Annotated in this window: 217 protein-coding genes, 4 tRNA genes and 1 pseudogene (1 of these 222 running past the window's edge); 89 read left to right on the top strand and 133 right to left on the bottom strand. The window is 58.7% G+C overall.

All coding sequences use genetic code 11. The features are described from left to right. Window positions 1-213: 213 nt before the first annotated feature. Window positions 214-1,035 carry a phytanoyl-CoA dioxygenase family protein gene (locus GOW09_RS01680; protein ID WP_253284155.1) on the bottom strand — a complete coding sequence of 274 codons (822 nt, stop codon included), beginning with the start codon at window positions 1,033-1,035 and terminating at the stop codon, window positions 214-216. Further along, window positions 1,028-2,086: an L-idonate 5-dehydrogenase gene (locus GOW09_RS01675; RefSeq protein WP_171115157.1), complete on the bottom strand. Its 1,059-nt coding sequence runs from the start codon at window positions 2,084-2,086 to the stop codon at window positions 1,028-1,030. Before GOW09_RS01675 ends, GOW09_RS01680 begins: the two co-directional genes overlap by 8 nt. Before the next feature lie 69 nt (window positions 2,087-2,155). On the opposite strand from GOW09_RS01675, the gene GOW09_RS01670 reads away from it, so the two are divergent. Then, the gene (locus tag GOW09_RS01670; protein ID WP_171115155.1) at window positions 2,156-2,923 is read left to right on the top strand and encodes an SDR family oxidoreductase; all 768 of its coding nucleotides are present in this window, start codon (window positions 2,156-2,158) and stop codon (window positions 2,921-2,923) included. A gap of 48 nt (window positions 2,924-2,971) precedes the next feature. On the opposite strand, the gene GOW09_RS01665 is transcribed toward GOW09_RS01670, so the two are convergent. Genes GOW09_RS01665 through GOW09_RS01645 form a run of 5 tightly spaced genes read right to left on the bottom strand, consistent with a single transcriptional unit; the run spans window position 2,972 to window position 7,906 of the window. Beyond that, complete coding sequence (locus GOW09_RS01665) at window positions 2,972-3,562, bottom strand: LysE family translocator (protein ID WP_171115153.1); 591 nt, start codon at window positions 3,560-3,562, stop codon at window positions 2,972-2,974. A 16-nt stretch (window positions 3,563-3,578) separates the two neighbouring features. Next, window positions 3,579-4,538, bottom strand: a complete 960-nt coding sequence (locus GOW09_RS01660; protein WP_254442685.1) for a 2-hydroxyacid dehydrogenase — start codon at window positions 4,536-4,538, stop codon at window positions 3,579-3,581. Then, window positions 4,495-5,343 carry a fumarylacetoacetate hydrolase family protein gene (locus GOW09_RS01655; protein ID WP_171115151.1) on the bottom strand — a complete coding sequence of 283 codons (849 nt, stop codon included), beginning with the start codon at window positions 5,341-5,343 and terminating at the stop codon, window positions 4,495-4,497. The genes GOW09_RS01660 and GOW09_RS01655 overlap by 44 nt, the downstream gene beginning before the upstream one ends. An 11-nt stretch (window positions 5,344-5,354) precedes the next feature. Beyond that, the gene (locus tag GOW09_RS01650; RefSeq protein WP_171115150.1) at window positions 5,355-7,151 is read right to left on the bottom strand and encodes an IlvD/Edd family dehydratase; all 1,797 of its coding nucleotides are present in this window, start codon (window positions 7,149-7,151) and stop codon (window positions 5,355-5,357) included. After that, a complete protein-coding gene (locus tag GOW09_RS01645) occupies window positions 7,148-7,906 on the bottom strand; it encodes an SDR family oxidoreductase (protein ID WP_171115147.1) in 759 nt (252 codons plus the stop codon). The genes GOW09_RS01650 and GOW09_RS01645 overlap by 4 nt, the downstream gene beginning before the upstream one ends. A gap of 157 nt (window positions 7,907-8,063) precedes the next feature. Here GOW09_RS01645 and GOW09_RS01640 point away from each other — a divergent pair, with 157 nt between their 5' ends. After that, window positions 8,064-8,981: an NAD(P)-dependent oxidoreductase gene (locus tag GOW09_RS01640; RefSeq protein ID WP_371808008.1), complete on the top strand. Its 918-nt coding sequence runs from the start codon at window positions 8,064-8,066 to the stop codon at window positions 8,979-8,981. Next, window positions 8,978-9,946 (top strand): D-erythronate dehydrogenase, encoded by a 969-nt coding sequence (gene denD / locus GOW09_RS01635; protein WP_171115141.1) that lies wholly within the window; start codon window positions 8,978-8,980, stop codon window positions 9,944-9,946. Before GOW09_RS01640 ends, denD begins: the two co-directional genes overlap by 4 nt. On the opposite strand, the gene GOW09_RS01630 is transcribed toward denD, so the two are convergent. Further along, entirely contained in the window at window positions 9,943-10,593 is a 651-nt protein-coding gene (locus tag GOW09_RS01630) for a GntR family transcriptional regulator (protein WP_171115139.1), read from the bottom strand. The two genes, denD and GOW09_RS01630, sit on opposite strands and share 4 nt — an antisense overlap. Before the next feature lie 198 nt (window positions 10,594-10,791). Between GOW09_RS01630 and GOW09_RS01625 the strand changes: the two genes are divergently transcribed. The 10 genes and pseudogenes from GOW09_RS01625 (at window position 10,792) to GOW09_RS01580 (ending at window position 21,794) form a co-directional block, all read left to right on the top strand. Next, entirely contained in the window at window positions 10,792-11,805 is a 1,014-nt protein-coding gene (locus tag GOW09_RS01625; protein ID WP_152458529.1) for a TRAP transporter substrate-binding protein, read from the top strand. Between the two features lie 79 nt (window positions 11,806-11,884). Beyond that, the gene (locus GOW09_RS01620) at window positions 11,885-13,054 is read left to right on the top strand and encodes a mandelate racemase/muconate lactonizing enzyme family protein (protein ID WP_171115137.1); all 1,170 of its coding nucleotides are present in this window, start codon (window positions 11,885-11,887) and stop codon (window positions 13,052-13,054) included. Then, window positions 13,005-13,913, top strand: a complete 909-nt coding sequence (locus GOW09_RS01615; protein ID WP_371808007.1) for a TRAP transporter small permease subunit — start codon at window positions 13,005-13,007, stop codon at window positions 13,911-13,913. The genes GOW09_RS01620 and GOW09_RS01615 overlap by 50 nt, the downstream gene beginning before the upstream one ends. Continuing rightward, window positions 13,913-15,535, top strand: a complete 1,623-nt coding sequence (locus GOW09_RS01610; RefSeq protein WP_171115135.1) for a TRAP transporter large permease subunit — start codon at window positions 13,913-13,915, stop codon at window positions 15,533-15,535. Before GOW09_RS01615 ends, GOW09_RS01610 begins: the two co-directional genes overlap by 1 nt. Before the next feature lie 10 nt (window positions 15,536-15,545). After that, on the top strand, window positions 15,546-16,496 hold the full coding sequence (locus GOW09_RS01605; RefSeq protein ID WP_171115133.1) for a phytanoyl-CoA dioxygenase family protein: 951 nt from the start codon (window positions 15,546-15,548) through the stop codon (window positions 16,494-16,496). A gap of 24 nt (window positions 16,497-16,520) precedes the next feature. Continuing rightward, window positions 16,521-18,023, top strand: a complete 1,503-nt coding sequence (locus tag GOW09_RS01600) for a UxaA family hydrolase (protein ID WP_171115131.1) — start codon at window positions 16,521-16,523, stop codon at window positions 18,021-18,023. Further along, complete coding sequence (locus tag GOW09_RS01595; RefSeq protein ID WP_171115129.1) at window positions 18,020-19,024, top strand: Gfo/Idh/MocA family protein; 1,005 nt, start codon at window positions 18,020-18,022, stop codon at window positions 19,022-19,024. Before GOW09_RS01600 ends, GOW09_RS01595 begins: the two co-directional genes overlap by 4 nt. A 101-nt stretch (window positions 19,025-19,125) precedes the next feature. Then, window positions 19,126-20,049: pseudogene (locus GOW09_RS01590) on the top strand (NAD(P)-dependent oxidoreductase); the annotation flags it as partial. Between the two features lie 3 nt (window positions 20,050-20,052). Next, window positions 20,053-20,934 carry a DMT family transporter gene (locus GOW09_RS01585; RefSeq protein WP_171115125.1) on the top strand — a complete coding sequence of 294 codons (882 nt, stop codon included), beginning with the start codon at window positions 20,053-20,055 and terminating at the stop codon, window positions 20,932-20,934. Next, complete coding sequence (locus GOW09_RS01580) at window positions 20,931-21,794, top strand: sugar kinase (protein ID WP_171115123.1); 864 nt, start codon at window positions 20,931-20,933, stop codon at window positions 21,792-21,794. The genes GOW09_RS01585 and GOW09_RS01580 overlap by 4 nt, the downstream gene beginning before the upstream one ends. Here the strand turns inward: GOW09_RS01580 and GOW09_RS01575 are convergent. Beyond that, entirely contained in the window at window positions 21,781-22,977 is a 1,197-nt protein-coding gene (locus GOW09_RS01575; RefSeq protein ID WP_171115121.1) for a mannitol dehydrogenase family protein, read from the bottom strand. The two genes, GOW09_RS01580 and GOW09_RS01575, sit on opposite strands and share 14 nt — an antisense overlap. Further along, complete coding sequence (gene uxaC / locus GOW09_RS01570; RefSeq protein WP_171116489.1) at window positions 22,978-24,321, bottom strand: glucuronate isomerase; 1,344 nt, start codon at window positions 24,319-24,321, stop codon at window positions 22,978-22,980. Window positions 24,322-24,444: 123 nt separating this feature from the next. Between uxaC and GOW09_RS01565 the strand changes: the two genes are divergently transcribed. The 7 genes from GOW09_RS01565 to GOW09_RS01535 all read left to right on the top strand — a co-directional run bounded on the left by GOW09_RS01565 (window position 24,445) and on the right by GOW09_RS01535 (window position 31,206). After that, the gene (locus GOW09_RS01565) at window positions 24,445-25,461 is read left to right on the top strand and encodes a Gfo/Idh/MocA family protein (RefSeq protein WP_171115119.1); all 1,017 of its coding nucleotides are present in this window, start codon (window positions 24,445-24,447) and stop codon (window positions 25,459-25,461) included. Then, entirely contained in the window at window positions 25,458-26,459 is a 1,002-nt protein-coding gene (locus GOW09_RS01560) for a Gfo/Idh/MocA family protein (RefSeq protein WP_171115117.1), read from the top strand. The genes GOW09_RS01565 and GOW09_RS01560 overlap by 4 nt, the downstream gene beginning before the upstream one ends. Further along, window positions 26,456-27,508 (top strand): Gfo/Idh/MocA family protein, encoded by a 1,053-nt coding sequence (locus GOW09_RS01555; protein WP_171115115.1) that lies wholly within the window; start codon window positions 26,456-26,458, stop codon window positions 27,506-27,508. Before GOW09_RS01560 ends, GOW09_RS01555 begins: the two co-directional genes overlap by 4 nt. Beyond that, the gene (gene uxuA / locus GOW09_RS01550; RefSeq protein ID WP_171115113.1) at window positions 27,505-28,686 is read left to right on the top strand and encodes a mannonate dehydratase; all 1,182 of its coding nucleotides are present in this window, start codon (window positions 27,505-27,507) and stop codon (window positions 28,684-28,686) included. The genes GOW09_RS01555 and uxuA overlap by 4 nt, the downstream gene beginning before the upstream one ends. Window positions 28,687-28,909: 223 nt before the next feature. Next, on the top strand, window positions 28,910-29,800 hold the full coding sequence (locus tag GOW09_RS01545; RefSeq protein WP_171115111.1) for an NAD(P)-dependent oxidoreductase: 891 nt from the start codon (window positions 28,910-28,912) through the stop codon (window positions 29,798-29,800). Window positions 29,801-29,811: 11 nt separating this feature from the next. After that, window positions 29,812-30,675, top strand: coding sequence for a sugar phosphate isomerase/epimerase (locus GOW09_RS01540; protein ID WP_171115109.1), 864 nt, complete (start codon window positions 29,812-29,814; stop codon window positions 30,673-30,675). Window positions 30,676-30,786: 111 nt separating this feature from the next. Then, complete coding sequence (locus GOW09_RS01535) at window positions 30,787-31,206, top strand: secondary thiamine-phosphate synthase enzyme YjbQ (RefSeq protein WP_171115107.1); 420 nt, start codon at window positions 30,787-30,789, stop codon at window positions 31,204-31,206. Window positions 31,207-31,236: 30 nt separating this feature from the next. Here the strand turns inward: GOW09_RS01535 and GOW09_RS01530 are convergent, their stop codons facing one another. The 8 genes from GOW09_RS01530 to GOW09_RS01495 form a co-directional block, all read right to left on the bottom strand. After that, a complete protein-coding gene (locus GOW09_RS01530; RefSeq protein WP_171115105.1) occupies window positions 31,237-32,007 on the bottom strand; it encodes an SDR family oxidoreductase in 771 nt (256 codons plus the stop codon). After that, window positions 32,004-33,044, bottom strand: a complete 1,041-nt coding sequence (locus tag GOW09_RS01525) for a zinc-binding dehydrogenase (RefSeq protein WP_171115103.1) — start codon at window positions 33,042-33,044, stop codon at window positions 32,004-32,006. Before GOW09_RS01525 ends, GOW09_RS01530 begins: the two co-directional genes overlap by 4 nt. Continuing rightward, window positions 33,041-34,141, bottom strand: a complete 1,101-nt coding sequence (locus GOW09_RS01520; RefSeq protein ID WP_171115101.1) for a mandelate racemase/muconate lactonizing enzyme family protein — start codon at window positions 34,139-34,141, stop codon at window positions 33,041-33,043. Before GOW09_RS01520 ends, GOW09_RS01525 begins: the two co-directional genes overlap by 4 nt. Then, complete coding sequence (locus tag GOW09_RS01515; RefSeq protein ID WP_152458549.1) at window positions 34,138-35,136, bottom strand: ABC transporter permease; 999 nt, start codon at window positions 35,134-35,136, stop codon at window positions 34,138-34,140. The genes GOW09_RS01520 and GOW09_RS01515 overlap by 4 nt, the downstream gene beginning before the upstream one ends. A 3-nt stretch (window positions 35,137-35,139) precedes the next feature. Then, window positions 35,140-36,117, bottom strand: a complete 978-nt coding sequence (locus tag GOW09_RS01510) for an ABC transporter permease (RefSeq protein WP_171115099.1) — start codon at window positions 36,115-36,117, stop codon at window positions 35,140-35,142. Next, window positions 36,102-37,637: a sugar ABC transporter ATP-binding protein gene (locus GOW09_RS01505; RefSeq protein WP_253284152.1), complete on the bottom strand. Its 1,536-nt coding sequence runs from the start codon at window positions 37,635-37,637 to the stop codon at window positions 36,102-36,104. Before GOW09_RS01505 ends, GOW09_RS01510 begins: the two co-directional genes overlap by 16 nt. Before the next feature lie 67 nt (window positions 37,638-37,704). Then, window positions 37,705-38,679 carry an ABC transporter substrate-binding protein gene (locus GOW09_RS01500; protein WP_093961695.1) on the bottom strand — a complete coding sequence of 325 codons (975 nt, stop codon included), beginning with the start codon at window positions 38,677-38,679 and terminating at the stop codon, window positions 37,705-37,707. Window positions 38,680-38,734: 55 nt separating this feature from the next. After that, on the bottom strand, window positions 38,735-40,201 hold the full coding sequence (locus GOW09_RS01495; RefSeq protein ID WP_216603814.1) for an aldehyde dehydrogenase family protein: 1,467 nt from the start codon (window positions 40,199-40,201) through the stop codon (window positions 38,735-38,737). A 238-nt stretch (window positions 40,202-40,439) separates the two neighbouring features. On the opposite strand from GOW09_RS01495, the gene GOW09_RS01490 reads away from it, so the two are divergent. Beyond that, window positions 40,440-41,468 carry a LacI family DNA-binding transcriptional regulator gene (locus GOW09_RS01490; protein WP_171116484.1) on the top strand — a complete coding sequence of 343 codons (1,029 nt, stop codon included), beginning with the start codon at window positions 40,440-40,442 and terminating at the stop codon, window positions 41,466-41,468. Window positions 41,469-41,478: 10 nt separating this feature from the next. Then, window positions 41,479-43,116: a GMC family oxidoreductase gene (locus GOW09_RS01485; protein WP_171115096.1), complete on the top strand. Its 1,638-nt coding sequence runs from the start codon at window positions 41,479-41,481 to the stop codon at window positions 43,114-43,116. 672 nt (window positions 43,117-43,788) lie between these two features. On the opposite strand, the gene GOW09_RS01480 is transcribed toward GOW09_RS01485, so the two are convergent. Further along, window positions 43,789-44,496, bottom strand: a complete 708-nt coding sequence (locus GOW09_RS01480; protein ID WP_010442732.1) for an IS6 family transposase — start codon at window positions 44,494-44,496, stop codon at window positions 43,789-43,791. A gap of 218 nt (window positions 44,497-44,714) precedes the next feature. Beyond that, entirely contained in the window at window positions 44,715-45,722 is a 1,008-nt protein-coding gene (locus tag GOW09_RS01475) for an AraC family transcriptional regulator (protein WP_170357373.1), read from the bottom strand. 111 nt (window positions 45,723-45,833) lie between these two features. On the opposite strand from GOW09_RS01475, the gene GOW09_RS01470 reads away from it, so the two are divergent. The 4 genes from GOW09_RS01470 to GOW09_RS01455 all read left to right on the top strand — a co-directional run bounded on the left by GOW09_RS01470 (window position 45,834) and on the right by GOW09_RS01455 (window position 49,713). Continuing rightward, window positions 45,834-47,252: an amidohydrolase family protein gene (locus GOW09_RS01470; RefSeq protein WP_253284273.1), complete on the top strand. Its 1,419-nt coding sequence runs from the start codon at window positions 45,834-45,836 to the stop codon at window positions 47,250-47,252. 26 nt (window positions 47,253-47,278) lie between these two features. Further along, window positions 47,279-48,043, top strand: a complete 765-nt coding sequence (locus GOW09_RS01465) for a DUF3299 domain-containing protein (protein ID WP_171115094.1) — start codon at window positions 47,279-47,281, stop codon at window positions 48,041-48,043. Continuing rightward, entirely contained in the window at window positions 48,040-49,218 is a 1,179-nt protein-coding gene (locus GOW09_RS01460; protein ID WP_171115091.1) for a carbohydrate porin, read from the top strand. Before GOW09_RS01465 ends, GOW09_RS01460 begins: the two co-directional genes overlap by 4 nt. A 114-nt stretch (window positions 49,219-49,332) precedes the next feature. Then, on the top strand, window positions 49,333-49,713 hold the full coding sequence (locus GOW09_RS01455; protein WP_170337130.1) for a hypothetical protein: 381 nt from the start codon (window positions 49,333-49,335) through the stop codon (window positions 49,711-49,713). Between the two features lie 730 nt (window positions 49,714-50,443). Here GOW09_RS01455 and GOW09_RS01450 read toward each other — a convergent pair. The 8 genes from GOW09_RS01450 to GOW09_RS01415 all read right to left on the bottom strand — a co-directional run bounded on the left by GOW09_RS01450 (window position 50,444) and on the right by GOW09_RS01415 (window position 59,987). Then, on the bottom strand, window positions 50,444-50,914 hold the full coding sequence (locus GOW09_RS01450) for a hypothetical protein (protein WP_216603856.1): 471 nt from the start codon (window positions 50,912-50,914) through the stop codon (window positions 50,444-50,446). A 44-nt stretch (window positions 50,915-50,958) separates the two neighbouring features. Continuing rightward, a complete protein-coding gene (locus GOW09_RS01445; protein WP_171115089.1) occupies window positions 50,959-51,669 on the bottom strand; it encodes a hypothetical protein in 711 nt (236 codons plus the stop codon). A gap of 10 nt (window positions 51,670-51,679) precedes the next feature. Next, complete coding sequence (locus GOW09_RS01440) at window positions 51,680-52,474, bottom strand: SDR family oxidoreductase (RefSeq protein ID WP_170437659.1); 795 nt, start codon at window positions 52,472-52,474, stop codon at window positions 51,680-51,682. Between the two features lie 30 nt (window positions 52,475-52,504). Further along, complete coding sequence (gene hdhA / locus GOW09_RS01435; RefSeq protein ID WP_170437657.1) at window positions 52,505-53,272, bottom strand: 7-alpha-hydroxysteroid dehydrogenase; 768 nt, start codon at window positions 53,270-53,272, stop codon at window positions 52,505-52,507. Between the two features lie 525 nt (window positions 53,273-53,797). Beyond that, window positions 53,798-56,170 (bottom strand): autotransporter domain-containing protein, encoded by a 2,373-nt coding sequence (locus GOW09_RS01430; RefSeq protein WP_254442683.1) that lies wholly within the window; start codon window positions 56,168-56,170, stop codon window positions 53,798-53,800. Window positions 56,171-56,409: 239 nt separating this feature from the next. Further along, window positions 56,410-57,888, bottom strand: coding sequence for a phage terminase large subunit (gene terL / locus GOW09_RS01425; protein WP_170357367.1), 1,479 nt, complete (start codon window positions 57,886-57,888; stop codon window positions 56,410-56,412). Further along, window positions 57,875-58,306, bottom strand: a complete 432-nt coding sequence (locus GOW09_RS01420) for a DUF5681 domain-containing protein (protein WP_093964947.1) — start codon at window positions 58,304-58,306, stop codon at window positions 57,875-57,877. Before GOW09_RS01420 ends, terL begins: the two co-directional genes overlap by 14 nt. Further along, window positions 58,299-59,987, bottom strand: coding sequence for a DNA methyltransferase (locus GOW09_RS01415; RefSeq protein WP_254442682.1), 1,689 nt, complete (start codon window positions 59,985-59,987; stop codon window positions 58,299-58,301). Before GOW09_RS01415 ends, GOW09_RS01420 begins: the two co-directional genes overlap by 8 nt. 154 nt (window positions 59,988-60,141) lie before the next feature. Between GOW09_RS01415 and GOW09_RS22830 the strand changes: the two genes are divergently transcribed. The 3 genes from GOW09_RS22830 to GOW09_RS01400 are packed head-to-tail and all read left to right on the top strand — an operon-like array spanning window position 60,142 to window position 62,461. After that, the gene (locus GOW09_RS22830; protein ID WP_093964945.1) at window positions 60,142-60,372 is read left to right on the top strand and encodes a DUF3489 domain-containing protein; all 231 of its coding nucleotides are present in this window, start codon (window positions 60,142-60,144) and stop codon (window positions 60,370-60,372) included. Then, complete coding sequence (locus tag GOW09_RS01405) at window positions 60,369-60,785, top strand: DUF2924 domain-containing protein (RefSeq protein WP_093964944.1); 417 nt, start codon at window positions 60,369-60,371, stop codon at window positions 60,783-60,785. Before GOW09_RS22830 ends, GOW09_RS01405 begins: the two co-directional genes overlap by 4 nt. Next, complete coding sequence (locus GOW09_RS01400) at window positions 60,782-62,461, top strand: recombinase family protein (protein ID WP_170371476.1); 1,680 nt, start codon at window positions 60,782-60,784, stop codon at window positions 62,459-62,461. The genes GOW09_RS01405 and GOW09_RS01400 overlap by 4 nt, the downstream gene beginning before the upstream one ends. Before the next feature lie 375 nt (window positions 62,462-62,836). On the opposite strand, the gene GOW09_RS01395 is transcribed toward GOW09_RS01400, so the two are convergent. After that, window positions 62,837-62,926 (bottom strand) — tRNA-Ser (locus GOW09_RS01395). Between the two features lie 202 nt (window positions 62,927-63,128). Between GOW09_RS01395 and GOW09_RS22825 the strand changes: the two genes are divergently transcribed. The 8 genes from GOW09_RS22825 (at window position 63,129) to GOW09_RS01355 (ending at window position 70,702) form a co-directional block, all read left to right on the top strand. Beyond that, window positions 63,129-64,427 carry an SPOR domain-containing protein gene (locus GOW09_RS22825; RefSeq protein ID WP_171115087.1) on the top strand — a complete coding sequence of 433 codons (1,299 nt, stop codon included), beginning with the start codon at window positions 63,129-63,131 and terminating at the stop codon, window positions 64,425-64,427. A 16-nt stretch (window positions 64,428-64,443) separates the two neighbouring features. Beyond that, on the top strand, window positions 64,444-65,610 hold the full coding sequence (locus GOW09_RS01385) for a D-alanyl-D-alanine carboxypeptidase family protein (RefSeq protein WP_171115085.1): 1,167 nt from the start codon (window positions 64,444-64,446) through the stop codon (window positions 65,608-65,610). Next, a complete protein-coding gene (gene tmk / locus GOW09_RS01380) occupies window positions 65,607-66,233 on the top strand; it encodes a dTMP kinase (RefSeq protein WP_152458555.1) in 627 nt (208 codons plus the stop codon). Before GOW09_RS01385 ends, tmk begins: the two co-directional genes overlap by 4 nt. Window positions 66,234-66,236: 3 nt before the next feature. After that, window positions 66,237-67,358, top strand: coding sequence for a DNA polymerase III subunit delta' (locus GOW09_RS01375; protein ID WP_171115083.1), 1,122 nt, complete (start codon window positions 66,237-66,239; stop codon window positions 67,356-67,358). Next, window positions 67,355-68,161, top strand: a complete 807-nt coding sequence (locus GOW09_RS01370; RefSeq protein WP_171115081.1) for a TatD family hydrolase — start codon at window positions 67,355-67,357, stop codon at window positions 68,159-68,161. Before GOW09_RS01375 ends, GOW09_RS01370 begins: the two co-directional genes overlap by 4 nt. After that, the gene (locus tag GOW09_RS01365) at window positions 68,158-68,955 is read left to right on the top strand and encodes an MBL fold metallo-hydrolase (RefSeq protein WP_171115079.1); all 798 of its coding nucleotides are present in this window, start codon (window positions 68,158-68,160) and stop codon (window positions 68,953-68,955) included. The genes GOW09_RS01370 and GOW09_RS01365 overlap by 4 nt, the downstream gene beginning before the upstream one ends. 54 nt (window positions 68,956-69,009) lie before the next feature. After that, on the top strand, window positions 69,010-69,942 hold the full coding sequence (locus tag GOW09_RS01360) for an AEC family transporter (RefSeq protein WP_152458559.1): 933 nt from the start codon (window positions 69,010-69,012) through the stop codon (window positions 69,940-69,942). A gap of 61 nt (window positions 69,943-70,003) precedes the next feature. Beyond that, window positions 70,004-70,702 carry a CbiX/SirB N-terminal domain-containing protein gene (locus tag GOW09_RS01355; protein WP_171115078.1) on the top strand — a complete coding sequence of 233 codons (699 nt, stop codon included), beginning with the start codon at window positions 70,004-70,006 and terminating at the stop codon, window positions 70,700-70,702. Window positions 70,703-70,739: 37 nt separating this feature from the next. On the opposite strand, the gene GOW09_RS01350 is transcribed toward GOW09_RS01355, so the two are convergent. The 5 genes from GOW09_RS01350 to GOW09_RS01330 all read right to left on the bottom strand — a co-directional run bounded on the left by GOW09_RS01350 (window position 70,740) and on the right by GOW09_RS01330 (window position 75,114). Then, window positions 70,740-71,732, bottom strand: coding sequence for a GGDEF domain-containing protein (locus GOW09_RS01350; RefSeq protein WP_171115076.1), 993 nt, complete (start codon window positions 71,730-71,732; stop codon window positions 70,740-70,742). Continuing rightward, window positions 71,729-72,316, bottom strand: coding sequence for a heme NO-binding domain-containing protein (locus tag GOW09_RS01345; RefSeq protein ID WP_171115074.1), 588 nt, complete (start codon window positions 72,314-72,316; stop codon window positions 71,729-71,731). The genes GOW09_RS01350 and GOW09_RS01345 overlap by 4 nt, the downstream gene beginning before the upstream one ends. A 118-nt stretch (window positions 72,317-72,434) precedes the next feature. Then, entirely contained in the window at window positions 72,435-73,994 is a 1,560-nt protein-coding gene (locus GOW09_RS01340) for a trimethylamine methyltransferase family protein (protein WP_171115072.1), read from the bottom strand. A 118-nt stretch (window positions 73,995-74,112) separates the two neighbouring features. Next, window positions 74,113-74,805, bottom strand: a complete 693-nt coding sequence (locus tag GOW09_RS01335) for an HAD family hydrolase (RefSeq protein ID WP_171115069.1) — start codon at window positions 74,803-74,805, stop codon at window positions 74,113-74,115. Window positions 74,806-74,829: 24 nt separating this feature from the next. Then, on the bottom strand, window positions 74,830-75,114 hold the full coding sequence (locus GOW09_RS01330; protein WP_171115067.1) for a DUF3572 domain-containing protein: 285 nt from the start codon (window positions 75,112-75,114) through the stop codon (window positions 74,830-74,832). Window positions 75,115-75,202: 88 nt separating this feature from the next. Between GOW09_RS01330 and GOW09_RS01325 the strand changes: the two genes are divergently transcribed. Then, the gene (locus tag GOW09_RS01325) at window positions 75,203-76,603 is read left to right on the top strand and encodes a diguanylate cyclase (protein WP_171115066.1); all 1,401 of its coding nucleotides are present in this window, start codon (window positions 75,203-75,205) and stop codon (window positions 76,601-76,603) included. 5 nt (window positions 76,604-76,608) lie between these two features. Here the strand turns inward: GOW09_RS01325 and GOW09_RS01320 are convergent, their stop codons facing one another. The 4 genes from GOW09_RS01320 to GOW09_RS01305 are packed head-to-tail and all read right to left on the bottom strand — an operon-like array spanning window position 76,609 to window position 78,516. Then, window positions 76,609-77,082, bottom strand: coding sequence for a periplasmic heavy metal sensor (locus GOW09_RS01320; protein ID WP_152458567.1), 474 nt, complete (start codon window positions 77,080-77,082; stop codon window positions 76,609-76,611). Continuing rightward, on the bottom strand, window positions 77,079-77,432 hold the full coding sequence (locus GOW09_RS01315) for a hypothetical protein (protein WP_171115064.1): 354 nt from the start codon (window positions 77,430-77,432) through the stop codon (window positions 77,079-77,081). The genes GOW09_RS01320 and GOW09_RS01315 overlap by 4 nt, the downstream gene beginning before the upstream one ends. Then, a complete protein-coding gene (locus GOW09_RS01310; protein ID WP_171115062.1) occupies window positions 77,422-78,039 on the bottom strand; it encodes an RNA polymerase sigma factor in 618 nt (205 codons plus the stop codon). The genes GOW09_RS01315 and GOW09_RS01310 overlap by 11 nt, the downstream gene beginning before the upstream one ends. Before the next feature lie 6 nt (window positions 78,040-78,045). Then, window positions 78,046-78,516 (bottom strand): EF-hand domain-containing protein, encoded by a 471-nt coding sequence (locus tag GOW09_RS01305; RefSeq protein WP_171115060.1) that lies wholly within the window; start codon window positions 78,514-78,516, stop codon window positions 78,046-78,048. Window positions 78,517-78,735: 219 nt separating this feature from the next. Between GOW09_RS01305 and GOW09_RS01300 the strand changes: the two genes are divergently transcribed. Then, window positions 78,736-79,134, top strand: coding sequence for a DUF983 domain-containing protein (locus tag GOW09_RS01300; protein WP_171115058.1), 399 nt, complete (start codon window positions 78,736-78,738; stop codon window positions 79,132-79,134). Window positions 79,135-79,159: 25 nt separating this feature from the next. Then, a complete protein-coding gene (locus GOW09_RS01295) occupies window positions 79,160-79,861 on the top strand; it encodes an NUDIX hydrolase (RefSeq protein WP_171116479.1) in 702 nt (233 codons plus the stop codon). 10 nt (window positions 79,862-79,871) lie between these two features. Here GOW09_RS01295 and GOW09_RS01290 read toward each other — a convergent pair whose 3' ends face one another. The 31 genes from GOW09_RS01290 to GOW09_RS01140 all read right to left on the bottom strand — a co-directional run bounded on the left by GOW09_RS01290 (window position 79,872) and on the right by GOW09_RS01140 (window position 108,679). Beyond that, on the bottom strand, window positions 79,872-81,539 hold the full coding sequence (locus GOW09_RS01290; RefSeq protein ID WP_171115056.1) for a ribonuclease J: 1,668 nt from the start codon (window positions 81,537-81,539) through the stop codon (window positions 79,872-79,874). Next, window positions 81,536-82,315: a type III pantothenate kinase gene (locus GOW09_RS01285; RefSeq protein WP_152458573.1), complete on the bottom strand. Its 780-nt coding sequence runs from the start codon at window positions 82,313-82,315 to the stop codon at window positions 81,536-81,538. The genes GOW09_RS01290 and GOW09_RS01285 overlap by 4 nt, the downstream gene beginning before the upstream one ends. Window positions 82,316-82,326: 11 nt before the next feature. Beyond that, complete coding sequence (locus GOW09_RS01280; RefSeq protein WP_152458574.1) at window positions 82,327-83,076, bottom strand: biotin--[acetyl-CoA-carboxylase] ligase; 750 nt, start codon at window positions 83,074-83,076, stop codon at window positions 82,327-82,329. Window positions 83,077-83,130: 54 nt separating this feature from the next. Beyond that, a complete protein-coding gene (nuoN, locus tag GOW09_RS01275) occupies window positions 83,131-84,573 on the bottom strand; it encodes an NADH-quinone oxidoreductase subunit NuoN (protein WP_171115054.1) in 1,443 nt (480 codons plus the stop codon). A 15-nt stretch (window positions 84,574-84,588) separates the two neighbouring features. After that, complete coding sequence (locus GOW09_RS01270) at window positions 84,589-86,133, bottom strand: NADH-quinone oxidoreductase subunit M (RefSeq protein WP_171115052.1); 1,545 nt, start codon at window positions 86,131-86,133, stop codon at window positions 84,589-84,591. Further along, complete coding sequence (gene nuoL, locus GOW09_RS01265) at window positions 86,133-88,283, bottom strand: NADH-quinone oxidoreductase subunit L (RefSeq protein ID WP_171115051.1); 2,151 nt, start codon at window positions 88,281-88,283, stop codon at window positions 86,133-86,135. Before nuoL ends, GOW09_RS01270 begins: the two co-directional genes overlap by 1 nt. A gap of 6 nt (window positions 88,284-88,289) precedes the next feature. Further along, on the bottom strand, window positions 88,290-88,595 hold the full coding sequence (nuoK, locus tag GOW09_RS01260; protein ID WP_005984024.1) for an NADH-quinone oxidoreductase subunit NuoK: 306 nt from the start codon (window positions 88,593-88,595) through the stop codon (window positions 88,290-88,292). Window positions 88,596-88,599: 4 nt separating this feature from the next. Next, window positions 88,600-89,202, bottom strand: a complete 603-nt coding sequence (locus tag GOW09_RS01255) for an NADH-quinone oxidoreductase subunit J (protein WP_171115048.1) — start codon at window positions 89,200-89,202, stop codon at window positions 88,600-88,602. Then, the gene (locus GOW09_RS01250; protein WP_170476531.1) at window positions 89,199-89,609 is read right to left on the bottom strand and encodes a carboxymuconolactone decarboxylase family protein; all 411 of its coding nucleotides are present in this window, start codon (window positions 89,607-89,609) and stop codon (window positions 89,199-89,201) included. The genes GOW09_RS01255 and GOW09_RS01250 overlap by 4 nt, the downstream gene beginning before the upstream one ends. Further along, complete coding sequence (gene nuoI / locus GOW09_RS01245) at window positions 89,606-90,100, bottom strand: NADH-quinone oxidoreductase subunit NuoI (RefSeq protein ID WP_152458580.1); 495 nt, start codon at window positions 90,098-90,100, stop codon at window positions 89,606-89,608. The genes GOW09_RS01250 and nuoI overlap by 4 nt, the downstream gene beginning before the upstream one ends. A gap of 1 nt (window position 90,101) precedes the next feature. Further along, a complete protein-coding gene (nuoH, locus tag GOW09_RS01240; RefSeq protein ID WP_152458581.1) occupies window positions 90,102-91,139 on the bottom strand; it encodes an NADH-quinone oxidoreductase subunit NuoH in 1,038 nt (345 codons plus the stop codon). Window positions 91,140-91,343: 204 nt separating this feature from the next. Continuing rightward, window positions 91,344-93,365 (bottom strand): NADH-quinone oxidoreductase subunit NuoG, encoded by a 2,022-nt coding sequence (nuoG, locus tag GOW09_RS01235; protein ID WP_171115046.1) that lies wholly within the window; start codon window positions 93,363-93,365, stop codon window positions 91,344-91,346. Window positions 93,366-93,370: 5 nt separating this feature from the next. Beyond that, window positions 93,371-93,775 carry a DUF5333 domain-containing protein gene (locus GOW09_RS01230; RefSeq protein WP_171115044.1) on the bottom strand — a complete coding sequence of 135 codons (405 nt, stop codon included), beginning with the start codon at window positions 93,773-93,775 and terminating at the stop codon, window positions 93,371-93,373. Window positions 93,776-93,873: 98 nt separating this feature from the next. Further along, a complete protein-coding gene (locus GOW09_RS01225; RefSeq protein ID WP_171115042.1) occupies window positions 93,874-94,224 on the bottom strand; it encodes a hypothetical protein in 351 nt (116 codons plus the stop codon). Window positions 94,225-94,261: 37 nt separating this feature from the next. After that, window positions 94,262-94,678 (bottom strand): MAPEG family protein, encoded by a 417-nt coding sequence (locus GOW09_RS01220; protein ID WP_171115040.1) that lies wholly within the window; start codon window positions 94,676-94,678, stop codon window positions 94,262-94,264. 5 nt (window positions 94,679-94,683) lie between these two features. Then, window positions 94,684-95,982 (bottom strand): NADH-quinone oxidoreductase subunit NuoF, encoded by a 1,299-nt coding sequence (gene nuoF, locus GOW09_RS01215; RefSeq protein ID WP_152458587.1) that lies wholly within the window; start codon window positions 95,980-95,982, stop codon window positions 94,684-94,686. Between the two features lie 12 nt (window positions 95,983-95,994). After that, complete coding sequence (locus tag GOW09_RS01210) at window positions 95,995-96,216, bottom strand: DUF5337 domain-containing protein (protein ID WP_171115038.1); 222 nt, start codon at window positions 96,214-96,216, stop codon at window positions 95,995-95,997. Between the two features lie 30 nt (window positions 96,217-96,246). Beyond that, on the bottom strand, window positions 96,247-97,404 hold the full coding sequence (locus GOW09_RS01205) for an NADH-quinone oxidoreductase subunit E (RefSeq protein ID WP_171115036.1): 1,158 nt from the start codon (window positions 97,402-97,404) through the stop codon (window positions 96,247-96,249). Further along, entirely contained in the window at window positions 97,404-98,627 is a 1,224-nt protein-coding gene (locus GOW09_RS01200) for an NADH-quinone oxidoreductase subunit D (RefSeq protein ID WP_171115034.1), read from the bottom strand. Before GOW09_RS01200 ends, GOW09_RS01205 begins: the two co-directional genes overlap by 1 nt. Before the next feature lie 123 nt (window positions 98,628-98,750). After that, window positions 98,751-98,924: a hypothetical protein gene (locus GOW09_RS01195; RefSeq protein ID WP_010442775.1), complete on the bottom strand. Its 174-nt coding sequence runs from the start codon at window positions 98,922-98,924 to the stop codon at window positions 98,751-98,753. Continuing rightward, entirely contained in the window at window positions 98,924-99,529 is a 606-nt protein-coding gene (locus tag GOW09_RS01190; RefSeq protein WP_171115033.1) for an NADH-quinone oxidoreductase subunit C, read from the bottom strand. The genes GOW09_RS01195 and GOW09_RS01190 overlap by 1 nt, the downstream gene beginning before the upstream one ends. Beyond that, entirely contained in the window at window positions 99,522-99,848 is a 327-nt protein-coding gene (locus GOW09_RS01185; protein WP_171115030.1) for an antibiotic biosynthesis monooxygenase, read from the bottom strand. Before GOW09_RS01185 ends, GOW09_RS01190 begins: the two co-directional genes overlap by 8 nt. Then, window positions 99,845-100,378 carry an NADH-quinone oxidoreductase subunit B family protein gene (locus GOW09_RS01180; protein ID WP_010442777.1) on the bottom strand — a complete coding sequence of 178 codons (534 nt, stop codon included), beginning with the start codon at window positions 100,376-100,378 and terminating at the stop codon, window positions 99,845-99,847. The genes GOW09_RS01185 and GOW09_RS01180 overlap by 4 nt, the downstream gene beginning before the upstream one ends. Beyond that, entirely contained in the window at window positions 100,369-100,734 is a 366-nt protein-coding gene (locus GOW09_RS01175; RefSeq protein ID WP_171115028.1) for an NADH-quinone oxidoreductase subunit A, read from the bottom strand. The genes GOW09_RS01180 and GOW09_RS01175 overlap by 10 nt, the downstream gene beginning before the upstream one ends. A gap of 194 nt (window positions 100,735-100,928) precedes the next feature. Further along, window positions 100,929-101,711 (bottom strand): crotonase/enoyl-CoA hydratase family protein, encoded by a 783-nt coding sequence (locus GOW09_RS01170; protein ID WP_171115027.1) that lies wholly within the window; start codon window positions 101,709-101,711, stop codon window positions 100,929-100,931. Between the two features lies 1 nt (window position 101,712). Then, window positions 101,713-102,564: a hydroxymethylglutaryl-CoA lyase gene (locus GOW09_RS01165; RefSeq protein WP_171115025.1), complete on the bottom strand. Its 852-nt coding sequence runs from the start codon at window positions 102,562-102,564 to the stop codon at window positions 101,713-101,715. Between the two features lie 78 nt (window positions 102,565-102,642). Beyond that, window positions 102,643-104,577 (bottom strand): acetyl/propionyl/methylcrotonyl-CoA carboxylase subunit alpha, encoded by a 1,935-nt coding sequence (locus GOW09_RS01160; RefSeq protein ID WP_171115023.1) that lies wholly within the window; start codon window positions 104,575-104,577, stop codon window positions 102,643-102,645. Window positions 104,578-104,582: 5 nt separating this feature from the next. Then, window positions 104,583-105,008 (bottom strand): ASCH domain-containing protein, encoded by a 426-nt coding sequence (locus GOW09_RS01155; RefSeq protein WP_170343774.1) that lies wholly within the window; start codon window positions 105,006-105,008, stop codon window positions 104,583-104,585. A gap of 1 nt (window position 105,009) precedes the next feature. Further along, the gene (locus tag GOW09_RS01150; RefSeq protein WP_171115021.1) at window positions 105,010-106,614 is read right to left on the bottom strand and encodes a carboxyl transferase domain-containing protein; all 1,605 of its coding nucleotides are present in this window, start codon (window positions 106,612-106,614) and stop codon (window positions 105,010-105,012) included. Further along, window positions 106,611-107,156: a hypothetical protein gene (locus tag GOW09_RS01145; protein ID WP_171115019.1), complete on the bottom strand. Its 546-nt coding sequence runs from the start codon at window positions 107,154-107,156 to the stop codon at window positions 106,611-106,613. The genes GOW09_RS01150 and GOW09_RS01145 overlap by 4 nt, the downstream gene beginning before the upstream one ends. Further along, a complete protein-coding gene (locus GOW09_RS01140; RefSeq protein WP_171115017.1) occupies window positions 107,153-108,679 on the bottom strand; it encodes an AMP-binding protein in 1,527 nt (508 codons plus the stop codon). Before GOW09_RS01140 ends, GOW09_RS01145 begins: the two co-directional genes overlap by 4 nt. A 136-nt stretch (window positions 108,680-108,815) precedes the next feature. Between GOW09_RS01140 and GOW09_RS01135 the strand changes: the two genes are divergently transcribed. Next, window positions 108,816-109,418 carry an OmpW family protein gene (locus GOW09_RS01135; RefSeq protein WP_171115015.1) on the top strand — a complete coding sequence of 201 codons (603 nt, stop codon included), beginning with the start codon at window positions 108,816-108,818 and terminating at the stop codon, window positions 109,416-109,418. Between the two features lie 52 nt (window positions 109,419-109,470). Here the strand turns inward: GOW09_RS01135 and GOW09_RS01130 are convergent, their stop codons facing one another. The 3 genes from GOW09_RS01130 to GOW09_RS01120 all read right to left on the bottom strand — a co-directional run bounded on the left by GOW09_RS01130 (window position 109,471) and on the right by GOW09_RS01120 (window position 112,700). Further along, a complete protein-coding gene (locus GOW09_RS01130; RefSeq protein ID WP_171115013.1) occupies window positions 109,471-110,634 on the bottom strand; it encodes an isovaleryl-CoA dehydrogenase in 1,164 nt (387 codons plus the stop codon). A 164-nt stretch (window positions 110,635-110,798) separates the two neighbouring features. Further along, complete coding sequence (locus GOW09_RS01125) at window positions 110,799-111,989, bottom strand: DegT/DnrJ/EryC1/StrS aminotransferase family protein (RefSeq protein ID WP_171115011.1); 1,191 nt, start codon at window positions 111,987-111,989, stop codon at window positions 110,799-110,801. A gap of 39 nt (window positions 111,990-112,028) precedes the next feature. Next, entirely contained in the window at window positions 112,029-112,700 is a 672-nt protein-coding gene (locus GOW09_RS01120) for an HAD-IA family hydrolase (RefSeq protein WP_171115009.1), read from the bottom strand. Between the two features lie 134 nt (window positions 112,701-112,834). On the opposite strand from GOW09_RS01120, the gene glmU reads away from it, so the two are divergent. From glmU to GOW09_RS01100, 4 genes are read left to right on the top strand one after another with little or no spacing between them, the layout of a single operon-like run. Then, window positions 112,835-114,187: a bifunctional UDP-N-acetylglucosamine diphosphorylase/glucosamine-1-phosphate N-acetyltransferase GlmU gene (glmU, locus tag GOW09_RS01115; RefSeq protein WP_171115008.1), complete on the top strand. Its 1,353-nt coding sequence runs from the start codon at window positions 112,835-112,837 to the stop codon at window positions 114,185-114,187. A 3-nt stretch (window positions 114,188-114,190) separates the two neighbouring features. Beyond that, window positions 114,191-116,014, top strand: a complete 1,824-nt coding sequence (glmS, locus tag GOW09_RS01110; protein ID WP_171115005.1) for a glutamine--fructose-6-phosphate transaminase (isomerizing) — start codon at window positions 114,191-114,193, stop codon at window positions 116,012-116,014. A 3-nt stretch (window positions 116,015-116,017) separates the two neighbouring features. Further along, window positions 116,018-116,560, top strand: a complete 543-nt coding sequence (locus tag GOW09_RS01105) for a pyridoxamine 5'-phosphate oxidase family protein (protein WP_152458605.1) — start codon at window positions 116,018-116,020, stop codon at window positions 116,558-116,560. 5 nt (window positions 116,561-116,565) lie between these two features. Continuing rightward, window positions 116,566-117,252, top strand: coding sequence for a DNA alkylation repair protein (locus GOW09_RS01100; RefSeq protein ID WP_152458606.1), 687 nt, complete (start codon window positions 116,566-116,568; stop codon window positions 117,250-117,252). Here GOW09_RS01100 and GOW09_RS01095 read toward each other — a convergent pair. After that, window positions 117,240-117,671, bottom strand: a complete 432-nt coding sequence (locus GOW09_RS01095) for a hypothetical protein (protein WP_171115003.1) — start codon at window positions 117,669-117,671, stop codon at window positions 117,240-117,242. The two genes, GOW09_RS01100 and GOW09_RS01095, sit on opposite strands and share 13 nt — an antisense overlap. A 90-nt stretch (window positions 117,672-117,761) precedes the next feature. On the opposite strand from GOW09_RS01095, the gene moaA reads away from it, so the two are divergent. Next, window positions 117,762-118,769, top strand: a complete 1,008-nt coding sequence (gene moaA / locus GOW09_RS01090) for a GTP 3',8-cyclase MoaA (RefSeq protein ID WP_171116477.1) — start codon at window positions 117,762-117,764, stop codon at window positions 118,767-118,769. A 1-nt stretch (window position 118,770) separates the two neighbouring features. Continuing rightward, entirely contained in the window at window positions 118,771-120,069 is a 1,299-nt protein-coding gene (locus GOW09_RS01085) for a 3-deoxy-D-manno-octulosonic acid transferase (protein WP_171115001.1), read from the top strand. A gap of 71 nt (window positions 120,070-120,140) precedes the next feature. Here GOW09_RS01085 and GOW09_RS01080 read toward each other — a convergent pair whose 3' ends face one another. The 5 genes from GOW09_RS01080 to GOW09_RS01060 are packed head-to-tail and all read right to left on the bottom strand — an operon-like array spanning window position 120,141 to window position 126,709. Then, window positions 120,141-121,304 (bottom strand): M20 aminoacylase family protein, encoded by a 1,164-nt coding sequence (locus GOW09_RS01080; protein ID WP_171114998.1) that lies wholly within the window; start codon window positions 121,302-121,304, stop codon window positions 120,141-120,143. A 22-nt stretch (window positions 121,305-121,326) separates the two neighbouring features. Next, window positions 121,327-122,490, bottom strand: a complete 1,164-nt coding sequence (locus GOW09_RS01075; protein ID WP_171114996.1) for a M20 aminoacylase family protein — start codon at window positions 122,488-122,490, stop codon at window positions 121,327-121,329. Window positions 122,491-122,506: 16 nt separating this feature from the next. Continuing rightward, window positions 122,507-123,673, bottom strand: a complete 1,167-nt coding sequence (locus GOW09_RS01070; RefSeq protein ID WP_171114994.1) for a M20 aminoacylase family protein — start codon at window positions 123,671-123,673, stop codon at window positions 122,507-122,509. Between the two features lie 40 nt (window positions 123,674-123,713). Beyond that, window positions 123,714-124,883 (bottom strand): acetylornithine deacetylase, encoded by a 1,170-nt coding sequence (gene argE / locus GOW09_RS01065; RefSeq protein ID WP_171114992.1) that lies wholly within the window; start codon window positions 124,881-124,883, stop codon window positions 123,714-123,716. Between the two features lie 5 nt (window positions 124,884-124,888). Then, the gene (locus tag GOW09_RS01060; protein WP_171114990.1) at window positions 124,889-126,709 is read right to left on the bottom strand and encodes an ABC transporter ATP-binding protein; all 1,821 of its coding nucleotides are present in this window, start codon (window positions 126,707-126,709) and stop codon (window positions 124,889-124,891) included. Window positions 126,710-126,994: 285 nt separating this feature from the next. Here GOW09_RS01060 and GOW09_RS01055 point away from each other — a divergent pair, with 285 nt between their 5' ends. The 3 genes from GOW09_RS01055 (at window position 126,995) to GOW09_RS01045 (ending at window position 130,776) form a co-directional block, all read left to right on the top strand. After that, on the top strand, window positions 126,995-128,701 hold the full coding sequence (locus GOW09_RS01055) for a peptide ABC transporter substrate-binding protein (RefSeq protein ID WP_171114988.1): 1,707 nt from the start codon (window positions 126,995-126,997) through the stop codon (window positions 128,699-128,701). A 94-nt stretch (window positions 128,702-128,795) separates the two neighbouring features. Next, on the top strand, window positions 128,796-129,803 hold the full coding sequence (locus GOW09_RS01050) for an ABC transporter permease (RefSeq protein WP_171114986.1): 1,008 nt from the start codon (window positions 128,796-128,798) through the stop codon (window positions 129,801-129,803). Beyond that, window positions 129,796-130,776, top strand: coding sequence for an ABC transporter permease (locus GOW09_RS01045; RefSeq protein ID WP_152458617.1), 981 nt, complete (start codon window positions 129,796-129,798; stop codon window positions 130,774-130,776). The genes GOW09_RS01050 and GOW09_RS01045 overlap by 8 nt, the downstream gene beginning before the upstream one ends. A 7-nt stretch (window positions 130,777-130,783) precedes the next feature. Here the strand turns inward: GOW09_RS01045 and GOW09_RS01040 are convergent, their stop codons facing one another. The 6 genes from GOW09_RS01040 to GOW09_RS01015 form a co-directional block, all read right to left on the bottom strand. Beyond that, window positions 130,784-131,920: an MFS transporter gene (locus tag GOW09_RS01040; protein ID WP_171114984.1), complete on the bottom strand. Its 1,137-nt coding sequence runs from the start codon at window positions 131,918-131,920 to the stop codon at window positions 130,784-130,786. 68 nt (window positions 131,921-131,988) lie between these two features. Next, window positions 131,989-133,266, bottom strand: a complete 1,278-nt coding sequence (locus tag GOW09_RS01035; RefSeq protein ID WP_152458619.1) for a DUF3422 family protein — start codon at window positions 133,264-133,266, stop codon at window positions 131,989-131,991. A gap of 107 nt (window positions 133,267-133,373) precedes the next feature. Beyond that, window positions 133,374-133,730: a VOC family protein gene (locus GOW09_RS01030; RefSeq protein WP_171114982.1), complete on the bottom strand. Its 357-nt coding sequence runs from the start codon at window positions 133,728-133,730 to the stop codon at window positions 133,374-133,376. 161 nt (window positions 133,731-133,891) lie between these two features. After that, entirely contained in the window at window positions 133,892-135,346 is a 1,455-nt protein-coding gene (locus GOW09_RS01025; protein ID WP_152458621.1) for an NAD(P)(+) transhydrogenase (Re/Si-specific) subunit beta, read from the bottom strand. 13 nt (window positions 135,347-135,359) lie between these two features. Further along, complete coding sequence (locus GOW09_RS01020) at window positions 135,360-136,931, bottom strand: Re/Si-specific NAD(P)(+) transhydrogenase subunit alpha (protein ID WP_171114981.1); 1,572 nt, start codon at window positions 136,929-136,931, stop codon at window positions 135,360-135,362. A gap of 129 nt (window positions 136,932-137,060) precedes the next feature. Further along, window positions 137,061-137,510 carry an isoprenylcysteine carboxylmethyltransferase family protein gene (locus GOW09_RS01015; protein WP_171114979.1) on the bottom strand — a complete coding sequence of 150 codons (450 nt, stop codon included), beginning with the start codon at window positions 137,508-137,510 and terminating at the stop codon, window positions 137,061-137,063. Window positions 137,511-137,684: 174 nt separating this feature from the next. Here GOW09_RS01015 and kynU point away from each other — a divergent pair, with 174 nt between their 5' ends. Next, on the top strand, window positions 137,685-138,878 hold the full coding sequence (gene kynU / locus GOW09_RS01010; protein WP_171114977.1) for a kynureninase: 1,194 nt from the start codon (window positions 137,685-137,687) through the stop codon (window positions 138,876-138,878). Here kynU and GOW09_RS01005 read toward each other — a convergent pair. Next, window positions 138,871-139,449, bottom strand: coding sequence for a TetR/AcrR family transcriptional regulator (locus tag GOW09_RS01005; protein WP_171114975.1), 579 nt, complete (start codon window positions 139,447-139,449; stop codon window positions 138,871-138,873). The genes kynU and GOW09_RS01005 overlap by 8 nt on opposite strands. A gap of 99 nt (window positions 139,450-139,548) precedes the next feature. Here GOW09_RS01005 and GOW09_RS01000 point away from each other — a divergent pair, with 99 nt between their 5' ends. Both GOW09_RS01000 and GOW09_RS00995 read left to right on the top strand, forming a co-directional pair. Next, window positions 139,549-140,013: a (2Fe-2S)-binding protein gene (locus tag GOW09_RS01000; protein WP_171114974.1), complete on the top strand. Its 465-nt coding sequence runs from the start codon at window positions 139,549-139,551 to the stop codon at window positions 140,011-140,013. Between the two features lie 3 nt (window positions 140,014-140,016). Then, window positions 140,017-142,257, top strand: coding sequence for a xanthine dehydrogenase family protein molybdopterin-binding subunit (locus GOW09_RS00995; protein ID WP_171114972.1), 2,241 nt, complete (start codon window positions 140,017-140,019; stop codon window positions 142,255-142,257). A 58-nt stretch (window positions 142,258-142,315) separates the two neighbouring features. Here GOW09_RS00995 and GOW09_RS00990 read toward each other — a convergent pair whose 3' ends face one another. The 5 genes from GOW09_RS00990 to GOW09_RS00970 all read right to left on the bottom strand — a co-directional run bounded on the left by GOW09_RS00990 (window position 142,316) and on the right by GOW09_RS00970 (window position 147,604). Then, on the bottom strand, window positions 142,316-143,125 hold the full coding sequence (locus tag GOW09_RS00990; RefSeq protein WP_171114970.1) for an autotransporter outer membrane beta-barrel domain-containing protein: 810 nt from the start codon (window positions 143,123-143,125) through the stop codon (window positions 142,316-142,318). A gap of 65 nt (window positions 143,126-143,190) precedes the next feature. After that, complete coding sequence (locus GOW09_RS00985; protein ID WP_171114670.1) at window positions 143,191-143,442, bottom strand: hypothetical protein; 252 nt, start codon at window positions 143,440-143,442, stop codon at window positions 143,191-143,193. Between the two features lie 531 nt (window positions 143,443-143,973). Further along, window positions 143,974-144,753 (bottom strand): gamma-glutamyl-gamma-aminobutyrate hydrolase family protein, encoded by a 780-nt coding sequence (locus tag GOW09_RS00980; RefSeq protein WP_171114968.1) that lies wholly within the window; start codon window positions 144,751-144,753, stop codon window positions 143,974-143,976. A 218-nt stretch (window positions 144,754-144,971) separates the two neighbouring features. Beyond that, window positions 144,972-145,397 (bottom strand): heme-binding protein, encoded by a 426-nt coding sequence (locus GOW09_RS00975; protein ID WP_152458631.1) that lies wholly within the window; start codon window positions 145,395-145,397, stop codon window positions 144,972-144,974. A 71-nt stretch (window positions 145,398-145,468) separates the two neighbouring features. Then, window positions 145,469-147,604: a malate synthase G gene (locus tag GOW09_RS00970; RefSeq protein WP_171114965.1), complete on the bottom strand. Its 2,136-nt coding sequence runs from the start codon at window positions 147,602-147,604 to the stop codon at window positions 145,469-145,471. Between the two features lie 207 nt (window positions 147,605-147,811). On the opposite strand from GOW09_RS00970, the gene pepN reads away from it, so the two are divergent. From pepN to GOW09_RS00935, 7 genes are all read left to right on the top strand, one after another. Further along, window positions 147,812-150,364: an aminopeptidase N gene (gene pepN / locus GOW09_RS00965; protein ID WP_171114963.1), complete on the top strand. Its 2,553-nt coding sequence runs from the start codon at window positions 147,812-147,814 to the stop codon at window positions 150,362-150,364. Next, on the top strand, window positions 150,361-150,789 hold the full coding sequence (locus GOW09_RS00960; RefSeq protein WP_171114961.1) for a hypothetical protein: 429 nt from the start codon (window positions 150,361-150,363) through the stop codon (window positions 150,787-150,789). Before pepN ends, GOW09_RS00960 begins: the two co-directional genes overlap by 4 nt. A 129-nt stretch (window positions 150,790-150,918) precedes the next feature. Continuing rightward, window positions 150,919-152,178 (top strand): hypothetical protein, encoded by a 1,260-nt coding sequence (locus GOW09_RS00955; RefSeq protein ID WP_253282402.1) that lies wholly within the window; start codon window positions 150,919-150,921, stop codon window positions 152,176-152,178. 81 nt (window positions 152,179-152,259) lie between these two features. Beyond that, window positions 152,260-153,771, top strand: coding sequence for an Asp-tRNA(Asn)/Glu-tRNA(Gln) amidotransferase subunit GatB (gatB, locus tag GOW09_RS00950; protein ID WP_171114960.1), 1,512 nt, complete (start codon window positions 152,260-152,262; stop codon window positions 153,769-153,771). Window positions 153,772-153,918: 147 nt separating this feature from the next. Beyond that, entirely contained in the window at window positions 153,919-155,175 is a 1,257-nt protein-coding gene (pepT, locus tag GOW09_RS00945) for a peptidase T (RefSeq protein ID WP_171114957.1), read from the top strand. Between the two features lie 80 nt (window positions 155,176-155,255). After that, window positions 155,256-155,675 carry a DUF4177 domain-containing protein gene (locus tag GOW09_RS00940; RefSeq protein WP_171114955.1) on the top strand — a complete coding sequence of 140 codons (420 nt, stop codon included), beginning with the start codon at window positions 155,256-155,258 and terminating at the stop codon, window positions 155,673-155,675. Between the two features lie 185 nt (window positions 155,676-155,860). Further along, complete coding sequence (locus GOW09_RS00935; protein ID WP_171114953.1) at window positions 155,861-156,937, top strand: PLP-dependent cysteine synthase family protein; 1,077 nt, start codon at window positions 155,861-155,863, stop codon at window positions 156,935-156,937. A gap of 13 nt (window positions 156,938-156,950) precedes the next feature. On the opposite strand, the gene GOW09_RS00930 is transcribed toward GOW09_RS00935, so the two are convergent. After that, complete coding sequence (locus GOW09_RS00930) at window positions 156,951-157,205, bottom strand: BolA family transcriptional regulator (protein WP_171114951.1); 255 nt, start codon at window positions 157,203-157,205, stop codon at window positions 156,951-156,953. Window positions 157,206-157,312: 107 nt separating this feature from the next. Here GOW09_RS00930 and GOW09_RS00925 point away from each other — a divergent pair, with 107 nt between their 5' ends. Both GOW09_RS00925 and GOW09_RS00920 read left to right on the top strand, forming a co-directional pair. Then, complete coding sequence (locus GOW09_RS00925) at window positions 157,313-157,939, top strand: J domain-containing protein (protein ID WP_152458640.1); 627 nt, start codon at window positions 157,313-157,315, stop codon at window positions 157,937-157,939. Between the two features lie 127 nt (window positions 157,940-158,066). Then, window positions 158,067-158,660: a hypothetical protein gene (locus tag GOW09_RS00920; RefSeq protein ID WP_171114949.1), complete on the top strand. Its 594-nt coding sequence runs from the start codon at window positions 158,067-158,069 to the stop codon at window positions 158,658-158,660. Between the two features lie 160 nt (window positions 158,661-158,820). On the opposite strand, the gene GOW09_RS00915 is transcribed toward GOW09_RS00920, so the two are convergent. After that, on the bottom strand, window positions 158,821-159,708 hold the full coding sequence (locus GOW09_RS00915) for a Hint domain-containing protein (protein ID WP_171114947.1): 888 nt from the start codon (window positions 159,706-159,708) through the stop codon (window positions 158,821-158,823). Between the two features lie 454 nt (window positions 159,709-160,162). Between GOW09_RS00915 and cobS the strand changes: the two genes are divergently transcribed. The 5 genes from cobS to GOW09_RS00890 all read left to right on the top strand — a co-directional run bounded on the left by cobS (window position 160,163) and on the right by GOW09_RS00890 (window position 166,953). Further along, window positions 160,163-161,149 carry a cobaltochelatase subunit CobS gene (gene cobS / locus GOW09_RS00910; protein WP_152458642.1) on the top strand — a complete coding sequence of 329 codons (987 nt, stop codon included), beginning with the start codon at window positions 160,163-160,165 and terminating at the stop codon, window positions 161,147-161,149. A 121-nt stretch (window positions 161,150-161,270) separates the two neighbouring features. After that, on the top strand, window positions 161,271-163,148 hold the full coding sequence (gene cobT, locus GOW09_RS00905; RefSeq protein WP_171114945.1) for a cobaltochelatase subunit CobT: 1,878 nt from the start codon (window positions 161,271-161,273) through the stop codon (window positions 163,146-163,148). A 150-nt stretch (window positions 163,149-163,298) separates the two neighbouring features. Further along, window positions 163,299-165,089, top strand: a complete 1,791-nt coding sequence (locus GOW09_RS00900; protein WP_171114944.1) for an aminopeptidase P family protein — start codon at window positions 163,299-163,301, stop codon at window positions 165,087-165,089. A gap of 63 nt (window positions 165,090-165,152) precedes the next feature. Beyond that, window positions 165,153-165,494 carry a DUF427 domain-containing protein gene (locus tag GOW09_RS00895; protein ID WP_152458645.1) on the top strand — a complete coding sequence of 114 codons (342 nt, stop codon included), beginning with the start codon at window positions 165,153-165,155 and terminating at the stop codon, window positions 165,492-165,494. 91 nt (window positions 165,495-165,585) lie between these two features. Continuing rightward, window positions 165,586-166,953 (top strand): DUF3179 domain-containing protein, encoded by a 1,368-nt coding sequence (locus tag GOW09_RS00890; protein WP_171114941.1) that lies wholly within the window; start codon window positions 165,586-165,588, stop codon window positions 166,951-166,953. A gap of 3 nt (window positions 166,954-166,956) precedes the next feature. Here GOW09_RS00890 and GOW09_RS00885 read toward each other — a convergent pair whose 3' ends face one another. The 17 genes from GOW09_RS00885 to GOW09_RS00805 all read right to left on the bottom strand — a co-directional run bounded on the left by GOW09_RS00885 (window position 166,957) and on the right by GOW09_RS00805 (window position 184,233). After that, the gene (locus GOW09_RS00885; RefSeq protein ID WP_171114940.1) at window positions 166,957-168,642 is read right to left on the bottom strand and encodes a chloride channel protein; all 1,686 of its coding nucleotides are present in this window, start codon (window positions 168,640-168,642) and stop codon (window positions 166,957-166,959) included. A gap of 100 nt (window positions 168,643-168,742) precedes the next feature. Continuing rightward, complete coding sequence (gene recN / locus GOW09_RS00880; RefSeq protein WP_171114938.1) at window positions 168,743-170,392, bottom strand: DNA repair protein RecN; 1,650 nt, start codon at window positions 170,390-170,392, stop codon at window positions 168,743-168,745. Window positions 170,393-170,428: 36 nt separating this feature from the next. Further along, the gene (locus GOW09_RS00875; protein ID WP_171114936.1) at window positions 170,429-171,292 is read right to left on the bottom strand and encodes an outer membrane protein assembly factor BamD; all 864 of its coding nucleotides are present in this window, start codon (window positions 171,290-171,292) and stop codon (window positions 170,429-170,431) included. A 126-nt stretch (window positions 171,293-171,418) separates the two neighbouring features. Continuing rightward, window positions 171,419-172,339 carry a UDP-3-O-acyl-N-acetylglucosamine deacetylase gene (lpxC, locus tag GOW09_RS00870; RefSeq protein WP_171114933.1) on the bottom strand — a complete coding sequence of 307 codons (921 nt, stop codon included), beginning with the start codon at window positions 172,337-172,339 and terminating at the stop codon, window positions 171,419-171,421. Window positions 172,340-172,552: 213 nt separating this feature from the next. After that, window positions 172,553-174,157, bottom strand: a complete 1,605-nt coding sequence (gene ftsZ / locus GOW09_RS00865) for a cell division protein FtsZ (protein ID WP_171114931.1) — start codon at window positions 174,155-174,157, stop codon at window positions 172,553-172,555. 348 nt (window positions 174,158-174,505) lie between these two features. Beyond that, window positions 174,506-174,925, bottom strand: coding sequence for a hypothetical protein (locus GOW09_RS00860; protein ID WP_171114929.1), 420 nt, complete (start codon window positions 174,923-174,925; stop codon window positions 174,506-174,508). Further along, on the bottom strand, window positions 174,912-176,246 hold the full coding sequence (gene ftsA, locus GOW09_RS00855; protein ID WP_170344711.1) for a cell division protein FtsA: 1,335 nt from the start codon (window positions 176,244-176,246) through the stop codon (window positions 174,912-174,914). The genes GOW09_RS00860 and ftsA overlap by 14 nt, the downstream gene beginning before the upstream one ends. 8 nt (window positions 176,247-176,254) lie before the next feature. Continuing rightward, a complete protein-coding gene (locus tag GOW09_RS00850; protein ID WP_171114928.1) occupies window positions 176,255-177,262 on the bottom strand; it encodes a cell division protein FtsQ/DivIB in 1,008 nt (335 codons plus the stop codon). After that, on the bottom strand, window positions 177,250-178,167 hold the full coding sequence (locus GOW09_RS00845) for a D-alanine--D-alanine ligase (protein WP_171114925.1): 918 nt from the start codon (window positions 178,165-178,167) through the stop codon (window positions 177,250-177,252). The genes GOW09_RS00850 and GOW09_RS00845 overlap by 13 nt, the downstream gene beginning before the upstream one ends. 108 nt (window positions 178,168-178,275) lie before the next feature. Further along, window positions 178,276-179,202: a UDP-N-acetylmuramate dehydrogenase gene (murB, locus tag GOW09_RS00840; RefSeq protein ID WP_171114924.1), complete on the bottom strand. Its 927-nt coding sequence runs from the start codon at window positions 179,200-179,202 to the stop codon at window positions 178,276-178,278. Then, window positions 179,199-179,492 (bottom strand): hypothetical protein, encoded by a 294-nt coding sequence (locus tag GOW09_RS00835; RefSeq protein WP_171114921.1) that lies wholly within the window; start codon window positions 179,490-179,492, stop codon window positions 179,199-179,201. The genes murB and GOW09_RS00835 overlap by 4 nt, the downstream gene beginning before the upstream one ends. Before the next feature lie 24 nt (window positions 179,493-179,516). Continuing rightward, on the bottom strand, window positions 179,517-179,783 hold the full coding sequence (locus GOW09_RS00830; protein WP_171114920.1) for a DUF2484 family protein: 267 nt from the start codon (window positions 179,781-179,783) through the stop codon (window positions 179,517-179,519). Next, window positions 179,780-180,028 carry a DUF2484 family protein gene (locus GOW09_RS00825; protein WP_152458658.1) on the bottom strand — a complete coding sequence of 83 codons (249 nt, stop codon included), beginning with the start codon at window positions 180,026-180,028 and terminating at the stop codon, window positions 179,780-179,782. The genes GOW09_RS00830 and GOW09_RS00825 overlap by 4 nt, the downstream gene beginning before the upstream one ends. Before the next feature lie 76 nt (window positions 180,029-180,104). Further along, a complete protein-coding gene (gene murC, locus GOW09_RS00820; RefSeq protein ID WP_171114918.1) occupies window positions 180,105-181,514 on the bottom strand; it encodes a UDP-N-acetylmuramate--L-alanine ligase in 1,410 nt (469 codons plus the stop codon). Beyond that, on the bottom strand, window positions 181,511-182,608 hold the full coding sequence (locus GOW09_RS00815; protein ID WP_152458660.1) for a UDP-N-acetylglucosamine--N-acetylmuramyl-(pentapeptide) pyrophosphoryl-undecaprenol N-acetylglucosamine transferase: 1,098 nt from the start codon (window positions 182,606-182,608) through the stop codon (window positions 181,511-181,513). Before GOW09_RS00815 ends, murC begins: the two co-directional genes overlap by 4 nt. Continuing rightward, window positions 182,608-183,771 (bottom strand): putative lipid II flippase FtsW, encoded by a 1,164-nt coding sequence (gene ftsW / locus GOW09_RS00810; protein WP_152458661.1) that lies wholly within the window; start codon window positions 183,769-183,771, stop codon window positions 182,608-182,610. Before ftsW ends, GOW09_RS00815 begins: the two co-directional genes overlap by 1 nt. 168 nt (window positions 183,772-183,939) lie before the next feature. Continuing rightward, window positions 183,940-184,233, bottom strand: coding sequence for a putative quinol monooxygenase (locus tag GOW09_RS00805; RefSeq protein ID WP_171114916.1), 294 nt, complete (start codon window positions 184,231-184,233; stop codon window positions 183,940-183,942). 146 nt (window positions 184,234-184,379) lie between these two features. Here GOW09_RS00805 and GOW09_RS00800 point away from each other — a divergent pair, with 146 nt between their 5' ends. Next, window positions 184,380-185,561 carry an NAD(P)/FAD-dependent oxidoreductase gene (locus tag GOW09_RS00800; protein ID WP_171116475.1) on the top strand — a complete coding sequence of 394 codons (1,182 nt, stop codon included), beginning with the start codon at window positions 184,380-184,382 and terminating at the stop codon, window positions 185,559-185,561. Here GOW09_RS00800 and GOW09_RS00795 read toward each other — a convergent pair. The 10 genes from GOW09_RS00795 to mraZ form a co-directional block, all read right to left on the bottom strand. Further along, entirely contained in the window at window positions 185,558-185,932 is a 375-nt protein-coding gene (locus GOW09_RS00795) for a glycine zipper family protein (RefSeq protein WP_253284272.1), read from the bottom strand. The genes GOW09_RS00800 and GOW09_RS00795 overlap by 4 nt on opposite strands. A 105-nt stretch (window positions 185,933-186,037) precedes the next feature. Then, the gene (murD, locus tag GOW09_RS00790; RefSeq protein ID WP_171114912.1) at window positions 186,038-187,438 is read right to left on the bottom strand and encodes a UDP-N-acetylmuramoyl-L-alanine--D-glutamate ligase; all 1,401 of its coding nucleotides are present in this window, start codon (window positions 187,436-187,438) and stop codon (window positions 186,038-186,040) included. Further along, the gene (locus GOW09_RS00785; RefSeq protein WP_171114910.1) at window positions 187,435-188,067 is read right to left on the bottom strand and encodes a hypothetical protein; all 633 of its coding nucleotides are present in this window, start codon (window positions 188,065-188,067) and stop codon (window positions 187,435-187,437) included. The genes murD and GOW09_RS00785 overlap by 4 nt, the downstream gene beginning before the upstream one ends. Window positions 188,068-188,078: 11 nt before the next feature. After that, window positions 188,079-189,161 (bottom strand): phospho-N-acetylmuramoyl-pentapeptide-transferase, encoded by a 1,083-nt coding sequence (gene mraY, locus GOW09_RS00780; RefSeq protein WP_152458667.1) that lies wholly within the window; start codon window positions 189,159-189,161, stop codon window positions 188,079-188,081. A 36-nt stretch (window positions 189,162-189,197) separates the two neighbouring features. Then, window positions 189,198-190,592, bottom strand: coding sequence for a UDP-N-acetylmuramoyl-tripeptide--D-alanyl-D-alanine ligase (murF, locus tag GOW09_RS00775; protein WP_171114908.1), 1,395 nt, complete (start codon window positions 190,590-190,592; stop codon window positions 189,198-189,200). Then, the gene (locus GOW09_RS00770; RefSeq protein WP_171114906.1) at window positions 190,589-192,088 is read right to left on the bottom strand and encodes a UDP-N-acetylmuramoyl-L-alanyl-D-glutamate--2,6-diaminopimelate ligase; all 1,500 of its coding nucleotides are present in this window, start codon (window positions 192,086-192,088) and stop codon (window positions 190,589-190,591) included. Before GOW09_RS00770 ends, murF begins: the two co-directional genes overlap by 4 nt. 22 nt (window positions 192,089-192,110) lie before the next feature. Beyond that, window positions 192,111-193,898, bottom strand: coding sequence for a penicillin-binding protein 2 (locus tag GOW09_RS00765; RefSeq protein ID WP_171114904.1), 1,788 nt, complete (start codon window positions 193,896-193,898; stop codon window positions 192,111-192,113). After that, on the bottom strand, window positions 193,895-194,263 hold the full coding sequence (locus GOW09_RS00760; RefSeq protein ID WP_152458671.1) for a cell division protein FtsL: 369 nt from the start codon (window positions 194,261-194,263) through the stop codon (window positions 193,895-193,897). Before GOW09_RS00760 ends, GOW09_RS00765 begins: the two co-directional genes overlap by 4 nt. Next, window positions 194,260-195,255 (bottom strand): 16S rRNA (cytosine(1402)-N(4))-methyltransferase RsmH, encoded by a 996-nt coding sequence (gene rsmH / locus GOW09_RS00755; protein ID WP_171116473.1) that lies wholly within the window; start codon window positions 195,253-195,255, stop codon window positions 194,260-194,262. Before rsmH ends, GOW09_RS00760 begins: the two co-directional genes overlap by 4 nt. Before the next feature lie 4 nt (window positions 195,256-195,259). Further along, entirely contained in the window at window positions 195,260-195,763 is a 504-nt protein-coding gene (gene mraZ / locus GOW09_RS00750; RefSeq protein WP_152458672.1) for a division/cell wall cluster transcriptional repressor MraZ, read from the bottom strand. Window positions 195,764-196,731: 968 nt separating this feature from the next. Between mraZ and GOW09_RS00745 the strand changes: the two genes are divergently transcribed. Together GOW09_RS00745 and GOW09_RS00740 are read left to right on the top strand one after the other, a co-directional pair. After that, a complete protein-coding gene (locus GOW09_RS00745) occupies window positions 196,732-196,956 on the top strand; it encodes a DUF1127 domain-containing protein (protein WP_171114903.1) in 225 nt (74 codons plus the stop codon). A 373-nt stretch (window positions 196,957-197,329) separates the two neighbouring features. Beyond that, window positions 197,330-197,620, top strand: coding sequence for a DUF1330 domain-containing protein (locus GOW09_RS00740; RefSeq protein ID WP_171114901.1), 291 nt, complete (start codon window positions 197,330-197,332; stop codon window positions 197,618-197,620). A 4-nt stretch (window positions 197,621-197,624) separates the two neighbouring features. Here GOW09_RS00740 and GOW09_RS00735 read toward each other — a convergent pair whose 3' ends face one another. After that, window positions 197,625-200,018, bottom strand: coding sequence for an ATP-dependent helicase (locus GOW09_RS00735; protein ID WP_171114899.1), 2,394 nt, complete (start codon window positions 200,016-200,018; stop codon window positions 197,625-197,627). Between the two features lie 179 nt (window positions 200,019-200,197). Here GOW09_RS00735 and GOW09_RS00730 point away from each other — a divergent pair, with 179 nt between their 5' ends. From GOW09_RS00730 to GOW09_RS00715, 4 genes are all read left to right on the top strand, one after another. Beyond that, window positions 200,198-201,973 carry a diguanylate cyclase gene (locus GOW09_RS00730; RefSeq protein ID WP_171114897.1) on the top strand — a complete coding sequence of 592 codons (1,776 nt, stop codon included), beginning with the start codon at window positions 200,198-200,200 and terminating at the stop codon, window positions 201,971-201,973. A 39-nt stretch (window positions 201,974-202,012) separates the two neighbouring features. Further along, complete coding sequence (locus GOW09_RS00725; RefSeq protein ID WP_171114896.1) at window positions 202,013-203,140, top strand: alpha-hydroxy acid oxidase; 1,128 nt, start codon at window positions 202,013-202,015, stop codon at window positions 203,138-203,140. Between the two features lie 154 nt (window positions 203,141-203,294). Beyond that, the gene (locus GOW09_RS00720; protein ID WP_171114894.1) at window positions 203,295-206,732 is read left to right on the top strand and encodes a pyruvate carboxylase; all 3,438 of its coding nucleotides are present in this window, start codon (window positions 203,295-203,297) and stop codon (window positions 206,730-206,732) included. 79 nt (window positions 206,733-206,811) lie between these two features. Further along, entirely contained in the window at window positions 206,812-207,195 is a 384-nt protein-coding gene (locus tag GOW09_RS00715; RefSeq protein WP_152458679.1) for an MAPEG family protein, read from the top strand. Window positions 207,196-207,210: 15 nt separating this feature from the next. On the opposite strand, the gene GOW09_RS00710 is transcribed toward GOW09_RS00715, so the two are convergent. Further along, window positions 207,211-207,363 (bottom strand): hypothetical protein, encoded by a 153-nt coding sequence (locus GOW09_RS00710; RefSeq protein WP_171114892.1) that lies wholly within the window; start codon window positions 207,361-207,363, stop codon window positions 207,211-207,213. A 150-nt stretch (window positions 207,364-207,513) separates the two neighbouring features. Here GOW09_RS00710 and GOW09_RS00705 point away from each other — a divergent pair. The 3 genes from GOW09_RS00705 to GOW09_RS00695 all read left to right on the top strand — a co-directional run bounded on the left by GOW09_RS00705 (window position 207,514) and on the right by GOW09_RS00695 (window position 208,638). After that, window positions 207,514-207,588 (top strand) — tRNA-Gly (locus GOW09_RS00705). A gap of 33 nt (window positions 207,589-207,621) precedes the next feature. Continuing rightward, window positions 207,622-207,696 (top strand) — tRNA-Gly (locus tag GOW09_RS00700). Between the two features lie 81 nt (window positions 207,697-207,777). Beyond that, window positions 207,778-208,638 (top strand): GNAT family N-acetyltransferase, encoded by an 861-nt coding sequence (locus GOW09_RS00695; RefSeq protein WP_152458680.1) that lies wholly within the window; start codon window positions 207,778-207,780, stop codon window positions 208,636-208,638. On the opposite strand, the gene GOW09_RS00690 is transcribed toward GOW09_RS00695, so the two are convergent. Further along, on the bottom strand, window positions 208,635-208,874 hold the full coding sequence (locus GOW09_RS00690) for an Lrp/AsnC family transcriptional regulator (RefSeq protein ID WP_050602861.1): 240 nt from the start codon (window positions 208,872-208,874) through the stop codon (window positions 208,635-208,637). The two genes, GOW09_RS00695 and GOW09_RS00690, sit on opposite strands and share 4 nt — an antisense overlap. Before the next feature lie 154 nt (window positions 208,875-209,028). Here GOW09_RS00690 and hisB point away from each other — a divergent pair, with 154 nt between their 5' ends. Both hisB and hisH read left to right on the top strand, forming a co-directional pair. Then, on the top strand, window positions 209,029-209,616 hold the full coding sequence (gene hisB, locus GOW09_RS00685) for an imidazoleglycerol-phosphate dehydratase HisB (RefSeq protein WP_171114888.1): 588 nt from the start codon (window positions 209,029-209,031) through the stop codon (window positions 209,614-209,616). Next, window positions 209,617-210,255 carry an imidazole glycerol phosphate synthase subunit HisH gene (gene hisH / locus GOW09_RS00680; RefSeq protein WP_170343693.1) on the top strand — a complete coding sequence of 213 codons (639 nt, stop codon included), beginning with the start codon at window positions 209,617-209,619 and terminating at the stop codon, window positions 210,253-210,255. It abuts the gene before it with no gap. A gap of 3 nt (window positions 210,256-210,258) precedes the next feature. Here hisH and GOW09_RS00675 read toward each other — a convergent pair whose 3' ends face one another. Then, window positions 210,259-210,660, bottom strand: coding sequence for a DUF2147 domain-containing protein (locus GOW09_RS00675; protein ID WP_170343692.1), 402 nt, complete (start codon window positions 210,658-210,660; stop codon window positions 210,259-210,261). A 134-nt stretch (window positions 210,661-210,794) separates the two neighbouring features. Between GOW09_RS00675 and hisA the strand changes: the two genes are divergently transcribed. Next, a complete protein-coding gene (gene hisA, locus GOW09_RS00670; RefSeq protein ID WP_171114885.1) occupies window positions 210,795-211,517 on the top strand; it encodes a 1-(5-phosphoribosyl)-5-[(5-phosphoribosylamino)methylideneamino]imidazole-4-carboxamide isomerase in 723 nt (240 codons plus the stop codon). 4 nt (window positions 211,518-211,521) lie between these two features. Continuing rightward, window positions 211,522-211,986, top strand: a complete 465-nt coding sequence (locus GOW09_RS00665) for a DUF2867 domain-containing protein (protein WP_152458685.1) — start codon at window positions 211,522-211,524, stop codon at window positions 211,984-211,986. Window positions 211,987-211,997: 11 nt separating this feature from the next. Here the strand turns inward: GOW09_RS00665 and GOW09_RS00660 are convergent, their stop codons facing one another. Further along, window positions 211,998-212,390, bottom strand: a complete 393-nt coding sequence (locus GOW09_RS00660; protein WP_171116471.1) for a DUF302 domain-containing protein — start codon at window positions 212,388-212,390, stop codon at window positions 211,998-212,000. Between the two features lie 280 nt (window positions 212,391-212,670). On the opposite strand from GOW09_RS00660, the gene GOW09_RS00655 reads away from it, so the two are divergent. The 4 genes from GOW09_RS00655 (at window position 212,671) to GOW09_RS00640 (ending at window position 216,718) form a co-directional block, all read left to right on the top strand. Further along, window positions 212,671-214,893 carry a fused MFS/spermidine synthase gene (locus GOW09_RS00655; RefSeq protein WP_371808006.1) on the top strand — a complete coding sequence of 741 codons (2,223 nt, stop codon included), beginning with the start codon at window positions 212,671-212,673 and terminating at the stop codon, window positions 214,891-214,893. Between the two features lie 107 nt (window positions 214,894-215,000). After that, window positions 215,001-215,762 (top strand): imidazole glycerol phosphate synthase subunit HisF, encoded by a 762-nt coding sequence (gene hisF / locus GOW09_RS00650; protein ID WP_171114883.1) that lies wholly within the window; start codon window positions 215,001-215,003, stop codon window positions 215,760-215,762. Beyond that, window positions 215,759-216,076: a phosphoribosyl-ATP diphosphatase gene (locus tag GOW09_RS00645; protein WP_152458688.1), complete on the top strand. Its 318-nt coding sequence runs from the start codon at window positions 215,759-215,761 to the stop codon at window positions 216,074-216,076. The genes hisF and GOW09_RS00645 overlap by 4 nt, the downstream gene beginning before the upstream one ends. Before the next feature lie 69 nt (window positions 216,077-216,145). Next, a complete protein-coding gene (locus GOW09_RS00640; protein WP_171114881.1) occupies window positions 216,146-216,718 on the top strand; it encodes a hypothetical protein in 573 nt (190 codons plus the stop codon). On the opposite strand, the gene GOW09_RS00635 is transcribed toward GOW09_RS00640, so the two are convergent. The 4 genes from GOW09_RS00635 to rlmB all read right to left on the bottom strand — a co-directional run bounded on the left by GOW09_RS00635 (window position 216,715) and on the right by rlmB (window position 219,006). Continuing rightward, on the bottom strand, window positions 216,715-217,185 hold the full coding sequence (locus tag GOW09_RS00635; protein WP_171114879.1) for a CoA-binding protein: 471 nt from the start codon (window positions 217,183-217,185) through the stop codon (window positions 216,715-216,717). The genes GOW09_RS00640 and GOW09_RS00635 overlap by 4 nt on opposite strands. Window positions 217,186-217,381: 196 nt before the next feature. Further along, window positions 217,382-217,840: a YHS domain-containing (seleno)protein gene (locus GOW09_RS00630; RefSeq protein ID WP_171114877.1), complete on the bottom strand. Its 459-nt coding sequence runs from the start codon at window positions 217,838-217,840 to the stop codon at window positions 217,382-217,384. 97 nt (window positions 217,841-217,937) lie between these two features. Beyond that, a complete protein-coding gene (locus tag GOW09_RS22470) occupies window positions 217,938-218,252 on the bottom strand; it encodes a hypothetical protein (RefSeq protein ID WP_253283489.1) in 315 nt (104 codons plus the stop codon). Next, the gene (gene rlmB, locus GOW09_RS00625) at window positions 218,236-219,006 is read right to left on the bottom strand and encodes a 23S rRNA (guanosine(2251)-2'-O)-methyltransferase RlmB (RefSeq protein WP_171114874.1); all 771 of its coding nucleotides are present in this window, start codon (window positions 219,004-219,006) and stop codon (window positions 218,236-218,238) included. Before rlmB ends, GOW09_RS22470 begins: the two co-directional genes overlap by 17 nt. A 116-nt stretch (window positions 219,007-219,122) precedes the next feature. On the opposite strand from rlmB, the gene GOW09_RS00620 reads away from it, so the two are divergent. Beyond that, a tRNA-Tyr gene (locus GOW09_RS00620) sits at window positions 219,123-219,206 on the top strand. Between the two features lie 151 nt (window positions 219,207-219,357). Then, window positions 219,358-220,032: a VPLPA-CTERM sorting domain-containing protein gene (locus GOW09_RS00615; RefSeq protein ID WP_171114873.1), complete on the top strand. Its 675-nt coding sequence runs from the start codon at window positions 219,358-219,360 to the stop codon at window positions 220,030-220,032. An 81-nt stretch (window positions 220,033-220,113) separates the two neighbouring features. Here GOW09_RS00615 and GOW09_RS00610 read toward each other — a convergent pair whose 3' ends face one another. From GOW09_RS00610 to GOW09_RS00590, 5 genes are all read right to left on the bottom strand, one after another. Continuing rightward, window positions 220,114-220,635 (bottom strand): DUF2478 domain-containing protein, encoded by a 522-nt coding sequence (locus GOW09_RS00610; protein ID WP_171114871.1) that lies wholly within the window; start codon window positions 220,633-220,635, stop codon window positions 220,114-220,116. A gap of 70 nt (window positions 220,636-220,705) precedes the next feature. Further along, the gene (locus GOW09_RS00605; protein ID WP_171114869.1) at window positions 220,706-221,371 is read right to left on the bottom strand and encodes an NnrU family protein; all 666 of its coding nucleotides are present in this window, start codon (window positions 221,369-221,371) and stop codon (window positions 220,706-220,708) included. A gap of 102 nt (window positions 221,372-221,473) precedes the next feature. Beyond that, on the bottom strand, window positions 221,474-223,540 hold the full coding sequence (locus tag GOW09_RS00600; RefSeq protein WP_171114867.1) for a proline/glycine betaine ABC transporter permease: 2,067 nt from the start codon (window positions 223,538-223,540) through the stop codon (window positions 221,474-221,476). Then, on the bottom strand, window positions 223,537-224,586 hold the full coding sequence (locus GOW09_RS00595; RefSeq protein WP_171114865.1) for a glycine betaine/L-proline ABC transporter ATP-binding protein: 1,050 nt from the start codon (window positions 224,584-224,586) through the stop codon (window positions 223,537-223,539). The genes GOW09_RS00600 and GOW09_RS00595 overlap by 4 nt, the downstream gene beginning before the upstream one ends. A 9-nt stretch (window positions 224,587-224,595) precedes the next feature. Next, window positions 224,596-225,546, bottom strand: a complete 951-nt coding sequence (locus GOW09_RS00590) for an ABC transporter substrate-binding protein (protein WP_171114863.1) — start codon at window positions 225,544-225,546, stop codon at window positions 224,596-224,598. Between the two features lie 419 nt (window positions 225,547-225,965). Between GOW09_RS00590 and GOW09_RS00585 the strand changes: the two genes are divergently transcribed. Continuing rightward, window positions 225,966-226,628, top strand: a complete 663-nt coding sequence (locus GOW09_RS00585; protein ID WP_171114861.1) for a DNA-3-methyladenine glycosylase I — start codon at window positions 225,966-225,968, stop codon at window positions 226,626-226,628. 42 nt (window positions 226,629-226,670) lie between these two features. Beyond that, window positions 226,671-226,701, top strand: the start of a protein-coding gene (locus GOW09_RS00580; protein WP_171114859.1) for a hypothetical protein. It continues 662 nt past the right edge of the window; only the first 31 of its 693 coding nucleotides appear in the window; it begins with the start codon at window positions 226,671-226,673; the stop codon falls past the right edge of the window.

The following is a 226,701-nucleotide window of genomic DNA, read 5'->3' as shown; positions in this document are numbered from 1 at the left end:
CGAAGGTACAATATCACGGCCCGACGAATGATCCTGGGGTTGGCCTAGAATTCCTTGAATGGGCCTGGGTTGGTCACAGGTGGAGGCTTCGAAAGCCCGTGCCCGTTTCAACCCGAGTTCTTCTGACAAGACCCTTTTAGATGTCCACCTGTTCTCGCAATTCAGGTCTGCTTTGGGGTTGGTGTAATAATGGTTCAGAGCTTGCGAAGGAAATCACTGCACTCCGGCGAAAAGTATTTGTTTCTTGCGGTCTGCATCCCTTTGACACAAATCGAAATCGCACTCATGCAAAAAGCCCCGAGGGGAAGGCGCAACTAAGAAATGCCCAAAATCATCTCGCCCTGCGACTAGCGCAACCAAAGTTTTCACGCCGTTTTTCTGTTTCATTGAGGGTTTTATGAAACGCAACGCCGCGCCAATGCGTCTGTCGTCAGTGTAATTGGGTCCCGATGCGTGAAAGAGATGCCCGTGATGCATGGATGCCTGCCCCGCACGCAATTCCGCAGCCACTGCATCTTGTTCGTTCACATCGACTGCGATTTCCTGCCCGCGTGATAACAGATTGTTTTTGCTGAAGGTGTCTACGTGAGGCACGATACGGTTTTTATGGCTGCCTGGAACAAACTTCATACACCCGCTTTGCTCAGACGCTTCTGAAATCGCAACCCAACAAGTAACCTCTTCTGCATCATCCAATCCCCAATAGGTCAAGTCCTGGTGCCACGAGACGATTTTCGATGATCGCGCCTCTTTTACGAAAAGTGCACCGCTCCAAACCATGAGGTCCGGCCCCAACACCGTTGAAGCAGCCTCAATCAGCTTCGAATGGCGGAGAAGTGCATCGAATGATGGTATCAGCCTGTCCGGATACGAGTATAGAAGCTTGAGTTTCTCTGGGTCATCTCTGAGGGTGCGCTCTGCTTTCTCAAAATCATCGCGCAGCGTTTGAACCTCGGAAACTGTCAGGATATCCAGCGGAGCCACGAAACCATCTCTTTCATAAGTCGTCGCTATATCAGGCATTCGTTTAACCATTGTCATTATCCGGAAATGTTAACTGCACCTTCATTGATTGGCTTCGATCAGACGCAACCTCGAAAGCAGTGACAGCCTCCCCAACTTCGAAGGAATGCGTCACCAGATGGTCGACGTTTAGTAGTCCGTTTCGCATCATTTCGACAGCGACCGCGAACTCGGAATGGAAACGGAAAGATCCGCGAAGTGCAATCTCTTTTGCAGTCAACGCCTGCATCGTCACTGTCATGTCTCCGCCCAGGCCAAGCTGAACCAAAGTTCCACGCGGGCGCAAGCATGCGACGCCAGAAGCCAGGGCCGATTGAGCCCCGGAACATTCCAGTTGGACGTCAATCTGGCCCTTGTCCTTTTCAAACCGTTCCAACATTTGCGGATCAGTGTAGGTGTTGATGACATCGTCTGCCCCGCATTCACGCGCTATGGCTAGGGTCTGGTCCGAGATATCTGTCGCGACTATTCTGGCCACCCCAGAACGACGTGCCACCAAGATCGTAAGGCAGCCGATCGGGCCGCATCCGGTGATAAGCACCGTTTTACCCACCAGGCTTCCAGCTTGTTTAACCGCGTGCAAACAAACCGCCAGCGGTTCTGCCATAGCGGCCTGTGCAGGGCTCAACCCGTCTGCCGGAACACATTGACTGGCTTTCGCCACGAGTTTGCTCCGAAAAGCGCCTTGGATATGCGGGAACGGCATTGCGCTGCCATAGAACTTCATATCAAGACAGTGGTTTTGCTGCCCGTTCAGACAATAGTAGCAGGCTTGGCAGGGGCGGGATGGAGAAACTGCAACCAATTGACCTAGGTTCAGCCCCTGCACACTTGACCCGAATTCTACGATTTCGCCGGCGACTTCGTGTCCAAGCACCATCGGTTGAAGCAACTTGATCGCGCCGAAGCCACCGTGGTTGTAATAATGCAGGTCAGAGCCGCAAATCCCCCCCACGCGCAATGCAATTAAAACTTCGTCTTGTCCCAGGTCGCGTACATCCCGGTTTTCCAACCTCAGATCTTTCGCAGCATGGATAACAACAGCAACACTGGCCGAAGACATTGCGCAGACTCCCTATACACATCGCCAAAAGATACGGATAGTCGGTGCCGACAACCAAGGGATTTTTGCATGACGCTTGAAATGTTCAGCCTAAGTGGAACTCGGGCGCTGATAACAGGCTCCAGTCAGGGAATTGGATTTGCACTGGCGCGAGGTTTGGCCACTGCTGGTGCGCAGGTCGTGTTAAACGGGCGCGACACCACAAAACTGGCAGCAGCAGCCTCCAAACTAAGTGAAACAGGCGCCTCGGTACGGGAACTTGCGTTCGATGCGACCGATCATGAAGGCGTCCGATCTGCTGTGGACGACTTTGAAGAAAAGGTTGGCCCGATAGACATCCTGATAAACAACGCCGGAATGCAACATAGGGCGGAGTTACAGGATTTCCCCGCTGATGCCTTCGAGCGCCTACTACAGACAAATGTCGCGTCCGTCTTTCACGTCGGTCAGGCAGTGGCACGACACATGATTGAAAGAAAGTCCGGCAAGATCATTAACATTGCGTCGGTTCAATCCGCATTGGCAAGACCGGGCATTGCGCCTTACACGGCAACAAAAGGTGCCGTGACCAACCTTACAAAAGGCATGGCAACTGATTGGGCCAAGTATGGTCTGAACTGCAATGCCATTGCGCCCGGATATTTCGATACACCTTTGAACGCCGCATTGGTTGCTGACCCAGCGTTTAGTGCATGGCTCGAGAAACGTACCCCGGCCGGTCGCTGGGGCAATGTAGAAGAACTTGTCGGTGCCGCCATATTCCTTGCGTCCCCTGCATCCAGTTTCGTCAATGGACATACTCTCTATGTCGATGGTGGAATAACGGCGTCACTTTGATTTGCGGCTTTCAATCCTCTGCTGAATGCGACTGACAGTAGATACCGTTTACAGCGCCGACGCCAAAGCAATCACCACAACAACAATCAAGGAAGCCGCCATCGCAAAGTTGATCCTTCGATGCGATCTTTGGCTTATATCAAGGCTGCCCAGTTTTGCGCCAGCACCCAGCCAGATCATGTGCACTGGCACCCATATCATATTGAAAACAAGGATTTTTATGACGACCTCCCAAATGGGCGCATCGGGTAAAAAGGCAAACCCTGAAAACAATGCTGTGCTGACCACGTAAGCCTTGGGATTAATGAACTGAAGTGTCAGCCCATTCGCAAAACCAAGTGGCGAAACCGCTGGAGAAAACCCGACCTTTGAGCCAGCGCTGGCAATTCGCCAGGCCAGAAATACCAAATACCCGACTGAGGCGAATAGCAGCAAAGTTCTGAGCGCCGGTATAGCCAAAGCTACCGCAGCGACTCCAGAGACAACCAACATCATGTTGATAAACCCGCCCAGCATCAAACCAGCCACGAAGGCGAGACCAGCTCGAAAACCAAATGCTGATCCAATACCCGCTGTTGTTAGAACGCCTGGGCCCGGCGTAATCAGCAGAAAGAAAACCGCGACAGCAAACTCAAACACTCTTCAGATTGGCCTTTTACAGATCTCTGCATTCTGGCACAGCTGTGATCACCGATCCGTCCTTAAGGTGTTGCAGAAGATTGTCGACGGTTAGGTCACCCATAGCTGCACGCGTCTCAATAGTCGCGCTACCAGCGTGAGGGAGCAGAACGACATTGGACATCTCGCGCAACGCTTTTGGAACACGCGGTTCGTCCTCGAAAACATCAAGCCCCGCCCACCCAAGCTCGCCGTTTTGCAATGCGTTGATAAGGGCAGTTTCGTCGACGACCGAACCTCGACTAACGTTTATCAGAGTGCCGCCCGCCCCCAACGCGCGAAGCACCTCAGCGTTGACCAGCCTATTGGTCGACGGACCGCCGGGCGTGATGCATATGAGGACGTCAACATGTTCTGCCATTTCAACCAAATTGTCGAAATAACGGTACGGGACATCCTTTTGATTGCGGGTATGATAAGAGATTTCGGGGGCCCACGGCTCCAACTTATCAACGATCGCCTGACCAATGCGACCAAGACCAAGAATGCCTATCTTTTGATTGTCTGCTGATCGGGTCAAAGGGGCATTACCTTCAACCTCCCACCGTCCGGACCGAACGTAATTGTCGTCACGTAAAAGCTCTCGGTAACATGACAGCAATAGCAGAACGGCGGTGGTTGCGACTTCTTTGTTCAAAACATCGGGTGTGTGCGTCACACAAATCCCGCGCTCAGCCGCGGCATTTGCATCTACGGCGTCGTAACCGACTCCATAGACGCTGATCATCTTCAGATTGCTGAGTGATGTCATCAGGTCATGCGGAACACCGTCGTGCCCGTTCGTTACGATATGCGTAATACTATCCGCGTTGAAATCGTCCAATTGATGAATGTCGAACGCTGCGGACAGGCGTTCTCGCATCCGTTCAGTGATCCAGCCGATTTGCAATAAGTCAGTCATCTTGGCCGACCTTTTGCCGCTGAACACCAAGCCCATCGATGCGAAGCTCCATTACGTCGCCTTTTTTCAGGTAAACTGGTTCCGGTTTGATCCCCATTCCGACGCCGGGCGGTGTTCCAGTTGAAATGACGTCACCGGGGTGCAGTGTGAAAAGTTGGCTTAGATGTTCAATGATCTCGGCAACCGAAAAAATCATCGTAGCAGTATTCCCGGTTTGCATGCGCTGACCGTTTACATCCAGTGACATACCAAGACTTTGAGGATCAGGCACTTCATCCCGGGTCACTAGCCACGGACCAGTAGGGCCAAATGTGTCGCACGACTTGCCCTTGGTCCATTGACCGGTCAGTTGAGTTTGAAAATGCCTTTCCGACACATCGTTTACGATGCAATAGCCCGCAACATGTTCGAGCGCATCGGCCTTGGAAACGTATTTGGCCGTCTTACCGATGACGACCCCCAGTTCGCATTCCCAATCGGTGCAGGTAGATCCGCGCGGCATGACAACATCGTCATATGCCCCTATGATCGCTGAGTTAGCCTTGAAAAAAAGTATCGGATGCTCGGGAATATCTGCGCCGGTTTCTGCAGCATGGTCCGAGTAGTTCAGACCGATGCAAAGAAATTTTCCGATGTCACCGACACACGGTGCGATACGGGGATCCCCCTCGACAATTGGCAGGTTATTCGGATCCAATAAGCGCAGATTATCAAGCGTTCCGTCATCCAGAACATCGCCCGTAACATCATTGATGTGGGCGGACAAATCCCGCAATTGACCCTGGGAATCGACCAAAGCAGGATTTTCCGAGCCCTCGGCTCCGTAACGAACAAGTTTCATTTCTGTTCCTTTTAGTGATTGTCGCGTGGCATGAAGTCTCGCGCGATATCGCGGTAGTTTTCGGCACCCTTGAGCGTCATACCGCGATCCAACCGATCTACTTTTTCGCGGAATATTTCCTGCCATGGGGATTGATTGGGCGGCATTGTATACCCACCCTTTGCCTCCAAATCGCGGGCGCGTTCATGCAGCTCTTCAAGCGAAACCAGCATATCTGCAGTGCCTTTGCTTAGATCGATGCGCAGTCGATCGCCAGTTCGCACCAAGGCCAACCCACCGCCCTCTGCAGCTTCTGGTGAAGCATTCAGGATAGACGGGCTTCCTGAGGTGCCGGATTGCCGGCCATCACCGATGCAAGGAAGGGCTTCGATGCCTTGTTTCAACAAATATGCAGGCGGACGCATGTTCACGACTTCTGCGGCACCCGGGTACCCTTTTGGTCCTGCTCCGCGCATAATCAGAATACAGCTTGCATCGATTTTTTCGGCGGGATCATCGATCCGATGGTGAAAATCCTCGGGCCCGTCAAACACAACCGCCCTGCCCTCAAATGCATTAGGATCATCCGGGTTCGACAAGTAGGTCTCTCGAAATGCCTGCGAGATCACAGATGTCTTCATTATCGCACTCTCGAACAAGTTGCCCGAGAGATTGATGAACCCCGCTTGTGGCTTAACCGGGCTACTGACAGGCTTGATCACGTCGCCATTCTGAGACCGGCGCGTCGAGCAATTTTTGCCTATCGTCTTACCGTTCACCGTTATCGCATCGGGATGCGGCAGCAATCCAGCATCAAGAAGCTCTCCGACAACGGCGGGAACACCCCCAGCCTGTTGGTAATCTTCGCCCAGATATTTACCCGCAGGCTGCATGTTAACCAACAGAGGAACGTCGTGGCCAAGCTTCTGCCAATCATCGTTGTTCAATGGAACACCAAGATGCCGGGCGATTGCATTCAGGTGGATCGGCGCATTTGTCGATCCGCCGATCGCCGAGTTTATGACAATCGCATTCTCAAAAGCCTGACGTGTCATCACATCACTGGGGCGTAAATCCTCCCAGACCATGTCCACAATGCGTTTACCCGTTTCATAACTGATTTGACCGCGCTCTCTGTACGGGGCTGGTATGGCTGCTGATCCTGGCAATTGCATACCCAAGGCTTCAGCAAGCGAATTCATGGTCGTTGCTGTTCCCATCGTATTGCAATACCCCACCGAAGGTGCCGCGGCGGCTGCGATCTCCATGAACTCATCGGTGTCGATTTCATCAGCCGCAAGGTCTTCGCGCGCTTTCCAAATAACCGTTCCTGATCCTGCGCGCTCACCTTTCCACCAGCCGTTGAGCATTGGGCCGACCGACAGGGCAATCGCAGGGATGTTGACGGTCGCAGCGGCCATAAGAAGTGCGGGCGTGGTCTTGTCGCAACCAATGTTCAGAACAACGCCATCAATCGGATACCCGAATAGACTCTCAACCAGGGACAGATAAGCCAGATTGCGATCGAGAGAGGCCGTTGGCCGTTTACCGGTCTCTTGTATCGGGTGGACCGGTATCTCGATGCACGTTCCCCCGGCGGCGATGATCCCGTCGCGAACGCGTTTGGACAACTCGATATGATGCCGGTTGCAGGGGCTCAAATCACTCCCGGTCTGAGCAATCCCAATGATCGGCTTGCCCGATTGCAGTTCTGCGCGGGTCAATCCGTAATTCAGGTATCTCTCTAGATACAATGCCGTCATCTCAAGGTTCTCAGAATTCATGAACCACTTGCGAGATCGCAGATCATTTTTTGATATTTTAGTCATTGGCCTGACCATCCCCCATCAATTATGTGCGTGTGTCCCGTGGTGAATGCACTTTCATCGCTCGCCAAATAGACGACCAATGCAGCAATCTCTTCTGCCTTCGCTACACGCCCCATGGGCTGACGCGCCACAAATTGTGCAAGGGCTTCTTCTCTGCTGCCCAGTTGCTCGCCCAACGCATCTACGCGGTCACGCCAACTGGGACTGTCGACTGTTCCCGGACAAATGCAATTGCACCGAATTCCTTGTGTTATGAAGTCCACGGCTACCGATTTCGTCAGCCCAACAACAGCAGCCTTAGTCGTTCCATATACAAAACGATTTGGCGCACCGATTATGGAACCCAATGCGGAAGACATGTTGATAATCGAGCCTCCTCCGCGCTCTAGCATCCCCGGCAATACAGCCTTTGTTGTGCGCACCATTGAACGCACATTCAGGTCCATGGCGAAGTCCCATTCTTCATCGGTTGCATCCAGAATAGTTCCATGATGCACGAACCCGGCGCAGTTGAACAAAACATCCGGCCGCGCTCGCGCGACCCCATGATGAATACTGTCATTATTTGTCACATCCATCTCGAAAATTTCGAGATTTTCGAGATTCCGATCGCGAATCAAATTTAGTTTTTCAGGGTCAATATCCGTCGCATAGACTTTCGCACCCTCTCTTGCCATCGCAATTGCGCTTGCAAGTCCGATCCCTTGTGCGGCGGCTGTAACCAGGACGTTTTTTCCCTTAAGTCTCTCTGACATATATATTTTCCGACCCTAAAAGTGGCGACTGGACAAGTGTTGCTTCGTCCCACAGATCAACCGAGAAGCAAAGAAACCTTGGTGGATTTGCAACGACTTCTGGCATGTGGGCCCAGAGCCGTTAGCGTATGACAGAGATTTTGGTTTGGCCATAACCATGCGTGGCGCACCTTCGGAAGGACAGAGGATTATGAACAAGCAGTTCAAAGTAGCTCTATTGGGAACCGGCCTGATGGGCGCTCCTATGGCGAGGAATATTTTGCGCGCCGAATTTCCGTTAACTGTATGGAACCGCAGCTTGGATAAGGCAAAACCGTTGACGGCGGAAGGCGCGACATTGGCGGAAACTGCCCCGCTGGCGGTTTCGGGTGCAGACGTAATTGTAACGATGCTGTCGGACGGATACGCGAGCGGCGCGCTACTTTCTGACGAGGCTTTCCGCAAACAACTCAAACCCGGAATGATCTGGATTGATATGTCCAGCGCCAAACCCGAACACGCCCGAGAACAATCCGCGCAATTGTCTTCGATGGGGTTGCAGCATCTGGATGCCCCGGTTTCCGGCGGCACCAAAGGTGCCGAAGCTGCCACGCTTGCGATCATGGTCGGTGGTGATCAGGACGTTATGGAGCGCGTGCGACCGGTTCTGTCAGCAATGGGCCGCCCTGTGCATGTAGGCCCAAGTGGTTCTGGTCAATTGTGCAAACTGGCCAACCAGACGATTGTCGCTGTGACTATATCGGCTGTCGCCGAAGCGACTTTACTGGCTCAGCGAGGCGGGGCCCACCCTGCCGCGTTGAGGGCTGCACTGAAGGGGGGATTTGCTGATAGCATTATCTTGCAACAACATGGCGAACGCATGTCCAACGGAAATTTTGTACCCGGAGGTTTGTCCAAGTTTCAGTTGAAGGATTTGGACAACACGCTGGAGGAAGCGCGAAGCCTTGGCGTTGAGCTACCTAGCACCCAATCTGTGCGCGACCGTTTCGAATATCTGATTGACGAAATGGATGGGGCCGAACTGGATCATTCGGCTTTGTATCTAGAACTCAAAAAACGGAACGGAATGCTGTGACGCGGATCCTGATTATAGGCGGCGGAGGAATGCTGGGCCAGAAACTGGCCCATCGCGTGTCGACCCAAGAAACCTTTGGAGCCGATGCCCAAGTTTCACTGTTCGATCTCTCGTTCCCGCCCGACAGTGCGGCAGGTAATCAAGTTGTGGGGAACTTGACTGCGTCAGGCATAGCTAAGTCTTTTGCTACGCAGCGGCCAGACGTCATTTTTCATCTTGCAGCTATCGTTTCAGGCCAAGCTGAAACAGACTTTGCGTTGGGTTGGGATGTAAACCTTATGGCAACGTGGGCACTGCTGAACGCACTTAAGGATGAACACGAGGCATCAGGAAGGGAGTACACACCTCGCCTGGTTTTTGCCTCGTCCATAGCAGTTTTCGGGTCACCATTCCCTGAAAAGATAAGCGATGAATTCCTCTCGGCACCTTTGACAAGTTACGGAGCGCAGAAAGCGGCGGCTGAATTGATGATCACGGATTTCAGCAGGAAAGGATATATCGACGGTGTTTCCTTGCGCTTGCCCACTTTGTGTGTGCGCCCGGGCAAAGCCAACGCTGCCGCTTCGTCCTTCTTTTCAGGTATAATCCGAGAGCCATTGAATGGGGATGAGGCTGTCTTGCCAGTTGCCGAAACTATTCGACACTGGCACGCTAGCCCCCGCGCCGCTGCGACTTTTTTGACCCACGCCGCAACATTGGACACGCAGCTTTTGAATGACCGACGCGCCTTGAACATGCCAGGTGTCAGTTGCACCGTCGCCGAACAAATCGAAGCTCTGCGCAATGTCGCCGGTCAAGACGCTGTTGGCCTAATCAGGCGAAAACCAGACAAGGCAATTGAAGGAATTGTCAAGAATTGGCCGCGCGACTTTCAAACAGATCGCGCTCTGAAGCTGGGGTTTGAGGCGGAATCAAGTTTTGATGAAATCATTCAGGTCTATTTGGAAGACGATTTTCGGCCTTAGTCGCCCATCGTCTTTCCGGTTAGATGGCGTTTCAGATGATTGTGGATTTTCTCCCGTGTTAACTGCTCATCCCCTGATAATGCCGCTTCAAGTATATCTGCATGATGCCTTATGTTCTGAGAAATGAACTCAAAGTTCCGGTCTGCCACCATCAACTGTTGTCTGAATTGCGCGTAAATCCGGCTATGCAATTGTTTTAAGGTTTCCGAGCCACAGGCAGAAATAAGCGTCTGGTGAAACTCCTTTTCCGAGGCAAACCAGATCTCGACAAGGTCGCTTGGGTCGTCCGTGGCGTGAATGCGTTTTTCGATATGGCTGAGTTTGTGATGTGCAGCCGTCAATCTTGCTTCCCAATCCACCCCGCCATTTCGGATCGACATTGCGGTACCTTCGGCCTCCAACAGAACACGGACATGTGTCAATTCGATAAGCTTCTGCGGTGAACGCATTGGTACGCGAAAACCTTTTTGTTCCTGAAAGTCCACCAGACCAACAGCGGCCAAACGAAAAAGGACTTCACGAACCGCACTTGCGGAACAGCCATACACTTTACGTAGTTCTTCGGCCCGCACCTTGGCTCCATGCTCGAATCCATTAGAGATCAGGCGCATCTTAAGGTCTTGATAAATATCTATTTCTTCGTTCATACCGGCATGCACCTTAAAGTTTTGTCCAAGTAGCGTCCTAACCTTTTTTTCGAATTATCGCAAGAATCTCGAAATTTTTAGAAATTTCAATTTTTTCTTGTTGCATTCGATTCGTCGGCTTAACGTTTACCTGCGTGACAGCAAAGGAGGCGGCAAGATCTTCCACACCGCGCAACGCACAACGTCTGGGAGGACAATATGAAAATAGTCAAGACAGCGGCCGTGGCGGCCGTAGCCACGACAATGGCAGCCGGTTTCGCAATGGCTGAAACAACGAAGCTTAGAATTCAAACGCATTTTTCGCCCGAAACTCTGTCTGGCCAGATGGCTGCAAAATTCGTTGAAGACATTCAGGAAATGTCGAACGGCGAAATCGAAGTTGAAATGTTCTATTCCTCTTCGGTGGTCAAATCAGTTGAAACCTTCGATGCCGCGGCTACGGGAATTCTGGATTGCGACATGACGGGCGGCGGCTATCAGACCGGGAAAAACCCGGCCTTCCAGTTTGCGGGTGACCTGCTCGGCGGATATCAGAACCCATACCAGCAAATGGCTTGGCTTCTTCATGGCGGCGGAAGAGAAGCTGTAAACGATCTATACAACGGCTACGACATGGAGTTCATCGGATGGTGGATTCCCGGGCCGGAGTCGCTTTCTTCGACCAAGCCGATTGCAAAAGTGGAAGACTTCAAGGATTGGAAATTCCGCTCGCCTCCAGGCCTTGCAACCAAAGTGTTCGCGGAACTTGGTGCTTCTCCGATCGTGATGGACTTCAACGAAATCTTTACGGCCTTGGAAACCGGCATCATTGATGGTGCGGATGCTGCGAACCTGACTAACAACGTGGGCCTCGGTCTGTACGAGATCGCCGGTCATACAAACTATCCCGGTTTCCACTCGATGCCTGCAGATCATCTGGCCTGTCGCAAAGACGTCTGGGAAGCGATGCCTGCGCACCACAAGAAGATCATGGAAGTCGCAATGGATAGCCTGGCATTGCACAATGCGACAATCAATGAAGTGCAGAACGCTCAGACTGCAAAAGACCTGAAGGCAAAAGGTGTTCAGTTGTACGAATGGTCGCCTGAAGACCTGGCAGCGTATCGCGCGGCCGTTCAGGTTGGTTGGACTGAATTCGCAACGACTCCTGAGGCACAGGCGCTTTTGGAAAGCCACATCAACTTCCTGCGTGACCTGGGCGCAATGCAGTAATCAGGCTTCGACCGAATTAGGACACTCGGAAAGGCCGCACCAGCGGCCTCTCCGCATCTGCGCCAGGATTCAGAACTTCATGAAAATCACCAGAATTATAAGTCATGTACTGCAGTACGACATGCCGGAAGTTCTGGGCTATTCGCAACAGTATTATGACAGGCGCACAACCCATCTGGTCGAGATTCAGACAGATGAAGGGGTAACCGGTTGGGGCGAGTGCTTTGGTCCCGGAAACGTAGCCATAGCCAACAAGTCCATCGTCGAAAAGGTCATCCAACCAATGGTCCTCGGCTTGGACCCTTTGGACAAAGACGTGATCTGGCACAAGGTGTACAACCTTTTGCGAGACCATGGCCAAGGCGGAATGCCAATACAGGCTTTGTCCGGGGTGGACATCGCACTTTGGGACATTACCGGAAAAATCTCTGGCCTCCCCCTCCATAAACTTGTCGGGGGCGCGCATCGCAAAAGCGTTCCTTGCTACGGCTACGGCATGATGCTCCGGGATGAACCGATTTCTCATTTGGCCAGCCGTTTTGAGGATGAAGCCGCAAAGATCAAGGCAATGGGATTTACCGCCACCAAAATGAAAACGGGCTTTGGCCCGAAGCCTGATGTGAAGCTGTGCGAAGCAGTTCGACGCGGAGTTGGTGACGACTTTCCTTTTATGGTCGATGCGAACCATGCCTATACGACTTCGGACGCGTTTTTTGTCGGTCGGGCGCTGGAAGAACTGGACGCATATTGGTTCGAAGAACCCGTCGCGCCAGAAGACATGGAAGGATACCGAGAATTGCGCGCTTCGCTTAAAGTCAACATCTCGGGCGGAGAGGCGGTATTCAATCGCTGGGCCTGGCGCAATCTTCTTGAAAATCGCGGCATTGATATAGCGCAGCCAGAAGTATGCGCTTTGGGCGGTGTTTCAGAGTATCTCAGGGTACTGGCTCTATGCCACGCACATTTCACTCCGGTCGTAAATCACGTCTGGGGCAGCGCCATCGCCGTCGCAACTAATCTGCACCTACTGGCGGCCATGCCATCAATTCCAGGCGGTTTGCATCCATGGGAGCCGATGCTGGAGTTCGACACAACGGACAACAAATTTCGGGACGATCTGCTGACCGTACCGCTGGAAATTCAAAATCAGGTCAAGGCCAATAATGGCCGTGTCATGATCCCGACTGGCCCCGGACTGGGTGTCGAGCCGGATCGAGACTTTATCGATCATTACAGGATCGAAGGATAGGGACGAGGGTTACGCGATGCACAAGAATTCAGGCGGACCAATTGAATGGCTCATACCGTTGGCCTTCGTCGCGACTGCCAGTTGGCTTGTTTGGCATCTTCCAGCATTCCTGTTGGATTGGCTGCCTTACACCTCTGAATCCCTCAAAAGTCAGGTAACGGAAATATATCTACGCAGCGACGTCACGCCCGAATTACCTGGTGTGTTCGGGGGGTTTGTCGACATCATCGACGTGGCTGCGCTCGTCCTTCTGCCGTTTCTTGCAGTGATTGGTACAAAGACCGTGCGCCCGGCGACGATGGAGTTCGAAGGCTCGACGGTTATGGATCGTTTCGCCCTGTTCATAGGCCGAGTTACGATGATGATGATCGCAATCATGACTGTCGTCATGCTCTACGAAGTCTTCATGCGCTATATCCTTGAGAAGCCGACCGAGTGGGCCAACGAAATGACGCTCTGGTTCGCCAGCTTTGTGTTTTTGATGTCTGGCTACTACGCCATGCAGCAACGCAGTCACATACGAATATTCCTGCTTTACGACGCAGTTCCACGTTGGCTTCAGCGCGTTTTTGACACGGTTTCAACAATACTGATCGTCCTGTTTGCCTTCTTTCTGGTCTACGGCAGTTACAAACAGGTGTTCGTCAACAAGCTCTATAAATGGGAGCTTTACGGCTCCGCCTTCAATCCTCCGATCCCGGCGACGTTGCAGCCGATGGTACTGATCGTGATTACGCTTGTCGCAATGCAGGCAATTTTGAACTTGGTTGCGGATTGGAACAAAGAACCGGAAATCCACACAGATGAACCGGACGAAGACGAAATTGAAATGATCAAACGGGCGGTGGGACAAGACTGATGGATATTGGAACAATCTCACTCATCCTGATGGTCGCCCTGATCATTCTCCTGGCGATCGGGATGCCCCTGGGTCTGGCCTCGGCTTCGCTTGCGGTTCTGGTTCTTGTCCTGAAGTTCGAACCGACACTTCTTTTGAACCCGTTTTCATTCGGCGACGGGATTCTCACCGGGCGGCCAGGCACTGGGCCACTCTATATTCTGGCGCAAAAGATATACGGGCTCTTAACGGACTACGTGCTTATTTCCGTGCCTTTGTTCATCTTCATGGCGTCGCTGCTAGAGCGGTCCGGGATCGCGCGCGACATGTATTCGTCGCTGAATGTCTGGCTGTCCAGAACGCGTGGCGGTATCGCGATCGTGACCTCGATTATGGCAGTGATCATGGCGGCCATGTCCGGCATCATCGGCGGTGAGGTTGTCCTGCTGGGCCTGATCGCCCTGCCCCAGATGCTGCGCCTCGGCTATGATCAGAACCTCGCGATCGGCGTCATCTGTGCCTCGGGGTCGCTGGGGACCATGATCCCACCCTCGATCGTTCTGATCATCTATGGGCTGATCACCGAAACCTCGATCAAGTCGCTGTTCACCGCGTCTTTCATTCCCGGCTTCATGCTGGCCTCGATGATCATCCTGTACATCATCATTCGCACGCGGCTAAATCCTCACCACGCGCCGCTTCCGGAACCGGACCCGAGCGACCCCGAACCGGCTGAAAAGCGCAAACTGTTTGCGGCCTTCATGAGCATCGTCGTCGCCGGATTTTCTACCGTTCTGTTTATCCGCGCTGCGTTTTTCGAGCTTTCCGGCTCGAACGCTGCCAGCCAGGGCGAGCCCGCACGGCTGGGTACGGCTGACTACCTGCCCTGGTTTGCCGGCATCACGATCATCGCCCTTCTGCTGATCTTCTTCGTCTTTGGCAGACAGCGCGCCAAAATCGGGTGGGAAATGGGCAAAGGTCTCGTCGCGCCGCTGGTCGTCATCGGCGTCGTGCTCGGCTCGATCTATGGCGGGATCACGGGCATCACCGAGGCTGCGGGCATGGGTGCCTTCGCTGTTCTGATCATCGCCATTCTGCGGGGCGAAGGATCATTCGAGCTGGTTTGGGACAGCTTGATGCGGACGCTGAAATCAACAGGCACCATCATCTGGGTCACCATCGGGGCCGCCGCGCTGGCGGGTGCCTACACCATTGCCGGCGGACCTCAATACGTGGCCGACCTGATCGTCGGGCAAGACCTGCCGACCATGCTGGTCATTCTGGTAATGATGCTGATCCTGCTGTTCATGGGCGCGTTCATGGATTGGGTCGGCATCGTGCTGCTAATCATTCCGGTCTTTCTGCCGATCGTCCTGCGCCTTCCTATCGAGGAAATCGGTCTCGTTGGCGAGTTGCAACCGAGTCATGTCGCGATCTGGTTTGGCGTCGTGTTCTGTATGAACATGCAGGTCAGCTTCCTGTCCCCCCCGTTCGGCCCGGCTGCGTTCTATCTGAAATCTGTGGCTCCGCCGCATATCAGCCTGACGGATATCTTCCGCGGCTTCCTGCCATTCATCGGGATCCAGTTGCTGGCACTTTCCGTTCTTCTGATCTGGCCGGGCATCATCGCGCTGCTTTTGTGAGGTTGCACACATGCTGACACAAGATCAGATTGGCAAGTTCCAGACCGATGGATACCTCGTGGTCGAGGATGTAATTCCCGGCAATGTCCTGGATCGGGTGCAGTCCGAATACTCGGATGTCCTGAACCGGCTATATGACGGTTGGTACGATAAAGGGCTGGTCAAGGACGAACCGTCCGGGATGTCCTTCTGGGACAAACTCCTGTCCGCCTATCAGGCCGGTTGCGACTATTTTCAGCCATTGGACATCTCATTGCCCGGCGACCGGATCATGGCTGACACACCTTTCCATATTGGGCCCGCCGTGTTCGACTTGCTGACGGCCCAACCCATGCTGGACATCGTTGAGCAGTTGATCGGGCCAGAGTTGGTCAGCAATCCGATCCAGCACGTTCGGCTGAAGCCCCCTGCCCTCAAGCTGTCCAAGGACGAGGTGCGGGCGCATATCACCGCAACGGACTGGCATCAGGACCGGGCAGTTGCGTTGGAGGATGCGGACCAGACCGACATGGTCACGGTCTGGATTGCCGTCAACGATGCAACGGTCGAAAACGGCTGCCTGCAAGTGCTGCCTAAGGCAAAGGACCAATCCATCCTGCCGCATTGCGCGCGGACTCAGACAGGCATTGCCGACGGGTTCATTGACGAAGACCGCGCCCTGCCCCTGCCTGTCAAGGCGGGCGGGATCATCCTGTTTCACCCTCTGACACCACATGCGTCGCTGGTCAACGAAACGGACCGGTTCCGCTGGTCGTTCGACATCCGCTTCAGTGCAGCAGGCCAACCCACCGGTCGAGACCATTTCCCAAGCTTTATCGCGAGGTCCAGATCACGCCCCGAAACCGAGCTGCGGGATTGGCGTGTCTGCAAGTCAAATTGGGAGGCGGCGCGGGCAAGGCTGTCCGGGCAACCGCACATAGATATTCACCGGTGGACATCGGACTCGCCCTTTTGCGCTTAGATTCGGCTGCCAGGAAAGCTGATTATGACTTTTGTACGTTTAGATCGAATGGATAGCGTGGTGGTTGCAACTCGGCCCTTGGAGGCCGGCAGTGTGGTCGAGGATGTCACGACCAATGCGCGCATCCCGTCGGGCCACAAGGTCGCCACGCAGATGATTGTACCGGGCGATCCGGTGAGAAAATTTGCCCAGATCATCGGTTACGCGACCCAAATGATCCACCCCGGCGATCATGTGCATACCCACAATGTCGAGTTCCGCAACACCAGCGTGGACTATGAGTTTGCGACGGATCACAGGCCTATGAGACCCGCCGCTTCGGTCGATACGTTCATGGGCTACCACCGGGACAGTGGTCGGGTCGGTACGCGGAATTACATCGCGGTTCTGACCACCGTGAACTGTTCGGCGACGGCGGCTCGCATGATCGCCAATCACTTCACGCCGGACAAGCTGGCCGAGTATCCAAATGTCGACGGCGTGGTGGCCTTTGTCCACGGAACGGGCTGCGGAATGGCCGATTCAGGCGACGGTTTCGAAGCTCTTCAACGGGTCATGTGGGGGTTTGCGAAACATCCCAACCACGCTGCCGTTCTGATGGTCGGTCTGGGCTGTGAGATGAACCAGATCGACTGGCTGTTGGATGCGTATGGGTTGAAGCAAAGCCCCACTTTTCAGACGATGAACATCCAGAACATCGCCGGACTGCGCCGGACCGTGGAAATGGGCATCACCAAGATTAATCAGATGCTTCCCATTGCCAATGAGGCGCGGCGCAGCGAAGCCCCTGCGTCCGAATTGATGGTTGCGCTACAATGCGGTGGATCGGACGCCTGGTCCGGAGTGACCGCGAACCCGGCGCTCGGACGCGCCTGCGATCTGTTGGTCGCCCAAGGCGGCACGGGTGTCTTGGCTGAGACGCCCGAGATTTACGGAGCCGAACACCTTTTGACCCGCCGTGCCCTTGATCGCGCAACCGGGGAAAGTCTGATCGGACTGATCGATTGGTGGCAGGACTACACCGCCCGCAATCACGGTTCGATGGACAACAACCCAAGCCCCGGCAACAAACAAGGGGGTCTGACGACCATCCTTGAGAAATCGCTGGGGGCGGCGGCGAAGGGCGGAACCAGCCCTTTGACCGGTGTGTTCAAGTACGCCGAACCCATCCCCGCCAAGGGCTTCACCTTTATGGACAGCCCCGGATATGACCCAGCCTCGGTGACAGGGCAGATCGCTGCCGGGTGCAACCTTGTGTGCTTCACCACGGGGCGCGGCTCTGCATTTGGATCGAAACCGGCGCCCACGCTCAAAATCGCCACCAATTCGGAATTGGCAGCGCGCATGCCTGAAGACATGGACGTTGATGCGGGCGACATCCTGACCAAAGGCGTCAGCGTCGAAGAAAAAGGACAGGAAATATACCGACGACTGCTCCAAGTCGCCTCGGGTGAGCAAACCAAGTCCGAGGCGCAGGGCTTGGGTGATTACGAGTTCGTTCCCTGGCAGATCGGAGCGGTGATGTGAAACGGATCCTTGTAGCCGGCGGCGGATTGATAGGTATCCGCCACGTGTGCGCCGTGATCGAGCATCCCGGCTGCATGTTGGTCGGGTTGGCCGATCCGGACGGCTCGATCCAGATCGACGCGCCGCGTTTTGCCAGCATGGACGAGGTGCAGGACCCGGTGGATGGCGTCATCATTGCAACGCCGACCCGCCTGCATGCCGAACATGGCATTCTGGCCGCATCCCGCGGTTGGCACATGCTGATCGAAAAGCCGGTTGCCGCGTCGGTCGATGATGCCCTGCGCCTGAAGACGGCCGTTCGTCAAGCCGAAGTCCGCAGCCTGGTGGGGCACCACCGGCGGTATCACAGCACCTTGCAGCACCTGAAAAAAGTGATCGAGAAAGGTGCGATCGGACAAGTCATCAACGTCTCGTTGTTGTGGGCCATGCGCAAGCCCGAAAGCTATTTTGAACAGAACTGGCGGACTTCGGATGGCAGCCCGGTCATGATCAACCTGGTGCATGATATCGATGTCCTGCGCTTTGTGATCGGAGAAATCTCGGATGTCGTCGCCCTGCCCGGTGCGTCGATCCGCGGATCGGATCGGATAGAAAGCGGCGCGGTCGCGATTGCGTTCGAAAACGGCGCGACGGGCGCCATCAGCTTTGCTGACACCGCGCCCAGTCCCTGGGGGTTTGAAGCCGGAACCGGCGAAAATCCGAACATCGGCACGACCCACCAGGACATGATGTGGATCACGGGAACCAGCGGCGCTGTCAGTTTTCCCTCTATGACCCTGTGGCGCGGAAATGATTGGAGCACTGCGGCCCAAAAAAACCAACTTACACGACCGGAACAGCAACGCGCACCGCTGGAGGCGCAACTGGATCACTTTCTTGACGTGATCGACGGCGCGTCTCCACTGATCGACGTCGAGGATGCGGCCCGGACGCTCGAAGTCACATCAAGGATCGAAATGGGGCTTAAGGCGCGATCAGCTCGAGTGCGGGCGCCGGCCTGATGTACATGCGGTCCGGCAATATACCTGCCACTCAAGAACCAGCGATTGTCCTCCGGGCGAATTAGCATCCAAACCGCGAAACCGCACACGCCAGACACAAGAATGAAAACCAGACACATTCACGGAAAGGGAAACCAATGAGCAAACCATCAATCGGGTTTATCGGCCTGGGTCTCATGGGCGGAGCCATGGTGAGCCTGCTGTTGGACCAGGGATACTCGGTCACCGTGTTGGGAAACCGAGACCGCACACATCTGGACGCCGCCATTGACCGGGGCGCCCGCGAGGCGCAAAACGCCCGGGAACTGGCTCAGGTCTGCGACATCGTGATGCTGTGCATGGGAACCTCTGAACAGGTCGAGGGCCGTATGCGTGGTGCTGATGGAGTGATCGCGGGACTGAAACCCGGGGCGATCGTCATCGACTTTGGCACCTCACTTCCGGGCAGTACGCGCGCCCTGGCCAAGGAGGTTGCCGCAGCCGGCGGAAACTATCTTGATGCGCCGCTTGGCCGGACGCCCTCGCACGCGCTGGAAGGCAAGCTCAACATCATGACTTCCGGCGACAAGGCGGCCTTTGACAAGGCCGAGCCGACACTGAAGGATCTGGGCGAGAACGTCTTTTACCTTGGCCCGGTCGGATCGGGACACACCATCAAACTGATCAACAACTTCTTCGGAATGACCGTTGCGAACGCGATGGCCGAAGCCTTTGCCATTGCCGACATCACCGGTGTTGACCGCAAGCAGCTGTACGACGTGATGGCCGCAGGGCCGCTGCATTCCGGAATGATGGATTTCGTGAAGGCCTACGGTGTCGAGAATGATCCAAACCAGCTGGCCTTTGCCATCAAGAACGCTGCAAAAGACCTTGGGTACTATGATCGAATGGCGCGCGAGGCAGGCGTTTCAAGCGTGATGTCGCAGGGTGCGCTTTCGGCGCTGAAGGACGCGCGCGACCACGGTCAGGCGGATGACATGGTCAGCCAGATGGTTGACTACTACGTCAAGCGTTTCAACACCTAATCGATGGGCGTCACCGCCAACCCCACTGCGGACCTGCCGCGCCTTGGCATCGTGCTGATGCTGATGGCGTGGCTGATCTTTTCGCTGGTGGACCTTGGGGCCAAGTGGTTGGCGTTGGCCGGCGTGCCGGCATTTCAGTTGGCGTTCATGCGCTATGCGGGGCACTTCGTGATCTCGGTGGTTGTGATCGCCAAAGGTGGGATTGAGGCCGGCCGGTTCAAAACGGACCATCCATGGCAAGTCATAAGCCGGGCCTTGTTGCTGATCTCGGCGACCGTTTTTAATTTCTATGCCCTGCGGTTTTTGCCTCTGACCGTCGTATCGGCAATCATGTTTTCCAGCCCTGTCATCGTGTGTTTTCTGTCCGTCTTTGTATTGAAAGAAAGCGTGGGCCCATGGCGTTGGGCGGCCATCATCCTGGGCTTTCTGGGAGTGTTGGTTGTCGTGCGGCCGTTTGGTTCGGCCTTTCATCCAACTATGCTGCTGATCGTCTACAACGCCACCGCGTTGGCCTTGTACTCGATCATGACGCGCAGGCTGTCCGGGGTTGTTGCGGTGGACACCATGCAATTCTACCTCGGGCTTACCGGGACTGTGGTTCTGTTGCCCTTCGCCCTCTGGTTCTGGGTCCAGCCGGAAAACACCTGGAGCCTGATTGTCCTGATCGGCCTTGGCGTCTTTGGCTGGGGCGGGCATCAACTGCTGACGAACGCGCATCGGTTCGGAACGGCCAACCAGTTGATGCCATTCACCTATTCGTTCCTAGTCTATGTTGCGATTTGGGGCTATCTGTTCTTTAACACGGTACCGGATGCATTCACGTTGGCAGGAGCTGCGCTGATCATGGTCGCCGGGCTCATCATCTGGAAAAGAGAAAAGAAATGACGCGAATTGCCTGCATCGGCGAAGCAATGATCGAATTGTCCATGCTGGAAACCGGCGCACAGGTAGGCGTCGCGGGGGATACGCTGAACACAGCCATCTACATGCGCCGCGCAGCGCCTGACCTGCAGGTGGGGTATATGACATGTCTGGGTGACGACCCGTTTTCGGGGCGCATCGCGGACTTCATCGCCAGCCATCGCATCGGGACATCCGGCATCCGCATCGTTCCGAACGCCTCTCCTGGATTATATGCAATCACGACATCCGCGGACGGTGAACGCAGCTTTACCTATTGGCGCAGTGAGGCGGCCGCCCGCCAGCTTTTTGCCGATCACGATTTCAGCTCGTTGAACGGTTATGACGTGCTGTACTTGTCGGGTATTTCTGTGGCCATTCTTCCGCATGCGGTTCGGCTTGCACTTCTGGACTGGCTCGAAGGCTCTTCCGTCCGGTTGGTCTATGACAGCAACTTTCGTCCGCGTCTTTGGGACAGCGTTGAACACGCCCGGCAGATCAACCAGCGGCTTTGGCGGCGTGCTGACATTGCCCTGCCATCCATCGACGACGAGATGGCACTGTTCGGGGAAAGCGCGGATCAGGTGGCAGCACGCTTTGCCGTCCATCACGGCATCGGTGCGTTGAAACGCGGTGAGAATGGCCCTCTGTCCATCGGTCAGAACATTGAACAAACCTATGAGCCTGCCGAGAGCGTACTGGATACCACAGCGGCGGGCGACAGTTTCAACGGTGGGTACCTCGCGGCCTTGCTGACCGGGAAATCACAGGCCGTGGCCCTGATGGCTGGACACAATCTGGCATCCACCGTTGTTCAGTTCCGCGGCGCCATCATTCCCGGATAAGTGGCGCGAGGTCTTCGGCGCCGACAAGACGCAAAAGCGGCACTAGCGGATCTTGCTGCTTTACCGCCGCGGCAATCTCCGACGCGCAAGGATCATTCAGCGCCCTGCCCTTGGCGGTCTCGGACGTGCAATAGGAAATCCAGGCCCGCACCCCCGCGATCACCGCCTGAGACCCGGTTTCACGGAGTGTGGGAATAAACCGATAGGGCAGCTTTTGGCTGCCATCCATCGCTATTTGGTCCAAACGGTGCGCCAGCTCGGGGTTTTCAAACCGGCGCAAGAGAGCCTCGGCATAGTCCATGACCTGCGCTTGCAGCGCAGCGGACAGCGTTGCGCCCGCATCCTTCATCAACCCGGAAACCAGCGGGCGCAAGACCGGGTCTCGAACCGCTTCGTGAACGTAGGTCAGGCCCCGCTCCAAACCTGCATAAGCCAACAGTGAATGGGCACCGTTCAACATGCGCAGCTTTCGCATCTCGTGCGGTGCCACATCATCGACCAGTTGCACGCCCGGCCAATCCGGGTGCGGACCGGCGAAATTGTCTTCGATCACCCACTCCGAGAACGCTTCGGTCGGAACGGCCATCGGATCGCCGCTGATTGCGCGAACGGCGTCCGTAGTGGCTGGGGTGATCCGGTCGACCATCGCGTTGGGAAAGCGAACGGCATCCCAATTGACGTCCAGACCGGCTGCATTCGCAAAATCGGAAACGGCCATCTCGAACGTTTTTCCGTTTTCCATGCGGTTGTCGCAACTCAGCACCGTCACTGGCTTGCGCCGTTCCGCAAGTCCAAAAGCCAGAAAGCCGATCAGCGTCGCAGGCCCTTGCCCCGCCAGATCGGCGGCAATCGCCGAGTCCTGAAGGTTCAGCTTACCCGCAGCATCCAAATAATAACCTTTCTCGGTCACGGTCGCCGAGATAATTTCGGCATCCGCCATCGCGTCAAAAACCGTTGCACGATCCTCGGGCGCGACCAGAACGTCCCGCAGGGCCTTGATGCGCCGGACGCCCTGCCCCTGTACGCACAGGTCGTACTCGAAACCCTGACGGGCCAATCCATCCCGAACTGAGGATGAACGCAGGCTGACGCCGACAACGTCCCATCCGCCCTCTTGATCGGTGTAGTCCAGCAAATGCGCCCGGGCAAAATTTCCAAGGCCGAAGTGAAGAATTGTACCCATCTAGCTTTGCAACCCGTAAACCTGTTTCGCCAGATCAACCGCCAGCAACCGCGCCAGATGCTCGGCACTGTCCCGATCGAAATAGCCGCGCGCAACCTGCTCGGCCAGATGAATCGCCACTCCCCGCCGCCAAAGGTCGTGTCGTGCAGGAATGGACAGAAAGGCTCGCGTGTCGTCATTGAATCCGGCCAGGTTGAAATATCCGGCCGTTTCAACAACCTGATCGAAATACCGCGCAATCCCGGCTGGGCTGTCATGGAACCACCAAGGCGGCCCGATCCGAAGGCACGGCCAATGTCCCGCCATCGGGGCCAGTTCACGGGCATAGGTGCTTTCGTCCAGTGTAAACAGAATGATGCGCAGTTCCGCCGTGTTTCCGACCCGGTTCAACAGTGCCTCAAGGCCCGTGACCCAGTCCATCGCTATTGGAATGTCGGCCCCCTTATCCCGTCCGAAATCCCGCATTACTGCATGGTTCATGTTGCGCTTGCTGCCAGCATGTATCTGCATGGTAAGACCATCATCGACAGACATCTGCGCCATTTCGATCAGCATATGCCCATAGAACCGACGGGCGTCCTGTTCGGTACTTTCCCTCCGTCTCAGCCGCTGGTACATCGCATCCGGATCTTCCAGCCACTCGGTCTGCACGCGTTCGATACCGTGGTCGGTGGCTGTACAGCCCAGCTGGATGAAATAAGCCCGCCGCATCCGAAGCGCATCGAGATAGCCATCATAGCTGCCCAGATCGCAACCTGTCAGTTCACCCAACTTGTTCAGGTTCTGTACGAACTCCGGATCCGCCCCATCCAAAACCCCGTCTGGGCGGAACGTCGGAACAACCCGCCCGCCCCAACCGCTTGCACGGATCTCCTGATGCTCCACGAGGCCGTCGAGAGCGGAATCCGTGGTGGCCAGAACCTCGATCCCGAACCTGTCGAACAAAGCCCTCGGGCGAAATTCGGGTTGCGCGAGCTTTTCTGAGATCTTGTCATAGATCAGGTCTGCCGTGCGCGAAGACAACTCGTCAGACACGCCCAGCGTTTCATGCAGCACGTAGTTCATCCAGATCCGGGATGGCGTTCCCAGAAACAGATGCCAGTGCTCGGCAAAGGCGCGGAACACGGCGCGAGGATCCTTCTTTCGCCCCTCTTCCCCAACACCGAGTTCTGACAAGGGAACGCCCTGCGAATAGAGCATACGGAACACGTAATGGTCGGGAACCACCAACAGCTCTGCCGGGTTGGGAAACGGCGCATCGGTTGCAAACCAACCCGGATCGCAGTGACCATGCGGAGACACGATCGGCAGGTCTTTGATGCCCAGATACAGGTCTTCTGCCATCCCATTCAAATTACCAGTCAATTCTGCCTCCGATACTGCCGCCCGCAATTGTTAACACAGTTTTTAATGGTTGCATCTTTCCCGTTCGAACCCGCAGACTGACCGAGTGATCCGGGGGATCTAATGAATATCGCGTTGATTGGTTTGGGAATGGTTTCTGGCACGCATGTCGCCGCCATTCGGGCATCGGAACAAGGCCTCAGTCTTGCCGGCGTCCTCGGGCGCAATCCTGAAAAAACAGCTGAGTTCGCGCGGCGAAACGATACCCGCGCATTCGGCTCGGTCGAGGAAATTGCAAACGACCCAAACGTTGACTTTGCGATTATCGCAACCCCGCCCGATCAGCGCACAGAGTTGGTGCGGGTTCTTTCGACCGCTTCGAAACCGATCCTGATGGAAAAACCCATCGAAAGAACGCTGGACGCCGCGACAGCCATTGTCGAGCAGTGCGAGATGTCCGGCGTGCCGCTGGGCATCGTCTTTCAGCACCGCGCCCGCGCCGCCTCGCAGGCGCTGAAATCAGCCATCGAACAGGACGAGTTCGGCGCGATTGCCACGGTCGAGATCCGTGTCCCCTGGTGGCGCGATCAAAGCTACTATGACGAACCGGGTCGCGGCACTTATGCACGCGACGGTGGCGGCGTCATGATCTCGCAGGCAATCCACACGCTTGACTTAGCGATGTGGATGCTGGGGCCGATCTCGGACATTCAGGCCGTGATGAGGAAAACTCCACTACACGATCTCGAGGCCGAGGATTGGGCAGGTGCAGTCTTTGAAATGGGTAACGGCGCGGTAGGCACGTTGATGGCAACCACCGCCGAATTTCCCGGGTCTGCTGAGTCCATCACGATCCAGGGCACCCTAGCCAAAGCGCATCTGGAGTCAGGTGCCCTGACCGTGACCACTTTCGACGGCCGGGAATCCACGGTCGGCGAGACCGCCGCCACAGGCGGAGGGGCCGATCCCATGGCGTTCACACATGCCTGGCACCAGGCGGTCATCGAGGATTTTGCCAAGGCCGTTTCCAGTGGAACGCTGCCCATGGCCACCGGACGCAGTGCCCTTTTGACACACGCCGTCATAGACGCGATGCAGATCGCCAATCGAACCGGCCAGAAAACACGAGTCATCGCATGAGCCTGACCTGCGTCGCCCTTGGCCTGGACCACCGCCATATCTATGGCATGACAGAAAACATGCGCAAAATCGGCGTGGACTGCGTTGGCTATTGGACACAAGGCGATCCGGAAACGCTGGTGGGCTACGTCAAAAGGTTTCCCGATATTCCGCGGCTGGCCCGACTGGAAGACGCCCTGACCTGCGGGGCGGATCTCGCGCTGATTTCGGCAATACCGGCAGATAGGGCCGCGTTGACGATCCGCGCCATGCAAAACGGCATGGATGTCATGAGCGACAAGCCTGGCTGCACGACGTTCGAACAACTCGACCAGATCAAGCAAACGGTCGCGGACACCGGTCGCATCTGGTCGGTGAACTTCTCCGAACGGTTCGAAACGCCCGTCAGCACCCGGGCGACCGAGCTGGTCGAGGCCGGTGCCATCGGGCGCGTGATCCAGACGGTCGGGCTTGGCCCACACCGATTGAACCGAGCGACCCGGCCAGAATGGTTTTTTCAGCGTGACCGCTATGGCGGCATTCTGACCGACATCGCCTCTCATCAGATTGATCAGTTCCTGCACTACACGGGTTCGAAAACCGCAGAAATCACGAACGCCTATGTGGCGAACTTTGCAAACCCTCAAGATCCCGGACTGCAGGATTTCGGCGAGGTCAATCTGCGCAGCGAGAATGGCACCGGGTACATCAGGGTTGACTGGTTCACGCCGGATGCCTTGCCGAACTGGGGGGATGGTCGCCTGACGATCCTGGGCACGGAAGGATATATCGAGTTGCGGAAATACGTCGATGTGGGCGGAATCCCGGGGACAGATCATCTGATCCTCGTCAATGGTGAAACCTGCCAAAAGATCGACGCATCCGACGCCGGCCTTCCCTACTTCGCGCGACTGGCCGATGACATCCGCAACCGGACCGAAACTGCGATGTCGCAGACCCACTGCTTTACGGTCATGGAACTGGCACTGTACGCGCAGGAAATGGCGGAACGCAGATGATCAACGTTGCGATCCTTGGCGCAGGTATCGGTGCGCAACATCTGAGCGCACTGGAACGGCTTGACCGTACTTTCCGGGTAACCGCCGTGGTCGACCAGAATAAGGACCGGATCGAACAGATCCGGCAGAACTCGGATTTTCGAGCACTGACCAATATTCAGGACGCGCTGGATGATCCGGCGATTGATGTCATCGACATTTGCCTGCCGCCCCACCTGCATGTACCGACTACCCTTGCAGCACTGGCCGCACGAAAACACGTTGTCTGCGAAAAGCCTCTTGCGACCTCGATGCAGGATGTGGATCGGATCACAGCAGCCGCACGCAACGCGGGCAAGCATGTGTTTCCAGTCTTTCAATACCGGTGGGGTCCGTCGCTGTCTCAATTGCGCCACTTACAACGCGCAGGCCTGACCGGAGCGGTCCAAACTGCCGCGCTTGAAACCCATTGGTCCCGAGGGGCGGACTATTACGCGGTGCCGTGGCGGGGAACATGGGCCGGTGAACGCGGCGGCGCGGTTCTGGGCCATGCAATCCACAACCATGATCTGCTGACTCATATTGCGGGTGATATCGCCTGGGTGTCTGCGATGACCACAACGCGGGTCAACCTGATCGAGACGGAAGACTGCGCCGCAATCTGCTTTGGCATGACTTCCGGAGCCTTGTGCACCAGCAATATCACCTTGGGCGCCGCCACGAACGAAAGCCGCCTGCGGTTCGTCTTTGAAAAGGTGACTGCCACCTCAGGCACCGAACCTTACGCTCCGGGTCAAACGCCCTGGACATTCGTCGCGCGGGACCCTGTGGATCAATCCGCTATCGACGAGGCCCTGGCAGCCGCCGCTGCCGAACCAACTGGGTTCGAAGGGTTCTTTACTGAAATCGGCAAGGCGCTGCAGTCCGAGACAAATTCGGTCGTTACGTTGAAGGATGGCGCTGCGTCCATCGGCCTTGTGACGGCGATTTATCACGCGGCGCGTACCGGGCATCGCGTTGCCCTTCCCATCAGGCCCGATCACCCGCTGTATGAAGGATGGCTGCCATGAAACAATGTTGGCGTTGGTTCGGACCCGATGATCCGATCGCCCTGGCCGATCTCCATCAGGTCGGGGTTCAGGGCATCGTCACCGCGCTGCATCACATCCCTCCGGGACAGCCCTGGGACGAACCAAGCATAGCCGACCGGCAAGCCGTTCTGGCCGCTGCCGGGTACAGTTGGGACGTTGTCGAAAGCCTGCCCGTCTCCGAGGCGATCAAGACGCAGTCGGCGGACATGGCCGAGCATCTGAAGGCGTACAAATCCAGCCTCCGGGCCCTGTCCGCCCGTGGCGTCAAAGTCGTTTGCTACAACTTCATGCCGATCCTAGATTGGACGCGCACCGCCCTTCGCGCCCCGCAGCCGCATGGCGGAACGGCCATGCTGTTCGACCTGACCGACTTTGCTGTATTTGACATACATATTCTCGAACGTCCGGGCGCGTCCGAAGACTATTCCAGCGCCGTCCAGCAAACGGCCAAGGATCGCTTCTTGCACATGTCGGATGAATCCAAAGCCCATTTGCAGCACAATGTCACTGCGGGATTGCCCGGCGCCAACGATCAGTGGAGCTTACAGGACGTGTGCGCCTTGTTGCAGACATATGCCCGCATAGACCATGACCGGCTGCGCGCAAACCTTGTCGATTTCCTGTCCGAGGTCGCTCCGGTGGCCCAAGAACTGGGGCTGCGCTTGTGCTGCCATCCTGATGACCCGCCATTCTCGTTGCTTGGCCTGCCGCGGATCATGTCCAGCTACGATGACTACGGCGCCGTTTTGGATGCCGTTGATATACCGTCGAATGGCGCAACGTTGTGTACCGGGTCTCTGGGTGTTTCCCCGGAATTCGATGGGCCGGATTTCGTGCGCAGGCATGGCGGCCGGATTCACTTTGTTCACTTGCGAAATACCCGACGCATCGCCGGATCAGACAGCCAGAAACCGGATTTCTACGAGGCCCCGCATCTGGAGGGCGACACCGACATGGTCGGCACCATTCGCGAGCTGATGAACGAACAACGCCGCCGCAAATCTCAAGGACGTAGCGACTGGCAAATTCCGATGCGGCCTGACCACGGACAAGAACTGCTGAGCGATCTGGGCGGACACAGCACTCCGGGCTATCCGCTGATCGGGCGCATGCGCGGGCTGGCGGAACTGCGCGGCATTATGGCGGCGTTCTCATAACGCGTCCGGTCAGGCGGTTTATTCCCGCCGGAACACTTCTTTGCTTGCCTGAACGCCGCGTTCTTCGTTTACTTACGGCACGTAAACGGGCAGCGGGGTGTCTTCCGGACTCGCCCGACGTCTGTTCAAGACGCGTGAAACTCCCGCGAAAACCGATGCGATTGGGCATCATTTTTCGAAACGTCTGCCATACGGAAATGGCGAAAAAACGGGAGAACTCCAAATGAAAACTGCAGGCGTAATCGGTCTTGGCGACATGGGCAGCGGCCTTGCCAAGAACCTGATCAAGAATGGCTTTGAAACATCAGGTTTCGACCTGAGCGAGACGCGCATGACGGCATTTACCGACATAGGTGGCGTGGCCAAGGACAGCGTGGGACAGGTCGGCCGTCACGCCGCCAGTGTGTTTGTCATGGTGATGAACGGAGATCAGGCCCGCGATGTCATTCTGGGTGAAGACGGACTGGTTGCGAATATGCCCAAAGGCGGAACGGTCATCCTGTCGGCGACCATTACCCCGGCCGAAGCCCGCGCTATCGGGCAAGACATGGAGGGCTCGGGCATTCATCTGATCGACACGCCGGTCTCGGGTGGGTTTCCCGGCGCGCAAAACGGCACATTGACGATGATGGCTGCCGCCGCTGCGGATGTACTGGACCGAAATGCCGAAGTCATGCAGGCAGTGTCAGCAACCATTCATCGGGTCGGAGAAAACGCCGGCGACGGCCAAACCGTGAAAGCCTGCCTGCAATCCCTTATCGGATCGATCTTTTCCGCCACATTCGAGGCTGCGGCCCTGGCGGCCAAAGCCGGTGTCAGCGGTCAAGCATTGGTTGACGTGTTCTCATCCTCCAGCGCGGGGTGCGGTGTGGTGAATACCGCCCTTGAAAACATCATTGATCGCAAGTTCGAGGCTACCGGCAGCCATATCGCAACCATGCACAAGGACCTGACGATCTCTCTGGCACTGGCCGGTACGTTGGGCGTACCGATGCATACAGCCTCGTCCGCAATGCAGATCTTTCACGCCGGAAAAACCAAATACCCGAACGGCGACAATTGGGTGTGTACCCGCGTCATCGAAGAGATCGTTGGCGCAGAATTGCATCGCTGAGGGGGCTGAACATGAAACTAGGTGTGATTTGCGACGGCATTTCCCGCGATTTGCGGCATGCCGTTGACGTGATGGACGAATTCGGTCTGGACTATGCAGAGCTTCAGTTCGTTGATGATACGGAGGTTGGGGACCATTCCCCGCAGCAAATTGCCGAGATCGACGCGCTCTTGCGTGACCGGGGCAAGCCTGTGTCCTGTCTGTCGCGCCATATCTTTGCCGGGATGACAGCTGCAAACAGGCCCGGTGACGACCTGCACACCGGGCACATGGACGCCTTGAAACGCGTAATCGATATGGCGCATGTTGTTGGGTCTCCGCTGGTTCGGATCATGACCCAACGAAAAGAGCAGATACTGTGGGGAAAAAACGGCGCCGAGAAGTGGAACGTCGCGCATGGGGTATGGGACTCGATGCCTCCGTTAATCGCGCCAGCGGTTGAGCTGGCAAGGGCCGAGGGCGTGACGCTAGTCGTAGAAACCGGAAACGGCACCCTGGTCAACTCCAACTATACAGCCCGCAAGCTGATTGACGCGTTGGACGCAAAAGATGCTTTGAAGGTGCTGTGGGACCCCGGAAACAACTGCTGGTGCCATGAACTGGCATATCCGGACGGTTATGAAGAGTTGCGCGGTGGTTATCTGGGTCACATTCACATCAAGGACGTAAAGGTCGACACACCGCGGGCAACGCTGGAAGTGCGCCGCATGGGGGAAGGTCAGCTTGCGCCTCTGTTCCAACCCATCGCGGGCGCGCTCAGGTCCGACGGCTATGATGGCGTCATTTCCTTCGAGAGTGTTTATCACCCCGGCAACGGAAATTTCGAAGATGGTTTTCGCCTGTGTGTGGGCAGGTTCAAAAGCCTGTTTGCATGACTCACAGTCAATATGCGTTACAAATCAGAATTTTGAACCCCGCAGCTGAACGCGAAATGGGGTGTGTGAGACTGGGCGCGTTCGCGCGGGATCAAAGGAAGGGCTTGCCGGATGAAACAAGAGTTTTTTGACCTGTCCATTGAAACGCCCGGCAAATCCCTCACCGACATCAGCGGAATTGTTCAGCGTGCGGTGTCCGAACATGAGTTTGTCTCGGGCCTGCTGACCCTTTGGTGCGTCCACACAGGTGCCGCGCTGTTGGTGCAAGCCAATGCCGATCCCGAAGTGGTCAAGGATATCGAGACGTTCTTCGAGAAACTCGTACCCAAGTCACCAGGCAAGTATCACCACCGCCCGACCGAAGACGACAACGCCCCGTCGCATCTGCGGGCGCTGTTGACGCAAACTCAGGTATCGATCCCGGTCGAACAGGGGCAGCTTCCGCTGGGCCGCGTGCAAAGCCTGTACCTGTTCGAACATCGCGAGGCACCTAAAACCCGCCGATTGAAGGTGCACTACGTCGGGGATTGATGCCTTGGGTCCCATGGAGGGTTGACGGTGCTACCGCCCCATCCAGCCCCCGTCGACAACAAGGATTTCACCGTTGACGTAGTCCGACGCTGCAGAAGCCAAAAAGACTACAGGTCCGGCGAAATCACCAGGCGTACCCCAACGGCCTTGGGGTGTTCGTTCCAGAATCGACTTTGATCGGACCGGATCGTCCTGCAGGGCTTGAGTATTGTCGGTCGCGATGTAGCCGGGGGCGATCGCATTCACGTTCACACCCTGCCCGGCCCATTCATTGGCCAAGGCCTTGGTCAGCTGTCCAATCCCGCCTTTCGACGCCGCATATCCGGGCACGGTGATGCCGCCCTGAAACGTCAGCAGCGAGGCGGTGAAGATGATCTTGCCTGAGCCACGCGCCAGCATGTCCTTGCCGATCTCGCGAGACAGAACGAACTGCGAGGACAAGTTGACCTCAATCACTTCGTCCCACCAGTCGTCCGGGTGTTCGGCGGCAGGCTTGCGTTTGATCGTACCGGCATTATTGACAAGGATATCAGGGGTTTGTCCATCGGCTCTTAACTGATCAATAAACCCATGCAGTGCAGAGCGGTCCGAGAAGTCGCATTGGTAAGCCCGGAAATTGCGCCCCATCGCGGTGACGGCTTTTTCGACCTCCGAGCCGGACAGCTCGAGCGAGGCGGACACTCCGATGATTTCTGCTCCAGCCGATGCCAATGCCTCGGCCATGCCGCGCCCGATGCCGCGTTTGCACCCGGTCACAAGGGCCGTTTTTCCCGTCAGGTCGAAACTTTGCAAAACACTCATGAACGCGGTCCTACTTCGATCAGGCTTTTCATTGCGGTTGGGCTGCGATCCAGTGCTTCGAACGCAGCCTGAATGTCTGCCAGAGGGCTGACGTCCGTGATCACGACATCCGCGTCCACTCCGCCCGAAGCGACAACTGCGATCGCCTTCTCGTAATCCTCCGGCTCATAGACCCGAGCACCGACCAGTTGCAGCTCTCGCCAGAAGAATTGGAACAGGTCGATCTGGGGCTTTTGGGCATGGATCGCGACCATCACGATCCGGGCCCGCGTCGCGGCAACGGCGGTCATCGCATCAACACCGGGCTGCGTTCCCGATACCTCAAAAACCACATCCGCCCCCTTGTCGCCCGTGCGCGCGTTGATTGTGGACACCAGATCGGTTTCGATTGCGTTGATCGTGTCAAAACCAAGCTTTTCGGCAATCGCCAGACGGTTCGGGTTCACTTCGGAGATCAAGACATTGCCACCCGCGTCCCGCGCGACCATGGCAACCAGTATGCCGATCGGGCCGCCGCCGATGACGACAACGTCCTCGCCAGGTTGCAGGCCGGATAGCCGCACATCATGGCAGGCAACGGCGACCGGCTCGATCAGCGCCGCGTGATCCATGCGCAAGTCATCCGGCAGAACGTGCAACGTATGGGCCGGAACGGTCCAGATCTCTTGCATGGCGCCGTCAGTGTCGAGGCCCAGGAACTTGAGATTCTGACAAATATGCTGATGCCCCCGTTTGCAGGCTGGGCATTCTCCGCAGGGATCAAGCGGTCGGACAACGACCTTCTGGCCGGGCGTTATCGTATCGACGCCCTCGCCCACCGCTTCGACGACACCGGACATCTCGTGCCCGATTACCCGGTTCAGACCGACACGGGCATCCATGTTACCGTGGTAGACGTGCATATCTGTCCCGCAAATCCCGCAATAGGCAACGCGAATGGCGACCTCGCCGGGGCCCGGAGCTGTCGCCGCGGCCTGTTCTACGGCAAAGCTCTTATTGCCCCGATAATACGCCGCAGAGATCGTCTGGGTCGTCATGTATGCATCTCCTTGTGTTCCTCATTCAGTTTGTCCCAGTCGAATTCCACTCCGGTTCCCGGCGTATCCGGGGCCACGGCCAGGCAGTTTTCCACAACCAGCGGACGGGTCGTGTACTGGTCTATCGGGAATGAGTGTACTTCCAGCCACCCCGCGTTGGGTTGCGCCGAAACGAGGCTGACGTGCAATTCCTGCATGCCATGGCTGCAAACCGGAATGCCATGCTGAGCGCTCAGCGCGGCCACGCGCAACCAGCCGGTGATCCCGCCGCAATTTGAGGCATCGGGCTGGATGAAACTCAGCTTCGCGTCATCAAAGGCGTACTCGAATTCGTGAATGGTGTGCAGGTTTTCACCCATGGCAAGGGGAACGCCCGTGGCTTCGGCAATTCGGCCATAGCCTTTGTAGTCGTCTGGAATAGTCGGTTCCTCGAACCACAGGATATCGCAGTCGGCGAACCCTCGGGCGGCCTCGATGGCCTGTTCGACGCTCATGGAGTAATTCGCATCGACCATGAAGAACCGGTCCGGTCCCAGCATCTCGCGCACCGCCCGGGCGCGCGCCAGATCATCGGCCAGATCCGGTTGGCCGACCTTGATCTTGACCGCGTTGAACCCACGCGCAAGGTAGCCTTCGGTCTGGCGCAGCAGTTTCTCTAACGAGAAATTTAGGTCGATCCCGCCAGCATAAGCCTTGCACTGTTTGGACGCTCCGCCGGCCATTTGCCACAGCGGTGCATTCTGCGTTCTGCCGCGAATGTCCCAAAGTGCAATATCCACGGCCGAAATAGCGAACGAGGCGATCCCGCCCCGTGCAACGTAGTGCACATGCCACTGCATGGCATCGTACAGGCTTTCGATCTGTTCGGCGTCTTGTCCAACCAAGAATGGCGCAAGGTCATGCTGGATCATCGCCAGAATGGCATGACCGCCTTTGCCGCCCGTATAGGTGTACCCAACCCCATCAACCCCATCCGACGTTTGAATGGTAACGGTGATCAATTGAAAGAACGTGTGATCCCCATGTTTGGCGTCAACCAGGACTTCGGCGAGCGGGACGTTGAACAGCCGCGCTGAAACACTTTCTATGCGATTCACGAACCCAAGACCTTCTGCTGCCTGGCAATAACCCGAGACTGTAAAAGGATGACCGCAAAAAGAAAGCCTCCACGTATGACCATCTGCCAATAGGCACTGAAACTGATGGTCCCCTGACCGTTTTCAAAGTTCAGAACGTTGAAGACCAGACCCAGCAGCAGCGCGCCGGCCACCGTCGCGGGGATCGACCCCATTCCACCCGTCAACAGAGTGCCGCCCACAACGACGGATGCGATGGCCGACAATTCCCATCCGATGCCCTCAAGGGGTTGTCCGGCTCCAAAGCCCGAGGCCAGAAAGACGCCAGCCAGCCCAGCACAGCCACCCGATAGCAGGTAAACGAAAGCCTTGGCTCGGTTGACTTTCAGGCCCATGAGGTTCGAGGCATCCTCGCTGCCCCCGATCGCCAACACGGTCCGCCCGATGGTTGTTCTTTCCAGCACCAGCCAAAGTGCCAGCGTCAGTCCGGCCACGATGACGATTGCCCATGGAAACAGACCGAACGCCTGCCCCATGCCAAGCTTGGTGAAATTCGACCCCCAATCGACTGAAATTGTCTGGGCGCCCGAAATCACCAATGCGCCGCCTTTTGCGGCAAGCATCGTCGCCAGAGTGGCGATGAAGGGCGGAATCCGAAGGATGATAATGCAAAAGGCGTTGATCGCTCCGAAGCCCACCCCGGCAAGTACGGCCCCCGGCAGCGCAACCTGAATCCCGTATGGGCTGAGATAGGCCGCAACAACCGAGGTAAAGGCCGCCACGGATCCGACCGACAGATCAATCCCGCCGGTCATGATCACAAAACACATGCCCAGCGCAATCGCGATGAACATCGCGTTGTAATTCAGGAAAGACGAGAAATTGTAGGCGCTGCCAAAGTTGTCATAGCGCATCAGCCCGAACAGGATCAAAGCCAGAAGTGCGATCCACACTGTCACCGAGGCCGAATTACGCCGAAGGTATTTTCGCAGGTCAAAAGCCGTTTCATCCAACATCGATCAAGCCCTCCGGAACTGCTGGACCCAAACGGCCAGGATAATGATGACGGCCTTGGCTATTAGCGCAACTTCGTCCTCTACCCCGTTGGCCAGCAACGTATATTTGACCAACTGGATGATCACGGCTCCCAGAATGGCGCCAAAGATCGGCGCCCGGCCGCCTTGCAAAAGCGCCCCGCCGACAACCGCGGCCGCGATGGCATCAAGTTCCATCAGATTGCCGTTGCGCGCAGCGTCCGAAGCCGAGTTGATCGCAACCACGATAAGACCCGCCAGGCCCGCAAGCACCGCGCAGATGACATAGGCCCCGATCTTGACCCGCCGGACGGGACCACCCGACAGATAAGCCGCGCGTTCATTGCCGCCTATTGCCAGCAGGTAACGGCCCCATGTGGTTCTGGTGATCACCCAGAACAGCACACAGGCAATGGCCAGCGCCAGCCAGCCTTGAAACGGCAAGCCAAGCACTTTTCCGGTTCCAAGATAACTGAATGAAGGGTTTGAAAATGTCTGTAGGTTCCCGTTCGTCAAAACCTGGGCAATACCGCGACCAGAGATGAAGAGAATGAGCGTTGCCACAATGGGCTGAACGTTCAATATGGCAACCATCACTCCGTTGAACACCCCGCATAGCCCCGCGATGAACAGCGGCAGGATTATGGCCAAAGTGACGCCGAGCATTGGATTCGCGGTCCCCAGATCCGACAGAAATATCAGCGGGGCCAACGCCCCCGCCAGAGCCATGACCGCGCCAACCGACAGATCAATCCCACCCGTGGCGATGACCAGCGTCATACCCATGGCCACGATGGCGATCGTGGCAACCTGGCTAATATTTACGAACAAAGTTTGCAGTTGCAGGAAATTGGGGGTGAAAAACGCGTTGAACACCAGCAGGGCGACCAACGCGGCGATGCCGCCGTGAAAGCGGAAGGGCATCGATGCAACCCGTTGCGGCAACTTCATTGCGCGGTCCATGAACCAGTTCCTTCTTCATGATGCGCAAGCGCGCGCACCAGTATGTTCTCGGTAATCCCGGGGTTTGTCAGTTCCTTGACCGAACGCCCCTCGTGCATGACAACGATGCGGTCGGCGCCTTCCACCAGTTCTTCGAACTCCGAACTGATGAGGACAACGCCGAACCCCTTTTCGACATAAGACCGAATGAACGACTGGATCTCTCGCTTGGCGCCGACATCCACGCCTCGGGTCGGCTCGTCCAGTATCAAGATGTCGGGCTGCGTCGCCAGCCAGCGGGCAAGCAACACCTTTTGCTGGTTGCCGCCGGACAACTCGCGAATGGGCTGGTCCATATGCGCTGCCTTGATGCCCAGATCGTCGATGAACGCCTGAACGATCTCGCGCTCGCGGGCAAAGTCGATCTGACCACGGCTGGCCAGTTTCGGCAGCAGGGCCAGCGTCATGTTCTCGCGCACGGACATGTCTGGAATGATCCCTTCGGCCTTGCGATCTTCGGTCAGAAAGCCAACCCCGTTTGCGATTGCGTCACCCGGACCGGACGGTTGCCCTACCGCACCGTGCAGCTCGACTACGCCGCTGCGTGCCCCGTCTACACCGAACAAAGCGCGCGCGGCCTCGGTCCGACCCGAGCCCAGAAGCCCGCCCAGCCCAACGATTTCTCCGCGGTGGAGCGTGAGGTCAAAATGCGTCAGCCGCGGGCCTGTCGAAACAGAGTCGGCCCGCAAGACGATATCGCCTTTCTTGGCCTTTGCGCCGGCGAAATCCGTCAGACCGTCTGCCGCAATCTCGTCCTTGTTGCGGCCCAGCATGTCCGCGATCATTTCCAGTTTGGTCGTGTCCCGGACGTTGCGCGTGCTGACGGTACGCCCGTCTCGCATCGTTGTGACCCGATCGCAGATCTGGAACAGCTCATCGAGGAAATGCGAGACATACAGGACGGAAACGCCCTGTTTCTTTAACTCGCGTACCACACCGAACAGAACTTCGACTTCGCTGCCATCCAGTGACGACGTAGGTTCGTCCATGATGACCAGTTTCGCGTCCAGCGAAACGGCCCGCGCAATCGCAACCAACTGCTGGATCGCTGTCGAGAAATTTCCCAGCGGCTCGGTCACGTCGATATCTATGCCAAAGCGCGCAAGAACCTCGCGTGCGCGCCTGTTGCCCTCGCGCCAGTCGACAAGAAAGCCGAGACGTTTGGGCTCGTACCCCATGATGATGTTCTCGGTCACTGACCGCAGAGGCACCAGGTTGAGCTCTTGATAGATTGTGGCAATTCCGGATTCCTGTGCTTCGCGCGGGGTGGAAATGCGGCTTGGCACACCGGCCAGATGGACGTCACCGACATCCCGGTCGTACACTCCGGTCAGAACCTTGATCATCGTCGATTTACCGGCACCGTTCTGGCCGATCAGCGCATGAACCTCGCCGGGTGCGATCTCAAGGCTGGCCTGGCTGAGTGCCGGTACACCGGCAAAGGACTTTTCAATTCCCGACATCGAGACGAGCGCATTCATGAGATGTCTTCCTCCGATTGCTTGCAGGCGGCGCCGACCACAGGCCAGCACCACCCACCAGGGAGAATCAATAGGCTTCGTCGATGTGATCGGCCGCATTGTCCTTGGTAAAGATGCGATCTTCGACCTTCACCCATTCCGGGATCGTCTCACCAGCCGCGTATTTCTTCATGACTTCACAGGCCAATGGGCCAAAGAAAGGCGAGCTTTCCACCGTTACCCCCATCTTGCCATCGATAATGGCCTGAAGCGCGTCGCGTGTCCCGTCGATCGAAACGATGGTCACGTCCTCGCCGGGCTTGCGCCCAGCCAGTTCCAAAGCCTGAATCGCGCCGATCGCCATCTCGTCATTATGGGCGTAGACCACGTTCACGTCGGGATGCGCCTGAAGCAGGGTTTCCATCACCTGACGCCCCAGGTCGCGCGCAAAATCACCGGTCTGAGAGGCCACGATCTCAAAGCGGTCATCCGCTGCAATCGCGTCGTCGAAACCCTTTTTGCGGTCATTTGCAGGCGAGGACCCTGTCGTGCCTTCCAACTGGACGATGATGCCTTTGTCGCCCTCGAAATTTTCCATCAGCCATTGCGCTGCCCGGTTGCCCTGATCAATGAAGTCGGACCCAAGGAATGCCACGAAATGCTCGCCCGGCTTGGCAACGGCCGGATCAACCGAGCGGTCCACCAGAAAGGTCGGAATGCCGGCGGCACGGGCCTTCATAACGGCAGGGATCAGCGGCTTTTCTTCCCGCGGGGGCAGGAACAGAACGTCGATACCTTGCGCGATCATGCTGTCCACATCCGCAACCTGCTTGGCAGCAGATCCAGCCGCATCCGTCGCGATCAGATCCCAGCCACAGGCCTCGGCCGTGTCATGGAACGATTTCGTCTCGGCAATGCGCCACGGATTGTTCGACTCCATCTGCGCAAAGCCGACCTTGTAGCGATCCTTCTGCTCAAGCGGTGGTAGATCCTGTGCCATCGCCGTAGTGCCCAAGAGCGCACCCGCGACAACAGTCGAGATCAAAAGAGTTCTGCGTTTCATGGTTATTCCTCCTCCATTGGTGCGGTCGCCTCCGTTTTGACCGCAAGTTTTCAGGTCATGCCCAATTCATGTAAGTCGTCTGTTTCCTCAGATAGCCATCGAAGCCATAAGCGCCGTCTTCACCCCCAACACCGGACAGCCCCCAACCGGTGTGAAATCCCTGCACGGCTTCGCCATTCGATCGGTTCAGGTACAATTCGCCGAACTTCAAACTGCTCGGGGCCTCCATCAATCGGCGGTGCGATGCCGTAAAGAGATAGGCAGACAGCCCGAATGAAGTGTCATTCGCAAAACTTATCGCCTGATCAAAATCCTCGACTCGCATGGCTGTCGCGACGGGACCAAAGACCTCCTCTTGCATCGCGGCATTGCCGTTGTCGGAGACCTCGAGAACGGTCGGGGACATCCAGTGCCCCTTGCGATGCGCGCCGTCCGTCAAGGGCCCACCTTCGAGATGGACCGTGGCACCTTCGGCGATGCTGCGTTGGATGATTTTTGCGACCTTGGTCACCTCGACTTTGCTGACTTTGGGACCCAGATCGCAGTCCTCCATGGGATCCCCGATCGACAAAGCGCAGGCTGCGGACACGAATTTTTCAAGGAACTGATCCGCAATGTCGTGATGCAGATACATCCGCTCGTTGCAGGTGCAAATCTGGCCGCAATTGGCAAACCGGGCGCCAATGGCGGCTGAGACTGCGGCATCAATGTCCGCATCCTCCATCACTATGAACGGAGCCTTACCGCCAAGCTCGAGCCGGACGACCTTGATTCGGTCGGCCGCGGCGCGAAATATCTCTTTCCCGGCGCGTGTGCTGCCGGTCATCGTGATCAGTGACGTATCGGGGTGTTCGACCAGCCGCTGCCCCACCACCGGCCCCTTCCCCGTCAGAACATTCAGAACACCGGGCGGAAACCCGACCTTGTCGGCAAGCTCGGCGACCGCAAGACCGGACAACGGCGTGATTTCGTGCCCCAACAGAACAACGGTGTTGCCCGCGACCAGCGCGGGTCCGACCTTCCTGGCGGCCAATGCCAATGGGTAGTTCCAGGCCGTCAACGCAACGACAACGCCATAAGGATGACGCCGGATCTGAATTTCCTCGGACTTGTTGTCCGATGCCACTATGTCACCCGAAATCCTGCGGGCCTCTTCAGCTGCATGGCAAAGAAAAGTGACGGCGGCATCTACTTCACCTCGGGCTTGCGAGATCGGCTTGCCCTGCTCGGCCGTGATCAGAGCTGCCAGACGACCGGCGTCGGCCCGGATAGCCTCGGCGAGCTTCAGAACCAATCGCGCCCGCTCGATCGCCGGGCGCGAAGACCACGCGCCAAATGCGCGGCGGGCCGCCTCGACCGCTGCATCCGCATGAGCGGCAGTGCCATCTGGAACTTGCGCAACGATCTCTTCATTTGCAGGGTTCTCGACATCAACCGTGCCCGTGTCAAAGTCAGCAAAGCGACCATCGACAAACATCGAATGGCGAATGACTTGACCCAACTCCCCCACTACAGATCGCAATTTCGCCTCCCGCGCTTGCTCGGCCAAACCACAGTGGCGACCGCACCGTCGATCAAAACACTAATAATATTATTTCGTCAACACTAATATTAATTATTAGTTACTAATATTAGTTGCGCACCTTCTGCATAGTCGATAAAAAGGATGCGAACAAAAAGGTTGAGCGATGAACAATCAAGCGAACAAAGCCGGGCAGCACAGGGGTGTGGGACGAGTCGCGGGCCGGCAGCGCGTAACGATGCACGACATTGCACGCGTCGCCGGATGCTCGCAGACGACAGTATCGCTGGTCCTCAACAAAAACGATTCCGTCAAAATCTCCGAGGACACCAAGCAACGAGTCCTGGATGCCGCCAACACGCTTGGATACGCCATGCCCTCTCAATTCAGGAAACCCCAGGACAGCGCGCGCCGGCCAGCGGCGTTGGACGGAACCATCGCTTTTGTCGTGGATGATCTGGCGTCGAGCCCCGAAATGGTAAACGCGTTCAACGGCGTGAAACAGGCCGTTCGGGACACCGGAAATCTTGTGTTGCTGGCAGAAACCCAAAACGACCCCGAGGTCGAACCCAGAACGCTTAGATATTTCCTCGACCAACAGGTTGCGGGCATCATTTACGCAACTGTTTTCACCCGGCGGGTGGTTGTTCCGGAAATCCTCAGGCAGACCGCTACCCCGGTTCTGCTGCTGAACTGTTTTTGTGACGACCTCTCTTTTCCTGCGGTGATCCCCGGCGAAGTCGCTGCTGGACATACGGCGACCAACGCCCTGATCAAGGCTGGGCACAAGCGAATCGCCACCATCACCGGCGAGCCGTTCATGGAATGCGCCGCAGGACGAACGACCGGGTATAGAAACGCCTTGGCTTCTGCCGACATTCCATTTGACGAAGACTTGGTCATCGAAGGCAACTGGCTGCCCAGCGCAGGCTATGCTGCCACGCGGGAATTGATGGACCTGCACTCTCCGCCAAGCGCCATTTTCTGCCAAAATGACCGCATGGCGATCGGCTGCTATGAAGCGCTCAAGGAACTTGGCCTGTCCATCCCCGAGGACATCTCGGTCATCGGATTTGACGATGACGAAACCGCGCGACACCTGTCGCCGCCCCTGACCTCGATGATCCTTCCTACTCGGGCGATGGGACGCTGGGTCGTCGAACAACTGTTCCACGGACCGTTGGATGGTCAGCGGCACCCTCTCGTGAAGCTTGAATGCGAACTGGTCGAGCGCGACTCGATCAGCGAACCCAAACGCCGGACCTGAAGGCGAAATCATGACGGAAACCTTCGATCACATCGTCATCGGCGGCGGCTCTGCCGGCGCCGCCGCTGCAGCGCGACTGGTAAACCAAGGCAAGTGCAGGGTTCTGGTGTTGGAGGCCGGTCATTCGCACCGTCATCCGTTGCTGGACATGCCGCCGGGCATCTTCAAGATGATCAACGGGTCAAAGTTCATGACCTATCACAAAACTGAACCGCAAGACCATCTGGACGGTCGTGTGCATGACATTCCGCAGGCCAATGTGTTGGGCGGCGGGTCTTCCGTTAATGCGCAGGTCTATATGCGTGGTCGCCCTTCTGATTATGACGCGTGGGACGACCTGCTACGACAGACCAATGACGGGGTCGGCTGGGGATGGGACGATGTGCTGCCCTATTTCCGCAGGATGGAAGACAATAACAGGCTTCACAATGACCTGCATGGCAGCGATGGTCCGGTGCAGGTTTCGGATCCAGGGCATATCGATGACATGTCCCGTTGGTTCGTCCAGTCGGTTCAGGCCCTTGGCGAACCATTCAACACGGACTTCAACGGCGCAACGCAGCGTGGTGTCGGGTTCTATCAGTTCACCAATCGCGCTGGAAAGCGCAGCTCGTCGGCCTATGCTTTCCTCGCCCCTCTAGAGATGAACCCGAACTTGACCATCCGACTTGGCGCAACGGTCAGCAAAGTCATCATTGAGAACGACAGGGCCGTCGGGGTGCAGTACCGAGACAAACGCGGAGCAAACACCGTCCGGTGCGATGGCGAGGTTGTCCTTGCTGCGGGCGCTCTGGTCACGCCGAAAATCCTAATGCTGTCAGGTATCGGACCGGATGCACAACTTGCAGAACACGGTATTCCCGTCATCTGCCCATTGCCCGGGGTCGGACAGAACCTGATCGACCACCCCGAAGTTCCCATCACTGCCTTTGCCAATGGTCCTTACGGATATTTCAAACAAGGTGAGGGCTGGCGGATGCTGCGCAATGGCATCCAGTTCAAACTGTTCGGCAGCGGCCCGGTGACTTCCGCCGGGGTCGAAGCCGGCGCCTTTGTCAATCCGTCGAACCCCGACGAAGAACCGACCATTCAGGCCTTTTGCGTGCCCATCGTCTATCTGGATCGCGACGCGCTGGACGAGGTGCAGGATGACTTTGGCCTGACCGTTACGACCGTGGTGGTCAAACCGAAATCACGCGGAGAGGTTCGGCTTCACTCGGCCGATCCTCACGCCATGCCGGTGGTCTCGCCCAACCTTCTGAAGCATGAAGACGACATGCAGGAGATGATCCGGGGGCAGCAGTTCTTTCGCCGGGCATTCACGTCCGGCCCGCTTGCGCGAAGGATCCGCGAAATCGTCATTCCAACAGCGGATGACGATCAGACGTTGCGAGCACATTGCAAGCGGTTCGTGAAAACCAACTATCACCCGGCGGGCACCGCGAAAATGGGCCGGGACGGCGACGGAATGGCCGTGCTGGACGCCAGAATGCGCGTGCGCGGGATCGAGAGCTTGCGGGTGTGCGACATGTCCGCCGTGCCGGACATCAACGCCGGCAACACAAACGCACCTGCCATGATGCTGGGTGAACGATGCGCCGACCTGATCCTTGGCATCGGTTCGGCCCGCGAGATACGCAATTCCTGACCTGAGCTGCGACGTCACCATTGGTTGATCCAACTTCTGGCGCAATGAAATGGTCCCCGCCCTGCCCGTTGCACCGAAAACAGAATACCCTCCTGCCACAAGCCGTCAGGACGTTCCCCGCCAAAGGTGCAGGAGCGTGTGGCATACGCCCTACAGAAAGTTGTCCCGCCTGGGCGTGAAACAATCGATCAACTCTCCGGCAGTAAGGCAAACACACCCATGGCTTGCACCGGACGGAATGATCAGGCTGTCAACAAGTCCCACCCAAAGCGACCCTGCCAAAACGCGACAATGAGCCCGGGGCCTGTCTCGTGCGCCGAGGGCACGGTCTGCTTCGCCTCTGATGGATAGCGCATGCGTCAAATCGCTGGAATTGCGCCTCAATTCCGGATCAGAAAACACAACTGAAGTGAAACGGGTATGAGTGGCGGTGCTGTCAGACGAATTCGAACCAGTCTCAGTTTACCGCGAAAACCGCGAACCTATCCGGAACAAAGTTGACGCCACTCGCTAAGAGCGGCGGTGCGTGTCTGCTTGAAGGAGTCTCGGCTGGCTAGCGATCTTTCCTGGTTGAAGTGGTTGTACACGGAGGAATGGACGGAGGCGAATTTCTGTAGACGGTGCTGTCAGACGAATTCGAACCAGTCTCAGTTTGCCGCGGAAACCGCGAACCTATCCGGAACAAAGCTGACGCCACTCGCTAAGAGCGGCGGCGCGGGTCAGCTTGAAGGTGTCTCGACTGGCTAGCGATCTTTCTTGGTTGAAGTGATTGTAGACGGAGGAATGGACGGAGGCGAATTTCTGTAGACTTCGCATGCGCCTGAAACGCTGCATCGCGCGTTCGCGTCGTCGAAACGGCAGGTGTGAATTCTCGGCGCGGTTGTTGAGCCACCTGCCCGTCTGTTGTTTTTCGAACGCGCCTATTTCTCTGAGCGCAGCCTTGTAGGAAGCGAAGCGATCTGTGACGACCTCCTTGGCGCAACCGTGCCGTTTCATCAATTTCCTGAGGAATTTTAGTGCTGCAGCCTTGTTTCGGCGCTTGGTGACAACTGCTTCCAGCACTTCACCTTCGTGATCTACTGCACGCCACAGATAATGTCGCTTGCCATTCACCTTTACGAAAACCTCGTCCACGTGCCACTTCCATTTCGAGAACGCGCGCAGCTGCTGCACACGCTTCCGTCGGATCTCAGCTGCAAACATTGGACCAAACCTGTTCCACCAATATCGGACGGTTTCGTGGCTCACGTCGATGCCTCGCTCGTGCAACAGATCTTCGACATTTCGAAGCGAGAGCGGGAAACGGATGTACAGCATCACCGCAAGGCGGATGACCTCGGGACTGGTTTTGAAGTACTTGAAAGAGGCAGGTTTGGTCATGGGCAAAAGCTACGCAACCGTCCTGCCTGCCTCAAGACAAGTTCTTCTGACAAGACCCTCCGAAATACACAACGAAACGGCCAGTTGCAGAGGTTGTATCGGCGGTGGCAACCAACCATTCATGTCGTCGACTAACCTGTTCAACGTCGCACTACAACTTCTCCGAACTGATCCCACGAGGACCTAATCTTCGAAGCGTTCATTTGGCTCGACCACATTTACTTGCTTCGGAACTTGGTCGGTGTCATTCCGGTCTGACCTCGGAAAAAGCGAGTGAAATGGGACTTGTCAGAATAGCCGAGCATCAGTCCGATCTCTGCAATTGTCATCTGGTTTTGTTTGAGGTGCTCCTTGGCGACATCGATACGCAGCCGTTTGATTTCGCGCGGTAGCGTTGTGCCTTGTTTTTGAAGCGCTTTCAGAAACCGTTCCGGTTGTATTCCCAGCATTCCAGCCACCATCTCTGGTCCCAAATCGGTTTCATCCAGTTTGTCGCGTAAGACAGATCGCAAAGCTGCCACCACGGTTACTTCTTCATCTTGTCGAAGTGATGCTATGGGCTTGGCAGAACCCTCAGAGACGTGGTGCAAAAACAACCATTCCACAGGAAAACTAATTTGCATTCCGGGATCAGTCCCAAGGCCAACCTCGATCCCTTTGTAGTCGATAGGCAGCCCATTGATGTATCTGCTTTCCCATCGCACACGGGAAGAGTCCCAGGACTCTCCGACGACGGTCTGCAATAGGCGTACATAGATTGCGGCACCAAAACCGGTCACCTGAATGGGTGGGACGGTTGGTTCCTGTTGCCTCTCGATACGATAAGTCGCTTTGTCTGCTTCAATGACAAGGCTGTGCCGCACAGAATTGGACTCCTGCGGCACGAGCTCAACAAAGCGGGTAAAAAACTCGAACAGCGTTTTTGTAGATTGCAAGGCTTGAGCGAAGGGCGGCCATCCTTGTAGGTCAAACGCTTCCCCTACATTCAGTCCTAGGTATCGATCCCCTGATACTTCTGAGAAAGCATTTACCAAGCCGTAAACCAACTCGGAGTGAACGAACACGGATGGGTTAGTCATCAGTTCAGCTTTCAAGCCGACCTGATCCAATGCTGGTTGCGGATTGATCTTACGTTCGGTGAGATATTGCAGAAAGGGAGCGGCTAAAGAGAGGCGAACAAAGCCCTCGCTATGCTCTCGGGAGGTGGAGTTGAAAGGCAAGCTCATAACCCTTGTTGGATTAGCTTTAAGAAGTGGCCATTTTTGCAGTCACATTCGTACATCCTAATTCAAAAGGGGCAACCGAGCCAATGAATTCCAGACTATAGTTGGTAAAACATGAATATGAAGGGAGTACTTATGTCCGGCTTACGAATGTCTCTTTGCTCGACGGCAATTGTCGCGGCAGTTCTTTCTTTTTCGGCGACCGCGCAGGCTCAGGATCAAGAAGAACCCCAAACGCTGTTTACCAACGTGCATGTCTTCGACGGTGTGAATGAACAGCGGATCGAAAATGCAAGCGTTCTGGTTGAGGGCAACCTTATCAAGGTCGTCTCAACTGATGCGATCGATGCCCCCAATGCGGAGGTGATCGATGGCGGCGGTAGGACACTCACACCGGGCTTCATTGAGCTTCACGCACACCTCATGCTCATGGGACCGTCTATCGCTTCCATGGAAACGAACTCGACCTGGGAGGATTTTGGCATCCATGGAACCAGGATGGCCGAGATGTACCTGATGCAAGGATTTACGACTGTAAGAGATGCTGGCGGCGCCAACGGCGGTCTGCGGAGGGCCATCGACGCCGGACAGATCGTCGGTCCACGTCACTATGCGTCAGGCGCGTTCCTCGGGACACGCGGCGGCCACGCTGACTTCGCATCCTTCACCTCGCCGCCGGGCGGACAGACCAACTTCGGTAATCTGAACATGGCGCAACAAGTCAGCGGTGTCGATGATGTCTACCTGTATGGTCGTAATAACATGCGCATGGGGGCGACACAGCTGAAATTCATGCAGTCGGGTGGGGTGATCTCGGCGTTTGACCCATGGCAGTTGCTCGCCGGCTCCAAGGAAGAAATCGAAGCTGCCGTTCAGGTTGCCAACGAATACGGCACCTATGTCATGGCGCATTCTTACCGCAAGGAAGCAATCATGAACGCCCTTGAGGCCGGTGTAATGTCCATTGAACACGGCTTCTCCTTCGATTGCGAGATTGCCGAGATTATGAACGAGAAAGGGGCTTACATAACGACTAACCTCACGGCTTTTGATCCGGGTTTGTTGGATATCCCATCGGTCAAGAACGAGCCCAAGAGCCTCGCGAAAGCGATATCGGCGTCCGCGACTTTCGCGAACTACATTCCGAATATGAAGGAATGCCCGGTAAAACGCGGCTTTCAGACCGATTGCGTGGGATCAGTGGAAGCATGCAACATCCAGATTGCTTATGAAAAACATCTCAATAACGAGTTCTTCGGACCGTACCAGTCGATGGTGACACTTACGTCAATCGGCGGTGAGGTCGTAGCTTTGTCAGGCGATTTTTCGAACCCTTACACGGCTGGCAAGCTCGGTGTGATCGAGGAAGGCGCCTATGCGGATATCCTGCTGATCGACGGTAATCCGCTCGAAGATTTCTCGGTGGTTGGTACGGGTGATCAATGGTTTGGGGCCGACCCGAGGCCTGAAAGCCCAGAAACAATCCGCCTGATCATGAAGGACGGTGTGATCTACAAAAACACACTGGATTGACCAGGTAAGGCAGCCGGAGAGCATTCATGCGAAATTGGTTTTGCTCCGCAGTATTCGCAGGGTTGGTTTTGTGCGGTTATGATGCTGCGGCGACGCCTGGAACCGCGTTGGACTGGGCAGATCTGCCAGATCCGTCTGCGCAGGTCTTTGATGACCCCTATCGCGAACTTAGCGCCGAACAATTCGACGATGTCCTTTACGTCGTACGGCTGCGCGGCAGGTTACAGCAGGATAGTGGCAGCGAAGAAGAGAGGCAGAAATGGCAAGAGCTTCTGACCGAGACTGAGGATGCCTTGGCGGCTGATGGGATTGATGTCGACTGGCTACTCGATCAGCGAGAGGTCGTGACGGAGCGGCGAAGAAAGGCTGGAACGAGCGGAAACGCGCAATTCGACGGCCGAACAATCACACTCGCGGGCTTTGCCATTCCTGCTCCGAGCGATCCGGACGGCCGGCCTGTGGCGTATTTGGTGCCAGAAAGAGGGATGTGCAGCCACATGCCTCCACCTCCGCCTAACCAGATGATCCGTGTGCGGTTGAACGGGGACTGGGCGCCTAGCTATTTCCACGAACCCGTTCGGCTGACAGGCACGCTGACTATCGATCCTTCCGTTCATAATATGATGGTTGTGGATGGCCTCATGCCTATGAATGCGACTTTCCAGCTAGAGGCGGAACGTGTCGAAACTCTGGAAACCGAGGCAGACAGGTTGGAATGGAAGCAGCGTGCTGCTGATCGCATCCGCGCGGCAGGAAATCGCAAGACCGGTGGGGCACAGGCGTCAAAATGATAAGACTTCTGGTTGCCGCATTGAGCCTTGCATTTGCTGGCGCAGCGTCGGCTCAGGGACTATCCGGGCCATCTTCAGTCGAAGCCGATCTTGCGCCCGGAGACGGGCTCATCGATCCGCAATATCGTTCCGATTTTCCACGCAACATCGCACCGGGTTGGTTTCAGTGGAAAGACCGACTGGCTGAGGGTGGTTTTCGGTTCAACATTGACTACCTGGCATTGGGCCAAACCACGGATGCTGATCTGGGAACCGGCGAAGCAGCCAGCGGAATTGCGCGGTTCTACGGCAGTTGGCAGGCAACTGAACGGGGGTCTCTGACATTCAAGATCGAAGACAGGCACAGTTATACTGACGTTGCTCCGCAATTTCTCGGGCTGGATGGCGGAGCCCTTTCAATCACGGGAACAGCCTTCAATGACAACGGTTTGCTTCTGACCAATTTGTTCTGGACCCAAAGGGCTGAGAATGGGTCGTGGGCGCTGCAAGTCGGCCAGATTGATGTAACGGACTTTGTGGATATCTACGGGTTGGTAAGCCCCTACAGTGGTTTTCAAAACCTGTCTTTCAATACCAACCCGACAATCAACACGCCCAACCAAGGCCTTGGTATTGCCGGTGGGGTAAAGCTGAGCGAGAACCTCTACGCCGTTGCCAGCGTATCAGACGCAAACGCCGACCCGTCCGATCCAAACTTTGATGTGTTTAGCGACGGCAATCTCTTCAAGTCGCTCGAACTTGGGTACACGTCCGGCTTTGATCGCATCTACTTCGACAATATCCATCTGACCCTCTGGCATGCGGATGCGGCTGACGATGGTAGCCGTCCAGAAGATTACGGCGCAGCGTTTTCCGCCGCATGGTTTGTTGACAATAAATGGATGCCGTTCTTCCGTGCAGGGGCCTCGAAGGGAACCGCAGCGCTTTATGAACGGTCGATTTCTGCCGGTCTCGGTTACTATGGTCGCAACACCGATTTGGCCGGTCTGGGCCTAAACTGGGCCGAAGCAAGAGGCATAGATGGCGATCAGTTCACGCTTGAAGCTTTCTACCGCTTTTCAATCTCACCCGGACTGCAGATCACGCCATCGGTACAATTCATTTCCGACCCGCTTCTAAATCCCGATCAGGACCGGATTACCCTGTTCGGTCTAAGAACCCGGATCGTTTTCTAATGCGGGGTGAAGGCAGTCACTAAGGGGTGTGCCAAAGGGCAACTAAGAGAGATCAAGCGCGTGCCGGAATTTTCAACGCCGGTCGAATGAAGTTGGGAAGCAAAGGAACAATCTATGAAGATTGCATACGGAATTCTTGCAGCCTTAGCAGTTGTGTTTTTCATCCTTGGAGGCAGCGATGCCCATGCCAAAGACAACAAGGGTAAAAAGCCGAACAAGGGGGGCAAGAACGGTGATGTCAGCATTCAGATAGAAGACAAACCCGGCAAAGGCCCAAAAGCTGTACCACCTGGACAGATCAAGCGCTACACGCGCGGTGCCAAGCTCCCATCTGACCTGGAGTTCGAGGATATTGGGGACCTTTCCAAATGGAAGCTTGGGGAGCCGGGCAAAGGAAACCGCTACATTCTGGTCGATGACGAAGTCCTCGAAGTTACGAATGACCTGTCTACCGTGGTCGATGCCGTCGGCATCGTCGGTGATCTTCTAAATTAGGCGAAAGTACGATGTTTCAGGGCAAGAACTACCTCGTTTGCCCTGACGCTGGCCGGGGCGATCATTTGTGAACCCCGGCCCAAGTTCAAAACCCGGATCCGAGGCGCTACGATGATAAAGGCCCTTCTTGTTCTTTTTGCGCTTGCTACCTTTTCGTCAGCACGCGCCCTACTCGCTCAGGAAAACGGCGCAACTGAAGTCCCGCAAACAATACGCTTTGAGGGCTATGTATAGCCCAGTCGCGAAGCAGAACTGTCGCCTTTGGTGGACAATGTGGTCAACCGGACTTTGCAAAGTCTGCTTTTCTGCGCATCGCTGACCTTAAAGCGCGTTGAAGCATTTTGTATTTTGGGCTCCCTGCAGCCATCCGAACCGAGCCCGCCGAGCGACCGCTTCTGGCAGCGAATGTCAAGGTTTCCTGCTATCCCGATGACAGGGCTGAAGTTTCTGAGCGGTTCCAATGGCTGCTTTTGAGCCGTCATCCAAGCTTGAGCCGCTGCGCCGCCGCAAGGCGGCTACGAGCCCATGCTCGACTTTGGTTGATGCCGCATCATTTGGAGCGATGGGCGAAAACCGGACCTTCGCTGCGACGGCTAGATGCCGATACCAAACCACGTCTTGAACGTGCTCTCGGTACTACCTGAAAACTCCGTCAAGTACGTGATTTGAACAATCGGCAAGGCACCCGACTTGCACTACAGTCCATCCGCAAGGGCTCTAGAAAACTACGTCATGAACAGCCGCTGTCCGTGATCTCGGCAATCGTCAGGTAGTTCACAGACGCTGCGACCACACCCGCGATAAACCCTAGCAGGATCACGGCAAACGCCAGCCCGACCTCCACTGTCCCGAAGACCCATTGCCACAAAACTGCGACTGCGACCACAGTGCCGAAAGTTACAAGCCCATGTTTTATCACCAGCTTCAGGGTGGTCGGGACAAATGGCTTCTTCGGTCCTTTCACCGTGAAATGAGTGACGGCCGTCAGGATCATCGCCATCGATACTGCCAGCAACACCGCGCCGCCCAGAACCGAATGACTGCCGCCACTGATCGAATCCAGCGTGAGTGGAATTGGTGCCGTCCCACGCAGAAAAATGTACTGAATAAAGCCGTTGATTATCGCATTGATCACCCCGGACAGGAGTGCCCCGCGCATAATTTGATCCGACGTCATCGGCATCTCGCTGGACATGGTCATCTTGCACCGCTCCTTTGTTTGTGCAGGTTCGAAACCCGGCAGACTCACTGGCCCTGCCGCGCAACCTCTTCAATGCTTGGGAAAAATATCTCGCGACAGCGATCGAGGCGGCTGGCCCGGTTTTCATAGTTGGAACGGGCAATGCGCAGGTCAGCCTCGCGCTGGAGCACTGTGGCATCAGACAGGTTTCCGCGGCTGTTTAATTCGCGCGCCCGCATTAGCGCCTTTTCCGCATACGCCATCCAGGCCTCGTTCGCGCGCACCTCTGCCGGTCCCTTGTCACAGCCTGCGTTCCAGCCTTTGAGATAGGCGGCATAGAGGTCGTCGAGCGGCACCGACTTGCCCGCGAAATGGTCCCCAATCAACTGCAACGCCGCCACCTGCGCCGCTACCGTGGTCAGGTTCTTCTCGGCCACGACCATCTGCAGCCGATTCCAAGCATCCTTAAGCTGCGAAATCTCCAACTCAAGCTCGGAAATGGCGCTGCGGTCAAACAGTTCCAGATTTCGGGCCAAGATGGCTGCATCCCGGTCCACCTGCGCCTTAAGCGTTTCCAGTTGGATAGCCATTATCATGCTCTGAAACCCGACCAAACGGCCTTGGTCCGCGAACATCATCATGAAAATCTGATCGTTGGTTACAGGGGCGCCTGTGTCCAGCTGTGCCGCCTCCTGCGCCGAAACCCAGGAGGAAGCTAGCACAAGCGATGTCGCTATTGCTGACGCGCGCACGGCGCGCAAGAAGGGTAGCTTCACGGCCCGATCCTCAGCTTCCGAACAAGCGCACGACGCCACCGCCGCCATGAACATTGATGGTCTGGCCGCTGACCCAACCGGCTGCCGGCGAGCACAGGTACAGCATCGCGTTGGCGATATCTTCGGGGCGGCCGGGCCGCCCGGTCAGATTGTCGGGATGGGCGAGTTTTTCCTGCATCTCGGGCGAAATGCCCGCGTCGCCGTAACCGGCGGTCATGACCGTTCCGATCAGGATGGAGTTTACCCGCACCCGTTTGTTCAGCATGTGAGCCAGCGACACCATCATCTGGTTCAGGGCTGCCTTCGCCGTGCCATAGGGCAGGATGTCGTAAGCCGGAACGGCTGATGAAAACGAGCCCGAGTTGGTGATCGAGCCGTTCTCCGCCTTCTCCAGATACGGCAAGCAGGCCATGCTCATACGGTAGGCACTGATTGTGTTGAGTTTGTAAGAATTGATGAACTCCTCTTCAGGAATTGCCGAAGGGTCCGGCTGGCGACCGCCCCAACCGACATTGTTCACCAAGGTCGAGATGCCACCAAACGCGTCGGCAGTCGCGGATACAACCGCATTGATCTGATCCAGATCGGTCACGTCGCAGGCCATGCCACGACAGTCATTTCCGGTTTCCCGGGCGATCGCGGCAGCGGTTTCGGCAGCCATGTCACTGTTCAGGTCGGCAATCATCACCTTTGCTCCCGCCCCCGAGAGCGTCTTGGCAATTCCCGCGCCGATATTCTGTGCGCCGCCGGTGATCAGAACGTTGTGACCGTCCATGCGAAATTCTGCAAAAGCGTCAAAGCTCATCAGTTTGTTCCTGTCTGAAGTATTGGGATATCAATCGAGTTCCTGCACACCGCCGCCGGACACAGTGAGCACCTGACCGCTTATCCACGCGGACGCTGGCGCGCAGAGGAACAGCGCGGCATAGGCAATGTCGTCTGGCTCGCCCAGCCGTCCGAGCGGCGTGTGCTTCAGCATTGCCTTTTCGATGTCGTCGTTCAGCACCGATGCCAGCGCGTCGGTCTTGATGGCGCCTGGCGCAATGGCGTTCACCCGCACACCCATCGCACCTAGGTCGAAGGCGACATTGCGTGTCAGGTGATTCACAGCAGCCTTGGATGACCCGTAAGATGCCATACGCTGATTTTTGTTCTCGCCCGCCATGGAAGATATGTTTAGAACCGCGCCGCCGCCTGCCGCTTCCATGTGAGGCGCCGCCAGTTGAGTGAGGCGAAACAGCGAGAAGACGTTCAATTCATAGGCCCAGCGGAAATCGTCCATCGGCATGTCAAACGGCTTTGGCCCGCCCCCGCCCGCATTATTGACAAGGATCGATAATCCGCCGAACTCCGATACGGCCAAGTCCACCGACGCTTTCAGATCATCTTCGACCGTCACGTTGCAGGCCAGTGCAACGGCCTTGCCGCCCGCGTTCGTGATCTCGTCGGCCACCGCCTGCGCGGTCTCCGCCTTCAGGTCGCTCACCACCACCGAGGCCCCAGCCCCGGCAAATAGTCGGGCCACGCCCCGGCCAATTCCCGCGCCGGCACCGGTCACAAGGGCCACTTGGCCGTCCAGCCGGAACTTATCTGCTTCGAACATTAGAAACTCCTGCATCGCTTCAATCTCTAGGTACTACGCAGGCGAGTTGGCTCCAGATCAGTGCTGGGCACTATTTTTTGGCAAGTGTTAGAACAGCATAGATTGGGCGTGTCGAATTGCGAAGATGTGCGATGCAATGGCGCCCCCAGCAGCCGGCTGGACCTCAACATCGACAACGCACCGTCAAGGTCTGCTTAGGGTTCTTTACCGCATCCAATACGATTGGCCGCTTCGTCCGCAACTCGGTCATAGACCCTCCAAGCTTTGCTGCGCCCACAACGAATGGCCGCTTTTAAGGCTGCGTTGCAGCGCAGCGCTTGGATCAATCAAGGCAACTTTTTTGCTGCATGAGCGAAGGGCGCGATTTCAATCCGGCGGCTCTGGGCTCGTAGCTGTCATTTGTTGCATTCGCCATGAGCAACCGCTGTGCGGACAAAGCGGACGTCCGCTGGGTCCGTTTGTAAAGGCCCAACAACGATGGTCGGCGTGTGTGATTCCTAAATTTGAAACAACCGTACTGCCAAATCAAAACCGAACACTTAAGTTTGCACCTAGGCCATGTTCTTGGCCATTGGATCGAACTGAATAACCATATCCTGCCGTTAGTCTGGCCAGCTCAGAAATCTGATAGCCCAGGCCAAGCCCGAGAACGAAGCCATTTGCTCCTCGATTTTGTCCGACTTGTGTAAGTGTTCCGAACAATGGACTTGTGACTGTGATTTCGTGCTCACTGTCTTTGTTGGCAAAGAAGTCATATTCATACCGGGCGAAGGCGATTGGGGTTAACAAACCATTCTCTGTCAAGAAGTCGCGTTGGTAGTCAATTCCAATAGAAGCGACCAGCGATTCTGCGTTCGCTTTTTTAATCGAGTAATTGAAATCACCACCGCCCGTCTCTGTGCCTGAGCCTTGTTGGATACGCCCGTAGTTCAATCCAAAAACCGTAGAAACCCTTGCACCGCTGTTCAGGTTAAACAGCTTCCGTGCCTGGATACCGGCATGGATGCCCTCTTGGTCCAAATCAGACTTTGCCTCGCCTCCCGTAAAGCCATCAACAGAAGGGTTATTTCGCTTGGCGTCGGTTTCACCGAACATGTAACCGACCAGCCCGGAGAACTCCCAAGTTCCGGTTGTTGTGCGCCCATAGACGCCCACATGATAGCTGTCGGTCGAAAAGTCCTGATCGACTTGATCGTGTTCATCCATGGAGGATGTCCCAAAACCTGCGTACACGCCGACCACACCTCTATCGGTGCTTGCGACATCCGCTCCGACCAAAATCGTGCCCAGCGAATAGTCGAATGTCCCAAGGCCATTGCTTCCATCAACGTCCCCGCTCACATAGGCCGTGTCGATCCACCAGCGCCGATCAGAGCAGTCTATTGCGCCGCTCGGGCTCTGGGCCGAGTCGATGTCGCCTTCTGCAACGGGTTGATCCGCATTGCTGAAGCCAACCGCTTGATACTTGCGGCAGTCAGCATGGCTCAGCACAGTGTTTGTTATCAGGTCAAGTTGCTCAAGCCCAACGGTCAAATTGGAGGAATAGGGCTCTGCGTGCACACGATTAAATCCAGACAAACCTGAATTGGTAAGCGTGTTAACGGTATTACCCAAGGTTGAGCCATTGGTCAGATTAGTTCCAGGTGACGTGTTTGTGGTGTTAGCCACCGCACCAGCAAGGTTGCTTGCATTGGGAGATCCAACAACTGATGGATGTTGTGGTAAACTCGAAACGGGGAGGGTCGAAAACGCTATGTCGATTCTACCGTCCGCGGTTGGCGTGTTTGAGATACTCAGACTGGATAGGGCGGGCAGAGATCCTCCGGCAACAAGAGTTGGGGAGTTTCCATCGAAACGCGAGGCTTGAAAAACCGTGTAGTCGTTGCCAGCAGCATAGTCCTGCGCAGTCAGGCCGGGACGAGCGGCTTCGACTTGTATAGTGGCGCGGTTAATCCCTGTAACGGGCCCGCTGGATGACACCAAATCGGCTTTCTGACCGGCCGTCGGATCGACTTCACTTAAGATCCTTGACCCAGTTTCAAAGGCGATACCGCCACTATTGTTAAGCGTACCAATTGAAAAGCCCGGCGAAAGCACCCCTCCGTTCTTAACTGTGAAGTTAAATGCGTTCACGGTTCCCGTTCCGGCCAGCGTGCCAAAATTCTCAAAGTTTACGGTGTTCAAACTGCTTGCTGCATCGAGCCGAACGGTCGTGCCTGCCGCTATCGCCATGTCACTGGTTGAAGAAATCGAACTATTCGTCAGTGTGAAATCAGAAGCCTCGGCAACCCGGGTTTGGATATAGTACGCCCCGAAAACCACTTCGGTAGCCCCTATAACGGTAAGGTTGTCGTAGGTTAACGGTCGGTCTGACTGGAAGTAAACTTCAGTGGGGTCGATATTCGCGCCGTTGAACGGAACGAACGTCATTGATCTGCCGGAACCAATCGAAGTTCCAATGAGGTTCACTCTAAGCTTCCCGTTGATGTTCGTAGCCAAGGCCTCACGAGAAACAAAGTCTCCGCTACCTGCCGCAACATCAACGTTTAGGAGAGTTAAAACTGAAGCATTGCTTGGAACGGTATTCTGGCCCGGGACATACAACTCAATTTCACCAGAGGACGTGATAGAGGAGTTTCCAATTGTAAGTCCTGTAATGGGTCCGTTTGGGATCGGCAGACACGTGCGTTCCGTCGTTGAAATTGTTTGATTAACGCGAGTGCTTTCAGATCCGGATGAATATTCTATCCGAGGAGAGCCCAATTCTACGCAACCCTGTGCGCTTTGGGCCTGTGCGTCGCCCGCCACTAACACATAAGCCAAGGCTCCCAGTGACAACTTAATAATAAATGCACGCTGAGCGTATAGTGCCGCAAGTGTCGGGCCCAGTGTTGCCATCAGCTTTCTCCTCTTACTTGATAAGCGAGAGTACACCCAATTGTGATACACGGTGAGTTTTGTGAAATGCTCAAAAAAGTCAAACGATTGACTGCTTTGGGCTCAAAGCCGTCATCCGACGGCATTAGCGATTAGACCGGTTTGTGGTTGCGAGCGGTCATTGGGGCCGCTCTCAGGATTGGTCCGACATCGGCCCTCCCAGTACTATTCAACGAGTTTTCAAGCTCAACTCCGAGATCCTACCGTCGCCTGACCCTCTCTCGATTACGCTCCCGACGTTCGATGTTGATCCGGTGGTCGCGGCCCAATGCCCGGTAGAAGCCCGGTCCCTTGGACCAGTTCAGAAAGTGGGCAAAGCTGTCGACCTGATCGTCGTTGCGTCCGCGTGGAAAGGACTGAAGCTCCCGTTTGAATACCGGCAGCCAGGGTGCATCTGCAGGCAGATAAACCTTGCCCTCTTCGACAGGACCGCAAGCGGACTGGAACCGGGTTTCCTTGTCCTTGTCGGGTTTAATGCGTTCGTAGCGTCGACGGTCATCACGAAACAATTCGTCCAAAAGAGGTTTGCCGGAGGCCGCATCTTCGATCAGGACACGATCGGGATCCCAACGGCCGACAAGTTGCAGTGCCTTGGCTTTCAGGTCTGGGTAGTCTACCTGCCCGCGCCAGACGTCGATAAGATGCCACGCATTTTCGCGGAACCCCCAGGTTGTACAGACAGAGAAATCAGACCGGGGGTCTGCCGACATGCCCGTATCCCAGCTCTGAACCACCAGTTGGAACCAGCGGCGATCTTCGATGGTCTCGTAGGTGCCAAACCACTCCCAGCGCAAGGGCGACCCGTCGGGAGCAATGGGGTTCTGCTGATACTGGCAATTGAACACGGCCGCGCCCATTTCGCGACGCTTGGTATCCAGCGTTTGCTGATCCAAACGGGACGGGCACAGGAGATCACCCGGTTTGCGGCGCATGACCCTTCCACGCCCAAGAGGAACCACCTCATAGCCTTCTGCGATGGCAGGCAGATTCAGATGCCGGTAGGTCCCGCGTTCGAGCAGATAACCCGGCGGATCCATCTCGTGCAACCGTTGCGCAACCATAACCACACGCCCTTCGGCCGGATTGTCGAAGCGCGACAACAAGGTCCCCTCAATGAACTCCTGCGCCTTGACCAGCTCGGCTTCGGAGCCGGCATCTCCGGCTTTCAGCAGGTCATCGATGATGATGTAATCGGCGCCATGACCGGTGACAGAACTTCCAATGGAGACAGCCTTACGGCTGCCTCCCTTTGTGGTGCGGATTTCTTCTGAGGTGTTGCCCTTTTTAGCCAAGACCGTTTCAGGGAACATTTCCCGGTACCAGCGCGCAGACATGATCCGACGACAATCTTCGGAATGTTTGCGCGCCAGATCCAACCCATAGCTGGCAACGATGATCTTGGCGCTGGGGTTATGACCGAGAAGATAAGCGACATATGCAACGGCCACGGTGACCGATTTCAGGCAACGTGGCGGGATGTTGATGATCAGTCGCTTGTTTTCGCCTCGACGGACATTGTCCAACTCATGGCACATGGCCCGCACATGCCAGGCCGGATCAAAGCTGCGGTCAGTTCCCTGGTGCAGCGTGCCAAACACACGCCAAACGAAGGGAAAGAAATTGTCCCGGCAAACCTCGCGAGCGGCTTGCACGACGTTTTTTGGATCAGGAGTCGTCATCTTCCGCCTCCTCGTTTTCCAGATCACCGTCACCGTCCAGTTGGCTGGAAAAGAAATCCCGGAGGATGTCGTAGTCGACAGCGTCGGGCTCAACCGTACGGACGCTTTCTTGCGCGTCCAATTCACTTGCGTTGAACAGATCTGTGTCCAGCTTAAGCAGCGCCATCAACAATTTCGTGTCGCCCTTCAACGCGCCTGCCGTGAACCGCTTGGCAATTGCCTCAGCCTTGGAAATCCGGATTTCGTGGCTGCCTTCGCGAACCGTAATCTTGGTTTCCAATTCACGTTTCAAGCTGGCATTCACCCCCTTGGCACCTTTCGGCCGCCCTTTCGGATTGCCGGATCGGCCTTTTTTGAATTGGGTCGCTTTGGGCGGTTTGCCGTAGCCGACCTCATACTCTTTCGTATCGTCAGACATGACCCACCTCCTGTTCTGAAGTGGTATCGTTGGCCGCAAAACGCGCATCGAACGTCTGGCCTGTTACCGCGTGCACGGCGCTATCACCGGTCATCTCCTGCCAACGGCGGATGGCCACATCGACATAAGCCGGGTCGAGCTCAATAAGCCGCGCTTGGCGCCCGGTTTTCTCAGCTGCCAGCAGAGTCGCGCCGGACCCGCCAAAGGCGTCCAGCACGACATCGCCGCGGTGGCTCACATCCATGATGGCATCTGCAACCAGAGCTGTCGGCTTCACCGTGGGATGATCCGCGAGATCCGCCTCGCGCCCTGCCCCAAAGCTGTTCACACCGGCGTAATCCCAGACGTTGGTCCGGTTGCGCCCGTGTTTGCCCAGCTCGACGTTGTTGATGTGCGGCGCACCAGGCTTCTTGAAAATGCAAATCAGCTCATGCTTTGAGCGATAAAGGCTGCCCATGCCTCCGTTCGTCTTGTTCCAGACGCAGAGATTGATGAGGTCCAATCCAGCTGCTTTGCCCGCCGTAATCAGTTCTTCGATATGACGCCAGTCCATGCAGATCATCGCGATGCCTCCGTTCGGCAGGCAGTCAAACAACTGCGTGATCGCGCCTGAAAGAAAGCCGCGGAACTCGCTATCCGTCATTTCTCCCGACGCCATGGCAAACTCGCGGTGTTCGGCGCTATTGCCGGACCGCACATGCCCATTGACAGGCACGTTGTAAGGCGGATCGGTGAAGACTATCTGCGGGGTCTCGCCTTCCAGCAAGGTGTCGTAGCTCTGGGCTTGAAGGGCGTCCCCGCAGAAAATGCGATGATCTCCGAGAACCCAGAGGTCGCCCGGCTCCGTGACTACGGGTGCCGCAGGGTCCGGCGTCTCAACAGTTTCCGCTACAGATACCGTCACCTCACCGACGCTGTCGATAATGATGTCGATCTCCGGTGTTTCGAACCCTGTGATGTCCAGATCAAAGTTCAACTCGCCATCAAGGCTGAGGTCCATCAGCTCGGCAAATTCGATCTGCAACGCCGCTTCATTCCAGTCCGACAATTCCGCCAGCTTATTGTCCGCAATGCGCAGAGCGCGCACTTCCGCTTCTGACAAATGATCCGCGACAACAGTCGGTACGGAATTCAACCCCAGGGCCTTAGCGGCCTCATAGCGGCCATGACCCGCGATGATTGTGCCCGAACCATCCAACAGGATCGGAGTGACAAAGCCAAACTGGGCCACCGATGCTTTCAGTTTGTCGACATTCTTGGCCGCGTGCACGCGGTTGTTGTTGGCGTAGGGCTTGATCTGGCTGATCTGGGATTGGATAACTTTTTCGGCCATCCAGATAGGCGTATTGGACGCCCGAACGTCGCTGTGTGTGTTTTTGGCAGGCATAACCGCCTCCTTTTGCGTGACGCCGCGCGGACGTCGAGATGGAGGGATCGCGCTGGAAAATCGGAGAGAGCACAAATCGCAACTCCCCGGACCAATCGATCCGAGACGTTGCTCCTTTGAATGCTCTCTGCGGAAACCTGTGTTTCCAATGAGTGCTGCCTGCGGGAGCAGTTTCCCGCCCTGATAGTCCGGGCGATTAGGTCGAATGTAGGTGCCATCAATACGAGACGCAACCCCCCAAACTAAAAGTAACCAATTAAGATTGTTGACGAATAATCGGGGGTACGCCAGCAACGCCCTTCAAAACACACGCCTCAAGTAATCGCTTCAGAAAGAGCTGGACTGTTGCCGTCAACCACGCATCACTGAACCCACGCCCGAGCCATTCGGGCGCTCCTCGGTACCGGGGTTCGGCATCTAGCCAGCCCCAAATCAGAGGAGACAATACATGTCCAAGCGGAAGCAAACCAAAATTGACAAAGTGCAACACTTGTTGCGCCGCCCGAGCGGCGCCAGCCTTGAGGCGCTCTGCAAAGCAACGGGATGGCAGCCTCATTCGGTCCGAGCAGCTCTAAGCGGTCTGCGGAAAAAAGGCGTCACAATTGAACGGCGGACATCCGACAAACCAAATGGACCATCCACATATCATCTGGCGGCGGGAACTGGAGAAGCGTCATGACCAAGACGAGCGATGTCGCCGATCTCGCCGCCATGGGTCGATCGGATCTGGTCACGCTTTGGCAGCAACTGTTTGATCAACCCGCCCCCGCCATGCTCAGCCAACCCTTTCTGCGCCGCTTTATCGCCTTTGAGATGCAGTCCCGCCGGCATGGCAGGCTACCCCGCCAGGTCAAAGCCACGCTGGAAAAGGGCTCTGGGAAGAAACCCCGGCCTACATGCCCTGCCCTAAAACCCGGCGGGCGCCTGCTACGCGAGTGGAATAGTGTGACCCATGTAGTCGACGTTACAGAAGACGGCTTCACTTGGAACGGTCGGTCCTATCGCTCACTCTCGGCCATCGCCCGAGAGATTACCGGCGCGCATTGGTCAGGGCCGCGTTTCTTTGGGCTCACCGGCAAGGCGGCCAAATGAGCCCGCGCCGTAAAATCCGATGCGCCATCTACACGCGCAAGTCCTCAGAAGATGGTCTGGATCAGGACTTCAATTCGCTGGATGCGCAATATGAGGCCTGCGCGGCCTATGTCGCAAGCCAGCGACATGAAGGCTGGACCCTGTTGTCCGGGCGCTACGATGACGGTGGCCTGTCGGGCGGCACCCTAGAGCGACCCGCCCTTCAGCGCCTTCTTGAAGAGATCGATGCCGGGCGTATTGACATGGTGGTGGTCTACAAGATTGACCGGCTGACCCGGTCGCTTGCCGACTTCTCTAAGCTGGTCGACCGGCTGGAACAGGCAAACTGTTCTTTTGTGTCCGTCACGCAGGCCTTCAATACCTCATCTTCCATGGGCCGGTTAACGCTGAATGTGCTGTTGTCCTTTGCTCAGTTTGAACGGGAAGTCACCGCCGAACGTATTCGCGACAAGATTGCAGCGTCGAAGAAGAAGGGGCTTTGGATGGGTGGCAACCTGCCTCTGGGCTATGATCGCCACCCCGATCCGAAGGCAAGAACGCTGGTGGTGAATGAAGAGGAGGCCAGAACGGTCCGGCATCTCTTTGGGCTTTATGACGAGCTTGGTTGCCTGCGCAAAGTAGAAGAACGGGCAACGGCAGAAGACCTGCGGTCAAAACGGGTTGTTCGGACAGATGGCAGTGTGAAGGGGGATTGTCCGCTGTCACGGGGTCAAATCTATTACCTGCTGCGCAATCCGGTCTATCTCGGAAAAATCCGCCACAAGGATAAGATCTGGGACGGACAACATCCGGCGATCATCGATCAGGACATCTGGGACCGGGTGCAGGAAAAAATGCGACAGGCCTCCAACCGCTCGCGGGCACGCGGCGACTCCGATGCGCGCCAACACTCCACTGACCCCGGGGCCTGGCTCACCGGTCTGCTGTATGACGAAACTGGTGATCGGTTGACGCCGACCCACACCACGCGCAAAGGCCGACGGTTGCGCTACTATATCTCCAATCGACTGATCTCAGGCGGCAAGGATATCTCTGGCTGGCGACTGCCCGGCCCAGCGCTGGAAAACGCGGTCATTGATGTCATCGTCAGACATTTGCAAGACGCCGCCGCGGCGCACCAAGTACTGGCGCAGCCGGAGGCCGGGTCAGCCGAGGCAGTTCAGACTTCAGTTGCGGATTTAGTAACCCGGCTTCTAGGCCATGGCTGTCAGATCGGCGCTGCTCTTCTGGCCAAAGGCAGACTTGCACGAGGACAGATCGACCTCGAATTTAACCCCAAAACTCTGGCAAGCGCACTTGGCATCGCGGCCGATCATCTGCACCCGGATCTCACCCACGTCACCGCATCTTTCGATCTGTGCCGCCGCGGCGTCGAGGCCAAGGTCATCGCCGGAGACATGGCACCCCAACCTGATCCCCACCTCCGGTCCATGCTGATCCGCGCCCATGGCTGGGCCCGTGATCTGAAGGCCGGAGTTCAACTGATGGAGATTGCCCGCCGCGAAAGCGTCCCTGACGCCTTCATCCGCACCCGTGCTCAGCTCGCCTTTCTCTCACCAAAGATTCAAACGGCGATTCTCGACGGGAGCCAGCCGCCCGAACTCACACTCAAGCGTCTGGTCAGCGTGACCCACCCACTTGAATGGTCCGAACAGGAACGCCTGTTCGGCTTCTGACATCTCCAGCTCCTGCGTCCCTGATACAGACTTCGCCCTCCCTGATCCGGCGGAACAATTCCCTGTTCGCACGAGGAAATTCCCTGTTCCACCTTTTAGGGAATTTGCAACATAAACCTCTGAGAAACATACAGTTCTGATAGAAGAAATGACGGAAGTCAGTCCCGGTTTGCGAATATTCCCTGTAAATTGCAGGTTATCAGGGAAATCCAGCCCAAAGCGACCCCGCTAAAATGCGACACTGAGACTCGCGCCTGAATTGTCCTCTGAATGTACGGTTTGCTTCGTCTCTGATTGAAAGCGCATGCGCCAACGCGCGGGAATTGCGTAACAATTCCGGATCAGAAAATACAACTGAAGTGAGACAGGTATGAGTGGCGGGGAGACAGGGATTCGAACCCTGGGGACGCTCTCACGCCCAACGGTTTTCAAGACCGCCGCATTCGACCACTCTGCCACCTCCCCGTCGAAAGCAGGGTCTAAGGCGAAGTTCGCGCAGAGGCAAGTCGAAATCGGGAAATCTTGCCGAAGCCCATGCAGCGGTCTTTCCATGACACTTCAGCCACGTTATGATCCGTACGAAAGACCGCAACAGGCTGGCACACAGAACCAGCAGATCGGCAGTGGGGTTCGGAAAACGAAACCCCTTCAGGCAAGGGAAAAGCAGATGAAGCGAGCGATCGAGACACGCCCGGGGCCTAAACGGCTGGCGTATCTGGCGTTGACTTTGACGATACTGGCCGGATGCGAAGAAGTTTTGTCAACTTCTGAATCGAGTGAAAAACCGGAAGACAATTCGGGAAAAACAGAACTCCTGCCCGAGGTGACTTCCGGCTCGCAGCGTGATGTCGAGGCCCCTGAGGTTTTTCAGACAACCGAAGCAGGGCTTTGGGATGGCCGGCCTTCTCTTGGCGGGATATGGGTTGCGCACCCGGATGCGTCCCAACCTGAACGTGTCGTGATCAAAAACACGTCCAACAACAAATCGGTGACCGGCGCCCTGTTCCGGCGCGAGCGCAATTTGCCCGGGCCTGCGCTTCAGGTCTCGTCCGCTGCCGCGAAAGAACTGGGAATGCTCGCGGGTGCGCCGACAAAAGTCAGTGTCGTCGCACTGCGCCGGGAGAAGCTGGAAGAACCGTCGTCGGAGGATACGCCAGAGGCAGAAGAATCGGCAGCCGAAACCACGGCTGCGGTTGCTGATGGAGCTTCCAACACGCAAGCGTCCGCAGAGCCGGAAAAACCGGTCAAACGGAAGTGGTGGCAGAAAAAAGAACCAGCCGCCGCCGCAGCTGGTACGACTGCGGTTGCAGCCGGTGCGGCCAGTTCATCCGATGAAACGGCTGATGACGTCGAGCCCGCAAGCGAAGATGCCGAGACGACCACATCAACCGACGATCAGGCCGATGCACCTGCCGAAAAACCTGCAAAGCGGAAATGGTGGCAGAAGAAAGCCTCCGTCGCTGCGGCTGCGGGAACGGCCGTGGCCGCGGCAGACACAGCAACCGAAAGCGCACAGGTAGCCGCCGAAGCCGCTGCGGCCGTGGCGTCGCCCTCTTTGTCGGATGCAACGGTCACGCCACCTGCCGAAAAACCTGCCAAGCGGAAATGGTGGCAAAAGAAAGACCCCGCCGCGATCACCGAAACACCGCTGGACCCGGTAGAGGGGGCCGCAGCAGCTATTGATGCGTCAGACGCCACGCCTGTCGCAGCTGCCACAACGTCGGCGACACCTTTGAGCAAACCGTATGTTCAGATTGGAACCTTCAGCGTTGAGGCAAACGCCAAGTCAGCAGCCCAAAAGGTGCGTCGCAACGGATTGCCCACAGTTGTTCGGGAACTGAAAACAGCGAATAGTACAGTCTGGCGCGTGCTGGTCGGCCCCGCCACAACCCGGGCCGAGCGCAAAGCCTTTCAAAAGGACGTGAAAGACCTTGGCTTCAAAGATGCGTTCACGGTAACCGACTAATTCAGGGAGGCTTTACATGCTGTCCTCAATACGAACATCTGTTCTGGCGCTTGGGCTTGCCGTTCTGGCGATACCAGCCCAGGCTTTTGATACATCCGCCCGCGCGGCTTACGTGATCGACCAAACCACCGGTACCGTTCTGCTGTCGAAAGAAGCCGACCAACCGTTGCCGCCTGCGTCGATGTCCAAGCTCATGACGCTTTATGTTGCGTTCGAAGCATTGCGGGACGGACGCTTGACGCTGGACGAAACTCTGCCTGTTTCGGAACACGCGATGAGCTATGGCGGCTCGACGATGTTCCTGAATACGCAGGATCGCGTTCGTGTCGAAGATCTGCTGCGCGGCATTATCGTTTTGTCGGGCAATGACGCCTGCGTCGTCATTGCCGAGGCGCTCAGCCCGGATGGAACCGAAGCGGGATTTGCGCGATACATGACCCAGCGGGCCAAGCAGATGGGTATGAACAATTCGAACTTCGCAAATTCGAACGGCTGGCCCGCCGCCGGGCATATGATGTCGGCTCATGATCTGGCCGTTCTTGCGGACCGGCTGATCACCGACTTTCCGGAATACTACCCCCTTTTCGCCGAAGAAGTTTTCGAATTCGATGGCCGCGCGCCGTCGAACGCCCGCAACCGCAACCCGCTGCTGCGGCTGGATATCGGCGCAGATGGCCTGAAAACCGGCCATACACAAGAAGCGGGCTATGGCCTTGTCGGGTCCGCCAAACAAGGCGACAGGCGTGTGATCTTTGTGCTGACGGGTCTCGACAGCACCGGCCAACGGGCAGAGGAGGCTGAGGCCGTGGTTAACTGGTCGTTTCGAAATTTTGTCGAGAGGACAGTTGCCACCGCGGAAACGCCGATAGCCGAAGCCAAACTGTGGATGGGCGAGAAAAAGACCGTGGGACTTGTTCCCGAAGGTGATCTGAATGTGCTGTTCCCGGTTCTGGGCACTCAGAATGTCGAGGCCGAAGTGGTCTATGACGGCCCGATCAACGCGCCCGTCAAGAAAGGTCAGCAACTGGCCGAACTGGTGATCAAGCCCGAAGGGTTGCCGGAAATCCGGCGCCCGCTGGTGGCAGCCGAAGATGTTGCGATTGGCGGGTTTGTGGTGCGCATGCTGACCGTCGGCGGTATCGTATTGAAAGACGTGATCAACAACCCGCTGGAGTCGATGTGACGAAAGCGGGGTTATTTCTGACCTTCGAAGGCATTGACGGTTCAGGCAAGTCAACACAGGCGCGGATGCTGGCGGAACATCTGCGCGCGCAGGGTCACGAGGTGGTACTGACGCGCGAACCCGGCGGTTCTGCGGGGGCCGAGGAAATTCGCAGCCTGGTTTTGGAGGGCGACCCGGATCGCTGGTCGGCCGAGACCGAGATCCTGCTGTTCACAGCAGCCCGCCGCGACCATCTGGAGCGTACAATCGAGCCCGCGCTGGCGGCAGGGAAGGTGGTGATCTGCGACCGCTTTGCTGACAGCACACGTATGTATCAGGGCTTGTCCCGGGGTGACCTGCGAAATCTGGTGGATCAGTTGCACAGCCTGATGATCGGGCGCGAACCGGACATGACGCTGCTGATCGATATGGACCCCGAAACGGGCCTGGCCCGCGCCAAGGGGCGACAAGGCACCGAAGAACGGTTCGAGGACTTTGGCCCGGAATTGCAAAAGAAGATGCGCGCCGGTTTTCTGGCGCTGGCCGATGAGTTCCCCGACAGGTTTCACATCGTGGATGGCAACAGGGACATGGACAGCGTTGCGCAGGATGTGACAGAAATCGTCCAGGCAGCACTGCGGTAGACGATGAGCGACGATATCCCTTCTCCGGATCAGGTGCCGGGCGCACCACATCCGCGCGAAACCGTTCGGCTTTTTGGCCAGGATGCGGCTGAACAGGCATTCCTGACCGCCTACACGTCGGACCGTTTGCATCACGGTTGGCTGCTGACAGGGCCACGCGGTGTCGGCAAGGCGACCCTTGCCTGGAGAATTGCAAGGTTTCTGCTAGCCACGCCGCCGGCCGAGGATGGCGGCTTGTTCGGCGCGCCGCCTCCGCCCGAGACGCTCGATATCGATCCCGATCACCCGGTGGCCCATCGTATTCAGGCCGGGGCAGAACCGGGTTTGGCGGCGATAACCCGGTCGCTGAACGATCAGGGACGGCTGCGCGGTGAGATCGTCGTGGATGACATCCGCAAGCTTGGAAAGTTTTTTGGCCTGTCCTCTGCGGACGGCGGCCGCCGCGTCGTGATCGTGGATTCAGCAGACGAAATGAACGTCAGTGCTGCCAACGCGTTGCTGAAAATGCTGGAAGAGCCGCCTGCCCGTACCACCCTTTTGCTGGTATCGCATCAACCCTCACGCCTGTTGCCAACCATCCGTTCACGCTGTCGCACGCTGCGCTTAGGCCCGCTGAACGCGCAAGACATGCAAGCCGCCCTGTCACAAACGGAAACCGAAATTCCCGCGCAGACAGAACACATTGCCGCGCTTGCCGCAGGTTCAGTCGGAGACGCCGTGCGTTTGATCAATCTGGGTGGTCTGGACATCTATGCCGAACTGATCGCCATTCTGGGCACCTTGCCCCGCATGGATCGCCAGCGCGCGCTGGCCCTGGCCGAAGCGGCAGCACAGCGCGGCGCGGCGGACCGGTTCGAACTTTTGCTTACCCTGATCGACATCGCTCTGTCACGGCTGGCCCTGACCGGGGCAACGGGCACGCCCCCGCTTCCGGAAGCCGCCCCCAACGAGGGTGAAACACTGGCGCGTCTGTCAGCATCGCCAAATCAAGCCCGTCGCTGGGCCGAGGTCGCCGCAACGATCACAACCCGAGCGCGACATGGTCAGGCAGTCAACCTTGACCCTGCCGCTCTGGTCCTAGATACGGTGTTCAAGATACAGGAAACTGCCGGTCAGAACAGATGAGCGACACCCCCCAGATTACCGACAGCCATTGCCATCTGGACTTCCCGGATTTCGAAGGCCAGTTGGACGACATCATCACGCGTGCTGCCCAGGCTGGCGTGACCCGGATGGTGACGATCTGCACCAAACTGCGCAACGAACCCGCCGTCCGTGCGATTGCCGAAGCCCACGCGCCGGTCTTCTATGCCGCCGGCACACACCCGATGAGCGCCGCGGACGAGCCATTGGCCTCGGTCGATGATCTGGTCGCCCTGACACGGCATCCTAAATTCGTCGGTATCGGTGAAACCGGCTTGGACTACCACTATACCGCCGACAGTGCCGAAGTGCAGAAACAGTCACTGCGCATTCATATCGAAGCGGCCCAGCGCACCGGGTTGCCCCTGATCATTCACGCCCGCGCAGCTGATGAAGATATGGCCCGCATTCTGGCCGAAGAATATCGCAACGCACCCTATTCCTGCGTCATGCACTGCTTCTCATCGTCTGCTCAATTGGCCAAGGCCGCGCTGGAGCTGGGGTTTTATCTGTCCATGTCCGGCATCGCAGCCTTTCCGAAAAGCCAGGAGTTGCGCGATATCTTCGCAAACGCCCCGGTGGACAGGATTCTGGTGGAAACTGACGCGCCCTATCTGGCCCCGCCGCCCTATCGCGGCAAACGAAACGAGCCGGCCTATACTGTGCACACGGCCCAAAAGGGGGCCGAAATCTTTGGCATGGACTATGCCGCCTTTGCTGACCAAACGCAGACGAACTTCGACCGGCTGTTTACCAAAGCGGCATCATACAAGGCCGCCGCATGACCGGCTTCCGATTTACAATTCTGGGCTGCGGGTCCTCTGGCGGCGTGCCGCGGTTGGGCGGTCAGTGGGGCGATTGTGACCCTGCGAACCCCAAGAACATCCGGCGCCGCTGTTCGATGCTGGTCGAACGCGACGGGCCAGATGGGACAACCTCGGTTCTGATCGACACCACGCCAGATATGCGCAGCCAGTTGCTGGATACAGGTACAGGGCGGTTGGACGGGGTCGTCTATACGCACTCTCACGCAGACCATGTGCATGGAATCGATGATTTGCGCATGATCGTGTTCAACATGAAAACCCGCGTTCCCGTTTGGGCGGATGGCGACACCCAGAACGCCTTGTTGGGGCGGTTTGGATACGCGTTCATTCAGCCGGAAGGCTCTCCTTATCCTCCGATACTCGAGCTCAAGTCCATCGACGGTCCATTTGAAATCGACGGCCCCGGCGGCCCGATTCCGTTTCGTCCTTTCAAAGTGAATCACGGTTCGATCGATTCCCTTGGATTCCGCATAGGGCAACTCGCCTATCTTCCGGATGTCGCCGAGATCTACGACGATGCCTGGCCCGAAATGAAAGGGCTGGACTGCCTTGTCATCGACGCCCTGCGCCGCTCACCTCATCCAACGCATGCGCATCTGGAAAAGACGCTTGGGTGGATCGAAGAACTCCAACCGAAGCGCGCGGTTCTGACCAACATGCATATCGATCTCGACTATGCCACCGTCGATGCGGAAACCCCCGACCACATCACCCCCGCCTTCGACGGGATGGTGATCCATCAGTCGCAGTAGGCCGCTGCCCGTCGCCCGCATGATATCGCAGCAGGCCCGTCGCACGGGGGCCACATGCTGCAAAGCCTGATCGACGTCATTCTTCCGGTTTTCCTTGTGATCGGGGCCGGGTATACGGCAACCCGCACGGGGTACTTCAAAGAAGCGCATGTCGATGGGCTGATGAAGTTCACCCAAGGCTTTGCGATTCCCTGCCTTTTGTTTCTGGCCATCGCGCATCTGGACCTCAGCGCCAGTTTCGACCCCCGGCTTTTGGCCAGTTTCTATTCCGCTGCCGCCCTGTGTTTCACAGCAGGCCTGTTCGGCGCGCGCATCATTTTCGGGCGCGATTGGGAAGATTGCGTTGCCATCGGGTTTTGTTGCCTGTTCTCAAACTCTGTCCTGTTGGGTTTGCCGATAACCGAACGCGCATACGGGCCCGAGAACCTGACCGGCAACTACGCGATCATCGCCTTCCATTCTCCGTTTTGTTACGGCGTCGGGATCACGGTGATGGAGGTCGTGCGAAATCGCGGTCATGGTGGCGTGCGCATGGCACGGTCTGTATTGTCTGCAATGTTCAAGAACGCACTGATCCTTGGTATCGCCCTTGGGTTTCTGGTCAACCTGTCCGGCCTGGCGATCCCTGCCGTGGTCGACGAAGCACTGGGGTTGATCACCCGTGCTGCCCTGCCCGGGGCGTTGTTTGCCCTGGGCGGTGTGCTGGTCAAATACAAGCCCGAGGGCGACCTGCGCACCATTGCTTATGTCTGCTGTATCTCTTTGATGCTGCATCCCAGCCTGGTGTGGGTGTTCGGCAAATCCACGGGCCTGCCGCAGGATCTGTTTCGGTCTGGGGTTTTGAATGCGGCCATGGCTCCGGGTTTCAACGCCTATATCTTCGCCAACATGTATGGTCGCGCAAAACGGGTCGCAGCGTCGGCCGTACTTATCGGAACGGCCTCGTCCATTCTGACCGTCTGGCTATGGCTGACACTTCTGGGCTAACTGAGGTGTTGACTTCAGGTTGATGTGAAACACCTATCGCGAAACGCAGCAGGAGATCCGAATGTCACATGCCATAATTGTCGCTCATGGCCAACCGTCAGACCCGGAACCGGCCGAAGCTGCACTTGCGGCATTCGCCGCCAAGGTCAACGCGCTTACCGGGCATGTAGCGGTGGATTCGGCGACCCTGGCGGCGCCGGGTGCGTTGGAGTCGATGCTGAACCGCGCGCACGAAAACTCGGTCATCTATCCACTTTTCATGGCAAAAGGGTGGTTTGTCACCAGCGCTCTACCCAAACGGCTTGGGCACCATCCGGCACGGATTTTGGACCCGCTTGGAATTGACCCGGACCTGCCGGCCCTGACCGCAGAGGCCCTGCGATCGGAATTGTCCGACAAACACTGGGCCGCTCGGTCCACCGATCTGGTCATTGCCGCGCATGGTTCCGGGCGCAGCCGCAACCCGTCGACCGTGGCGTTGCAGTTTGCGAAACAGCTTGCAGAACTGATGGCGTTCAAATCCGTTCGCGTCGGTTTCGTTGAAGAGCCTCCTTCCATATCTGACGCTGCAAACGGTACCGAAGATCAGGCGCTGTGCCTTCCGTTCTTTGCCTGTGCCGGAGGGCATGTGCAGGAAGACGTCCCGCAAGAGCTGGATCGCGCGGGGTTTTCAGGCGTGGTCCTGCCGGTGGTGGGAGAGTTGCCTCCGATCCGGCAACAGATAGCCAAAAAGATAAATGCGGCATTCGATTCAGCCTGAAGCCCCGATACGTGCCCATCGTGTTTTCTGAACGCATTCAGGTTTGCGCCTTGCTCAACGCTGAATACATGCGATGGCAAGACCGGCCGTCGCGCTTGGCCTGATAAAGGGCCAAATCTGCTGCGTGAAGAATGTCGGCGGCGTTGGGGCAGTCGAACTGCGTGGACAAGGCAGTGCCAATACTGGCCGAGATCGAACAACTCTGATTCTGAAAGGTCATCGGTTCATTCAACCTTGATACCAGACGACCAGCAATGCAGGCCAGAGTATCTTCCCGAGTCAGATCTTTGAAAATAATGACGAATTCATCCCCCCCGACCCGGGCCACGGTGTCGTTGCTTCGTGTTTCCTGCTGCATGATGCGGGCGGCCTGCTGCAAGACAAAATCACCCGCCGCATGGCCCAGCTTGTCATTTACAGATTTGAAGAAGTCCAGATCCAGATGCATGAGCGCGAAGGTGGAATTTCCCGAAATCAAATGCTCGAGCAAGTGATCCATTGCCCTGCGGTTCTTCAGCCCGGTCAATGTGTCGGTAAAGGCCTGCTCTTCGGCTGCAAGCATCGCACCCTGTAGCCGAAGGTTGAGAGAGCGGGATGCCTCCATCGCGGCGGATTTGGCTTCGACCAGATACAACAGCTCAATCGCCAGATCCGTGCCCGAGAAATCAGCACTTGTCAGCGCATAGTCCCGTACCGCATCCAAAATCGAGATACCAAATGACAGATTGATGACCGCGCCACCGGAACGCGGCAAAGGAGCGACCAAGCCTTTGAGGGTTGTGCGCGGTTCATCATGAAACCTCAGATGCAGCTTCGCCCCCGCCATTGACATCAGGGCGGGAATGGTGGTGATCGTTCTGGGGCGGATCAGTTCAAACACATCCAGAAATCCCTGCCCCACCAGCGGCCGTTCAGGTCGCAACTTTTGCAGGGTCGGACCTGCTTGCTGAATATGCCCGTTTTGGTCCACCAACAGGAACATCGGGCAAAGCGTTTCCAGCAGACCTGCCAGTTCTTGGGTATCTGTCATCCGTTCCGAGCCCCCAGATCAAAATGCCGCCCCTCAGCAAAAGCGCTTTCAACCAACATGATGGAAATGACGTCACTGCCTTGCTGCTGCCCCTCGTGTGACAGCATCACCAGCGCACCATAGTCATCCGCCATTGCGCGCAGGACCCCAACCATGACATTGGAATACCCTGGCAGGCCCGGAGAGCAACTCAGCTGAAATTCCGTGGCAGACAGCTCTCTCAGTTCCAAGGCCGGCAGGGTCAAATCACACACGGCCAGCCGCACGCGGTCCGCCAGATCGTCGAGCGAATGAAGAAATTCCACGTAACTGACGCCGCCGAACCTGAGAAGTCGGCGCAGCCCTTCCATATTCGGATGAGACACGAGATACGTTCCCAGGTCCTCAAACACTTCGGCTTGCGGCCGATCGAGGTCTGCGCTCAGCGCCTCCATTACCTTGGACGTCATGTCATCGTCATAGACGAGCATGGCCTCGAACTCGACAAACCCCAGCCGTGCGGCTTCGGTCACGCGCAACCAGCAGGATCGCCCGTAGGTCGCACAGACAAAGGACTGTATCGCCCGATTGATCAGACCATGCATCAGATGCCCCAGTTTGGTGTCCTGTGCACTGTGGCCGGAAAAACCTTAACAAATAGCCAAAATCCACCCTGAGTTGTAGTGAATTCAACCGAGTATCAGCTCGATACCACCTGTCCGGTCAGAAATCCGTGGGCGCGCCGCCTTCCGCTTTGCGGCGTTCGACAAAAGCGGCCAGCTCCTCGCGAATGCCTTCATCGATCGGGGGGGCTTCAAAGCTCGAGATGATCTCCTTGAACATGTGATGCGCGCGTTCTGCCGTCCAGATACCGCCGGCGACCTCCCACCCTTCATAGTTTTTCCAATCACTCAGGAAGGGTTGATAGAATGCCGTGGTATAGCGATCCTGCGTATGCTGAATGCCAAAGAAATGACCGTCATTGCCGACTGCCCGGATCGCATCCAGTGCAATCTCGTCCGGCCCTGTGGCGGTCAACTCGGGGTTCATATAGCGTTGAATTTGCTGTAGGATTTCGCAATCCATGATAAACTTTTCCGGGCTGGCGATCAGACCGCCCTCAAGCCAACCGGCTGCGTGGTAGACCATATTGGTGCCCGATTGCACGGCGGCCCAAAGCGAGTTCGAAGTTTCCCACACCGACTGCCCGTCCGGCACATTTGCCGCACAAACACCCGAAGACCGCATGGGCAAACCATAGAACCGCGCCATCTGGCCGGTCATCTGGGTCGAACGCATGTATTCCGGTGTTCCAAAGGCCGGCGCGCCGGATTTCATATCCACATTCGACGTGAATGTACCGATCACACAGGGGATACCGGGGCGCACGTATTGGAACAGCGCAATGGCACACAGCGCCTCGGCCAAGGACTGCGCCACGGCACCCGCCATGGTTACGGGGGCCATCGCACCCGCCAGCGTAAAGGGCGTGACAACAATCGCCTGACCACGCCGCGCCAGGCGCAGACACCCGTCGATCATCGGGTGATCGTGTTTCAGCGGCGAGGTCGAGTTGATATTGGTATACATCCGCGGCGCGGCTTCGAACTCCTCGTGACTCAAACCGCCTGCGATGCGCACCATCTCCATGACATCTTCGACGCGTTCCTTGCCCAGCGAATAGGCGTGCATCGCCTTGTCGGTCAGGGTCAGCTTGTCGTACAGCACGTCCAGATGGCGCACGCTGGCGTGGATATCGACCGGCTCGACCGGGTATCCGCCGGCGAAATGGATGCAGTTGAAGTATTGCGTCAGCTTCAGAAGGTTCCGGCACATCTCGCGATTGCCCGGTACTTTTTTCCCGATCTCCATGTCCCAGTAATTCGGCGGGGAAGAGACGTTGCCGAACAGGATGTTCTTCCCGCCGATTTCGATCTTGCGATCCGGATTGCGAGGGGTGATCGAAAAACGGCTGGGAGCTTTGGCGATCATCTCCATGACAAAGTCCCGCCCCATGCGGACATTGTCGCCGTCGATGGTGCAACCCGCCTCGCGCAGGATGCCTATTGCCTCTTCGTTGTAAAACTCGATCCCGATCTCTTCGAGGATGCGCATCGCCCCTTCATGGATCGCTTCGATACCGGCCTGATCCAAAGGTTCTGTGGGGCGATCGATATTGACCGGCGGATCCCAGGGCATCTGGTCAATCGCTGCACTGCCCCTGCGCGCAGCCGCCCCTGCGCGCCCTCCTCCGCGGCGCTTGCGTGTCTTGGTCTCGGCCATCGGTGCCTCCTGTTCTTGCTTTCGTCAAGCAAGCCCCGAAGAGACGCCTATGGCCGCTCCGTCTGCGACAGAATATGTCGGTTTTTCATTCCGTTTTGTCGAATCTCGGATTTGAAAATCAGATTTTGGCCAACCATTCGGGAATATGTCCGATATCAGGCAAAATCACATCCGCCATCGGAGCCAAAGCATCGGCCTCGGCCAAACCGGTCAAAACACCGATCGTGGTCATCCCCGCCGCACGCCCGGCCTGCAAGTCATGAAGACTGTCACCCACCATCGCGATACGAGATGGCTCGACCTCGATATGGGCGGCAAAGGCCAGCAACTGGCCCGGTCCCGGCTTGAACCCGTGACCGCTGTCATACCCGGCGACGAAATCGAAATGCCCCCTTATTCCGACAGATTCGAGATGCTGCAAAGCGGGATGTTCACTGTCATTCGTCGCAACGCCCAACTTGATTCCGGCATTTTGCAGACCTTCCAGGAAAGGAACCAATGGCACGGCGGGCACCTGCGGGGCCGAGGCGGCCTCGGAGTTCATCAAATCGATGATCTCCTGCAAGGTTACGCCATCGACATGGGCAATCAAGACCTCTGCGATTTCCTCGACCGTGGCGGCGATTACAATGCTGTCTTCGGTATATTTCCCTTGCTCGAAATCATATCCGATGACACGGCCAAGCTTGGTCGCGCGATCTTCGTCCCCGTTGGACAGGCGCAACAGCATCGAGCGTCCGAACCCTCCCCACGTATTGGCAAAGTCAAACAGCGTGCCATCTTTGTCAAAGATGATCGCATCTATCGGCATCCGGTGCTCCTGCGGAAAATATGGTTATGTCCAGTGTATCTCAGCGCCGCCGGACAATACCGCCCTTGCCTGGGCGGGAAGATCATAGGCGAGTGAATTGGCGTCACAAAACGCCATGACCCACGAATCGTCAAGCACCAGAAAATCAAGAACCGATGCCAGAAACTCGGTATCGCTTGCCCGATCGCGCACATCCTCGATCGATGCGCCCGTAGAGCCCAGAAAAACAGGCAAAAGCTCGTCATTTCTGACCAGCCAGGCCAGGGCCGTCAGCGCAAGAGTTTCGGCGGAATCAGAGGATATCGGCATAAACTTGGGTCAGATCCGGTCTTGGAAAGGGTTTGTTAACCAGAGTCATAAACACTTTGTTCACGCATGCAATCAACGGTGAACAACTATGTCTGTGCAGGGAACCATCCTTGTCCTCGACGGGGTATCGACCAATCGCATCATGCTGAAGGTACAGCTGACGGCGGCCTGGTATCACGTGGTGCAGGGCGAAAAGCTTGAAGGGTTGCCCGGACTCGTGCGGCGTACGCAACCGGATCTGGTTCTGACGGCCCAGACGTTGCCGGACGGAACGGCTGCGGGTGTGAAGAAGGCGATCGCGAAGGAACCCGGCCTTGACGACGTTCCGGTCGTGGTGATTGCCGCGCAAAATGACCGGGACGCCCGGCTGCGGGCGTTGAAGGACGGGCTGGATGATGTTCTGACGCACCCGTTCAAAGACACTTTGTTGTTGGCGCGGATTCGCAGCCTTCTGCGTGCCCGTGCGGCCACTCAGGATTTGCAGGTCAGCAACGGATCGCAACCGATTGGCTTCGCAGAGCCGGCCCAACCGGTAATCAGACCGTTCAAAGCGGCGCGGGTTGATATTCTGACCCACACGGCCCGAAACGGCACGCTTTGGCAAAAGGCCCTGGAAGATCAACGTCAATTTGATTTGAACTGGCATCTTCAGTCAAACCTGCGAGGTGTTTTGTCCGGCTCTGTTCCTGATGCGATCGTGGTTGAACTGGGCTCGAACCCGGCAGGTCTGAATATCCTTGCCGACCTGAGATCACGCGGCGTGACTCGGCACACGGTTTTGATCGGGGTGCTGAAAGACGAAGACTCCGGACAGGCTTCGGAAGCTCTGGACCGAGGGGCCGATGCTGTCTGTCTGGGCGGGTTCTGCGCGCAAGAGATCCTGCTGCGGCTTGAAAACCAGATTGCCCGCAAAGCGCGACTGGATCAGATGCGGGTCTCTCTCAAAAGAGGCATCGCGGAATCCTGGATCGACCCGTTGACCGGGCTGCACAATCGCCGCTACGCCATGCGCGCGCTGGATCAGATCGCGCGCCAATCGGCCAGAACGGGGCGCAGTTTTGCGATCATGCTGGCCGATCTGGATCACTTCAAGGCAATAAATGATGGCTATGGCCATGCAAGCGGCGATTACGTTTTGACGCAAGCGGCGGAACGTATGCAAAATGCCTTGGGATCCCGTGGCTTTGTCGCCCGCATCGGGGGAGAAGAGTTCATGATCGGCGTGCCCGATGTATCGCCCAAACAGGCGCTGAACCTGGCCGAAACCGTTTGTGACAGCATCTGTCAGTCCCCGTTCCTGTTGCCGGACCATGGGGCACAAGTTGATGTGACGGTCAGTATCGGGTTGAAGTTGTCTCAGGTCGGTTTCGCCCGGCAAGACCGTGCGGCTGAAAGCGTGGAAAACCTTATCAAATCCGCGGACAAAGCGCTGTATGCTGCGAAGAAGGCAGGGCGCAATCAGGTGAGTATCAGGCAAAGTGCCGCCTGATCTGTTCAGTCTCTTTTCTTGTGCCCATGCGGCCCGCGTTTGACGACCTCCTGCAATCGGTCTGCATAGGCCTGCCGCTCATCATCACTCATGGCGGTCACACGTGCCAGCCATTGCGTTTGCAAGGCCTGCTGCAAATCGGCGGTGGCCTGTGCTTGTTGTTGCAACAGAACCTGAACGGCCACCGGGTCAAAGGGCGTTGCACGCAACGCCTGACTGAGCGCTTCAAAATCCTGAGCACGACCCTTGGATCCCTTTTTGTGCAGGCCCGTCAGCTCGCCTCGCATCGCCTTTCGATCATCCTTGGGCAGGGCCCGGTACAACGCGGGGCCGAAGCCGGGCGGTGATTTGGCATGATCCCCACCTTTGAGGCGCAATACGGTGCCCACAGCGATACCGACAACCAGCAGGTTCAGCGCCAGTGACAGGGCCAGGACGACAGGAACCCACCTGCGTTTGGGCTTGGGATCAGCGTTCATTCCGTGCTCTCCAGAAAACTCGAGTCAAATCCAAGGTCCGCGACGAGGAAGGGTGTCTCCTCTGACGTCAACAGGTTGGCCGGGTCCGGCAGAAAGGCCGGTGCGGAAAACCCGATCCAGACCCCGGCAGCGCTTGCGGCGACAAGCCCGCCAAGGCCCTGCCATCCTCCTACATTGCTTATCAACCTGTTCCATATCGAAGGCATCGGCTGCGGTGCGGGCGCAAGGCGACCGAGGCGAACAGTTTCAGCATCCGTCTGGATGCGCACGGCAAGATCGTCTGGCAGTACTGGTCGCTGCCGCTGTGCCTGTGCAAACAAGTGATCCAGTTCCAGGTCTTCATCCGCCATTGTCATACCCCAGTTCTTCGCGTCGTCCGGCCAAGATCGCGGTCAGGCTGCGCTTGCCTCTTGCGGTCAGGCTTTCAACTGCTTCTACCGAAATGCCCATTATCCCGGCAATCTCGGGGTTGGGCAGCTCTTCAATATGGCGCAGCACGACCGCTTGTCGCTGCCGCTCGGGCAGCTCAGCCAAAGCCGACTGCAGGGCATCCTTGCGCGCCTCGTCCTGCATGCGGTCAACAACGCTGGCCTTGCCATCTTCGGGTTCGGGAACGTCCGACAACCTGTCGGGTGTCTTCTTGCGCCTGATGTCCACGCACAGGTTCAGCGTCACCCGATACAGCCAGGTCGATACCTTGGCCTGACCCGACACCCAATTCGGTGCCATCTGCCACAACCGCATCATCGCGTCCTGCGTCACGTCTTCCGCCTCGGCCCGATTGCCCAACATGCGCAAAGCAACCGAGTAACAGCGAGGCCCCAAACGATCGGTCAGGATACGTGCCGCCCCCGCCTCGCCGTCGGCGAATTGCCTCAGCAACGCATCGTCGCTGAGTGTGTTCGCGGCGCAATCCGCACCGCGAACATCTTGTGAGTGGGAGGTCAGATCCTCCATCCTGCATCAGTTATCGCTTGCATTCGATTTTTGATGCTTTTTCTTATGGTGCCGTCCCATCCGATCTTTGGCATCGGCAAATTCCTGTTCCGAGATTCCGCCACTGTTGTCCGCATCCATCCGATCAAACATCTTGTCAGCCCGGCGCGGTTTCGGCAACTCATCCTGGCTGAGGAAGCCATCTTTGTTCGCGTCGTTATTTTCGAACATCCTGGCAACCCGATCGCTGGCTTTCTTCTGGGCGGCCGCCTGCATTTCTTCCTGGCTCAGCTTTCCATCCCCATTGGTGTCCGCCTCGGTGAAACGAGCGGTGCGGTGCGCCTCCATCTCTTGTTGCGTCACCTGACCATCGCCATCGGCGTCCAGTTCCTGAAAGGACACCGGCTCGCGGCCACCCGGGCCAGCGGCCAGAACAGAAGTACCGGTAATCGCAACAGCCGATATAACAATGGCCGAGATGAATGTAACGTTTTTCATTTCCGTTTCCTTTTGTTGACGCGGCCCGAGTGCCGCCGCTCATACCCATTCAAACGGGCGGCGCCAGGATATCCGTCGCTGAAATCGAATTTATTTTTGAAAGGTTCGGGGTCGCCCCATGCCGACGTGTCGGGCAGACGTTGCAAAGCGACGCACCCCCCTTTTAAATTTTCACAATCAGGCCCATTATCCGCAAAAGATTACTGCGCGAGTTACATTATGACGGATCAGACGATCGAAACGACCTCTGAAGATGAGCGTGAGACATGGCCCGCCCTGGTCAAGGGGTTTCGCTGCAAATGCCCCAACTGCGGGGAAGGCAAGCTGTTGCACAGCTATCTCAAGGTCAATGACTCCTGCTCGAACTGCGGGCAGGAGTTGTTTCACCATCGCGCAGATGATGGGCCCGCCTACCTGACAATCCTACTGGTCGGCCACCTGCTGGCGCCAGCTCTGCACGTGTCCTATGTGCATTGGCGGCCCGATCCGTGGACCATGGCCATCGGCTTTTCCGTCGCCTGCGTTGCCCTGTCCCTGTACCTGTTGCCACGCCTGAAAGGTGCGGTGGTGGCGTATCAGTGGGCACGCCGCATGCATGGCTTTGGAAAAACCGCGTGACCCGACCCAGTTGACCAGTTTGGACATGACAGCCGACAAAACAGCCATCCGTGACGCAGCAACGGTTATCGTGCTGCGGGACAGATGGACAAACCCCTCGATCCTTATGGGGCAGCGCGGGTCCAAAGCGGCCTTCATGCCGAACAAGTTCGTCTTTCCCGGTGGCGCGGTTGATCCGGCTGACGCGGATGTTCCATTGGCAACGGATTTGCCGGATCTGTGCTTTGAACGTTTGGGCGAACAGGCCGAGCCGGGGATTCAACGCGCCCTCGCCGCGGCCGCCATACGCGAGCTTTGGGAAGAAACCGGTCTTGTTCTTGGCCAGCCGGGCACATGGCCCGGTCATGTCCCTGACGATTGGCAGAGCTTTGCCGCGTTGGGTTACCTGCCAACTGCCGCTGCGCTTCAGTTCGTCTTTCGCGCGGTAACTCCACCGGGCCGTCCCCGCCGGTTCGATGCGCGGTTCTTTCTGGTCGACGCCGACGCTCTGCAAGGTGATGTGGATGATTTCAGTCACGCCTCGGATGAGCTGTCGCACCTGCAATGGGTGCCACTGGATCGGGCACGGGATCTGGATCTGCCGTTTATCACCGAGGTCGTTCTGGCGGAAATAGCGGCCCGGGTTACGTCCCCCGAGCCGCCATCGTCGGTTCCATTCTACAAAAACAACGAAGAAGCCAACCTGTTCCTGCGTCTCAGGGGCTATCCGATGCCAACCCACGACTGACGGATCGGTTTCACCGCATCCGGCTGACCACCACCGTCACTTCGGGCTTTTTGCCAATTTCGGCTTTGGCTGTCTGCCGCACGATGCGGCGCATTTCTTCTTCCAGCTTGTCGTCATCGCGCAGGGTCTTGGCGGCGGCCCGGATCAGGAACTGGTTCAGGTCCTCTTCCAGAACTTCGACCAACGCGGCACGGGACGTGCCGGTTTCGGGCAGCCCCATGGTATCGCACCACGGCTCGCCCAGCGGTTCGTCTTCTTCGTCCAGAACCACCGTCACCGTAACATGGCCGTTCAAAGCCATGCGGATACGATCCCGCACCACGCCGTCAAGGGCACCGATCTTCACTGTACCGTCCAGATATGTGCGACCGGTTTCAACATAATCGACGACTACAGGCGCATTGCCGCTGAGATCCAGCATGGTTCCGTTCACCGCCAGCACTCCGGTTCTGCCGCCCTGCTCTGCCAGTTTGACATGCTCGCGCAGGTGCCGGTGTTCGCCATGCATCGGGATCACGAATTGCGGATCGGTCAGTGCATGCACTTTCTCGAGGTCCGGCCGGTTCGCATGGCCCGAGACATGATAAAGGCCCGAACTGTCATCGACGACATCCACGCCCTTTTCGCTGAGCTGGTTCATGATAAAGATCACGCCCCGCTCGTTCCCGGGAATGGTTTTCGAGGAAAACAGGAACAGATCGCCCTCGGCCAGCTCCAGACCACGGTACTTGCCACGGGCCAGTTGGGCGCTTGCCGCCCGTCGTTCCCCCTGGCTGCCGGTCACGATCAGCATCAGGTTCTGGCGCGGAAGGTCCAGAGCCTCTTCGGCGCTGATCACCTTGGGAAAATCCGCAAGAATACCGGTTTCGGTCGCGGCTTCGATCATCCGACGCATCGCGCGCCCCAGCAGGACGACGGAACGCCCGGCCCGCGCACCCGCCTCGGCCAGCGTTTTGACCCGCGCGACGTTTGAGGCAAAGGTGGTTGCCACGACCATGCCTTCCGCGCCTTCGACCAGCTTGACGATCTCGGGGCCAACTTCGGATTCCGAACGCCCCGGATGGGTCGAAAACACATTCGTACTGTCACAGACCAGCGCCTTGATGCCGGGCTTGGCGACCTCGGCCCACAGGTCAGGGTCAAAAGCCTCTCCAACGACCGGAGCAGCATCCAGCTTGAAGTCGCCCGAATGTACGACACGCCCTGCGGGGGTGTCGATGACCAATGCGGCACTTTCGGGAATCGAGTGCGAAACCGGAAGGAAGCCAACCGTGAACGGCCCGACGGACACCTGTTCAGGCCAGGCGGAAACGGTCGTGACCGCCTCGGTCGGGTGTGCGTGTTCTTCCATCTTGCGGCGCGCGATATTGGCCGTGAAGGCGCGCGCATAGACCGGCGCGCCCAAAGCTTCATAACAATGGGCCACGGCACCGACATGGTCTTCATGGGCGTGCGTGATGAAAACACCATCCAGTCGGTCGGCACGCTCTTTCAGCCATGAGATATCGGCAAAGACAAGGTCAACGCCCGGCGTTGTGTCCATATCGGGAAAAGTGACGCCCAGATCCACAAGGATCAGGCGTTCCTTTCCCGGTTCACCGTAGCCGTACACATAGGCGTTCATGCCAATTTCGCCCGCGCCACCCAGCGGCAGGTAGATCAATCTTTCACTGCTCATACGGAGCCATTATCCTTGTTGTAGCGATGGATCACGGTCAGGCCGTGCATCGTCAGATCATCTTCGATTGCGTCGAACCCCACGTCGGCCTGATCGAACAAGGGGGCCAGCCCGCCGGTTCCAACGACTTTCATCGGCATTCCATATTCAGCCTTGATCCGGGCGATCAGCCCCTCGATCAAACCGGAATATCCCCAATACACGCCCGATTGAATACAACCAACCGTATTCGTACCGATCACCTTGTCAGGTCGGGAGACATCGATATGCGGCAGCGCCGCGGCGCCCTGATGCAGGGCCTCAAGGCTCAGGTTCACACCGGGGGCGATAATGCCCCCCACATATGCGCCGTCGGCGGCGACAACGTCGAAATTCGTTGCGGTTCCAAAATCCACGACAACCACATTGCCACCATGGCGGTCAAAAGCGCCCACGGCATTGGCCAGTCGATCCGGGCCAGGCACCGTGCCTTCATCCACACGCGGCGGGACAGGCAACAGGCAATCGGGCTTGCCCACAACCAGTGGTCTGCAACCAAAAAAACGATCGGCGAAGATACGCAGGTTGAACACGACGCGCGGAACGGTCGAGGCGATGATCACATCGGTGATGTCCGCCTCGATCCCGTAATGCTTCACCAGCGTCGAATACCAGGTGAAATAAGCGTCTGCCGTGCGCGCATGGTGGGTCGAGGTGCGCAGGGTACACAAAAACTCCTCACCGTCCCAGATCGAAAAGACGGTATTGGTATTGCCGCAATCGATGGCCAGAAGCATCCGCGCCCCTCTCAGAAATAGACATCCGCCGCAGGAATGCTCACGCGGCCTTTGGCGGTGTTTAAGACAAGGTTACCGCTTGCGTCCACCGTTTCGAAGGTTCCAACCGTTTCTGACGTACCGGTCCGCGCGGTGATGACCTCGCCCAACCGGGCCGCGCGGGACAGCCAGGCGGTGCGGATCGGTTCGAACCCATAGGTGACGAACTGGGTTTCATACGCGGCGTAGGCCGCGGCCAGTTCGGTCAGAAAATCCTCGGGCGAGACATGTGCCCCGGTTTCCGAAAGAAGTGAGACGGGACGAACCGCACCGGGCTCTACCGCGTCGGCATCCGGGGCATTGGCCAGATTCACTCCGATGCCGATGGACAGATGCCCCACGCCATGCCCCTGCCCCGTGCTTTCCAGCAGGATACCGGCAAGCTTGCCGCCGTTCAGCAGCACGTCATTGGGCCATTTCAGCGACAGTCCGGCAGCCCGCCCGGTAACGGCGACGCACGCGTCAAAAAGGGCCAGCGCCGCCACGAAACTGCGCAAAGCCGCCTGTTCCGGCGCGCCCTGAGGACGCATCAGCAAGGTCGCCGCCAGGTTGCCCATCGGGTTGGCCCAGCTTCGTCCGCGCCGCCCGCGCGCCGCCGTCTGGTGATGCGCCATGATCCAGACGGGACCACGCGCATTCGGAGCAATCCGCGCCGCTTCATTCAGCGTGCTGTCGACTTCCTGCACCTCGTGCAGGCCATAGCCTTGGGGCCATTTTGTCATATCAAAAAGGCTCGGTCGCGCAACCGAGCCCCTCTTTCCGGTTGTGCAAAACGATCAGTTGACAAGCGTGGCCGCCGCGGCTGCTGCCGCGCCCTCGACGCCGAACTGATAGAAGATACCGACCAGCATCAGGGCCGCAGACCCCATCAATGCCACCCACAGAACAGGGGTCGACCGGGTTTCGATCGGCTCTTCGTTCTCGGCCCCGAAATACATGTAGAACACGATCCGCAGGTAATAGAAGGCACCGATGACCGAAGCGATGGCCGAGACGACGACCAGACCGGTCAGACCCGCACTGACGCCCGCCTGCCAGACGCCGAATTTCGCAAAGAAACCAAGCATCGGAGGCACGCCCGCAAGGCTGAACATCAGGATCAGCACCGCCAGCGCCTTGCCCGGATCACGCTTGGAGTATTGCCGCAGAGCGTCAATGTCGGTGATGGGTTTGCCGTCACGCTCCATCATCAGAATGAAGGCGAAGGTGCCGATATTCATGGTCACGTAGATGGCCAGATACATCAGCATCGCCTTGATACCCAGCTCGGTACCGGCGGCAAGGCCAATCAGCGCATAGCCCATATGGGCAATCGACGAAAACGCCATCAGACGCTTGATGTCGCGCTGCCCGATCGCGGCCACGGCCCCCAGCAACATCGACAGTACGGACAGCAGGACAATCACTTGCTGCCAGTCTTCGACAACGCCACCGAAAGCATCATGCAACAGGCGCGCGAACAACGCCATCGCCGCAACCTTCGGCGCCGTGGCAAAGAAGGCCGTGATCGGTGTGGGAGACCCCTCGTAAACGTCCGGCGTCCACATATGGAACGGTACGGCCGAGACCTTGAAGGCCAGACCCGAGATCAGGAAGATCAGGCCAAACAGCAGCCCCAACGAAACATCACCATGGTGAACTGTCTGGATGATGCCCGAGAACAACGTTGTGCCGGTGAAGCCATAGACCAGCGAGGCGCCATAAAGCAGCAGCCCCGAGCTCAGCGCACCCAGCACGAAATACTTCAGACCTGCCTCGGTCGATTTCGCGCTGTCACGACGCAGAGCAGCCACGACATAGAGCGACAGCGATTGCAGCTCGAGCCCCATGTAAAGCGACATCAGATCGCCTGCGCTGACCATCATCATCATCCCCACGGCGGCCAGTGCCACCAGCAAAGGATATTCAAATCGCAGCAGATCACGGCGCGCCATGTATTCCTGGCTCATGACCAGTACGGCACCCGCCGACAGCAGGATGGCAACCTTGGCAAAGCGAGCAAAGCCGTCATCGACGAACATGCCGTTGAAGGCCACGTTTGTACCCCCGCCCTGAGTTGCAATCCAGATTGCCAGAAGGGCCATAAGACCTGCCGTGGTCCAGACCAGCAGAGGCGCCAGCCCGTCCTTTGTCGTGTAGACAGCCCCCAGCAGCGCCGCCATCGCATAAAGCGCCAGAACGATTTCCGGCAGGATGATTGTCAGATCAGCCTGGATCATGTCCCCAAAGCTCCCTTAATGCGAAGCGGCTGTCTGGGTCGCAGCCTCAGCCGCGGCCAGAGCCGTGTCATAGTTCGAAATCAGAGCCGCTGTGGATTGCCCGATCACATCGGTTACCAGCGACGGGTAGACACCCAGCAGGATGGTCATCACGATCAGAGGGGCGAAGATCAACCGCTCGCGCGAGCTCATGTCGGTCATCGCCTTGAGGCTTTCCTTGATCAGATCGCCAAACACGACCCGACGGTAGAGCCACAGCGCATAAGCCGCCGAGAAGATCACACCGGTCGCAGCCACCGCCGTTACCCAGGTGTTGACTTGGAACGCGCCCATCAGGGTCAGGAATTCGCCGATGAAGCCCGATGTGCCCGGCAGGCCGACATTGGCCATGGTAAACAGCATGAAGACCAGCGCGTATGCGGGCATCCGGATCACCAGACCGCCATAGGCCTCGATATCGCGGGTATGCATCCGGTCATAGATCACGCCGACACACAAGAAGAGCGCTGCCGAGATGAACCCGTGGCTGAGCATCTGGAAGATCGCGCCATCGATGCCCTGCTGGTTTGCCGCGAAAATACCCATGGTCACAAAGCCCATATGCGCGACCGAGGAATAGGCGATCAGCTTCTTCATGTCCTCCTGCACCAGCGCCACCAGCGAGGTATAGACAACCGCGATGGCAGACATCCACAGCACCAGATCGGTCATCACGGCCGAACCCACCGGGAACATCGGCAGGCTGAACCGCAGGAAGCCATAGCCGCCCATCTTCAGAAGGATCGCCGCCAGTACGACCGAGCCCGCCGTGGGCGCCTGAACGTGGGCGTCCGGCAACCAGGTGTGCACAGGCCACATCGGCATTTTCACCGCGAACGAAGCAAAGAAGGCCAGGAACATCAGGGTCTGCATGCCACCGACAACATAAATGCCCAGCACGCTGAAGCCGTCGGACGAGAACTGGTGCGTCATCAGCGCGGCAATATCCGTGGTGCCCGCATCCGCATACATCGCAACCATGGCGACCAGCATCAAGACCGAGCCGAGGAAGGTATAGAGGAAGAACTTGAAGCTGGCGTAGATCCGATCCTTGCCGCCCCATATCCCGATGATCAGGAACATCGGAATAAGACCTGCCTCGAAGAACAGGTAGAACAGTACAAGATCAAGCGCCATGAAGACGCCCAGCATCAGCGTTTCCAGCAGCAGGAAGGCAACCATGTATTCCTTGACGCGGTCCGTGACATTCCAGCTGGCCAGAATGGTCAGCGGCATGATGAAGGTCGTCAGCAGAACGAACAGGACACTGATGCCATCAACACCCATCTTGTATTTTAGGCCCATCAGCCACTCACCCTCTTCCACCATCTGGAAGCCGGGGTTCGACGGGTCAAAGCCTGTATAGATGCCGATGGAAACCAGGAAGGTCACAGTGGTGGCCAGCAGAGCAATCCACTTGGCGTTCCGCTGTGCCGCCGCATCGTCACCTTGCAGGAACAAGGCCAGAATGCCTGCGGCGATGGCGGGGATAAACGTGACGATCGAAAGGATATAGTCCATTACTGGGCCCCTCCGCCGATCGACATCCAGGTCACAAGGGCCGCGATGCCCAGCACCATCCAGAAGGCATAGGTAAAGATGTACCCGGTCTGCGCCTTGCCGGCGAGGCGGGTGAAGAAGGGAACGACGCCCATTGCTACTCCGTTCAGGAAGCCATCGATTGTATTGCCGTCACCGCGTTTCCACAGGAAGCGGCCAAGCGCCACAGTGGGTTTTACGAAGACCACATCGTAGATTTCGTCGAAATACCACTTGTTCAGAAGGAACAGGTACAGCGGACGCTGATTTGCAGCCAGACGTGCCGGCAGCGACGTGTTCAGGATGTAGAACCAGTAGGCCACGACAAAGCCCAGCAACATGGCGACGAAGGGTGAAACCTTGACCCATTTCGGAGCCGCATGCGCTTCGTCCAGAACATGGTTGTCCGGCGCCATGTAAAGCGCGCCCTCGCCGGGCTGGCCCACAAAGACATAGTGATGATCGCCACCCTTGGCATCCTTCTCACCATGACCTTCATCGGCATGGCCGTCAGCTGCGTGGCTTTCATCCGCATGGCTGTCTTCACCGTGCGAAGCATCCGCCGCCGCATGATCACCGGCCTCGGCATGTTCTGACGCTTCGGCAACCGGAATACCGTAGAACTTGCCGACCTTGTCCGCATGGCCAAAGAAATTGCCATACCAGATCATCCCGGCAAACACCGCACCCAGCGACAGAACGCCCAGCGGCACCAGCATGGTCATCGGGCTTTCATGTGCGTGGTCATGCGTATGCTTGTCCCCGCGTGGTGTGCCGTAGAAGGTCAGGAAAATCAGACGCCAGCTATAGAACGAGGTGAACATCGCTGCGATCACCAGCATCCAGAAGGCATAGCCGGTTCCGCCCGCATAGGCGCTTTCGATGATGGCGTCCTTGGACAGGAACCCGGCAAAACCGATTGTGGTAAGCGGAATGCCGACACCCGTGATGGCCAACGTTCCGATCATCATTGCCCAGAAGGTGTAAGGGATCTTTTTGCGCAGACCACCGTATTCCGTCATCTCCTGCTCGTGATGCATGGCGTGGATCACGGACCCCGCACCGAGGAACAGCAGCGCCTTGAAGAAAGCGTGCGTGAACAGGTGGAACATGGCCGCCGAGTACATGCCGACGCCCGCGGCCACGAACATGTATCCCAGCTGGGAACAGGTCGAATACGCAATGACGCGCTTGATGTCGGTCTGTACCAGACCCACGGTCGCCGCGAAGAACGCTGTCGAGGCCCCAAGGAAGGTGATGAACCCGGTCGCGCCCGGCGCGAACTCCATCAGCGGCGACATGCGGCAGACCAGGAACACGCCCGCTGTCACCATGGTGGCCGCGTGGATCAGGGCCGACACCGGCGTCGGGCCTTCCATCGCGTCCGGCAACCAGGTGTGCAGGATCAGCTGCGCGGATTTACCCATTGCGCCGATGAACAGAAGAACACAGATCACCTCGACCGCGGTCCATTCGCCCCACAGGAAATGCAGCTTTTCTTCTGCAAGCGCGGGTGCCGATGCGAAAATGTCCGAAAAGTTGATGCTGTCGGTCAGGAAGAACAGCGCGAAGATGCCCAGAGCAAAGCCGAAGTCGCCCACACGGTTGACGATGAACGCTTTCATCGCCGCCGCATTGGCCGAAGGCTTGCGATAGTAGAAGCCGATCAGGAGGTAGGATGCGACACCCACGCCTTCCCAGCCAAAGAACATCTGCACAAGGTTGTCCGCCGTCACCAGCATCAGCATGGCGAAGGTAAAAAAGGACAGATAGGCGAAGAAACGCGGCTTATAGCTTTCGCCTTCGCGCCATTGCGGGTCGTGATCCATGTAGCCAAAGCTGTAGAGATGCACGAGCGCCGAAACCGTGGTGACCACGATCAGCATGATGGCGGTCAGCCGGTCCAGACGAATGGCCCACGAGGTCGAGAGCGACCCGCTTTCGATCCAGCGCATGATCTCGATCTGTTGTGTGTGCCCATCGAACGAGAAGAACACGAGCCACGACAGCAGACAGGCCAGAAACAGCAGGCCCGTGGCCGTCCACATGGCCGCTTTCTCGCCTATGAACTTCCAGCCAAAGCCGCAGATCAGCGCGCCCACCAGCGGGGCAAAGAGGATTGTGGTTTCCATGATCCCTTACCCCTTCATCATATTGACGTCTTCAACCGCGATGGTGCCGCGGTTGCGGAAGAAGCAGACCAGAATGGCCAACCCGATCGCCGCCTCGGCCGCCGCAACGGTCAGCACGAACAGCGTGAAGACCTGCCCGACCAGATCGCCGAGGAAACTGGAAAACGCCACGAGGTTGATATTCACCGCCAGCAGCATCAGTTCGATGCTCATCAGCAGGATGATGACGTTCTTGCGGTTCAGGAAGAGACCGAAGATGCCGATGACGAACAGCGTCGCTGCGACCGTAAGATAGTGTTCAAGTCCGATCATGGTCTCAAAGTCCCTGCCCCGGTTTCACGTCCTTCAATTCCATTGCCTTGGCCGGGTCGCGCATCATCTGGCCGACGATGTCCTGACGCTTGATGTCCTGACGGTGGCGCAGCGTCAGAACGATGGCGCCGATCATGGCCACCAGCAGGATCAGGCCCGCCAGCTGGAACAGAAGGAAGTATTGATCGTAAAGAATGACGCCAAGCGCCTCGGTGTTGTGACGGTCCGCCGGAACCGGCTGGGCCAGATTGGCCGCCGCGCCCTGCGCGCTGTCCCAGGCCCCGAAGGCCATGACGAACTGCATCAGGATGACCAGACCGATCAGCAAGGCCAGCGGCATATAGCGTGCCATTTCGGCTTTAAGCTCGGCAAAGTCCACGTCCAGCATCATCACCACAAACAGGAACAGAACCGCGACCGCGCCCACGTAAACGATGATCAGCAGCATCGCCACGAACTCGGCCCCCAGCAGCACGAACAGCCCCGCCGAGGATAGAAACGCCAGGATCAGCCACAGCACCGAGTGCACCGGCTGGCGGCTGATCACCGTGAACAGCCCGCCGGTGATGGCGCTGATGGCAAACAGATAGAAGGCAAAGACGGTCATTGATCCTCATCCTCGTTGTCGCCCATGACCTCTTGCGCCAGATCCAGCGCGCGGGTCATGGCCGGGATGCCGGCAAAGACCGACATCTGACCGATCGTTTCCACGATCTCTTGTTTCTTTGCGCCTGCCTCCAGTGCATGGCGCACAGTCTGGCGTACGGCCGAGTCCGCCTGAGCGCCCTGACAGGTCAGCCCGGCCAGCGTCAGCAACAGGCGAGTCTTGGCATCCAGCCCGTCTTTGTTGACGGTGTTGCCGAACATCATCTCCATGACCTCTTTCGGCATGGTCGGCCACAGCGCCTCGAACCCCTTGGGCGAGAAGCTTTCCATCGCCGGGTTCATCGCCTTGGCCATGTCCTGAGCCTGTTTCATCATCAGCTCGAAAGGATTTGTCGGGCTGTCACTCATCGGTAAGGCGCGTCCAGTTCCAGATTACGGGCAATCTCGGCTTCCCAGCGTTCGCCGTTGTCCAGCAGTTTTTGTTTGTCATAGAACAGCTCTTCGCGGGTTTCCGTTGCGAACTCGAAATTCGGGCCTTCGACGATGGCATCAACCGGGCAGGCCTCCTGACAGAAACCGCAATAGATGCACTTGGTCATGTCGATGTCGTACCGCGTAGTACGGCGGCTGCCGTCTTCGCGCGGTTCGGCGTCGATGGTGATGGCTTGCGCCGGGCAGATCGCCTCGCAGAGTTTGCAGGCGATGCAGCGTTCTTCACCATTCGGATAGCGGCGCAGAGCGTGTTCGCCGCGGAAACGTGGGGACAGAGGCCCCTTTTCGTGCGGATAGTTCACCGTGGCCTTGGGGGCGAAGAAATACTTCAGCCCCAGTTTCATGCCGACCCAGAAGTCTTGCAGAAGGAAGTATTTGGCAGCGCGGGTATAGTCAATTTGAGTCATATCAGCCTCCTACGCTCCAACGGGCAAATGCGCCCCAGAACCAGTCGAATTTCGCCGCGAAGGCCACGAAAACCACCCAAGCCAGCGAGAATGGCAGGAACACTTTCCAACCCAGCCGCATCAGCTGGTCATAGCGGTAGCGGGGCGTGATCGCCTTGACCATCGCGAAGATGAAGAAGAAGAACGCCATCTTGGCGACCATCCACAGCACGCCATCGGGCAGGCCCGGGATCGGCGACAGCCAGCCGCCGAAGAACAGCAGAGAGGTCAGCGCGCACATCAGGAAGATCGCGATGTATTCGCCTGCCATGAACAGCAGGAAAGGCGTGGCCGAGTATTCGACCTGATAACCGGCGACCAGTTCCGATTCCGCCTCGGGCAGGTCGAAGGGCGGGCGGTTGGTTTCGGCCAGGGCCGAGATGAAGAACAGGAACACCATCGGGAAATGCGGCAGCCAGTACCAGCTGAAGAACCCGAACGAGCCGTCCTGAGCACGCACGATGTCACCAAAATTCATCGAGCCGGTCGAGATGATCACACCGATGATGATCAGGCCGATCGAAACCTCGTAGGAAATCATCTGCGCGGCCGAGCGCAGCGAGCCCAGGAACGGGTACTTTGAGTTCGACGCCCAACCGCCCATGATCACGCCATAAACCTCGAGCGAGGACACGGCGAATACATAGAGGATGGCCACGTTGATATCCGACAGAACCCATCCATCGTTGAACGGGATCACCGCCCAGGCGATCATGGCCAGAACGAAGGATGTCAGCGGTGCGAGGATAAAGACCGTCCGGTCGGCGCCCGCAGGAATGACGACCTCTTTCACCACATATTTCAGGGCATCCGCCACCGATTGCAGCAGGCCATAGACGCCCACCACGTTGGGGCCGCGGCGCATCTGGACAGCAGCCCAGATCTTGCGGTCCCCGTAAACAAGGAACAACAGTGAAATCATCACAAAGGCAACAACGGCAAGCACTTGCGCCAGAATGATGATGGCTATTCCGCCTGGGGTGTTAAAGAATTCAGCCATTGGTCCTCACACCGTGGGTATTCCGTTTTCCGCGCGCGATGCAAAGGCCAGAAGCCTGCGCAAATTGCGGCTGGGTCGGCGCGTTGGTGTAAACAGCATCTGCCGCCATTGCGCCACCCTTAATATTCGGTTTCACACGCAAATCTGGCGCGGCGAACTGCCACCCGGCAGCCGCTTTTGCCTGCGATATGAAACAGGTCTGGGTCATTCCGCCGCGATCTTCTCGGATTTGCGGGCCTGCGCCTGTGCCGACAGCTCGGCCATCAGCTGTGAAGCCCGTGCAATCGGGTTGGTCAGGTAGAAGTCCTTGATCGCATAGCGGAAAGTTGCGTTGCCCAGAGTACCGGTGTCGAGAGCTTTCACTTCGTTCTCGATCACTTCGTCGATGCGGGACAGATGCGGAACCGCTTCGATCAAGGCCGTGCGCAACTGCGCCAGAGAGTCGTAGGGCAGTGTTGCGCCCAGTTCGGCCGACAAGGCGCGCAGGATGGCCCAGTTCTCCTTCGCCTCACCCGGCGCAAAACCGGCCCGCATCGCCAGTTGAGGGCGACCTTCGGTGTTTACGAACACGCCGTTTTCCTCGGTATAGGCCGCGCCTGGCAGGATCACATCGGCGCGGTGTGCGCCCCGGTCACCATGGCTGCCCTGATAGATCACAAAGGCGCCTTCGCCGATCTCGACCTCATCCGCACCAAGGTTGTAGATCACATCGGCGGCGCTGATCGCTTCCATTCCGCCTTCGTTCGTGGCGCCTACATCCATCGCACCGACGCGCGACGCCGCAGTGTGCAAAACGATCAGACCACTTTCCGTATTGGCCGCGATGGCTTGCGCAGCAGCCAGCACCGCGGCGCCGTCCGCTTCCTGCAAAGCGCCCTGCCCGATTATGACCAACGAACGTTTGCCCTTGATCTCATCATCTCCGCCCATGTCGACAACTTTTTGCAGCGCTGTTCGATCATCGCCAACATGGTGATACTCATATGTCAGATCGACCGCAGGACCGACCAAAGCGACTTCGGCCCCATGCGCCCACGCCTTGCGGATACGCGCGTTCAGGACAGGCGCTTCGTCACGTGGGTTGGTACCGATCAGCAGGATGCGTTCCGTGGTGTCGATGTCTTCAATCGCGGAGGTACCAGCGTAAGCGCCGCGATTGCCCGCCGGAAGCTTTGCGCCATCGGTACGGCATTCGACAACACCACGCTGCCCTTCGATCATCTGTTTCAGCGCAAACGCCGCCTCGACCGGAGCCAGATCGCCCACGATACCGGCAGGTTTCTCGGCGCCCTTCAGCGCCTCTGCTGCCTTGGTCAGCGCCTCGGACCAAGAGGCCGGGCGCAGCTTTCCGTTTTCACGGACATAGGGCTTGTCCAAACGCTGACGGCGCAGGCCATCCCAGACGAAACGTGTCTTGTCGCTGATCCATTCCTCGTTCACGCCGTCATGATTGCGCGGCAGGAAACGCATGACTTCACGACCTTTGGTATCGACGCGTATGTTCGATCCCAACGCATCCATCACATCGATGCTTTCGGTTTTGGTCAATTCCCACGGACGCGCAGTAAAGGCGTAGGGCTTGGAGGTCAGCGCCCCGACAGGGCACAGATCGATGATGTTGCCCTGCAAATTCGAATCCAGCGTCTGGTTCAGATACGAGGTGATCTCGGCATCCTCACCGCGCCCAGTCTGACCCATCTGAGTTATCCCGGCAACTTCGGTGGTGAAGCGCACGCAGCGTGTGCAGCTGATGCAGCGGGTCATTGCGGTGCCAACCAGCGGGCCAAGATCCAGGTCATCGACCGCCCGCTTTGCTTCCTTGAAGCGGGATCCGGACATGCCATAGGCCATCGCCTGATCCTGAAGGTCGCATTCGCCACCCTGATCGCAGATCGGGCAATCCAGCGGATGGTTGATCAGCAGGAACTCCATCACGCCTTCGCGGGCCTTTTTGACCATGGGCGAGTTCGTCTTGACCACCGGGGGCTGGCCTTCAGGCCCCGGACGCAGGTCACGCACCTGCATCGCGCAGGAGGCCGCAGGTTTCGGCGGCCCGCCGACGACCTCGACCAGGCACATCCGGCAATTGCCAGCAATCGACAGACGCTCGTGATAACAAAAGCGCGGCACTTCGACCCCGGCTTGTTCACAAGCCTGGATCAGGGTCATCGCGCCATCGACTTCGATTTCCTGTCCGTCGATATTGATCTTGCGGAGGTCAGACATGGCTTTCAATTCGCCCTCAAATAAACGCCAATGGCGCTGTTTCTTTGGATTTCCTTCTGCCCCAGAGTGCAGAATGTGTTGGGGTTGTCATAGGTCACGCCATTCGAAGCCAGATACGCCTCGCCCTTGGCGCGCATCCGGTCCTTTTCAGCATCCGATTCGACGTAAGAGCGGATTTCGGTATCCGAATACCCCAGCTTGTTCGCCTTGGACCGCAGCCCCCACATCACACTGATCGCTTTCAATCGACGCCCGCTGATCGAGGGGCAATATTCCGAAATTTCATTTGCGATGGCGATGTAATAGAGTTCATCGTCGATCTCTTTGACATCCCTCAAGGGCGGCTTTGCTTCTGCGACGGCAGGAAACGTGATCAAGGCGGCCAGGGTGAGTTTCTTTGCAAAAGACATGGATATTCCCTTCGTTTTGGACGCACCAAAACGAACCGGTCCGGTCTTGCTAGGCAATAGCGGCCGGCAATCCGTGTCGTGATATGCAAAACCGCGCGTCATGGCCGTTGGCATTTTCCCGCAAAGGTCAATTGATCATCACTGATGCGCAGGTTTTGCGGTTCAGTATCCGGCCCCACTTTCCAATCGATCCGCGAAGACCCGAAATTCTGCACGCAAAACTTGGTTCCTTCATGACGGCCGGCCTCACGTGCGCCGTCCAGCGATGCGGACGCACCCTTTACCACAACGGTAAAGTCCGTTGGCGATGCTTTCTTGTCGACCGCCTTCGCCTTTGCCTTGAACGCCTTTCCATCGAACAGAATACGATCTTCCGACGGCTTGATGATGCCGCAGGCGGACACGCTTGCCAGTGCCAGCAGGACTACAAGGGTTCTTGGGGCCTTCATACTATCCCTCTTCGTGTTCTCATCTGCCGGGACGCCATCAGAACGCCGCCACCAATGCCATAAGCCCAATCACAAACATGCAGGCCCAGCCCAACACATACAGCACGGACCGAAGGCCACTGTTCGGCTTGCCTATGCCTTTGATGTGCACCACCAGCATCACCAACCGCGCAACCAAAGCGACAGACGCCAGCAGATTGACCCAGAACGGGCTGGCGCCCAGCAATACCGCCGCGGTCACAACAGCCACAAACGCCGGAAGCGTTTCCGTTCCGTTCAGATAGGCCCGGTTCAGTCGATAGGCCTGGTCGGAATAGTCCTGCTCAGGGGTTGCCCCCGGCGCGAGGCCCTTGCCCTGCTTGGCCAGTGCTGAAAACGGGGCCAGGAACAGAACCACCAGCGTGAAAAGCACAACCGATGAAATCGCGTGGCTGTATTCTGCAAACATGTCCATCCCGATCACTCCGCCGCCATCGCACCCATACGGCCCGATTTCTGAGCCTTGATGCGATCTTCGATTTCTTCGCGGAAATTCCGGATCAGGCCCTGGATCGGCCAGGCGGCCGCATCGCCAAGGGCGCAGATCGTGTGACCTTCCACCTGTTTGGTCACATCAAACAGCATGTCGATCTCTTCCAGCTCGGCCTCGCCGCGCACCAAGCGGTCCATGACCCGCATCATCCAGCCGGTGCCTTCGCGGCAGGGCGTGCACTGGCCGCAGCTTTCGTGTTTGTAGAATTTCGACAAGCGCCAGATCGCCTTGATGATGTCGGTGGACTTGTCCATCACGATCACCGCCGCCGTTCCAAGCCCCGAGCCCAGATCGTTGCGCAGATAATCGAAATCCATGATCGCGTCGCGCATGTTCTCACCGCGCACACACGGAACGGAGGATCCACCGGGGATCACGGCCAGCAGATTGTCCCAGCCGCCGCGAATGCCGCCGCAATGGGTCTCGATCAGCTCCTCGAAGGAAATCGACATCGCCTCTTCGACCACGCAGGGGTTGTTGACGTGACCCGAGATTGCAAACAGCTTGGTGCCCGCGTTGTTCTGGCGGCCGAAACCTGCGAACCAATCCGCCCCACGACGCAGAATCGTAGGCACGACAGCGATGGATTCGACGTTGTTCACGGTCGTCGGGCAGCCATACAAGCCCGCACCTGCGGGGAACGGCGGCTTCATCCGCGGCATGCCCTTTTTACCTTCGAGGCTTTCAATCAGCGCGGTTTCCTCGCCACAGATATAGGCGCCTGCCCCGTGGTGTAGAAACAGGTCGAAATCCCAGCCCGAGCCGGCGGCATTCTTGCCCAGAAGACCCGCGTCATAGGCCTCGTCGATCGCGGCCTGCAACGCCTCGCGTTCGCGGATGTACTCACCACGCAGATAGATGTAGCAGGTGTGAGCGTTCATGGCGAAAGACGCGATCAGGCAGCCCTCGATCAGCGTATGCGGATCATGGCGCATGATCTCGCGGTCTTTGCAGGTGCCGGGTTCGGATTCGTCCGCGTTGACCACCAGATAGGACGGGCGCCCGTCGCTTTCCTTGGGCATGAACGACCATTTGAGACCAGTCGGGAAACCCGCACCGCCGCGTCCGCGCAGCCCGGAATCCTTCATCGTCTGGATGATCCAGTCGCGCCCTTTTTCAATCAGGCCAGCAGTGCCGTCCCAATGCCCGCGAGCCTGCGCACCTTTCAGCGTGCGTTCATGCATCCCGTAGATGTTGGTAAAGATCCGGTCCTGATCCTTCAGCATCGCGTGTTACCTTCAGCTGTCCTGACGCATGCGCCAGAGTTGAAAAATGTTGACACCCGCATAGATGAAACCCGCCAGAGCGGCGAAATCAAACAGCAGCGCATGCCGGGTTGTCAAACCCAGCGCGGGGCCAATGAACAGGTTCATCGCAAGCCAGATCAGCATGGTCACGGCGATGACCACCCCGATATGTCGGCCCTTGCGGGCTATGGCTTGTTCCTTGTCCTTGTCCATCTTCCCCCGAAGCCCGGAACGGGCATCCGTCTAGTCTTCGTATGTGCCCTCGGATTTGGCACGTTTGGCGAATTCGGTTTCCTCACCCGCAGCAAGCTTGGCCGCCTGCTCGATCCAGCCATCGCGTTCGATCCGGCCTTTGAATTTCAAACGCGCATCGACCCAGGCCACATGTTCGGGCGTCCAGGCCGCGATCTGGTCGTAGTGATAGAAACCAAGCTGGTTCAGCGTTTCTTCCAGCTTGGGGCCGACGCCTTTCAACAATTTAAGGTCATCCGCCTTGCCGTCACGTGCCGCGGTTAGAGTGTTAGGCTGGGTCTCCTGAACGTCCTGGCCATCCGTCTTTGCCGCAGCGCCCTCGGGAGATGCCGGTTCGGTATGGGTCGATTTTTTGGTTCCACTCTGTTGTGCCGCCGTCTTGCCGGGTTCCGGCTTTTTCGGCGGTTGAGGAGCGGAACCGGAAGCTTCGGCTTTGCCATCCTTGCCAAGCCACGGTGTCAGGATCGGAACTTCGGTTCCGTCGATACGCTTGACCGTGTCCCCAAGCTCTGTCGCCAGCTCAACACTTGCGTTGTATTTCGGCTTGCCAGCTTCATATTCGGACAGGCTGGAAAGTCCCTTCAACGGCTCGGCCGCGTAACGCCCGTTCTGAGGACCGGGCGTCGGCACCTTGCCCGCCACCAGATCGTCGAGGATCTTGCCGAAACTCTCGGCGGTCAGATCCTCGTAGTAATCCTTGCCAATCTGCGCCATCGGCGCGTTGGTGCAGGAACCGAGGCATTCGACCTCTTCCCAGCTCAGCTTGCCATCGGCAGAAAGTTCATGCGGTTTCGCGGCGATCTTTTCCTTGCAGACCGCGATCAGATCTTCGGCCCCGCAGATCATGCAGGACGTCGTGCCGCAGACCTGAATATGCGCCACAGATCCAACTGGTTGCAGCTGGAACATGAAGTAGAAGGACGCAACCTCGAGCACGCGGATATAGGCCATGCCCAGCATGTCGGCGATGGACTCAATCGCCGGGCGGCTCAGCCAGCCCTCCTGCTCTTGCGCGCGCCACAGCAGCGGAATGACCGCGCTGGCCTGGCGGCCTTCGGGGTATTTGGTGATCTGCGCTTCGGCCCATTGCTGGTTGGCAGCGGTGAAGGCAAAGCTTTCGGGTTGTTCGGGATGAAGACGGCGGAGCATTAGCGGTCAATCTCTCCAAATACGACATCCATGGTGCCGATGATGGCGGCGACGTCGGCCAGCTGGTGGCCTTTGGCGACGTGGTCCATGGCTTGCAGGTGCAGGAAACCGGGAGCGCGCAGCTTGGCGCGGTAGGGCTTGTTGGTGCCGTCGGCGACCAGATAGACGCCGAACTCGCCCTTGGGGGCTTCGACCGCGGCATAGACCTCGCCTGCAGGGACGTGGAAGCCTTCGGTATACAGCTTGAAGTGGTGGATCAGGCTTTCCATCGAAGTCTTCATGTCCGAGCGTTTCGGCGGGGTGATCTTGCCACGCGCAAGCACGTCACCGGGGCATTCGCGGATTTTGACGATGGCCTGCTGGATGATCGACAGCGATTGGCGCATTTCTTCCATCCGCACCAAATAGCGGTCATAACAGTCGCCGTTTTTGCCGACGGGGATCTGGAATTCAAACTCGTCATAGCATTCATAGGGCTGAGCGCGGCGCAAGTCCCATGCAAGGCCCGACCCGCGCACCATCACGCCCGAGAAACCGTATTTCTGAATGTCATCTTCAGTCACGACACCAATATCGGCGTTGCGCTGTTTGAAGATGCGGTTTTCGGTCAGCAGACCGTCAATGTCGTCCAGAACGGCGGGGAATTCGTGGCTCCAGGCCTCGATATCGTCCAGCAGTTCCGGCGGCAGGTCCTGATGTACACCACCGGGGCGGAAATAGGCCGCGTGCAGACGGGCGCCGCAGGCACGCTCGTAGAACACCATCAGCTTTTCACGCTCTTCAAAACCCCAGAGCGGCGGGGTCAGCGCGCCCACATCCATAGCCTGCGTGGTCACGTTCAGCAGGTGGTTCAGGATGCGGCCGATCTCGGAATACAGAACCCGGATCAGCGAACCCCGACGCGGCACTTCAACCCCGGTCAGCTTTTCGATGGCCAGGCACCAGGCATGTTCCTGGTTCATCGGCGCCACGTAATCCAGACGATCGAAATACGGCAGGTTTTGCAGATAGGTCCGGCTTTCCATCAGCTTTTCGGTGCCGCGGTGCAGCAGGCCGATATGCGGGTCGCACCGTTCGACGATCTCACCGTCGAGTTCCAGCACAAGGCGCAGAACCCCGTGCGCCGCAGGGTGTTGCGGGCCGAAGTTAATGTTGAAATTGCGGATCTTCTGTTCTCCGCTCAGCGCGTCCGTGCTGCCGTCATCGTATCTTGAGCCGTCCATCAACGCCCTCGTTTCTTTTTCGCATCGGCCCGAACCCGAACCTTTTCCGCCTCGGCCGCTTTGGCTGCGGCCCCGGCCAGAAGAACCCCCAACGCGCCCAGAATGATCAACTCACCCATCATCTCAGCGGCGCTCCAACTCTTGCAGTTTCAGCCCGACCCACCACAGCAAGGCGATCGTGCCAAAGGGAACCAGACACAGCAGGCACCAGTATTTGTTGATCCCGAAGAACGGCAATATCTTCACCATCGGAATGATGGTCAGCGCAGACAGGATCAGCCACCAGATGCCACCCATTATTCAGTCTCCTGTTTTTCATCCCCCGGCAGAATGTAGTTCGCACCCTCCCACGGGGACATGAAATCAAACTGACGGTATTCCTGCACCAGGCTGACCGGCTCGTAGACCACGCGCTTTTGCGCCTCGTCATAGCGCACTTCGGTATAGCCGGTGGTCGGGAAATCCTTGCGCAGTGGGTAACCACGGAACCCATAGTCGGTCAGGATGCGCCGCAGGTCCGGATGGCCCGAGAACAGGATGCCGAACATGTCGAACACCTCACGCTCGAACCAATTGGCCGAGGGGTGCACGTCAACGATCGACGGCACCATGTCGTCTTCACGGATCGAGACCCGCAGCCGGATACGCTGGTTCTGGTACATCGACAGGAAATGGTACACCACGTCGAACCGTTTGGCGCGCTCGGGGTAATCCACGCCAGTGATGTCCACAAGGGTCGAAAACTGGCAGCTGCGATCAGATTTCAGGAACTCAATGAATTCCACGAGATTCGACGGTGCCACGTCCACGTTCAGTTCGCCATGGGTCACATCCCACGACAGAACACAATCAGACCGTTTCAGCTCCAGCTGTGCGCCGAGTTCTTTGAGTGCTTCACTCATTGCGGCCCTCCTGCAAAACTTCGTCATAGAACGTAGCTTCTGCGTCGTAAGATTTGAAAAACTTCGCCATAAAGTCGGGCATAACCGTCTTTGCGACGTTCTCGCCCGCATAATTCGCAACAGCGGCCATGTCACGCCATTTGGTCAGTACCATGACTTGGCAGGGATCCTGATCGCGCCGGACGAGGAAGGACACGCTTTCAAACCCATCCACGGCGCGCATGCCGGGGAGCGCACGTGTCCGAAAAGTACCGACCCACTCGGCAACATCGTCTCGGGCAACCACAGCCTCCCAGCGCCTGACAACCGGATCACTCATCGCACAATCGTTCCCGTGCGGCGGATTTTGCGCTGCAGCTGCATCAGACCGTAAAGCAGTGCCTCAGCAGTCGGAGGGCAGCCGGGCACGTAGATGTCCACCGGAACAACCCGGTCACAGCCACGCACGACGGAATAGGAATAGTGGTAATACCCCCCGCCATTCGCGCAGGAGCCCATCGAGATCACATAGCGCGGCTCGGGCATCTGGTCATAGACCTTGCGCAGCGCGGGCGCCATCTTGTTGGTCAGCGTACCGGCCACGATCATCACATCAGACTGACGTGGGGACGCCCGGGGCGCGATACCAAACCGTTCCGCGTCATAACGTGGCATCGAGGTGTGCATCATCTCAACCGCGCAGCAGGCCAGACCAAAGGTCATCCAGTGCAACGAGCCGGTGCGGGCCCAGTTGATGATGTCTTCGGTCGAGGTCAGCAGGAAACCCTTGTCCTGCAACTCGGCGTTCAGGGCCTGGGTGGCGACTTCCTTGTCGACACCGGCAGTGTTGGCTCCTGTCATCACTCCCATTCCAGCGCCCCTTTCTTCCATTCATAGGCAAAGCCGATGGTCAGAACACCCAGGAACACCATCATGGACCAGAACCCGACATCGCTGATGTCTCTGAAGCCCACGGCCCAGGGAAACAGGAAAGCGATCTCTAGATCGAAGATGATGAACAGAATCGAAACCAGATAGAATCGGACGTCGAATTTCATCCGCGCATCGTCGAAGGCATTGAAACCACATTCATATGCGCTGACCTTTTCGGGGTCGGGATTGCGGACGGCCAGTACGATGGCGGCCAGAATCAAGACGATCCCAAGGCCCACGGCAACGGCCAGAAACACCAGAATCGGGAGGTACTCCCGCAGCAGGTCTTCCACGAATAGCTCCTTTCCTGCGCACATGTCTTGTCGGGTGCGCCGTCAATTGGCGTGTTGACTGGACATTCTCTATCTCTGCGGGGTCAGAGGGTCAACCGAACACAGCCCCCTTCGCGATCAAACCTGCGTTTGACAGCGCGGCATAGAATCGCAGCACCGGCGTTTGACTTTGGCTTGGCGGAACCTGGTAAAATCTACTTATTCCATGCAGGTTTTCGTTTTTCAAAAAACGCCGCGATCCCTTCGCGTGCCTCTTGTGTTTCCCAGCGCTCGACCAACTCGCCTATGGTCTGATCGATCACGGTATCGTCGATGCGCGGACCCAGAGCGCGTACCAGCGCCTTGGCAGAGGCAACCGCCCCGGGCGCGCAAGACAAATAGGGGCGAATTTCGTCCTCAACCGCGTCCGAAAGCCGATCTGCCGAAACAGTTTTCGCCAGCAGGCCCAGATCAACGGCCTCGGACGCATCGAACAAACGTGCTGACATGAACACCCGGCGCGCGCGGGCTTCGCCCATACGGGCGATGACATAGGGGCCAATTGTTGCGGGGATCAGCCCCAGGCGCGTTTCGGTCAACCCCATCTTCAGACTGTCGACCCCGATCGCGACATCGCACACGGCCGCCATGCCCACCCCGCCCCCAAAGGCATTGCCCTGCAACGCCCCGATCAGAGGCTTTGGCATCGTGTTCAGAGCCTGCAACATCTCGGCCAGCTTGCGCGCCTCGACAAAACGCGTCTTTTTGTCAGCCGCCATCTGGTCCTGCATCCACCCCAGATCACCGCCGGCGCAAAACGTCTTGCCCGCCGCGGCCAGAACGACCGCCCGGACCGCGTCATCCTGACCAAGTTGCGATGCCGCCTCGGTCAATTCCGTGATCATCTGCCCCGACATGACATTGTGTTTTTCAGGCCGGTTCAGGGTAAGCGTCGCGACACCACGCATATCCGTCGAGATCGTGATCGTTTCAAACATGTCAGCCCCTCAAAGCCCTGGCCATCTGCGCGGCCTTTTCAATGACGTCGATATCCAGGCCAGTTCCATACCCCAGCCGCTGCAAATGCGCCGCAACTTCCTCGGTGGCCACGTTACCGGCCGCACCCGGGGCGTAAGGGCAACCGCCCAACCCACCCACGGCTGCATCGAACACCCGCACGCCCAGCGCCAATGCCGCATCGATGTTGTCGATCGCGCGCCCGTTGGTGTCATGGAAATGCCCCGCCAGCCGCGTCACCGGAACCCTTTCGCGCACTGCCAGAAGCATATGCGCGACTTTGTCCGGAGTTCCCTGCCCAATCGTGTCGCCCAGCGAAACCTCGTAACAGCCCAGCGCGAAAAGCCGATCAGCAACCTCAGCCACTTTTTCGGGCGGCGTCGGACCGTCATACGGGCAATCCGTCACGCATGAGACATAGCCACGAACCGGCAGGTCGATATGCCGCGCCGCCTCCAGAAGCGGCGTGAACCGCTCGATCGACTCGGCGATGGAGGCATTTATATTGGCCTTCGAGAATCCTTCGGAGGCCGAGGCGAACACGGCGATCTCGTCCGCCTTGGCCGCCAGCGCGTCGCCATAGCCATGCATGTTCGGCGTCAGCGCGGCATAGCGCACCCCACTCGCACGCGTAATCCCCCCCAGCACCTGAGCGGAACCCGCCATCTGCGGCACCCATTTCGGGGACACGAAGCTTGCAACTTCGATCCGGCGAAACCCCGCACGGCTGAGACAGTCGATCAAGGCGATCTTGTCCGCGACCGGTATTTCGCGCTTTTCGTTTTGCAGCCCGTCGCGCGGCCCGACCTCATAGATTTCGACCAGCTCACCCATGTCCGCCCCCCTTCTGGATTGTCGTCGTTTCAAGCAATTATCGTCTGACCTTGGCACGCCGCGTTGCGCGGGTACAGATCAAGCTTCGTCCTCCAACCTCACCAGAGCAGCCCCGGCTTCGACCTGCGAACCATCCTCGACCAGCACTTCGGCAACGATCCCGTCCCGCGCCGCAAGCAGCGAATGCTCCATCTTCATCGCTTCCAAAATGGCCAGACGATCGCCTTTCTGTACGGTTTGTCCCGCTGTGGCAAAGACGGCTTTGACCAGACCGGGCATAGGCGCCTCGATCACATTGGTGTCGCCGGTCGCGCTGGTATCCCGGTCCAACGGATCGATAACGTCGAAGCTCTGACCATAATCGGTGAAAACCGTCAGGGTCCCGTTATGTGCGGCAACGCGAGGCATCGGCGTGCCGTTCAACACCCAGCGCCCGGCAGTGCGTTCCGCAACGACACGGTTTTCGCCAACCTGCCAAATCTGGCGATCCGGCCCATCGACCTGCACATCCAGATCCAGCACGTCGTCGCGACGGGACAATTGCACGGCACGATGCAGCGGCGCCCATAGCGAAAACCCGGTTTCCGGATCGACATCCACCAGATCCAATGCCGTCATCGCAGCCGCGACCGCAGTAACATCCGACGGCTCGGGTTCCTGCACCAACGTTTCAAGGTCCCGCCCGATCAGACCCGTATCGACATCGCCCGAGGCAAATCCTTCGTGACGCGTCAACGCGCCCAGAAAGGCCAGGTTGGTAACAGTACCTGCAACTTCGGTCTGTTGCAGCGCCCGGTTCAACGTCTCAAGTGCAATGGCACGCGTCGATCCATGCACCACCACCTTGGCAATCATCGGGTCATACCACGGGCTGATCGTGTCCCCGGCGCGAACGCCGCTATCGGCGCGACAATTGTCGGGGAAAACCAGATGAGTCAGCGTTCCCGTCGCGGGCAGGAACCCTTTCGGCACATCCTCGGCATACAAACGAGCCTCGAAGGCATGGCCAGAGATCGCAAGATCATCCTGTTTCTTGGGAAGACTCTCGCCTGCGGCCACGCGAAGCTGCCACTCGACCAGATCGATCCCCGTGATGGCCTCTGTCACCGGGTGCTCCACCTGAAGGCGCGTGTTCATTTCCATGAACCAGAACCTGTCGGGGCGCAGCCCGTCAGAGGCATCGACGATGAATTCGACCGTGCCCGCGCCTTTATAGCCGATCGCCTCGGCGGCGCGCACACCCGCCTGACCCATAGCCTCGCGCATCTCAGGCGTCATGCCCGGGGCGGGGGCTTCTTCGATCACCTTCTGATGGCGGCGCTGCAACGAGCAGTCCCTTTCGAACAGATGAACTGCATGGGTACCATCGCCGAACACCTGCACTTCGATATGGCGAGGTTTGGCCACGAATTTTTCGACCAGCACGGCATCATTGCCAAAGGCGGTCCGGGCCTCACCCCGCGCGCTGTCGAGCGCGGTCGCGAAATCCTCGGGGCGTTCGACAAGGCGCATCCCCTTGCCGCCGCCGCCCGCAACGGCCTTGATCAGAACCGGATAGCCGATCGCATCCGCCGCACCGGCCAGATGCTCGGGGTCCTGATTGTCGCCGTGATAGCCGGGTACGACCGGAACGCCGGCCTTCTCCATCAGAACCTTCGCCGCGTCCTTGAGGCCCATCTTGCGGATCGCATCCGCCGAAGGGCCGATGAACGTCAGCCCCGCCGCCTGCACGGCATCCACGAAATCGGGGTTCTCGGACAGAAAGCCATACCCCGGATGGATCGCCTGTGCACCGGTATCCAGCGCGGCCTGAATGATGACGTCGCCCTTCAAATAGCTGTCCGCCGGGGCGGGGCCGCCAATATGAACCGCCTCATCGGCCATCTGAACGTGTTTGGCCGCCACGTCCGCATCGGAATAGACAGCAACGCAGGACACGCCCATCTTCTGAGCCGTCTCCATCACCCGGCAGGCGATCTCGCCCCGGTTGGCAATCAGGATTTTGTTGAACATGTCTTTCACCCTTCCACTGCCAGATCTTCGACGAGACGGAACCGTTCGCACACGAGTTTCATCTCAGGATCAAAGCCGCCGTTTCGTTGGAAATAACGGCGATGATCTTCCCGCCATCCTTCAAGCGTTTCATTCTCACCTTCAGCCAAAGCGAATTCCTCGGTCACATCACAATAGCGCTGGATCGAGACACCGACGGTTTCAATGACCAAAGCCGGTGTGTCATCCCAGTTCAGCGCAATATCGCGTCGACCGGGCTTCGGCATTTCAGGGCTGCCGTCCGGATAGTTGCCGAGCGCATCGCAGGTCGCTGTTTTACGGCCAGAACGGACCAAAGCCAGAAGCTCTGCACTCAGCACCGGGTTGTCGCCGAATTTGAAGGTTTGCGCACCTGGATAGCGGGCCATAAGGTCTTTCAAAGTCACGCTCATTTTACATCCTGAACACGCCAAAGCGTGTCTCCTCGATCGGAGCGTTCAGCGCGGCGTTCAACGACAGCGCCAGCACGTCGCGGCTTTTGCGCGGGTCGATGATGCCGTCATCCCACAGACGGGCCGAGGCATAGAGCGGATGCGACTGTTCCTCGAACATATCCAGCGTCGGGCGTTTGAACTCGGCCTCTTCTTCGGCGGACCACGTGCCGCCCTGCCGTTCTATCCCGTCGCGTTTGACGGTGGCCAGAACACCAGCGGCCTGCTCGCCGCCCATCACCGAAATGCGCGAATTCGGCCAGGTCCACAGGAACCGGGGCTGATAGGCACGACCGGCCATGCCATAGTTCCCGGCCCCGAACGAGCCGCCGACCAGCATGGTGATCTTGGGCACCGACGTCGTGGCCACCGCCGTCACCATCTTGGCCCCATGCCGCGCGATGCCTTCGTTTTCGTATTTGCGACCGACCATGAAACCGGTGATGTTTTGCAGGAACACAAGCGGGATTTTGCGTTGCGAACACAGCTCGACGAAATGGGCACCCTTCTGCGCCGCCTCGGAAAACAGCACGCCGTTATTGGCAATAATGCCAACCGGACAGCCTTTGACATGGGCAAAGCCGGTCACCAGTGTTTCCCCGAACCGAGGCTTGAATTCGTCGAACCGAGACCCATCGACCAGACGCGCAATCACTTCACGGATGTCATAGGGCGTGCGCAGATCAGCAGGGACAACGCCCAGGATTTCCTCGGGGTCATAGGCCGGATCTTCGGGGCTGGCCCAGTCCACCGTCTGCGGCTTGCGGCGATTGAGTGACCCAACCGCCCGACGGGCCAAGGCCAGCGCGTGCGCATCATCCTCGGCCAGATAGTCGGCGACGCCGGACAGGCGGGTGTGCACGTCGCCGCCGCCCAGATCTTCGGCGCTGACCACTTCTCCGGTCGCGGCCTTGACCAGAGGCGGCCCGGCCAGAAAGATGGTGCCCTGTTCCTTGACGATGATCGTCACATCCGACATCGCCGGCACATAAGCCCCACCGGCCGTGCAGGAGCCCATGACCACAGCGATCTGAGCGATCCCCTTCGCGCTCATCCGCGCTTGGTTGTAGAAGATGCGGCCAAAGTGATCGCGGTCGGGAAAGACCTCATCCTGATTGGGCAGGTTCGCGCCACCGCTGTCGACCAGATAGATGCAGGGCAGATGGTTTTCCTCGGCAATTTCCTGCGCCCGCAGGTGTTTCTTGACCGTCATCGGGTAATAGGTGCCGCCCTTCACGGTGGCGTCGTTGCAGACCACCATGACCTGCTGCTCCTGCACAAGTCCAATGCCCGCGATGACGCCGGCACAGGGCGCGGCATCGCCATACATCCCATGCGCCGCCGTCGCCCCGATTTCGAGGAACGGAGACCCCGGATCAAGCAGGTTCGCCACCCTTCGGCGGGGGAGCATCTTGCCGCGGGATTCATGCCGCGCGCGGGATTTCTCACCACCGCCCATGCGGGCCGCTTCGGCGGCGGCAGAAATTTGCGCCAGCGCGTCGAGATGGGCTGCGCGGTTGGCCTTGAAGCCCTCAGAGGCGGGCATGGCTTTGGATGTGAGTTTCATAAGGTAGCCTCCGAAAGATCAAAACCTGAATAAAAGAACCAACAACCGAGAAGAAAAACAGCAAAACTGATCACGCCAAGAACGTGTGGAATTAACCAAGTCCACCACACTTTTTGTTTCTTCTTATCGATCTCACGCTGAAAGTCCCTGCCTGCTTCAGCACTTTCATGACGAGAAGGCAGATACGCCTTAATGATGGACTGTTGGTCACGAGAGCGAGCCAGTTCTTGGTTCTCGTACAACAATGTCCAATTCAAGTGGATTATGTAGGTACAAACAAGTGAAGCTAGAAGACAGAAAGCAAAACATGTGCCAGCCAGAATTGCCATCTTTTCATTGTATTCCGGCGAGAGCTTCGCCAGAGCTGGAAGAGCAACAAGTGCACCGCCCGATATGAGCATAAAATTCTTTACAGCTAAGATACCGTACTCGTAACCGCGCTCGGAATAGGACCGCAGGTACTCTCCGCGAAAGTCATTGTTTCTCTGTCTTGCGGCTTCATAACCCTGCCAGTCGTCAACTGGTTTTTTGTTTTCTGTCATTTCTTGCCTTCCCCCGCCGCCCGCGCCTTCAACTCCTTGCGGATCACCTTCCCCGTCACGGTCATCGGCAGTTCCTCCAGAAATGCCACCTCGCGCGGATAGGAATAATGCGCCAGACGGTCCTTGACCCAATCCTGCAACTCGGCACCCGTGGCCTCGGCCCCCGGTTTCAACACCACATACGCCTTGACGATCTCGGTCCGCAGCGGGTCGGGCTTGCCGACCACGCCCACGGTGGCCACCGCCGGATGGGTCAGCAGGCAATCCTCGATCTCGGCCGGGCCAATGCGGTAGCCGGCCGAGGTGATCACGTCATCGTCGCGGCCTACAAAGCGCAGATAGTCGCCTTCCCACACGCCACGATCTCCGGTGATCAGCCAATCGCCCTGGAACTTCTCGGCCGTCGCTTGCGGATTGTTCCAGTATTCCAGCAGCATCGACGCCGAACCCCGCCGGATGGCGACATCGCCTTCCTCGCTGGTCGGGTTGCCGACATCGTCGATCACCGCGACTTCATGCCCGGGCACCGGCTTGCCGATACAGCCGGGTTGAACAGGGAAATCCTCGGCGCAGGAGGATACGACCATGTTGCATTCAGTCTGGCCGTAGAATTCGTTGATCGTCAGACCAAACGCACCTTGGCCCCAGGCCAGCATCTCGGCCCCCAGCGGCTCACCCCCGGACGCAACCGAGCGCAAACCGGGGATCGCCTGATCCGCCGCCTTGAGCATCCGCAAGGCGGTCGGCGGAAAGAACACATTCCGCACCCCGCCCCGCGCAATGATCTCGGCGCAGGCTTCCGGGGTGAACTTCTCAAGCCGTGCCGCGACAACCGGAATGCCCAGCGCAAGGCCCGGCATCAGCACATCGAACAACCCGCCGATCCACGCCCAATCCGCCGGGGTCCACAGGCAGTCTCCTTCGCGCAGGTGATTGTGGCTGATCGAGACACCCGGCACATGCCCGGTCAGAACCCGATGCCCGTGCAGTGCGCCTTTCGGGCTGCCGGTTGTACCAGAGGTGTAGATCAATACGGCAGGATCCTCGGGCCCGGTCGCGGCATAGGGCAGCGCAGGACCGGTCACGCCAATTTCGGATGCGATAAGAGGTTCAGCCAGATCGCCCAGCAGATCCGCTCCTTCAGCATCGGTCAGCACGATCTGAACGCCTGCATCGCGCGCTCGCGACCGCAGCGCATCCTGCTTGAACAACTTGAACAAGGGCACCGAAATCGCGCCGATCTTCCAGATCGCCAAATGAGCTGCCGCACACCAGGGTGACTGGCTCAGCAGCACTCCGACCCGATCACCGGGCCAGACGCGGGCCAGCAGGGCGCGGGCGATCCCATCAGCCATTTGCGCCAGTTGCCCAAAGGTTATCAGCCGCTGCCCTGATCCGGTCAGATCGATAAGCGCCACCTGATCACCTGGATGGTTCAGACATTGCTGCGCCATGTTCAGCCGGTCCGGTATGTCCCAGCCTCCTCCTGAGCGCAAACCCGGTATGCGCTCAGCGTGCAGCAACGCGAATTCCCTTTGTTTTCCTGATGCTTCGCGACCTGACCTTGGGCAGACACATCACGCAAACTTGATGCAGATCAGAGTGGCCGGACACCGCCTTTGCGAAACCAAGAGCATCAACATAACCAAAGGCAAGAATATGACAAAGAAACTCGCCGCTTTGACACTGTCTACCGCGTTGGTCGCCCTGGCGGCTCCGGCTTTGGCCCAGTCGCAAGGGGACTGGACGCTGGGTATCGGTGTTGGCTATCTGGACCCGAAATCCGACAACGGCACGCTGGCCGGTGCGGCAGCGACGATCGACGCGGACACCCGCCCGATTTTCACCGCCGAGTACTTTATTCGCGACAACCTGGGCATCGAGCTTCTGGCTGCGACCCCGTTCAAACACACCGTAGCCCTTGGCGGTACGGACGCGGCCACGGTCAAGCACCTGCCGCCCACCTTGTCGCTGAACTATCACTTCCCGACCAACAGCGTCTGGAAACCCTATGTCGGCGCCGGTCTCAACTATACGATCTTCTTCGACGAGCAATCGCCTCTGGGCAACATCAAGGTCGATGACTCCTTCGGCGTCTCGTTGCAGGCCGGTCTGGATTACATGGTCACCGACAACGGGGCGATCCGCCTGAACGTGCGCTGGTTCGATATTGACTCGGACGTCTCGCTCAACGGCGCCCCCATCGGCACCGCGGAAATCGATCCCTGGCTGGTCGGTGTTTCCTACGTCCATCGGTTCTGATCCTGTTTCCAAAGCGCCCTGCGGTTACCTCGTCCGCAGGGCGTTCTTTCTTTCAGAGCATTTCATTCATCATTTCGCGGCCGATCAGCATCCGGCGAATCTCGCTGGTGCCTGCGCCGATTTCCATCAGCTTGGCATCCCGGAAAATCCGGCTGACTGGCGCATCCGACAGGAAGCCCGCCCCGCCCAGCGCCTGAACCGCCTGATGGGCCTGAACCATCGCCTGTTCCGACGCGTAAAGGCAGCACGCTGCCGCATCCTGTCGGGTCACGTCACCGCGGTCACACGCCTTGGCGACTTCATAGACATAGGCCCGCGCCGAGTTCATCGCGGTGTACATGTCGGCAATCTTGCCCTGCATCAACTGAAAGCTGCCGATAGGTTTGCCGAACTGCTTGCGTTCCGCCAGATAAGGCATCACTTCGTCCAGACAGGCGGCCATGATGCCGGTCCCGATGCCTGCCAGCACGACCCGTTCATAATCCAGCCCCGACATGAGCACGGCAACACCCTTGCCCTCTTCGCCCAACACGTTCTCGAACGGCACCTCGACGTCTTCAAAGATCAGCTCAGCCGTGTTCGACCCGCGCATACCCAGCTTGTCGAAATGGGGCGAGGTTGAAAAACCCTTCATCTCTTTTTCGATCAGAAATGCGGTTATACCCTTCGATCCAGCATCGGGGTCCGTCTTGGCATAAACCACCAGAGTATCCGCATCCGGCCCGTTGGTGATCCAGTATTTGTTACCGTTCAGACGGTAATGGTCGTTCCGCTTTTCCGCGCGCAGCTTCATCGACACCACATCCGACCCGGCCGAAGGTTCCGACATGGCCAGCGCCCCCACATGCTCGCCCGAGATCAGCCGCGGCAGGTATTTCTGCTTCTGTTCTTCATTGCCGTTCAGCTTGATCTGGTTCACGCACAGGTTCGAATGCGCCCCGTATGACAAAGAAACCGAAGCTGAAGCGCGCGCGACCTCTTCGACGGCGATCGTATGCGCCAGATAAGACATGCCTGCACCGCCGTACTCTTCCGGCACTGTAACACCCAGCAGACCAAGCTCTCCCATCTCTTTCCACAGCTCGTTCGGAAAGGCATTGGTGGCGTCGATCTCGGCCGCCATCGGCTTGACACGCTCCTGCGCCCAGCGATGCACCATCTCGCGCAGGGCATTCACATCCTCACCCAGATCGAACTTCATCGTGGCCATGAACATCTGCGTCTTCCCTCCGCTTTAATGAACAAGTGTTCAATAAATCTCTAGCAGCGAATCTTCTGCCGGTCAATCTTTGTGACAGCGCGTCCGAAACGGAAAACGCCGCCCCGAAAAGGGCGGCGTTTCTAAAGATCGAGCGTGCGCCGCAGGCGCACTCCGATTGGTCAAGACTGATAAACCGCGCTCACTTCGGCCCGGATGATCCGGGCGATCAATCGACAATCCTCCAGGGAAAACGTCAAAGGCACGCGCATATCCATAACGCCGGCCAGAACGCGGTCGCTTTCCGGCATCCGCTCGCTATCGAAATATCGCCAACTGTCATAGCGCGACGTGAATCCTGTCGGTTCGGCACCGCCGAACCACTTCAGCTCAACCCCACGCGCCCCGCAACGGCTGATCACTTCGGCTATCCGTTCAGGCGCCCAATCCAGCAGCAGGAACTGAATCGAAGACCCGACATAGGTTTCCTCTTCGGGCCGTTCGACGATCGTCAGGCCCGGCGTACCCCGCAACCCGGTTTCGATCTCGTGATAACGTTCGTTCCACCGGGCCACCTGCCGGTCCAGATCCCGCAATTGCGGGCGCAGGATCGCCGCGCGCAAATTGTCCATCCGGCCCGAGACGTTGGGCGTGGTGTATTTGATCCGCTCGAACACGTCCGGCCCCGGGGCGGCCAAGTGGCGTTCGTACAACATGTAGGACCCCGACAACATGGTGGCCTTGGCGGCCAGTTCCTCGTCATCGGTGACCAGCAAGCCCCCTTCGCCCGAATTGACATGCTTGTAGGTCTGACAGGAATAACACCCGATCGCGCCCTGCCGTCCAGACAACTGACCGCGCCAGGCTGCACCCATCGTGTGTGCGCAATCCTCGATTACGATCACCCCGGCCGCATCACACATCCGCATCAGCCGGTCCATATCGCACAGATGCCCGCGCATATGGCTGAGCATCAGAACACGGGCTTGATCCAGCTTGCCCTCAAGATCATCCAGATCGATGGTCAGGTCTTCCGTCACTCCGACAAAAACTGCCCGTCCTCCGACCGAGGCAATCGACCCCGGGACCGGGGCCAGCGTAAACGCATTGGTTAAAACCGGATCGCCCGACTGCACGCCGACCGCGCGCAGGGCCGTGGCCAGAGCGTAACCGCCAGACGAAACCGCAAGACAGTATTTGGCCCCCATCTGCGCCGCAAATTCCTGCTCCAGCAGGGCCGTTTCCCCCAACTCTCCGGGGACGACATTGTATCGATGCAGACGCCCATGGCGCAGAACGGCCAGTGCCGCCTCGATTGCATCTTCCGGAAGGGGTTCTTGCTGCGTAAAGCTGCCAGAGAATACGTCGGTCATGGTCTTGTTCTGAGGCTCCGAAAGGGTCCGGTCAAGGTTTCAGGCTGCCGCACCGATCAGATCAGGCACGAGGCCGGGCAAGTCGTCAAAATGATGCAGAAGGGCTTCGGGTTCCAGCGCCGCCATGTCATCCCCCGATGGCCCGAAGGTAACCAGCACCGAAGGAACGCCCGCCGCTCTGGCGGTGTTGCGGTCGGTATCCGAGTCACCGACCAGCACGCACAAGTCCGGATCGCCCCCGGCACGGCGCGCGGCTTCACGCAAAGGCGCCGGGTCCGGTTTGCGGACCGGCAGCGTATCGGCCCCGACCAAAGATGCAAAACGGTCCCGTACCCCCATGCGCGTCAGCAACAATTCGGCCAGATGTTCCGGTTTGTTCGTGCAAATGCCCACACCGTAACCCGCGTCACTCAGCATCTCGACCGCCTGTAGGGCACCCGGGTAGAAACTGGTGTGGGTGTCGATGTCCTGCGCGTAGGCCTCAAGAAGAACCGGGTAATAGGCCTGCACCGTATCCTCGTCATAGACCCCGACTCGTTTCAGCCCGTGAGTCAGCATCATGCGTCCACCTCGCAGCGCCACACCGGAATCCGGCCCGTGGACCAGTACATCCCCGTGCCCCATCTTGCGGAAACAATGGTTCGCGGCCGCCAGCAAATCGCCGGATGTGTCCGCCAAAGTGCCGTCCAGATCGAAGATGACGGTGCGCATTTCGCCCCCTTGCTCGGCAGGTTTTCGCCGTATCCTGTTTCAATCGGCAATCTTGTTTGATGGCCGAACGGCTTGCGCCTTTGACCTCAGCGGATAAAACGGAAGGCAACAAAACACAAAGAGAAAACGAATTCATGACCACTGCCCTTGTCATCCTTGCCGCCGGAAAAGGCACCAGGATGAATTCGGACCTTCCCAAAGTTCTGCATCCCATCGCTCAGGTTCCGATGCTGATCCATGCGATGCGCGCCGGATCTGTCCTGTCGCCCGAACATACCGTGATCGTCACCGGCCACGGGTCCGAAGCCGTGGCAAAGGTTGCACGGGCCGAGGATGAAGGGGCGCAGATCACCGTGCAGGAAGACCAGTTGGGTACGGCCCATGCGGTCGCCCAGGCCCGAAGCGCATTGAGCGGGTTCGAAGGTGATGTGGTTGTTCTTTATGGCGACACCCCGTTCTTGCAGCCCGACACGCTGGAAAGGATGATCGAGGCACGGTCAGGGAATGACCTTGTCATTCTTGGCTTTGAAGCAGCCGATCCTGCCCGTTATGGCCGGCTGGTCATGACTGGCGACGTGCTGGAACGCATTGTCGAATTCAAGGATGCGTCAGATGAAGAACGATCCATAACATTCTGCAATTCAGGACTTTTGGCCTGCAATGCGCAGCTGCTGTTTTCGCTGATCGACGAGGTCGGAAACGACAACGCTTCGGGCGAATACTATCTGACCGACGTGGTTGAAATTGCGCGCCGCCGGGGGCTGAACGTGACCGCAGTTGCGTGCGACGAGGCGCAGACGCTGGGCGTGAACTCTCGCGCAGATCTGGCTGCCGCCGATGCCGTATTTCAGGCGCGCGCCCGTGCCGAGCTTCTTGACCTGGGCGTCACCTTGATGGCGCCTGACACGGTGTATCTGGCCGCGGATACGGTGGTCGGGCGCGATACGGTGATCGAACCGAATGTGGTGTTCGGCCCGGGCGTCACGGTCGAAAGCGGCGCAACGATCCGCGCCTTTTCACATCTTGAGGGCTGCCATGTCAGCCGGGGCGCTGTCGTCGGCCCCTACGCACGCCTGCGCCCCGGTGCCGAACTGGCCGAAAACACGCGGGTCGGCAATTTCGTCGAGATCAAGAATGCCGAAATCGCCGAAGGCGCGAAGGTCAATCACCTCAGCTATATCGGGGACGCTTCGGTTGGCGCTGCGACCAACATCGGCGCAGGCACGATCACCTGCAACTATGATGGCGTGATGAAGCACAAGACCACGATTGGTGAGAATGTCTTTGTCGGCTCGAACACCATGCTGGTAGCGCCGGTCACAGTGGGCGACGGCGCGATGACCGCGACTGGCACTGTCGTGACCAGGGATGTGGACCCTGATGCGCTGGCTGTTGCGCGGGCCAAGCAGGAAAACAAGCCCGGATATGCGCGCAAATTGTTTGATATGTTGAAGGCGAAAAAGGCTCGCCGCGATAAAAAGGCCTGAGATATGTGTGGAATAGTAGGTGTTTTGGGGCAGCACGAGGCCGCCCCTATTCTGGTAGAAGCCCTGAAACGGCTGGAATATCGCGGCTATGACAGCGCCGGGATTGCAACCGTCAACGACGGCGCATTGGGCCGGCGGCGCGCGGTTGGCAAGCTGGTCAACCTCAGCGACCTTCTGGTGCATGATCCTCTTCCCGGAAAATCCGGCATAGGCCATACCCGCTGGGCCACGCATGGCGCCCCGTCGGTCAACAATGCACATCCGCACAAGGCGGGCCCTGTGGCCGTCGTTCACAACGGCATCGTCGAAAACTATCGCGACCTGAGGGCCGAACTGGCCGAACATGGCGTTGATTTCCAAACCGAAACCGACACGGAAACGGTTGCCCTCATGACGGAACACCACCTGAACTCGGGCCTGTCCCCGGTTGAGGCCGCGTTCAAGACGATCGACCAGTTGGAAGGCGCCTTTGCGCTGGCCTTTCTGTTCGACGGAGAGGACGACCTGATCGTGGCGGCCCGCAAGGGATCACCACTGGCCATCGGACATGGGGATGGCGAGATGTATGTGGGCTCTGACGCCATCGCCCTGGCGCCTCTGACCAACCAGATCACATATCTGGAAGAAGGCGACCGCGCGGTTCTGACGCGAACGTCGCTTGAAATCCGCAACGAAGCCGGTGAGCTGGCCAACCGGGAAAAGCGCAAGATCAAGCTGGACCATACGCGTGCGGACAAGGGCGAGCACAAGCATTTCATGGCCAAGGAAATCGCTGAACAGCCCGTCGTTGTAGCAGAGGCGATCCGGTCCTACCTGCCCACGGGTGGTGACCGCGTGGCACTGCCCGATGCCGATCTGGATTTTAGCAAGCTGGACCGTCTGACCATGGTGGCCTGCGGCACCGCGTTTTACGCCTGCCTGACCGCGAAATACTGGTTCGAGCAACTGGCCAAGATGCCGGTCGAGGTCGATATCGCCAGCGAGTTCCGCTATCGCGAACCTCCGATCACGGATCGAACACTGGCGCTTTTCGTCAGCCAGTCGGGCGAAACCGCCGACACGCTGGCCGCGTTGCGGTATTGTGAGGGCAAGGCAGACAAGATCGTTTCGGTCGTCAACGTGCCCGAAAGCTCGATTGCACGCGAAAGCGATATTGCCTTGCCGATCCATGCCGGTGTCGAAATCGGAGTGGCGTCGACAAAAGCCTTCACCTGCCAGTTGAGCGTGCTGCTGATGCTGGCGCTCAAGGCCGCAGCAGACCGGGGCACGATGACGGATGAGGACATCGCCGATCATGCCGCCGCGCTGCGCGGATTGCCGACCGTATTGAACGCCGCACTCGATCAGAACCGGGCAATCCGCAAAGCCGCCCAACGCCTGTCCGAGGCACGCGACGTCCTGTTTCTGGGCCGTGGCCTGATGTATCCGCTGGCAATGGAAGGCGCGCTGAAGCTGAAGGAAATCAGCTATATCCACGCCGAAGGTTATGCGTCAGGAGAGTTGAAACACGGCCCCATCGCCCTGATCGACAAGCATATGCCCGTGGTTGTCATGGCACCCCGTGACACCGTGTTCGACAAGACCGTATCGAATATGCAGGAAGTGATGGCGCGCAAGGGCAAGGTGATCCTGGTCTCTGATGATGACGGCATTGACGAGGCCGGCGACGGCGTCTGGAGCACCATCCGCATGCCGCATGTTCACACCAGCCTTGCACCGATCCTGTATTCGGTTCCCGCGCAATTGCTGGCCTATCACACGGCGGTTGCCAAGGGCACGGATGTGGATCAGCCGCGCAATCTGGCCAAGTCGGTCACGGTGGAGTGAATTATGGCCAAGCAGTTCCCGCAGCTTGAGGAAGCGCATCAAAAGTTCATCGAAGATCAGCATATGTTCTTCGTCGGCACCGCCGGGGCCGAAGGTCGTGTCAATATTTCCCCCAAGGGAATGGATTCGCTGCGGGTATTGGGGCCGAACCGCATCGTCTGGATGAACCTGACCGGCAGTGGCAATGAAACGGCGGGGCATCTTTTGCAGATCAACAGGATGACGCTGATGTGGTGTTCCTTCACCACACGTCCGATGATCCTGCGCACCTATGGCACGGCACGTTGCCTGCATGTCGGGGATGATGGATGGGACGACCTTGCCGGCCTATTCCCAAATCACCGAAGCGCACGGCAGATCTATGACCAGTCGATCGACATGGTACAGACCTCTTGCGGCTATGCCGTGCCTTTCATGGAATTCCAATCCGACCGCGATACGATGCAGAATTGGGTGGATGGAAAATCAGACGAGGACATCCGCTCGTATTGGGTGGAAAGGAACAGCCAAACGATTGATGGAAAGCCAACCGGCGTACCAAAGTGAGCCCGATGCTGAGTGGATATCTCGATCAGATCAAAGCGCATGGTGACCCCGAGCGGGCGACCCAGATGGCCAGTTACCACAAGGCGGATCGCATCTATCTGGGCGTCGCGAACCCGGTTCTCAACGACCTGACCAAGGCGTGGCGGAAAGAACTGGACGTGCCGGCGAGGGTCGCATTGGCGGACGGGCTATGGCAAAGCAACATCCACGAGGGGCGACTTGCCGCATCCAAACTCTTGACTCAGGCACGCATCCGACCGGATGCGGCGGTTTGGAATTTGCTTCAAAGCTGGCTGCCGGATTTCGATGCCTGGGCCGTTGCGGACCACGCGTGCATGGCGATGCAAAAACGGCTTTCAGCGGATCCCGAACGGTTGGACGAGGTCGAACTGTGGACCCGGTCCGATCACATGTGGACCCGGCGCGCGGCCTTGGTCGCAACCCTGCCCTGGACCAAACAGAACCACCCCAAGCCTGACGATCTGCACCGCCGTGACCGCATCCTTGGCTGGGCTGCGGGATATGTTTCGGACCGCAACTGGTTCATCCAGAAATCCATCGCCTGGTGGCTGCGCGAACTGTCCAAACATGACCCGGAACGCGTGATCGCCTTTCTGAAACAGCACGGTGATGCCATGAAGCCGTTTGCCCGCCGCGAAGCAGGCAAATACCTGAAAAATCAGTTCACATAGACCTCAAGCTCGACAAGTTCGTCGAAGGGCACCAACAGGGCCCTCATGGCGTCCAGCGACAAGCGGCTGCCGCCGCTGTCAGGACCGGAAACCGGGACCAACGTGATATAGGCCTGCGCCCCGGTCCGTGGCACGACAACACGCGCGGTAACTTCGCTGTCTACCAGCGGTGTCTGCATCCAGCGCCCCGGAGTGGTCGGATCCCCAAGCCCGGCGATGGTGGTCTTCGCCCCAACCCAGTTCGGGCGCGCGGAAACCGGTTCGGGTTGCAACACCTCTTCGGCAACTGCTGTGCCCGTTTCCGTGTCAGACACCGTCTGGGCGGGCGCGTCGCCCCCGCCGAACACTCGGTCAGTCGTTGACTGCACGGCGTCGCATCCGGCCGTCATTACGCATGTCAAAACAAGTATTTTCTTCATGCCGGAAACCTACAACCCTGCGCCCACCTGTTCCAGCGCAAAGCGCAGTTCGCCCTTGTCGCGGCCATGTTCCAGCTTTACCTATATGGCATGACAGCTCCGCTAATCGACCCGTTTGCCCGCGCCATCACGTATCTCCGCGTCTCCGTCACGGATCGCTGCGACTTCCGCTGCGTGTATTGCATGTCCGAGAACATGACCTTTCTGCCCAAGAAAGACCTGCTGACATTGGAGGAGCTGGACCGGATGTGTTCGACCTTCGTCAGAATGGGGGTCGAAAAGCTGCGCATTACGGGTGGTGAGCCTTTGGTGCGTCGCAACATCATGACGTTCTTCAATTCGATGACACGTCATCTGGACAGCGGTGCATTGAAGGAGTTGACGCTGACAACCAACGGTTCGCAACTGCACCGATTTTCCGAAGACCTTTATGCGGCCGGTGTGCGTCGGGTGAATGTCTCGCTGGACACTCTGGATGATGACAAGTTTGCCAAGGTGACGCGCTGGGGTCGCCTGAAACAGGTTTTGAACGGAATCGACGCCGCGCAAAAAGCTGGCCTGCGGATCAAGATAAATGCCGTTGCCCTGAAAGGGTTCAACGAGCCCGAACTTCCCAAAATCACGGAATGGTGCGCCCAGCGGGATATGGATCTGACCTGGATCGAAGTCATGCCCATGGGCGATATAGGAAACGAAGACCGCCTGGATCAGTACTGGTCGCTCAAGGACGTGCGGAAAGAATACGAAAACCGCTATTCGGTCACCGATCTGGCCGAACGCAGCGGTGGCCCAGCCCGTTACGTGCGGCTCGAGGAAACCGGCCAGAAAATCGGTTTCATAACGCCACTGTCGCACAATTTCTGTGAAAGCTGCAACAGGGTCCGCCTAACCTGCACGGGCGAACTTTACATGTGCCTGGGTCAGGAAGACATGGCCGACCTGCGCGGTGCCCTGCGCGATCATACCGACACCGAACAGCCACTTGAAGACGCGATCCGATCTGCGATCAATCTCAAGCCCAAAGGGCATGACTTCGACTATTCCCGCCAAGCCGTCGATGGCCGGATGAGCCGTCACATGAGCCATACAGGCGGCTGATATGCCGGATCACGACGGCCGCCCCACGGCGTTGTACCATGTGTACTGCGCCCTCACGTCTCTGGCCGCGCCCCTGATATGGCGGGTCGTTCGGAACAAGCTGCGGGAAGCAAACGTACCCGACAAGCGTCAACAAGAACGCCTTGGCCATGCCAGCCTGCCCAGACCGAATGGGCGTTTGGTCTGGTTCCACGCCGCCAGCGTCGGCGAAAGCCTTTCGGTTCTCAGCCTGATCAGACGGCTGGCAGATCGCCTGCCTGAGGCCGAGTTTCTGATCACCTCGGGCACCCCGACCTCAGCGGCTCTGATCGAAAAACGCCTGCCGCCCCGCACACGGCATCAATTCCCGCCGCTGGACACGGCAGGCCCGGTCCGGCGCTTTCTGAACCATTGGCAACCAGAGGGCGGAGTTTTCGTCGAAAGTGAGATATGGCCGCGTTTGATCGTCGAAAGCGCCAGACACGGCGTTCCGCTGGCTCTTCTGAATGCACGACTGTCGGACAAGTCCGTTGCCGGTTGGAAAAAACGCCCCAGAACAGCGCGGTTCGTTTTGAACAAGTTCAACCTGTTCCTGACGCAAAACGACAAAACCGCAGCCAACCTGGCAGCCATGGGTGCCCCTGCCGGTCGCGTCCGGCCCGGCACCAATCTCAAGGCCATGTCAGACCCTCTTCCCATAGACCACGGCACGCTCGAAGACATCGGTTCTCAGATTTCTGGCAGACCTGTGTGGATCGCCAGTTCAACCCATGCCGGTGAAGAGGAAATCGTTCTGGCCGCGCATAAATCACTTCTGGAACGCTGGCCCGATCTGCTGCTGTTGCTGATCCCCCGCCACCCAGAGCGCCGCGGCGATATCGCAAAACTACTGGACGCCTCCGATCTCAACGCCGCGTTCCGATCAGAAACTTCCCCGATCAAAACCGAAACCCAGGTATATGTCGCTGATACACTGGGCGAGACCGGCACATGGTACGCTCTGTCTCCCATCGTGTTCCTGGGCGGCTCCCTGAAAAACATCGGCGGCCACAACCCTTTCGAACCCGCCCAGGCCGGAGCCGCCGTGATAACCGGCCCCGGATACTTCAATTTTGCTGAAACTTTCGCGCCGTTGATCAAAACCGGTGGCGCCATCGAGGTTCGAACCGAAACAGATCTCTCTGCGGCGGTCGACCATTGGCTTTCAGACGACCAAGCCCTGACCCGGGCCCGCAGCGCGGCCCAATCCTGCGTCAAGACGCAAAGCAACGCACTGGACTCCGTTGTGGAAACGCTGTGCCGTTCGCTCGACCTGACGTGACCGGGGCGGGATCCCTCTTCATCTGGCCAAAATATCCCGGGGGTGTGGGGGCAGAGCCCCCACCCGCCCCATCAGGCCGCCGGCATCCGCTGCTCGACGATCTCTGCCCACCAGCTGCACCCGGCGGGAATCGCCTCATCGTTGAAGTTGTATTCCGGGTGGTGAACCATGGCCGTATCGCCGTTACCCACCAGGATATAGGCGCCAGGGCGCTCCTCCAGCATAAAGGCAAAATCCTCGCCGCCCATGACCAAAGGCGCATCGTCGCAATCACCCGATACCGACCGGGCAACGGCTGCGGCAAACTCTGTCTGCTCTTCACTGTTCACCATCACCGGATACCCGCGGATATAGGTCACATCGGCGGTGCCTCCGAACGTTGCCGCCACACCATTGCAGATCTCATTGATCCGCTTTTCGGCCAGATCCCGCATATCCTTGCTCATGGTGCGCACGGTACCCTTGATCTGAACAGTCTGCGGGATCACGTTGAACGCTTTCGACGAGGTCTCGAACGACGTCACCGACACCACGACCTGATCGATAGGGTCGGCATTGCGCGAGGAAATCGTCTGAAGCGCCAACACCGCCTGCGCGGCCAGTACCGTGGTATCTACTGTTTCATGCGGCTTGGCAGCATGACCGCCGCGCCCTTCGAAAGTGATGTCGAACTGATCGGTTGCGGCAAAGAAAGAGCCGGGACGGATGGCGAACTTGCCCACAGGTTGTCCCGGCCAATTGTGCATGCCGTAGACTTCCTGAATATTCCAGCGTTCCATCATGCCATCTTCACACATTTCACGACCACCACCGCCGCCCTCTTCGGCAGGCTGGAAGATTACAACAACCGTGCCATCGAAATTTCGGGTTTCAGACAGATACTTCGCCGCACCAAGCAGCATCGCCGTGTGGCCATCATGGCCGCAGGCATGCATGGCGCCCGGCGTTTTCGACGCATAGTCCAACCCCGTCGCCTCATGGATCGGCAACGCATCCATATCCGCCCGCAAACCGATCACCTTGCCGCTGCGGTCCGAATTGCCCTTGATCACGCCAACAACGCCTGTACGCCCGATGCCGGTGACGACCTCGTCGCAACCAAACTCCTGCAACTTCTCGGCCACCATTGCGCTGGTGCGGTGCGTTTCGAACAGGATTTCAGGGTTTTGGTGCAGATCCCGTCGCCAGGCGGTGATCTCATCCTGCAGTTCGGCAAAGCGGTTTTTGACTGGCATGTCTATTCTCTCCTAATTCAGTTCAAGCCGCCGGCATTCGGCGCTCGACCATTTCTGCGAACCACGAACATCCAATCGGGATGATCTCGTCGTTGAAATCGTATTCAGGGTGGTGCAACCCGGCGCTGTCACCGTTGCCCAGAACGATGAAGGCTCCGGGCCGTTCCTCCAGCATGAACGAGAAATCCTCGCCCCCCATCACCATCGGCGCCTCGATGCAGCTGCCTCCGACCGAGACTGCGGCCTCTGCCGCGTATCCCGTCTGAGTTTCGGCATTGATCGTCACCGGAACGCCGCGCGAGTAATTGACGTTCACGGAACCACCGAATGTTACTGCAATCCCTTCGGCGACCTCTTTGAGGCGCTGTTCGATCAGATCACGCATCTGGTTGGAATGGGTCCGGACCGTGCCGCGTATCTGCGCCGATTGCGGGATCACGTTGAACGCTGTCGAAGACGTCTCAACGGACGTCACCGACAGCACGGCTTGCAGGATCGGATCGGCATTGCGCGACACGATCGTCTGCAATGCTACGATCATTTGCGACAGCATCACCGTCGTATCGACCGTCTCATGGGGTTTTGCAGCGTGACCTCCGCGCCCTTCAAGATGGATATCAAATTCGTCCGCTGCGGCCAGCAAAGGGCCCGAACGGATCGCGAACTGCCCGGTTGGCAGGCCCGGTACGTTGTGCATCGCATAGACTTCCTGAATGCCGAACCGGTCCATCAGACCGTCCTTGCACATGGCCTCGGCGCCATTCCCGCCCTCTTCGGCGGGCTGAAAGATCACGATTGCAGTGCCATCGAAATTGCGCGTCTCAGAGAGGTACTTTGCCGCCCCCAAAACCATAGCGGTATGCCCGTCATGCCCGCAGGCATGCATCGCGCCTGATATCTTCGAGGCATAGTCCAGCCCGGTCTGTTCCTGCATCGGCAGCGCATCCATGTCGGCGCGCAGGCCAATCACACGGCCCTGCGTGTCGCTCTTTCCCCGAATGACCCCGACCACGCCGGTACGACCGATGCCTGTAACGACCTCATCACAGCCGAATTCCTTCAGCTTTTCCGCCACCAGCGCGCTGGTGCGGTGCGTGTCGTACAGAATTTCCGGATGTTGGTGAATGTCACGCCGCCAGCCTGTGATCTCTTCGTGCATCTCTGCGAGGCGGTTTTTGATCGGCATGTCACTCTCCCTCAAATTATGCCACGGGCAATCGTCGTTCCACGATCTCGGCAAACCAACTGCAACCGGCGGGAATCGCATTGTCGTCAAAATTGTATTCCGGGTGATGGCACATGGCCGTGTCCCCGTTCCCGATAAAGATGTAAGCTCCGGGCCGTTCTTCAAGCATGTAGGCAAAATCTTCCGACGGCATGATCGGATCAGTGCTGTCATTGACCTTGCCCGCCACGGCCTCGGCCGCCACGGCAGCGTATGCCGTTTCGGCCTCGGAATTCACAGTCACAGGATAGCCGGGTGTCCAGACGACATCCGCCTTTGCGCCGAAGGCCGAGGCCGTATCCTCGGCGATCCTGCGCACGCGCTCTTCCGCAATGACGCGGTACTCGGGGTCGAGCGTCCGGACAGTCCCCTGCAAGCGGACGGTATGAGCGATCACGTTCGACGCGACACTGTCCGTTTCAAACGTACCCACGGTCAGCACCACGCGTTTGATCGGATCGACGGTGCGCGCCACGACGGACTGCAACGACACGACGATATGCGAGGCCACCAGCGTGGTGTCTACCGCGTCATGCGGTGCAGCGGCGTGTCCGCCCTTGCCGGTGATCGTGATTTCGAATTCATCAGATGAGGCCAGCAAGGCGCCGGGTCGGATCGCGAATTCGCCCACCGGCAACCCCGGCATATTGTGCATGCCATAGACCTCATCAATGCCCCAGCGATCCATCAGGCCGTCCTGACACATGGCCAGACCGCCTGCGCCACCTTCTTCGGCGGGCTGAAAAATCAGAACAACGGTGCCATCGAAGTTTCGGGTTTCAGCCAGGTACTGGGCGGCCCCAAGCAGCATCGAGGTATGCCCGTCATGCCCGCAGGCGTGCATCTTTCCCGATACGGTCGAGGCATAATCCAACCCCGTCGCTTCTTCGATCGGCAATGCGTCCATGTCAGCACGCAACCCGATCACGCGCCCGGTCGTATCCTGCCGCCCCCGGATCACGGCCACGACACCCGTCCTGCCAATTCCCGGCGTGATCTCATCCACACCAAATTCCCTGAGACGCTCGACTACGAAAGCAGCCGTTTCATGCACGTCATACATCAGTTCAGGATGTGCGTGCAGGTGGCGGCGCCACTTGGTAATATCGCCATGCATCTCTGCAAGTCTGTTTTTGACAGGCATCTCAAGACCCTCCCCTGAACCACTGAGGCCACGTTGAATGTTACGCCGCGCTCAGCCCTTCAACCAATCGTTGCATGAACCTATGCCCAGCTTCGAACTGCGCGATCGATATGAACTCGTTCGGCTGATGAGCCTGCGCGATATCACCCGGGCCGCAGATCACGGCTGAATACCCGGCCGCCTGAAACTGCCCCGCCTCGGTCCCATAGCTGACGACGTGGCTTGCGTTGTCCCCGGTCAGGGCGCGCACCAAAGCTTCGGCTTCTCCGTCCTGTTCGGGCACCAGCCCCGGGATCGCGAAACGCTCGGACAGTTCGATGCGCGCATCGGGGTGAACTGCCTGCATCCGAGCTTCGACCTGGCGGACCTGTTCGATATAGGCATCGCGCCATTCAGCCTGCGTTTCGTCCGGCACCGTGCGAAAATCCATCATGAAAGTGCAGTCTTTGGCGGTGATGTTGTGCGCTGTCCCGCCTTCAATCATGCCGACATGACAGGTTGTCCACGGCGGGTCAAATACAGCCGCGATTTCGCTCGGCTCAGCAGCCATGCTTTCGGCATTTCTGTGATTTGCCCAATCGATCAAAGGCGCCGCCGCCATGATCGCGTTCACGCCAGTATGCATGATCGAGCTGTGCACTTCGAACCCGACGATATGTGTATCAATGCCGAACCCGCCCTTGTGCCCCGTCACCGCCTGCATCATCGACGGCTCACCCACTATCACTGCCGATCCCTTGGGCAGAACCTGTTGCATTGCTTCAATCATGGGCGGCGCACCGGTGCATCCGACCTCTTCATCAAAGCTGAGCGCCAGCTGAAGCGGCCGGCTGATATTGGCATGGTGTGCTTCGACCAGGGCCCAGATGGCCAGGGCGTCAAACCCCTTCATGTCGCAGGTGCCGCGACCGAAGTACTTGCCGTCTTTCTCGGTCACCGTGAAAGGATCAGTGTCCCACGGCTGACCGTCCACCGGCACGACATCCGTGTGACCGGACAGAACCACCGCGCCTTCTTCGGATGGACCAACATGCGCAAAGATCGCAGCCTTGTGCGGTTGGTTCGGATCTGGCCAGCGGTGGCTTTCGATTCCGTGGCCCTGCAAGTAGTCCTGAACCCAATCCACCAGCGGCAGATTGGTATCACGGCTTACGGTCGGAAATGAGATCAGCTGTGTCATGATCTCAAGCGGGGTCAGGCGTTTCGCCATTGGGGTCAATACCCGCTGTCCGTGGTCAGAATGAAGTGCCCTGCCTCAACCTCTTGATATTGCGAAGGTTCCGGCGTGTAGTTGGTGGGATGAATAGGAGAAGGGATCGGTTTGAAATTCAGATCCTTTTCCGATTTCCGCTTGTTCGGGTCCGCGATCGGAACCGCCTTCATCAGCGCCTGTGTATAGGGATGCTGCGGGTTCTCGAACACCCGCGCCCGGGGTCCAAGCTCGACAATGCGCCCCAGATACATGACCCCGACATAGTGGCTGACCCGTTCGACAACGGCCATGTCGTGGCTGATGAACAGGTATGACAGGCCCAGCTCGGACTGCAATTCCATCATCAGGTTCAGAACCTGCGCCTGAACCGACACGTCAAGGGCCGAGACCGCCTCATCCGCAATGATCAGCTTGGGGTTCAGGGCCAAAGCGCGGGCAATTGCAATCCGCTGACGCTGACCGCCGGACATTTCATGCGGGAAGCGACGCATGAAGCTGCGCGGCAATTGCACCTTGTCGAACAATTGTGCCACGCGATCCTGAAGTTCGGATCCCGACGCCACATCATAATTGCGCATCGGCTCGGCCACTTGGTCGACCAGCTGCATCTGCGGGTTCAGCGAGGCGAACGGGTCCTGAAAAATCATCTGCATGTCCAACCGCGCCTTGCGCAAACCAGACGGATCAAGCTTCATGATATCGACACCGTCCAGATCAATCTCGCCCGCCAACGGCTCAACCAGCCGCAGGATCGAGCGCCCTGCCGAAGACTTGCCGCATCCGGATTCCCCTACAAGACTGAGCGTTTGCCCTTTGTTCAGAGTGAACGAGACATCCTCGACCGCATGAACGTTCGAAATCGTGCGCCGCAAAAGCCCGCCTTTGACCGGGAACCGTGTTGTCAGGTTCTTGACGGTCAGCAGAACCTCTTCCGTACCCGGAATTGGCGCAATATTCTGCCCTTCGACCCCCAGCAGCTTCATTGGCTCGGGCGCAGATTTTCCCTGCATCTCGCCCAGTTTCGGCACCGCGGCCAGCAACGCCTTGGTATAGTCGTGCTGTGGGTTTTCGAAGATTTCCTTGACCGTGCCTTCTTCGACCTTGTTGCCGCGGAACATCACAACAACGCGGTCAGCCATCTGGGCAACCACGGCCATGTCGTGGGTGATGAACATCACCGCAGTTCCGGTTTCCCGCTTGAGGCGGTCCATCAAGGCCAGGATCTCGGCCTGAATGGTCACATCCAGCGCCGTGGTGGGTTCGTCGGCAATCAACAGGCGCGGCTCACAGGCCATCGCCATCGCAATGACAACACGTTGGCGCATCCCGCCCGACAACTCGTGAGGATATTGCTTCAGACGGCGCTCGGGCTCTGGGATACGGACCTGACGCAGCAATTCCAGCGCCCGTTCCTCGGCCTGCGCTTTCGTCATGTCCTTGTGGATGCGCAGACCTTCGGTCAACTGGCGGCCCACGGTGAAAACGGGGTTCAGCGCGGTCATCGGCTCTTGAAAGATCATCCCGATCTCGTTGCCGCGAATCTGCTTCATCAGATCCTGATCGGCCTTCGCCAGGTCCATTTCTTCGCCATCACGACGATCAAACAGCAATTCACCGCCCGCGATTTCGCCGCCACCGAACTCGACCAGACGCATCAAGGACAAAGATGAAACCGACTTCCCCGAGCCCGATTCGCCAACGATACAAACGGTTTCGCCTGGTTTGACCTCGAACGAGACGTCCTCAACACCAACAACGGGACCGTCCTTTGTCTGAAACTCCACCCGCAGTTTTTTGATTTGAGCAATAGGCTGATCCAGCACGTGCGCGCTCCCTTGACGAGGTTATTCTTGTTCTGAATGCCGAACGCTACGGCGGGCCACCGGGAAAAGTCAAACCCATTACACATTTTCGCGACGGCACCACTTGCATTTTTCTCAAGTTCTGTTTCGATACCCAACGTAACCGCCTTGGGGAGGCAGCGCCGATTTATGTCGTTAGCGCTATTATCTTTATTGATCAAAAACTTACCCCGAAGCGGCAACGCCAAACCCGCAGGCCTTGCGGAGATAATCGAGACACGAACGTGTCCAATTCGGGAGTGACTTATGAAAATCAAAACCCTTTTGCTTGGTGCGATCGCAAGCACGGCAATGGCCCCGATGGCCTTTGCCGAGCGCGGTTCGGACGGCAATGTCAGCATCATCTATTGGCAGGCTCCGTCGATCCTGAACCCGTTCCTGTCCGGCGGTACGAAAGACGTGGAATCAGCCTCGCTGGTGATCGAACCACTTGCCCGCTACGACCAGGACGGCAACATGGTGCCATATCTGGCGTCTGAAATCCCGACCGTGGAAAATGGCGGTGTCAGCGAAGACCTGACGTCGATCACATGGAAAATTGCACCGGGAATCACATGGTCTGACGGCTCTCCGTTCACCGCTGCTGACGTGAAGTTCACCGCCGATTACTGTATGCACCCGGAAGGTGGCTGCGCGCAGGTGACCAAGTTCGAAGGCGTCACCTCGGTCGAAGCTGTTGATGACCTGACCGTCAAGGTCACTTTCGACGCACCGACCCCCTTCCCCTATGGCCCGTTCGTCGGCGGTGAAAGCCCGATCCTTCAAAAGGCCCAGTTCGAAAACTGCATGGGCGCAAAAGCCCCGGAATGCACCGAACAGAACTTCAACCCGATCGGCACCGGCCCCTTTGTCGTCACCGAGTTCAAACCGAACGACGTGATTACCTTCAAGGCCAACGACAACTATCGTGATCCGGCGAAACCTGCCTTCGCGACCGTGACCTTCAAAGGCGGCGGTGACGCGACGGCTGCAGGTCGTGCCGTCATGGAAACCGGTGAATTTGACTATGCGTGGAACCTGCAACTGGCTCCGGAAGTGATCGCACAGATGCAGGAAGGTGGCAAAGGTACGCCGGTTGCGGGCTTCGGTCCGCTGGTCGAGCGCATCATGCTGAACCAGACCAACCCGTCGCCCGAGTTGCCGGAAGGCGAGCGTTCGACGGCCAAGCATCCGCACCCATTCCTGAAGGACCCGGCCGTTTACAAAGCCATGTCCATGGCCATCGACCGTCCGCTGCTGGTGGAAATTGGCTATGGTCAGGCTGGTAAAGTGACCTGCAACTGGGTTCCGGCCCCTGCCGCGTTCAACTCGACCTCGATGACCTGCGACACCCAGGATATCGAAGGCGCCAAGAAACTGCTGGATGATGCCGGCATCGTCGATACCAACGGCGACGGCGTCCGCGAGAAGGACGGCGTTCCGCTGAAGATCGTCTATCAGACCTCGACCAACGCTGTCCGTCAGGACTTCCAAGCGCTGATCAAGGAATGGTGGAGCCAGATCGGCATTGAAACCGAATTGCGCAACATCAACGCATCGGTCTTCTTCGGTGGTGACCCGGGCTCGCCCGACACGTTCCAGAAGTTCTATGCCGACGTTGAAATGTACGCCAACACCTTCAACGGCACCGACCCGCAGTCCTATCTGGGCAATGGTCTGTGCGACAAGGCACCGCGTCCCGAGACGCAGTGGCAGGGCGAAAACATCAGCCGCTTCTGCAACGAAGAGTTCGACAAGCTGCACGCTCAATTGGCCGAAACCGCTGGTCTGGAAGCGCGTGCGGAAATCGCCAAGCAGCTGAATGACATCATGGTTCAGAATGGTGGCATGATCCCGCTGGTTCACCGTGGTCGCCTGTCGGCACATGCAAACACCCTGGGTGGCGTTGTCCTGAACGTTTGGGACAGCGAGCTGTGGAACATTGCGGACTGGTACCGCAAGACCGGTTCCTAAGCACTGACCTTGCAAAACCGCGCCCCGATCGTTATCGGGGCGCGGTCATTTGCATCCCACCCCAACAAGAAGACGCATATAAAGGCGCCTCTTAATGCTTAATTTCACAATCAGACGACTGGTGCTGGCCGTTCCAACGCTGCTCTTCATCAGCCTCGTCATCTTCCTGCTCCTCGAACTCGCACCCGGCGATCCGATGGCGCAGGTTCCGCTCACCGTTCCCCCCGAAGTCAAGGAAAAGATGCGCGAGGCGCTCGGCCTTGGCCAGCCGATGCATATCCGGTTCTGGAAATGGATCGTGCAATTCTTCTGGATCGAACCGCAGGTTCTGATCGACCACATCTTCGGCACCAGTTTTTCCGCAGGCGACCTGCGCGTGATATCCTGGCAGACCCGCTCGCCCGTCATGGACATCGTCGTTCAGCGTATCCCGCAGACCCTGTGGGTTGTCGGCACCGCCTATGTGGTCGCCATCCTGATCGCCCTGCCCATCGGCATCTATTCGGCCTATCGCCAGTATTCCTGGTTCGACCAGATGGGCACCTTCGTGTCGATGGTCGGCTTCTCGGTCCCTCCGTTTTTCTCGGGCGTTCTGGTGATCGTGATCTTCTCGGTCCAATTGGGCTGGTTCCCGTCGATCTATGACACCACGCATGTGGTCAACAGCTGGGACAGCTTCGTCGTGCAGCTGAAGCAGATGATCATGCCGGTCATGGTGCTGGCGTTGCAGATCACGGCACAGCTCAGCCGTTTCATGCGCGCCTCGATGCTGGACAATCTCAATCAGGATTACGTCCGCACCGCGCGCGCCAAGGGGCTCAGCGAATACACCGTGGTCATGGTCCACGTTCTGCGGAACTCGATGATCCCCGTGGTCACGGTCATTGCACTGGGTATCCCGGCCATCTTCGGCGGCGCCATCATCACCGAGCAGGTTTTCAAGGTGAATGGTATCGGCCAGTTGCTGATTGGCGCCATTCAGGCCAATGACCTGCCGATGGTGCAAACCCTGACCTTCATCTTTGCCGTGCTGATCGTGCTGTTCAACCTGATCGCCGACGTCCTGTATGGCATTCTGGACCCGAGGATTCGCTATGACTGATCACGACAAATCAGACACGCTGATCCCCGACGAAGGTCTGGCCCCGGCATCCACCGCGCTGCCAACCGCTGATGTGATGGAGGAACTCACGACCCCGCCGCGTAGCCAATGGCGCGACGTCTGGGATCAGTTCAAGACGCACAAGGGCGCCATGGTGGGTGCGGTGCTGTTCATCCTGATCGTGGCGGGCGTCTATCTGGGCCCCTATCTCTGGAGCATTGATCCAACGCAGATCGATATCCGGGCCCGCAATCAGGGGCCAAGCTGGGCGCATCCCTTCGGCACCGACCAGTTGGGCCGGGATATTCTGGCGCGCATGATGTCGGGCGGTCAAACCTCGGTATCGGTGGGCATCACCGCGATGCTGCTGGCACTGTTCCTGGGATCCTTCATCGGTGTTCTGGCCGGGTTCTTCAAACGGCTGGATGGTCCGCTTATGCGTCTGACAGACCTGTTTCTGGCCCTGCCCCTGCTGCCCTTGCTGCTGGTCATGATGCTGCTGTTCCGTGAACCCCTGTCGGCCGCGTTCGGGTTGGAGCGCGGGATCTTCATCCTGATCGTCTGCGCCATCGGTATCACCTCGTGGATGCCTACGGCGCGGATCGTACGGGGTGACGTGCTGGCCATCAAAGAGCGTGAATTCGTTCTGGCGGCCCGGTCCATCGGCACCAGCAACACTCAGATCATCACGCGGCATATCCTGCCGAACGTGTTGTCTCCGATCATGGTATCGGCGACGCTGGGGATTGCGACGGCGATCATTACCGAAAGCGCGCTTTCCTTCCTGGGTCTGGGCTTTCCGCCCGACTTCCCGACATGGGGCCGCCTGCTGTTCGACGGAGTCGATTACCTACAGCAATATCCCGAGCGTGTATTCTGGCCTGGTCTGGCAATCTCGCTGACTGTCCTGAGCGTCAACTATCTGGGTGACGGTCTGCGCGATGCGCTGGATCCCCGCATTCGCGGACGCTGAAACAAGTTCAGTCGGCGCGCCTCAGCGCGCCGGCCGACAGCACGATCAGAACGGCCAATGGCAACAGCACAGCGAAGGCCAGACGCAGGCCGAACACTTCCGCCAAAAAGCCGATCAACGGCGGACCGATCAACAGCCCCCCATACCCCAATGTCGCAACACTTGCGATGGCTTGCCCCGGCGGCACACTTGGATCGCTGGCCGCCCGGCTGAATGCCAGCGGCATGATCACGGCATAACCTATTCCCATCAATGCAAAGCCGGCCAGCACGGGCAAGATCGTTACTGTTGAAACCACCGTGAAAACGCCCAAAGCCGCGCAAATACCGCCGAACCGGGCGGAAACGACCGGTCCGAACCGGGTGATGACAAGCGCGCCTGCAAGTCGAAACGCCACCATGGTCACTGAAAATACCGCATAGCCCAAGGCAGCGACGCTTTCGGACGCCCCTGTGATGTCACGCAGATATATCGCGCTCCAGTCCGCGACGGCCCCTTCGCCCAATGCCCCGCACAAGGCGGCTATGCCAACCAGTATCAACGCACCGGAAGGCAAGGCGAAAACCGTACTCTGAGGCTCTTGGGATTGGCGCGAAGTCCAGCTTACCCAGGATGACGCAAGCGCAAGGCCAACAACCACGCCACCCGCCAACAGGAAGTGCACAAGAACCGTCAGCCCCATCTGAACCGCGACATACCCGCTGAGCGCGCCAAGTCCGGCCCCAAGGCTCCACATTGCGTGGAACGAGGACATAACGGGTTTGTCATATGCCTGCTCTACCTCGGCGGCCCATGCATTCATTGCAACATCCATCGACCCGTGACAGGCGCCAAAGACAAAAAGGAACACTGCCAGCCCCCAAAGCCCATCAGCCATGGCAAGCAGGATCAGCGACCCCGTGTACAGAACCGCAATGATCCGGGTGATTGCAACTGCGCCGAATCGATCCGTAAGCCGCCCGGTTATCGGGAAAGAGCAGACAGCCCCCGCAGCCATGAACAACAGGCCATATCCAAGCGCCTCATGGGACAGTTCCAAGCGGTCACGTATGGCGGGAATGCGCGACGCCCAGATTCCGAACAGGGCACCATTCAGAATGAACATGGCGGCGACAGCGCGCCATGCTGCAACTATGCTTATCATTCCAAGCCCTCGCTCTGCTTGCCCAATGCCGCTGTTCTACAGGTCAGACGAACATTGGCAATTGCTGCTCAACCGAGCCGTTTGCGAATGCGTCGCACCGAGTACCACACCCCGGCGACAACCGGGATCGTTACCGCCGCCGTCAGCATGCCCTTGCTGATGCCAGAGGCCGTCAGCGGATACAAAAGATAGCTGACCAGCGAAACCGCGTAATAGCTGATGGCAACCACGGAAAGCCCCTCGACCGTGTGTTGCAAGCGCAGTGCCAGATCAGCCCGACGGTCCATGCTTTCCAGCAACGCCTGGTTTTGCGCGCTGCGTTCCACATCCACTCTTGTCCGCAGCAACTCACCGGCACGGATCGCCCGGTCCGACAAGGCCTGAAGCCGGCGTTCCGTGGATTTCACGGTGCGAATTGCAGGGTCATATCGGCGCATCATGAAATCGGCGAAATTCTGACCACCTTCGAAACGTTCTTCTCGCAACACTTCGATCCGCTGGTTGACGATGGCCTCATACGCCCCCGTAGCTCCGAACCGGAAGGAACACCGGGCCGACAAAGTTTCGAGCTCGATCGACGTTGCCAGCAAATCCTGCAACAGCGCGTCAGGCTGCGCCGAGTTGTCGGTCATCTGCCCCATCAATCGGGTGAGTTGCCCGTCCAGCTCTCCGATACGCGGCATCAGCTGCTTGACGCGCGCAAAACCCAGCATCGACATCGCCTTATACGTTTCTATTTCGCAAAGACGCTGAATAATCCGTCCCGTCCGGCGCCGTCCGGTGCCCTCGGCCACGAACAAGGCAAAGCGCATGTGACCTGCCGGATCGATCCGAAAATCACTGGCACAAACCGCTGCATCGTCCAACACCCTGGACACGGCCAGGCTTTCCGGCTCGAACCAATCCAGCAGTTTCGACTTCACCAAGTCGTCACTGTCGCGTTCAACGACGCGCATCAATACTGACGTAACCCTTTGGCCAGGACTGGCCATCAACCAATCGGGCGGAAAGACCTCAAAGTCAGCCGGATCAAAGGCGCGATCACTCACATTCTGCGCGATCGCCGTGTAGGTCACAAATTCGGTATGCTGCTCCCACTTCAACCAATGGCGGCCAATCTGGCCCGCGTAATGCGTGGCATCCGGCCGAGGGTGCTGCGCACCGTGGCGATCCAGCAGGTCGATCAAATGAGCCAAATCCTCACGTCGATCGCGCGCCACGGCGGCCTCGGGCTTTTTGATCGCAAGAAAGACCACCGTACAGGGCATTGACGCGACCGGGAAGGGTCGCGCATGCAGTTCATTTGCCAGCGCATAGCGAAGGGGATGGTCGTCTATCGGTGTCATGTATGGCTCCGCCTCGTCACGCGCACTATACGGCACATAATTGATACATCAATTCTCTTTTTATTTCATATACTTACAGGGATACAACGGTATACAACCCTGCTATCTCATTGATTTGGCTGCCACAGCTCGATGGGGTTGCCTTCGGGATCATGGATGCGGGCAAATTTTCCAACTTCGCTGTCCCAGTCAGGATTGGTTTCCACCGTGATTCCAGCCTGATCAAGCTGCGCCGTCAGCGCGGCCAGGTCATCAACACGAAAATTGATCATCCACTGCTGATCGGCCCGTCCGAAATATTCGGTGTCCTCCGCGAATGGCGCAAAGACCGTATAGCCTTCACGCTGCTTCCAGGGCACGGGGTCATAATGATTGACGCCCAGGTGCTTCTCATACCAGGCGCTCAGCGCTTTAGGGTCGCGGGCGCGAAAGAACACTCCGCCAATACCATTCACTTTCTCCATCCTCGACCTCCTGCCATCTGTGCCGCCACCCCAGACTACCACACTCCGCCTGCTTCATCTGGCTGGAAATATCCTGGGGGTTTGGGGGCAACGCCCCCATGCACACTCAAAAAGAAAAGGGCGCCCAAAGGCGCCCTTTGCAATCGGATCAAACGCGACGATCAATCGATCATCGGCAGCAGCTTGTCTAGCGACTCCTTGGCGTCGCCGTAGAACATCCGGGTGTTCTCTTTGAAGAACAGCGGGTTTTCGATGCCGGAATACCCGGTGCCCTGACCACGTTTCGAGACAAACACCTGCTTGGCTTTCCAGCATTCCAGAACCGGCATTCCGGCAATGGGGCTGTTGGGATCTTCTTGCGCCGCCGGGTTCACGATGTCGTTCGAACCGATGACGATGGCCACATCTGTGTCCGGAAAGTCGTCGTTGATCTCGTCCATTTCCAGAACGATATCATACGGCACCTTCGCTTCGGCCAGCAAAACGTTCATGTGGCCCGGCAAGCGGCCCGCCACAGGGTGGATTGCGAAACGAACGTTCTTGCCCTTGGCCCGCAGCTTGCGCACCAGTTCGGAAACCGATTGCTGCGCCTGTGCCACGGCCATCCCATAGCCCGGAATGATGATCACGCTGTCCGCGTCGTTCAAAGCCGCAGCAACGCCATCAGCCTCGATAGCGATCTGTTCGCCTTCAACGGCCATCTGTTCGCCCTGCGGGCCACCAAAACCGCCAAGGATCACGCTGACAAAATGGCGGTTCATCGCCTTGCACATGATGTAGGACAGGATCGCACCCGACGAGCCCACCAGCGCACCGACCACGATCAACAGGTCGTTGCCCAGCGAGAAACCGATCGCCGCAGCCGCCCAACCCGAATAGCTGTTCAGCATCGACACCACCACCGGCATGTCAGCGCCGCCGATGCCCATGATCAGGTGATAGCCGATGAATAACGCCGCCAGCGTCATCAGGATCAGCGGGAACAGACCACCTGTCGATGTGTACCAGATCAGGCAGATCAGCGAGAGACCCGCTGCCGCCGCGTTCAGCGCATGGCCACCGGGCAGCTTTGTCGCTGCCGAGGTCACCTTGCCCGCCAACTTGCCATAAGCTACGACCGACCCGGTAAAGGTGATCGCACCGATGAAGATGCCCAGGAACAGTTCCACATGCAGGATTGCCAGCTCAGCCGGGGTTTTCTTGGCAATCAGCTTGGCAAAAGACCCCAGATCGGACAGATCCGCCTGGCTGGCACTGTCCGCAATGGCCATGACCTGCGCCACGTTGCCGATCTCGAAATGCGCGTTGAAGCCGACGAACACGGCCGCAAGACCGACCAGCGAGTGCATCGCCGCAACAAGCTGCGGCATCTCGGTCATCTGGACGCGCTGCGCAACATATTGGCCGATGAAACCACCGCCCGCAATCAGCAGCAGCGACAGAAGCCACAGACCCGAGCCCGGGCCAACCAGCGTGGCAAAAACCGCCAGCGCCATACCGACGATGCCATACCAGACCGCGCGCTTGGCGCTTTCCTGGTTCGACAAACCGCCGAGCGAAAGGATGAAAAGGACAGCCGCAACAACATAGGCGGCAGTGGTGAAGCCATAATCCATGTGCCCGGCCTCCTTAAGATTTCTGGAACATGGCGAGCATGCGCCGGGTTACGAGGAAGCCGCCGAAGATGTTGATCCCGGCCATGAACACGGACAGTGCCGCCAGCAGAATGACCAGGAACGACCCCGATCCGATCTGCATCAAAGCCCCGACGATGATGATCGACGAAATCGCGTTGGTGATCGCCATCAGCGGAGTGTGCAGGCTGTGCGCGACGTTCCAGATCACCTGGAAGCCCACAAAGATGGCCAGCACGAAGACGATGAAGTGCTGCATGAAACTGGCCGGAGCGATCAGCCCCACCAGCAGCATCAGCGCGCCCCCGACACCCAACAGGGTGAACTGCTGCTTGGTCTGCGCCTTGAAGGCCGCGATTTCCTGCGCCTTCTTTTCTTCCGGGGTCAGTTCCTTGACCTCGGGCTTTTTCTGCGCCGCGATCGCCTGCACCTTGGGTGGCGGCGGCGGGAAGGTGATCTCACCCTCATAGGTCACGGTCGCGCCGCGGATCACGTCATCTTCCATGTCGTGGTTGATCTGACCGTCCTTTTCAGGCGTCAGATCGGTCATCATGTGACGGATGTTGGTCGCGTACAAAGACGAAGACTGCGCCGCCATCCGGCTGGGGAAGTCGGTATAGCCGATGATGGTCACGCCGTTGGGCGTCACGACCTTTTCGTCCGGCACGGTGCCTTCGACGTTCCCGCCGCGCTCGGCCGCAAGGTCAACGATGACCGAGCCCGGCTTCATTGCCTTGACCATGTCTTCCAGCCACAGCTTGGGCGCCGGACGGTTGGGGATCAGGGCCGTCGTGATGACGATGTCCACTTCCGGGGCCAGCTCTCGAAACTTGGCCAGCTGCGCATTGCGGAACTCTTCTGACTGGACGGAAGCATACCCACCGGTGGACGCACCATCCTGCTGTTCTTCTTCGAAGTCCAGATAGACGAACTCTGCCCCCATCGATTCGACCTGCTCGGCCACCTCGGGGCGCACATCGAACGCGTAGGTGATTGCACCCAGCGAGGTCGACGTGCCGATCGCGGCAAGCCCGGCAACACCGGCCCCGACGATCAAAACCTTTGCAGGTGGAACCTTGCCTGCCGCCGTCACCTGACCGGTGAAGAAACGGCCAAAGTTGTTGCCGGCTTCGATCACCGCGCGGTAGCCGGCGATGTTGGCCATCGACGACAACGCGTCCATCTTCTGCGCGCGTGAAATACGCGGCACCATTTCCATGGCGATCACATTTGCGCCCTTGGACTTGGCAAGTTCCATTCCTTCATCGTTTCCGGCAGGATTGAAGAAGGAAATCAGCGTCTTGCCCTTGGTCAGACGCTTCAGTTCCGTCTCGGTCGGGATACGAACCTTGGCGATGATATCTGCGGCCTTCCACAGCGATGCCGCGGTTTTGACAACCTCAACGCCCACAGCCTCATACGCCGCGTCCGAAAAGCCGGCGGCAGCACCTGCGCCTTTTTCGATCAGGCACTCATAGCCCAGTTTTTGCAGTTGCACGGCCGAGTCCGGTGTCATCGCGACCCGGTTCTCGCCGTCCAGTATTTCCTTTGGCGTGCCTATCTTCACTGGCAGTCCCCCTAATTCTTACTCGGTCTGAGCGGGTGATCGGTATTCTTTGTTAAGCAAAGATGTATCCTGCGCAACATTATTTCGCAAGCGCAGCATTTTTGACGTGATGTCATTGCGGAATCCACCCTAAATCCAGCGCCGTGTCTTGCGTTCGTAACGCGCGAAGTCGGCGCGAAAGGTACGACGCAGGCGGTCTTCTTCCGGCAGGATGAACCGACGCTCCAACACCCAGACGAAGACTGGCACAAGAACCAGGGACAGGACGGCATCAAACCTAAGGATAAGACCCGCAAGAATCAGAACGTCGCCCACATAGATCGGATTGCGACTGCGCTTGTAGATACCTGATTGCACCATCGATGACGGGGTTTCATGCGGGATGACGGTTGTCTTGTGACGGCGGAATTCGACCACCGCCAGAACAGCCATCAGGATTCCACCTCCGATCAACACCCCGCTCAGAAGATCCGTCAAACCACCCTCAAGCGACAGGCCCAGCTTCAGATACCTGGCCTGCAACCAGGCAAGAGCTGCAAAAGCAATCAACCAAACCGGCGGAACGTCCATCCAGCGCATGCAAAGCCCTCATTGAATGACGACAAGATCAAGCACATGTCGCTTCTGCGCGATGTCCTACCGCTTTTGAGCCAAAATGGCAAAAGACCAGTATGTCGCATCGCATGGACTCATTATCGAGGATCGACTACCTCAATAGCAATCACCGACGTTCACACGAGTCAGCGAGCCTTCATGACTGATTTTGCGGCAACCAAAGCCATGTTCGACCTGCCAGAGGGCGTCATCTATCTGGATGGCAACTCTCTGGGCCCCCTGCCGAAATCAGCCGGTGCCCGAGTGCAACGGATGCTGACGGACGAATGGGGCCAGATGCTGATCACCGGATGGAACAAGGCTGGTTGGATGGCCCTGCCCACCGCGCTTGGTGACCGGATTGGCCGCCTGATCGGAGCAGAGCCCGGTAGTGTGGTGACCGGAGACACCTTGTCGATCAAGGTCTATCAGGCCGTGGCCTCGGCCCTTGAACTGAATCCGGATCGCAAAGTCGTTCTGTCGGACAACGGCAACTTTCCTTCGGACCTGTACATGGCGGATGGCTTGCTGCGCTCGCTTGGGGACGCGTATGAGTTGCGCGTCGTTGATCCCGAAGCCGTGGCCGGCGCAATCACCGAAGAGGTCGCTGTTCTTATGTTGACCGAGGTGGATTACCGCTCAGGTCGGATGCACGACATGAAGGCGCTGACCGAACTGGCGCATGCCAACGGCGTGGTAACGGTCTGGGATCTGGCCCATTCCGCGGGGGCCATCCCCGTGGACCTTTCGGGGTGCAACGCCGATTTCGCGGTCGGGTGTACGTACAAATACCTCAACGGCGGCCCCGGCGCGCCAGCCTTCATCTATGTCGCGCCGAGGTTGGCGGAACGCACACGCCCCGCCTTGTCCGGATGGCTGGGGCACGAAGCACCTTTTGCCTTCGATCTCGACTACCGCCCCGGCAGCGGCATTGAACGGATGCGGGTGGGAACGCCGCCCATCATCCAGATGACGGCCTTGTCGGCTGCGATGGACATCTGGGATCTGGCGGACATAACCGACGTCCGGGCCAAATCGATTGAACTGACCGAGCGTTTCATAGAACGCGTCGAGGCAACCTGCCCGGATCTGCAACTGGCCAGCCCCCGTGATCCGCAGCAGCGTGGCAGCCAGATCTCGTTCCGTTTCAAGGAAGGGTATGCCGCCATGCAGGCCCTGATCGCCCGAGGCGTGATCGGAGATTTTCGAGCACCCGACATAATGCGGTTCGGCTTTACACCTTTGTATATCGACGAAGGCGATGTCGAACGCGCCGTCGGGATTATGGCCGATATCATGCAGAACCGCCTGTGGGACACGCCCGAATACAGGATCCGTCAGCGCGTTACCTGACTTCGAGTCCGGCGCCGAAAAGGGCCGCGACCTGCGCGACCTGCTGTTCATAGACCTCGGCGCCGGCGCCAATCAGCTTCAGCCCCTTGAGTGTGGCCGTGATCGTCCGACCGGTCTCTGCCGCGTCAGCCAGCAGGCGAACCCGGCCCGCCTTTTCCTGTTGCGTCAGCCAGTCCGCATAGAGCGCGGCCAGCTTGGCCTCACCCGCCGCGATGATTTCCGCAGACAGGGATTTTGTGTTGTCGAGCATTTCAAGCCCGTGGGGCGAGGCCAGAATTTTTGCCATTCCCTCGGTCTGCGCCTGAATTGCGCGGGTCAGAACCTCAGGCACCGACCCCTTCGTCGCCAGCGCTTCGGCCACCGCAACACTCTTTTCGGCATAGTACAGCTCGGTCAGCTTGCTGACGATCGCCTCTTTGTTCTTGTAATGCAGATACACCGCCGGCCGAGACATCCCCGCGCCGCGCGCGATATCGTCCATCGAGGTCTTTCGGTATCCATAAGTGGAAAACGCCTGAAACGCCGAGTTCAGGATCGCCTGTTGCCGTGAGCCGTCACCATTGTCTTTCATATACGAAGCCCTGACATTTTTTGTTCAATTTGTCAATTGACACCCTGACACTTTTCTACAATTATGTCAGATACCAGCCACAGCAACACGAGGTGCGCCATGGCGACGACCCTGAAGATCAACGGCAAGCAACATCAGGTGGATCTGCCTGATGACGTCCCCCTTCTTTGGGTTCTGCGGGACGAGGTCGGGCTGACCGGCACCAAGTTCGGCTGCGGCGTGGCCGCATGCGGGGCCTGCACCGTGCATATCGATGGCGAGGCCGTGCGCTCGTGCCAGGTGGCGCTGTCGGATGTCTGGGGTGACGTGACCACGATCGAAGGGCTCGGCTCGCCGGACGCGCTGGCCACGATCCAACAGGCCTGGATCGATCATCAGGTCGCGCAGTGCGGATACTGCCAGTCCGGCCAGATCATGCAGGCCGCGGCATTGCTGGCGGAAAACCCGGACCCCTCTGACGCAGACATCGACGAAGCGATGCAGGGCAACCTGTGCCGCTGCGGCACCTATCCCCTTATCCGCGCAGCAATCCATGACGCGGCATCCAAGCTGAAGGAGGCGTAAGCAATGGCTTCCGTTGGAAAAATCCTCCGCCGTACGTTCCTGATCGGCTCTGCCGCGATCGTTGGCGGCGTGGCCTTTGGCACCTATTACGTTACCCGCCCCGCGGCCAACCCCTTGAAGCCCGGTGAAGGCGAGGCGGCACTGAACCCGTTTGTTCTGATTGACCAGAATGGCGTCACCTTGTTCGCGCCCCGCGCGGAAATGGGTCAGGGCGTCCGAACCACATGGGCCGCGCTGATCGCCGAAGAACTGGATGTCGATCTGGATCAGATCACCGTTCTGCATGGCCCCGCTGCGGCGGCCTATTACAACTCGGCCCTTGTGGGCGAAGGGTTGCCGAACAAGGGGTACGATATCTCGAATTTCCAGCACAATCTGGGCGAGGCACTGGGGGTACTGGGCAAAACGCTCAGCCTGCAAGTCACGGGTGGCTCGACCTCGATGAAAGATGGGTTCGACCGGATGCGGCAAGCCGGTGCGTCGGCCCGTGAAACACTCAAACGCGCTGCCGCAGACCGGTTGGGTGTCGATCCTTCGGATCTGAAAACGGCGTCAGGCCATGTCATTGCCCCCAACGGCGACAAGATCGCCTATTCAATGCTTGCCGAGGATGCCGCCGGGCTGGAACCCGTTGAGGTACCGTTGCGAGACCCGTCTGAATGGCGCTATCTGGGCCAAAGCCAACCGCGTCTCGACATGGTGGGCAAGGCGACGGGCACTGCTGAATTCGGCGTCGATGTCCGCCTGCCCGGTATGAAGTTCGCCAGCGTCCGAATGAATCCCAAACTGGGCGGCGCGATGAACGGCTTTGACGACAGCGCCGCAAGAACCATGCCCGGGGTTGAGAAGATCGTCGATCTGGGCACAGGCGTGGCCGTGATCGCAAGCAACACATGGTTGGCCAATCAGGCAGTCGAGGCCATTGACGTCGATTGGGGCGACGCGCCTTATCCGCCGGATACCGAGGGCATCTTTGCCAGGATCGCCGAAGCGTTTGACGAGGCACCGAACTCGACCATGCGCGACGACGGCGATGTCAGCGCAAGCCCGGAAAACGCAACGGAAATCACCGCCGAATATCGCGTGCCCTATCTGGCCCATGCAACGATGGAGCCAATGAATGCCACCGCGCTCTATACGGGAAATGCGTTGGAACTCTGGTGCGGCAACCAGGCCCCGACCCTGATCCAGTTCCGCGTCGCCAACACCGCCGGTCTGGAAACCGAAGCCGTCCAAATCCACACCACCTATCTGGGTGGCGGGTTTGGGCGCCGGGGCGAACTTGATTTCGGCGAAATCGCCACCAAGGTTGCCATGGCCATGCCCGGTACGCCGGTTCAGACAACCTGGAGCCGTGAAGAGGACATGCGCCACGACTATTTCCGCCCCGGCGCCATCGCCCGGATGCGCGGCGCGGTTCAGGACGGCAAGGCCGTGCTCATTGACGGCAAGGTCGCTGCGCAATCTCCGACCCAACAGGCGGTCGAGCGCTACACCGGGTTCCCCGGCGGCGGCCCCGACAAAGTGCTGGTCGAAGGATTCTTCAACCAGCCCTACGCGGTACCGAATTACCGCATGAGCGGCCACATTGCTGATTTGGCTGTTCCCGTGGGGTTCTGGCGTTCGGTCGGCAACAGCCATAACGGCTTTTTTCATGAGACATTCATGGATGAGATGGCTCATGCCGCAGGCCGTGACCCGCTGGAGTTCCGGCTGGATCTGATGAAGACCGAACATGCGCCGTCGGCGGGATGTCTGGAAGCCGTGAAGGAGATGTCCGGCTGGACGGGTCAGACGCCCGAAGGCGTCGGCCGGGGCGTGGCCTTCACATACAGCTTCGGCACCCCGGTGGCTCAGGTCATCGAAGTGGTCGACGAAGACGGCGCCATCCGCATCAGCAAGGCCTGGATTGCCTGCGACATGGGGCTGGCGCTGGACCCGGAAAACGTCAAGGCGCAGATGTTCGGCGGCATGATGTACGGCCTGTCCGCCGCATGTTTCGGCGAGATCACCTTTGCGGACGGCGAAGTCGAGCAGTTCAACTTCCCCGACTATGACGCGATGCGGATGCACACAGCCCCGCAGGTCGAGGTGCGCGTGCTGGAAACCAATCGGCATATGGGCGGTGCGGGCGAACCCGGAACACCGCCTTCGATGCCGGCGCTCGGCAATGCGCTTTTCGACCTGACGGGCAAGCGTGCACGTTCACTTCCGCTGATCAATCAGTTCAACCTGCTGGTCTGATCGTCTTGGCGCCGCCTTTTGACTTGAGGCGGCGCTTTCCTTTTTCGCCCCTTGAGGATCAGAAGCTGACAGAAAGAAAAATGGACGCTTCGGTCGTATCCAGATCATCTTCGAACAAACTCAGAAATCCCAGTGTCGCCTCGACAAAAACGGCCTCACTCGCGCGCGCGCACACCCCCACGCGCGAGGCCCAAGTCAAGTCGGTCTGCGATCCAGCGCCTAATCCAACATTTTCACGGTCGAACCAGTAGGTCGCGCTCAGCGTCGCAAACGGAGACACGATTGATCGCGAAGTGACATATGGCCTGCTGATTTCCAACTCAGGTGTTAAGGCGCTGTAACTCGCTGAAGCAACTTTGCCAACTATGTTGACCGGAACACCTGCCACAGTGCCGCTCAGATCATAGTCTTCTGCGCTGTAGTTGTAATAGTCATAGGCAATCGACGGACGTAACAGGAAATTCCCGGCCTCGTACTGACCGATCGCCTCCAGATTGGCTCGCCACCGGGTCCGGTCGAAATCGCCACTTAACCCCAGCACGTTCACATCCGTCGAAAACTCGCCGAAGGTCGCCAGTCCATTCAGCACCCATCTCTCGGACATGCGCCAGGCAATATAGGGGCCCGCAGCAAGCCCTTTAGTGTCTTGTCTGAATTGACCCTGAAACCCTTCGACATCAAGGTTTTCATATTCAACCTGAAATCCAACGACCAAGTCTGGCCTGACAAGCCTGTCGAACCCCACCGCAAAATAGTTGTCATTTATGTCGACTTCTCTGACCCCGCGCGTGTCTTCGATTTCGGTATAGGTGAAATCTGTCCATACATTCCATGTGGACGGCGGCGCGAGATCTCGGCCTTCGGTCAAAGGAGGGCCCACAATAGGAGCAGTAACAGAGGGATCACACAATGCCGCGTCAAGTTTACCCGTCGCTACGTCAACACACTCAACACCGACAGCGTATACCCCGTCAGCAGCACTTTGTGGTCGAGTACGAGGTATAGCGGCCGCAGTTCCACCTCCAGCAAAGCCACCACCAGAGCCACCGGAACCGCCACCGGAGCCACCTGAACTGCCACCACTGCCAAAGCCGCCGCCGGAGCCACCTGAGCCACCTCAACCGCCAAAGCCGCCGCCCGAGCCACCTGAACCGCCACCGGAGCCGCCTCCGCCGCCACCTCCACCAGGCAAGCTCCAGTTTCTCTGTTGGTTTTGCGTATCGATCAGGCAATCCTTGCCATTTGGTGCTCCACCGATTTCGAACAATCGGTGCATTCCACCATTTCCGTTTGAGACAAAGGGTGAAAAACTTAGATGAACGCCTCTGCGAGACTTGTTCCACGTGTCCACCGTTGTGTTGCCTTGCGCGGCTTCCAAACGAAAACCGCCTTGCTCAGTCGCAGACAACCAAACGGAGGATGCTGAATCACGCGTGCGTCCGATGTAGAGCAGCTCACCTAAAGAACCACACTGCTGCGCATCACTTCAGCTGCGAAACCGGAAGTTGCTAATAATGTCACTGCGAGAAACCTAACTGAACACAGTCGCCTTTGGGTTGATCCTTGCATATCTCAATCTCGCACCGTTTCGTGGCATCGGGGGCAAGCATTCAGACCTGCTGGCGGATAAACAAAGGTATTGGGCTCGTCTCATAAACAATTATTCGAATGTTGCGATTCAGAGACGGGGAATCGAGGGCAGCCCACTGGCGCCGGTCAAGCAGATTGCCTTAGCCTTGCAGAACGATTTCTACAATTCCAGTTTCTAACCGCATCGCCGAAGGCTTCGAACAGGGGGCGCGAGACCGGGTCATTGATCGCATCCCATTCCGGGTGCCATTGAACCGACAAGGTAAAGCCGGGCGCATCCTTGATGTAGATCGCCTCGGGCGTCCCGTCCGGTGCATGGCCATCAATGACCACGCGCTGCCCAATCGTTTTGATGCCCTGACCGTGCAAGGTGTTGGTCATGACCTCGGTTGCGCCGAACAGTTTGTGGAAAACGCCGCCGTTTTCCAGTGCCACCACATGACGCAGAGCAAACTTTTCCTCCAAGGTTCCATCGGGCGGCATCCGGTGATTCATCCGCCCCGGCAGATCGCGGATCTCGGGATAAAGCGTTCCGCCCATGGCAACGTTAACTTCCTGAAACCCCCGGCAGATGCCCAAAAACGGCTGTCCCCTTTCAACGCAGGCGCGAACCAACGGCAGAGTTATGGCGTCGCGTGCCCGGTCGAATTCGCCATGTGCATCGGTTGCAGGTTCCCCGTATTCTTCCGGGTGCACGTTCGGGCGACCGCCCGTCAGCAGAAAGCCGTCGCAGACCTCCAGCAACTCATCTACCGAAACGTAACGCGGATCTGCGGGTATCAACAAAGGAAGACATCCTGACACGTTGGCCACGGCATCCGAATTCATCGTTCCCCCAGCATGTGTGGGGTATTGGTCGTTCATGAGATACGAGTTGCCGATGATACCGACGACAGGCCGAGACATTCCGCTTTCCCTGCTGTTGTTGTGCCTGTCAAGGAAGCTAGCGGCAGCGGTTTAAACGTGCAAGAATACACGCCCTGCATGAAAGCGCAGGGACGTGTTCGAAGACGCACTGTACGTTCTGATCCGCCCTGTTTAATTGGAAACGTTTTCCAAGAAGCCGCCAAGCGGGGGATAGTTTCCCCGCTCAGCTGGAAAAACGTATCAATACAACGCTCTCGTTAAATCTCACCGATCAGGCCGGCTGCCTCAATTCCCGCCATTGCGGCCAGCGCATCATTGTCTGATGTATCTCCGGTAACCCCAACGGCGCCGATCACGGCCCCCTTGCGATCACGCAACAGCACGCCACCCGGAACAGGCACGACCTGACCACCATAGACGCCATTTACCGAGGCCATGAAATAGGCCTGTGTTTCAGCGCGTTGCATCTGCGCAGTGCCCGCCATTCCCAGCATGACCGACCCATAGGCCTTGCCCTGCGCAATCCCGAACCGGCCCGGTGCTGCACCATCCTCGCGCTCGAACGCAATGACATGCCCACCGGCGTCCAGAACCACGACGGAGAGCGGCTTCAACTCCATCTCTCGGCCCTTTTCCAGGGTTTTTCGGATGATGGTGCGGGCCTTGCGTAGGGAAACTGACATCTGAAGGTCCTCTCGTCAGATTGAAGTTCGACAAAGCCCACAAACGATCGGTCTGTGGGCTTTTTTCGGTGTTATCTTTGGCTGGCTTTCGATTCCAGACGGCGCGCATGCAGGACCGGCTCGGTATAGCCCGACGGCTGAACCCGGCCCTTGAACACCAGATCGCAGGCCGCCTGAAAGGCGATACCGTCAAATCCCGGCGCCATCGGTGTGTAATTCGGATCGTCTACATTCTGGCGATCCACGACGGCGGCCATCTTTTGCAGTGCGGCCATGACCTGAGCTTCATCCACGATGCTGTGATGCAGCCAATTGGCCAGTGCCTGCGACGAAATCCGGCACGTCGCGCGGTCTTCCATCAGGCCGACATCGTTGATGTCGGGCACCTTGGAACAGCCCACGCCCTGATCGACCCAACGCACGACATAGCCAAGGATACCCTGCGCATTGTTTTCAAGTTCACGCGTGATTTCCTCGTCACTCAGATTTCGCCCAGCCAGCAAGGGGATGGTCAAGAGATCCTTCAACGTACCACGTGCGCCGCCTGCGGCCAGCTCGTCCTGACGGGCCAGCACATCGACCTTGTGGTAATGCGTTGCGTGCAGGGTCGCGGCCGTGGGCGACGGCACCCAGGCACATGTCGCTCCGGCCATGGGGTGGCCGATCTTGGCCTCAAGCATATCGCCCATGCGATCCGGCATGGCCCACATGCCCTTGCCGATCTGCGCCTTGCCCTTCAGGCCACAGGCCAGACCAATATCGACATTGCGATCTTCATAGGCCGCAATCCATGGCGTATTCTTGATGTCACCCTTGGGCAGCATCGGACCGGCCTCCATCGAGGTATGAATTTCATCGCCTGTCCGGTCCAGGAAACCCGTATTGATAAAGGCGACCCGTGATTTTGCGGCGCGAATGCACTCTTTGAGGTTGACCGAGGTTCGTCGTTCTTCATCCATGATGCCCAGTTTCACGGTATTGCGCGGCAGGCCCAGAATGTCTTCGACCATGTCGAAAATCTCGACCGAGAACGCGACTTCCTCGGGCCCGTGCATCTTGGGTTTCACCACATAGACAGAGCCTTCCACAGAATTGCCCCCGTCTCGCTTCAGGTCGTGCATGGCGATCAGGGTGGTACACAGAGCATCCATCAAACCTTCGCCGATCTCGCGCCCTTCTGCGTCAAGTACGGCCGGGTTGGTCATCAGGTGGCCCACGTTCCGCACAAGCATCAAGGACCGGCCTTTCAGCCTGGCCTTATCACCCGACGGAGTGGTAAAGTTCAGGTCCTCGGCCAGTTTTCGAGTGAACGTGGCGCCGCCCTTGGTGACCTCTTCGGTCAGGTCGCCTTTCATGAGGCCCAGCCAGTTGCCATAGGCCACCACCTTGTCGGCAGCATCGACGCAGGCAACCGAATCTTCACAATCCATGATGGTGGACAGCGCGGATTCCAGCCGGACATCTGCAATGCCTGCGGGGTCGGTCGCGCCTATGTTGCTTGTGGGGTCGATCATGATCTGGATGTGCAGACCGTTGTTTTTCAACAGCACAAAGTCGGGCTTGTCCGCCGCGCCGCCGAACCCGGCAAATTGGGCGGGATCGCCCAGCGCAGGGGTCACAGCACCGTCGGTGACGCTCAATTCGGTGACATCCGCCCATGATCCAGACGCCAGAGGCACAGCATCATCCAGAAACGCTTTGGCCCATGCGATCACCCGCGCGCCGCGCGCCGCGTCATAGCCACCGCTTGCCGGCAGATCCCCCATTGCATCCGTTCCGTAAAGCGCATCATACAGGCTGCCCCAGCGCGCGTTGGCCGCGTTCAGGGCAAAGCGTGCGTTGGTAATCGGAACAACCAGTTGCGGGCCCGGGATCAGGGCGATTTCGGGGTCGACATTGGCCGTTTCAATCTGGAACTCGTCGCCTTCTTCGACCAGATACCCGATCTCTTTCAGGAAAGCCTCATATTCAGCGGCATCGGTGTTTTGCCCCTTTCGGGACATGTGCCACCCATCGATGCGGCTTTGGATCTCGGCCCGTTTGGCCAGCAGCTCACGGTTTTTCGGCCCCAGTTCGTTCACCATCCGCGCCATGCCGGCCCAGAACCTCTGCGAAGAGACGCCCGTTCCCGGCAGCGCCTGTGTCTCGATGAACTCAGCCAAAACCGGATCGATCTGCAATCCGCTCAGGGTCTGTCTGTCCGTCATATTCCTGCTCTCCCGCGATTGTGCGCCATTGTATGCATTGTGACTTAGGCGGAAAGTTTCCGATAGGCAACTTTCTACCCGGCATTTGTGGTATTCGCTTCGGCTTGAAGCTGTTTCAAAAACCACAAGGCAATGGCGGGGGCCGGTTGCAGCGCCCGAACGAAGCCCCTAACGTCGCGCCAGTCCCGAACAGATACGAGGCCCAAGATGCGCAACGCTGCCCCTACCACGATCTACCTGAAAGACTACACACCGTTTGGCTATCTGGTGGACAGCGTGCACCTGACCTTTGATCTGGACGCGCACGCCACGCGCGTCACCTCGCGCATTGCGTTCCGGCCCAATCCTGACGCCACTGACCGCACATTCTTTCTGCATGGGGAAGAACTGAAACTGATCCGCGCCGCCATTGACGGGGCCGAGATCACGCCGGACGTGACCGATAAAGGACTAACCGCAGATGTCCCGGACGCGCCGTTCCTGTGGGAAGCCGAGGTCGAAATCGACCCCGGAAACAACACCGCGCTGGAAGGTCTGTACATGTCGAACGGCATGTACTGCACCCAGTGCGAGGCCGAGGGGTTCCGCAAGATCACCTTCTATCCCGACCGTCCCGACGTGATGTCCACCTTCACCGTTCGGATCAACGGCGACCTGCCGGTTCTGCTGTCGAACGGCAACCCGTCGGGCAAGTGTGAAGGCCGGGCCGAATGGGTCGATCCATGGCCCAAACCCGCCTATCTGTTCGCTCTGGTCGCCGGAGACCTGATCGCACATCCCGGTCAGTTCACCACCAAGTCAGGTCGCACCGTCGAACTGAATCTCTGGGTCCGTCCCGGAGACGAGGGGAAATGCGCTTTCGGCATGGAGGCGTTGAAGAAGTCGATGAAATGGGACGAGGATGTCTATGGCCGTGAATACGATCTGGACGTCTTCAACATCGTCGCCGTCGATGACTTCAACATGGGCGCGATGGAGAACAAGGGGCTGAACATCTTCAACTCGTCGGCCGTTCTCGCCAGTCCCGAAACTTCGACCGACGCCAATTTCGAACGGATCGAGGCGATCATCGCGCATGAGTATTTTCACAACTGGACCGGCAACCGCATCACCTGCCGCGACTGGTTCCAGCTGTGCCTCAAGGAAGGTCTGACAGTTTTCCGGGATGCGCAATTCACCTCAGACATGCGCTCGGCCCCGGTGAAGCGCATCCACGATGCCATAGACCTGCGTGCCCGGCAGTTCCCCGAGGACAACGGTCCGTTGTCGCATCCAGTGCGGCCAGAAAGCTTTCAGGAGATCAACAACTTCTACACCGCCACGGTTTACGAAAAAGGTGCCGAGGTCATCGGCATGCTGAAACGGTTGGTCGGGGATGCGGCCTATGCCAAGGCGCTTGATCTGTATTTTGAACGCCATGACGGTCAGGCCTGCACGATCGAGGACTGGCTGAAGGTTTTCGAAGACACCACCGGGCGCGATCTGACACAATTCAAACGTTGGTACAGCCAGTCGGGCACTCCGCGCATCAGGGTTCAGGAAGACTGGGCCGACGGCACCTATACACTTACGCTGAAACAGCGAACCGATCCCACGCCGGGACAGGACGAGAAACTGCCTCAGGTCATCCCGGTTGCAGTCGGCCTGATTGGGCCCAACGGCGATGAGGTTCGCGCGACCGAAGTGCTGGAACTGACGCAGTCCGAACAGAGCTTTGCGTTCACTGGTCTCGCGGCGAAACCCACAGCATCGATCCTGCGCGATTTCTCGGCACCTGTCATTCTTGAACATGACCAGTCCAACGCGGAACGCGCGTTTCTTCTGGCGCATGACACGGACCCGTTCAACCGATGGCAGGCAGGGCGAGATCTGGCACAGGACACCCTGATGCGGATGATCCTTCAGGATGCGGCACCGGATACCGATTACCTTGACGGAGTGTTGGCCGTGCTGCGCAATGACGAACTGGACCCGGCCTATCGTGCGTTGATGCTGGGATTGCCGACACAGTCGGAATTGGCAGCGGCCCTGCATGACCGCGGTCACACGCCCGACCCCATGGCGATCTGGGCCGCGGTGGAAACGCTGCGGCAGGCAACGGCCCAGAACGTGCAGGATTTGTTGCCCCGCCTGCACAGTGAGGCCTTTGTGGACGGCCCCTACAGCCCGGACGCCGAGCAGTCCGGCAAACGGGCACTTGGCAGCGCTGCGCTGGCACTGACCTCTCGTCTGGATGGTGGGGCGATGGCGACTGAGGTGTACGACACAGCCGACAACATGACATTGCAACTGACTGCGCTGTCTTGCCTTTTACGCGCCCGCAAGGGTGAGGCGCAGTTGGACGCATTCTACGACCAGTGGCAGCATGACCGGCTGGTCATGGACAAGTGGTTTGGCCTGCAAGTCGCGATGGCAGCGCCCGAGGCGACACCCGCAATTGCCGCGACCCTGACCGAGCATTCGGATTTCAACTGGAAAAACCCGAACAGGTTCCGCGCCGTCATGGGGGCCTTGGCGATGAACCACGCAGGGTTCCACCAACCGGATGGCGCCGGATACGCCCTGCTGGCCGACTGGCTGATCCGTCTGGACCCGGTGAACCCACAGACCACGGCCCGAATGTGCTCGGCGTTCCAGACCTGGAAACGGTATGATCCGGATCGTCAGGCCCTGATGCGTGCGCAGCTTTCCCGCATCGCGGAAACACCGAACCTGTCGCGGGACACGACCGAAATGGTGTCCCGCATCCTCGGCGCATGACGCCTTACAGCTTTGCCCGCAGCAACCGGAATTTGCGAACGCTGGCCATCCTGGCCGGTGTTTATGCGGCGTTGCTGGCGCTGGTTTTCCTGTTTGACGCGGCCTGGTGGATCGCTGGGCTGCTGTCCCTGGCCACCCTGCCCGCACTTTGGGACGTGGTTCAGAACACCCGCGCGGGCATGCAATTGGATCAGGATGCACTGAGCTGGTTCACGGGCAACCGACAGGGAGAGATCGCGCTGCGCGACATCGACCATTTCCGTTTTGACACCCGTTGGGATTTCTCGGTTCGAGTGTCGATCTTTCTGCATTCCGGCAACCGAATCCGTCTGCCTGACGAGTCGCTTCCGCTGCATCGGGATTTGGAAACCCTTCTGAAACAAGCCGGATTTCGCGTAGAACGGCATCATTTCACTGTTTTCTGAAACACTGGACCTTTGAGGGGCGAATTGGACACAAAAGAAAGAAATTAATAGGCAATTTACTTGATTTGAACCCGATATCCCGCCAGACTTCGGTGTCAGTTATACGTTTTTACAGTTTTGAGTATCGCCATGTTTCGGTCGCTAAGGGCACTGTTCGCCCCATCCACAGCTACTCCTACAAATGCTTCAGCAGACCTGTGCGCGACGAAATCCGCGCTTGCGGCCGCCTTGCCCGAGCAGGGTCAGCTCAATATTCCCGTTGCAAAACCCGACCGCGATGATCTGATCGGACATTCCACGATCGCACATGGCCGCTACCTCGCCCGGCAGGACCGCTGGGCAGAGCTGTCGCAGGAAATGCGCGTGGCTGATCAGGACCGCGCCGCCGTTGCAGATGGTATGCCGGTGGCCGATCTGCTGGCGTTCGGTGCCAGATCTGACGTTGTTCTGGCCGCTGAACATGCGCTCTCGGATGGCGCGGCCATCTCGGATTACGACCTGTTGGGTGGCATCTCGGAACTTGAAGGCGAGATGGCGGACAACCCTGATGACCCGATGATCGCCACCGTCGTTGCCCTTGCCCATATCGATCTGGCTTGGGCATGGCGTGGAACGGCCTCGGACGCGACGCTGCCACCTTTGCACCGGTCACGCTGCGCCGCGCATTTCGACCGGGCCGCAGCAATCCTGCCCAAATGCAGAAAGGATGCTCCCGACAGCCCCCTGATTGCAGCGACCGGATGTGCGCTGCTGGCTGGTCAGCGCAAATCCAACGCGCGGGTGGCCGAAGAATACGAACGGCTGATCACGCTGGATCCATGCAATCAGCGCCACATGCGCGCGATGGGCAGCCACCTTCTGCCCCGGTGGTTCGGCAGCTACGAAGAGCTGGAGTTGCAAGCCTTGCGTACAGCCGCCAGGACACAGGATATCTGGGGCGCGGGCGGATACACATGGGTTCAGTTCGACGCCATCGCATTGGACGAAGAGGCCTGTGCCCGCGTCGATATCGAGTATTTCCTTGAAGGTCTGCGTGATATTCTGCGCCTGCGGCCCGATCAGCAGATGATCAACATGCTGTCATCCTACTGCGCGATCACTGTCCAGAACGGATTTGGCCTGAACGATCAGGCCGACCTTGTCCGTTCGCAGATGCGCGACACGGCAAACCGGCTTATCCGCGATCACCTGACAGAATTGCACCCGTTGATCTGGGCGCATGCGGCCAACGGTTTCAACAATTCCGTCCGCATAAACTCGCCCGAACGATTTGCAGCGCGCGGTCAGCGCGATGCCTTGCGCGCCATCTCGGATCTATTCCGGGAAGAACTGCGCAGCGGTATGGATGTGACATTCACACCGTCGGGCCTGCGGTTTTCCCAGAACTGAACACGACAGGATTCCCCCTTGCCCCTAGGCCCTGCCGGGCCTAATACGCAGGCTTAGACTTCTGCGGAAATGAGGCGCGCCATGCTCGATCTGACATACGAAATGCCCAAACCCAAAACCATTGCCGGGGCCAAGCACGATTGGGAACTGGTGATCGGGATGGAGGTGCATGCTCAGGTCTCATCCAATGCCAAGCTGTTTTCGGGTGCATCCACCCAATTCGGGGCCGAGCCGAATTCAAACGTGGCCTTCGTGGACGCGGCGATGCCGGGGATGCTGCCGGTGATCAATGAATACTGCGTGGAACAGGCCGTTCGCACCGGGCTGGGCCTGAATGCGGATATCAATCTGAAATCGGCCTTTGACCGCAAGAATTATTTCTACCCCGACCTGCCGCAAGGGTATCAGATTTCCCAGCTCTACCACCCCATCGTGGGCGAAGGCGAAGTGCTGGTCGAACTGGGCGACGGTACCGCGCGCAAGGTGCGGATCGAGCGCATCCACATGGAGCAGGACGCGGGCAAGTCGATCCACGACATGGATCCGCATATGTCCTTCGTCGACCTGAACCGCACCGGCGTCTGCCTGATGGAGATCGTCAGCCGCCCCGACATCCGCGGGCCGGAAGAGGCCGCGGCCTATATCGCCAAGCTGCGTCAGATCATGCGTTACTTGGGCACCTGCGACGGCAACATGCAAAACGGCAACCTGCGGGCCGATGTGAACGTCTCGATCTGTTTGCCCGGCGCCTATGAGAAGTATCAGGAAACACAGGATTTTTCGCATCTGGGCACGCGCTGCGAGATCAAGAACATGAACTCGATGCGCTTCATCCAGCAAGCGATCGAGGTCGAGGCCCGTCGTCAGATCGCCATCGTCGAGGCCGGCGGCGAGGTCGAGCAGGAAACGCGTCTGTACGATCCGGACAAGGGTGAAACCCGTTCGATGCGGTCCAAGGAAGAAGCGCATGATTACCGCTATTTCCCCGACCCCGACCTGCTGCCTCTGGAAATCGAGCAGGCCTGGGTCGATGATATCGCCGCCAAGTTGCCTGAGCTGCCCGACGAGAAAAAATCGCGTTTCATCAATGACTTCGGCCTGACCGACTATGACGCATCCGTGCTGACCGCCGAGGTCGAATCCGCCGCCTATTTCGAGGAAGTGGCCAAGGGCCGCAACGGAAAACTGGCGGCGAACTGGGTCATCAACGAGCTGTTCGGCCGCCTGAAGAAAGACGACCGCGACATCACCGACTCGCCGGTTTCGCCCGCGCAGCTGGGCGGGATCATCGACCTGATCGCCTCGGACGCGATTTCGGGCAAGATCGCCAAAGAGCTGTTCGAGATCGTCTATACCGAAGGCGGCGACCCGGCGCAGATCGTCGAGGAACGCGGCATGAAGCAGGTGACCGACACCGGCGCGATCGAGGCCGCGCTGGACGAGATCATCGCCGCCAACCCGGCGCAGGTCGAGAAGGCGAAGGTGAACCCGAAACTGGCGGGCTGGTTCGTGGGTCAGGTCATGAAAGCCACCGGCGGCAAGGCGAACCCGAAAGCCGTCAACGAACTGGTCGGCAAGAAGCTGGGCTCGTAAACCTTTCGTTTCGTACAAGCCTGCCGGCAATCTTTGGCGGGTTTGTACAAGCCGGTTTCTCACGAAATCTTAAAACTTGGGGTCAAGCCATCGGCTTGACTTCTTGCTGCTCGCGCCCTTTCCTCCGCCACAGAGAGGTGAGGTATTATGCAAAGCAGATTTGATCAGGAACTCGAAGACCGGCTGGTGCGTTATGCCGCCATCGACAGTCAAAGTGACGAGACATCCCCGACGACCCCGAGCACTCAGATCCAGTTCGACATGCTGAACCTGTTGCGTGATGAGCTGATCCAGATCGGCGCGCAGGATGTTGAGATGACGGGCGACAGTGTTGTCGTTGCGACCATTCCCGGAACGGCGCCGGGGACGACCGTGGGCTTTCTGGCCCATGTCGATACGGCCCCTCAGTTCAACGCAACCGGCGTCAAGCCGCGGGTGATCAAGGGGTATAACGGTGGCGACATCACCTTTCCGGACAACCCGGATCTGGTTCTTTCTCCGGATGACCACCCCTATCTGGCCGAAAAGATCGGCCACGACCTGATCACCGCGTCGGGCACAACCCTGCTGGGCGCGGACGACAAGGCCGGTGTATCGATCCTGATGACGATGGCGCGGCACCTGATCGAAAATCAGGACATTCCACATGGCCCTATTCGTATCGCGTTCACTCCGGATGAAGAGATCGGCCGGGGCGTCACGGAACAACTTCCCAAGGATCTGGGCGTGGATTTTGCCTATACGCTGGATGGGCAGCAAGTGGGTGAGATCGAGTATGAAAGCTTCTCGGCCGACCGCGCCGTAATCCGGATCGAGGGTGTTTCGATCCATCCCGGCCTGGCCAAGGAAAAGATGGTGAACGCCACGCATCTGGCGGCAAAGATCGTACAGACATTGCCTCAGGCGACCATGACGCCGGAAACCACGGACGGGCGCGAAGGCTTCATCCATGTCACTGACATGAACGGCGGATCATCCGAGATGGAGATCAAGCTGATCCTGCGTGATTTCGAGATGGACGGGCTGGAGGCGCAACGAAACATCGTGCGGCAGGTCTGCGCCGCCGTGCAGGCCACGGAGCCGCGCGCGACCATCACCTGCGACATCAGCCACCAGTACCGCAACATGCGGTATTGGCTGGAAAACGACATGACTCCGGTCGAGCTGGCGCGCGATGCGTGTCGCGAACTGGGGATTGAACCGTTGTCGGTGCCGATCAGGGGCGGCACGGACGGATCCCGCCTGACCGAATTCGGCACCCCCTGCCCCAACATCTTCACCGGGATGCAGTGCGTTCACGGCCCGTTGGAATGGATATCAGTGCAGGACATGGCGCTGGCGACGGAACTGTGCCTGTCGGTTGTGGCCAAGGCGGCACAGGCCGAAGCGAATGGTCAGAGCTGAATTCCGCCGGATGGGCAAGGGCTCTTTCACCCGGGGGGCAGCGTGTTAAGTTGGCGCGGAAACGCATTTAGGAACAGTAGATGAAGCGCTACGAATACAAGGTCATCCCCGCCCCGCAAAAAGGTGTCAAAGCCAAAGGCGTGAAAACGGCCGAGGGCCGCTTTGCCGTCTCGGTCGAGCAACTGCTGAATCAGATGGGTCAGGATGGCTGGGAATACCAGCGGGCCGAGCTGTTGCCCAGCGAGGAACGCTCGGGTCTGACCGGATCGACCACGAACTGGCGCAATGTGCTGGTGTTCCGCCGCGTGGTGGAAGAGGAAATCGATGCCTCGTGGGTCGGCGCAGTACCTGAGATGGATGACACCCCGCTGGCCCAGCCGATTCCGGGCCCCGACGAGGTACAGGCCCCGAAACCAATTGCCGCAGAAGCGGACGAGCCGCCTTTGTCGTTGAAGCGGTCTGATGACGCCGTTGATGAAAGCGGCCCTTCGAAAACATAGGCTTGAGGGCTGGTACGACCGCCAGAACGATTGCAATTGCCCTGTGGCCTTGTGCAGGACATCCGTGTTCGCTCTGACATACGTCAAGTCGAGCCGGGACGGCCCAACCACATTGGAAAGCAATAAGGGCTACACCCTCGGGTAATCTGTGGCATGTTAGCCGGATATTCTGGAGGGACATCGAAATGGCTATTCGGCAGACACAAGGGCGGACACGCCTGTATGACAGCATTCTCGACACGGTCGGTGACACGCCCTGCATTCGGGTCAATCGGATCGCGCCAGAGCATGTGACCGTCTATGTGAAATTCGAGGCCTTCAACCCGGCAGGCTCGGTCAAGGACAGGCTGGCGCTGAACATCATCGAGGCGGCGGAACGTGATGGGCGGCTGAAGCCCGGACAAACCGTTGTCGAAGCGACATCCGGCAACACCGGGATCGGGCTGGCCATGGTGTGCGCGGCCAAGGGATACCCTCTGGTCGTGACGATGGCCGAGAGCTTCTCGGTCGAGCGGCGAAAGCTGATGCGGTTTCTGGGCGCCAAGGTTGTTCTGACCCCCAAGGCGCAAAAAGGGTTCGGCATGTATACCAAGGCCAAGGAATTGGCCGAGGAAAACGGATGGTTCCTTGCCAGCCAGTTTGAAACTTCTGCCAACGCCGATATTCACGAAAACACGACGGCGCGCGAAATTCTTGCCGATTTCGAAGGACGACGGCTGGATTATTGGGTGACGGGCTATGGGACCGGTGGCACCGTTTCGGGTGTTTCGCGTATCTTGCGGAAAGAGCGGCCCGACACCAGGATCATCCTGACCGAACCGGCAAATGCCGCAATCGTATCATCAGGTTACGTCAATACGCGCAACGCTGACCATCAGCCGACCGAAAGCCACCCCGATTTCGAGCCCCACCCGATTCAGGGCTGGACACCGGATTTCATCCCCTGGGTTCTTCAGGAAGCCATCGACAATTCATACTATGATGAGCTGATCCCCATTCCCGGACCCGAAGGGATCGCATGGTCGCGCCGGCTTGCCGCCGAAGAAGGGATATTCACTGGGATTTCGGGCGGATCGACCTTTGCGGTGGCCATGAAGCTGGCCGAATCCGCGCCGGCAGGCTCTGTCATGCTGGTCATGTTGCCGGACACCGGCGAGCGATACTTGTCGACCCCCCTGTTCGAGGGAATCGAAGAGGTCATGACACAAGAGGAATACGCCATCTCGGCATCGACGCCGTCCGCGCAGATGGAGGCGGGTTGACACGTAAAGGTCTTCAGACGCCGATATCCAGGGCCAGCGCGTGGATGCGCGGCACGATGTCGCCCAGCGCCTTGTGTACCGCACGGTGGCGGGCGACGCGGGATTTGCCTTCGAATGCGCTGGCGCGGATACGGACATTGAAGTGGCTTTCACCACCATCCTGATATCCCGCATGGCCCCTATGGCTTTCGCTGTCGTCGATCACTTCAAGCTCGCGTGGATCAAAGGCGGCTTGCAGGCGGGTTCGGATCTCGTCGGTCACACTCATTTTTTTGCTTAGCGGCAAAAATATTGCCGCACCCCTCTTCTACTTTCGGCTGCTTAGATTAAACTGCTGCCTCCGAGTCGAAAAGACGCGTTCTTGAGGATTAGAGCATGGCGAAATCAGACCCCTTCGGATTCGATATGTCCGTTTCCAGCGCCAAAAAGAAGAATCCGCGGGGACGCCGGGGCATGTCGGGAGCCTCTGAAACCTCGGTCCGGATCTGTGACCACGAGGGATGTGAAGAGCCGGGAAAGTTCCGCGCGCCAAAAGCACCGGATGTCCTGGATGATTATTTCTGGTTCTGCCAGCAACACGTGCGGGAATATAATCAGAAGTGGAATTTCTTTGACGGCACCACCGAAGCCGAGCTGAACGCACAGCGTTCGAAAGACAAGGTTTGGGAGCGCGAGACCAAGCCGATGGGCGACCCCGAAGCACGTGCCTGGGCCCGTTTGGGGATCGAGGATCCGCATCAGGTTCTTGGTGCTAACAGCACGCAGAACAAAGGCCGCACGACGGGTGGCGGCGGACGACGCCTGCCGCCGACCGAACGCCGTGCGATCGAGATTCTCGAGGCCAATGACAGCTGGACCAAGGCCGAGGTTCGCAAAGCGTACAAGAAGCTGATCAAAGTGCTGCATCCGGACATGAACGGCGGAGACCGCTCGCAGGAAGAGCAGTTGCAGGAAGTTGTCTGGGCCTGGGATCAGATCAAGGACAGCCGGAACTTCAAGTAAGGGGACGGCTTTCCCTGCTTTGCGTTCGCGGCGCGCTCTGCCTGAATGGTTGGGTGCCGCAGACGACACAACCTGAAAAAACTGCGCAAGTTCCGTATGGAATCCTGTTTCATTCCACACGAAAGTGATGGAGGATTTGGGACAGGAGTTTCCAGGGATCAGTTTCGTGCGCACATCCATTTGCCTGTTGCTCGTCTCGCTAAGCGGGCTCATCGCTGCCAGCTTCATTCCGACTGATGCGGATTGGCTGTTCCTTTTGGCGCTGATTTGCGTGATGGCCAGCGCAATCTTGTTCATACGGGCCTGGTTCAGGTGGCGCCGGGCAAATACATGGATCATCGTGGACGGCTCGAACGTCATGCACTGGAAAGATGGCACGCCGGATCTGGGTACGTTGAAGAAGGTCCTTGAGACTTTGAAGCGCGCAGGGTTCAAACCGGGCGTCATGTTCGATGCGAATGTCGGGTACAAAGTCGAAGGCCACTATATGGACGACCGGAAGCTTAGCCGCGTCCTGGGCCTACGATCCAAGCAGGTCATGGTGGCCCCCAAAGGGACACCTGCGGATCCGCTGATCTTGCGGGCGGCGCGGGATAGCAAGGCACGCATCGTCACAAATGACCGGTTTCGGGATTGGGTAGACGAGTTTCCGGATGTGTTGAACGCGGATCGTCTGGTAAAAGGTGGCTTTCGCAACAATGAGCTTTGGTTTTCGCTATAGTCAAGCAACAGTTGACCCAAGGCACAGATGTGTAAGGCCATCACAACGGTGCTGCACTGAGAAATTGCCTAAGGCAACTGATCCGAGAGAACACATTTGAAGGGGTTTGTTGAGGCCAGGGATCAAACCAGGGGCGGTTCGGATTACAACTATTCGCGCTTTAGTCCGGGTATGAGCTTCGCAATGCAATTGCTTCCCGGCGCTTCAAACAACTTAAGCGAGTTTGTTGCGACTCTGCAGTGCCGTCACGCAATTCGGGGAACAGTGCGAGCAGTTCTTCGACGTCTTCACGACAGAAAGACTTCAGCGCTGTGTCGCCCAGAAAAAGACTTTCACTGCGTAACCCCTGCGAGTGCAGTACTGCGTGTCGAGAGCAGGCAATGTGGTAATATGTGATGTCTTCACCTGTGTGCACCTGCTGAATTGTTCCGTCATTCACCAAGTGGATTGCCGCAACAAAGACCCGATCTTGTCCGAACAACAACTCGGCGCGCCAGCCTTCCAGCATGATCCGATGTTGCGGGGACACAAAAACATCCTGGTTGGGTTGACCCTTGCAAATCGCGTCGCGCCGAATGCGAACGGGTCTAAATTTTGGTTGCAAAGCCAGTGTTTGTGCACTCAGCACTTTTTTCCCGATCCACAAAATCGGCAGCGTTTTCCCACCTGACACGCAAACTCTGTCACCGATCATCAGGTTCTCGACCGGGCGTGGACCGGCCTCGGTCTCGATCAGGGTTCCAGCAACAAAACAGGGCGGATTGTTCGGATCAAGATCTCCGGTTGTGATTTGCCAGTTTCCGGTTGTCATTGGCCCGGTGGGGTTATTGGTGTCCCAGGCATAGGTGCCAGTACCGACCTGAATGAATTCGCCAGATTCCCCGGTACCTTTGTAGTTACCTTGACCAAGGTATGTATAGGGTAGGAACGGACCACCGTTGATCGAAATTGTTTGACCCGAGACAATGGCTGGTTCGGTCCTGTTTTGTACGATCAAGTCGCCTTGCCCGCTTGTGTTGACCGAATGAAGTAAGACATCAAACGACATACGTTGTGTCCGCTAAGCAGGTTGGACCAAAAGGAAACTCGCAACGAACATGTTCCCTCCGTGTGTTGACTGAACAGAACACCACAGACCTCACAAACTCACAAAGAACGCCAAAAACCACATTTAAAAGTCATGTTAACGCGCCGAAGAAGCATTTCAATGATAGTATGTTAATGTTTGCATTTGAACGAGGCGCAAAGGTTGTTGCCAGCCTTTCACCGAGGACTTCTGGGTTATGCGCAATCGGCCTCAAAGCTTGTTAACGCGAGGTGCCAAATCGTAGCGTGGGTCATCAATCTGGAATGACACCCCATGCGCAACGATAGGGCCAGTTTGCAAGAAAAACATGCGCACCTTTGGGCGCCTTTCGCTTTCCCTTGCCCTTGCCCGCAATATGTTGCACCACACACGGGTTCATACCCGGTGAACGGGCCAAAGGATAAGGACTAGGCGCATGGCTGACGGATCGATCGATATCAACGCAAAACCTACCGAGGATATCTCGGTCCGTGACGTGTTCGGCATTGACAGCGACATGGCGGTCAAGGGTTTCGCCGAGCGCAGCGACCGAGTGCCGGTGATCGATCATACCTACAAGTTCGATCCGGAGACCACGCTGGCGATTCTGGCGGGCTTTTCCCATAACCGTCGTGTGATGATCCAAGGCTATCACGGCACCGGCAAATCGACCCACATTGAACAGGTCGCTGCCCGTCTGAACTGGCCCGCCGTGCGTGTGAACCTCGACAGCCATATCAGCCGGATCGACCTGATCGGCAAGGACGCGATCAAACTGCGCGACGGCAAGCAGGTGACCGAGTTCCACGAAGGCATCCTGCCCTGGGCGTTGCGCAACCCGGTTGCCATCGTATTCGACGAATATGATGCGGGCCGCGCAGACGTGATGTTCGTGATCCAACGTGTGTTGGAGCATGACGGCAAGCTGACCCTGCTGGATCAGAACGAGATCATCACCCCGAACCCGAATTTCCGCCTGTTTGCCACCGCCAACACGGTCGGTCTGGGCGATACCACGGGCCTGTATCACGGCACGCAGCAGATCAACCAGGCGCAGATGGACCGCTGGTCGCTGGTGTCGACCCTGAACTATCTGAGCCACGACGCCGAGACGATGATCGTTCTGTCGAAGGCGCCGCATTACAACACCGCCGAGGGCCGCAAGACCGTCAGCCAGATGGTCACGGTCGCCGACCTGACCCGAACCGCCTTCATGAATGGCGATCTGTCCACCGTCATGAGCCCGCGGACTGTGATCAACTGGGCCCAGAACGCCGAGATTTTCCGCAACGTGGGCTATGCGTTCCGCCTGTCCTTCCTGAACAAATGCGATGAGCTGGAGCGCCAGACCGTGGCCGAGTTCTATCAGCGCTGCTTCGATGAGGAGTTGCCTGAAAGCGCCGCGAGTGCGAGCTTGGGGTAAGCACCCGAATTGCGCCCGGAGCGGGCGCAATGCCTCCGGCGGGGATATTTTTGGCCAGATGAAGACGGATCCGTTACTGTTTTCGACGCCGGGCAGGCCAGTACTATGAGGGCTTAAGGACATGGCACAGAAGAACGACAACCCCGCCGATCCGTTCAAGAAGGCCTTGGCCGAGGCCACCAAGGTCATGGCTGATGATCCCGAACTGTCGGTGACCTATACAGTGGACCCTTCGGGCATGACGGGCGAGTCGATGCGGCTGCCTCAGGTCTCGCGTCGGATGACGCGTGAAGAGGTGCTGTTGGCGCGTGGCACGGCGGACGCCTTGGCATTGCATCGCAAGTATCATGACGACGCGACCCATGCGCGCTATGCGCCCCCGGGCGATATGGCGCGGGATCTGTACGAGGCGATGGAGACCGCCCGCTGCGAGGCGATGGGCGCGCGGGACATGCCGGGCACCGCCAGCAATATTGACGTCAAGATCGGGCATGAAGCAATCCGGCGTGGGTATGATCAGTGCAAGCAACCCGCCGATGCACCTCTTTCGGTTGCGGCAGGCTACCTGATCCGGCATCTGGCCACCGGGCGTGATCTTCCGCCTGCTGCCGAAAACATAATGAACCTGTGGCGTGGATTCATCGAAGAGCAAGCGGGCGGGACGTTGGAGAATCTGGACGAGATTCTCTCGGATCAGGCGGAGTTTGCCAAATTCGCCCGTCAGGTGATCAAGGATCTGGGATATGGCGACCAGCTTGGGGATGACCCCGATGAGCTGGACGACGAGCAGGAAGACCAGGCCGAGGAAGACGCCGAAGAACAGCCCGATCCGGACAGCACCGGTCAGGATGATCAGGACGAACAGGACGCCGACGCGACACCTGAGCAGACGCAGGAAGAGCAGCAGGATCAGTCTCAGGCCCAGGTCTCGATGGACGAAATGACCGAAGACGAGATGGGCGAAGAGGCTGAGATGCCGGATGGCGAGGCGCCTCTGGAGCCGCCTGCCCCACCGCCGGCATCTGAAGCGGACCCGGATTACAAGGTCTATCTGGACACCCATGACGAAGAGATCGCCGCCGAGGATCTGGCCGAACCGGCCGAGCTGGAACGTCTGCGGGCCTATCTGGATCAGCAGCTGGAGCCGTTGAAAGGCGCGGTGTCGCGTCTGGCCAACAAGCTGCAACGCCGGCTGCAGGCGCAGCAGAACCGCAGCTGGGAGTTCGACCGCGAGGAAGGCATTCTGGACGCGGGCCGATTGGCACGTGTGGTCGCGAACCCCACCACTCCGCTGAGTTTCAAGGTCGAAAAGGACACCGAGTTCCGCGACACGGTGGTAACGCTGCTGCTGGACAATTCGGGGTCGATGCGGGGTCGTCCGATCTCAATCGCCGCCATTTGCGCGGATGTTCTCGCGCGGACGCTGGAGCGGTGCAATGTAAAGGTCGAAATTCTGGGCTTTACCACGCGGGCGTGGAAAGGCGGTCAGGCACGTGAGGCATGGCTGAACGATGGACGTCCGCAGCAGCCGGGCCGTTTGAACGACCTGCGCCACATCATCTACAAGGGCGCGGACGCCCCTTGGCGTCGCGCGCGGCCCAATCTGGGTCTGATGATGAAAGAGGGCCTGCTGAAAGAAAACATCGATGGAGAAGCCCTGGAATGGGCACATCGCCGGATGCTGGCACGGCGCGAACAACGCAAGATCCTGATGGTGATCTCGGACGGTGCGCCGGTCGATGATTCGACACTGAGCGTGAACCCGGCCAACTATCTGGAAAAACACCTGCGCGACGTGATCGCGATGGTCGAAAAACGCAAGATGGTCGAACTTTTGGCCATCGGCATCGGCCATGACGTGACACGGTATTACGACCGGGCGGTGACGATTACCGATGTCGAACAACTGGCCGGCGCGATGACCGAACAACTGGCAGCTCTGTTTGACAGTGACCCGCGGGCGCGGGCGCGGGTCATGGGGATGAGAAAGGCCGGCTGAGGCTGATCTTCTGCCCGGCGGGCGTGTTTCCCCGAGGGCGACATGTTTTTCGTTGCTGATCATCGGCTTGCTCAGGCGGGGTGTTCCCGTCTGGACATTTTTTGAAATGCGCCTCAGGGTCACGCTCAAATGCTGTGAATGAGGCCGCCCATGTTCCAATCCTTCGAAGTGACCGCCCGCCCGGAACAGGGGCCACCGCGGCTGGCCGCCTTGCGCGAACAGATGGTGCAAGAAGGGCTGGACGGGTTTCTGATCCCGCGGGCGGATGCGCATCAGGGAGAGTATGTCGCAGCGCGCGATGAACGTCTGGCTTGGCTGACCGGGTTCACGGGCTCGGCCGGGTTTTGCGCCGCCCTGCGCGACGTGGCCGGAGTTTTCATCGACGGGCGGTATCGCACCCAAGTCAAGGCACAAGTTGCCGCAGATTTCACCCCGGTCCCCTGGCCCGAGGTAAGCCTGAACGCCTGGCTGAAACAGCAATTGCCCAACGGCGGCAAGATCGGATTTGACCCGTGGCTGCACGCGGCGGGGCAGATTTCCGGCACATTGAGTGATCTGGATGGATCGGGCATCGAACTGGTGAGATGCGAAAACCTTGTGGACCGGATCTGGGCCGATCAACCCGCACCGCCGATGAACCCGGTCAAGGCGCATCCGATCGAATTTGCCGGGGAAGGTGCGGACAGCAAGATCGCCCGTCTGGCCGAAGACCTTCGACGGGCCGGGCACAAGGCAGCGGTGATCACCCTGCCGGATTCCATCATGTGGCTATTGAATATCCGTGGGTCGGATATCGCCTATAACCCGGTGGCCCACGGCTTTGCCATTCTTCATGCAGGAGGTCAGGTCGATCTGTTCATGGCGGCAGAAAAACTGGCCGGGGTACGGGATCATCTGGGCTCTCAGGTGACCTTGCGCGCTGTGGGCGATTTTCTGGATGCGGTTGCGGCTCTGGCCGGTCCGGTGCAGGTGGATGCCGCTTCGGTACCTCAGATCGTGGCCGATGCGCTGGGTGACGCGATGACGGATGGCGGCGATCCCTGCGCCCTGCCCAAAGCCTGCAAGAATGCGGCTGAAATCGCAGGCAGCGCCGAGGCGCATTTGCGCGATGCGGTGGCGGTCATCGAAACGTTATGCTGGCTGGACCAGCAAGCCCCGGGCAGCGTGACCGAAACACAGGTTGTCACCCGGCTGGAAGAAAACCGGCGCAAGGACAATGCGCTTCAGGACATCTCGTTCGATACCATTGCAGGCACGGGTCCGAACGGCGCGATCATGCATTACCGCGTGACGGAAGAGACCGACAGCCGCCTGGAAAACGGCCATATTCTGGTGCTGGACAGTGGCGGGCAGTATCTGGACGGCACCACCGACATCACCCGAACCATCGCCGTCGGTGACGTCGGAACCGAGGAAAAAACCTGCTTCACCCGGGTGCTGAAGGGCATGATTGCCATGTCGATGCTGCGTTGGCCTGCGGGCCTTTCCGGGCGGGATATCGAATGTGTGGCCCGCGTGCCGCTGTGGTCTGCGGGACAGGATTTCAACCATGGGGTCGGACATGGGGTCGGCGCCTATCTGAGCGTGCATGAAGGGCCGCAACGGCTGTCCAAAGTCAGCCATGTACCGCTGCAACCCGGCATGATCCTGTCAAACGAACCCGGGTATTACCGGGAAGGCGCCTTTGGCATCCGCATCGAAAACCTTGTGGTGGTGGAAGACGCTCCTCTGCTTCCCGATGGCGATGCCGAACGCGCGATGCTGAACTGGCGCACGCTGACCTATGTACCGATTGACCGCAGACTGATCATGGTCGATATGTTGACGACCGACGAACGCGACTGGCTGAATGCCTATCACCGCGACGTTGCGGAAAAAATCCGCCCAAGGCTGGGACATGACGCACAACTGTGGTTGGATGCCGCAACTGCCCCAATCTGACACGGGTCTGTTACATAAAACAGGCAGAGGGGTGGCCCTGATACGACGACGGAAGGAAGAGGAATGGCTGAGATCACGATCCGGAAAGCGCCGGGCAAATGGACTGTCCGCTCGGGCGGTGCGATCCTGGGCGAAACGAACAACGCGCTGGAACTGCTTGAAGGCGACAAGGATCCGGTGATCTATTTCCCGCGCAACGATATTGCGATGGCGTTTCTGGATCGGACCGACAAGGTGACCCACTGCCCCGGCAAGGGCGACGCGACGCATTTTTCCATCGTCAACAAGTCATCCGTGACCGACAACGCGGTCTGGAGCTATGAGGATCCGATTCAGGCAGTGGCCGAGATCAAGGACCATCTGGCATTCTACCCGGCTGAATCGGTGAAGGTGGAGCAGATCTAACGCCAGCCCCCGCGCCCACCTCACGCAGCTGTGGCATGCACGTGAACGGCATTTGCGGCACACTTGCTCCGGGGTAACACCGGAGGCTTCCATGTCGATGTCACGTCGCGGTTTTGCTGGGATGATCGGGGCTGGTGCAATGGCACCCGGTGTGCTGTGGGCGCAGCAGGATCCGGTTCTGGACGCGTTGCGCAGCACGCTGAGCGGGCGTCGGACCGCGTTTGAGGCGCAGATGGCGTATCTGAAGGACCGCGGCCAGCCGGATGTTGTGGCCGGGTTGCTGACTGCGATGCGTTATGCCGACAGGCGCCGGGATGAGATTGTCGAGGTGATGGAGGCCCTGACCGGGCAGCGCCATGGCAATGACTGGTTCGAGTGGAAGCTGTGGCAGGAACGAAACCCGCAGATTGTCCCTCATCCGTCGCTGATCCCGTTCAAGCGCGAGGTTCTTCTGGGGATCGATCCGCACTTCGATCTGTTCCTGCGGCCCGAATATCTGCAACGCGACAAGATGAAGATCCGCCTGGAAGAGATCGCCTGGGGCGGTGTGTACAAGGATGGCATTCCGTCTCTGGACAATCCCACCCTGATCTCTGCTTCGAATGCGGGGTATCTGAAGGGCGATGATCTGGTATTCGGCGTGGCCATCAACGGGGATGAACGCGCCTATCCCCTGCGGATCATGGGCTGGCACGAGATGTTCAACGAGGTGATCGGCGGCGTGCCCGTGGCGCTGGCCTATTGCACGCTTTGCGGGTCGGGCATCCTGTTTGAAACCCAGGTGGCGGGGCGGCGAAAGCCGTTCATTTTCGGGTCGTCAGGTTTCCTCTATCGTTCGAACAAGCTGATGTTTGACCGAGAGACGCATTCGCTGTGGAACCAGTATACCGGCAGGCCTGTTGTGGGGCCTTTGGCGAACAGCGGCATCACGTTGAAACAGCGCCCTGTGGTGATCACGACATGGGACAGCTGGAGGACCTCGCATCCCAAAACCCGTGTTCTGTCGCTGAACACCGGGCATCGGCGCAATTACGGATCAGGGGTGGTTTATCGCGACTATTTCGCCTCGAGCGAGCTGATGTTCCCGGCGGTTGTGGATCAGTCCCGGCATCGGCAGAAGGATTACATCTTTGCCGTGCGCCAGTTTGGTGCAGCCCGCGCCTGGCCTCTGGATGCGTTCAAGGGCAAACCGGTGATCAACGATGCAATCGGTCGGACACCTCTGGTTCTGATTGGCGATCCCAAAGAGCGCAGCGTGCGGGCCTATGAGCGAAAAACGCATGCGTTCCGGGCGACGCAAGGCGGGTTGCAGGATAGCGCGGGGAACGGTTGGACCGTCACGGAAGAGGCTTTGATCGGGCCGGATGGAACGCGTTTGCCACGAGTCGCCGGTCATGTTTCCTATTGGTTTGCGTGGGACAATTATTTGGGCGACGCAGCCAGCGTGTATGGTGAGTGAAACTCAGGAATGCTCTTCGGCAGCCGTGGCCGCAAGCGCCCTGTTATATGCCTTGAGCGCATCGACGTGATAGAGCGCCCCAACCGGTGTTTCAGAGCCGTCGTTTTCCAGAATGACAACCGGAATGCAGGGGATGTCGTCACGATCAAAATAGGGCATGGCGGCTTCCAGCGTGGCGCTGGCCTGAATGCACAGGCCCTGGTCGATCAGCCCCTGTGCCTCTTCCTTCGTGATCGACCGCGGATCCCCAAGCGGGCGCATCACCGCTCCGGCGCGAAGCATTGCCAGCAGATAAGCCTGCGGCCCCGCGGCCAGGTGGACATCACGCCGTTCCAGCTGGGTCAGGAAGAAAGACCGGTCCACAAGTCTCGAGGCCAAGGCCGTGGACATGGATACGCTTACCATCACGGCAAGGCCGATCTGCCAATCGCCGGTCAGTTCAAAAACGATCAAAGTGGTCGAGATGGGCGCGCCCAGCACCGCCGCAGCCACGGCGCCCATTCCGGCAAAGGCATAAAGCGTATGCGTGCCCGACACATCCGGCAGCAACCCGGTGGCGATCAGACCGAAGGCCAGCCCGGTCAACGCCCCGACCATCAGAGACGGAGAGAACACCCCACCGCCCATGCGCCCGCCCATGGTAATCGCCACCGCAACCGTTTTGATCACCGCAAACAGGATGGCCGTGGTCAGCACCAGATCACCGGTCAGGGCGCGAATTGTCGTCTCGTACCCCACGCCGATGATATGCGGAAACCAGATCGCCATCAGCCCCAGCATCGCCCCGGACACCGCAGGGCGCAGCCAGGCCGGAATCGACAGGCGGTTCTGGATATGGCTGCCAATATCCTCGGCAAAGAAAATCGACCGCATCAGCAGCAGCGCGACAAGTCCGCAGATCAGGCCCAGGATCAGGAAGGCCGGAAGCTCGACATAGAATTGCAGCGATCCCGGCGTCTCCAGCGTGAACTCGGTAACGTCGCCATATTCCAGCCGGTTGATCACCGTTCCCGCGACCGAGGCGATGACGATCGGAGCAAATGCGTGAACGGCGAAATGGCGCAGCACGACCTCGAGCGCGAACAAGGCCCCCGCGATGGGGGCGTTGAAGCTGGCCGACACGGCCGCAGCGACGGCACATCCCAACAGGTCACGTCCCGTGATCCCATCCGCGTGTATGCGGTTGCTGACCCATGTGGAAATCACTCCGGCCATATGCACCACCGGACCCTCGCGGCCTGTTGACCCGCCCGAACTGAGCGTGATCAGCGAGGCGAAGAACGACGCGATGCCCGCCTTGACCTCGACCCGCCCGTCGGTGATGGCCGAACCTTCGATCACATCGGCAACCGACCGGACGCGCCCGTCATTGGTGAACCGGTTCAGGATGATGCCGACGACCAGGCCACCGAAGATGGGAATGATCAGAACCATGAACCATGGCAGTTTCTCGGCGTGGCTGTGCAGCAGCAGGATGTCATCGGTATCGTAAAGATAGGCTTGCAGCGCGCGGATGGCCTTGCGGAAGCCAAGCGCCATGAAACCGGCCGCGATCCCGATGGCCAGCGCAATGAACCAGAACTGGATCTGGCTTGGCCCCCGGCGCAGCATGACCCGCCACGCATCCTTGATCGCGGCCAGAGCCTGATTGAACTGGTTGCGCAGAACGGTGCGGGTCGATTGGGTCATTGGCCCTCGGGGATCATCACTTAACCCTTAGTAAGCCACGGAGCGCCCATATAAAAGTGAGATAGCGACAGTGTGAGCACCAATTCACGCCATCGCCGCGTCAGGCCTGCAACAGAGCCCGGGCGGCGGCACGGGCTTCTTCGGTGATGGTGTCGCCGGCCACCATGCGCGCGATTTCGTCCACCCGATCCGGTTCGGCCAAAGGAATGACGGTGGACAGGGTTTGTCCGTTGGTGACCTGTTTCTGCACCCGCCAGTGATGCGCCGCCCGTGCGGCGACTTGAGGGGAATGGGTGACAACCAGAACCTGCCCGCCCTGCGCCAGCGACGCCAGCCTGCGCCCGACGGCATCGGCTGTTGCCCCACCGACACCACGATCGATTTCGTCAAAGATCATCGTCCGGGCACTGTCGTCGCCAGACAGACAGACCTTGAGGGCCAGCAGAAAGCGGCTGAGCTCACCCCCCGAGGCGATCTTGTTCAGCGGCCCCGCCGGCGCACCGGGGTTGGTGGCCACGGTGAAGGCCACCGCGTCGGTGCCTTCGGGGCCGGGTTCGGCCGGGGTGATCTCGGTCTGGAATACGGCGCGTTCCATCTTGAGCGGGGCCAGTTCCGCCATGACGGCCGCGTCAAGCCGCCCGGCGGCGGCCTTGCGCGCAGCGCTGAGGTCGGCTGCGGCGGCGTCATAGGCCCGTTGCGCCGCGTCCACGTCTGCTCGCCTGTCTGCCAGGTCGGCATCCCCTGCCTCCAACCGGTTCAACCGGTCACGCAGAGTGTCGGTAAACGAACCCAAATCATCCGGGGCCACGTCATGTTTGCGGGCCTGCGCACGGATGGCAAACAGGCGTTCCTCGGCCTGTTCCAATTCTGCCGGGTTGAAGTCCAGCGCCTGAAGGCAGGCATTCACGCCATCCTGCGCCTCGCCCAACTCGATCATCGCGCGCCCGAGCGCTGCTATCGGTTCTTCCAACTGGCCGCCCGCATTGTCCGAGACGCCTTCCAGCCAGCGGATGGCGTCGGACATGGCCCCTTCCGCCCCGTCCCCGGACAACAGGGCAAAGGCACGCGCAACATCGTCGCGAATCCGCTCGGCCCCTTGCATTATGCGGCGGCGGGCATCCAGCTCGGCATCCTCACCGGGTTGCGGGTCAAGCTGGTCAAGTTCGGCGACCGCGTGACGCAGGAATTCTTCCTCGCTGCGGACGGCAGCCAGAGCGGCCTCGGTCTCGGCCAGCGCCTTGCGGGTACGGGACATCGCGGCCCAGGCGGTTCGCACGTTTGTCAGCTGCTCCGAAACCTGTGCGAATTCGTCCAGCATCGCCCGATGACCACGTGGATTCAGCAAACCGCGGTCATCATGCTGTCCGTGCAGTTCGATCAGAGTCTCGGACAGCGCCCGCAGAACTTCGCCCGAGCAGCGGCGGTCATTGACCCAGGCGGTCTTGCGCCCCTCGGCCGTGTTGACGCGGCGCAGGATCAGTTCCTGGCCCCCGGGCAGACCGGCTTCGGCCAGAATCGCATGTGCGGGATGATCGGCAGAGAGTTCGAATTCGGCGACGACCTCACCCTGCGCGGCCCCCTGCCGCACCAGTTCCGCGCGCCCTCGCCAGCCCAACACGAAGCCAAGCGAATCCAGCAGAATCGATTTGCCCGCGCCGGTCTCGCCGGTCAGTGCGTTCAAGCCCGGCTGAAAGCTCAATTCCAGCCGGTCGATGATCAGCATATCGCGGATATCAAGGGCGCGCAGCATGTGGTCTTCAGCGTCCCGGACCAAAGGCCATCGCGATTACAACCATTCACCTTTGATGGTCTGACGATAAATCGTGCTGAGCCAGTTGTTACCGCGGCTCTTGAGATCAAGCCCGCGAGAGGTCAACAGTTTGTACGCATCGTCATACCATTCCGAGGACTGGTAGTTGTAGCCAAGAATGGCACCTGCGGTCTGCGCTTCGTCCAGCAGGCCAAGCGACAGATAGGCCTCGACCAGACGATACAGTGCTTCGGCGGTGTGGGATGTGGTCTGAAAGTCTTCGACCACAACACGGAACCGGTTGATAGCGGCAATATAGTGATCCTGACGCAAGTAGTAGCGCCCGATCTCCATTTCCTTGCCCGCCAGATGGTCGAAGGCCAGATCGAACTTCAGAACCGCCGATGTGGCGTATTCGCTGTCGGGATAGACCTCGATCACGGTCCGCAGAGATTGCAGCGCCTGGAAGGTCAGGCCTTGGTCACGCCCGACTTCGTCGATCTGATCATAATAGCTGAGCGCCAGCAGATACTGCGCATAAGCAGCATCTTCATCCGTCGGATAGAAGTCGATATAGCGCTGCGCCGCCGCGCGGCTTTCTTCGTAATTCTGGTCCGAATGGAACGAAAACGCCTGCATGATCAGCGCGCGCTTGGCCCAGTCCGAATACGGATACAAACGTTCTACTTCCGAGAAATACCACGCCGCGTCGTCCGAGCGATTCTGCGACAGTTCGTATTCACCTCGGGTATAGATCTGTTCCGGCGTGAACCCTTCCAGGTTCTGTTCACGGTCCGCGCCCTTGTTGCCAAAAAGGCCGCCGGCGTTGCCGCATGCCGTCAAAACTGCTGCCAGAAGAATCGCACCCGCGAATCTGACTGCCGCTTTGCTGCCAACCATACCGCCCATCCTTGTCGTCTTGCTTAATGGGGTTTGCCCCGATTTGAGCCATGGTCTAGCACAGAAAATTCCGGTGCAAAACGCCTTATGCGACTTCTGGCGCAAATGTCGTCAGAGTTGATCTGATCAGGCCACTTCGGGAATTTCGTTGACAACAAGCCCCTGCCCCGGCAGGCGTGCGGCCTGTCCCGGCGTGCACAGTACCGGACGTACGGCGCCCGGCGTTTCGAACAGGTTGCGCAGCAAAGTGTTGGTCAGCGAATGACCCGACTTGTTTCCGGTGAAGTGACCCAAAATCGGCCCACCAGCCAAATAGAGATCACCCAGAGCATCCAGCATCTTGTGACGCACGGCCTCATCGACCCGGCGGAAACCGCCCGGTGTCAGAACTTCGACGCCCTGAACGACCACGGCATTTTCAAGCGTGCCGCCCAAGGCCAACCCGTTTTCGCGCATCGCCTCGACATCCGTGCGACGGCAGAACGTGCGACAATCGCTGAGTTCACGCGCGAAGGAACCGTTGCGCATATCAAGCGTTTTGCTCTGGCTGCCAATGGCACCGTCTTCGAAATCGATATGGAAGTCGATGATCAGCCCGTCAGCGGGCGCAAGGCTGGCGCTCGCGCCTTCGCGGGATGCGGTGACGGTTTTCAGAACCTCATAGGCCAATACCGGGCTGGCCTGACGGCGCACGCCCCGGGCCATAATGCCACGCACGAAGTCAATCGAGGAGCCGTCCATGATCGGAACTTCGGGACCGTCGATCTCCACAAGTGCGTTATGCACGCCACATCCGGCCAATGCAGCCATGATATGTTCGACGGTGGAAACCGAAACACCGGCATCATTCACCAGACGCGTACAAAGCGGGGTCCGTTCAACCGCATAGTAGATCGCCGGGATCATCGCGTCGCCCAGTTGAATATCCGTCCGCTTGAACCAGATGCCATGACCAGCCGCCGCCGGTTTCAGGACCATGGTCGCCGGCTTGCCGCTGTGCAGCCCGACGCCTTTAAACGTGACCGGAGATTTGAGCGTATGTTGCAAAATGGGCCTCGGTGAGTAGTGTCCAGCCTGCTTGGGCCGTGTTGGACACTGAGTTAAGGAAGCCCGCGTCAAGGCTCAACTCACTCTTTGCAACCGATTGAAACATGTATGTAACAGATCGGCAAAACCCTGCTTACATGCCTGCAAGATACTGTTAATAAACGATTAAGGGCCGCCAAATGGCAGCCCCTTGAGTGGATTTTGTTACCGCGATCAGTTGGCTTGACGCCGCAGGAAGGCCGGAATTTCGATGCGGTCCTGATCCGGATCGGCCTCTTCCTGAAGCGGCGCGGTCGCCTCGGACTGTCGCAAAACGGGCTGCTGCCGCGGCGGTTGGGCCGGTGTATCCGAGGCATGGCCGGTCATCCGATCGATCAGACGATTGAAGCCAAAACGCGACCGCTCCTCGGGTTCCGGTTGCGAAACCGCTTCGGGTTGACGGGGCGCTGCCGGTCTCTGCGGCGCCGACGGAACCTTCTGAACAGCAGCCTGCAAACGCTGCAATGCTTCGGGCGACGGGGTGCCGGCAGCATGCCCGCGCGGTGCCACGAATGCCTCGGGCGCGGGCTCAACGTGCTCTGGCTGCGGCTCGAATTCGGCCACACGCGGCTGATAAGCGGGCGGCGGCAGGCCGTCATCGTCACGCTCGTCGCGCGGCTGGAATTGCGGCTGCGCCGGCTCTTCAGCGGCTTCGAACAGCGAAGGTTCGCGGTTTTCTTCCGGCTGCGGGACGGGCTCTGCTGCGTCGGCAACCACCCTGGCTTCTTCCTGAATATGCTCTTCAGCCGAAACCGTGCGGGTCAGCGGTTCGGACATCGAACGGCGCGCCACCGGGACTTCGGTCGTTTTTTCGCTGGCGTCGATGCCGGTCGCAACAACCGACACGCGCATTCCGCCTTCCATAGCGGTATCCAGCGTCGAGCCGACGATGATATTGGCCTCGGGGTCCACTTCCTCGCGGATGCGGTTGGCGGCTTCGTCCAGTTCGAACAGGGTCAGGTCGTGCGACCCGGTGATGTTGATCAGCACGCCTTTGGCGCCCTTGAGGCTGATTTCGTCCAACAGCGGGTTTGCAATGGCCTTTTCCGCCGCCTGGATGGCGCGGTCTTCACCTGTTGCCTCGCCGGTACCCATCATCGCCTTGCCCATCTCGTCCATCACGGCACGAACGTCGGCAAAGTCGAGGTTGATCAGGCCGGGGCGCACCATCAGGTCGGTCACGCCTTTGACGCCCTGATACAGAACGTCGTCAGCCATCGAGAACGCCTCGGTAAAGGTGGTCTTTTCATTGGCCAGACGGAACAGGTTCTGGTTCGGGATGATGATCAGCGTGTCGACAACCTGCTGCAATGCCTCAACGCCGTCTTCGGCCTGACGCATCCGCTTGGCGCCTTCGAACTGGAAGGGCTTGGTGACGACACCGACGGTCAGAACACCCAGTTCGCGGGCGGCCTGCGCGATGATCGGAGCGGCGCCCGTTCCGGTACCGCCGCCCATACCGGCGGTGATGAAGCACATATGCGCACCGGCAAGGTGGTCCACGATCTGTTCGATGCTTTCCTCGGCGGCGGCCGCGCCGACGGTCGGGCGGGCCCCTGCCCCCAAACCTTCGGTGACCTTCACGCCCAGTTGCACCCGCGCCGAAGACTGGCTTTGTTGCAGCGCCTGCGCGTCGGTGTTGGCGACCACGAAATCAACGCCGTCCAACTGTTTTTCAATCATGTTGTTGACGGCGTTCCCGCCTGCACCGCCAACGCCAAATACTGTAATCCGAGGCTTCAGTTCGTCGTGCCCGGGCATCGAAAGATTCAATGTCATGCTCTGTCCGCCTGTATTTATGTCCCGCCAAAGCGGTGTTTTTCTTACCTATCCTTGGTCGATTCTAGCGGCCTGATGCCAAAAGGTCACGTCAAAAATCGCGTTTTCCCACAAAATATGGAGGAAATAAGGCAGAAACCGGCGGCATTTCGCAGGTCATGCCAGATATAGCGGAAACAACGGCGACCATCACTAGACAATCGGCATGAACGCGAGGACACATTCGTTCATCGCGCTCTGATCAACTGTCATCTACACTGCGGAAAACTGCTCAGGTCCTGCCGCGAGGCCTCTTTCGGGCCTTGTGGATATCTTGAGGGATAAATCGACATGCTGCAACCGGTTTCTTTAGCTGAGCGGAGCACCTGGGCAGTCCAGGCCGCGCTCGGTCATGGAGCGCACTTCCTGGATTTCCCCATCGACGAAAGAGGCAAGCCGCACCATAAGGCGGCCTTCGTGCAAAAACGGCCACCAGCAGACCGGAATGCCGTCCGGATCATTGTCGTACAGAAAACACAACTGACCGTTAGGCGTCGTGATCTGCCCGTAGACACAGCCCTGCCCCTCTTCGCGCCAAACCGAGACACTTCGGTTCAGGAACTGTTCCGTTCCGACCAGACCGCCGCTGCGAATTTCATAGAACGTGAGGGTTTTGCCGACAGCCGCATCCAGAAACGCCTCGGGCGTGATCATGGTCTGGGCCGATGCCCAGCACGGCAGCAGGGCCGCGCCCAGCGCAACCCCGCGCAGGTGCCTACCAATTGTCACGGAACCACCGCACGGCGCGCTTGAACGGGCGCGCGGCGTAGGTGTCGACCGGGATTTCAAAATCCCACCATTCGTCCTGTGGATGGGCCGCAAACAGGCTGAGGCCGACAGCGGATGAGAACCCGGGCCCGGTGGCTGACTGCGGCAGGCCATGCACGCGCAAGGGGCGGCCAAGGCGCACGCGCTGGCCCAGAATGCGGGTGGCCAGCCCGTCCAGCCCCATGATCTGGCTGCCGCCGCCGGTCAGTACGATCTGCTGGCTTGGCATGTGTTCAAACCCGGCGGCGTCAAGCCGGACGCGGACCTCTTCAAGAATTTCCTCGACACGCGGGCGCATGATGCCGATCAGCTCGGCGCGGCTGACGGTGCGGCGGTCGTGCTCCCAGTCGCCGGTGTCACCACCGATATCAATCATATCCCTGTCGTCGGCGCCGGTGGCATGAACGCCACCATTGAATGTCTTGATCCGTTCCGCCACGGCGGCAGGCACACCCAGGCCCATCGAGATATCGGCGGTCACGTGATCGCCGCCCATGCGCACGCAATCGGCATAGATCATGTGCTTCTTCATGAAGATCGAAACGCTCGTGGTACCGCCGCCCATGTCGATACAGGCCGCGCCCAGTTCCTGCTCGTCTTCGACCAGAGCCGAGATGCCCGAGACATAGGCCGAGTTGGCAATACCCGCGAGTTCAAGATCGCAGCGCTTGATACAGCGCACGATGTTCTGGATCGCTGACGAATCCACGGTCAGCATATGCATGTCGACCGCAAGGCTCTGACCCATCTGCCCGCGCGGGTCGATCAGGCCAGACCGGTTGTCGAGCGCGAAATTCACCGGTTGAGCGTGCAGCACTTCGCGCCCGTCGCCATAATCCGGCACGTCGCAGGCGTTCAGAACGCGGCCCACTTCGGCCTCGGTCACGATCTGACCGTCCAGATCGACTTGTGCATCCAACCCGTAAGAGCGCGGGTTCGCACCCGAGAAACAGGCGATCACATGGTCGACGCGGATATCGGCCATCTTCTGTGCGGCCTGAAGCGCGGTGCGGATGGCGCGTTCGGTTTCCTGCATGGCGGTGACTTCGCCGAACTGGACCCCCCGCGACCGGGTGGTCGCGGCGCCGATGACGCGAAAGCCCGTCTGCCCCGCCATGGAGCCGATGGTGTTGTCTTCGCTCAGCCGACCTGTTCCGTCAAAGCGCAGCACAAGACAGGCGATTTTCGAACTGCCCACATCCAGAATCGCAATCACACCGCGTTGCAAAGCCTGCCGCCGCATCTGACGCATGGCGCGTTGGGACTGATAAAGATCGGTCATCATGGTCGTTACTGCCCGTTACTCACTGTCACTTTTGTGTTCCACCAGTCTTCGCTGGCGGCTTTGGTCATTCGGATGGTCGGACGCTGCCCGAGGCGCATGTCGACCACGGCCACGTCACGTTCCAGAAGGTCCTGCACCTCGTTCACGGCAAGCACGCGTTCCAGCGCCCGTACCGGCCGTTCGGTCGGCAGCATGATGCGCTGACCACGGTCCAGCACCAGATCCCAGCGTCGCTCTCCCACGCGCACCAAGCCGCGCACGCGATTGCCCAGGCTGCGCGAGGTCTGAAGAAGTTCCAGCGCTTCACCCACGTGATCGTTGGCGCCCGCCCCCGCGATCAGCGGCAGATCGGCGTGGTCCTTGCGAGAGGCAGCTTCCTTGACATGCGCGCCTGTCTCATCGAGCAGTTCGAGCCCGTCATGCGTTCGCCAGACAATTACTGGCTGACGCTCGACGACATCGACTTGCAGGATGCCTCCGGGGCGGATTCTGACGGTTGCGGATTTCACCGGGTCCAGCCCGATGATCGTGTCGCGGATCTGTTCCACATCCAGATCCCAGGAACTGATCGGGAAATCCAGCGGCACGATTTCGCGGATGTCTTCGGACAGGTCGGTTCCGGCCCCGTCGATGGCCATCAGGTTGACCATGAATTCGGGGCGCTCCTGAATCGAAGTGCGCACATCGGCGATATAAGCAGCAAGTGCGTCGCGACGGTCCTGCGAGGCAAAGAAGATGCCAAGCGCGGCAGCGATGGCGCAGATCGGAAGGCCGACCTTGACACCAAGGCGAATGCCAGGCGTCAGCATCCAACGTTGCAGCCGATAGCTGAGACGGGACGGCGCAGGGTCACTGCGTCTTGCGGAGCGGGAAAACACACGCGCACCGCGCAGGCGCAAAAGCGGTTCGGCCTCGTGCGAGTCCGTGTCGGCCGAGGCGAAATCGGCATCCGGTCCCGCAAGTGGTTTGCTGCAGTGGATTTCCAGTGAACGGCTGGCGGTCAGCGGTCGCATGAGGCGTCCTCCACCATCCAGGCGCAGAGCTGGCCGAATGTCATTCCAAGATGAGCGACCTGTTCCGGGACCAGAGAGGTTGGCGTCATGCCGGGCTGGGTATTGGTTTCCAGCAGGAACAACCCATCGGCACCCTTGCTGTCATCCCAGCGGTAATCCGTGCGGGACACACCCTTGCACCCCAGCACGTTATGCGCTCGCACGGCGTAGTCCATGCAGCGGTCGAAAATGTCCTGCGGGATGTCGGCGGGCAGGACATGCCACGAGCCGCCGGGCTTGTACTTGGCGTCATAGTCGTACCAGCCGCCATCTGTCATGATTTCAGTCACGGTCAGGGCGCGGTCGCCCATCACGGTCACGGTCAACTCGCGGCCTGCCACGTATTTCTCGACCATCACCAGATCGGGCATCGCCTCGTCCAGCTGCGGCGGGCCGTTGGCATTTTCGTGGACGATGTAAATCCCAACGCTGGAGCCTTCATTGTTCGGCTTGGCCACATAGGGCGGCTCCATCACGTGAACTTCGACCACCTCGACCTTGGGCACGATCACGCTCGGTACGACGGGCAGCCCTTCGGTTTGGTAAATCTCTTTGCTGCGCTGCTTGTCCATTGCCAGCGCCGAGGCCAGAACACCGGAATGGGTGTAAGGGATACGCATCCATTCCAGCAGGCCCTGCACACACCCATCTTCGCCCCAGCGGCCATGCAGGGCGTTGAAAACCACATCCGGTTTGATGTCCACAAGGCGCGCGCAGAGGTCGGGACCTGCGTCCAGTTCGACCACTTCAAAGCCTTCTCCCACAAGGGCGGCCGCGCATTCGCGCCCAGAGCTGAGAGACACCTCGCGTTCCGCCGAGGGTCCACCCATCAATACCGCCACTTTGGGGTTTGTCCTGCTCGACATACCCAATGTGCGCCTCAATGTCCCCGGACCTTATGTGGTGGTCCGTACTGCGTTTATGCCTTTGATCCGTCGCCTGAATTTGCCTGTTATGGTCTGACGGTTGGGGCTTTATTCTGTCAGCGGATCACCGACCCGCATGATTTCCCACTCTAGCGTGATGCCGCTTGTTTCGTAAACCTTTTTTCGCACCTCTTCGCCAAGACCTTCGAGGTCGGCAGCGGTGGCCAAGCCGGTATTGATCAGGAAATTCGAGTGCTTCGGGCTCATCTGCGCACCGCCAAGGGTCGCGCCGCGCATTCCGGCGTCGTCGATCACTTTCCACGCCTTGAGATCATGCACGTCATCCGCCTGCCCGGTCGAAGAAAACCCGGCTGGATTGCGAAAGGTCGACCCCGCGCTGCGATCTTTGGTCGGCTGGGTTTCGTCGCGTTTTTTCAACTGTGCCTCCATACGGGAATGGAGGTCTTGGGGATTGCCTGAAGGGGCCTCGAACACAGCCGAAATCAGCACTGCGCCTTCCGGCAGGTCCGTCTGGCGATAACGAAAATTCAACTCTTCGGGCGTCAGGTCCACAAGCTCGCCTTGCCGGGTGACAATCGTGGCCTTGCGCAGAACATCCGCCGTGTAGCTGCCGTAACAGCCCGCGTTCATCCGCACCGCGCCGCCGATCGAGCCCGGAATGGTGCGCAAAAAGGTCAGGTCGACACCGGCATCCGCCGCCTTGCGCGCAACATGCGCGTCCAGCGCCGCAGCCCCTGCCGTAACCGTGTTGCCGTCAACCGAGATCGCGTTGAACCCGCGCCCCAGCCGGATCACCACGGCCCGCAGCCCCCCATCCCGAACGATCAGGTTCGAACCGACGCCCATCGGAAAGATCGGGGTTTCTGCAGGCAGCTCCCGCAGGAAGGCTTGCAGGTCTTCGATATCGGCAGGCTGGAACAGGTAATCGGCCGGGCCGCCGACGCGAAGCCATGTGAGCTCAGAGAGAGGCCGCGCCCGAGACAGGCGCCCTTTCGGAACGGGAAACGTTGTCATGCGTCTGCACGCACCGCCAGGCTGCGTCCGCCCACACCGCCCATGATCGCGGCGAACAGAAACGGAAGAACGCCGGCGGTCAGCCAGACCAGCGGGCCGAACGCATGTTCTTCTTCGTCGGTGCCAATACCGGCCAGCACCACGATCAACGCCAGCCCGACGGCCGAGGCCAGACCGATCAGCCACAACAAGCCGCGCAGGCCCAGCCAACGGCCCGCCGTGAAACCGGCGGCGGCACCTAGCAGGAAACAAAGAATTGGCAGATAGGCAAATGTGGCGACGGACGCCATGGCGGACCTCCTGAAACTGGCCGGTTATTCGTCAGCCGCCTTCATGCCCTGCATTTTCATCTTTGTCCAACGGGTCAGATAAATCACGGGCCAGCGCAGCACGGACATACCCATGGCCAGCACCAGCAAGCCGATCCACGGGCCGTTCTGATAGGTGACATACCCCAGAATCGGAATGCCCACGGCGATCAGGATATAGGCGCGTGTCCAGTGGTTGTCTTTGCTTGGGATCATTGCCAGCAGATTCGCGGAAACACCCCACAGACCGGCAAGGGCGATGGACCAGTTCATTCCATGACCTCCCCACGCACCCATTTTCGCCAGTAATACCGGATGGGGTTGCGGAACATCGAAACGAATCCGCCGAAGGCGAAAACCGACCAGAACCAACCGTGATCATAACCCAGCCAGACGATCAGAACCGGAGCGCAGATCAGCAGGGTCACGCCCGGCGGAAACTGCATTCGCATCGGCAAGAACGCCACGATCGTGGCGCAGATCACCCAAAGGGCGGCAAGGATCATCGAATAGTCCATCTGTCCCCTCCGAGGACATGCGGCGGCTGCGGGCAACTTTTTTCACTTTCAGGTTGTGCAACAAACAGAAGGGAAGTCAAACAGCTTGTTTTCGTTGCAATCTCTCGGGCAGACCATTGGCCCAGGCGCTGATCGTACCGGCCCCGAGACAGACGACGATATCGCCCGGGCGGGCCTGCTCGCGCACAAGCCGCTCAAGATCGTTTTCGTCAAACAGCGCGCGGGCGTGGCGGTGGCCGTGACGGATCAGGCCCTGCACCAGATCGTCGCGCGATGCGCCTTCGATCGGGTCCTCTCCGGCGGCGAAGATATCGGCGATGGCCACGACGTCGGCGTCATTGAAGCAGGTGCAGAAATCGTCAAACAGGTTGGACAGGCGCGAATAGCGGTGCGGCTGGTGCACGGCGATCACGCGACCTTCGGTCGCCTGTCGCGCGGCCTTCAGGACTGCGGTGATTTCAACGGGGTGGTGGCCATAGTCGTCGATGATGGTGACACCGTCGACTTCTCCGACCTTGGTAAAGCGGCGATTGACGCCACCGAAATTGGCCAGTGCCTCGCGAATTTCCGAGGCTTTCATGCCCAGATGGCGGGCAACAGCCACGGCGGACAAAGCGTTCGAGACGTTGTGGTCGCCGGGCATCGGCAGGGTGCAGCCTTCGATCACCTTGTCTTCGTATTGCAGGTGAATGTCGAAATGCGCGACGCCGCCCTTGTAGGTCAGGTTCTCGGCCCGCACATCGGCCTGCGCGTTGAAGCCATAGGTGCGCACGCGGCGGTCGGTGATGCGGCCGACAAGCGCCTGCACCTCGGCATGGTCGGTGCAACACACAGCCAGCCCGTAGAAGGGGATATTCGAGACGAATTCATGGAAACCCGCGCGCAATTTGTCGAAATCGCCCCAATGCTCCATATGCTCGGGGTCGATATTGGTGACGATTGCGATGGTCGCGGGCAGGCGGTTGAACGAGCCGTCGCTCTCGTCGGCTTCGACCACCATCCATTCGCCCTGCCCCATCCGGGCGTTCGAGCCGTAGGCATGGATGATGCCGCCATTGATCACGGTCGGGTCAAAATCCCCCGCCACCATCAGTTCGGCCATCATCGTGGTCGTGGTGGTCTTGCCGTGAGTCCCGGCGATGGCGATGTTGGATTTCAGCCGCATCAGTTCGGCCAGCATGTCAGCCCGGCGCACCACCGGAAGGCCGCGGGCACGGGCGCCGTCAAGCTCGGGGTTGCCCAGTTTGATCGCGGTCGAGACCACCACAACGGCCGCGTTTTCAAGGTTTTCCGCGCGCTGACCGACAAAGATTTCGGCCCCCAGACTCGCCAGCCGGTCGGTGATCTTCGATGCCTTCAGGTCCGAGCCCTGAACCTGGTACCCCAGATTGAGCAGCACCTCGGCGATACCTGACATTCCGATCCCGCCGATCCCCACAAAGTGAATCGGCCCTACGTCCTGCGGCAGTTTGGTTGCTGGGTTCATGTGGTCTCCTTCTGCGCCAATTGTTCGACAAGAGCGGTCAGACGCTCGGTGGCGTCAGGTGCCCCGACGGACAAGGCGGCATGGGCCATTTTCTGTGCGGCTTCGGGGTTCGTGAGAACCGTGGTGATTTGCTGTGTCAGCGCGGGAACGTCAAGAGCCTTTTCCGGGATCATGATGGCCCCGCCCGCCTGCACCAAGCCCCGTGCGTTGGCTGTCTGGTGATCTCCGGCGGCGGCGGCAAAGGGGATCAGAATCGACGGGCGCCCGATGACCGAGATATCGGCAACGCTGGACGCGCCAGACCGCGAGATCACCAGTTGGGCATCCGACATGCGACGGGGGACATCATCAAAGAAGGGCTGCACATCGGCGCGGATGCCGTGTTCGTTGTAGAAGGCTGTGACGCGCTCGCCGTCCTCGTCCCGGGCCTGATGTGCCACGCGGATGTGAGTGCGGATTTCTTCGGGCAGTGCGGCGATGGCACCGGGCACCACATCGCTGAGGATGCGTGCGCCTTGCGAACCGCCCATGACAAGGACCGACATCGGATAATCACCGGGTGGAATATAACCGGCCGCGGCGCGGTCCAGAACGGCGGACCGGACCGGGTTGCCGGTGTGGATGCCATGCGCGCCCTCGGGCAGGTCCGTGGGCCACACACCGCAGGCCACCTGCGCGACACGGGTGGCGAACAACTGGTTCACACGCCCCAGCACCCCGTTCTGTTCGTGGATCATGCGGGGGATTTTGAGCATGGTCGCAGCGCTCAGCGCCGGGATCGAGGGATACCCGCCGAAACCGACAACGACGTCGGGCTTGTCCCGCATCATCTGGAACACCATGCCAGCCACACCACCGGCGATCTTGGGGCCGGCCATGGCCTTGGCCGCCAGACCGCCACGCGCGAATGTGGCCGATGATGCCTCGACGATCTCAGTCGAGTGCGGGAAACCACCGGTATAGCGGGCGCCGCGCGGGTCGGTAGACAGGCGCACGCGCCAGCCCTTGTTCAGCATCGCCTCGGCCAGCGCCTGAGCCGGGAACATGTGCCCCCCGGTCCCGCCAGCAGCAATCAACAGGTATGGAGTCCCCATTATCCTCGTCCGCGCAGAATTTCGCCAAGCTCGCCCTGTGGGCGGGTTCGGGTGAAGGCCAGCAGCATTCCGATCGCAATACCCCCTGCAATCAGGGATGAGCCGCCATAGCTGACAAAAGGCAGCGTCATGCCCTTCGCGGGCAACAGACGAACCGCAACACCCATGTTGATCATCGCCTGCACGCCGAACATGCAGGCCAGACCGGTGCCCGCCAGACGGATGAACATGTCGCGTTCCCGCATCAGGCGCAGCAACGAACGTACCACGACCAACGAATAAAGCGCGATGATGATCAGCACCAGGATCAGGCCGTATTCCTCGGCCGCGACCGCGATGATGAAATCGGTATGCGCGTCCGGCAGCGACCACTTGACCTGCCCCTCACCCACGCCGACGCCGAACAGCCCCCCTTCGCGGATGGCGTTGGTGGCATAGCCCAACTGGGTGGTCGGATCGACCTCTTGATTCAGAAAGCCATCGATACGGCGGGCAAAGTGTTCAGAATTGGAATAGGCGAACATACCGCCCAGAACAACAAACCCGGCCATTCCGACCAGCAGCAGCATCGGCGCCCCGGCGACAAAATACATCACCCCCCAGCCGAACAGGATCAGGCAGGCCTGACCGAAATCAGGTTGCATCACCAGCATGCCGACAATCGCCATGCACAGGGCAAATGACCAGATCCGCCCGGGCGGGCCGTTGATCTCTTGTGAGGCAGCCAGCAGCCATGCAGCGACGACGATGAAGCCGGGTTTCAGAAACTCGGACGGCTGAAGCGAGGCGAACCCCAGCGAATACCAGCGCACCGCGCCCTTGCCAAAATCAGTTCCGAACACGGGCAGGAAAACCAGCGCCACGAAGGCCCCCAGAAAGCCCAGCACCGCCAGCCGCCGCACCAGCGTCGGCGACATCATCGAGGTCAGCAGCATCGCAATCAGCGCCAATCCGCCGAAGATGGCCTGACGTTCGACATAATGGAACGGATCGAACCCGTTTCGCCCGGCCAGCGGAGGCGAAGACGCCAGCCCCAGCAACAGACCGATGGCAAACAGGATCAGAACGCAGGACATCGTCCAGCGATCGATTGTACGCCACCATTTCGGTAGAATCGGTTCGCCGCGCTGGTCCTGGACCGCGCCATACACCATCTCAGTCATGAGATACCGCCACTCTCTGCCTCGTCAACGCCCCGTTTTCGGGGTCTGATTGAGACTCTACAGGGATTTTTGTGATTGGGCTAGTAGGATGACGGGACCGCTGGAGAAATTGTCCCCGGAAACGATGATCTGAGATTTGGTCTCTGTATCTTCAGGAGTGTCGGATCGCTAACCAACAAGATCGTAGTGCCTGATGGTTCTGGCCTCTACCAGCTCAGCCTCGGCGGGATCGATATGCGGACTTGTGTAATTCTCACCGACGAAGGCTTTCAGCGCATCCAGGCTGCTCCAAACCATTACAAAGCTGAACTCGCGCGGCGACTCCGTTCGCGGCGCGCCCGGCAGAACCTGCACGATCCCTTCGGTGTTTTGCATCAGCGGGATCGCGGTCTCGTGGAAGAACTTTGAGAATTCGGCCTCTTTTCCCGGCCGTACAGTTACTTGGAAAATACGCATGATCATTGCCGGACCCTCCTATACATGGGACAGATTTGAGATCCTTGGTGAAAGGAGTTTACCATAAAGCTGTGGGTTCTGATGAACTGCCCCCGTGCCTGCAAGACGCGCTGCCTCTTGCCATCCCGATTAATCCGCGCCATCCCCCGCCCATGACCTACGACACGATCATCCTTGGGGCCGGGGCTGCCGGCATGATGTGTGCGGCCCATTGCGGCGGGCGCGTGCTGGTGATTGATCACGCCAAGGCACCCGGCGAGAAAATCCGCATCTCGGGTGGCGGGCGCTGCAATTTCACCAACATGCATGCCGCGCCGGGCAATTTCCTGTCGCAGAACCCGCATTTCTGCAAATCCGCCCTTGCACGGTACACGCAATGGGATTTCGTCGATCTGGTCGAACGTCACAACATCGCCTGGCATGAAAAAACCCTGGGCCAGCTGTTCTGCGATGGCTCTTCGAAACAGATCATCCGGATGTTGCTGGATGAAATGAGCGGTGCAGGAGCAGTGCTGTGGGTTCAAACCTCGCTGCGTGATCTGCGCAAGACCGAAAGCGGCTTTGCACTGGAGGTGGAGCGTGACGGGCAACGGCAGCGCCTGACCTGCACCAATCTGGTGCTGGCAACGGGCGGGAAATCGATCCCCAAGATGGGCGCTACCGGGCTGGCCTATGACATCGCGCGCCAGTTCGGGTTGCGAATGACCGAGACGCGGGCGGCGCTGGTGCCGTTCACCTTCTCGGACGGGCGGTTCAAGGACCTGTCCGGTGTTTCACTGCCCGTGCGACTGTCGAATGATCGCGCCAGCTTCGACGAGGCGCTGCTGTTCACCCATCGCGGCCTCAGCGGACCGTCAGTGTTGCAATTGTCGTCTTACTGGCGCGAAGGTGAGCCGATCCGGGTGAACCTGATCCCCGACCTTCCCCTGCTGGATCTGTTGCGCGCACAGCGGCAAAGCGCGGGTCGCAAGGCGCTGACCACTGAACTGGCGCGGCATCTGCCGGCCCGGCTGGTCGATTATCTGTGCCGGGTCATTCCGATGTCCGGGAAGCTGGCGGATCAGTCGGACGCGAAACTGACCGAGCTGACCTCGGCCCTGTCTGCGTGGCAACTGGTGCCGTCGGGGACCGAGGGGTATCGTACCGCCGAAGTCACCTTGGGCGGGATCGACACGGATGACTTGTCCTCGAAAACGATGGAGGCCAAGGATGTCCCCGGCCTCTATGCGATTGGTGAAGCGGTGGATGTCACCGGCTGGTTGGGCGGCTACAACTTCCAGTGGGCATGGTCGTCAGGCCATGCCGCAGGTGTTGCAATTGCCGCAGGGCGTTAGCCTACGACGTTGTACCCGCGCCCACGCATGCAGTTGCGCACGATCACTTCCTTGTTCTGGTTTTTGTTGATGACGTCTGCGCCAGCACCTACCAGGGCACCTGCCACAGCCGCGCGACCAAGATTGTCGCTGCTGTCCTGAACGATCCCGGTAACGGCCGCGGCACCCGCTGCGCCAATTGCCGCGTTCCCTGCGGTAGAGCCATCAACGCCGCTCTGCGATGCCGCCAGTTGTTGGCATTGTTGCAGGTCCACGTTGTAGTTCGGACCGACCGGGCCGTCGACAATGGGCTGATAGTTGGCACCCGTATTGGTACAGGCCCCCGCAACAAGAATGGCAGGCAGGATCAGAGAAAGTCTACGAAATGGCATAGTCATAACCTCGTGTTGAATCTGTAGGCAGGCAAAACCAATAGTGATGCCGCGTCAAGCTGATAGCATCCAAGCTTGGCCCAGCCGGCGATCTATTGCAAATGGCTATTCCGTCAGCCTGAGCCTGACTTGCGTTGCAAAGTCATCGCCGCGCTGCTCAAAATTGTCATACTGATCGAAACTGGCGGCGGCCGGTGCCAACAGCACCGTGTCGCCGGCCTCGGCATCCTCCATGGCTTGTGCCACGGCGGCCTCCATCGTGGTGCAGACCTGCGCGTCTGCTTCAAGCTGCATCGCAAAACCGGCCGCTTCGCGTCCGATCACATACGCCTTGATGACCTCGCCCGCCGCCGTGTTCAGGGCTGATATGCCGCCCTCTTTCTCAAGACCGCCGCAAATCCATCGGATCTTTTTGAACGCGGTCAATGCCTTCAGGGCGCTGTCGACATTGGTCGCCTTGGAGTCGTTGACGTAGGTAACCCCATCGGCCTCGGCGATGATCTGGCTGCGATGCGGCAGACCCGGATAGGAATGCAGCGCATCCTCGATCACGCGCGGGGCAAGGCCCAGCGACCGGCAGGCGGCGTAGGCCGCGCAGGCATTCTGGTGGTTGTGTGTACCAGGCAGGCCCTTGATGGCGCGCAGGTCGATAGACCCCGCCTGCCGCCCCTTGCGGTATTCCGACAGGAACCCTTTGCGCGCAAAGACCTGCCAGCCCGGCCCGGTCAGTTTCCGCGCCACCGAGACACGGATCACCCGGTCATCCGATGGCCCTTCGGCCAGTTGCCCGGCCAAAAACGCACCTTCGGCTTCGTCGACGCCAATGATCGCGCGGTCGGGGCCGCCTTCGGAAAAGAGGCGCCGTTTGGCCGCGAAATATCCGCCCATGCCGCCGTGGCGGTCCAGATGATCGGGCGACAGGTTGGTGAACACCGCCACATCGGGGGTCAGAGCGCGGGCCAGTTCCGTCTGATAGCTGGAAAGCTCCAGCACCACGACCGAACCATCTCCGCCCGGATCGATATCCAGAACACCGCGCCCGATATTGCCCGCCAACTGCGCCTCGCGCCCGGCCTCGGTCAGAATGTGGTGGATCAACGCCGCCGTGGTCGATTTCCCGTTCGATCCCGTCACCGCAATCACGCGCGGCGGCGTGTCGTAACCGTTCCATTCCGCCCCCGCGAAGGAGCGGAAGAACAGGCCGATGTCATTGTCCACAGGCACGCCTGCATCCAGGGCTGCCGCCACCACGGGGTTCGGTTCAGGATAGAGATGCGGAATGCCCGGTGAAACGATCAGCGACGCGATGTCGTCAAACGCCCCGTGCTTGCGCAGGTCGGCGCAGGAGAAGCCCTCGCCTTCGGCGGTTTCACGGGCGGCCGGGTTGTCGTCCCAGCACACCGGTTCCGCCCCGCCCGCGCGCAGGGCACGTGCCGTGGCCAGACCGGACCGGCCCAGCCCCAGAACGGCCACTTTCTGCCCTGCAAAGCCTTTGACCGGGATCATTTGTTCACTACCGCTTTAATTTCCACAAGCACCTTGATCACAGGATCAGGTTTTTGAAAATCTACAGTCACTAATCCCCCCAAAAGCAATACTAGAGCAAAGTAAAGCCCAATCATTTGTACCAACACTGCCTCGCGATCGGTACGTCCGTCTAAACCTCGAAGCCTGTACCCCAGAATGGTAGTGGCACATTCCGCGACGTGCAGAACTGCAATGGCCAATACGAAAATCGCAATGGCTACAAGCCGACCTTCATCATTAAATAGACCCAAAAACACCACTGCTACAAAGATGGTCATTGCCGACCACAGTAAGAACTGTCGGCCAGCGAAAAGGGAACTGATCGATGTTTGCGGACGTGAAACAGATTTATTTTTTGTTAAGTTAGCGATCCATGCCAGAGAAGGAACCGTGACTAAACAGAAAACTGCCGCAGCTATCACCACTCCCCAGTAGTTGAGACTCAACTTAAAAAAAATCAAAACAGCTTCCAAAAAATGGAGCAATCCGTTCAACACCACTGGGTCAACAGCTAGTTTTACGAAAACAAAAGCTAGACCAGCTGACTGCAACCCAGTAGCAATCGCATAAATTCTTTCTCGGAATTCGATAGTATCTTCCGCCTTCACGTATTTGGCCTCTACCTTACCTTCAGCGTCGCCAGACCGATCATCGCCAGGATCAGCGAGATGATCCAGAAGCGGATCACGATGGTCGGCTCGGCCCAGCCTTTTTTCTCATAGTGGTGATGGATCGGGGCCATCAGGAAGACCCTCTTGCCCGTGCGTTTGAAATAGAGGACCTGAATGATCACGCTCAGCGCCTCGACCACGAACAGGCCGCCGACCACGGCCAGAACCAGCTCGTGCTTGGTGGCCACGGCGATGGCACCCAGCGCGCCGCCCAGGGCCAGCGATCCGGTGTCACCCATGAACACTGCCGCCGGAGGAGCGTTGTACCAGAGAAACCCGAGGCCGGCCCCGAACAACGCGGAGGTGAATATGAAGATCTCACCGGTGCCTGGGACGTAATGCACATCGAGATATTCGGTAAAGTCGACCCGACCCACCGCATAGGCGATCACGCCCAGGGTCGAGGCTGCGATCATCGCTGGCATGATGGCCAGCCCGTCCAGACCGTCGGTCAGGTTCACCGCATTGGCGGCCCCCACGATCACGACAATCGCAAAGGGGATATAGAAGATTCCCAGATTGACCAACGTGTCCTTGAAGACGGGTACAGCCAGTTGGTTCTGCAAGGCTTCGGGATGGTGCAACGTCGCCCAAAGCGAGGCCAACACGGCGATGATCACGCCCAACGCCAGGCGCATCCGGCCCGAGACCCCTTGCGTATTCTGTTTTGAAACCTTGGCATAGTCGTCCGCAAATCCGATGGCCGCATAAGACAAGGTCACAAAAAGAACCATCCAGACATACGGGTTGTCCAGCCGCGCCCAGACAAGGGTTGACGTGACCAGAGCCCCTACAATCAGCAATCCACCCATCGTCGGCGTGCCTGCCTTGGAAAAATGCCCTTCGGGGCCGTCGTCACGGATCGGCTGGCCTTTGCCCTGTTTCTTGCGCAGCACGTTGATCAGGGGTTTTCCGAAGATGAATCCAAAGATCAGCGCGGTCATGAAGGCGCCGCCTGCGCGGAAGGTGATATACCGGAAGAGGTTCCAGAAATCCCCTCCGTCCGACAGAGCGGTCAACCAGTACAGCATGACAATACCTTTCTCACACGAGGCGCGCGGGCAAGTTCACCCATCAAGCGCGCCCCCTTGCCCCATTTTGCGCAGACCGTCAACAATCGCGGCCAACGCCATGCTGAGTGAGCCCTTGGCGAGCACCGTGTCTCCATCCCGGATCAAAGCAGGCAGATGTTCCGCCATTTCCGCACTGGTTGCGAACCAGAGCCCACGTTTCTTCTCGGGCAGCGCGTGGTGCATCGCCTGCATCAACGGCCCGATGCAATGAACCTGATCCACCCGCGCCATCGCCTCGATATCCGCCATGGCGGCATGCATGGCCTCTTCCTGGGCGCCCAGTTCCTTCATGTCACCCAGAAACGCAATGCGGCGGGTGCCTTTGGAGGCGGCCAAGACATCCAGCGCAGCCTCCATCGAGGTCGGGTTGGCGTTGTAGCTGTCATCCAAAAGCTCGATCTGCCCACCCCCTGACAATGGCAAGCTTTCGCGTACCCCACGCCCCTTGACGGGTGACCACGCTGGCAGGCCCGCGATGGCCTGATCCAGATCGACCCCCAATTCGACGCAGGCCGCCAAAGCGCCAAGCGCGTTCATCGCGAAATGCGTGCCGGCGGAGTTCACCTCGAATTGAATCACCTGATCACCGACCAGTGCCCTGGCCTTCACTGCGTTGGACTCGGGTTGAACATCGGTCAGCCGGTAATCCGCCGCGCTGCGCCCAAAATCAACAATCCCCGCCCCATGCGCCTGCGCTGTCTGGCGCAGGATGTCCGCGTGGTCGATATCTGCATTGACGATCGCAGCCCCGCCAGGTTCAAGCCCTTCAAAGATCGCCGCTTTTTCCCGGGCAATACCAGCCACCGACTCGAAAGCCTCCAGATGCACTGCCGCCACGGTCGTCACCAGCGCCACATGCGGGCGGGCCTGTTCGGCGAGCGGGGCAATTTCACCGGGGTGATTCATGCCGATCTCGATCACCGCAAATTCCGTATCGCGAGGCATCCGCGCGAGGGTCAGGGGCACGCCCCAATGGTTGTTGTAACTGGCGACGCTGGCGTGGGTTTTCCCTTGGGTTTCCAGAATTGTCGCCAGCATTTCCTTGGTCGATGTTTTACCCACACTGCCTGTCACGCCGACCACGCGCGCATCCGTTCGGGCCCGTGCCGCTTTCCCCAGGGCCTCTAGCCCCGCCTGCACGTCTTTGACGATCAGCAGAGGAGCCCCGTCCGGTACATCGTCCGGAACACGGGAAACCAGTGCGGCGCCCGCCCCTTTTTCCAGCGCCTGTGCCACGAAATCATGCCCGTCCCGCGCCGCTTTCAGCGCCACGAACAGATCGCCGGGTCGAAGAGTGCGGGTGTCGATGGATACGCCATTTGCGGTCCAGTCGGTCGTCGCCTGACCGCCCGTCGCCGCGGCCGCTTCGGATGCAGTCCAGAGCGTCATGCGACCCTCCCGTCCAGCGCTGCAACGGAAATGCTGGCCTGTTCCACATCGTCGAAGGGCAGAACCTGATCCCCCACGATCTGACCGGTTTCATGCCCCTTTCCGGCGATCAGCAGCGCATCACCGGGTTGCAGCGCATCGATGCCGCGCAGGATGGCCTCGGCGCGGTCGCCGACTTCGGTCACGCTGGCGTCGCCTGCTGCCTCTGACGCGCCTGCCATCACGGCCGCGCGAATGACTGCGGGATCTTCGCTGCGCGGGTTGTCATCGGTGACAAAGACCACGTCTGCATGGTTGGCTGCCGCCCTACCCATCAAAGGTCGTTTGCTAGCGTCGCGATCCCCGCCCGCACCGATAACGGCAATCAGACGGCCCATCACATGCGGGCGCAGCGCCTTGAGTGCCGTGGCAACAGCATCAGGCGTGTGGGCATAATCCACAAACACCGCCGCTCCATTGTCACGCGTGGCGGCCAGTTGCATCCGCCCGCGAACCGTCGTCAGATGGGGCAGAGTTTCGAACACCCGTTCGGGGCTGTCCCCGGCAGCGATCACCAGCCCACAGGCCAGCAGGATGTTTTCGGCCTGGAACCCGCCGATCAGGTTCAGGCGGGTCTGGAACGTTCGGCCCTGCCACGCAAAGCGCAGGTCTTGCCCCGTGGCGTCGAACCGCTGGTTGATCAGACACAGGTCGGCATCGCCCAGCCCCACCGACAGCACCGACTGGCCGCGCATCTCGGCGATCCGCCGGACCTGGGCCCCTTTCGGATCGCTCAGGTTGACGACGGCCGTTCCATCCTGCGGCAAAACCCGGTCGAACAGACCGGCCTTTGCGTTGAAATAGGCCTCGAAGGTTTCGTGGTAATCCAGATGGTCCTGCGTGAAGTTGGAGAAACCGGCGGCAGTCAGGTGAACGCCATCAAGGCGGCGCTGTTCAAGGCCGTGGGACGAAGCCTCCATTGCGGCATGGGTCACGCCGTTCTCGGCCGCCTCGGCCAGACAGCGGTGCAAGGTGATTGGCTCGGGTGTGGTATGGGCCAGTGGCGCTGTCCACGCACCTTCAACCCCGGTGGTGCCGAGGTTTACGGCGGCGTGGCCAAGCGCGGACCAGATCTGCCGGACGAAGGTGGAAACAGATGTTTTGCCGTTCGTTCCCGTGACGGCCACGATGGTTTGCGGCTGCGCGCCGAACCACAGCGCCGCGGCACCGGCCAGCGCCTGACGCGGGTCTTCCACCACGGCCAGCGCTGCGTCCGAAGCTGCCAGTTCGGCCTCGGCGATCTCTGCCCCTTCGGCATCGGTCAGGATTGCAGCGGCCCCCATGCGCAGGGCAAACTGAATGAACTCTGCCCCATGAACGCGGGACCCGGGCAGCGCGGCAAACAGGAAGCCCTCCTTCACCTCGCGGCTGTCAACGGCCAGACCAGTGATATCCGGGTTTGCGCCCTCTCTTGCGGTCAGGGCCAGCTGGCTGAGTTTCTTCGTCCTTGTGCCCATGACCCACCTCTTGCCGGACAGCCTAGTTTGAGGTCAGCGTTATAGCAGCGCCCGCCTCAGGCTCAAGCCGGGGACGCAACCCCAACAACGGTGCGACGCGGCCGATGAGTTCGGCGGCAACAGGCACGGCGGTCCAACCGGCCGTGCGGCGTTTTTCACCGTAGGCCACAATCGAAGGCTCGTCCAACGTCACGATCAGAACGTATTGCGGATCGTAGGCCGGGAAGATCGTCGCAAAGGTGGCAATGACCTTGTCATCATAGTACCCGCCGCGCGGTTTGGGCTTGTCGGCCGTACCGGTCTTGCCCGCCACGTCATAGCCCTTGACCTCGGCGAAACTGGCGGTGCCGTCCGTTACCACTTTGCGCAGCATCTTTTGCGCCTGCCGTGCAGTGTTCTGCGACATGACACGAGGCCCGTATTGCGGGCCGTTCTGGCGCAGAATGGTCGGGCTGACGTAATGCCCGCCATTGGCAATCGCCGCGTATCCCGCGGCCAGATGCATCGGGCTGGTCGACAGGCCATGGCCATAAGAAATTGTCACGGTACTGAGCTCGCCCCATTTTTTCGGCTTCAGCGGCACACCGCCCTTGGCCTCGACAATCTCGAATGGGGTCGGATCGAACATGCCAAGCGCGTCCAGAAACTCCTGCTGCCGTTTGGCCCCGATTTGCAAGGCCAGACGCCCCGTGCCTCGGTTCGAGCTGTGGACGATCACATCTGCCACGCTGATCTTGCCGTAATTTTTGCCGTTGAATTCGCCGATGGGAAAGCGGCCGATCTTCATCGGCCCGGACGTATCGATGATGGTGTTCGAATTCACCAACCCAAGTTCAACGGCCTGGGCCGCGGTGAAAATCTTGAAAACAGATCCCAGTTCATACACGCCTTGTACATAACGGTTGAACAGCGGGCTGTCCGAGGGGTCAAAGCCCGAGGTCGGCGGGCGCGGACGGTCATTCGGATCAAAAGAAGGCAACGAAGCAGCGGAAATAACCTCGCCCGTATGCGCGTTCATCAGAACGGCCGAAGCCCCCTTGGCGTTCATGATCTTCATACCGCCGTAAAGAACCTGTTCAACTGCGGCTTGAATCGTCAGGTCCAGCGACAGTTGCAGCGGCTTGTTACCGTTGGCCGGATCGCGCAGATAATCGTCGAACTGCTTTTCCACACCAGCCACGCCGATCACTTCGGCGGCGCTGACGCCTTCACGACCAAAACCGGACCCGCCCAGGATATGAGCGGCCAGCCGCCCGTTGGGGTAAAGCCGCATTTCACGCGGGCCGAACAGGATGCCGGGATCACCGATGTCGTGCACGGCCTGCTTCTGCTCGGGCGAAATGCGTTTCTTGATCCACAGGAATTTGCGGTTGCCGGTGAAGTCCTTGATCAGCCGCTCTTTGTCCAGATCAGGAAAAATCGCAACCAACTGCTCTGCAGCGGCGACGGGATCGATCATCAAAGGGGGCTGCGCGTAAACGGAATAGGTGTCCAGATTGGTGGCCAGTATGCGCCCTTCGCGATCGACGATGTTGGCGCGCTGCATGGCAATCGCTGCTCCCGGCGCGCTGGCCAGAGGCTCTTGTGCTTCCGAGGTCGCCAACATGCCCATGCGGAAGCCGACAATGGAAAAAGCGCAGAAGAAGAACAGGCCCAGTACCAGCAGACGCCCTTCGGCGCGGGCGCGGGCGCGATCTTTCATATCCTCGTGACGCTTGCGGATGTTCTCGCGCTCGATTGCCTTGGGGTTTTCGCCCCTGGCGCGGGCATCAAGGATTCGGGCCAGAGGGCGCAGAGGGGTGCGGGTCATGGAATTTGCACCTCGCCCAAAGCCTGAATGTCAGTGATGGCCTGCAATTCAATCGGATCAACGACGGGCAGGTCCGGGTCTTCGGCATAGGCGATCTGATCCGCGCGTCCGAACTGCTCGGCCCGCAACGGCAGCAGACCAAGGCGTTCAAAGTTCAGGTCGGCCAGTTCGCGCAGCCTGTCCGGGCGGTTCAGATAGGCCCATTCCGCGTTCAGAACGGCCAAGCGCACCTGTGCCATTCCGATCTCGCGCTGCAAAGACTGGGTTTCTTTTACCACTTGCTGGGTCCGATAGTTTTCCTGATAGGCCCACAACGCCAACCCGAACACGGACAGAGCAGTCAACACATACAAAACACTCTTCATCTTGCCCTTCCCCCCAGTTGCGGCATCCCGATGGCCCGCGCTTCAATTTCCCCCGCCGGAGCATCGGTTCGGATCGCCACGCGCAGTTTGGCCGAGCGCGCGCGCGGGTTTTCCTGCAATTCCTGTTCGTCAGGCCCTACCGCCTTGCGGGTCTTCAGTGTGAATTGCGGCTGTTCCTGTTCGATCTCGGGCGCATAGCGGTTCGCGCGCCCCGTCTTGCCCGCGCGGGACTGGAAAAACCGTTTCACCATTCGGTCTTCAATGGAGTGGAAAGTGACAACGGCCAGTTGCCCGCCGGGCTTCAAAGCACGTTCAGCGGCCATCAGCCCCTGAAACAGTTCTTCATATTCTGCATTCACGGCGATCCGCAGCCCCTGAAAGCTGCGCGTGGCCGGGTGGGATTGACCCGGTTTAGGACGCGGCAGGCAGGATTCGATGATCTCGGCCAGACGCAGAGTCGTGGTGATCGGCTCTTCCGCGCGCGCTTTGACGATCGCCCTGGCAATCCGGCGGCTGGCGCGCTCTTCACCATAGTGGAACAGGATGTCGGCCAGTTGCGCCTCGGTCGCGGTATTGACCAGATCGGCGGCGCTTTCGCCATCCTGGCTCATGCGCATGTCCAAAGGGCCATCCTTCATGAACGAAAATCCACGGTCGGCCTGGTCCAGTTGCATCGAGGAAACGCCAAGGTCTAGAACAACGCCGTCCAGGTTCTGCGCATATTCATCCATACGAGAAAACACGCCGGGCTGCATCACCAGCCGGTTGCCGTAGGTACCCGCCCAGTCTGTCACCATCTCAAAAGCCAGCGGGTCGCGATCCACGCCAATCACCTTGTCGGCCCCGGCCTCCAGCAATCCGCGGGTGTACCCGCCTGCGCCGAAGGTTCCGTCCAGCCAGACGCCCGTGACCGGCGCCACCGCCGCCAGGAGCGGGCGCAGCAAGACAGGGATGTGAGGAGCGTCCGGTTTTGGGTGATCCGCGGCCGCCATGCCGTCACCCGCCCTCGACTTCATCGAGGAATTGCAAAGGATCAACATCGTCGCCAAGGCCGTCCAGCCATTCCTCGGTCGCCGCCAATTCTTCGGATTCGTAGGTCTCGGGCTTCCAGATCTGAAAAGTATCCCCGGCGGCGATAAAAAACGCCTCGCCCTCAAGGCCAATCTTCTTGCGCAGCTTGGCCGGCAGCACCAGCCTCCCGGTTTCATCGACATTGGTCGGGAAGGACTGCCCGTGGAACAGGCGCTGCAACATCTTGCGCTTCATCGAACCGCGAGGCAGCGCGTCGATCTTGGCATCGACCTCGTCGATGGCCTGCATGGTATAGCATTCCAGGTATTTGCGGCGATGATCCCCGTAGACGATCACAAGCTCTGGATTGTCGCCGGGCTGCCAGTTGGGATCGGAGGATTCAAGCACGCGGCGAAACGAGGCCGGGATCGACACCCTGCCTTTCGCATCCACCTTATGGTGGCTTTCACCTCTAAACCTGCGCGCCAAGACGACTGTCCCTTTCGCTTGCGCCCCACTTGAAATTCGCGTTCCCCCCGGATGAAAAACGGCGGGTTGATCTGCTGCCACTGATCAACCCGCCGCATTGACCCGCTTTGCGGGATGTCCAGCTGCACGCGCCACCTGGGGGGATGTCTGCTCGCCCGCGCGCCGGATCTCTTGATTGATGAAAGCGAGATGCCTGTATGAAACCTGATTATTTTTGGTCGGGGTCGTTTGGTGCCCCTGCTGCCTCGTCCTCATCGGATGTATTAGGGATGCCATGGGAATTCATGGAAATCAACAGGAATTTTGCGAACCGTGTTCCATGAATCACGCTTCAGGAACAATACTATCATGAAACTTGAACGCAATAACACCAACTATAGGCCAAAGCGACACAACACCCCCTAGATATAGATGATTTGAGGCTGAAATTTTTTTTCCCACGATTTCCCAAAAAATCTAAAGAATTGCCGTTTTGATTGGAAAAACCCAGCATCCTTGGGCAGCGATCTCGCAGAATCATTCGCTTTTCGCGCGCAATTCCGACGGGACTTCGCCCCCGACAACCACATCGGCCCATGAAATCCCGTGGCGTTCAGGCAGTACGCCCTACGACCTGCGATACCGGTAAACTGGGCAACAGGGAATAGTTGAACCGCCGCGCTTTGCCTGGCGCTTCGGTCACACGCACGTCCAAAATCGTTTTATTGCGCACAAATTCCAGCCAACACCGCTCAATTAGAGGGCAAGCCGTGGGAAGGCCATGTTTCCGCTGTCACCCGTGACCCAAGGGAAGGCCCAATGTTTCAAGGCGCATTTCGAGTTGAAGGAAAAAACTGAACCAATCTATGCGCTTGCTGCATAGCAGCATTGACGACGCGACCTATTGTGCAATCGCAGCATTTGCCTATTTTCAACCTCAAGCAAGGGCCGAGCGTAATCGGCAAAGTAGATAAATACGGATGATGAGCATGGCAGTCGCAAGCACACATACAGCCTCGAAGAGCGCACCGGCGTTCGGACTCGCAACTTTGATCGAAAACGCAAAGGCGCGTTTTGCCCGCTATCGTATGTATCGCCAGACCGTCAATGAGCTGGCAGGGCTGTCGGACCGTGAACTGGCCGATCTGGGCCTGCATCGGTCCATGATCCGTCGAGTGGCCATGCAGGCCGCCAATGATCACATTGCGCAATAAGCGCGCCACGAATACCGAGATCAGGCCCTTCCTCCTCCCTTAGGGTCTGTTATCAGCGGCAACGTCTCTCCTCCTCCCTGACGTTGCCGCACCAAATACCGGCCTCAACCCGCCGGATCCTGATACATCGAGGCTCTCCTCCTCCCTGCCTTGATGTTGAAAGCGCGCGGCGACGCCTTCCTCCTCCCTGACGTCGCCGCGTCTTCTCCATACCGGGCTCAAACCCGGGTTCGAATACATCGGGGCTCTCCTCCTCCCTGCTCTGATGTTGACAAGACGGCGGTTCCCCTTCCTCCTCCCTGGGAACCGCCGTTTTTTTGTTTTTCTGACATAGGTGTAAGATGGCCCTCTGATTTCTGATCCGGAGGAAACAATGGCCGCCTGTTTCATCGCGCAGATCGACATCCACGACCCGGATGGGTATCAGGATTATCTGGCAGGTTTCATGCCGATCTTCGACCGTCACAAAGGCCGCCTGCTCACGGTCTCATCGAAACCGGTCGAACGGATCGAAGGCGATTGGCCCGAAGGTGGCATTGTGCTGATGGAGTTTCCGGACCTTGCCGCGGCGAAAGCCTGGAAAGACGACCCTGATTACATCGAGCTGGCGAAGATCCGGCAAGCCACCGCCTCGACCAATCTGGTTCTGGTCGAAGGGATATGACGCCTCAGAACGGGACGTCATCCTTGTTGGTCAGAAAACGTGAGACCACTTTCTTTGTGCCTGCCTTGTCGAACTCGACTTCGACCTTGTCGCCCTCGATCCCGACAACCGCGCCATAGCCGAATTTCTGGTGGAACACCCGTTCCCCCAGCGTGAAACTGGCCACTGCGGTCGCGTCGATCACCGTGTTGCGGGATTCGCGCGGCTGCGACATGCCGTATTGCCCCTGCCGCGCCTGCATCCGCCTCCAGCCCGGCGAGTTGTAGACATTCGCTTCGGCCGCACGGGTTTCAATGCCCGCAGCGGGCTGGCCGCCACCATAGAGACCCGGAGGCGTAAGGACCTCAACGTGATCTTCCGGCAATTCGTCGATGAACCGGGACGGCATGGAGTTCTGCCACTGCCCGAACACCCGCCGGTTGGCGGCAAAAGAAATGGTACACACTTCTTCGGCACGGGTGATGCCGACATAGGCCAGGCGCCGTTCTTCCTCGAGCCCCTTGAGCCCGGATTCGTCCATTGACCGCTGCGAGGGGAACAGCCCGTCTTCCCAGCCCGGCAGGAAGACGGCGGGAAACTCCAGCCCCTTGGCCGCGTGCAGGGTCATGATCGAAACCTTGGCGCCGTCGCTGTCCTGTTCGTTGTCCATGACCAGACTGACATGTTCCAGAAACCCTTGCAGGTTCTCGAAATTGTCCAGCTGGTTCACCAGTTCCTTGAGGTTTTCAAGGCGCCCCGGCGCTTCGGGTGTCTTGTCGTTCTGCCAGTGGGTGGTATAGCCGGATTCGTCGAGAATGATCTGCGCAAGTTCGATATGCGTATGCTCGGGTGCGCCGAACCGCATGGGCGAACCGTCATCGATCACCGAATCGTCGTCCACCTCGATCCGTGGCCCACGCGTCATCGCATTCCAACGCGCCAGACCGTCGATCAGTTCGCGCAGCGCCTTGCCTCCCTTGCCCTTGATCAGCCCGTTGTCGACCGCAATCCGAGCCCCTTCGACCAGTGACACCCCATTTTCGCGCGCGGTCATCTGGATGGTTTGCTGCGCCTTGTCACCCAGGCCGCGTTTCGGCGTGTTTACGATTCTCTCAAACGCAAGATCATCCTCGGGGCTGACCACCAGCCGGAAATAGGCCATGGCATCGCGAATCTCCATCCGCTCATAGAATCGCGGGCCGCCGATCACCTTGTAGGGTAGACCGATGGTCAGAAACCTGTCTTCGAAGGCGCGCATCTGGTGGCTGGCGCGCACGAGGATGGCGATCTCATCAAGGTTCATCGGGCGAATACCCCGCGTACCGCCCTGCATCGCGTCGATCTCCTCGCCGATCCAGCGGGCCTCTTCCTCGCCATCCCAATGGCCGATCAGATTGACCTTGTGGCCTTCCTCGGCTTCGGTCCACAGCTCTTTGCCCAGACGGTTTTCATTGCCGCGAATGACGTTCGACGCGGCCGCCAGTATATGCGGGGTCGAGCGGTAGTTCTGTTCCAGCCGCACCACATGGGCGCCTTGAAAATCTTTCTCAAAGCGCAGGATGTTACCCACCTCGGCCCCGCGCCAGCCATAGATCGATTGATCGTCATCCCCCACGCAGCAGATGTTCTTGTGCCCGCCAGCCAGCAACCGCAGCCACAGATATTGAGCAACGTTTGTGTCTTGATACTCATCCACGAGGATATAGCGGAACCAGCGCTGGTATTGCTCCAACACGTCCGGGTGGGTCTGGAAGATCGTAACCATGTGCAGCAGCAGGTCGCCGAAATCCACCGCGTTCAACTCACGCAGACGGGTCTGGTATTGAGCGTAAAGCTCAATGCCCTTGCTGTCATAAGCCCCGGCATCGGCGGCTGGCACCTTGTCGGGCGTCAGCGCACGGTTCTTCCAATCGTCGATGATTCCCAGCAACATCCGCGCAGGCCAGCGTTTGTCGTCGATATTTGCGGCCTGCACCAACTGCTTGAGCAGGCGCAACTGGTCGTCGGTATCCAGAATGGTGAAGTTCGATTTCAAATCGACCAGTTCCGCATGGCGGCGCAGCAGTTTGACGCAGATCGAATGAAAGGTACCCAGCCATGGCATCCCCTCAGCAGGCTGCCCCAACAGGCGGCCCACCCGTTCCTTCATCTCGCGCGCGGCCTTGTTGGTGAAGGTTACCGACAGAATCTCATTCGGACGTGCGCGCGCAGTGTTGAGAAGATGCGCGATCCGGGTGGTCAGAGCCTTGGTCTTGCCCGTCCCGGCACCTGCCAGCATCAGAACCGGTCCGTCCAGACGCTCGACCGCGTCCCGTTGTGCCGGGTTCAGATCATCCAGATAGGGCGAAGGGCGCACGGCCATGGCCCGCGCCGACAGCGATGCGCCCTCGAAGGCGTCCATTTCGTCAAAACTGCTCATGGCCCCAAACTACGCCGGATAAGCGCGAAGGGAAAGGGTTTGTTCACGGCTTGTTCACAGACTTTTCGCACTTCTTTTTACATTCAATTATCAACAAACACGCCACCGCGCCGCATCCCCGTTAACTCTCTGTCAAATCCTGACTGGAATGTTTGGCAGAGTGTAGTGGGAGCGGACAAATGAAACAGGCGGAACTGACGGGTCAGTCCTCGAGGCTTAAAATGATGGGCGTGGCCCTGATACTGCTCGCGCTGACGGCAGCAGCGGGCTGGGGAATCTATGCCGCCCCGGCGCCAGTGGTTGATCGCATGCTGGAAGCAGACCTGCGAAAGAACGCGATGCGGATGAGCCGCCAGGTCGAAAGCCATCTGAACGATCTTGAACAGACATTCCGTTTTCACGCATTGACCGATCATGACCAGGAGTTTCTGGAGCTACTGCCCGAAACCACGGACATTTACCGCTTCAAGCTGTTCGATGCTTCGGGGCAGGTGTTCTGGTCGACCCGAGCCAGCGACGTCGGGTTCGTGAATACAAAACCCTATTTCCAGTCGATCGTCGCCGCTGGGGGCCTTTTTTACAAACACGAAGAGAAGCCGATTACCGAAGTTGATTCCTTTGTTGTCGACAATTCCCGGGATACGGAACTGAGCAGCCGCCATGTGGCCGAGGTCTATACGCCGATCATCAAGGATGCGACGTTCATGGGCGCGATCGAGTTCTATTCCGACATAACCGACCTGCGGAACCTGTTCATCACGCGCGTTCGCCTGTCTCTGGCGCTGCTGAGCGGGGTCGCCCTGCTGGCGCTGACGACTGTCATCCTGATTGTCCATCGCACCAACCGTCGTCAGGTTCGCGACCTTCGCAAACGGGCCCAGAAAGAGAGGGAGCTGATGGACGAGCAGCTGCGCCTGGCCCGAGAGGTCCGCCTGCTGGGTGAATTGAACGAATGGCTGCAATCAAGCCGGTCGCTGGATGAACTGTTCGACATGGTGTCTCGCTTCATGACCCACATCCTGCCAGAGGCCGAAGGCAGCGTGTATGTCTATTCAAACTCACGCGATGTGCTGGATGGCTGCGCCAGCTGGAACGGTGGAACTCATAAATCCCACATTCACCCCGAAGGTTGCTGGGGCTTGCGGCGCGGCCGGACCTACGAGTTCGGCGCATCCGAGATTGATTTTGTATGCGAACACGCCGAACCGCATGACGGGCGGCCCTATTTCTGCTTTCCCATTCTGGCCCATGGCGAAACCGTTGGTCTTTTGCATCTGCGGGCACTGGAGGGGCGTGAAGACTGCTTCAACAAGAGCCGCAAGCTGGCCCAATTGTGCGCCGAACAGATCAGTATGGCGATCGCTAACGTCCGCATGCGGGATCAGCTTCACGACCAATCGGTACGAGACCCCCTGACCGGGCTGTTCAATCGCCGCCATATGACCGAGACGCTGCGCAAGTCCATCAGCCGCAGTCATCAGACGGGCGCCGCGCTAAGCCTGATCGCCGTGGACGTGGATCACTTCAAGAAGTTCAACGATACTCATGGGCATGATGCGGGCGACATGGTATTGCGCGCCGTCGGCGCCGCCCTGGAACAAGGGTGCGACCGGGACGAAGTCGCCTGCCGCATAGGGGGTGAAGAGTTCATGCTGATCCTGCCTGACAACAGCCCCGAAGATGCCGTGACCCGCGCCGAGCAACTGCGCCAGGCGGTTGAAGCCGTAACCGTACGATATGGCGAGAAGGCCTTGCCGCGCATTACGATATCGGTCGGGGCCGCACACTACCCGGCCCACGGCACCATGCCGCAGGACCTGATGCGCGCGGCAGACGATGCGCTTTATGTCGCCAAGGACAAGGGGCGCAACCAGGTGCATGTTGCAAGCGGCACCAGGAACCAGACCAAAAATGCGCCGCCTGAACACCGGCAACCACCTAAGGATGCAGCTTAAAAAACTTGCCGAATCGCGTGGCAGGTCGGATCAATCTGCATGGACTTGCACAGCACCTATCCCGGTATACCGGATCTGAAACACCGTGCGCGCCGTCGTCTGCCGCATTTCGTGTGGGAGTATATCGACAGTGGAACCGGGATTGAAACGACACTGCACCGGAACCGCCAGGCGCTGGATGACGTGCGCCTCTGCCCTTCGATCCTGCATGGCGAGCTGGGCTTTGATACGTCAAAGACGTTTCTCGACGCTTCGTATCCGCTGCCGTTCGGAATCGCGCCGATCGGAATGTCCGGGCTGGTCTGGCCCCGCGCCGAGCAACTGCTTGCCAGCGCGGCCGCAGAGGCGGGTATTCCCTATTCCCTGTCGACCGTAGCCAGCCAAAGCCCCGAAGACATGGCACCGCATCTTGGGGGCAATGCCTGGTTCCAGCTTTACCCGCCCCGGGATCCGGATATTCGAAAAGACCTGCTGAACCGGGTCCGCAAAGCCGGGTTCAAAACCCTGGTCCTCACCGCGGATGTTCCCGTCGCATCGCGCAGGGAAAGGCAGACACGATCGGGCCTGCGGCAACCGCCAAAGCTGACCCCGCGCATTCTGGCGCAGATCGCCCAAAGACCCGCGTGGGCGATTGGCATGCTGCGCAACGGTGTGCCGCACATGCGAACGCTGGACAAATATATCGAAAACCCCGGAAATCTGCCGCCCACGGCTCATATCGGTTATCTGCTTCGAACCTCGCCGGATCTGGACTATGTCAAATGGCTGCGCGACCATTGGGACGGTCCGCTTGTCCTGAAGGGTGTCCTGCGACCTGAGGATACGAGCAGGCTGGAACAAGTCGGTGTCGATGCCTTGTGGGTGTCGAATCATGGCGGTCGGCAATTTGACGCGGCCCCGGCCAGCATCGAGGTTCTGCCCTCTGTCCGGGATGCAACCCGCCTGCCCCTGATCTTCGACAGTGGTGTCGAAGGCGGTCTGGATATTTTGCGGGCCATGTCGCTGGGCGCAGACTTCGTCATGCTCGGGCGGGCTTTTTTGTATGGTCTTGCGGCACTTGGCGCGCGGGGGCCTGCACATGTCATCGAGATTCTCAGGCAGGACCTGCATGCAAATATGGGCCAGATGGGCCTGGCAAGCCTGTGTCAGATTGAGAGTTATCGTTAAACATTTGATGCTGCGGCGCAGCAAAAGTATAAGGGCGCTGCGATCATAGGGCGTTTGCGAGCGATAACATGCCGGTTCTACCCAGAAGAACGGATATACCTGCGCGTATTCTCCGCCCAATAAGACGCCCATACACAAAAGACCGGGACCTATCATGACAGACTTCAACAAGATCCTGATCGCCAACCGCGGCGAGATTGCCATCCGCGTCATGCGCGCAGCAAACGAGATGGGAAAACGAACCGTCGCCGTCTACGCTGAAGAAGACAAACTGGGCCTGCACCGGTTCAAGGCGGACGAGGCGTATCAGATCGGTGAAGGCATGGGGCCGGTTGCCGCGTATCTTTCGATCGACGAGATCATCCGTGTTGCCAAGCAAAGTGGTGCCGACGCGATTCATCCGGGCTATGGCCTGTTGTCCGAGAACCCGGATTTCGTCGATGCCTGCGTCAAAAACGGCATCACCTTCATCGGCCCCAAGGCGGAAACCATGCGCGCGCTTGGCGACAAGGCAAGCGCGCGACGCGTAGCCATTGAAGCAGGTGTTCCGGTCATTCCTGCCACCGAAGTTCTGGGCGATGACATGGACGCGATCCGCAAGGAGGCCGCCGAAATCGGCTATCCGCTGATGCTCAAGGCGTCCTGGGGCGGCGGCGGGCGCGGCATGCGCCCGATTCAGTCGGAAGAAGAGCTGGAAGAGAAAGTGCTGGAAGGCCGTCGCGAGGCCGAAGCCGCATTCGGCAACGGCGAGGGTTATCTGGAAAAGATGATCATTCGTGCGCGCCATGTCGAGGTGCAGATCCTGGGCGACAAGCACGGTGAAATCTATCACCTGTATGAACGCGACTGCTCGGTCCAGCGCCGGAACCAGAAGGTCGTGGAACGCGCCCCTGCCCCGTATCTGAGCGACGAACAGCGCGCCGAGATCTGCGAGCTTGGCCGCAGGATCTGTGCGCATGTCAATTACGAATGTGCCGGCACGGTCGAGTTCCTGATGGATATGGACACCGGCAAGTTCTACTTCATCGAAGTCAATCCGCGCGTACAGGTCGAACACACCGTGACCGAAGAAGTCACCGGTATCGACATCGTGCAGGCGCAGATCCTGATTGCCGAGGGCAAGACGCTGGCCGAGGCGACGGGCATGGCCAGCCAAAAGGATATCCAGCTCAACGGCCACGCGTTGCAGACACGGATCACCACCGAGGACCCGCAGAACAACTTCATCCCCGACTATGGCCGGATCACCGCCTATCGCTCGGCCACCGGTATGGGCATCCGTCTGGATGGCGGCACGGCCTATGCGGGCGGGGTGATTACGCGCTATTACGACTCGCTGCTGACCAAGGTTACGGCCTGGGCCCCCACGCCCGAAAAGGCGATATCCCGGATGGACCGCGCCCTGCGCGAGTTCCGCATCCGCGGGGTTTCGACGAATATCGACTTCGTCATCAACCTGCTCAAGCATCCGACCTTCTTGTCGAACGAATACACCACCAAGTTCATCGACACGACGCCCGAACTGTTCACCTTCAAGAAGCGGCGCGACCGCGGCACCAAGGTTCTGACCTATATCGCGGACATCACCGTGAACGGGCATCCCGAAACCAAGGACCGCCCGCGCCCGCGCGCCGACCTGAAAGAGGCCAGGCCTCCGGCGCTGAAGGCCGAACCGCAGATGGGTACGCGCAACCTGCTGGAGCAGAAGGGCCCGCAGGCGGTGGCCGACTGGATGAAGGCACAGCGCCAACTGCTGATCACCGACACCACCATGCGCGACGGGCACCAGTCTCTGCTGGCGACCCGGATGCGCTCGATCGACATGATCAAGGTGGCTCCCTCCTATGCGGCGAACTTGCCGCAGCTGTTCTCGGTCGAATGCTGGGGCGGCGCGACTTTCGACGTGGCGTATCGGTTCTTGCAGGAATGCCCGTGGCAGCGCCTGCGAGACCTGCGCGAGGCGATGCCGAACCTGATGACCCAGATGCTGCTGCGCGGCGCAAACGGCGTGGGCTATACGAACTACCCTGACAACGTGGTGCAGGAATTCGTGCGTCAGGCGGCGACAGGAATTGACGTGTTCCGCGTCTTCGACTCGCTGAACTGGGTCGAGAACATGCGCGTGGCGATGGATGCGGTCGTCGAAAGCGGCAAGATTTGTGAAGGTACCGTCTGCTACACCGGCGATATTCTTGACCCGGATCGTGCCAAGTACGACCTGAAATACTATGTCGGCATGGCGAAAGAACTGCGCGACGCCGGCGCGCATATTCTGGGCCTGAAGGACATGGCGGGCCTGCTGAAACCGGCCGCGGCCAAGATCCTGATCCGAGCGCTGAAAGAAGAGGTCGGGCTGCCGATACACTTCCACACCCATGACACTGCCGGTATTGCCAGTGCGACCATTCTGGCCGCGTCCGAGGCGGGTGTGGATGCAGTTGACTGCGCGATGGACAGCTTCTCGGGCAATACCAGCCAGGCGACGCTGGGTACGGTTGTCGAGGCGCTGCGCCATACCGACCGCGACACCGGGCTGGACATCAAGGCCATTCGTGAAATCAGCGATTACTTCGAGGCTGTGCGTGGCCAGTATGCGGCCTTCGAATCCAGTCTTCAGGCCCCTGCGTCCGAGGTCTATCTGCACGAGATGCCGGGCGGTCAGTTCACCAACCTCAAGGCGCAGGCACGCAGCCTGGGTCTGGAAGAACGCTGGCACGAAGTGGCCCAGATGTATGCTGACGTGAACCAGATGTTCGGTGACATCGTGAAGGTCACGCCGTCTTCCAAGGTCGTTGGAGACATGGCGCTGATGATGGTCAGCCAGAACATGACACGTGAACAGGTCGAGGACCCGAATACCGACGTGGCCTTCCCCGATTCGGTCGTGGACATGATGCGCGGCAATCTGGGTCAGCCTCCGGGCGGTTTCCCCGAGACCATCATCAAGAAGGTGCTGAAAGACGAGGTTCCCAACACGCAGCGACCCGGCAAGGACGTGCCCCCGGTCGATCTTGAAGCCACCCGCGCCGAGCTGTCCAAGCAGCTGGAAGGCAAAGAGGTCGATGACGAGGATCTGAACGGATACCTGATGTATCCCAAGGTGTTCCTGGACTACATGGGTCGCCACCGGATCTACGGCCCGGTTCGTACCCTGCCAACGCGCACCTTCTTCTACGGCATGGAGCCGGGCGAAGAGATCACCGCGGAAATCGACCCCGGCAAGACGCTGGAAATCCGGTGTCAGGCCATCGGCGAAACGGATGAAAAGGGCGAGGTCAAAGTGTTCTTTGAACTCAACGGCCAACCGCGCGTGATCCGGGTTCCGAACCGGCTGGTCACCTCGACCACGCAGGCGCGGCCCAAGGCCGAGGTCGGCAACCCGGATCATGTCGGTGCGCCGATGCCCGGTGTTGTTGCCACCGTCGCCGTAACAGCGGGCCAGCAGGTCAAGGAAGGCGACATGTTGCTGACCATCGAGGCGATGAAGATGGAAACCGGCATCCACGCCGAGCGCGATGCGACCGTCAAGGCCGTTCATGTGCAGCCCGGCGGCCAGATTGACGCAAAGGACCTTCTGGTCGAGCTGGAATAACCTGCCGAACCGGTTACAGTTCAAAGGGCCGCGCGGGAAACCGCGCGGCCCTTTTTCTATGCTGGAACGGAGACCCACCATGCTTGCTATCACCCCGATCTATGCGGCCCTGATCGCTATTCTTTACGTGGCACTCAGCGTCAAAGTGATCCTTCAGCGCCGCAGCGACAAAATCTCGGTCGGGGATGGGGGCAGCAAATTGATGATCAAGGCGATACGGACACATTCCAATTGCGCCGAATACGCCCCTATCGCCCTTTTGCTGATCGCCATGGTGGAATTACAGGGCGCCGGAGGGTTGCTTGTGCATATACTGGGTTTGATGTTGCTGGCCGGGCGTCTGCTGCACGCTTACGGATTCGGGCGCACGCCCCAGATCGTCATCCTGCGGCAGGCTGGCATGAGCCTGACGTTCCTGGCCATTCTGGTTGCGGCCATCGCCAACCTGATTCTGGCGCTGTAGCTCGGTTGGCGGGTGTTATCCCGTCAGATCCGTAATCATCACATGGGGCGCTTTCGACAAAACGGGCGTGATCTGACCGTGTTCGTGATCGTCCGATTTCGGCATCGCGGTGACCAGCAAGATCATTGCGGCCAGCGCCATTATCTTCATGTCTGCAACAGAAATCATGAAAGCCCCTCTGCCTGTGTCCTTTTTTGATCCGTGTTTGAGATTGAACGGGCCGGATGCCCAGTTCCGTCGAAATATTTTTCCTCTTTTTTGTGTTTTTCCGCTTGCAGCCCCGCGTGGGAATTTATAAATCCCTCCTCACTCAACGGCGCGGGCGTAGCTCAGGGGTAGAGCATAACCTTGCCAAGGTTAGGGTCGGGCGTTCGAATCGCCTCGCCCGCTCCATTGAGAGGTCTTCGGACCACATATGTATCTGATGCGGGCGTAGCTCAGGGGTAGAGCATAACCTTGCCAAGGTTAGGGTCGGGCGTTCGAATCGCCTCGCCCGCTCCAGATACCAAACTCTCCATACATGCTGGCTCTTCACAAGACATTGCGTCATTCTGGTTGCATTGCCCAACGCAGGATTCACCCATGTCTGATTACGTCATCCGCCCTCTTACCGTTGACGAGGTCCAAAAGGCCGTTGATTGGGCCGGGCGCGAAGGGTGGAACCCGGGGCATCACGATGCTCGTTGCTTCCACGGCACGGATACTCGCGGGTTTCTCGGGGGATTCCTGGATGGCGAAATGATCGCTTCCATCTCGGTCGTTCAGTATGATGACGCATTTGCGTTCCTTGGCTTCTACATCGTCCTGCCCGAGTTTCGCGGATCGGGCCACGGGCTGAAAATCTGGCGGCATGCCTTGGAAAACTGCAATGCGGGCAACATCGGTCTGGATGGGGTCGTCGACCAGCAACACAACTACCGCAGTTCGGGATTTTCTTTCGCCTATAACAACTATCGTTTCACGGCGACTGTAGAGAAGTTGCAGCAGGCTCTGACCCCATCAACCGGCGTTGAGCCCCTGACGGCGGCGTCCGAGGCTTTGTTCGCCTACGACCGGCACCTTTTTCCGGCCCGCCGCGACGCGTTCTTACAGGGCTGGATCAGCGCGCCTGGCCATATGTCCCGCGTGTATTCCGAGGATGGTCAGATCAAGGGGTATGCAACGTTGCGCCCCTGCCGGACAGGGTACAAGATCGGGCCGCTTTTTGCAGATCGCGAGAGCATCGCCGAAGCCCTGCTGGCCAGTTTGCTGGAAACCGTGCCAGCCCACCATTCACAGGATGCCGTTTTCATCGACATGCCTTTGCCCAACACGGCCGCGTTTGCGCTGGCCGCAAAGCTCGGGTTGGAAAAGGTGTTTGAAACGGCCCGGATGTATTCCGGCCGCGCGCCGGATATCGATCTGAGCCGTGTCTTTGGCGTCACCTCATTCGAACTGGGCTAAAACGCCTTGAACGTCATTGTGGTCAGCGAGCGTTCGATATTGGGAATCACCAGCAGGTGTTCGTTGATGAAATGGCCCACATCCTCGGTCTCGGGGATATAGAGCTTGAGCAGCAGATCATATTCACCGCTGGTGGAATACAGTTCAGAGTGGATTTCGCGCAGGGCGATTTCCTCGGCGACCTTGTAGGTGGTGCCGGGCTTGCAGCGGATCTGGATGAAAACGCAGGTGGACATGATTTGACCCTATCGGTTCGTGTTGTTGGCAAGCTGACACGGGGCCAAGCCGGGTGCAATCCCCTGCAACAGTTTGCAGCGATCGCAACGCATGGTCTGGAAAACCACGACCATCCCCGTCTATAAGCGCGCCTGTAGCAAAAGGAATTCGCCCATGCGCAGCGCAAAGATCAGCCGCCAGACTGCCGAAACGAAAATCTCGGTAGAGATCAATCTGGATGGCGCCGGTACATATGACAACCAGACCGGAGTTGGCTTCTTTGATCACATGCTGGATCAACTGGCGCGCCATTCCCTGATCGACATGACGATCCGCGCCAAGGGCGATTACCACATTGATGATCACCACACGGTCGAAGATACCGGCATCGCGCTGGGGCAGGCTTTGACGCAGGCCCTGGGCGACAAGAAAGGTATCCAGCGGTACGGAGAATGCCACCTGCCCATGGATGACGCTCAGGTGCGCTGTGCGCTGGACCTGTCGGGCCGCCCCTATCTGATCTGGAATGTGGACCTGCCGACGCAGAAGATCGGTGCATTCGACACAGAACTTGTGCGCGAGTTCTTTCAGGCGCTCAGCACCCATGGAGGCATCACGCTGCATATCGACCAGTTGCACGGTTTCAACAGCCACCACATCGCCGAGGCCGCATTCAAGGCCGTCGCGCGCGCGCTGCGTGACGCCGTCGAAACCGATCCACGCAAGGCAGACGCGATTCCGTCGACCAAAGGCGCGTTGTAAATGCTGACCGCCATTATCGACTACGAAAGCGGCAACCTGCACTCGGCGGAAAAAGCGTTTCAGCGCATGGCGCAGGAGGTCGGCGCGGGCGAGGTTGTCGTCACCTCGGACGCGGATGTTGTGGCGCGCGCGGATCGCTTGGTTCTGCCCGGCGACGGGGCGTTTCCGGCATGCGCTGCCGAATTGCGTGGTCACAAGGGTATCTATGACGCGATGGTCGAGGCGGTCGAACAGAAAGGCCGGCCGTTTCTGGGCATCTGTGTGGGCATGCAGTTGATGGCAACCAAGGGCCATGAATACAGCGAAACGGATGGTCTGGACTGGATTGCCGGCGATGTCGTCAGAATCGAGCCGTCAGACACATCGCTGAAAGTGCCGCATATGGGCTGGAACGATCTTGTTCTGGACAGCGATCACCCGGTGTTCAACGGGGTGAAATCCGGCGATCACACCTATTTCGTGCATTCTTACCACTTCCGGGTATCCGACCCGGCACAGCGATTGGCTTATGTGGATTACGGGCAGGAGGTCACGGCCGTCATTGGCCGCGACACGATGGTTGGAATGCAGTTTCACCCCGAGAAAAGTCAGGACGTTGGCCTGCGCATGCTGGGAAACTTCCTGACCTGGAAACCCTGAACCCTACTGAACACGCGTCCAGGTTTGTCCGCGGCAGATCAGACCGCCCGCCACACACCCTTTGACGGTCAGTTTGTTCTGGCCGTCCAGCGACATTTTCGAGTTGTATGTCTTGTCCCGGTCCGGTGCCCAGATCTTGCCGCTGTCATAGCTTCCGCCACCCTCGGGCACCATGTCCCAGATGATCTGCTTGCCAAGGTTTTCATATTCCAGCTGCTCGTTGCCATCCGCATCAAACGCGCTGTCGATGGTTCCGCAGATCGCACTGCCGCATGCGGAAATCGTCACGTGCAGATAGCCGCCGGTATCACCCGGTGCGGTCTTCCACAGACCGTCGACGGGATCCGCAGCCATTGCGCTGGTCGCAAGAAGCATCAAACCCGCTGCAAAAGTAAATCTCTTCATGATGGTCTCCCTGTTTTGATGGCAGTCTGACCCGGCAGCCAGCTGCGGGCAAGAATGACCCAGCGTCGCGTTGCATCCCCTGCCCCGCCTGTGCGATATCCCGCGCGTGCAACACAGATATAGGGCCGCCCGACATGATCCTCTACCCCGCCATCGACCTCAAAGACGGCAATGCCGTGCGCCTGCTGCGTGGTGAAATGGACAAAGCCACCGTGTTCAACGAAGACCCCGCCGCGCAGGCGCGCGCTTTTGTCGAGGCCGGGTGCGAGTGGCTGCATCTGGTCGATCTGAACGGCGCCTTTGCAGGTGAGCCGGTCAACGCCGCCCCGGTCGAAGCGATTCTGAAAACCTGCGACGTGCCCGCGCAATTGGGCGGTGGCATCCGTGACATGGCCACCATCGAAACCTGGATCGAAAAGGGTCTGGCGCGGGTTATTCTGGGCACGGTCGCGGTCGAGAACCCCGATCTGGTGCGCGAAGCGGCCAAAGCCTTTCCCGGCAAGGTCGCCGTGGGCATCGACGCGCGCAACGGTCTGGTTGCCACCAAGGGTTGGGCCGAAGAAACCAATGTTCAGGTAACCGATCTGGCCCGCAGCTTCGAAGACGCGGGCGTGGCCGCGATCATCTACACCGACATCAACCGGGACGGCGCGATGCAGGGCCCCAATGTCGAGGCCACCGCAGAGCTTGCCAAAGCGGTTGATATTCCGGTCATCGCATCTGGCGGCGTGTCCTCGATCGCCGATCTGATCGCCCTGCGCGATTGTGGCGCAGCCTTGAACGGTGCCATTTCCGGCCGCGCGCTTTATGATGGAGCGATTGATCTGAAAGAGGCTCTGACCACGCTCAGAGGATAGCTTTATGTTTCATTCGCCGGTAAAGCGTTCCGAACTGTCCGCGCACAGCCTGCTGAACGAACGGTTCAAAACCGGCGACTTTCTGGACTGCTTCAGTGTTGAATCCAATCTTCCGCCGCGCCGGGCCGCGGAAATCATCACCGCGTTCCCCGGATGGGCGATGGCACTGGTTCGGCTGCGCGGCCTGCTGGTGACACCCTTTGGCCTCAGCACGACAGGCCCGGATGCCGGCGACAAGCTGGGGATCTTCCCGGTCGAACATGATGGCAGGACCGAGGTGATCGCAGGATTCAACGATCGCCACCTGGATTTCCGGGTTTCCGTCCTGTCGGAAAACGGCCGCATCTCGCTGGCCACGTGGGTCCGACGCCATAACCTTGGCGGGCGCCTGTACCTGGCTGCGATCCTGCCATTTCACATCCTGATCGCGCGAAACGCGCTTGCGCGTGTGAAAAGCGCAAGCACATGACCCAAAAGGTCTTAACCCGCGGCCGCAGCGGTCAACTTGGCGAGCGCACCGCGCATCTTCTCGATGACTGGTGACTTTTCGACGTCATCCAGCTCGTCCATCGTTTCCTTGGGGTCTTCATAGGCCAACCAGACCTGACCGTTCCCATCCTCATACGCCTGCACCTTGAGCGGCAGGAACAACCCTGCACGCGGATCGATCTGCATGGCCGGCGTGCCCAGCGCAGGATTGCCGAAAATCAGCACTTGATTGGCCGGGATGGGCGTACCGACCTTTTCCGCCCCGGCCGCGTGGTCAATGCGGGCGAAGACAGTGGCCCCTGCGTTGCCAACCGCCGCTTCCAGCGCATCCAGCGCTTCGGCTACGGATTTGTTCGTTTGAACTTTGATGATGTCGTCAGCCATGGCGGCCAAAGCCCCTCCGAGCGAAAAAATTGAAGCAAGTATCAAGCTACGCATGTCGGTATTCCTTCTGTAATATTCACTCCAATTCTCACAGGTTTTGGAAATCTGACAATCACAAGTCTGGCATCAGCAAAGCTTTGCCAGAATTGAAGGCGCCCATTTTACCCTTGCTTTCGAGAACAATCCGACCAGAAGCCAAACATTTTACTGTGTTGAGCCATAATTCGGGCGGAATCCCCGCTTAACTCCTTCGTCAAACACAACAACCCGGGTGGCAAACGTGAGTATTTCCAACCTAGACGTTCCCAAGACGTCCAGATTCGGATCAGCAACCATTGCGATCTTCTGCGCGGCGATTTTCACGAGCGCCAGTCTGCTGTTCTTTGTCCAGCCGCTTTTTGCCAAACTGGTTCTTCCAAAAATCGGCGGTGCCCCGGCGGTCTGGACGACCGCAATGCTGTTTTTTCAAGTGGTGCTGATACTCGGGTATGTGTACGCGCACCTGTTGACCAAGTTTCTGCCCTTGCGCTGGCAGATCATCACCCATTTTGCCTTTTGGGTGGCGGCGCTGACTTTCCTGCCGCTGTCCACCAGCGAAAGCTGGAGCTATGACGCCTCGACCTCGACCGCGCTGCAAACGCTTGGCCTGTTCGCCGTGGGTGTGGGTGTACCTTTTGCGGTATTGTCGGCAAATGCGCCCCTGTTGCAGGCCTGGTACGCCAGGTCGGGCGGGCCTTCGGCGGATGATCCGTATTTCCTTTACAGTGCCAGCAATGTCGGATCCTTGCTGGCGTTGTTGGCCTTCCCCCTGGTTGCAGATCCATTTTTTGGCGCGGCCGAGATCAGCCGTGCCTGGCTGGTCGGCTTCGTTCTGTTCGGCGCGCTTTTGCTTGGCAGTGGCATGATCGCCTTGCGGGGATCACGGCACACGAAGCCGTCGGCCCAAACGGCGCTCAAGGCCAGTTTCCCGACCCTGCGGCAGATCGCTGTCTGGGTGTTCGTCGCCTTCATCCCCTCTTCCTTGATGCTGTCCTTCACAACGCGGGTCAGCACGGATCTGGGTGCACTCCCGCTGATCTGGGTTGTTCCGCTGGCGGTCTATATCCTGTCCTTCATCATCGCGTTTGCCAAATGGAAACACCTGACCCTTGACGCCTTGAACCTGCCCATGCTGGCGGCGCTGGCGGCGGGTGTCGTACTGGTGTCCAAGGTGGTCAGCGAGCATGACGCGCCGGTGGTTATTCTGCTCTATGTCCCGGTGCTGTTCATCATCGCCCTTTTTGCGCACCGCCTGCTGTACGACATGCGCCCATCCGCCGAGCAATTGACCGTGTTCTACATCGCCCTTTCCGTGGGCGGAGCAATTGGCGGGCTGTTCAACTCGATCGTTGCGCCGATTGCCTTCACACGTGAGTTGGAGGCGCCAATCACCATGATCCTGGCCGGAGGATTGTTTCTTGTCCGCGCGCCGGGATTTGCCCTTCGCCATGTCATCATGGGCATCGCGGCAAGTGTTTTCATCCTCGTCATCGCAGGTGCGACACGCGGCGTCGCGGCGCTGAGCGCGGACATCCCGCGTGCAGGTGCCCTGTTCGCGCTGATATTCGCGGTGCTGTACCTGTTCCGGGCACAGGCCATGCGTATCCCTGTGGTTCTTACCGTCGTTCTGCTGCCCGCATTTGCGGTAAAGAACAATCCGGTGTTCGAAGATCGCAGCTTTTTCGGCGTGCATTCGGTGTATTCAAGCGAGGGCTACCGTGTCTACAAGAACGGCACCACGGTGCATGGCTGGCAACGCGAATCCGAATATGGCACTCGACCCACACCGCTGTCCTATTATCACCCCGAAGGACCGATGGCGCAGGTCATCACGTCGGACTTCGGCAAGCAATCCAACAGCATCGGAATTGTCGGTCTTGGAACAGGTGCACTGGCCTGCTATCGGCAGCCTGCGCAAAACTGGGACTTCTTCGAGATCGACGCGACCGTTGACCAGATCGCACGCGACCCTTCGCTGTTCACCTATTTGTCGGAATGCACGCCCGATTCCGAGACCCATCTGGGTGACGCCCGAATCGTTCTGAAGCAAAAGCCTTTTGCCTTCGATATCCTGGTTTTGGATGCGTACAGCTCGGACGCGATTCCGCTTCACTTGATCACACGCGAGGCGGTAGAGATGTATACCAGCCGCCTGGCCGATGATGGGGTTTTGGTGTTCCACATCACAAACCGGTTCTACGATCTGGTCCAGCCTTTGGCCCGAATTGCCGACAGCCTGAACCTGACCGCTGCGCATCAGCGGCTGGCCGTGGGTGAAGAGCAGATTGAAACCGGAGCCGCCACCAGCAGCGTTGTGATACTGAGCCCGGACAAATCCCGAATTGAGAGTTTTGCGCAGGATGGAAACTGGCAAATCGTCGAATCCGACGGCGCGCTGCCATGGACCGATGACAAGGCAAACCTGCTTTCGGCACTGAAACTGCTGAAGAACCAGGATCACTAAGCCCCCCGCTCCGCCCATGGCCCGTGCTACCAGGGCCATGGGCGGCAAAACGTCTGTGGCATCGGCGGCGCTTTGTCGGTAAAGGTCCGGCAACGAAGGACGATCAGATGCTGAAGACCCGGATCATTCCCTGCCTTGATGTTGCCGATGGCCGCGTGGTCAAAGGCGTGAATTTTGTCGGTCTGCGCGATGCGGGCGATCCCGTGGAATCGGCCAAGGCGTATGACGCCGCAGGCGCGGACGAAATCTGTTTTCTGGATATCCACGCAACCCACGAAAACCGCGGCACCATGTTCGACGTGGTACAGCGCACGGCCGAGCAGTGCTTTGTACCTCTGACCGTCGGCGGCGGGGTTCGCACCAAGGATGATGTCCGCGCCCTGTTGCTGGCGGGGGCAGACAAGGTCAGCTTCAACTCGGCAGCCGTTGCCAATCCCGACGTGATCGCGGAATCGGCAGATCAATTCGGCAGCCAGTGCATCGTCTGTGCCATCGACGCCAAGACGGTCAGCCCCGGAAAGTGGGAGATTTTCACGCATGGCGGCCGCAAGCCAACAGGCATTGATGCGGTCGCGTTCGCAAAAACCGTTGTCGCCAAAGGCGCCGGAGAAATCCTGCTGACCTCGATGGACCGCGACGGCACCAAGGCTGGTTTCAACCTGCCACTGACCCGTGCGATTTCCGATGCAGTGGACGTGCCCGTAATCGCAAGCGGCGGTGTCGGCAATCTGGATCATCTGGTCGAAGGCGTCACCCAAGGTGGCGCAAGTGCGGTGCTTGCAGCCTCGATCTTCCATTTCGGAGAATACACGATCCGCGAAGCCAAGGAACACATGGCCGCCGCAGGCATTCCGATGAGGCTGACATGAGCATTCTGCACGACCTTGCTGCCACGATTGAGGCGCGTAAAGGGGCTGACCCCGATTCAAGCTGGACAGCCAAGCTGCTTGCAAAGGGTCCCGAGAAATGCGCCGAGAAATTTGGTGAAGAAGCCATCGAAGCCATCATCGAAGCCACGAAGGGCGATCAGGCCAAGCTGACCGCCGAAGCAGCAGACGTGCTGTATCACCTGCTGGTCATGCTGGCCGCCCGAGACGTGGCGCTGGAGGATGTTCTGGCCGAACTTGCGCACCGTCAGGGCATCAGCGGCATTGCTGAAAAGGCAGCCCGCCCCAAAGGGTAACGGCCGGGTTCCGCGCCGCCGCAACGCCCGCTATACTCGGGCGTCAGAATGGCAGGCCGAGGGCGCGACATGATCCGAATTTTGATGCTTGTGGCAACGCTTGCCATCGTTGCGGCATGTGCGGCGCCTCCCCCCTCGACCGGGGATGAGGTACAACGCCTGACAGCCGAGATTCAGCGTCTTGGCCCGGATATCGATCCGGAAGAAGCCCGCCGGGCAGCGCAAGTCGCCTATTCCTATACCGCGCAACTGGTGGACGAATACCAGATCACCGACCCGCCGCTGATCCACAATGCGAAGGTCAACAAGGGATTGCGCCCGCGTGGTCTGTGCTGGCATTGGGCCGAGGATATCGAGCGTCGTCTGAAACAGGAAAACTTCCAGACGCTGGAATTGCACCGCGCCATCGCCAACGCCGACAATCCGCTGAGGATCGACCACAGCACGGCGATTATCAGTCGCAAGGGTGAATCGCTGTATGAGGGCGTCGTGCTGGACCCGTGGCGCTATGGCGGGGTGTTGTTCTGGTCACCTCTGGTCGAGGATACCCGATATGACTGGGTCCCTCGGGACGTGGTGCTGGAAAAACGACGACAGGAACAGGTTGCCCGCCTGAAACCCTATCAGCCAGCAACGCCCTAAAGCTTGGACGAGATGATCCCGGTGGAAAACCCACCCATGCGCAGCTCGCCAAACAGGCGCTGATACTCGATCTTCGGACAGCGGTTCATCACGACGTCTACACCGCGGGCCTTGGCCTTGGCTGCCGCTTCAGGGTGTTCAACCCCGATTTGCATCCAGATCGTTCCGAGGGACGGGAACACCTCCAACGCTTCGTCCACAATGGGCGGCACGGAGTCGGACCGTCGGAAGATGTCTACCATGTCCACGGGTTCGGATATCTCCGAAAGGCTGCCGCGTACCCTTTGGCCAAACAGGTCTTTCCCGGCATGGCCCGGATTGACCGGGATCACGTTGAACCCTTTCAACGACAGGTAGCGGGCGACGTAATAGCTGGGCCGCACCGGGTTCATGGACACTCCGACAACGGCAACGGTCTTGGTGCGTTGCAGAATGGCTCTCAGCTGCTGATCGGAATAGTCTGGCATGCCCTATCCTTAGCAGGGTTCCAAAAAGAAAAAAGCGCCCAAGAAGCCTTGGGCGCCAGTTGTTGGAACGAGGGACAGTGAAATGACCCGCGGCAGTTCCATTCCGCGGTCATTGTGACATTTAGGCATATATTTGGTAAAAAAAAGAGGGGCAGCGCATTTTTGTGATGACTCTTCACAATTAGCTGATTCCCGCTCATTCCTGATAGAGGATTACCGGCCAGTTTTCTTCAGCCAACTCAATGTATTCTGTCTGATCCTGCTGCCAGATTTCCTCGATCTCGATCGAGTGCGTCAGGTACAGACGACCATCCACGACCTTCCAGGCCTTGGGGTCCGAGCTCTTCAGAACTCCCATCGCCATCGCATATGAACAATACCCGCCGAACTGCGGCGCGAAAGCACGGGGATTGCTTTCGAACAGCTCGCGGTTTTCCTGCGAGGTGAAATGCCACCTCGCCCCTTTCCATACTACGGAATTCTCGGGCATGCCCATGATCGGCGTAGAACCGTCGAAAAAGGACACGGCATCATACCCGGCCAACGCCACCCCTTCGGTGGTGTAGTAAACGGGCCTTTCCTGCGCATACGTGGCAGGCGCCAGAAAAAAAGCGCACAGCGCGCCAAGTGTGGAACGTCGGGTCAGCATTGCCATGTCAGAATCTGAAATCACTGGGGTATCAAGATGCAATTTTTTGCTGCATGCGGAACCCCTGTTGACGTGGATGTGAACGATCTTCACCCAAAAACGGTCAATCGAAAATGTCTTCGATCACATCCCAGGCTTCATCGAACACGCGCGAGAACATGCTCTTTTTCTTCTTTTTTCGCTTGGTCTTCCGTGGAGGGGCATGAGAAACCGCAGATCGCACTGTTTTGGCAGGCGCAGCCTTCCGCTTGGGCAGCATCTTCAGATCATGCAAAGGTGCGCCACAACTGGAACAGCTCAGCTCGTGCCGTTCTTTGCCCCTCAGGACCAGCGCAGCCCGGGTCCCGCAGTAGCAGCAGGTCGCAATTTTGGATGGACCGGAAATAACGCTCTCCTTTTTGTCAGGGCCGGGATGCATATAAGGCGATTGCCGCGGCATTTGAGACGTTCAGCGATCCGAATCCCCCGGCTGCGTCAATTTTCACCAATTGATCCACGGTTTCCTTCGTCTTTTGGCGCAATCCCGGGCCTTCCGCCCCCAGAACAAGTGCGACGGGGCGGTCCCGACCGTCGCTCAGCGCGCTTTCGATCGTTACCTCTGCTTCACCGTCCAGCCCAAGGACCAGAAATCCCATATTCTGTAGTTCTACAATTGTGTCGGCAAGGTTGCGCATCCGCAGATAGGGTTGACGCTCCAGCGCGCCGCTGGCGGTTTTTGCCAGGGCCCCAGTCTCGGGCGCGGAATGGTGGCGGGTGCCTATGACGGCACTGGCACCCAGAACTTCGGCCGAGCGCAGAATCGCCCCGACATTGTGCGGGTCCGTAACGCGGTCCAGAAGGATGACGCGTGGATTTTCACGACCGATGCAATTTTCGGCCAGACCGCCCCAATCCAGCGGCTTTACCTCCAGCGCGGCACCCTGGTGCACCGAGCCTGCATCGATGGGTGCCGTAAACTTGCGCGGATCAGCCATCTCGGGCTCGATACCAGAGAATTCAATCGCTTCCGCCAGTTTGTCCCGCGCGTTGCGCGTTACGATCAAGCGCAGTTTCTGCCGATTGGGGTTCATCAAAGCGTCGCGAACTGCATGCAGACCGAACAGCCAAACGGTTTCAGCAGTCGCGGCCTTGCGTGCCTGTTCCTTTTCAACGACCCATTTGGGTTTCTTCATTTTTCAGGCCTCCGGGCCGGGAATTCGGTTTCCTGCGCCAAAGCGGAATTTTCCTGTTGACGCTCCTTTGGTGCGCTAGTAATCACGCCTCCACGTCAGGTGCAACGCCTGACAGTGGGCGACAGGCCGCAAGGTGTGGCAGGGGACTGTAACTCCCTCGCGGAGACGCACGCCTGGTTCGATTCCAGGGTCGCCCACCATCTTTCCCGTAGAATTCAAAGATGGCCAGAACGCATTGCCCGCGCGTGCTTACGTGCATGCTTTTGCGCAATAACGGCCGCAAAGACTCGTAAAAGTTGCGAAACCGGGCATCGCCCGCTAGTCTGTTAACGTATTTGCGAGGGACATGTTATGAGACTGCTTTTGGCGGCACTTGCCGTTTGTGTCGCAAGCGCAGCGAATGCGCTGACTATTACATTTGACAATAACTTTCCGAATGATCCTCAAAGCGGGCTGACAACGTTTCAGGGAACTAGCCAAGGTTTCACTTTTGACTATGCACCCGTCTACAACTTTGGAAATCAGATCAACTTGCACGACGACAACGGTGTGCTGTCAACGGTGGTGCAGGCCGTAAACGGGACGAAGTTTACGGCACAATCCGTGGATCTGTCAGGATTGTCGCGTGTGTTCAAGACCGGATCCGGCCCTGCACCCGCACTTGGAACGCAGGCCTACAACCAGTGGCTCAAGGCGGGTACTGCGACAGTTCCAACCCTGACGTTTTCGGGGCTTCTGAACGGTGCCACAGTTGCGACGCAGACGTTCGGACCTTCGGCTTTGAACACTTTTGGTTTCTCCACTGGGTTCACGGCTATTGATCAACTGTTGATCACGCTGAACGTCCCCAACGCGGTCAAATTCCCCTTTGGCCTTGGGTCGAACACCGTTTGGTGCGACCAATGGTGTGGCGAATTCAACGTGGATAATTTGCAAGTCGCACCGGTCCCCCTGCCCGCAAGCGGGCTGCTTTTGATTGGGGCCGTTCTAGGCCTGTTCGGATACCGCAGGCTTAAGACAACCTAAGTGCACCCAACATTAAAAAAAATGGCGCTGATTTGTTTTTCAGCGCCGCTTTTTGTCTCTTAACCAAGAGTTTGGAAGTTTCTATTCCGCCGCCGGGCGCAGTTCCGAGACCTTGTTGAACCACGCCTCGATTGCATCCAGATCCGCCGGAAGGGCTTCCGCTGCGCCATCCGCGAAGGTCTGGAATTTCTCTTCGTTCAAACCGTTCACGCCGACCAGAACCGGGATATCCATCGCCAGCGCTTCGCCGATCACGGGGCGGAAGCCTCGCCCGTCGGATTCATGCTTGCCAAATTTGTTGATGATCAGCAATTGGGGGGCGCCCTCCAGCGAGGCGGTCACATATCCCACCGCCTGTTCCAGCGCTGCCGGGTCCAGACGGCAGCCGCGCGACTGGGTGCCCAGCGACTGCGAAATGCGGATGGTTTCACCGTCGGGCAGCACGCGCAAGTCCATATCGCATTTGCTGCTGTCGGCACATTCCGTGTTTGTTTGCACGACACCGGCCAGTTTTGCTCCGGAGGCCAGCAGGCGGTCCGCAACGGCGCTCAGCAGGCGGTCCGTCGCGCCGCGATCGGTGGTGGTGACATAGGCCAGATGCATCTTGGACCTCTTGTAATTCGTTTGTGACGTTTCAAATAGCACGCAAGGCACCGCCCGGCCACTCCCTCGTTCACGGAAGCGGGGACAGGCCAATCACAGGGGCGTGCAGGTGAAGCAGAACCGCATAGGCGGCCAGCGCGGCCAGCCACACCCCGGGACGCGGCCAGGGACGCGGTGCGCGCAGTGAGAACCGCGCCGTGTTGCGGGACAAGAGGACCCATTCAAAGCCCATTTCCCGCGACTTACGCCGGTCGACAAGGGCCATGCCCATGACCGCGAAACCGGCAAACAGGCCGAACAAAATCACATGTGACAGGCTGCCATTGGCAAGAAGATGTGCCACCGCCCACAGCATCAGCGCGGCAAGGATCGGGTGTCGGGTGGTGCGCAGGATACCGGGCTGTTCTGGGTCAAATGGCCGATTGCCCAGCCCCCCGAACGAAAACGGGTTCTGAATGATCAGCCCCGCAACAGCCAGCCAGCAGACCACCGGCATGATCAGAACCGGCGCCCAGCGCAAAACCGCATATGGCGGGATGACCTCGACATAAGGAGCATTGGCAGCGGCAATGATCAACCACGCCAGGACGGCCAGCGACAGAACCGAATAGACCGTGAAATACCCCCGGCGTCCGAGTGTATCGATCAGCCGTCCGCGTATGGCGGGTCGCACCGGAATCGCGTGGCTGAGAAGGAATGTGACGAGCGCTGCAAGGAATAGGACCCAACCGGTCATGGTGATCTCCGCGTTATTGGGATCGGTCTAGATCAGGACGGCACTGGTATCCTTGTCCAAAATCAAGTTCGGCGCAGGGGCGGTGCATCGCCCCTGCCCTGTTTACAACCCAAGCGCCGCGCGGCGTTCTTCGGCAAACCCCTGCACGATGCGGTCGGCAATCAGCGCCAGAATCGCCATCGCGGCCCCGGCCGAAATGCCAAGCCCCACATCCGCCTGACCCAGCGCCAGATAGATCGACTGCCCCAGACCCGTGGTGCCGATCAATGCGGCGATCACCAGCATCGCAAAGGCATAGAGGATGGTCTGGTTCAACCCCAGCAGGATCGTGGGCGCGGCATAGGGCGCACGCACGTCGCGCATGATCTGCCACTCGGTCGCACCGCTTGAGATCGCGGCCTCCATCATCTCGTCCGGCGTGTTGACCAGCCCGTGCCGCGTGTAGCGGATCATGGGCACGATCGCATAGGCACAGATTGCCAGAAAGGCCGAGAACTCGCCGATCTGGAACACCATGAGGACCGGGATCAGGAACACGAACAGAGGGATTGTCTGCAACATGTCGCAGATCGGACGGACCACTTTCCACACCGGCTCCCAAATCGCGCTGGCAAGGCCGATCAGGCCGCCGACCACGGCACAGGAAAACACCGCCGCACCGCTCAGGTAAAGCGACAAGAGCGCTCTCTCCCACAGGCCCGAAACGAGGATGGTGCAAAGCAGCCCCACGCACAGCGCCGCCAGACGCCAGCCCCCCGCGACCCAGCCCAGAGCAGCGGCGCCGGTCAGGACAAAGGGCCACGGCAGGTTGGCAATGCCGGTTTCCAGCATTCCAATCAGGATCAGGACGATCAGACCACCCGTCAGCCGCCCACGCCATGCCATCAACAGCGCGATCCCGGCACCTGCGGCAAACAGGCCAAAGCTCATGCCCGCCGTCCACTGGAAGCCCCAGGTGAAGGGCAGGACCGCCTGATCTAGACCGATCCGCAAAGGCAGCAGCACATAGAAAAGTGAGTTGTTCTTGAGCGCATCCAACCACGGGCCATTGGCCTGAGTGAACGCGGTCAGGCCGCTGTCCACGGCCTCGGCCATCGGATCCAGCAAGGTCAGTTCGGATGGGTTCGGCAACCACGCCCAGAAGGCGGCGGTGAAGACCACGGCGAAACCCAACATCGCCCAGACAACCCGGCTGTCATAACGTTTGCGCTCGGTCGCCAAGGTGCCGCTCATGCGATCTATGACAACGGCAAAGACCACGATGACCAGACCCGCCATCAGAGACTCCCCGAACTGCGCCTTGCGCATGGTCAGCAGAACCTCCCAGCCGATATCGTTGAACCCACCGATGACAGCGGCAATGATGACCATCGACAAGGCCGCCATCAGACACTGGTTCACACCGACCATGATCTGCGTCGTAGCGGCGGGAATTTCGACCTGAAACAATTGCTGAAACCGCGTGCCACCGGACATGATCGCGGCCTCTTTGATCTCGGGCTCCACCCGTTCCAGCCCCAGCATCACGTTGCGAGCCATGGGCGGCGCGGCGTAGATGGCCGAGGCGATCAGACCGACGACGGGGCCAAAGCCAAAAAGCAGCAACAGCGGTGTCAGATACGCAAAAGTCGGCACCGTCTGCATGACATCCAGAACCGCCTGAACGAAGGATTTCACCCGCGGCACCTCGTTGGCGAGGATGCCGATGCCACCACCCAGTATCAGCGCCACCGGGACGGATACTGCGACCAAGGCCAGAGTGTTCATGCTCTCAGCCCAGTAACCCGACGCCAGGACAAAGCTAAGGCCCAGAAAGCCCAGCGCCGCCATGGGCAAACCGCCCAAGTACCAGCCCAGAGCGGTCACGATCCCGATCAGGAGGGGCCATGGCGTATTGCCAAGAACGAAATTCGCCCAGTTCATCGGATAGGTCATCATACCCGAGAACAACCGCATCGCCGGTTTGATCAGGTTCAGAAACCAATCCAGAAACGCGCCCACCCATTGGGTTGCAGGCAGTTCCCACGCGGCGGGCCATTTGACCAGCCATGGGGCGATGCCCTCAAGTGCAAGGCAAACCGCACCGACGACAACCGTAATCAGGGCGGCCTTGGCGCCCGCCGTCAGCCGCGCGCCGTGCTGCGTCGGAACCTCAGTTAAGGCGGTCATGTTTCGTCCACCTGAAGCGCGGCAGCCAGATCGGACGGGTGCACCGTGCCAACGACATTGCCATCGGCATCCCGCACCGGCACGGGTTCATATAGTTCCATGCAATGGGCCAGGGCCGCGTCCAGTGTCATCGACGTAGTCAGGCCGGGATCATCCGGGCCACACTCTGCCTCGTTTCGCATGACCGAGGCGACTTTGGCATGCTGCCCCTTGGCGACATCCTTCGAGAATTCGCGCACATAGTCATCGACGGGTCGCAGGACGATATCCGTGGGCGTGCCGATCTGCACGATCTTGCCATCCCGCATGATGGCGATGCGGTCTGCCAGCTTCAGCGCTTCCTGAATATCGTGCGTGATGAAGACGATGGATTTCTTCAACGTAGCTTGAATGCGCAGGAATTCATCCTGCAACTGGCGACGGATCAGTGGATCAAGCGCCGAGAACGGTTCGTCCAGAAACCAGATGTCAGGGTTTACGGCAAGACTGCGGGCGATACCCACCCGCTGCCGCTGCCCGCCGGAAAGCTGTCGCGGGAAGCTGTCTTCGCGCCCTTCCAGACCAACCAGCGAAATCACTTCCTGCGCGCGGTCCAGCCGTTCCTTTTTGCCAACGCCCTGAACGCGCAGAGGATATGCGACGTTTTCAGCTACGGTCATGTGGGGGAACAGGCCGAAATGCTGGAACACCATGCCCAGTTTTTTCCGGCGCAGCTCGGTCAGGGCCTTTTTTGAGGCGCCTATGACATTCTCGCCATCCACCCGAATTTCACCACCCGTGCCGGGCAGCAGTTGCGAGATACAGCGGATCAGCGTGGATTTGCCCGAGCCCGACAGGCCCATGATGACGAACAATTCGCCTTCCCTGACCTCGAAATTGGCATCTTGAACCGCCGGAATGAACCCGTTTTCCCGCAGGTCTGCGGCGGCCTTGTCAGCGTCATTCCCTGACCGAGACAGCGCGTCGGTCAGGGCTTTGTCAGCGCCCGGGCCAAAGACCTGCCAGAGATTCCGGCAGGCAATGGCTGGCATGGTCGTGTCAGTCACCTAAGTGGCTCACTTGGTCGCCGCGTCGACAACAGGACGCCATTTGTCTTCGTTTTCGGCCATCCATGCGGCGACAACTTCTTCGACCTGGCCGCCGTCAACATCGATCGCACCCATCATCGGCTGCTGGTCTTCGACCGCCAGTTGATAGTTGGACAGGATTTCATAGGCGGCGGGCCACTTTTCTTCCAGGCCGCTCCAGCCGGCTTTGAAGATGCGCGATGGCGAAAAGTCGCAATCATTTACCGCGTTCGGGTTCGGACCCCACGCCGGATCGTTAAAGCACGCCTCTTCACCTGCGGGCAGTTCAACGAACTGCACGTCATAGGCAGACATCGCCCAGTGCGGCTGCCAGAATGTGATCAGCAGCGGCGATTTACGCTCGGTCGATGCGCGAAGTTCAGCGATCAATGCGCCTTCGGAACCGGCGGGGACAGCCTTGAACGGCAGCTCAAGGCCGGCCATGCGATCCGCACCAGGTGTGCCCCAGTCGGCCGGATAGTCGACCAGACGGCCACCGGGCAGAGTTTCCGCCGTGGCGAACACCTGCGCGCAGTCTTTCAGCGCTTCCCACGCCGGCAAGCCGGGGCACAGATCAGCGACATGCGCCGGGTATGCGATACCTTCCTTGGCATCCAGGCCAAGATCGCCGATTTCGACAACCGTGCCTTCCTCGATCTTCTTGGCATATTCATCCGAAACATTGGACGACCAGATTTCAAGCGTCGCGTCGATGTCTCCATCGGCCAGCGCCTGGAACTGGTTCATCATGCCGGCGGTCACATATTCCACGTTATAACCAGCGGCCTTGAGCATTTCACCCGCCACATGCGTGGTCACGTGCTGACCGGTCCATTCGTTGATCGCCAGTTTGATCGGCTCGTCCACGGCCCCCATATCCGCCGCATGCGCCGCACCGGCAACGGTCAGGGCCATAAGGCTTACACTCAGTTTTTTCATGGATTTTCTCCCTGTCTTATTTGTTTTGCCCACCCCGGCAGGGGTTTCCCGCCGGTATCTTTGTCTGATGACAATACCATGCCGCAACATGCACAAATTTGGTCGGAAAAGGAAAGTGATCAGTTTGTAACAGCGCAGCTTTCTTGCCGCTGATGCGTAGATTTTCCCCCGCAGGCGCCGCAAGGACCCCTGCCCGACCCGTCAATATCCCCCGCCCCGGGGCACGGAATGTTGACTGACGAGTCAATCACAAACCGTTTTGAGCCCGTTTGTCGAGGATTTCTTTGACAGTTCAGTGTTTTTTCTTGTTCGGGCTGAATTTCGATTCCTGTCGGGTGGCTTTCGAACACCGAAAATTCCCATTGCAAAAGGAAGGTAAAACAAAACACTGTTGATATGACAGCTTTGAGGTTGGGTTCATGCGTTCATTTGACGAGATCTTTGATATTGCCGCCTCTCGCCACGGTGGCGTCGAAGCCTTTGAAGCACAGTTGACCAAGCCCGAAAGCCACGAAGAACTGGCGGCGATGCCCGACGACCGGTGGCTATCGATCATCACGAAATGCGTCTTTCAGGCCGGTTTCAACTGGAAGGTCATCGAAAACAAATGGGATGGATTCGAGGCCGCCTTTGACGGTTTCGATGTGGGCCGGTGTGCGTTCATGGATGATGAAAAGTTCGATTCCCTGCTGCAAGACACACGCATTGTCCGCAATGGAACCAAGATCGCAGCAGTGCGGGACAACGCGGCGTTCCTTTTGGAACTGCGCGACGAAGGCGGCGCGGGCCAGGTTCTGGGGGGCTGGCCCTCTGATGACTATGCCAGCCTTCTTGCCATGCTGGCCAAACGCGGGTCTCGTCTTGGCGGGGCTTCGGCGCAATATGCGATGCGTTTTGCGGGCCGCGACAGTTTCATTCTGTCGCGGGACGTCACCGCCCGTCTGATCGCCGAGGGCGTGATCGACAAACCCGCTACGTCAAAAAAAGCCATGGCCGCGGTGCAACGGGCCTTCAATTCCTGGATGGATCAATCCGGGCGGTCTTTGACGGAAATCAGCCGGGTTCTGGCCATGAGCCTGTGAAAACGGTTTGCGGATCGCAAGCAGAGGACTAGGATTCATCTCATGGTTCTGCGCGTATTCCTGTGTGCTCTTT

It is taken from the genome of Ruegeria sp. HKCCA5463 (assembly GCF_013034175.1).
Lineage (GTDB): Bacteria > Pseudomonadota > Alphaproteobacteria > Rhodobacterales > Rhodobacteraceae > Ruegeria.
The sequence above is the reverse complement of the archived record's forward strand: the minus strand, read 5'-3'. Positions and strand labels throughout refer to the sequence as shown.

What these genes read in the sequence shown, in the direction of transcription:
- GOW09_RS01400 (WP_170371476.1), top strand. Translation starts at nt 60,782, where the DNA reads ATGAGCCCGCGCCGTAAAATCCGATGCGCCATCTACACGCGCAAGTCC.
- GOW09_RS01500 (WP_093961695.1), bottom strand. Translation starts at nt 38,679, where the DNA reads ATGAAACGCAGAACTCTTTTGATCTCGACTGTTGTCGCGGGTGCGCTC.
- GOW09_RS01535 (WP_171115107.1), top strand. Translation starts at nt 30,787, where the DNA reads ATGAAACAAGAGTTTTTTGACCTGTCCATTGAAACGCCCGGCAAATCC.
- GOW09_RS01660 (WP_254442685.1), bottom strand. Translation starts at nt 4,538, where the DNA reads ATGGGCTTGGTGTTCAGCGGCAAAAGGTCGGCCAAGATGACTGACTTA.
- GOW09_RS01165 (WP_171115025.1), bottom strand. Translation starts at nt 102,564, where the DNA reads ATGGGTGAGCTGGTCGAAATCTATGAGGTCGGGCCGCGCGACGGGCTG.
- ftsW (WP_152458661.1), bottom strand. Translation starts at nt 183,771, where the DNA reads ATGACTGAGATGGTGTATGGCGCGGTCCAGGACCAGCGCGGCGAACCG.
- GOW09_RS00600 (WP_171114867.1), bottom strand. Translation starts at nt 223,540, where the DNA reads ATGACCGCCTTAACTGAGGTTCCGACGCAGCACGGCGCGCGGCTGACG.
- GOW09_RS01145 (WP_171115019.1), bottom strand. Translation starts at nt 107,156, where the DNA reads ATGACAGAAAACAAAAAACCAGTTGACGACTGGCAGGGTTATGAAGCC.
- GOW09_RS01160 (WP_171115023.1), bottom strand. Translation starts at nt 104,577, where the DNA reads ATGTTCAACAAAATCCTGATTGCCAACCGGGGCGAGATCGCCTGCCGG.
- GOW09_RS01645 (WP_171115147.1), bottom strand. Translation starts at nt 7,906, where the DNA reads ATGTCAGAGAGACTTAAGGGAAAAAACGTCCTGGTTACAGCCGCCGCA.
- GOW09_RS01360 (WP_152458559.1), top strand. Translation starts at nt 69,010, where the DNA reads ATGCTGCAAAGCCTGATCGACGTCATTCTTCCGGTTTTCCTTGTGATC.
- GOW09_RS01225 (WP_171115042.1), bottom strand. Translation starts at nt 94,224, where the DNA reads ATGAAGGCCCCAAGAACCCTTGTAGTCCTGCTGGCACTGGCAAGCGTG.
- GOW09_RS01640 (WP_371808008.1), top strand. Translation starts at nt 8,064, where the DNA reads ATGCGTGGCGCACCTTCGGAAGGACAGAGGATTATGAACAAGCAGTTC.
- GOW09_RS00925 (WP_152458640.1), top strand. Translation starts at nt 157,313, where the DNA reads ATGGCGAAATCAGACCCCTTCGGATTCGATATGTCCGTTTCCAGCGCC.
- GOW09_RS01170 (WP_171115027.1), bottom strand. Translation starts at nt 101,711, where the DNA reads ATGTTTGAAACGATCACGATCTCGACGGATATGCGTGGTGTCGCGACG.
- GOW09_RS00795 (WP_253284272.1), bottom strand. Translation starts at nt 185,932, where the DNA reads ATGCCATTTCGTAGACTTTCTCTGATCCTGCCTGCCATTCTTGTTGCG.
- hisA (WP_171114885.1), top strand. Translation starts at nt 210,795, where the DNA reads ATGATCCTCTACCCCGCCATCGACCTCAAAGACGGCAATGCCGTGCGC.
- GOW09_RS00720 (WP_171114894.1), top strand. Translation starts at nt 203,295, where the DNA reads ATGACAGACTTCAACAAGATCCTGATCGCCAACCGCGGCGAGATTGCC.
- rsmH (WP_171116473.1), bottom strand. Translation starts at nt 195,255, where the DNA reads ATGGCGGCCGCGGATCACCCAAAACCGGACGCTCCTCACATCCCTGTC.
- hisB (WP_171114888.1), top strand. Translation starts at nt 209,029, where the DNA reads ATGCGCAGCGCAAAGATCAGCCGCCAGACTGCCGAAACGAAAATCTCG.
- GOW09_RS00645 (WP_152458688.1), top strand. Translation starts at nt 215,759, where the DNA reads ATGAGCATTCTGCACGACCTTGCTGCCACGATTGAGGCGCGTAAAGGG.
- GOW09_RS00915 (WP_171114947.1), bottom strand. Translation starts at nt 159,708, where the DNA reads ATGTCGTTTGATGTCTTACTTCATTCGGTCAACACAAGCGGGCAAGGC.
- GOW09_RS01055 (WP_171114988.1), top strand. Translation starts at nt 126,995, where the DNA reads ATGAAAATCAAAACCCTTTTGCTTGGTGCGATCGCAAGCACGGCAATG.
- murD (WP_171114912.1), bottom strand. Translation starts at nt 187,438, where the DNA reads ATGATCCCGGTCAAAGGCTTTGCAGGGCAGAAAGTGGCCGTTCTGGGG.
- rlmB (WP_171114874.1), bottom strand. Translation starts at nt 219,006, where the DNA reads ATGAAGAAACCCAAATGGGTCGTTGAAAAGGAACAGGCACGCAAGGCC.
- GOW09_RS00830 (WP_171114920.1), bottom strand. Translation starts at nt 179,783, where the DNA reads ATGAACTGGTCCATCGCCCTTGCCGGTCTGTGGGGTGTTTCCGCGAAT.
- GOW09_RS00875 (WP_171114936.1), bottom strand. Translation starts at nt 171,292, where the DNA reads ATGGTTGGCAGCAAAGCGGCAGTCAGATTCGCGGGTGCGATTCTTCTG.
- GOW09_RS01420 (WP_093964947.1), bottom strand. Translation starts at nt 58,306, where the DNA reads ATGTCTGACGATACGAAAGAGTATGAGGTCGGCTACGGCAAACCGCCC.
- GOW09_RS01335 (WP_171115069.1), bottom strand. Translation starts at nt 74,805, where the DNA reads ATGCCGATAGATGCGATCATCTTTGACAAAGATGGCACGCTGTTTGAC.
- nuoG (WP_171115046.1), bottom strand. Translation starts at nt 93,365, where the DNA reads ATGTCTGACCTCCGCAAGATCAATATCGACGGACAGGAAATCGAAGTC.
- GOW09_RS00585 (WP_171114861.1), top strand. Translation starts at nt 225,966, where the DNA reads ATGCGTTCATTTGACGAGATCTTTGATATTGCCGCCTCTCGCCACGGT.
- GOW09_RS01340 (WP_171115072.1), bottom strand. Translation starts at nt 73,994, where the DNA reads ATGGCCGAGACCAAGACACGCAAGCGCCGCGGAGGAGGGCGCGCAGGG.
- GOW09_RS01545 (WP_171115111.1), top strand. Translation starts at nt 28,910, where the DNA reads ATGAAAACTGCAGGCGTAATCGGTCTTGGCGACATGGGCAGCGGCCTT.
- GOW09_RS00690 (WP_050602861.1), bottom strand. Translation starts at nt 208,874, where the DNA reads ATGTCCACCTGCGTTTTCATCCAGATCCGCTGCAAGCCCGGCACCACC.
- GOW09_RS01385 (WP_171115085.1), top strand. Translation starts at nt 64,444, where the DNA reads ATGCTGTCCTCAATACGAACATCTGTTCTGGCGCTTGGGCTTGCCGTT.
- GOW09_RS01155 (WP_170343774.1), bottom strand. Translation starts at nt 105,008, where the DNA reads ATGAGCGTGACTTTGAAAGACCTTATGGCCCGCTATCCAGGTGCGCAA.
- glmS (WP_171115005.1), top strand. Translation starts at nt 114,191, where the DNA reads ATGTGTGGAATAGTAGGTGTTTTGGGGCAGCACGAGGCCGCCCCTATT.
- GOW09_RS01475 (WP_170357373.1), bottom strand. Translation starts at nt 45,722, where the DNA reads ATGAGCTTGCCTTTCAACTCCACCTCCCGAGAGCATAGCGAGGGCTTT.
- GOW09_RS00590 (WP_171114863.1), bottom strand. Translation starts at nt 225,546, where the DNA reads ATGAAAAAACTGAGTGTAAGCCTTATGGCCCTGACCGTTGCCGGTGCG.
- moaA (WP_171116477.1), top strand. Translation starts at nt 117,762, where the DNA reads ATGACAGCTCCGCTAATCGACCCGTTTGCCCGCGCCATCACGTATCTC.
- GOW09_RS01270 (WP_171115052.1), bottom strand. Translation starts at nt 86,133, where the DNA reads ATGGACTATATCCTTTCGATCGTCACGTTTATCCCCGCCATCGCCGCA.
- GOW09_RS01290 (WP_171115056.1), bottom strand. Translation starts at nt 81,539, where the DNA reads ATGAGCAGTGAAAGATTGATCTACCTGCCGCTGGGTGGCGCGGGCGAA.
- GOW09_RS01035 (WP_152458619.1), bottom strand. Translation starts at nt 133,266, where the DNA reads ATGACACCGATAGACGACCATCCCCTTCGCTATGCGCTGGCAAATGAA.
- GOW09_RS01450 (WP_216603856.1), bottom strand. Translation starts at nt 50,914, where the DNA reads ATGACCATGTCCAGCGAGATGCCGATGACGTCGGATCAAATTATGCGC.
- nuoF (WP_152458587.1), bottom strand. Translation starts at nt 95,982, where the DNA reads ATGCTGAAGGATCAGGACCGGATCTTTACCAACATCTACGGGATGCAT.
- GOW09_RS00660 (WP_171116471.1), bottom strand. Translation starts at nt 212,390, where the DNA reads ATGGCTGACGACATCATCAAAGTTCAAACGAACAAATCCGTAGCCGAA.
- GOW09_RS01030 (WP_171114982.1), bottom strand. Translation starts at nt 133,730, where the DNA reads ATGGAGAAAGTGAATGGTATTGGCGGAGTGTTCTTTCGCGCCCGCGAC.
- GOW09_RS01015 (WP_171114979.1), bottom strand. Translation starts at nt 137,510, where the DNA reads ATGCGCTGGATGGACGTTCCGCCGGTTTGGTTGATTGCTTTTGCAGCT.
- GOW09_RS00940 (WP_171114955.1), top strand. Translation starts at nt 155,256, where the DNA reads ATGAAGCGCTACGAATACAAGGTCATCCCCGCCCCGCAAAAAGGTGTC.
- GOW09_RS01005 (WP_171114975.1), bottom strand. Translation starts at nt 139,449, where the DNA reads ATGAAAGACAATGGTGACGGCTCACGGCAACAGGCGATCCTGAACTCG.
- GOW09_RS01655 (WP_171115151.1), bottom strand. Translation starts at nt 5,343, where the DNA reads ATGAAACTTGTTCGTTACGGAGCCGAGGGCTCGGAAAATCCTGCTTTG.
- GOW09_RS01220 (WP_171115040.1), bottom strand. Translation starts at nt 94,678, where the DNA reads ATGGACATGTTTGCAGAATACAGCCACGCGATTTCATCGGTTGTGCTT.
- nuoK (WP_005984024.1), bottom strand. Translation starts at nt 88,595, where the DNA reads ATGATCGGACTTGAACACTATCTTACGGTCGCAGCGACGCTGTTCGTC.
- kynU (WP_171114977.1), top strand. Translation starts at nt 137,685, where the DNA reads ATGACTGATTTTGCGGCAACCAAAGCCATGTTCGACCTGCCAGAGGGC.
- nuoN (WP_171115054.1), bottom strand. Translation starts at nt 84,573, where the DNA reads ATGATCCAGGCTGATCTGACAATCATCCTGCCGGAAATCGTTCTGGCG.
- GOW09_RS01490 (WP_171116484.1), top strand. Translation starts at nt 40,440, where the DNA reads ATGCACGACATTGCACGCGTCGCCGGATGCTCGCAGACGACAGTATCG.
- GOW09_RS01080 (WP_171114998.1), bottom strand. Translation starts at nt 121,304, where the DNA reads ATGCCAGTCAAAAACCGCTTTGCCGAACTGCAGGATGAGATCACCGCC.
- GOW09_RS00970 (WP_171114965.1), bottom strand. Translation starts at nt 147,604, where the DNA reads ATGACGGACAGACAGACCCTGAGCGGATTGCAGATCGATCCGGTTTTG.
- murF (WP_171114908.1), bottom strand. Translation starts at nt 190,592, where the DNA reads ATGACGCTCTGGACTGCATCCGAAGCGGCCGCGGCGACGGGCGGTCAG.
- GOW09_RS01480 (WP_010442732.1), bottom strand. Translation starts at nt 44,496, where the DNA reads ATGACCAAACCTGCCTCTTTCAAGTACTTCAAAACCAGTCCCGAGGTC.
- GOW09_RS01000 (WP_171114974.1), top strand. Translation starts at nt 139,549, where the DNA reads ATGGCGACGACCCTGAAGATCAACGGCAAGCAACATCAGGTGGATCTG.
- GOW09_RS00850 (WP_171114928.1), bottom strand. Translation starts at nt 177,262, where the DNA reads ATGCGACCGCTGACCGCCAGCCGTTCACTGGAAATCCACTGCAGCAAA.
- GOW09_RS01040 (WP_171114984.1), bottom strand. Translation starts at nt 131,920, where the DNA reads ATGATAAGCATAGTTGCAGCATGGCGCGCTGTCGCCGCCATGTTCATT.
- GOW09_RS01430 (WP_254442683.1), bottom strand. Translation starts at nt 56,170, where the DNA reads ATGGCAACACTGGGCCCGACACTTGCGGCACTATACGCTCAGCGTGCA.
- GOW09_RS00900 (WP_171114944.1), top strand. Translation starts at nt 163,299, where the DNA reads ATGTTCCAATCCTTCGAAGTGACCGCCCGCCCGGAACAGGGGCCACCG.
- GOW09_RS00800 (WP_171116475.1), top strand. Translation starts at nt 184,380, where the DNA reads ATGACCTACGACACGATCATCCTTGGGGCCGGGGCTGCCGGCATGATG.
- murB (WP_171114924.1), bottom strand. Translation starts at nt 179,202, where the DNA reads ATGACAACGTTTCCCGTTCCGAAAGGGCGCCTGTCTCGGGCGCGGCCT.
- GOW09_RS00935 (WP_171114953.1), top strand. Translation starts at nt 155,861, where the DNA reads ATGGCTATTCGGCAGACACAAGGGCGGACACGCCTGTATGACAGCATT.
- GOW09_RS01315 (WP_171115064.1), bottom strand. Translation starts at nt 77,432, where the DNA reads ATGGCGGATGAAGACCTGGAACTGGATCACTTGTTTGCACAGGCACAG.
- GOW09_RS01120 (WP_171115009.1), bottom strand. Translation starts at nt 112,700, where the DNA reads ATGCGCACCGTCATCTTCGATCTGGACGGCACTTTGGCGGACACATCC.
- hdhA (WP_170437657.1), bottom strand. Translation starts at nt 53,272, where the DNA reads ATGTTCGAAGCAGATAAGTTCCGGCTGGACGGCCAAGTGGCCCTTGTG.
- GOW09_RS01515 (WP_152458549.1), bottom strand. Translation starts at nt 35,136, where the DNA reads ATGTTGGATGAAACGGCTTTTGACCTGCGAAAATACCTTCGGCGTAAT.
- GOW09_RS00735 (WP_171114899.1), bottom strand. Translation starts at nt 200,018, where the DNA reads ATGAGCAGTTTTGACGAAATGGACGCCTTCGAGGGCGCATCGCTGTCG.
- GOW09_RS22830 (WP_093964945.1), top strand. Translation starts at nt 60,142, where the DNA reads ATGTCCAAGCGGAAGCAAACCAAAATTGACAAAGTGCAACACTTGTTG.
- GOW09_RS01620 (WP_171115137.1), top strand. Translation starts at nt 11,885, where the DNA reads ATGAAAATCACCAGAATTATAAGTCATGTACTGCAGTACGACATGCCG.
- GOW09_RS01365 (WP_171115079.1), top strand. Translation starts at nt 68,158, where the DNA reads ATGACCGGCTTCCGATTTACAATTCTGGGCTGCGGGTCCTCTGGCGGC.
- GOW09_RS01485 (WP_171115096.1), top strand. Translation starts at nt 41,479, where the DNA reads ATGACGGAAACCTTCGATCACATCGTCATCGGCGGCGGCTCTGCCGGC.
- GOW09_RS01465 (WP_171115094.1), top strand. Translation starts at nt 47,279, where the DNA reads ATGCGAAATTGGTTTTGCTCCGCAGTATTCGCAGGGTTGGTTTTGTGC.
- GOW09_RS01075 (WP_171114996.1), bottom strand. Translation starts at nt 122,490, where the DNA reads ATGCCGATCAAAAACCGCCTCGCAGAGATGCACGAAGAGATCACAGGC.
- GOW09_RS01630 (WP_171115139.1), bottom strand. Translation starts at nt 10,593, where the DNA reads ATGAACGAAGAAATAGATATTTATCAAGACCTTAAGATGCGCCTGATC.
- GOW09_RS00955 (WP_253282402.1), top strand. Translation starts at nt 150,919, where the DNA reads ATGTTTCGGTCGCTAAGGGCACTGTTCGCCCCATCCACAGCTACTCCT.
- GOW09_RS01105 (WP_152458605.1), top strand. Translation starts at nt 116,018, where the DNA reads ATGGCCAAGCAGTTCCCGCAGCTTGAGGAAGCGCATCAAAAGTTCATC.
- murC (WP_171114918.1), bottom strand. Translation starts at nt 181,514, where the DNA reads ATGAACCCAGCAACCAAACTGCCGCAGGACGTAGGGCCGATTCACTTT.
- GOW09_RS00765 (WP_171114904.1), bottom strand. Translation starts at nt 193,898, where the DNA reads ATGACCCGCACCCCTCTGCGCCCTCTGGCCCGAATCCTTGATGCCCGC.
- GOW09_RS01330 (WP_171115067.1), bottom strand. Translation starts at nt 75,114, where the DNA reads ATGCCGATATCCTCTGATTCCGCCGAAACTCTTGCGCTGACGGCCCTG.
- glmU (WP_171115008.1), top strand. Translation starts at nt 112,835, where the DNA reads ATGACCACTGCCCTTGTCATCCTTGCCGCCGGAAAAGGCACCAGGATG.
- GOW09_RS01230 (WP_171115044.1), bottom strand. Translation starts at nt 93,775, where the DNA reads ATGTCTTTTGCAAAGAAACTCACCCTGGCCGCCTTGATCACGTTTCCT.
- GOW09_RS01085 (WP_171115001.1), top strand. Translation starts at nt 118,771, where the DNA reads ATGCCGGATCACGACGGCCGCCCCACGGCGTTGTACCATGTGTACTGC.
- GOW09_RS00725 (WP_171114896.1), top strand. Translation starts at nt 202,013, where the DNA reads ATGGACTTGCACAGCACCTATCCCGGTATACCGGATCTGAAACACCGT.
- GOW09_RS00605 (WP_171114869.1), bottom strand. Translation starts at nt 221,371, where the DNA reads ATGACCGGTTGGGTCCTATTCCTTGCAGCGCTCGTCACATTCCTTCTC.
- GOW09_RS00715 (WP_152458679.1), top strand. Translation starts at nt 206,812, where the DNA reads ATGCTTGCTATCACCCCGATCTATGCGGCCCTGATCGCTATTCTTTAC.
- GOW09_RS01530 (WP_171115105.1), bottom strand. Translation starts at nt 32,007, where the DNA reads ATGAGTGTTTTGCAAAGTTTCGACCTGACGGGAAAAACGGCCCTTGTG.
- GOW09_RS00770 (WP_171114906.1), bottom strand. Translation starts at nt 192,088, where the DNA reads ATGGGCACAAGGACGAAGAAACTCAGCCAGCTGGCCCTGACCGCAAGA.
- hisF (WP_171114883.1), top strand. Translation starts at nt 215,001, where the DNA reads ATGCTGAAGACCCGGATCATTCCCTGCCTTGATGTTGCCGATGGCCGC.
- nuoH (WP_152458581.1), bottom strand. Translation starts at nt 91,139, where the DNA reads ATGGCTGAATTCTTTAACACCCCAGGCGGAATAGCCATCATCATTCTG.
- GOW09_RS01200 (WP_171115034.1), bottom strand. Translation starts at nt 98,627, where the DNA reads ATGGACGGCTCAAGATACGATGACGGCAGCACGGACGCGCTGAGCGGA.
- GOW09_RS01210 (WP_171115038.1), bottom strand. Translation starts at nt 96,216, where the DNA reads ATGGACAAGGACAAGGAACAAGCCATAGCCCGCAAGGGCCGACATATC.
- GOW09_RS01510 (WP_171115099.1), bottom strand. Translation starts at nt 36,117, where the DNA reads ATGGACCGCGCAATGAAGTTGCCGCAACGGGTTGCATCGATGCCCTTC.
- gatB (WP_171114960.1), top strand. Translation starts at nt 152,260, where the DNA reads ATGCTCGATCTGACATACGAAATGCCCAAACCCAAAACCATTGCCGGG.
- GOW09_RS01650 (WP_171115150.1), bottom strand. Translation starts at nt 7,151, where the DNA reads ATGACTAAAATATCAAAAAATGATCTGCGATCTCGCAAGTGGTTCATG.
- GOW09_RS01070 (WP_171114994.1), bottom strand. Translation starts at nt 123,673, where the DNA reads ATGCCTGTCAAAAACAGACTTGCAGAGATGCATGGCGATATTACCAAG.
- GOW09_RS00640 (WP_171114881.1), top strand. Translation starts at nt 216,146, where the DNA reads ATGATCCGAATTTTGATGCTTGTGGCAACGCTTGCCATCGTTGCGGCA.
- GOW09_RS01195 (WP_010442775.1), bottom strand. Translation starts at nt 98,924, where the DNA reads ATGGGTGGCATCTGGTGGCTGATCCTGTCTGCGCTGACCATCATTCCG.
- GOW09_RS01190 (WP_171115033.1), bottom strand. Translation starts at nt 99,529, where the DNA reads ATGAGTGAAGCACTCAAAGAACTCGGCGCACAGCTGGAGCTGAAACGG.
- ftsZ (WP_171114931.1), bottom strand. Translation starts at nt 174,157, where the DNA reads ATGACATTGAATCTTTCGATGCCCGGGCACGACGAACTGAAGCCTCGG.
- GOW09_RS01320 (WP_152458567.1), bottom strand. Translation starts at nt 77,082, where the DNA reads ATGAACGCTGATCCCAAGCCCAAACGCAGGTGGGTTCCTGTCGTCCTG.
- GOW09_RS00895 (WP_152458645.1), top strand. Translation starts at nt 165,153, where the DNA reads ATGGCTGAGATCACGATCCGGAAAGCGCCGGGCAAATGGACTGTCCGC.
- GOW09_RS01095 (WP_171115003.1), bottom strand. Translation starts at nt 117,671, where the DNA reads ATGAAGAAAATACTTGTTTTGACATGCGTAATGACGGCCGGATGCGAC.
- uxaC (WP_171116489.1), bottom strand. Translation starts at nt 24,321, where the DNA reads ATGGCAGAAGACCTGTATCTGGGCATCAAAGACCTGCCGATCGTGTCT.
- GOW09_RS01250 (WP_170476531.1), bottom strand. Translation starts at nt 89,609, where the DNA reads ATGAGTGACAGCCCGACAAATCCTTTCGAGCTGATGATGAAACAGGCT.
- cobT (WP_171114945.1), top strand. Translation starts at nt 161,271, where the DNA reads ATGGCACAGAAGAACGACAACCCCGCCGATCCGTTCAAGAAGGCCTTG.
- GOW09_RS00665 (WP_152458685.1), top strand. Translation starts at nt 211,522, where the DNA reads ATGTTTCATTCGCCGGTAAAGCGTTCCGAACTGTCCGCGCACAGCCTG.
- GOW09_RS01350 (WP_171115076.1), bottom strand. Translation starts at nt 71,732, where the DNA reads ATGACAGATACCCAAGAACTGGCAGGTCTGCTGGAAACGCTTTGCCCG.
- GOW09_RS00615 (WP_171114873.1), top strand. Translation starts at nt 219,358, where the DNA reads ATGAGACTGCTTTTGGCGGCACTTGCCGTTTGTGTCGCAAGCGCAGCG.
- GOW09_RS01605 (WP_171115133.1), top strand. Translation starts at nt 15,546, where the DNA reads ATGCTGACACAAGATCAGATTGGCAAGTTCCAGACCGATGGATACCTC.
- GOW09_RS01045 (WP_152458617.1), top strand. Translation starts at nt 129,796, where the DNA reads ATGACTGATCACGACAAATCAGACACGCTGATCCCCGACGAAGGTCTG.
- GOW09_RS00885 (WP_171114940.1), bottom strand. Translation starts at nt 168,642, where the DNA reads ATGACCCAATCGACCCGCACCGTTCTGCGCAACCAGTTCAATCAGGCT.
- nuoL (WP_171115051.1), bottom strand. Translation starts at nt 88,283, where the DNA reads ATGGAAACCACAATCCTCTTTGCCCCGCTGGTGGGCGCGCTGATCTGC.
- mraY (WP_152458667.1), bottom strand. Translation starts at nt 189,161, where the DNA reads ATGCTGTACTGGTTGACCGCTCTGTCGGACGGAGGGGATTTCTGGAAC.
- GOW09_RS00975 (WP_152458631.1), bottom strand. Translation starts at nt 145,397, where the DNA reads ATGTCAGTTTCCCTACGCAAGGCCCGCACCATCATCCGAAAAACCCTG.
- GOW09_RS00930 (WP_171114951.1), bottom strand. Translation starts at nt 157,205, where the DNA reads ATGAGTGTGACCGACGAGATCCGAACCCGCCTGCAAGCCGCCTTTGAT.
- GOW09_RS01300 (WP_171115058.1), top strand. Translation starts at nt 78,736, where the DNA reads ATGACGGATCAGACGATCGAAACGACCTCTGAAGATGAGCGTGAGACA.
- GOW09_RS00760 (WP_152458671.1), bottom strand. Translation starts at nt 194,263, where the DNA reads ATGAAGAGTGTTTTGTATGTGTTGACTGCTCTGTCCGTGTTCGGGTTG.
- argE (WP_171114992.1), bottom strand. Translation starts at nt 124,883, where the DNA reads ATGGCGAAACGCCTGACCCCGCTTGAGATCATGACACAGCTGATCTCA.
- GOW09_RS00695 (WP_152458680.1), top strand. Translation starts at nt 207,778, where the DNA reads ATGTCTGATTACGTCATCCGCCCTCTTACCGTTGACGAGGTCCAAAAG.
- GOW09_RS01560 (WP_171115117.1), top strand. Translation starts at nt 25,458, where the DNA reads ATGAGCCTGACCTGCGTCGCCCTTGGCCTGGACCACCGCCATATCTAT.
- GOW09_RS00610 (WP_171114871.1), bottom strand. Translation starts at nt 220,635, where the DNA reads ATGCATCTGGCCTATGTCACCACCACCGATCGCGGCGCGACGGACCGC.
- GOW09_RS22825 (WP_171115087.1), top strand. Translation starts at nt 63,129, where the DNA reads ATGAAGCGAGCGATCGAGACACGCCCGGGGCCTAAACGGCTGGCGTAT.
- nuoI (WP_152458580.1), bottom strand. Translation starts at nt 90,100, where the DNA reads ATGACTCAAATTGACTATACCCGCGCTGCCAAATACTTCCTTCTGCAA.
- GOW09_RS01455 (WP_170337130.1), top strand. Translation starts at nt 49,333, where the DNA reads ATGAAGATTGCATACGGAATTCTTGCAGCCTTAGCAGTTGTGTTTTTC.
- GOW09_RS01575 (WP_171115121.1), bottom strand. Translation starts at nt 22,977, where the DNA reads ATGGGTACAATTCTTCACTTCGGCCTTGGAAATTTTGCCCGGGCGCAT.
- GOW09_RS01580 (WP_171115123.1), top strand. Translation starts at nt 20,931, where the DNA reads ATGACGCGAATTGCCTGCATCGGCGAAGCAATGATCGAATTGTCCATG.
- ftsA (WP_170344711.1), bottom strand. Translation starts at nt 176,246, where the DNA reads ATGACCGATCTTTATCAGTCCCAACGCGCCATGCGTCAGATGCGGCGG.
- GOW09_RS00740 (WP_171114901.1), top strand. Translation starts at nt 197,330, where the DNA reads ATGGCCGCCTGTTTCATCGCGCAGATCGACATCCACGACCCGGATGGG.
- GOW09_RS01355 (WP_171115078.1), top strand. Translation starts at nt 70,004, where the DNA reads ATGTCACATGCCATAATTGTCGCTCATGGCCAACCGTCAGACCCGGAA.
- GOW09_RS01600 (WP_171115131.1), top strand. Translation starts at nt 16,521, where the DNA reads ATGACTTTTGTACGTTTAGATCGAATGGATAGCGTGGTGGTTGCAACT.
- GOW09_RS01345 (WP_171115074.1), bottom strand. Translation starts at nt 72,316, where the DNA reads ATGCATGGTCTGATCAATCGGGCGATACAGTCCTTTGTCTGTGCGACC.
- GOW09_RS01025 (WP_152458621.1), bottom strand. Translation starts at nt 135,346, where the DNA reads ATGGATTATGGCTTCACCACTGCCGCCTATGTTGTTGCGGCTGTCCTT.
- GOW09_RS01375 (WP_171115083.1), top strand. Translation starts at nt 66,237, where the DNA reads ATGAGCGACGATATCCCTTCTCCGGATCAGGTGCCGGGCGCACCACAT.
- recN (WP_171114938.1), bottom strand. Translation starts at nt 170,392, where the DNA reads ATGCTGCGCGCCCTTGATATCCGCGATATGCTGATCATCGACCGGCTG.
- GOW09_RS01610 (WP_171115135.1), top strand. Translation starts at nt 13,913, where the DNA reads ATGGATATTGGAACAATCTCACTCATCCTGATGGTCGCCCTGATCATT.
- GOW09_RS22470 (WP_253283489.1), bottom strand. Translation starts at nt 218,252, where the DNA reads ATGCATCCCGGCCCTGACAAAAAGGAGAGCGTTATTTCCGGTCCATCC.
- GOW09_RS00845 (WP_171114925.1), bottom strand. Translation starts at nt 178,167, where the DNA reads ATGTCGAGCAGGACAAACCCCAAAGTGGCGGTATTGATGGGTGGACCC.
- GOW09_RS01100 (WP_152458606.1), top strand. Translation starts at nt 116,566, where the DNA reads ATGCTGAGTGGATATCTCGATCAGATCAAAGCGCATGGTGACCCCGAG.
- GOW09_RS00835 (WP_171114921.1), bottom strand. Translation starts at nt 179,492, where the DNA reads ATGGCGTCCGTCGCCACATTTGCCTATCTGCCAATTCTTTGTTTCCTG.
- GOW09_RS01670 (WP_171115155.1), top strand. Translation starts at nt 2,156, where the DNA reads ATGACGCTTGAAATGTTCAGCCTAAGTGGAACTCGGGCGCTGATAACA.
- GOW09_RS01460 (WP_171115091.1), top strand. Translation starts at nt 48,040, where the DNA reads ATGATAAGACTTCTGGTTGCCGCATTGAGCCTTGCATTTGCTGGCGCA.
- GOW09_RS01370 (WP_171115081.1), top strand. Translation starts at nt 67,355, where the DNA reads ATGAGCGACACCCCCCAGATTACCGACAGCCATTGCCATCTGGACTTC.
- GOW09_RS01280 (WP_152458574.1), bottom strand. Translation starts at nt 83,076, where the DNA reads ATGACAAAATGGCCCCAAGGCTATGGCCTGCACGAGGTGCAGGAAGTC.
- GOW09_RS01505 (WP_253284152.1), bottom strand. Translation starts at nt 37,637, where the DNA reads ATGAATGCGCTCGTCTCGATGTCGGGAATTGAAAAGTCCTTTGCCGGT.
- GOW09_RS01540 (WP_171115109.1), top strand. Translation starts at nt 29,812, where the DNA reads ATGAAACTAGGTGTGATTTGCGACGGCATTTCCCGCGATTTGCGGCAT.
- GOW09_RS00805 (WP_171114916.1), bottom strand. Translation starts at nt 184,233, where the DNA reads ATGATCATGCGTATTTTCCAAGTAACTGTACGGCCGGGAAAAGAGGCC.
- cobS (WP_152458642.1), top strand. Translation starts at nt 160,163, where the DNA reads ATGGCTGACGGATCGATCGATATCAACGCAAAACCTACCGAGGATATC.
- GOW09_RS01130 (WP_171115013.1), bottom strand. Translation starts at nt 110,634, where the DNA reads ATGTTCATGGCCACGATGAAGTTCGATCTGGGTGAGGATGTGAATGCC.
- GOW09_RS00980 (WP_171114968.1), bottom strand. Translation starts at nt 144,753, where the DNA reads ATGTCTCGGCCTGTCGTCGGTATCATCGGCAACTCGTATCTCATGAAC.
- GOW09_RS00745 (WP_171114903.1), top strand. Translation starts at nt 196,732, where the DNA reads ATGGCAGTCGCAAGCACACATACAGCCTCGAAGAGCGCACCGGCGTTC.
- GOW09_RS00710 (WP_171114892.1), bottom strand. Translation starts at nt 207,363, where the DNA reads ATGATTTCTGTTGCAGACATGAAGATAATGGCGCTGGCCGCAATGATC.
- GOW09_RS01295 (WP_171116479.1), top strand. Translation starts at nt 79,160, where the DNA reads ATGACAGCCGACAAAACAGCCATCCGTGACGCAGCAACGGTTATCGTG.
- GOW09_RS01470 (WP_253284273.1), top strand. Translation starts at nt 45,834, where the DNA reads ATGAATATGAAGGGAGTACTTATGTCCGGCTTACGAATGTCTCTTTGC.
- GOW09_RS01675 (WP_171115157.1), bottom strand. Translation starts at nt 2,086, where the DNA reads ATGTCTTCGGCCAGTGTTGCTGTTGTTATCCATGCTGCGAAAGATCTG.
- GOW09_RS01680 (WP_253284155.1), bottom strand. Translation starts at nt 1,035, where the DNA reads ATGGTTAAACGAATGCCTGATATAGCGACGACTTATGAAAGAGATGGT.
- GOW09_RS00730 (WP_171114897.1), top strand. Translation starts at nt 200,198, where the DNA reads ATGAAACAGGCGGAACTGACGGGTCAGTCCTCGAGGCTTAAAATGATG.
- uxuA (WP_171115113.1), top strand. Translation starts at nt 27,505, where the DNA reads ATGAAACAATGTTGGCGTTGGTTCGGACCCGATGATCCGATCGCCCTG.
- GOW09_RS01405 (WP_093964944.1), top strand. Translation starts at nt 60,369, where the DNA reads ATGACCAAGACGAGCGATGTCGCCGATCTCGCCGCCATGGGTCGATCG.
- GOW09_RS01185 (WP_171115030.1), bottom strand. Translation starts at nt 99,848, where the DNA reads ATGAGTGATCCGGTTGTCAGGCGCTGGGAGGCTGTGGTTGCCCGAGAC.
- GOW09_RS01585 (WP_171115125.1), top strand. Translation starts at nt 20,053, where the DNA reads ATGGGCGTCACCGCCAACCCCACTGCGGACCTGCCGCGCCTTGGCATC.
- GOW09_RS00825 (WP_152458658.1), bottom strand. Translation starts at nt 180,028, where the DNA reads ATGGACTATTCGATGATCCTTGCCGCCCTTTGGGTGATCTGCGCCACG.
- GOW09_RS00960 (WP_171114961.1), top strand. Translation starts at nt 150,361, where the DNA reads ATGACGCCTTACAGCTTTGCCCGCAGCAACCGGAATTTGCGAACGCTG.
- GOW09_RS01050 (WP_171114986.1), top strand. Translation starts at nt 128,796, where the DNA reads ATGCTTAATTTCACAATCAGACGACTGGTGCTGGCCGTTCCAACGCTG.
- GOW09_RS01565 (WP_171115119.1), top strand. Translation starts at nt 24,445, where the DNA reads ATGAATATCGCGTTGATTGGTTTGGGAATGGTTTCTGGCACGCATGTC.
- GOW09_RS01135 (WP_171115015.1), top strand. Translation starts at nt 108,816, where the DNA reads ATGACAAAGAAACTCGCCGCTTTGACACTGTCTACCGCGTTGGTCGCC.
- GOW09_RS00635 (WP_171114879.1), bottom strand. Translation starts at nt 217,185, where the DNA reads ATGCCAGACTATTCCGATCAGCAGCTGAGAGCCATTCTGCAACGCACC.
- GOW09_RS01625 (WP_152458529.1), top strand. Translation starts at nt 10,792, where the DNA reads ATGAAAATAGTCAAGACAGCGGCCGTGGCGGCCGTAGCCACGACAATG.
- GOW09_RS00890 (WP_171114941.1), top strand. Translation starts at nt 165,586, where the DNA reads ATGTCGATGTCACGTCGCGGTTTTGCTGGGATGATCGGGGCTGGTGCA.
- GOW09_RS00675 (WP_170343692.1), bottom strand. Translation starts at nt 210,660, where the DNA reads ATGAAGAGATTTACTTTTGCAGCGGGTTTGATGCTTCTTGCGACCAGC.
- GOW09_RS01180 (WP_010442777.1), bottom strand. Translation starts at nt 100,378, where the DNA reads ATGGGAGTGATGACAGGAGCCAACACTGCCGGTGTCGACAAGGAAGTC.
- GOW09_RS00995 (WP_171114972.1), top strand. Translation starts at nt 140,017, where the DNA reads ATGGCTTCCGTTGGAAAAATCCTCCGCCGTACGTTCCTGATCGGCTCT.
- GOW09_RS01285 (WP_152458573.1), bottom strand. Translation starts at nt 82,315, where the DNA reads ATGCTTCTGGCCATCGATTGCGGCAATACCAATACCGTCTTTTCGATC.
- GOW09_RS00815 (WP_152458660.1), bottom strand. Translation starts at nt 182,608, where the DNA reads ATGGGGACTCCATACCTGTTGATTGCTGCTGGCGGGACCGGGGGGCAC.
- pepN (WP_171114963.1), top strand. Translation starts at nt 147,812, where the DNA reads ATGCGCAACGCTGCCCCTACCACGATCTACCTGAAAGACTACACACCG.
- GOW09_RS01555 (WP_171115115.1), top strand. Translation starts at nt 26,456, where the DNA reads ATGATCAACGTTGCGATCCTTGGCGCAGGTATCGGTGCGCAACATCTG.
- GOW09_RS01150 (WP_171115021.1), bottom strand. Translation starts at nt 106,614, where the DNA reads ATGAAACTCACATCCAAAGCCATGCCCGCCTCTGAGGGCTTCAAGGCC.
- GOW09_RS01255 (WP_171115048.1), bottom strand. Translation starts at nt 89,202, where the DNA reads ATGACCGTCTTTGCCTTCTATCTGTTTGCCATCAGCGCCATCACCGGC.
- GOW09_RS01440 (WP_170437659.1), bottom strand. Translation starts at nt 52,474, where the DNA reads ATGAGCTTTGACGCTTTTGCAGAATTTCGCATGGACGGTCACAACGTT.
- GOW09_RS01310 (WP_171115062.1), bottom strand. Translation starts at nt 78,039, where the DNA reads ATGGAGGATCTGACCTCCCACTCACAAGATGTTCGCGGTGCGGATTGC.
- GOW09_RS00920 (WP_171114949.1), top strand. Translation starts at nt 158,067, where the DNA reads ATGGAGGATTTGGGACAGGAGTTTCCAGGGATCAGTTTCGTGCGCACA.
- hisH (WP_170343693.1), top strand. Translation starts at nt 209,617, where the DNA reads ATGCTGACCGCCATTATCGACTACGAAAGCGGCAACCTGCACTCGGCG.
- GOW09_RS00630 (WP_171114877.1), bottom strand. Translation starts at nt 217,840, where the DNA reads ATGGCAATGCTGACCCGACGTTCCACACTTGGCGCGCTGTGCGCTTTT.
- pepT (WP_171114957.1), top strand. Translation starts at nt 153,919, where the DNA reads ATGCAAAGCAGATTTGATCAGGAACTCGAAGACCGGCTGGTGCGTTAT.
- GOW09_RS01525 (WP_171115103.1), bottom strand. Translation starts at nt 33,044, where the DNA reads ATGACGACCCAGACGATCTCTGCGGCGTATTATCGGGGCAATAAGAGC.
- GOW09_RS01325 (WP_171115066.1), top strand. Translation starts at nt 75,203, where the DNA reads ATGTCTGTGCAGGGAACCATCCTTGTCCTCGACGGGGTATCGACCAAT.
- GOW09_RS01125 (WP_171115011.1), bottom strand. Translation starts at nt 111,989, where the DNA reads ATGACCGACGTATTCTCTGGCAGCTTTACGCAGCAAGAACCCCTTCCG.
- GOW09_RS01305 (WP_171115060.1), bottom strand. Translation starts at nt 78,516, where the DNA reads ATGAAAAACGTTACATTCATCTCGGCCATTGTTATATCGGCTGTTGCG.
- terL (WP_170357367.1), bottom strand. Translation starts at nt 57,888, where the DNA reads ATGACGACTCCTGATCCAAAAAACGTCGTGCAAGCCGCTCGCGAGGTT.
- GOW09_RS01205 (WP_171115036.1), bottom strand. Translation starts at nt 97,404, where the DNA reads ATGCTCCGCCGTCTTCATCCCGAACAACCCGAAAGCTTTGCCTTCACC.